Raw genomic sequence first — 227,021 nt, 5'->3', positions numbered from 1 at the left:
TGCCGCCCCACACGCCCGCGGAGCTGGCCGCCGCGACGGCCGAGAAGACCACGATCAGGATGGTGCCGCGGTCGACGCCGAGCGTGAGCCACCGGCGCGCGCGGATCCACCTCCCCGCCAGCGGCTGCAGCAGCTGGCCCACCACGAACGGCAGCAGCAGCTGCAGCAGCACGGTCTGCAGGCCGTCCAGCCCGTGGCCGGCCGTGTCGTCGCCGGCGGGTCCGGAGCCGCTCATGAGCCACAGCACGAGCAGGGGCGTCAGCACCATGCCCAGCACGTTGGACACGGTGGCCCCGCAGATGGCGCCGGCGACGTTCCCGCGGGCCACCGAGGTGAACGCCACCGACGACTGCACGGTGGACGGCAGCAGCGACAGGTAGAGCAGCCCGGCGGCGAGCGGCCCCCCGACGAGCGGCGTGACCGCCCATGCGACGAGCAGCCCGAGCAGCGGGAACACCACGTACGTCGAGGCGAGAATGCCGCCCTGCAGCCGCCAGTTGCGCAGGCCGGCCCAGACCTCGCGGGTGGACAGCCGCATGCCGTAGACGAGGAAGAGCACCGTGACGGCGACGTCCGCCGCGACGTCCACCACCCGCTGCACGCCGGGCGCGACGGGCACTACGAGGCCCAGCACCATCACGGCCACGAGGACGACGACGAACGGATCCACCCAACGGCTCAGCACACGACGCACCGAGCGAGTGTAGGGAGGCCCGCCGACCGGACCTCGGCGTGTCCAGGCTGCGAGCCTCGCGCGCTCAGGCCGCGGCGCGCACCTCGACGGCGTTGCGCCAGGGGTCCTCGAAGCGCAGGGCCGCGCCGTCGTCGCGCACGGCGACTCCGGCCGCCGCCAGACGCTCCCGCAGCGACCCGACGTCGGCGGCGCCGGGCACCGTGATGGCCACCGTGCCGAGCCCGAGGGTCGACGCGCGGGGGCCGGCGCCCCGGCTGTTCCACGTGTTCATCGCCATGTGGTGGTGGTAGCCCCCGGCGGAGACGAACAGCGCGCCCGGCACGCTCGCCGTCTCGACGAAACCGAGGGTGTCCACGTAGAAGCCGCGGGCGGCGCGCACGTCGCCCACCTGCAGGTGCACGTGCCCGACGACGGCCCCGGCGCCCGCCGCGCTCGTCGCGGCGGCCCGGGAGTCGGGGTCCGTCGTGGCGAGCGCGTCCCGCGCCGCGTCCGTGAGGTGGTCGCCGAGGAAGGCGTTCGGGTCGAGGTAGACCGTGTCCATGCGCACGTGCGCGCCGTCCCACGCCCACTGGTCGCGCGGGCGGTCGGCGTACAGCTCGACGCCGTTGCCCTCGGGGTCGGTGAAGTAGAACGCCTGGGACACGAGGTGGTCCGCGCTGCCGACGAACGTGCTCGGCGCCGTCGTCGCGACGGACGCGAGCGCGTGCGCCAGCCCGGGCTCGTCGTCGAACAGCACGGCCGTGTGGAACAGGCCCGCCTCGCCGCGGCCGGGCGCGGGCAGGTCGCGCGTGCGGTGCAGGACGACGAGGGGCCTCGTCCCGCGGCCCAGCACCCTGGTCTCCGCGCGCCGCGCCCCGGCGGGGAGCTCGAGCCCCTCGGGAACGGCGAGCTCGGTGAGCGTGAGGGCGTCGCGGTAGTAGCGCGTCATGAGGTCGAGGTCGCGCACGTGCAGCGTGACCGCGTCCATGCGCGTGTCGTCGGCGAGACGGTCCTGCACCACGCCCTGCATCACGCGTCCAGCGCGCGGCGCAGGCCCTCGGCCAGCGGCGTCGTGGGGCGGCCGACCAGGCGGGCGAGGTCGCCGGACGTCTCGGCGAGCAGGCCGTCGCGCGTGTTGCCGTCGAGGGCGACGACGAACCCGGCGGTGCCCTCGTCGAGGCCCGCGGCGAGCAGCTGCTCGCGGTGCTCCTCGGGGGTGAGGCTCCGGTACGTCACGGGCCGGCCGAGGACGTCGGACGCGGCGGCGGCGAGCTCGTCGAAGTCCCACGCGACGTCGCCGGACAGCTCGTAGACGGCGCCGTCGTGGCCCCCGTCGCGGTGCGCGTCGAGCGCGACGGCGGCGGCCGCCTCGGCGTAGTCGGCGCGGCTGGCGCTGGCCACACGGCCGTCGCCGGTGCTGTGCGCGATCTCGCCCGTCTCGCGCGCCTGCTGCACGTCGCCGACGTAGTTCTCCGTGTACCAGCCGTTGCGCAGCACCGTCGTGGACAGGCCGGACGCGACGAGCAGCTCCTCGGTGGCCTTGTGCTCGGGCGCGAGGACCAGCGGGGACGTGTCGGCGTGCGGGGCGCTCGTGTAGACCACGCGCCCGACGCCGCCGCCCTTCGCCGCGTCGATCACGGCACCGTGCTGGCGCACGCGCTGACCGACGGCGGAGCCGGAGACGAGCACCAGCACGTCGACGCCGTCGAGCGCGGGAGCGAGGGTCTCCGGGCGGTCGTAGTCGGCCTCGCGGACGACGACGCCGCGCTGGGCGAGGTCGGCGACCTTGTCGGTGCTGCGGGCGAGCGCCACGACGTCGGCGGGCGCCGCGCCGCGGGCGAGCAGGGACTCGACGACGAGCCGGCCGAGCTGGCCGCTGGTTCCGGTGACGGCGATGGTCATGGTGATGCTCCCCTGATGAGACGGGTGGTGGGTCGGGCTCAGGCTCCGGGCCCTCGAAGGGCCACCCGGACAGCATGCGCTTACTTTTCGAAAGTGCCAACGGTATCGCCGTGCGTTCTTCATCACAGTGCCATCGGGTGGATCGCGCCGTATCCTGGGCCGGTGACCCTCGACTCCCCCACCGGCGCCCTCGACCAGGCCGAGGCCGGCCCGACCGACGCGATGATCGCCGACGTCTTCTCGCGCGGCTGCACGTCGCGCCAGGCCCTCGAGGCAGTCACGGGGCGCTGGGGAGTCCTGACGGTGGCGGGGCTGCGCGACGGCGTCGTGCGCTTCAACGCGCTGCGCCGCCGGATCGACGGCGTGAGCGAGAAGATGCTCGCCCAGACGCTGCAGGCGCTCGAGCGGGACGGCATCGTCTCGCGCGAGGTCCGCACCACCATCCCGCCGCACGTCGAGTACTCCCTCACCGACCTGGGCCGCCGCGTCGCCGACCGGCTCGTGGGGCTGATCGACGTGCTCGAGGGCGCGGTCGACGAGGTCAGCGCGGCACAGCAGCGCTACGACGCGCGCCGCGACGAGGCGTCGTGACGGGACGGACCACCGCGGTCCTGCTCGCCGCCGGGGCGGGCACGCGGCTGGGGCGCGGCCCCAAGGCGCTGCTCCCCCACGGGTGGCAGGGTGGGCATGGTGGCCGCCCGCTCGTCGAGCACGTCGTGACGGTCCTGCTCGACGGCGGGTGCGACACGGTCGTCGTCGTCCTCGGCGCCCGGGCCGACCGGGTCCGCGCCCAGGCGTCGCTCGACGTCCCGGGGGTGCGGGTCGTCGTCAACGACTCCTGGGAGACCGGCATGGCGTCCTCGCTGCGGGCCGGCGTCGCGGCGGCGCTCGACGCCGGCGGCGGGCCCGGGGGCGGGGCTCCGGCGCGCGTCGTCGTCGCGCACGTCGACCAGCCCGGCGTGACGCCGGACGACGTCGCCCGGCTGCTCGCGGCGCACCGGCCCGGCCGGGTCACGGCCTCCCGCTGGGCCGACGCGGCGGACGACGGGCGACCCCGCTGGTCGCACCCGCTGGTGCTGGCGGCCGGGCTCGCCGGTCCCGCGGCCGCGAGCGCCGAGGGCGACGCCGGGGCGCGGGCGTTCCTGCGTGCCCACGCCGACCTGATCGACGTCGTCACGCACCCGGGCGACGGGCGCGACGTCGACACCGAGGCCGACCTCGACCTGCTCACCTGAGTCCCGGATCGCCGGTCGAGCCTGTCGAGACCTGGTCTCGACGAGCTCAACCGACGGGGGACGTCACGACGCCGCTGCCTTGATGCCCAGGTAGACCTTGTCCCGCGCGAGCGGGAGCTCGGTGAACCGCACCCCGGTCGCGGCGCGCAGGGCGTTGGCGAGCGCCGGGGCGACGGGGTTGAACGGGCTCTCGCTCATCGACTTCGCGCCCATCGGCCCGGTCGAGTCCGTGGTCCGCGCGAAGTAGACCTCGCTGCGCGGCACGTCGGCGAACGTGGGCAGGTGGTACTGCCGGAAGATGTCGGTCGTGACCCGACCGGCGTCGTCGACGACGACGTCCTCGTACAGCGCGGCGCCGAGCGCCTGGGCGATCCCGCCCTCCACCTGGCCGCGACACTGGCGCGGGTTGACGACCTCCCCCGCGTCCGCGGCCTGCACGCTCTGCAGGATGCGGATCTCGCCGGTGCCGCGGTGCACGGCCACGCGGAAGCCGTGCACGTTGAACGCCACCGACCGCGGGGTGCCGCCCCAGCGCCCCTCGGCCACCAGGCGCACGCCGGAGGCCGCGGCGTGCCGCGCCACCTCCGACAGCGGGAGGGTGCGGCCCGCGCACTCGACCGCACCGGGCACGAGCCGGCACTGGTCCACGCCGACCCCGGCCGCCGTCGCCGCCACGGCCAGCACCTGCGTCGCGAGCTCGGTCGCCGCCGCGAGCGACGCCTTGCCCGCCACCACGGTGCCCGTCGAGCCGAACGCGCCCGTGTCGTGCTCCACCAGGTCGGTGTCGGACTGCCGCACCACGACGTCCGCCGCCCGCTGCCCCAGGGCACTGGCCACGAGCTGGGCGTGCACGGTCGTGGTGCCGTTGCCGAACTCGGCGGTGCCCACCTCCGCCTCGACCACCCCGTCCGGGCGCAGCCGGGCGCGGGCGTGCGACAGGTGCCCGCGCGGCGGCACGGTGTCGATCATCGACAGGGCCGTCCCCTCGCCGACACCCCACTCGTCGCCGAGCCACGGCACGGCCGGGTCGCGCGGGTCGGCGCCGTACGCCGCGACGTCCCGGGCGCGGCCGCGCGCCAGCGCGTCGTCGGCCAGCTCGATGCACTGATCGAGGCCGTAACTGCCGTACAGCACGTCCTCCTCCGGCTCGGGGTTGAGCGACAGCATGTGGTCGCCCTCGCGCACCACGTTGCGCCGGCGCAGCTCGAGCGGGTCGAGGCCGAGCTGCCGGGCCAGCTCGTCCATCGCGGACTCGACCGCGAAGATCATCTGGCTCAGCCCGTACCCGCGGAACGCCCCCGACGGGAGCGTGTGCGTGTAGACGCAGTGCGCGTCCACCTTCTTGTTCGCGCAGGTGTAGACGGCGATCGACTCGCCGCAGCCGTGGAACATCACGCCGGGGCCGTGGTTGCCGTACGCGCCCGTGTTGCTCAGCACGTCGAGGTGCAGCGCCGTCAGGGTGCCGTCGCGCCGCGCCCCCGCGCGCACGCGGATGCGGAAGGGGTGGCGCGTCGTCGTGGCCACGAACGTGTCGGTGCGCGTGAGCTCGAGCTGCACCGGGCGGCCGAGCCGCAGCGCCGCGAGGCCCGCGACGTCCTCGACGAGCACCTCCTGCTTGCCGCCGAACCCGCCGCCGACGCGCTCGCACAGCACCCGCACGCGATCCATGGGCAGGTCCAGCACCCGCGCCAGGTGGCGGCGGGCGAGGAACGGCACCTGGGTCGACGAGCGCACCACGAGCCGCCCCTCGTCGTCGAACGACGCGATGGCGGCGTGCGTCTCGAGCGCCGCGTTCTGCACGCGCTGCGTGCGGTAGGTCGCCTCGTGCACGACGTCCGCCTCCGCGAGGCCCGCCTCGACGTCGCCCAGCTCGCTGTGCACCTCGGCGACGACGTTCGCCCCCGGGCGCGACACGCGCGCCTGGACCGCGTCCAGCTCGGGGTGGACCAGCGGCGCGCCGGGCGCCGTCGCCTGCTCGGGGTCGACGAGGGCGGGCAGCACCTCGTACTCGACGTGCAGCCGGCGCACGCCCTCCTCCGCGGCGGCCACCGAGTCGGCGACGACGGCGGCCACCCGTTGCCCGACGTGCCGGACCACGTCGTCGAGGATCCGCGTGTCGTCGGGGTCGTCGGTCCACAGCTCGTGCTGGGCCGTGCTGAACCGCGCGGCGGGGGCGTCCTCGTGCGTGAGCACGGCCCGCACGCCCGGCACCGCGAGCGCCGCGGTGGCGTCGATCGCGACGACCCGCGCGTGCGCGTGCGGCGAGCGGGCGAGCTTGAGGTGCAGCAGCCCGGGGTAGGCCGCCGGGTCGACGTCGAGGGTGTAGCGCACCTGCCCGGTGACGACGCCGAGGCTCGCGGGCGCGGGCTCGCTGCGCCCGAAGGCGGCCTCCCCCGGCGCCGTCGGGGCGTCGCCGCGGGCGTGCGCCGCGGTCCAGCCGTCGTGCGCCGCGTCGCACGGCGCCGCGCCGGCCGGGTGGGCGCGGCCGCAGGCGTCGCCGTCCGTGCCGTCGCCGCCGAGCACCGCGTCCGCGATCGCGCGGTAACCGGTGCAGCGGCACAGGTTGCCCTTGAGGCTGCGCGGCAGGTTCGCGCGCTGCGCGTCGTCGAAGGTCGCGGCGGTCATGATCATGCCCGCGGTGCAGAAGCCGCACTGGAAGCCCTGGGCGTCGACGAACTGCTGCTGCACGGGGTGCAGCCCGTCCGCGGTCGGTGCGTCGGCCGTCGCGGCGAGGCCCGCGACGGTCGTCACCTCGCGCCCGGCCGCCCGCCGCGCGGGGTACACGCAGCTGTGCACGGGGACGCCGTCGACGTGCACCGTGCACGCGCCGCAGTCGCCGCCGTCGCAGCCCTTCTTCACGCCCGGCGCCCCCTGCTCGCGCAGGAACGTGCGCAGGCACTGGCCGGCGCGCGGCAGGGCGTCCACGTCGCGGCCGTCCACGCGCAGCACCGGTGCGGCGGCGGCGGTGCGGGTCGTGCCCTCGGTGGGGCTGGTGGTCGCGTCGGTCATCGCCGGCCTCCGTCGGTCGTGCGGGTGCTGTCGAGCAGCTCGCGGCGGATCTCCTCCGCGAGCCGGTACGTCATGTCGCGACGCCACGCGGGCAGCCCGTGGATGTCGTCGTGGTACAGGTCGTCGGGGATCGCGGCGTCGATCGCCGACGCCAGGCCCGCGGCGTCGGGGTGCGCGCCGGCGGCGAACCGCAGCTGCACGGGCCGGCGGGTCGAGGCCGTCACCGTCACGACGAGCTCGCCGCCGTCCTCGGGCCCGTCGAGCCTTCCGACCAGCAGTGCCCCGGAGCGGCCGAGGTTCGACAGCGAGAGCCGCCGGAACGTGGTGCGGGCGCGCAGGGCGCGGGCCGGGAGCCGGATCGAGCGCAGCAGCTCGCCGGGGGCGAGGGTGTTGCGCCGGTCGCCGGTGACCAGCGCGGCCACGGGCTCGGTGCGCCGCGCGCCGCCCGGGCCCCACACCTCCGCGACGCCGTCGAGCGCCGCGGTGAGCGACGTCATCGGCCCCGCGGGCAGCGACGTGGCGACGTTGCCGCCGACGGTCGAGGTGTTCCAGATCTTGAACGACGCGACGAACGCGTCGCAGCACGGGCGCACCAGGTCCAGGGCGGGCCAGGCGTCCCGGACGGGCCCGGACGCCGGGGCGTCCGGGAACGCGTACAGCTCGGCGACGGTACAGGTCGCGGCGATCTCGAGGCCCTCGTCGGTGACGGTGAGCGCCGGCCAGCCGGCGCTCGTGACGTCGAGCAGGCGGCGCAGCGTCTGGCTGCCGTACGAGAACAGGACGGTGCCGCCGGCCAGCCACGCGTCGCCCTCGCGCCAGTCGGCGGGGTCGGCGGTGGGGACCAGGTCCGTGACGGTGTTCATGTCCACCGGGAACACTCCTCGGGTCGTGCGGGACGGGTCGGGGGCGGGGCGTGCAGCGGCCCGTCCGTGCGGCTGAGCGGCACGGCCGAGGTCCGGCCGTACCGCACGGCGACCAGCTCGGCCACCACGGAGACGGCGACCTCCTCCGGCGTCACGGCGCCGAGGTCGAGGCCGATCGGCGAGCGCAGCCGGGCGAGGGCCTCCGGGCCGACGCCCTCGTCGCGCAGCGCCTGGAGTCGCTGGGCGTGCGAGCGGCGCGAGCCCATCGCCCCCACGTACGCGAGCGGGAGGCCGAGGGCGAGCCGCAGCGTCGGGACGTCGAACTTCGCGTCGTGGGTGAGGACGGCGACGGCGGTGCGGCCGTCGAGCCGCCCGGCGGCGGCCTCGGCCGCCAGGTACCGGTCGGGCCAGTCGACCACCACCTCGTCGGCCTGCGGGAACCGGCGCGGGGCGGCGAAGACCTCGCGGGCGTCGACGAGCGTCACGCGGTACCCCAGCAGCCGCACCGTGCGGATCAGTGCGCCCGCGAAGTCGTTCGCGCCCACGACGACGCACCGCGGCGGTGCCAGCCGGGTCTCGACCAGCAGCGTGACCGGCTCCTCCGGGTCGCCCGGGTCGCACGCGCCGTCCGCCACCCCCGGCGCGGCGTGCACGGTCGCGGCCCCGCCGGCGCGCAGGACGGCGTCGACCTGGGCCGCGGCCGCCGGCAGCGCGGCGTCGTCCACCAGGTCGCGCAGCGCGTCCGCCGAGCCGTCCGGCGCTCCGGCGTCGAGGACGACCGCGGTGGGGCGGGCGGTGTCGAGGCGGCGGACGAGCGCGGCCGGGGCGCCCCCGGCGGCCAGGCCGGCGAGCGCGACCGCGGCGGGGTCGTCGGCGTCGCCCGGCCGCACCGGCTGCACGTGCACCTCGAGGCTGCCGCCGCAGGTCAGGCCGACGGCGAACGCGTCGTCGTCGGAGTAGCCGAAGGACTCGCGGTGGCACTCGCCGACGGCGATCGCGTCGAGGGCGGCCGCGTGCACGGCCCCCTCCACGCAGCCGCCGGACAGGCTGCCGACGACGGCGCCGTCGGCGCGCACGGCCATCGCCGTGCCCACGGGGCGCGGCACGGAGCCGGACGCGCCCACCACCGTCGCCACGGCGAACGGCGGCCCGCCGGGCACGAGCCACTCGGCCAGCTGGTCGACCAGGGTGAGCATCAGGGTCCTTCCCGTCCTGTCGGTCGAGCCTGTCGAGACCACGGGGCCTCGACAGGCCCGACCGCTGTCGTCCGTCAGGCGCCGAGCGCCGCCGAGAGCGGGCCGCGCACGAAGTACACGAGGAAGCCCGCCGCGACCACCCACAGCAGCGGGTGCACCTCGCGCGCCCGTCCGCAGGCGAACCGCAGCAGCACCCACGTGATGAAGCCGATCCCGATGCCGTTGGCGATGGAGTACGTCAGCGGCATGGTCACGACCGTGAGGAACACCGGCAGGGCGACCGAGAAGTCGCCCAGGTCGATCTCCTTGATCTCCCTCATCATCATCGCCCCGACCACGACGAGGGCGCCGCTGGCGACCTCGATGGGCACGACCGCGGTGAGCGGCGTGAGGAACATGGCGACCAGGAACAGGCCGCCCGTCACGACCGACGCCAGGCCGGTGCGCGCGCCCTCGCCGACCCCGGCGGCGGAGTCCACGAACACGGTGTTCGACGACGAGGAGGTCGCCCCGCCGACGACCGCGCCCACGCCCTCGACGACGAGCGCCGACTTGATCCGCGGGAAGTTCCCGTCGGCGTCGGCGAGCCCGCCCTGCTTGGCCAGGCCCGTCATCGTGCCCATCGCGTCGAAGAAGTTCGTGAAGAACAGCGTGAACACGAGCATCGTCGCCGCGAGCGCCCCGATCCGGTCGAAGGCGCCGAAGCTGAACTGGCCCAGCAGGGACAGGTCCGGCACGGAGACCAGCGAGTCCGGCAGCGCGGGCACGGACAGGTGCCAGCCGCCGGGGTTGTCGTCGCCCGCCGGCCCGAGCTGGAGCACGGCCTCCACGACGATCGCCACGACCGTCGTCGCCACCAGCCCGATGAGCAGGCCGCCCTTGACCTTGCGGGCCACGAGCACGCCCATCGTGATCAGGCCGACCACGAAGACGAGCGTCGGCACGGTGGTGATCGACCCGCCGTCGCCGAGCTGCACCGGCGGGCCGCCGTCGGTGGGGGTGACGAAGCCGGCGTCGACGAAGCCGATGAAGGCGATGAACAGGCCGATGCCCACGGTGATGGCGGCCTTGAGCTGGCGCGGGACGGCGTTGAAGATCGCCGACCGCGCGCCCGTGACGGCGAGCAGCACGATGAGCAGGCCGTTGATGAGCACGAGGCCCATGGCCTCGGGCCAGGTGACGTCGCCGACCACGGCGACGGCGAGGAACGAGTTGATCCCCAGCCCGGCGGCGAGCGCGAACGGGAGGTTCGCGACGAGGCCGAACAGGATGGTCAGCACGCCCGCGGCGAGTCCGGTGACGGCCCCGACCTGGGCCGTCGCGAGCCAGCCGCCCACGACGTCGGTGGGCGCGTTCTCGGCGCTGGTACCGCCGAGGATGAGCGGGTTGAGGATGACGATGTACGCCATCGCGAAGAAGGTCACCAGACCGCCGCGGACCTCGCGCCCGGTGGTCGAGCCGCGCTCGGTGATCTTGAACAGCCGGTCCAGCGCGCCGCGCCGGGTGCCGGTGGTGGGTGTCTCGTCGTTCTCGGCGGTGTCCCGCCGCGTTCCCAGGATGGTCACGTCCTTGTGTCCTTTCGGGCCCGGTGGTCGTCAGTAGTCGATGCGGGTCTCGAGGACACGCCACGCGTCGAACGGCGCGACGGCACTTCGGGTGCGCTCGTGGCGCACGGTCATCCCCCCACCGGTGGCCCCGGTCCCGGGCTGGTCCCCGAGCCGGCCGGCGAAGAAGTCGTAGAACTCGGCGTCGTCGAACCCGGCCGCCGCGGCGTCGTGGCGGTCGGCGGCGAAGTAGACGGCGTCGACGCGCGCCCACAGGGCGGAGGCGAGGCACATGGGGCACGGCTCGCAGCTCGAGTACAGGACGGCGCCCGACAGGTCGAACGTGCCGAGCTCGGCGCAGGCCCGCCGGATGGCGGTGACCTCCGCGTGCGCGGTGGGGTCGTTGTCCTGGGTGACGCGGTTGTTCCCCTCGACGACGCGGCCGTCGCGGGTGACGATCACGGCGCCGAAGGGGCCGCCGGCGTTCGCGACGCTGTCGACGGCGAGGGTGACGGCCTTCTCGAGGTGTGCTGCGGCCGGATGGACGGCCGGGGCGTCGGCCGCGCTGGTCGAACGGGTGCTGATCACGGCATTGCGGTCCATGGTGAGTCTCCACGGTTCGGGCAGCGACCCCCCGGGCGTGCCACGGGTCCGTCGGGGCCTCACCGGGGCCCGGTGCGGAGACCGGGTGCTCGGCGGGACGCTGCAGGCGAGTTGTCCTTCATGCCGCCTGGTAGATAGCTGCCGGTGTCGGATCGATCTCGTCGATCACCGCGCTGACGTCGACATCGACCTCAGCTCGGCCCGGGCCCGCCGTTGGCATTCGCGACGCTAGCAGCCGGTGACCGGCGCTTCAAGGATTTCGGAATCACATTTCCGTATCGCGGGCATTTCCGGGAGATGACAGCCGTCTCGCATCGTGGTCCCATATGGTGGACACGGACTGTCCCTGCAGGTCCGCCTGTTCCTAGAGTGTCCAAGGAACCGAGTGGCCACGACCCACTGCACCGGCCGGCGTCCGGACGCCGCACAGATGGAGGAACCATGCCTGCACCCACCGACCCGACGCCGCGCCTCGCCGAGTACGCGCACCCCGAGCGCCTCGTGACGACGTCGTGGCTCGCCGAGAACCTCGACACCCCGGGCCTGGTGGTCGTGGAGTCCGACGAGGACGTGCTGCTGTACGAGACGGGGCACATCCCCGGCTCGGTGAAGATCGACTGGCACACCGACCTGCTGCAGCCGGTCGAGCGCGACTACCTCGACGGCGCCGGCTTCGCCGACCTGCTCGCGAGCCGCGGCATCTCGCGCGACACGACCATCGTGCTGTACGGCGACAAGAACAACTGGTGGGCCGCGTACACCGCGTGGGTCTTCACCCTGTTCGGCCACGAGGACGTCCGCCTGCTCGACGGCGGCCGCAACCTGTGGGTCGCCGAGGGCCGCGAGCTCACCACCGACGTGCCCTCCCCCGCCCGTGGCGAGTACCCCGTCGTGGAGCGCGACGACGAGACGTTCCGCGCCTTCAAGGAGGACGTGCTGGCCCACCTGGGCAACGGCCCGCTCGTGGACATCCGCTCCCCGCAGGAGTTCTCGGGCGAGCGCCTGCACATCCCGGACTACCCGGAGGAGGGTGTGCTGCGCGGCGGTCACATCCCGTCGGCCCGCAACGTGCCCTGGGCCACCGCGGTCGCCGAGGACGGCACCTACAAGCCGCGTGCCGCGCTGGAGGCCATCTACCAGGAGGGCGGCCTCGGCCTCACCGCGGGCGACTCCGTGATCACCTACTGCCGCATCGGCGAGCGCTCCAGCCACACCTGGTTCGCGTTGCGCTACCTGCTCGGCATCGACGACGTCCGCAACTACGACGGCTCCTGGACCGAGTGGGGCAACGCCGTCCGCGTGCCGATCGTCGCGGGCGCCGAGCCCGGCGAGGTCCCGGCGGGCCTCAAGCAGAAGGCCGCCGCCTGACCTCGCCCCGCACCCCGTCGGTCGAGCCTGCCGAGACCCTGTCAGCCCTGACACGTGGTCGCGACAGGCTCGACCGACGTCTCCCCCTGTACGAGAGACTGGACCCATGACCGACGCCGCCACCCTGCCCGAGTCGCTGTCCGAGATCCGCGAGGAGTTCCTCGCCCTGCCCGAGCGCGATCGGCTGCAGCTCCTGCTCGAGTTCTCCCGCGAGCTGCCCGGGCTGCCGGAGCGGTACGAGACCGCGCCCGGCCTGCTGGAGCGCGTCGAGGAGTGCCAGTCGCCCGTGCGCGCCTTCGCGGAGGTCGACGGCGAGGTCGTGCACTTCTACGCGACCGCGCCCGAGGAGGCGCCCACCACGCGGGGCTTCGCGTCGATCCTCGCCCAGGGGCTGTCGGGCCTGTCGGCCCAGCAGGTGCTCGACGTGCCGGACGACTTCCCGCTCATGATCGGCCTCACCCGCGCCGTCAGCCCGCTGCGGCTCAACGGCATGGCGGGGATGCTCACGCGCGCCAAGCGACAGGTGCGCGAGCAGCTCGCGGCCTGAGGCGGGCACACCGCCCGAGGCCGCGAGGCGCGGGTTCGGGCTCAGAAGTCGAAGAGGTCGCCCAGGAAGGACTCCTTCTTCTTCTTGCGGCGGTACTCGTCGCGACGCGGGTCGTACCCGCGGTCGTCGCGGCGCCGGTCGTCGTAGCGCGGGTCGTACCCCCGGTCGTCACGGCGACGGTCGTCGTAGCGCGCCCGCTCCGGATACGCGGGGGCTCCCGCGGGGAAGGCGGCGGGCTCGGCGGGCCGCACGCTGCCGGCCTCCGCGGCGATCTCCGCCTCCATCGAACGGTCGATGATCTTGTCGAGCTCGCCCCGGTCGAGCCACACCCCGCGGCACTGCGGGCAGTAGTCGATCTCGACCCCCTTGCGCTCGGTCATCACGAGGACGGACTGGTCGTGCGGACACTGCATGGCGTGCTGCTCCTTCGTCGGCTGGTGGGGTCAACGGCCCGGACCGGCGTGGGGTTCCCGCGATGTGCGAGAGTGTGCCCATGACGGTGCTCGTGGCCTACAACCCGTCGCCCCACGGTGAGGCGGCCGTCCGGACCGCGATCGCGGAGGCGGCCCGGCGGGGACTCCCCCTGCAGGTGGTGCACCTCGCCCGGTCGGACGACCCGGTCGACGGCGACCCCCTCGACGGCCTGCTCGCGGAGACCCCTGCCGGCGTCGAGGTCCGGCCCGTCGTCCGGCGCGTCTCCGGCACGGAGCCGGCGGACGCGATCCTCGACACCGCGGAGTCCGCGGGCGCGACCCTCGTCGTGCTGGGGTCGCGCAAGCGGTCCAACGCCGGCACGTTCCTCATCGGGACGACGACGCAGCGCGTGCTGCTCGACGCCCCCGTGCCCGTGCTCGTCGTCAAGGACGCGTACGACGACTGAGGCTCGACGCCGTCCCGCGACACGCTCCGGGACCGGGCGGCGGGTGACGCCCCCGCCGGGTTACGGTGCGCGGCGTGAGTTCTTTCGCTGACTTCATCGCCGCAGCCAGCTCCTTCGTGTGGGGCCCCTTCCTCCTGATCCCGCTGCTGCTGGGCACCGGCCTGTACCTCACGGTGCGGCTCAAGGGCCTGCAGTTCCGCAAGCTCGGCCCCGCGCTCAGGCTCGGGCTGCTGCAGCGCAAGGAGGACTCCTCCGGGGGCGAGGGCGACATCTCCCACTATCAGGCGCTGACCACCGCGCTGGCCGCCACCGTCGGCGTGGGCAACATCGCCGGCGTCGCCACCGCGATCGGCATCGGCGGCCCCGGCGCCCTGTTCTGGATGTGGGTCACCGGCCTGCTGGGCATGGCGTCCAAGTACTCCGAGGCGTTCCTCGGGTCCAAGTTCCGGGTGGTGGACGAGAAGGGCGAGCAGCGCGGCGGTCCGCAGGAGTACCTCAAGCGGGGCATCCGCGGCCCGCTGGGCAAGATCCTCGCCGTCGCGTTCGCGATCTTCGCCGCGCTGGCCGCGTTCGGGATCGGCAACATGACGCAGACCAACACGATCGCGCAGTCCCTCGACGACACGTTCGGCGTCCCGCCGCTCGCGACCGGCATCGTCATCGTCCTGTTCGTGGGCGTCGTGCTGCTCGGCGGCATCAAGCGGATCGGCGCGGTCACGGCGTCCTTCGTGCCGACGATGATCGTCTTCTACCTCGTGGCCGGCCTCCTGGTGCTCGGCGCGAACGTCACGGCGATCCCCGAGGCCCTCGCCCTCGTCTTCACGGACGCGTTCACGGGCACGGCCGCCACGGGCGGCTTCGTCGGGTCCTCCGTCGCTCTGGCGCTGCAGTACGGCGTCGCCCGCGGCCTGTTCTCCAACGAGTCCGGGCTGGGCTCGGCCGCGATCGTCGCCGCCGCGGCGAAGACGCACCACCCGGTGCGGCAGGGCCTCGTGTCGATGACGCAGACCTTCATCGACACGATCATCGTGGTGTCGTTCACGGGCCTCGTCATCATCACGTCCGGCGCGTGGACCTCGGGCGAGGAGGGCGCGGCGATGACCTCGACCGCGATGTCGTCCGGCCCGCTCGGCCAGTTCGGCGCCGCGGTGGTCGCGATCGCCGTCGTCTTCTTCGCGCTCTCGACGGTGATCGGCTGGGCCTACTACGGCGAGCGGTGCGCCACCTCGCTCTTCGGGATCAAGGTCTCCCTGCCGTACCGGGCAGTCTTCACGCTCGTGTGCCTCGTCGGCGCCGTCTGGGAGCTGGACCTCGTGTGGGGCGTCGCCGACGTCCTCAACGGTCTGATGGCGCTGCCGAACCTCGTCGGGCTCCTCCTGCTGTCCGGGCTCATCGTGCGCGAGACGAAGGCCTACCTCGCGAAGGACCCCGACCTCACCGAGCCGCCGGCAGCGCTCGAGGACTTCGCACCGGCCCGATGACGTCGTCCCCGGGGACGACGAACGGCCGCAGGTCGCCGCGGGCGGCGTCCACCTGCTCGACGGGGACGCGCTCCACGCCCCCGGCCTCGGTGATCCACCAGCCGAGGTTGGGGGCGAGGGCGGCGTAGCCGTCGCGCAGCACGTGCCGCAGCACTGTGTCCGCGAGTCGCACGCCGTCGCGCCACGCCCCCACGACCTCCGCGGGGACGCCGTGCGGCGAGGCGCCGGTCGTCAGCTCCGCCGGGGACGGTGGCGCGGACGACGGCGCCGCCGGCAGCGCGAGCACCCGCAGGCCCCGGCGGAAGACGAGGCGGCCGTCGACCGTCGCGTAGCGCGGCCGCACGCGGGTGACCACGTTGAGGATCCGGAAGGGCCACGGCGGCGCCTGGTCCAGGACGAGGGCCGCGCGCGGGGTGAGCTGGCGCGCGAGCCGGTGCTCGTCGAACTGCACGCCCACAGCGCGCATCTCGGCGGCCATCCACTGCAGCGCGAGGTCCGACAGGCCGCAGCGCGCTCCCCCGCCGCCGACGTCGCCGTGCGTGCCGGGGAACCACACCTGCTGCACGCGGTCGGGCGGGTCGCCGTCGGGCACCGTCCACAGGCACGGCGCGAACGTGAGCCGGCGCTCGTCGATCGCGAGCGCCTGCCGGGCGGTCTGCACGGCGGGCGCGAGGGAGACGTCGTGGAAGCGGTTCTTGCGCCGCGACGGCCCGGGCACGCCCAGCGCGCCGACGGTGTCGAAGACCCCCAGGAAGCGGACCGGCACCTTGATCCCGTGCTCGGCCCGGAACCGCTCCTTCTCCGCCCGGACCTCGTCGCCCAGCCGCAGCACCGCTTCTGCCCGCCGGCGCCGCCACGACCCGGGCCGCGTGCGGGCCGCCGTGCGCTCCGCCCGCGCGACGCGGCGCGGCGTCGGCGGTTTGAGGCGGTAGACGCGCTCCGCCTCGCAGAGCAGCCCCGCGTCCTGCGCCTCCGTGGTCAGCAGGCCCACCTGCGAGAGCATCCCCACGACGCTGCGCGCGGTGTACGCGCCGCGCGAGTAACCGAGCACGTAGACCTCGTCGCCCGGCTCGTAGTTCATCGCCAGGAACCGGTAGCCGTCCACCACGTTGCGCGTGAACCCGTACCCGAACGCGCCGCCCAGCAGCGTGTCCACGAGGTAACCGCGGGCGCCGACGCCCGCCACGTAGCCGACGATCTGCTCGACGTCCGGGTCCGCGCTCCCCCCGGAGCGCAGCACGGACCGCGCGAGCTTCTCGATGTTGGACACCTGCGAGTTCACCGCGTGGTTCCACGTCCCGTCGCAGCACAGCACCAGTCGCTTCATGGTCGTCCCTCCACGTTTCTGGGAGGGCGCGCCCGGCGCGACTGATACCGCGGCCCGCAGGTCGAGCCTGCCGGGACCTCAGACGACGACGCGGATCACGGCGCTGTGGTCGAGCTCCGCGTCGCCGCGGTCGACCATCCGCTGGTACCGGTCGCGTGCCACCTCGGTCAGGGCGGTGTCGACGCCGAAGGCCTGCCCGGCGGCGATGCCGAACTCGAGGTCCTTGAGCTGGGTGCGGCACGCGCCGCCGTGGTCGTAGTCGCCCGTGAGGTAGCGGCGGGACTTGTCGGCGAGCAGCCGGGAGCCCGCCAGCCCGGCGCCGAGCACCTCGAGCACCGTGGCCAGGTCGAGGCCGCCGGCCTCCGCGACGGCGACCGCCTCCGCGAGGGCGTTGAGCGTGCCGCCCACGACGATCTGGTTGCACGTCTTGGTCAGCGAGCCCGCGCCCACCGGCCCCAGGTGACGCACCGTGGCGCCCATCGCGTCGAGCACCGGCCGGACCGTGGAGAGGTCGGCGTCCGCGCCGCCGGCCATGATGCTCAGGCTGCCCGCGACGGCCCCCTCGACCCCGCCGCTCACCGGCGCGTCGACGAGGCGCACACCGTCCGCCGCGAGCTCCTGCGCCCACGCCGTGACCGCCACCGGGCTCACCGTGCTCATCACCACGAGCACCGGGTCGGCCACTCCCGCCGCGCGCCACCCGGCGAGCAGGCCGTCCGGCCGCTCGACGACGTCGCGCACCTGCGGCAGGTCCGGGAGCATGACCACGACGACGGGCCGCGCGACGTCGGCGGGGGTCGCCGCGACCGTCGCGTGCGCCTCGTCCCGCGCGACGTCCTCCGCGCGCGACGTCGTGCGGTTCCACAGCGCGACGTCGAACCCCGCTGCGAGAAGATTGCGCGCCATCGGTGCCCCCATCGGCCCCGTCCCGACGAACCCGATCGTCGTGCCCTGCATCACTGACCTCCACCAGGTGACGCGCCACCGACGTCCGGAAGCACTGCACGGACGAGGCTAGTGCGCCGTGGGCCTCAGCCGCACGGCGCACTCTGCCCGGGGCAGGTCAGCGGTGACCCGTCACAGGCCTGCCGCGTCGACACCGTGCGTGGCCTGCTCCGTGGTGAAGCCCTCGAACTTCAGCTGGTCGATCAGACCGCTCCTGCTGAACGAGCTCGTGTCCAGGTACTCCTGGGCCTTCTTCGCCGCCTGCTCGGACCAGTCCACGTCGACGTGCTGGACAGCGAACTTGGCGTCGGCCGCGTCAAACCCCTCGAACTTCAGCTGGTCGATCAGCCCTTTCTTGGAGAAGGACGTGTAGGCCAGATAGCTCTCGGCACTCCCGACGGCGTTCTCCTGGCCTGCGGTCATCCCGTCAGAGTTCTCGGTGTCGTCGCCCGTTTCCTCAGCGGACTCAGCCGCCTCGCCCGCAGGCTCCTCGTCGACGGCCGGCGCGGCGTTCGCGGCGTCCGCCGCCGGGCTCTGCGTCGCCTCGTCGAGCGACTCGGCGAGGCTGTCCCGCTCCGCCGTGAGGTCATCGACCTGCCGCTGAAGCTCCTCGGCCTGGGCCGTCACCGTCACCGTCGGGCTCGGCTCCGCGTCGCCGCCCGAGCCGCCGATCGCACCTCCGACGGCAAGGCCCGCGACAGCCGCTGCAGTCGGGAGCATCCAGGCACGCTTGCGCGTCGGCTTGGTCGGGGCGTCGGGCGCGGACACCGGCTCTTGCGTGGAAAACGTCATCATCTGCTCCTTGTCGTGCGCCTGCTCGTCGCATGGTGCTGGTTCAGAGAGTGCGTGCTCGCGCCGGGCCGTCCTGAGATGACGTCGGCCGGGAGAGCGCGTGCGGCGTGGCGACGCTGGTGTTCACGCCGCCGCTCCCCGTCGAGTCCCGGTGGCTCAGTAGGCGCTCGCCTCGACGACCTCGAAGCTGGCGTTCTTCATGGCGTCCAGGTCGTTGTCCTCGACGTACTGGAACACGTCGACGGTCTCGGACTGACCCGCCCGGAGGTCGGAGGCGTAGGCCACGTCGTCGGCGATGCGGCTGCCGTCGTCGTCGACCGCCTCGATCGTCACGTCGTAGGACTGCGTCTCGTCCGAGGTGTTGGTCAGCGTCACCGGGAGCGAGGTCGTCGCCATGCCGTACTCGTCCTCCGTCGCCTCGTAGTCCCCGATCTCTACGGAGACGTCGTCGGCGAGGACCTGCTCGGTAGCGTCGCCGCTCATCTTGTCCAGATCAGCGGACGTCTCGTCGAAAGACTCCGAGACGGAGTCGGCCATCGCGCCGTACACCGCCTGAGAGGCCAGGACCCCACCACCGGAGACGATGGCGAGGATGATCGACGCGACCGCCAGACCCTTGCGCGGCGCTCCCTTGCGGGTCCGGACGAGGCCGATGATCCCGAAGACGAGGCCGACCAGGGCCAGGAAGAACGCGAAGTTGTTGATGATCGGGAGGAAGCACAGGACCAGCGCCACGGCCGCGATGACGAACCCGGTGATCGCCATGGCGTTGCCTCGGCGCGACGTCGGTGGGACAGGGGCGCCCGGGACGGGCTGGACGGGCGGGACGGGCTGGACGGGGACGTCCGGCGTGGGCGGGACAGGGGCGTTCTGGCTGGGCGGAAGGGTCTGGGCCACGGGTGCTCCTCGGTGCGGTGAACGGTGCGGTGAATGATGTGTCCGTCGCCGTGATCCGGTTCCGGACGCTCTGCCGTCCACCACGGTGCGCCTCGGCCGATGACCGGCACATCGCCCGACCGGGCAGACCCGGGTGCCCGTTCGGGTCGTTCCGTCGCCACCTGCGATGCCCGGTCGGCGGGCGCGCGGGCGCACGGGCCGCCGTAGTGTCGTCGCATGTTCGCTCGAGCGACGGTCCCGGCGGAGGGCCGGGAGACCGCGGACCCCGCCGGCGCCGGCGTCCCGCGCTGGGCGTCGGTCGCCGGCACGACGGTCGCCGTCGCCGCCTCGGCCGCGAGCTCGCTCGTGGCGGTCGCCTTCGCCTCGCGCGCCGCCCCGCCCACGAACGTCTGGATTCCCGCCCTGTACGCGGTGACCGCGATCGTCGGGCTCGCCCTGGCCGGCCTGCTCGTGCTCCGGCGGAGCCGCCCGCTCGCGCTCTGCCTGGGCGCGTCGGCGTGCTCGGTGCTGCTCCCCCTCGACTCGTCGGCGGCGCTCCTCGCGCTGCCGTGGGTCCTCGCCACCGGGGCCGTGCGGACGTGCCTGGCGGCCGTCGGCGCGACGACGGCCGCGACCGGGGCGGCACTCGTCCGCGACGCCCTGCGCGACCACGAGGCCCAGATCCTGGTGACGATCGACGAGCAGACGCGCGTGCTGTCCACCGACCCGACCGCCGCCGCGTACGTCGTCGTGGGCCTCGCCCTCCTGGCGTTGTCGACCGCCGCCGGCCTCGTGCGCCGCGCGCGGGTCTCCGCCGTCCGGGCGCAGGAGGAGCGGCGCGCGCAGTCCGCCGCGACGGCCGTGCTGCGCGACCAGGTGGCGCAGCAGGACGAGCGGCGGCTCATCGCGCGCGAGGTGCACGACACGGTGGCCCGCCACATGGCGGAGATCTCACTGCAGGCGTCGGCGCTCGAGGTCACGAGCGCAGCCGACCCGCAGGCCCGTCGCGTCGCGCGGGAGATGCGGGTCACGGCTCAGCGCGCGATCGCCGAGCTGCGCTCGTTGGTCACCACGCTGCGCTCCGGCGAGACCGTGACCGGGTTCCCCGGGGCGACGCTCGACGACCTGCACCCCCTGCTCGACCGGATGGCCGACGACGATCCGCGGCTGACGTCCACGGTGACCGTGACAGGCGGGCAGGACGCCGCGCCGACCCTGGTGCGCGCCACCTTCCGCGTGGTGCAGGAGGCCGTGACCAACGCCCACAAGCACGCGCGGGGCGCGCCCGTCGACGTCCGGGTCGACGGCTCGCCGTCGCGAGGCGTCGACGTCGAGGTCCGCAACCCCGTGCCGGGGCATGTTGCGGCCGGGGACAGCCCCCGGGAGCCGCTCCTGCCGGGCACCGGGACCGGGCTGCTCGGCATGCAGGAGCGGGCCGACGCGGTGGGAGGCACGCTGTTCGCCGGCCGCGAGGACGGCGCGTTCGTGGTCCGCGCCCACCTGCCGTGGGACTCGCGCGACAGCTGACCGAGGACGTCCCCCGGCGAACGCGCGAGCCCCGGGCTACCATCCGGGAGCGTGACGCGTGTCCTCGTCGTCGACGACGACCCGATGGTGCGGCGGCTCCTGACCACGGTGCTGACCGCGCAAGGCATCGACGTCGTCGGCGAGGCCTCCGACGGCGACGAGGTGGTGCCGGTCGTCGCGGAGCGGCGGCCCGACGTCGTGCTCATGGACCTGCACATGCGCCGGACCGGCGGGCTCGAAGCCATCCGCGAGCTGCGCCGCCGACCCGAGCCTCCCGCGGTCATCGCCCTGACGTCGTTCGGCACCGACGAGACCGTGGTCGCCGCGCTCGACGCGGGCGCGCAGGGCTTCCTCAGCAAGGACGACGACCCCGAGCACATCGCCCGCCACGTGCGCGACGTCGCCGCGGGGGCCGGCGCCCTCGACCAGGCGTCGGCCGGCGCCGTCATCCGTCATCTGAGCGGCAGCCGCCGCCTCGACACGCGCCGCGCGGACGCCCGGCGCGAGCTCGCCGCCCTCACCTCGCGGGAGCAGGAGATCGCGTCGTACCTGCCGCACGGCCTGTCGAACCGGGAGATCGGCGGGCAGCTCTTCCTCTCCGAGTCGACGGTCAAGGCGCACCTCGGGCGCGCGATGGCGAAGCTGGGCCTCGGCTCGCGCGAACAGCTCGCGGTGCTGGTCGACCGGGCGGGCGCGACGGCGACCCGTTCCGGTCCCTGACGTCTTAGCGCAGGCGCCGCAGGAACGCCCGCGTCCGCTCCTGCTGCGGGTCGCCGAGCACCTGGGCGGGCGTGCCGCGCTCGTGCACGCGGCCGGCGTGCAGGAAGACGACCTCGTCGGCGACCTCGCGGGCGAAGCCCATCTCGTGCGTCACGACGAGCATCGTCGTCGGTCGCCCGGCCACACCGTCGCTGCGCAGGGACAACAGCAGGTCGAGCACCTCGCCCACCAGCTCCGGGTCGAGCGCGGACGTCACCTCGTCGAGCAGCAGCAGCTCGGGCCCGTTCACCAGCGCACGCGCGATCGCCGCGCGCTGCTGCTGGCCGCCGGAGAGCTGGTCGGGGTAGGCCTGCGCCTTGTCGGCGAGCCCGACGCGCTCGAGCATCGCCAGCGCGGCCGCCTCGGCCTCCTGGCGCGGCACGCGGTGCACCACCCGCGGCGCGAGGGTCACGTTGTCGAGCACCCGCAGGTGCGGGAACAGGTTGTACTGCTGGAAGACCATCGCGAGCCGGGCGCGCACGGCGTCGGCGTCCACCCACGGGTCGGCGACGTCCTCGCCGTCGAGCAGCACCTGGCCGTCGTCGACCTCCTCGAGGAGGTCGACCACCCGCAGCAGCGTCGACTTGCCGGAGCCGGACGACCCGACCACCACGACGCACGACCCCTCGGCCACGTCGAGGTCGACGCCGTCGAGCACGACCTTGCGCGCGGCCCCGGTGCCGAACGCCTTGCGCACCCCGCGCAACGCCAGGAGCGGCGAGCTCATCGCACCACCCCCGCGCCGGCGACCCCGCGCAGCTCGCCCCGCCACCCCTGCCGCGCGGACCACGCGTCCACGAGGCGGGTCAGCGGGATCGAGATCGCGATGAAAAGCAGGCCCGCGACCACGTAGGGCGTGAAGTTGTAGTCGCCCGTCGTGGCGATCTGGGCGGCGCGGATCGCGTCGACGGCGCCCAGGATCGAGATGAGGCCGGAGTCCTTCTGCAGCGACACGAGCATGCTCGCCACGGGCGCGGCGACGTTCCGCACCGCCTGCGGCAGCACGACCCGCCGCACCGCCTGCCCGCGGGTCAGCCCGAGCGACCGCGCGGCCGCCACCTGCGACGGGTGCACCGACTCGATGCCGGCCCGGAAGATCTCCGCGAGGTAGGCGGTGTAGCAGACCACGATCGACAGCCCGCCGAGGAAGGCGGCGCTCACCGGCAGCCACGGCAGCCGCAGCGCCGGCAGGCCGAAGCCCACGAGCAGCAGCACGAGCAGCAGCGGCACGCCCCGGAACACGTCCACGTACCCGACGGCGAGGATCCGCAGAGGGAAGAGCGCCGGCACGCGCGACGTCCGCACGACGGCCAGCAGCAGCCCGACGACGAGGGCCGCGACGCTCGCCACGACCCACACCCGCAGGTTCAGCCAGAGCCCCGCCGCGACCTCGGGGAGCACCTCCCACGCCCGCTCGGGCGAGAAGAACGCCTCGCGCGCCCGCTCCCAGCCGGGCGCCGTCGTCACGACGTACACGACGGCGGCGACCACGAGGGCGGTCGCGACGCCCGCCACGAGCAGGGCCCGGCGGTGCTGGGTGCGCCGGTACGCCGTCCGGGCGCGCGCCCGCTCGGACGGCTGCCAGCGCTCCTCGGCGGTCGAGCCTGTCGAGTCCCCGTCAACCCTCATCGGCGAGCGCTCAGGACAGCTCGGGGACGTCGTCCGACTTGAGCCAGGTCGTGCGCAGCTCGTCGAGGGTGCCGTTCTCCTCGAGGGTGTCGACCGCGGCCGAGACGCACGCCGTCAGCGACGACCCCTTGTCGAGCACCAGACCGAGCTGCTCCGGCTCGCCGACGGGCGGCAGGGTGCCGATCACGTGGGTGTCCGGGAAGTAGACGGTCGAGGCGGCCACTCCCTGGTCGACGTCCATCACCATGGCGTCGATCGTGCCGGAGCTCAGCGCGGTCATCCCGTCGCCCGCGGCGTTGAACGGCGTGACCTCGACGTCGTCGCCCCACGCCGACTCGGCGACGGCGAGGGACGTCTGGGACGCGGTGACGCCGATCTTCGCGCCCTTGAGGTCGGCGAGGCTCTCGGCCTCGGAGAACTCGCCCTCGTCCGGCACGATGACGCCCTGCCGGCTGGTGAGGTACGGGCTGGAGAAGTCGACGGCGCCCTTGCGCTCGTCGGTGATCGTCGTCTGGTAGGCGGCGACGTCGAACGGCTTCACGGCCGGGCTGATGATCTGCTCGAAGGTGACCGACGTCCACTCGACGTCGTCCTTCGCGTAGCCCAGCTCGTCCGCGACGGCGTACACGAGCGCCGACTCGAAGCCCTCCCCGCTGCTCGGCTCGCCCACGTACCAGGGCTCGAACGGGTCGCTCGCGCCGACGGTCAGCGTGCCGTCGGTGAGGGTCTGCATCGCCTCGGGCGTGCAGTCCGCGGTGCCGGACGCGGCGGGCGTGGCGCCGCCGTCGTCGCCGTCGTCGGACGACGAGCACCCGGCGATCGCGAGCGAGGCGGCGGAGGCGAGGGCGACCGCGACGAAGGGGCGGGAGGTGCGCACGGGTGGGGCCTTCCGGAGGTGTGGACTGCGGCGGGACTCGACGTGGTGAGCCTATGCCGCCCACGGCCTCTCGCGGCATGGCGGTGGTCACAGCCGGACCGCGGCCCGGTCGTCGCCCTCCGCCGCCGGACGTCCCGTCAGGGGTGCACGTGCGCGCGGTGCCCGGTCTGGTTCGAGATGTCCTGCTCCGCCTGCTCGAGCAGGGCGTCCGCGAGCCTGCGCAGCGCTCGCGCGGCCGCGACCTCGTCGCCGATCACGGGGATCTCGGTGTCCCCCGGGTCCTTGCGCGCGTGCCCCACCGCGCGCAGCGACCCGACGTCCGGGCCCGGGGTGAGCATCGCCTCCGCGGTCGTGCTCCCGGCCGCCTCCACGAGCGACACCCGGACGTCCCACGAGAGCGCCCGCGCCGGCTGCGGCCGCGGCGCCCGCGCGCGCTCGAGGTCACCCCCGCCGTGCTGCACCAGCGTGTCGGCCCCCGGGAAGACCAGGGTCTCCTCGCCCGTGTCCGACCAGCGCACCTGGAACGGCGGGGAGCCGTCCTCGTGCGGGCACGAGATCACGACGCCGTCACGCACCGCCCCGCCGACCACCCCGGACGCCACCACGATCCTGTCGCCCACCGTCGCCCTCATCGCCGCCTCCGTCGCGTGCCCGTCGTCGAACCCTCGGGTCCTTCCATCATGCGCCCGTCGGACGGCGCAGGCACGGCCCGCGGGAGCCGAGCGGGAGTCAGCGGGAGCGCAGGGCGTGGATCAGCTCGCCCTTGCGCATCGACGACCGGCCCTCGACGCCGAGCTCCGCGGCGCGCTTGCGCAGCTGTGCCACCGTCCAGTCGTCGTACGACCCGGCCTCACCGCCCTTGGCCCCGACGGCGCCGCGCCCTCGCGCGGCCGCGGCGTTGGCGATGCGGGCCGCCTTCTCCTTGCTGCTGCCCTCGTCGCGCAGCTCCTCGTAGAGCTCCTTGTCCTTGACGCTCGGGCCTGCGTCTCGTCGCGGCATCGAGTCCTCCCCCGTCACGTGCTCCGCGAGTTCCGCGCGTCGGCTCCACGCGGTCATCTCCCACCGTGGACGCATCGGCGGTCGGTCGCATCCGGACCTGGGCCCAGAAGATCCCGCGGCACGGCCGCGTCCGGGCAAAGCAAAAGGTCCGGACCTACTTTCGTAGGTCCGGACCTTTGCGGATGTCGTCCGACATCCCGTGGTAGCGGGGGCAGGATTTGAACCTGCGACCTCTGGGTTATGAGCCCAGCGAGCTACCGAACTGCTCCACCCCGCGTCGACTCCCTGAACATTACGGCATGGTCGGGCGCGTGCCAAATCAGATCGGGCAGATGGGACCCAGGTCACATCGGGGCCTTGTCGACACCCTCCCCCCGGGCCGTCGCAGAACGACGCGGGGCCGCCGGTCCGACGGACCGACGACCCCGCGCCATTGCTCCTGCCCGTCAGCCGATCACCCGGCGGACTCGATCTCGTTCTCCGCCGCCACGGCATCCTCGATCGCCTGCTGCAGGCGGTCCTGCGCCTCGCCGTAGGCGGTGAAGTCGCCGTCCTGCAGCGCCTGGTCGCTGTCCGCGAGCGCGTCGTTCGCCTCCTGGAGGGCGGAGTTCAGACGCGACTGCGGGTCGCCCGACGGCGTGGTGCCGCCGCTCGGCTCCGTCGACGGCTCGGTCGACGGCTCCGTGGACGGCTCGGTGGACGGGTCCGTCGCGTCGCCGCCCTCCACGGGCGCGGTCGGCACGTCGGTCTCGGCCTCGCCCTCGGCGTCGCCGGCGTTCGCGCCGGAGTCGCCGCCGAACACCTGGTCGAGCGCCTCGTCGAGCGTCTCCGCGTACCCGGTCTGGTCACCGAAGGCGACCAGGACCCGCCGCAGCAGCGGGTACGCCGTGCTCCCGGCGGACTGGATGTACACCGGCTGCACGTACAGCAGGCCGCCGCCCACGGGCAGGGTCAGCTGGTTGCCGCGCACGACGTTCGACGAGCCGCGCTCCAGGATGTTGAGCTGCTCCGAGATCGTCGGGTTCGAGTCGAAGTTGTTCTGCACCTGCCCCGGGCCGGGCACCGTGGAGTCACGGGGCAGCTCCAGCAACCTGAGCTTGCCGTACCCGTCGGCCACCTGACCCTCCGTCGATCCCGCGTCGCCGTCGGCGGCCAGGTATCCCGTGAGGATCTCCCGGTCGGTGTTGCCGCCCGGGATGAAGGTGCTCGTCAACGAGAACGCCGAGGCATCCTGGCCGGGCATCTGCAGGGACAGGTAGTACGGCGGCTGCTTCGCCGAGGCGGCGTTGCCGCTCGCCACCGGGTCGGCCGGGTTCGCCCAGAAGTCCTGCCCGGAGAAGAACTGCCCGGCGTCGTCCACGTGGTACTGCGTCAGCAGGGTGCGCTGCACCTTGAACATGTCCTCGGGGTAGCGGATGTGGCTCATCAGGTCACCGGAGATCTCCGACATCGGCTCCACCGAGGTCGGGAAGACGTCCGACCAGGCCTTCAGCACCGGGTCCTGGGTGTCCCAGGCGTACAGGGTCACCGACCCGTCGTACGCGTCCACGGTCGCCTTCACCGAGTTGCGGATGTAGTTGACCTCCTGCGGCATCTCCACGGGCACGCCCTGGGCCGCGAGGGTCAGGGAGTCCGTCGTCGCCTCCTGCATCGGCTGGCTGGTCGAGTACGGGTAGGCGTCCGACGTCGTGTACCCGTCGACGATCCACTTGACGCGGCCATCGACGATGGCCGGGTACATGCCCTGGTCGAGGGTCAGCCAGGGCGCGACCTTCTGCACGCGGGTCATCGGGTCACGGTCGTAGAGGATCTGCGACTCGCCCGTCACGCGGTCGGAGAACAGGATCTCCTGCGCCCCGAACTTCAGCGCGTACAGCAGCTTGCTCCCGAACGAGCCGATGTCCGGGCCCGCCGACACGTCCTGGGTGGGGAACGTGGTGTTGACCTGCTGGCCGCCCTGCTCGTCGTCCGCCTGGTAGTCGAGCTCCCAGGGCTCCGTGTCCTCCGGCGCGCCGACGATGGAGTAGTCGGTGGTCGACGGGCTGAAGTAGATGCGGGGCTCGTACCCCTTGTCCGTGAGCGCGCCCTGGGTGGGGATGCCGCCCTCGAAGAACGCGGGCTGCCCGTCGGGACCGGGCTGGTTGCCGTACGCGGCCACCACGCCGTACCCGTGCGTGAACACGGTGTGGTCGTTGACCCAGTTGCGCTGGCCGTCGCCCAGGCCGCCGAGGTTCAGCTCGCGCACCGCGATCACCGTGTCGCGGGACTCGCCGTCGATGTCGTAACGGTCCACGGACAGGTTGTCCGCGAAGTTGTAGTACTGCTTGTTCTGCTGCAGCTGGCGGAACGACGGGCTGACGATCTGCGGGTCGAGCAGCCGCACGGACGCGGTGGTCTCCGCGTCCTCGCGCAGCGCGCCCTGCTCCGCCTCGGTCGTGGCGTCGTACGGCTGGGTCTCGATGCCGTCCAGCCCGTAGGCCGAGTGCGTCGCGTCGATGTTCCGCTGGATGTAGTCGGCCTCGAGCTCCTGGGCGTTCGGCTGCACCTGGAAGCGCTGCACGACGGCCGGGTAGATCCCGCCGATCGCGATCGCGGACACGACCATGAGGCCGACGCCGATCGCGGGCAGGCGCCACGTGCCGCGCACGGCGGCCACCACGAACAGGAGCGCCACGAGCACCGCGACGCCCGTGAGGATCTCCTTCGACGGGATGACGGCGTGCACGTCGGAGTAGGACGCGCCGTCGTACTTCGCGTTCGCCGACGTGAGCAGGGAGTACCGGTCCAGCCAGTAGTTGGCCGCGATCAGCACCATGAGCACGGCGCCGATCACCGCGAGGTGCACGCGGGAGGCGCGGGTGGTGCGCGGGGTGCCCGCGGGCACCGGGCCGAGACGCAGCCCGCCGTACAGGTAGTGCGTCACCAGGGCTGCGATGCCGGCGATGATCACGACCGCCATCAGGAAGCTCACGACGAACCGCACCGCGGGCAGCGTGAACACGTAGAACCCGAGGTCGATGCCGAACTGCGGGTCGTCCTCCCCGAACGAGGCCGGGTTCAGGGCGAGGAGCACGTTCCGCCACTGCGCGGACGCGGCCACCCCGGCGAAGAACCCGACGACCACCGGACCGGCGATCGTCACGACCTTGCGCAGGGGCTCGATCGCCTCGCGGTACTGGTCGAGCGTGGCCTGCTCAGGCGTCGACGGCGCGTAGACCGGGCGCACCCGGTAGGCGACCGCGAACGACGAGAAGACCGCGCCGCCCATCAGCAGGAAGCCCGCGACGAACAGGAGGCCGCGGGAGATCCACTCCGTCCAGATCACGTTGCCGAAGCCGACCGCGTCGAACCACATGACCTCGGTCCAGAACTGCGCGAGCAGCAGCAGCGCGACGACGATCACGGCGATGACCACCAGCGTGATCGCCAGGGGGCTTCGTCGGCGCTTGGCGGGCGGGCCGCCGGGACGTCGACGGGGTGGGGCAGCGAAGGACACGGTGCGGGCACCTCACTCGTGCTCGGGACGGACGGACGTCTGGTGCAACGTCCCTGTCATCCCTCAGGTTCCCACGCTTCGACCCCACGTGGGTGACGGAGCCTTCACGAACCCGTCACGAGCAGACGGGCAGGTCCTCGCCGTCCCCTGCGCCGATCGCCTCGACCGCGGTCCGCGCGTCGTCGAGCGTGGCCACGCGGACCACGCGCAGGCCGTCGGGGACGTGCCCCACGACCTCGTCGCAGTTGTCCGCGGGCGCCAGGAACCAGTCCGCGCCGTCGTCGCGCGCGCCGAAGAGCTTCTGCTGGATGCCGCCGATCGGGCCGACCTCGCCGTCGACGCTCATCGTGCCCGTCCCGGCGACGTGCGCGCCGTCGAGCTCGTCCTCCGGCGTCATCTTCGTGATGATCGCGAGCGCGAACATGGTCCCGGCGCTGGGCCCGCCGATGTCCCCCGGCCGGATCGTCACGTCGACCGGGTAGTCGTACGTCGGGTCGAGGTACACGCCCAGGGCCGCGCGCCCGTCACCCTCGGCCGTCGTCACCGTGAGGTCCTTCGGCTCCCCGTCGCGCTCGACGCCGAGGACGACGTCGTCGCCCGGCGTCACCTCGTCGAGGTCGGCCAGCAGGTCCTGGTGGGTCGTGACGTCGTCGCCGTCGAGGCTGCGCACGACGTCGCCGGCCTGCACCACGCCGTCGGCCCCCGAGCCGGGGGCGGCGCCCGCGATCGTCAGCGTCGCGGGCACCTCGTAGCCGAGCTCCGTCAGCGCCGCCACCGTCGCGGAGGACTCGGAGCCGGCCATCTGGGCCTCGCCCACCTGCTGCTGCTGCTCCTGGGTGGTCTGCTCCGGGAAGATCGCCTCGACGGGCTGCACCGAGCGCTCGCGCGAGCCCCAGCCCCACAGCACGTCGCCGAGCAGGACGTCGCCGCCGGGTCCCCCGTAGACGGAGACCGTCGTCAGCCGCAGCTCGCCGCTGACGTCGTAGGTCTTCGCGCCGTCGATCTCGACGACGGGCTGGGCCGTGGCGCTCTTGCCGCCGCTCGACCCCTCGCCGGAGGCGGCCACGTCGACGCCCTGCAGGCCGAGCGTGTCCTCGGTGGGTCCCGGCGCGCGGATCGCGTACGGCGTGGGGAGCACGAGGAGGACGGCGGCGAGCAGGGCCGTCACCAGCAGGGAGACGCCCAGCGTCACGCTACGGCGGGACGCGCGCGGCGCGGGCACGACGTCCCCCTCGGGCGCCGAGGGGTCGTCGGGCGCGAGGATGTCGCGGTCGAAGGTCACCGGCCCATCATCTCCGACGTTCCTGGACATCGCGTCAGGTCACGGGCCGCGCACCGCTCAGGTTGTTCCGGGAGATCTGCGCCCAGAGCGAACCCGCGGAACCTGATCACCCGGGCGGGCGTCGTGGATGGTTACGGTGATCCGGTCGACCGACGGCCGCCGCCGCCCCGACGTACCTCCACCGCAGCCGAGGAGACCCCGCATGAGCAACCTTCCCGACGACCCCGAGGGTGCCGAGGAGCGCGAGCGCATGCTGCGCTCGATGCTGGAGGGCTTCTTCGGCGACCGCACCGACGAGGTACTCGCCCAGATGCGCGCGCAGGGCATCGACCCCGCGGCGCTCGCCGGGATGCCCGGGGCGGGCACCCCCGACCCGGCGACGATGCAGCACGTCCTCGCCCAGGTGCAGCGGCTGCTGTCCGCCTCCGGCGACGGACCGGTGAACACGGACGTGGCGCACGACATCGCGCGCCAGGTGGCGGTCGCGGAGGGCGACCCCTCGCTGACCGGCGGCCAGGCGCGGTCCGCGACCGACGCCCTCGGGGTGGCCGAGCTGTGGCTCGACGCCGTGACCGACCTGCCGCCCGCGGGCGGGCGCACCCACGCCTGGAGCCGGTCGGAGTGGGTCGAGGCCACCCTCCCGGCGTGGCACCGCCTCGTCGCGCCGGTCGCGTCGTCCGTGGCGGACGCCCTCGCGACCGTGCTGCGCGACCAGCTCCCCGAGGAGCTCGGGGACGCCGACGCCCTCGGGATGCCCGGGCTGGCGGGCCTGCCCGCCGGCGCGCTGGGCGGCGGCCTCGATCCCGCCCAGATGATGCGTCGCCTCGGTTCCGCGGTGTTCGGCATGCAGGTGGGCCAGGCCGCGGGCACGCTCTCCCGCGAGGTCTTCGGCGCCACCGACGTCGGCGTCCCGCTCCTGGCGGAGCCCGCCACCGTGCTGCTGCCCACCAACGTGGCCGCGTTCGCCGACGGTCTGGACGCCCCGCTGGACGAGGTGCGGCTGTTCCTCGCGCTCCGCGAGGCCGCGCACGCCCGGCTGTTCACGCACGTGCCGTGGCTCGCGGGCCACCTGCACGGGCTCGTCGAGCAGTACGCGCGCGGCATCACGATCGACCTCGACGTGCTCGAGCAGCAGGTGCGCGACATCGACCCCAGCGACCCGGAGGCCCTCCGCGGGGCGCTCACCGGCGGCGTCTTCGGCCTGCAGCACACGCCCGAGCAGGAGGCGACCCTGCTCCGGCTGGAGAACGCCCTCGCTCTCGTCGAGGGCTGGGTGACCGAGGTCGCGGCCACCGCCGCGCTCCCCCACCTCCCGCACACCTACCCCCTGCGCGAGATGATCCGGCGCCGGCGCGCGGCCGGCGGGCCCGCCGAGCACACCTTCGCCACGCTGGTCGGCCTGGAGCTGCGGCCCCGCCGGTCCCGCGACGCCGCCGCGCTCTTCGCGCACGTCCTCGCCGAGGGCGGGCCGCAGGCCCGGGACGCCGTGTGGGACCACCCCGACCTGCTGCCCGGCACGGCGGACCTCGACGACCCCGCCGGCTACTTCGCCCGGCGGGCCGCGCAGGCGGACGAGCAGTCCGACGTCGACGCCGCGCTCGCGCAGATCTTCGACGCCGCGGAGGGCGACGACCCGAAGGAGTGACGCGCCTCAGGCTCCCGCGGCCGCCGGCTCGTCGTCGTCCGCGGGGGCCGGCGTCGCGCCGCCCTCGTCCTGGACGAACGAGACCCCCTCGAGGAATCCGCGCGCCCGCTCGGTGCGCGGGTAACCCTCGAGCAGCTGCCAGAAGGCGGGCCCGTGGCCGGCGTGCAGCAGGTGCGCCAGCTCGTGCAGCAGCACGTAGTCGAGCACCCATTCCGGCATGCCCTGCACCCGCGTGGAGATCCTGATCGAGCCGTCGACGAGGGTGCACGAGCCCCATCGCCGGCCCTGGTGGGGAGACCACGAGACGCTCGACGGCCGCGCCCGCCCCTCGAGGTAGCGCTCGGAGAGGTCGTGCGCACGCTGCACGAGCTGCGCGTCGGAGGGGCGGCGGCGGCGTTCCTTGTCCTCGAGCCGCGCGAGCATCTTCGCCACCCACTCGCGCTCCTGGGCGCGGGAGAAGCGCGCAGGAATAGCCACGACGGTCCGCTCTCCGTCGCGGTACGCGCTCACCGTGGCGGTCCGCCGACGGCTGCGCCGGACCTCCACCGACGTCATGGTGTCGTGGGCCACGGTACGACGGTACCGGGAATCGCCCACATTGTGCGGCAGAACACACGAACTCGCTGCCCACGGCACCTGTGGACGACGCCGCAGGGGTCACCCCGGCGCGTGCCAGGGTGACCGCATGGCAGACGCCGACAGCCCGGCCCCGGGGGCCGGCACCCTCCTCACGCTCCGCCCCGCGACGCCCGTGCTCGACCACGGCGACGGCGAGGTCCAGCTCGGGACGGACCCCCGGTGGAGCATGGTCCTGTCGGGGCTCGCCGAGCACGAGGCCGGCTGGTTGCGCGACGCCGGCGCCCGCCGGCACCGGTCCCTGGAGCGCGGCGCCCGGCACTGGGGCGTCAGCCCCGCGCGCCGGTCGCAGATCCTGCGCGCCCTGGCCGACGGCGGGTTCCTGGTGCGCCCGGCCCCGCCGGCCGGCGACGCCGACGCCGCGGACTGGTCGCCGGACGTCGCCGTGCTGGGCGCCCTGCGCCCGGACGGCGCCGGCGAGGCGACGATCTCGCGCCGCGCCGCGTGCACGGTCGGGCTGCACGGACTCGGCCGGCTGGGCGTGGCGCTGGCCGAGCACCTGGCGACCGCCGGCGTCGGCGCCCTCGTGCTCGACGACCGGGACCCGGTGCAGGTCGGCGACCTCGGGCTCGGCGGGTTCGAGCCGGCGGACCTCGGGCGCCCGCGGGAGCGGGCGGCCGCCGAGCTGCTGGGAGCGCGCCACCCACGGCTGCGCGTGAGCACCGAGCTGCGGGGCCCACGGCTGCCCGACGCCGTCGTGGTCGTGGAGTCGCACGCCGCCCGGCCGGAACGCTACGAGCGGCTGCTGGGCGCGGACGTCCCGCACCTGCCCGTCGTGGTGCGCGAGGCAGACGTCGTCCTCGGCCCGCTCGTGCTGCCCGGTCGGTCGGCGTGCGTCGGGTGCGCCGACCGCCACGCGGACGACGCCGACCGGCGCTGGCCGCACGTCGTCGCGGACCTCGCCCGCCTGCCCGCCGCCGACGTCGCGCACGAGACCACGCTCGCCGCGACGGCGGCCGCGCTGGGGGCCGGGCAGGTGCTCGCGCTGATCGACGGCGCGGTGCCCGCGGCCGTGGGCCGCCTGCTGGAGGTGGCGCTCCCCGAGGCCGTGCCCCGGGTGCGCGAGCTCGCGCCGCACCCGCGCTGCGGCTGCACCGGGCTGCCGTCCCCGGACCGGAGGCCGGTCCGGGCGTGACGACGGGCCCCCGGCGAGACAGAGGGGCACGCTCCGCACACGGTGCGGTCGTGCTCCCCCGGGTCTCGCCGGAGGCCCGTCGGTGCAGCGGCGCCGGGGATGTCCCGGGCGCGCTGCGCGATCATGCTGCGACGGTCTCCGACTTCCGGGGCCGGCCGCGACCGCGCTTGCGGGCGACGACCTTGCCGTCGACGAAGACCTCACCACCCCACACGCCCCACGGCTCCTGGCGCTCGAGAGCGCCGGAGAGGCAGCCGGCCTGCAGCGGGCAGGAGCGGCACAGCGCCTTGGCCTCTTCGACCTGGGCGGTGTGCTCGGCGAACCACAGCTCGGGGTCGCCCGTACGGCAGGGCAGGAGCGCCGCGAACTGTCGGTCGAGCTCGGCCACCTCGGCCGGGCTCTGGGTGAGGGGTTGATGCGGGGTCCAGGGGCCGGATCCGCCCTGGGGGGTCGTGTCGAGCAGCCGCTCGTCCAACAACTGTGCGAGACGCACGAGTTCCTCCGTCAGGTCCTGGGTGTGTATGAACGTCGGTGTTCAGGACCTGCGGGTGGCCCCCTGGAGTCAGGGGGCCGGTTCGTGCGACCTGGTGAGGTCTTCTTCCCTGGGCGGAAAGACGAAAGCCGCGGGTCCCGGTAGGACTCCGCGGCCTGGTCCGGTGCTTAGACCGGATGGCTCCAGGGGGCGGAGTCGGGTGCGATGTGGAGATCGGCGTTGCCTGCTCCGTGCTTCCGCGCACGGAACGGGACGACTGCGCTGAGCTCGCCACGGGCAGACGTGTACCCGGGCGCGCCAACAGACGCGTTCGCCATCACGACCTGAGTCATCGTGTCCATCGTTTGCACCCACCTCCTCACTGCTCTCGGACGCTCCGCCTCTCGGCAGACGCCACTCCGTCTTGGGACTCTCCGAGCATAGACGGACTCATCGGGACCGCCATATCTTTTTCCGGATTTTTTTTGACGAGTTTCCCGGGGCACCCCCAGGGGCCACGGCCGACCCCGTCAGCCGTACGATCGCACCCTGGGATCAGTCGACCGAGCCGGCCACGATCGCCAGGATCGTCTCCCCGTACCGGTCGATCTTCGCCGGCCCGACGCCGTTCACCCGCGCCAGCTGCGCGACCGAGGTCGGCTTGAGCTCCGCGATGGCGGCCAGGGTCGCGTCACCCAGGACGGTGAACGCCGGCTTGTCCGTCTCGCGCGCCACCGACAGCCGCCACTCGCGCAGGGCGTCGAACAGGGCGACGTCGTGGTCCCCCGTGAGCTGCTGGCGGGCCTGTCCGCGCGCCGCACCGCGGGAGCGACCCCGACGGTCGGCCGGGTCGTCCGGCCACAGCCCGTCGAGGAACCGCGTGCGCTTGCGCGAGGCCCGGCCGCCGGGGTTGCGGGAGCGGGCGAACGACAGCTCCAGGTGTTCCCGGGCCCGCGTGACCCCCACGTAGAGGAGCCGGCGCTCCTCCGCGACGCCCTCGTCCGTCTCCGCCAACGAGATCGGCATCAGCCCCTCGCTCACACCCGCGAGGAAGACGGCGTCCCACTCCAGGCCCTTGGCCGCGTGCAGCGACGCCAGCGTGACGCCCTCGACGGTCGGGGCGTGCTGCGCCGACGCGCGCTCCTCCAGCTCGGCGACGAGCGTGGCCGTCGTGGCCGGCGTGTCCGCCGGGGCCGCGGCGGCGACGTCGTCGGCCAGCCCGACGAGCGCCTGCATCGCCTCCCAGCGCTCCCGCGCGGCACCCCGCGCCGCGGGCGGCTGCTCGGACCAGCCGGCCGAGGTCAGCACGTCGCGCACCTGCTCGGGCATGGGCTGGTCCGGGTCGGCGGACCGGGCGGCGCCGCGCAGGAGCACGATCGCGTCGCGCACCTCCTTGCGCTGGAAGAACCGCTCGCCGCCGCGCACCAGGTAGCTGAGGCCGGCGTCCGCGAGCGCCGACTCGAACGCCGCCGACTGGGCGTTGGTGCGGTAGAGCACCGCGATCTCGCTGGGCCGCACCCCCGAGGCGACGAGGCGGCCCGCCCGGGCGGCGATGCCGGCGGCCTCCGCGTCGTCGTCGTCGTAGGTGGTGAAGCTCACGGGCGGGCCCGCCGGCCGCTGCGCCACGAGCTCGAGCGCGCCCGGCACGCGGCCGCGGCGCAGCACCTGGTTGGCGAGGTGCACGACCTGCGGCGTGGACCGGTAGTCGCGCACCAGGCGCACCACCTGCGCGTCCGCGTACGTGCGTGTGAAGTCGAGCAGGTAGTGCGGCGTCGCGCCCGTGAACGAGTAGATGGTCTGCGACGGGTCGCCGACCACGCACAGCTCCTTGCGACCGCCCAGCCACTGGTCGAGCAGGAACTGCTGCAGCGGCGAGACGTCCTGGTACTCGTCGACGACGAAGTGCCGGTACTGGGAGCGCACCTCGTCGGCCACCTGGCGGTGGGAGCCCAGCATGTCCGCGAGCATGAGCAGGACGTCCTCGAAGTCGATCACGCCGCGCTCGGTCTTGACGTCCTCATAGGCCGTGATCAGGCGCGCGACCGTCTGGTGGTCGTAGCCCGACGGCGCGGGGCGGTCGTCGGCGGCCGCGGCACGCACGTAGTCCTCGGCGGTGACGAGCGAGACCTTGGCCCACTCCACCTCGGAGGACAGGTCGCGCACCGCGACGCGGTCGACGCTCACCCCCACCCTGCGGGCGGCCTCCGCGACCGCGGGTGCCTTGTGCTCCAGGATCCGGGGCGGGGCGCCGCCCACGACCCGCGGCCAGAAGTATCCGAGCTGGCGCAGCGCGGCCGCGTGGAACGTGCGCGCCTGGACGCCGGCCACCCCGAGCTCGCGCAGCCGGGTGCGCATCTCCCCCGCCGCGCGGGCCGTGAAGGTCACCGCGAGCACCGACGTCGGCTTGTACGTGCCGGACCGCACCCCGTAGGCGATGCGGTGCGTGATCGCGCGCGTCTTGCCCGTGCCCGCGCCCGCGAGCACGCACACCGGCCCGGTCAGGGCGAGCGCCACCTCCCGCTGCTCGGGGTCGAGCGCGTCGAGGATCGCGTCGGGATGAAGCGGGGCGGTCGGGAAGTTGGTGGTGGTCGACATCGTCTGCGATTCTCGCAGCCGTCGCCGACACCTCGCTCCCGTCGTCCCCAGGAGGACCCATGACCGCCGTCACGCCGCAGCTCCCCGAGCAGGGCACGGTCACGATGTACTCGACCGCGTGGTGCGGCTACTGCCGCCGGCTGCGCACCCAGCTCGACTCCGAGGGCATCGCGTACACGGTGGTCGACATCGAGGACCAGCCGGAGACGGCGGAGTTCGTCGAGCAGGTCAACGGCGGCAACCGCACCGTCCCGACCGTCGTCTTCCCCGACGGGTCCGCCGCGACGAACCCGTCGCTGAACGACGTGTGGGCGCGCCTCTCCTCCTGAGGTTCAGCCGGGCAGCTCCGCCCCGAACCACTCCTCGACGAGGGCGCGCGCGATCGACGGCCGCCCGGGCAGGCCGATCTCCCCGGCCCGCACGCCCGCGGCCAGGTCGTCGCGGGTGAACCACCGCGCGGTGGTCACCTCGACGCCGTCCACCTCGATGTCGGTGGCGACCGCCCGCGCCCGGAAGCCGAGCATGAGCGACGCCGGGAACGGCCACGGCTGGCTCCCGCGGTACACGACGTCGCCCGGCCCGTCCCCGATCACGACCGACGACTCCTCGGCGACCTCGCGGCGCACGGCATGCTCGAGCCCCTCCCCCGGCTCCACGTAGCCGGCGAGCGTCGAGAACCGGCCCTCCGGCCAGTGCGCGGCGTGTCCCAGCAGCAGCCGGTCGTCGTCGTCGACGACGGCCATGATCACCGCCGGGTCCGTGCGCGGGTAGATCTCCACGTCCTGCGCCGGGCAGCGGCGCACCCAGCCCGCCTGCTCGACGACGGTCGGCTCGCCGCACCGCGGGCAGCGCTCGTGCGAGGCGTGCCACGCGGCGAGGGCGACCGCCTCCGCGGCGAGCGCGTCGCCGCGGCGGCCGCCGACCTCGCGCAGGCCCGCCCAGGCGTGCTCCCGCACGAGCCGCGCGCCCGTGGACGACGGGGACACGCCCTCGATGCCGACCGCGTCGGCGTCCGCCTCGTCGGGGAGCACGAGGCCGAGCAGCCCGGCGCCGCCCTCCTCGCCGAGGAACAGCCACCGGTGCCCGGCCGCGTGCCCGTCGGGACCGTCCGGCTCGGCCGGGAGCCCGGCGACCGCCGCGGGGTCGACCAGCAGCGGGTCGCCCGCGGCGTCGACCGCCACCCGGCCGCGCAGCACCAGGAGCACCCGGGTCGCGGGGTCGACCAGCAGCCGCGGCACCAGGCCCGGCTCGACGCGGCGCTCGGCGGCCCGGTCGTGGGTGGCGTGGGTGAACGTGAGGTCGGGGAGGGGGAAGGGTGCCGTCACGCCTCGACCGTACCCGCGGCGGGGCGCCGGGGGACGACGGCGGCGGACACGCGCGCCGCGGTGCTCCCGGGCGGGCCCCGGCACGTCTACGGTGGGCGGGTGCCACGCAGTCCGCTCGCTCTCGCCGCCCTCGCGACGGCCGCCGTCCCGGGCCTGGACGCCCGCTCGGTCCGCCCCGAGGAGCTGCCGGGCGACTACGACGTCGCGGTCGTCACGGCGGACGACGGCGTGGACTGGCTCGTGCGCGCGCCCCGCACCACGATGGCCGGCGCCGCCCTCGAGGCGGAGACCGAGCTGCTCGAGGCGCTGCACCTGTACGTCGACGCCGGGGTGCTGCCCTTCACCGTGCCCCAGGTGGCCGGTTTCGCGCTGCTGCCCGAGGGCGGGCGCGCCGTCGTGCACCGGCACGTGACCGGCACGGCCCTCGACCTCGAGGCGCTGCGCCCCGGCCCTGGCCTCGCCGCCGACCTCGGGCGCACCCTCGCCGCCGTGCACGAGCTCCCCGCCTCCGTCGTGGAGTCGTGCGGGCTGCCGTCGTACACGGCCGCCGAGTACCGCGAGCGCCGCCTCGTCGAGCTCGACGAGGCCGCCACGACCGGGCTCGTGCCGCCGACGCTGCTGCGGCGCTGGGAGGCCGCGCTCGAGGACGTGGCGCTGTGGCGGTTCCAGCCGGTCGTCGTGCACGGCGACCTCGCCACCGAGCAGATGCTCGTCACCGGCGGCCGGGTCACCGCGGTCAGCGGCTGGTCCGACGCCCGCGTGGCCGACCCGGCGGACGACCTCGCCTGGCTGCTCGTCGCCGCGCCGCCCGACGCCGTGGACTCGATCATGGAGGCCTACCAGCTGCGTCGCACCGAGCTGCACGACGCACGGCTCGTCGACCGTGCGCTGCTCGTCGGCGAGCTGGCGCTGGCGCGCTGGCTGCTGCACGGCGTCCGCCGCGGCCTGCCCGACGTCGTCGCCGACGCCGAGGCGATGCTGGCCGACCTCGACGAGGCGACCCGCGAGGACGCGCCCGCCTGACGGCGGGGCCGGCTCTCCCTCGTCTGCTCCGCACGGCTCTCTCGACGGCTGAGCGCCGCCTGCGAGGCGCCTGTAACCCAGGTCTTACCTGAATTGGTATCCCGAAACACGGCCTCAACCTGCGCTCAACGCGGAGCGAACCGGCGCCCGTGAGACTCGGCGGCAGCACGGACCGCCGTCACTCCCGCCGAAGGGTCGCCATGTCGTACGTGATGCCGCAGGACTTCGTCTCGCAGATGATCGCCACCGGCGAGAAGAAGCTGTTCATGTCCACCCGGGACACCCTCATCCGCTCGTTCATGGGTGGCGCCATCCTCGCGCTGGCCGCCGCGATGGCGGTGACCATCTCCACGAACACCGGGAACCCGCTGCTGGGCGCGGTGTTCTTCCCGATCGGCTTCATCATGCTGTACCTGATGGGCTTCGACCTGCTCACGGGCGTGTTCACGCTGGTGCCGTTCGCCGTCATCGCCCGCCGGCCCGGCGCCACCTGGGCCGGCATGTGGCGCAACTGGGGCCTGGTGTTCTGCGGCAACTTCGCCGGCGCGTTCACGGTGGCGGTGCTCATGGCGATCACGTTCACCTACGGCTTCTCCACGCCGCCCAACGAGATCGGGCAGGCCATCGGCGTGATCGGCGAGGGCCGCACGGTCGGTTACGCCGACCACGGCGCCGCCGGCATGCTCACGCTGTTCGTGCGCGGCGTGCTCTGCAACTGGATGGTCTCCACGGGCGTGGTCGCGTTCCTCATGTCGAAGGACACGATCAGCAAGGCCGTCGTGATGTGGATGCCGGTGTTCCTCTTCTTCTACATGGGCTTCGAGCACTCCGTGGTGAACATGTTCCTGTTCCCGTCCGGCCTGCTGCTCGGCGGCGACTTCACCGTCATGGACTACCTGATGTGGAACGAGCTCCCCACCGTGCTCGGCAACCTCGTCGGCGGCCTGACGTTCGTCGGCCTGCCGCTGTACCTCACGCACTACCGCACCCGCCCGGAGCGCCGTCGTCCCACGCCGGTCGAGCCCGCCGTCGAGGACCGCGTCGCCACGCCGGTCGGCTGACCGGCCGCGCCCCCCGCACCCCGTCCCACCCACCGAAGGACACCCGTGGACCCCATGATGACCAAGGCCGCCGCCGCCGAGCAGGTGGTCACGGCCCGCATCCGCTCCGGCCTCACCTGGCAGGAGATCGCCGACACGCTCGGCACCCCCGTCGTGTGGACGACAGCGGCGCTGCTCGGCCACCACCCGATGAGCGCCGACCAGGCGGCCGCGGCGTGCGAGGTGCTGGGGCTGGGCGAGGACGTCGCCGAGGCGCTGCGCCTGCAGCCGTACCGCGTGCGCGACGAGGCCGTGGCGACCGACCCCACGATCTACCGCTTCCACGAGGCGCTCAGCGTGTACGGGCCGGCGCTCAAAGAGCTCATCCACGAGGAGTTCGGCGACGGCATCATGTCCGCGATCAACTTCCAGGTCGACATCGCCCGGCGGCCGCACCCCGACGGCGACCGCGTGGTCGTGACCTTCGACGGGAAGTTCCTGGACTACCGGTGGTGACGGCGGGTCGTCACTCCCCGCGCACCAGGGCCTCCAGCTCGGCCTCGTCGAGCAGGCGGCGCGGGCGCACGGTCGTGCCGCTGACCACGTAGACGAAGGCCGCCGACACGCGCTCGAGGGGCAGCCCCGTGTACCGGGACCACGCCAGCCGGTACACGGCGAGCTGCACCTCGCGCGCGGCGCGGGCGGCGGCGTCGCGGGGCTCGTGGCCGGTCTTCCAGTCCACGACGACGACGGCCGGCGGCTCGCCGTCCGCGGCGGTCGGCGCCTCCGGGTCGGCGAAGACGGCGTCGATCCGGCTACGCAGCATCACCCCGGCGACGGGAGTCTCCACGTCCACCTCGACGGCCAGCGGCGCACGGGCCGCCCACGGCGAGTCGAGGAACCGCTGCCGCAGGGTCTCCAGGTCGACGTCGGGCGCGATCTCCCCGTCCTCCGCCCCCGGCAGGTCGTCGACGTCGACCAGCGACGACGACGTGAAGAACCGCTCCACCCACTCGTGGAAGCGGGTGCCGCGGCGGGCGTGCACGGTGGGCTGCTGCGGCACCGGGCGCCGCAGCTGGAGGGCGAACCCCGCCCGGTCGTCGGCCAGCCGCACCAGGCCGGACGCCGAGACGTGCGCGGGCATCTCGACCTCGCGCGACGCGCGCTCCCCCCGCTCCGTCAGCAACGTCCGGGCCAGCAGGACGAGGTCGCGGCCGGCGGCGTCGCGCAGCACGCCCGTCGTGGCGCCCTCCCCCGCGGCGCGCGCCGCGTCGACGCTCGCCGCCGTCGCGCGCAGCACGTCGCGCGGGGTCGGCCCGGCGCTCGCCGGGTCGGAGGGGTCCGCGTCGGTCGCCCCGTTCTCCGGGGGCGTCGCGTCGGGCGCGGGCCACGGGGCGGCGTGCTCCACCGCGTCGCGGGGGTTGCCCGTCGCGGGGTCGGGCTGGTCGGCCCAGCCACCCGCGTCCACCACCCCGGCGTCGACCAGCTCCGCGAGGAACGGCGAGACCCGCCGCGGCGTGCTGCCCGTGCCCCACCAGTGCGCGGTGAGGAACAGCTCGCGCCGGGCCCGGGTGAACGCGACGTACGCGAGCCGGCGCTCCTCGGCGAGGCGGTGCGCACCGCAGTCCGCGCGGAACTGGTCCCGGCGCGCGGCGAGGTCCTTGGTGTCCGCGGCGTCCGCCCAGGTGAAGACCGGCAGGTCCGCCGCGTCGCCGCGCAGGTGGTACGGCAGCGACGAGACGTCCGTGAGCCAGCCGCCGTCCAGCCGCCCCTGCGACGACTCCGCCTGGCTCGGGAAGATGCCGTCCACCAGCCCGGGCACCGCCACGACGTCCCACTCCAGACCCTTGGCGGCGTGCGCGGTGATGACCTGCACGGCGTCCGGGTCGGGCTCGCGCACCGGCATGTCGAGGCCGCGCTCCTGGTCCCCCGCGACGCCGAGCCACGCGAGGAACGCGCCCAGGGTCGCGACGTCCGCCGACTGCGCGAAGCTCGCGGCGACGTCGCGGAACGCGTCGAGGTGCTCCCGGCCGCGCAGGGACACCCCCGCCGCGGCGGCCCCGAGGGGGGCCCCATGCGCGCCCGGAGCAAGCGTGTCGGCGAGGACCTGCGCGGTCGCCACCTCGACGTCGAGCCCCAGCGCACGCTCGGCGGCGACCACCAGCTCGGGCAGCGACAGGTAGGTGAGTCCGCGCAGCTCGCGCAGCAGGCGGGCCAGCGCCGTCAGCCGGCCGTGCCCGGCCGCGGACAGCACACGGCCGTCGCGCGCCGGCCGGCCGGGCGCGGGCAGGTCGTCCAGGGCGTCGACGATCGAGCGGTGGTCCACGACGTCGCCCTCGATCACCACGGGTGCGTCGTCGTCCGGCCCGCCCGGCCCGCCGGCGGGGCTGCCGGGCCGGGCGCCGTCGGCGCGCGCGAGGTCCGACGCCCACGAGCCGAGTGCGTGCAGGTCGGCGGCCCCGAGGTTGGCCCGCGGCCCCGTGAGCAGGCGCAGCAGCGAGTCGCCGCGCGACGGGTCGTGCACGGCCTCCAGCAGCGCGACGACGTCCACCACCTCCGGCGTGGACAGCAGACCGCCCAGGCCGACGACCTCCACGGGCAGCCCGCGGCGCCGCAGCGCCACCTCGACCGCCGCGAACTGCGACCTCGCCCGGCACAGCACCGCCGCCGTCACCCGGTCGGAGCCGTCGCGCCGGGTCGCGCGGCGCCAGCGTGCCGCGACGAACTCCGCGGCCGCCTCGGCCTCCTCCTCGCTGGTGGCGGCCACGTGCGCGCGCACGGCGCCCGTACCCGCGCCGGGGCGCAGGTCCAGCGGCGGCACGTCGACGCCCGTGCCGACCAGGCGTGCCCGCTCGCGCAGCGGCCCGGCGGCGACGTTCGCGGCCGCCAGGACCACCGCGTCGTTGCGCCACGACGTGCTGAGGTACCGCACCGTCGCCGGCGCGCCGCCGCGGGTGCGGAACCGCTCGGGGAACCGCGCGAGCCCGGACGCCGACGCGCCGCGCCAGCCGTAGATCGACTGGTGCGGGTCGCCCACCGAGGTCACGGCGTGGCCGCCGCCGAAGAGCCCGGCGAGGAGCTCCACCTGCGCGAACGAGGTGTCCTGGTACTCGTCCAGCAGCACGACGGGGTACCGGGACCGCTCGGTGGCGCCGACCGCCGGCACCGAGCGGGCCAGCTCGGCGGCGAAGGCGATCTGGTCGCCGAAGTCCAGCGCGTCGACGACCCGCTTGCGCCGGCGGTACTCGGCGACGAGGTCCAGGAGCCGGGTCCGCTCGGCCACGGAGTCGACGAGGCCCTGGATCTCCTTGGTCCGCTTCTTCTGCCGCGGCCCCAGCGGGACGGCGTCGAGGCGGGCGACGACGTCGGCGAGCGCCTCGCGGGCGTCGTCCACGGGCAGCAGGTGCTCGCCCAGCGCGCCCGACAGCGCGAGCACCGCCCCGACGACGGTGCTCACCGCGCGGTCGGTGCCGAGGTCGTCGGCCCACGACTCCACGACCTGCGCCGCAAGCTGCCACTGGTTGGCCTCGCCCAGCAGCCGGGAGCCCGGCTCGATGCCGAGGCGCAGCCCGTGGTCGGCGACCAGCGACGCGGCGTACGCGTTGTAGGTCGCGACCGTGGGCCGCGCGAGCAGGTCGAGGCCCGACGTCGCGCGGCCCTGCGCGCGGGCGAGCTGCGCCAGGCGGGACTGGACCCGCTGCGTCAGCTCGGCCGCCGCCTTGCGGGTGAAGGTCAGCCCGAGCACCTCCTCGGGCGCGACCAGGTCGTTCGCGATGAGCCACACCACACGGGCCGCCATCGTCTCCGTCTTGCCCGACCCGGCGCCGGCGACGACGAGCACGGGCTCCAGCGGCGCCTCGATGACCGCCACCTGCTCGTCGGTGGGCGCCGGACGCCCGAGGAGGTCGGCGATCTCGCGGGCGGACACGGCCGGCGCCGCGGGGCGCTCGTCGGGGCGCGCGGGGGCGCCGGCCAGGAGCGCGTCGTCGAAGAGCACCCCGTCGGGCGACGCCGCGCCGACCCCGCCGAGGCCCGCGAGCTCCGGGAACCCGAGCTCCGCCTCGCGGCCGGGCTCGCCGAGGGCCGCCCACGCGTCGTCCGCGGGCCCCTCCGGTCGGCCGTGCTCGGGGTCGGGCGCCGCCCCGGGGGTGGGGTCGCCGGTCATCCGATCACGTTCCTTCCCTCGAGCTGCACGGGGCACGACCGACGCACGGGGCACATGGGGCACAGGTCGTTCTCGTGCGCGGTGAAGCGGGCGGCGGCCATCGTGTCGGCGGCGCTCTCCACCAGCGCGCGGGCCCAGCTCGACCCGTCCTGCTCGACCGCCAGGGCGGGCTGGCTGCGCAGGGTGGGCGCCACCGTGGGCGTGCCGACGTACACGAGCCGCGCGCCCGCGCTGGGCGTGCCGGGCGGCAGGTCGAGCGCGCCCTCGGCCACCGCGAGCTGGTACGCCCCGAGCTGCGGGTGCTCGGTCGCCTTCGCCCGGGCCGGCGCGCTGCGGCCGGTCTTGAGGTCGGCGACCGTCACGCCCTCGTCCCCCGCGTCCTCGACCCGGTCGATCTTGCCCCGCAGCCGGGCCCGTCCCACGGTGAGCTCGAACTCCGGCTCCACCAGCAGCGGCTCGCCCGCGTCGGCGTAGTAGGCGGCGAGCCGCTCCACCATCTGCTCCGCGCGCCGGCGCAGCTGCCGCGCGGGCCACCCCTCGGGCAGGGCGAGCTCGGGCCAGCGGCGGTCGAGCTCGGCGCGCAGGTCGGTCAACGACGCCTTCGGCAGCGTCTCGGCGATCTCGTGCACCAGCGTGCCGAGCGACTGGTGGGTGGCATCGGGCGCGGTGGCGCCGGCCGCCTCGAACGCCCACTTCAGCGCGCACGTGCTCACGGTCTCCACCTTCGACGGCGAGACCGTCACGACGTCCTGCGGGCCCCAGAGCGGCGCGTCCACGGACGTCGCGGCGACGCCGTACCAGGTGCGCGGGTCGGCCTCCGCGATCCCCGCGTCGGCCAGGTCGGCGAGCAGGGCGGCCGCGACCGCCGCGGGCCCGTCGGCAGCGCCGTCCGGCGCGTCCTCGAGTGCGCCGTCGGGGACGCCGTCGCGGGCGGCGCGGACCAGCGTCGCGCGCGCCTCGGCGACCACGCCGCGCAGGTCGAGCGGCGGGCCGACGGTCACGCGCCTCGGGTCGGGGCCCTCGCCGCCGGCGGGGGCGTCGGGGGCGTCCGGCGGCGACACCAGGTCGAGGAACACCGACGGCGCGTCCTCGGCGTCCTCGACCGCCGTCACGACCAACCGGCGCCGCGACCGCGACGTCGCGACCGCGAACGCGCGCAGCTCGTCGGCCAGCACCTGGCGGCGGGCCTCCGGGCCCATCCCGTGCGCGTTCTCGGAACGCCCCGCGAGCAGCTCGACCAGCGCCTGCGAGCCCAGCAACGAGTCGCGCAGCCGCAGGTCGGGCCACACCCCGTCCTGCACGCCGACCACGACGACGACGTCCCACTCGCGGCCCGCCGCGCCGGCCGGCGTCAGCGCCTCGACGGCGTGCGCACCGACCGCGGACGCCGCGAGCGAGTCCGCCGGAAGGTCCTGCGACGCCAGGTAGTCGACGAACGCCGCCACCGGGGCGCCGGGCATCCGGTCCACGTAGGTCTCCGCCGCCCGGAACAGCGCGAGGACGGCGTCCAGGTCGCGGTCGGCGCGCGCCCCCGCGGGCCCGCCCGCCAGCGCGGCGTCGCGCCACCGGGCGGCGAGCCCGGTCGCCGCCCACACGGCCCACAGCACGGTCTGCGCGGTGGCGCCCGGCTCGGCGGCCGCCGCCCGCCCGGCGGCGAGCACGCGCGCGACGGCCACCGGCCCGCGACGCACCGGGGCGGCAAGCGTCTCCGCGCGCGCCGGGTCGTCCAGCACCTCGACGAGCAGCGCGTCCGACGACCGGCCTCCGCCGCCCGCGAGCTCCTCCGCCCGCAGGGCCCGTCGCAGCCGGCGCAGCGCCACCGCGTCGAGCCCGCCGACGGGCGACGTGAGCAGCAGGGTCGCGGTCTCGGCGTCGAGGGTCGAGTCCACTCCCGGCCCGGGCTCCCCCAGCTCGTCCGCGAGCAGCCGCTCGACCCCGCCTCCCGCAGCGCACACGCGCAGCGCCGCGAGCAGGGGCGACGCCGCCGGCTCGTCGCGCAGGGGCAGGTCGGAGCCCAGCAGCGCCACGGGGACCGACGCCGCGACGAGGTCGCGGCGCAGCGACGCGAGCCGGTCGCCGCTGCGCGCCACCACCGCCATCCGCTCCCACGGCGTGCGGTGCAGCAGGTGCTCCGCCCGCAGCTCGCGCGCCACGTACGCGGCCTCCTGCGCCGGGCCGGCGAGCACGGCGACCTGGACGCCCCCCGGTGCCTCGACGTCCTCGACGTCCTCGACACCGTCGACGTCGGCGGTGTCGGCGGTGTCGGCGGTGTCGGCGGTGTCGGCGACGTCGGCGGTGTCGGCGACGTCGGCACGGTCGAGGTCCTCGGAGGTACCGCCCGCCTCGGCGTCCTCCTCCGGCCGCGCGCCGGCGCCGCGGTGCAGCGCACCCGAGACGGTCGCGACGCGCGACGTGACCGCGCGCGTCACGGCGCGCAGCTCCGCGGGCTGGCGCCACGCCGTGCCCAGCACGACCGTGCGCGCGTCGAACGCCCCCAGGACGCCGGCGCGCACCGGGGCGGCGGCGCGGCCCACGAGGCCCGGGGAGGCGCCGCGGAACCCCTGCACCGCGGAGTCGGGGTCGGCGAGCAGCACGAGGCGGGCGCCGGCGTCGTGCAGGACGTGCAGCAGGCGCGCGGTGGCGACCGTGGCCTCCTGGTAGTCGTCGACCACCACCAGGTCCCAGGTGGGGCGCGGGACGTCCGGCAGCTCGTCGTCCCACGCCGCGAGCGCGTGTGCCGCCTCATCGATCACCCCGGCCGGGTCGTACCGCGGGCCCGCGTCCGGGGTGGCGAGCCGCAGCGTCGTCACGTCCAGGTACTCCTCGTAAAGCTGCGCCGCGAGCACCCACTCCGGCCGGTCGTGCCGGCGCCCCAGCTCGTCGAGGTCCACCGGCCCGAGCCCGCGCTCCGCGGCACGCATCAGCAGGTCGCGCAGCTCCTGGCGCAGCCCGCGCAGCCCCAACGACTCGGCGGGCAGCCCGGCCGGCAGGTCGAGGTCGGTGCCCTCGCCCGACAGGTGCCCCTCCAGCAGCTCCGCGAGCACGAGGTCCTGCTCCGGTCCGGAGACGAGCGTGGGCGCCGCGTCGCCGTGCGCCGCCGTCCGCGTGCGCAGGATCGCGAACGCCGCCGAGGCCGCCGTGCGCACCATCGGCGCGCCGACCGTCCGGCCCGCCCGTGCCGTGACACGGTCGCGCAGACTCGCCGCCGAGCGGCGCGACGCCGCGAGCACCAGCACGCGCGACGGGTCGACGCCCGCTCCGCCGTGGTCGCCGCCGTCGCCCTCGGGCCTGCCGTCGGACCCGCCGTCCCGGAGCCCGAGCGCCCGGACCGCGACCGCCGTCGCGACCGTCGTGCGCCCGGTCCCGGGGGCGCCGACCACCAGCGTCGCCGGGCCCTCGAGGCCGGCCGCGACGGCCGCCTCCTGCGTGGCGTCGAGCGCGATCTCGGAGGCGGCGACGTCGGCGGGCGCCGGCGGCACGAGGCGCGGGGCGGTGGATGTCGCTGACGTCACGGGACCGATTCGACCATGCCCCACCGACAGCCCCACCGACAGCCCCACCGACAGCCCCACCGACAGCCCCGTCCACGCCGCCGGGACCGTCCACGGCGCGCGCAGTTTCACCCTCCGCTGACAAAGGCCTCCCGGGCCCGTGCACCGGCCTCTCCGTGACTAGGATCGACCGGGACGTCCGGGTGACCGGGAACGACAGATGGCCGACAGACGCGCGCCGGCACGGCCGGCGCGGCTCGCGAAGGAGACAACGTGGAGATCACGATCGGTGTGCAGAACCTGGCTCGCGAGCTGGTCGTCGAGACCGACGACACCGCGGAGGCCGTGACCACGGCCGTCCGCGAGGCGATCGCCGACGGCGGCGTCCTCGAGCTCACCGACGCGCGAGGGCGCACCCTCCTGGTGCCCACCGCAACCATCGGGTACGTCGAGCTCGGCGCCGAGGAGCAGCGGAAGGTCGGCTTCGGCGCCCTCTGACGCCCGCGCGCCGGTCAGGCCGCGAGGCCGATCCGGTCCATGCGGCGCGTGTGCTCGGCGGTGAGCCGCGAGACGAGCCACGCCTGCACGGACGCGCCCCCGTCGGGGGCCGCGTCCCGGGCAGCGGCCGCCAGACCGGCCAACGGCGGGTGGGCCGCCAGCAGCACCGGCACCAGGCCGAGCGCCTCGCCCACGACGCGTCGGCCCCACAGGGCCAGGCGGGCGGCGAGCACGCCGTCCGCGGCCGCGGCCCCGGCCAGCACGACCGTCGCGGGGTCGTCGGTCCGGGGCTCGCCCACCGCGCCCCGGTAGGCCTCGCCGCCCCCGGGCAGGCCCGCCGCCAGCTCGCGGCACAGGTCCTGCGCGACGCCCAGCCCGACGGCGCTCTTGAGCAGGCCCTCCGCCCAGCTCGACGGCGCCGTGCGGGCGTCGAAGTCGGCCAGGGCACCGTCGAAAGGCGCCATCGAGGCGGCCACCGCGGCGGCCGTCGTCTCTCGCGACACCAGGCCGAGCAGGCGCTCCTGGCGGCCGAGGGCCTCGCCCGCGGCCGCGGCGAGCGTCTGCCGGGTCGAGAGGTCCGGGGCGTCCACTGAGCGGCTCGCCAGCAGGCCGAAGGCCGCCAGCTCCGTGTAGGCGGCCAGCCCGACCAGCGTCGTCAGGGCGGCGTCAGGGACGTTCTGCTGCTGGCTCACGCGCCCAGGATAGGGGCGCCCCGACGTGTCACACCCGTCCCGGGTACCGGTCGCGTACCATGGGGGACGTACTTCGGTTGCCCGGTCGTCACGCACTGACTCGACCGCAGCGGCCTGCGGGGCTCCCCCGCGAGGCCTGAGCGACGTTCTTCCACGATCGGCTGCCGACCACCTCGGCGCTCCTTGCGACCCGACGAGTGTGACCTGAACGGTGCGGCCCGTCGACGGACCCGGCCCGTTCGGGAGCCCCTCGGTTCGCGCGCGCCGACGAGCAGACGAAGGTACCCGTGACCACGACCGAACCCGCCGCCACCGCGGCAACCCCCGCCGGCCCCGCCGGCGAGCCCGACTACTCCTCCCCCGCCGCCATCCAGGCGCAGGACGTGTCCTTCGCGGACTTCGGGGTGCGCCCCGAGATCGTCGAGGCCCTGCGCGAGGCCGGCATCACCCACCCCTTCCCCATCCAGGCGATGACGCTGCCGGTGGCGCTCCAGGGGCACGACATCATCGGCCAGGCCAAGACCGGCACGGGCAAGACCCTCGGCTTCGGCGTCCCGCTGCTGCACCGCGTCGTCGCGCCGGGCGAGCCCGGCTTCGACGAGCTGCCCGCCCCCGGCAAGCCGCAGGCGCTCGTCGTCGCGCCCACGCGCGAGCTCGCGGTCCAGGTCGCGAACGACCTGACCAAGGCCTCCAAGGGCCGCACCGTGCGCATCGCCCAGATCTACGGCGGGCGCGCCTACGAGCCGCAGATCGAGATGCTGAACAGCGGCGTCGAGGTCGTCGTGGGCACGCCGGGCCGCATGGTCGACCTGCTCAACCAGGGCCACCTCAACCTCACCCGCGCCGCGACCGTCGTGCTGGACGAGGCCGACGAGATGCTCGACCTCGGCTTCCTGCCCGACGTCGAGAAGATCCTGGCGCGCACCCCCGCCGTGCGGCACACCATGCTGTTCAGCGCGACCATGCCCGGCCCGGTCGTCTCGATGGCCCGCCGCTACATGTCGCAGCCGACGCACATCCGCGCCGCCGAGCCCGACGACGACGGCGCCACCGTGAAGAACACCCGCCAGGTGGTCTACCGCGCCCACGCGCTCGACAAGGTCGAGGTGCTCGCCCGCCTGCTGCAGGCCGAGGGCCGCGGCCGCACCATCGTGTTCGCCCGCACCAAGCGCACGGCCGCGAAGGTCTCCGACGAGCTCCGCGACCGCGGGTTCGCCGCCGGCGCCATCCACGGCGACCTCGGTCAGGGCGCCCGCGAGCAGGCGCTGCGCGCGTTCCGGCACGGCCACATCGACGTCCTCGTCGCCACCGACGTCGCCGCGCGCGGCATCGACGTCGACGACGTCACGCACGTCGTGAACTACCAGTGCCCCGAGGACGAGCGCACCTACCTGCACCGCATCGGCCGCACCGGCCGCGCCGGCAAGCAGGGCACCGCCGTGACGTTCGTCGACTGGGACGACATCCCCCGCTGGCAGCTCATCGACCGCACGCTGAACCTCGGGTTCCCCGAGCCCGTCGAGACGTACTCCAGCTCACCGCACCTGTACTCCGACCTCGCCATCCCCGAGGGCACCAAGGGCCGGCTGCCGAAGAGCAAGCAGCAGCTCGGCGGCCTGGAGGCCGAGGAGCTCGAGGACCTCGGCGAGACCGGCAAGCGGACCAGCTCCTCCGCCGGTCCGCGCGACGGCGGGCGTGACAGCGGTCGTCGGGACGGCGGTCGTCGTGACGGCGCCGCCCCCCGCGGCGGCCGCGGCGGCTCGCGCTCCGGCCAGGGCTCGCACGGCTCCGCGCAGGGCGAGCGGCCCGGCGCCGCGTCGTCGGGCGCCGGCGAGCAGCGCGACGGCGAGCAGGCGCGCCGCCGCAACCGCAACCGTCGCCGCACCCGCGGCGGTCGTCCCGTCGAGGGCGGCTCGACCGCCCCGCAGGCGCCGTCGGAGGGCTGACCCGCCGAGAAGCCGGCGGTCGAGCCTGTCGGGACCCGCCACCTGGGTCTCGACAGGCTCGACCGCCGTTCTGCTGTCCGAGGCACGACGTACCGTCCGGAGCATGCGTCTGACGTTCTCGGCCCCGCTGTGGCAGTGGCAGGTGCGCAGCGACTCGTGGTGGTTCGTGACCGTGCCGCCCGACGAGTCCGACACGCTCGCCGAGCTGCCGCTGCCCCCGCGGGGCTTCGGCTCGATCAAGGTGACCGTGACGATCGGTGCCACCACCTGGTCCACGTCCGTCTTCCCCAGCGATGAGCAGAAGGGCTACGTGCTGCCGCTGAAGAAGTCGGTGCGCCAGGCCGAGGGCATCGAGCCCGGCGCCACCGTGCGGGTCACGCTGGAGCCGGTCGGCCTCTGAGGGCCCTGGGGACTCCCGAACCCTCCGCTCAGCGCACGATCTCGTCCCGCCCGGCGAACCAGGCGGCCACGCCGTGCACGAGCGACGCCACGACGAGCAGCGTCAGCGGCAGGGTCCACGAACCGGTCGCGTCGTGCGCGACGCCCAGCCCGATCGGGCCGCACGCCGCCAGCACGTAGCCCGCGCTCTGGGCCATGCCGGACAGCTCCGACGTGCGGGCGGCGTTCTCGGTGCGCAGCGCCATGAGCGTGAGCGCCAGGCTGATGCCGCCGCCCTGCCCCAGGCCGAGCAGCACCACCCAGAGCACCGCGGCGTCCGGCGCGAGGATCAGGCCCACGAGGCCCGCCGTGATGAGCGCGACGATGACGACGCCGATCCCGCGCTGGCGCCGCATCCGGCCCGCGAGCACCGGCGTGACGAACGAGCCGACGATGCCCAGCAGGTTGGTCAGCGCCAGCAGCCAGCCGCCCACCGCGACGCTCCGGCCCGCGGCGACGAAGATCTCCGGCAGCCAGGCGTTCACCGCGTAGAACGACAGCGACTGGGTGCCCATGAGCACGGTGACCGCCCAGGCCAGCGGGCTGCGCCACACCGACCGGACGGCGTCGGCCGGCGTGGCCCCCGTCGGACGCAGCGGCGCGGTCCGGCCCCCGGCGCGCAGCGCGCGGGGTGCCCAGACGGCCGCGCCGAGCACGGCCAGCAGCCCCCAGGAGGCCAGCGTGGCGCGCCAGTCCATCCCCGTCGCCGTGGCGAGGGGCACCGTGAGCCCGGCGGCGAGCGCCGCGCCGCCCGACAGGGCCATCGAGTACAGCCCGGTCATGAGCCCGACCCGGTCGGCGAAGTCGCGCTTGATCAGCGCGGGCAGCAGCACGTTCCCCAGCCCGATCGCGCAGCCCACGGCGAGCGTGCCCAGCAGCAGGGGCGCGACGCCGGGCACCAGACGCACGGCGAAGCCGACGCACAGGAGCGCGAGGCTGCCGAACAGCGCCCGCTCCAGCCCGACGCGGCGGGCCAGCGCGGGCGCCACGGGGGCGAGGAGGCCGAAGCAGAGCACGGGGAGCGTCGTGAGGACGCCGCCCGCGGTGGAGCTGAGGCCCTCCTCGGCGAGGATCTCGCCCAGCAGCGGCGAGACGGCGACCACGCCGGGCCGCAGGTTGAGCGCGGCGAGGACGATGGCGAGGAAGGCGCCCGCCCCCAGCGGACGGCGGAGGCTCACGCGCCCACCCCCGTCGTCGGCGCCACGCGGGCCCCGGGGGCGGCCTCGGGCGCGGCGCCGCGGTCGACGAGGTGCGCGCGCACGGCGGCCATGGTGGCCTCGACGGCCCGCTCGGCCGCGTCGGCGTCCCCGGCGGCGACGGCCTCGACGACCTCGCGGTGGCCGGGCACGTCGCGGTGGTGGCGCCCGTGCGCGTCGGTGGCGAGGGTGCGGACGAGCACGTGGTCGATCCCCTCGTACAGCTCGGCGAGGAGCGTGTTCCCGGCCGCCCGGACCAGCTCGGCGTGGAAGGCGATGTCGGCGTCGCGGAAGGACTGCTCGTCGCCGTCGCGCGCGGCGGCCTCCTGGGCGTCCAGCGCGGTGCGCAGCGCGGCGACGGCGGCGTCGTCGTGCCGGTCGGCGGCGACGCGGGCGGCGCCACGCTCGAGGACGGAGCGCACGTCGAGCACCTGCAGCGCGTCGGAGGTGCGCGCCCGGCGCCCGATCGCGGCGTCGAGCCCGCTCGCGGCGCGCACGTAGGTGCCGTCGCCGCGGCGCGGCTCGAGGATGCCCGCGTGCTCGAGGGCGCGCACCGCCTCGCGGACGGTGTTGCGCCCGACGCCCAGCTGGGCGACGAGCTCCGGCTCGGCGGGGATGCGCGACCCGACGGGCCACTCCCCCCGCTCGACCAGGTCCGTCAGGTGCTCGACGACGAGCTCGGACACCTTGCGGGGCGGGGAGATCGGGGACGCGGAGGGCTCGGGCACCGAAAGACCCTAACATCCCATGTTTAACCGTGAACCTCGGACGCCGCCGTCGGGCCGGGGCGCCGCTACTGCGCCATCTTGACGAACTCGGTGACCGCCGTCGCGATCTGCTGCACCGCGATGGCGGCCAGCAGGAGGCCCGCGATCCGCGTCACCAGCGTGACGCCCGAGTCCTTGAGCACGCGATGGATGACGTTCGCGAACCGCATCGCCAGGTACAGGCTCACGTGCACCAGCACGATCGCCACCGCGATGGCGACGAACTGGGGCGCCGCGGCGTCGTCCGACACGCGGGTCTGCTGCACGAACACCATCGTCGCGACGATCGCGCCCGGCCCGGCGAGCAGCGGCGTGCCCAGGGGGACGAGCGCCACGTTCACGCCCTTGTTGCCCGACGGCGCCGGCTCCTCCATCTTGCCGGTCAGCAGCTCCATCGCGACCAGCAGCAGGAGCAGGCCGCCGGACGCCTGCAGGGCCGGCAGCGAGATCCCCATGTAGTGCAGCACCTGCTGCCCGAACAGCGCGAAGACGACGATCACGCCGAACGCGACGAGGATCGCCTGGCGCGCGGCCCGGTTGCGCTGCTTCGCCCCCATCGCCGACGTGAGGCCGAGGAAGACCGGCACGGTGCCGGGCGGGTCCATGATGACGAACAGGGTGACGAACACCTCGGTGAACAGCGCGGTGTCCAGCACCGCGCTCACGGGCGGACCACGTCCAGCCGACCTCGTTCCTCGATCCGTGCGAGCACCTCGGGAGCGGTGAGGTTCTCCCCGATACGGTTGAGCTTCCCGGTGCCGTGGTAGTCGCTGGACCCCGTGGCGAGCAGCCCGAGCTCGGCCGTCAGGCCGCGCAGCCGGTCACGGGTGGCGTCGTCGTGGTCCCGGTGGTCCACCTCGAGCCCGGCGAGCCCGACGACGGCGAGGTCCGCGATGGTCTGCGCGCTCACCGTGCGGCCGCGGGCCCCCGCGCCGGGGTGCGCCATCACCGGCACGCCGCCGGCGCCCAGCACCGCCCGCACGGCCACGTCCGTGTCCGGCGCGTAGTGCGGCACGTAGTAGCGGGCGCCGGGGTGCAGCACCGTCGCGAACGCCTCGTCCCGCGACGCGACGACGCCCGCCGCGACCAGTGCGTCCGCCAGGTGGGGCCGCCCCACCGTGGCGCCGTCGCCCGTCTGCGCGACGACGTCGTCCCAGGTCACGGGGAAGTCCTCGGCCAACCGTTCCGTCATCCGCCGGGCGCGGGTGAGCCGGTCGTCGCGCGTGCGGTCGCACTCGGCGCGCAGCACGGCGTCGTCCGGGTCGTGCAGGTAGGATAGCAGGTGCACGCTGATGCTGCCGCCCTCCGTGGTGACGCGCGTCGAGATCTCGGTGCCCCGCACCAGGGCCACCCCCGTCGCGGCGACGGCGTCGGCGGCCTCGGCCCAGCCCGCGGCGGTGTCGTGGTCCGTCAGCGCGACGACGCCCAGACCGGCGGCGGCCGCCGCCCGCAGCACGTCCCGTGGGGAGTCCGTGCCGTCGGAGGCCCGCGAGTGCGTGTGGAGGTCGATCCCGGGCCGATGCGTCACGGACACCGATTCTAGGGAGCGGGACGCGCCGGCACCCCCGGTCCGGCGCGTCCGGCGGTGCGACGTCGGCCACTCCCGGTCGTTCCCGGCCCGCCCGCGCGCGTGAAGGCGACGACACAACCTCTCCACCGCCCCCGCCGCTCGCGCCCCCGGCACGCCCCGACCGGCACGAGACGATCGACGCGATGGAACTTCGCAGCACCGACGTCGCCACTCCGCCCGCCCTCAGCACCCGTGCCGCCGAGCCCGGGCGCACCGGGGTCGTCTTCGTGCACGGCATGCGCACGTCGTCCGCGATCTGGGAGCGCCAGCTGGACCACGTGCGCGACGCCGGGCACGACGCGGTCGCGGTCGACCTCCCCGCCCACGGCGCCCGGCACCGCGAGCGGTTCTCCATGCCCCGCGCCTTCGAGGTGCTCGACGAGGCGGCCGCGTCGTTCGGCGCCGGGACCCCGGTCGTCGTCGTGGGGCTGTCCCTGGGCGGGTACACGTCGCTCGCCTGGGCGGCGCGGCACGCCACGCCCGCCTCCGCCGGCCTCTCGCGGCTCGCCGGCGTGATCGCCGCGGGCTGCACCTCCGACCCGAAGGGCAAGCCCGTCGCGCTGTTCCGCGACGTCGCGCACCTCGCCGTGACCGGCACGACGGCGGTGCGCCGGGGCCTGCGCGACGCCTCCCTCGCCTGGCGATCCGCGCTCAACGGCGGCCGGTCGCCCGCCGGCGGCATGGAGGTGGCGGCGCTGCTCGGCGACGTCGCGTCGCCCCGCCCCGGCTGGGACATCGTCACCGACGCGCTCACCCACCTCGCCGGCCGTTCCTCCGTGGCCAGCACCCGCGCGCTGCGCGTGCCCGTGTGGTTCGTCAACGGGGCCCGTGACCGGATGCGGCTCGAGGAGTCGCGGCACGTGGCCGCCGCGGACCGCGGCGCGCTGGTCGTCGTCCCGGACGCCGGTCACGACGTCAACTCCGACGCCCCCGACGCCTTCAACCGGGTCCTCTCGCGCGCCCTGCACGACTTCGCGCGAGCCTGACGAGCGCGTCCGCTCCGGCGACGGCCGCCCCGCCAGCGGGTGGGACACTGGGGAGCATGACCGACACCACCCCCGTCGACGAGTCCGCGCCCAGCACCGAGGACCGTGGCAGCAACCGTTCCCAGCGCCCCGTCTCGGAGGCGTTCAAGTCGTTCATCACCTCGCAGTGGGGCCCGCGGGCCGACCTCGGGGTCGAGCCGGGCGAGGCCGTGCCGCACACCGCCGAGCGGCGCGCGAAGCTGTCCGCCCGCTTCCCGGGTGCGCGGCTCGTGATCCCGGCCGGTCCGCTCAAGGTGCGCTCCAACGACACCGACTACCGGTTCCGCCCGCACTCCGCGTTCGCGCACCTCACCGGGCTGGGCACCGACCAGGAGCCGGACGCCGTGCTCGTGCTGCACCCCGTGGGTGACGGCGAGGGCGACCCCGACTCGAACGGCATCGGCACCCATCACCACGCCGTCCTGTACGTCCGCCCCCTCGCGGCGCGCGACACCGAGGAGTTCTACGCCGACTCCCGCTACGGCGAGTTCTGGGTGGGCGCCCGCCCGTCGCTCGACGACGTCACCACGCTCACCGGGGTCGAGGCCCGCCACGTCGACGAGCTGCGCGACGCGCTCGCCAAGGACGTCGGCGCGGACGGCGTCCGCGTGCTGGTCGTGAGCGGCGCCGACGAGGGCATCGAGGCGCTCGTCGAGGCGATCCGCGAGGAGGCCGGCGTCGAGGCGGAGGCCGAGGACGAGCAGCTCGTCGAGGCCACCTCCGAGCTGCGCCTGGTCAAGGACGCGCTCGAGCTCGAGCACCTGCGCGAGGCCGTGGCCCGCACGATCGAGGGCTTCGAGCAGGTCGTGCCGGCGCTGCCGAAGGCCGTCGCGCACCGCCGCGGGGAGCGCGTCATCGAGACGACGTTCGACGCGCACGCCCGCCTCGAGGGCAACACCGTGGGCTACGAGACGATCGCCGCCGCCGGCGAGCACGCCACCACGCTGCACTGGATCACCAACGACGGCGTGGTCCGCTCCGGCGAGCTCGTGCTGCTGGACGCCGGCGTCGAGGTCGACTCCCTGTACACCGCCGACGTCACGCGCACGCTGCCGGTGGACGGCGAGTTCACCGACGTGCAGCGCCGCGTCTACACCGCCGTGCTCGACGCCGCCGACGCCGCCTTCGCCGTCGCGAAGCCGGGCACGAAGTTCCGCGACATCCACGCGGCCGCGATGGAGGTCATCGCCGCCCGCCTGGAGGAGTGGGGCCTGCTGCCCGACGGCGTCACCGCGGAGGTCTCGCTGTCCCCCGAGGGCCAGCAGCACCGTCGCTGGATGGTGCACGGCACCAGCCACCACCTCGGCCTCGACGTGCACGACTGCGCGCAGGCGCGGCGCGAGCTCTACCTGGACGGCGTGCTCGAGCCCGGCATGGTGTTCACCATCGAGCCGGGGCTGTACTTCAAGGCCGACGACCTCGCCGTGCCCGAGGAGTACCGCGGCATGGGCGTGCGCATCGAGGACGACGTGCTCGTGACCGCCGACGGCAACGAGAACCTGTCCGCCGCCCTCCCCCGCCGCCCCGAGGACGTCGAGGCCTGGATGGCGCGCCTGCGCGGCTGACACAGTCTGAGCTCGGTCATCTGGTTCGCGATCGGTCAGCATCTCGACCGACCTCGAACCGGATGACCGAGCTCAGCCCCGCCTGTGGAGGCTGCCCCCAGGGATCGGCCGTCCACAGGTTCGGCTCGTGGAAGGCAACGGCGCCGGCCTGGGTGCCAGGCTCGCCGCCATGCCCGATCCCGGTGAGGTCCTGCTGTCCGGCGAGCTGTACCGCCCCGGGCTGAGCCGCGCGCTCGCGCGGGGGGAGGTGGAGCGCCTGCGGTACGGCGTCTACCGCGTCCCGCCGAGCGAAACGCGAGGCTATGCGGCCGCACGCGTGCGAGCACGCGATGTCGCCGCGGCCGTCCACCGCCTGCTGCACGCCCCGCACACGCTCAGCCACGAGACCGCCGCCCTGTGCTGGGGCCTCACGCTGTGGCGCACCCCCACGCGGACGCACGTCATCCAGGGCTACCGCGCCTCCGGGCACGCCTCGCGCGACGTGGCCCGGCACGTCGTGCCCCTCCCCGACGACCAGCGCACGACGCACGACGGGCTGCCCGTCACGACGATCGCCCGGACCGTCGTCGACTGCGCGCTCGCCATGCACCCGTTGGAGTCGCTCGTCGTCGCCGACTCCGCGCGACGTGCGGGCATGGACGTCGAGCGAGCGCGGGCCGTCCTCGCCTCCATGGCCACCCGCAAGGGCCGGGCTCGGGCGACCTGGGTGCTGGATCACGCCGAACCCGGCGCCGACTCGGCCTGGGAGACCTGGCTCCGCTACGTCTGCCTCCGCGCAGGACTGCCTCGGCCGGCCACCCAGGTCCCGGTCGACACCCCGCGAGGGCGCTTCCACTGCGACCTCGGCTGGCCGGAGTGGTCCGTGCTGGCCGAGTTCGACGGTCGGATGAAGTACCGCGACGGCGCGCTCGGGGACGCCCACGACGGGGCCACGGAGCTGCTGCGCGAGAAGGCGCGGTACGAGGCCATCCGGGAAGCCGGGCACGACCCCGTCCGCGTGCTCGCCACCGGCGGACAACGGGTGACGCGGATCGTCGAACGGATCGCCGCACGGTTCCCCGAGGACCTCCAGCGGACCTTCCGGGTCAACCCCCTGCTGCCACCTCCGCCGTGAGTTCGGTCATCCGGTTCAAGATCGGTCCGGATCTCGACCGAACTCGAACCGGATGACCGATCTCAGCAGGCTCAGGGCTGGGGCGGGCGGTAGGGGTCGTCGTGCCCCCGTCTGACGCTCGGGGTTCTCCGCCTCCGGTCCGGGGTTCTGGGGCTCGGGGGTCTGGGGATCGGAGCTCTGGGGCACGGAGCTCTGGGGCTCAGGGCTGCGGGGCTCGGCGGTCTGCGGCGCCTGCTCGTCGGCGGGGCGCATGGCGCCGTACCGCGGGGCGCCGGAGGGCGTCGTCCAGCGCGGGTCGGGGGTGCGGGGCGCGGCGGGCGCCGCCGGGGCGACGGGCGTCGTGACGACGGGAGCGCCGGCCACCGGGGTGACGGTCGTGGAGCCGCGCCGCGCCTTGCCCAGCCCGCCCGGGGACTCGAGCAGCATGGAGCGGGCGTCGCTCGCCTGCTCGGTACCGCAGAGGATGGCGTACGTGGACGCGACGATCTGCGACGACGACGTGAAGTCACGACGCCCGCCGGTCAGCGCGTACGACAGCACGGAGAACAGCAGCCCGAATCCGGCGCCCAGCCCGATGGCGACCAGCAGCACGCCGCCCGCCGTCGCGCCGCCGAACAGGCTCAGCAGCAGCCCCACGAAGAACCCGAACCAGGCGCCCGAGAGCGCGCCCGCGAGCGCCACCCGGCCGTACGTGAGCCGCCCGGTGACCCGCTCGACCATCCGCAGGTCCGTCCCGACGATGGTCACGTGCTCCACGGGGAACTTGTGGTCCGACAGGTAGTCGACGGCCTGCTGGGCCTCGAGGTAGGTGTCGTACGCGGCGACCTCGTCCCCGGCCGGCAGGGTCGGGACGCGGGGCACGGCGTTCGGGCGGCTGAAGGTCATTCGCCCAGTCTGGCCCAGTCGTGGCGCCGACACCACCACGCCGCGCGCGCCGCACGCCCGCTACCAGGACCGACGGGGCCGCCCCGCGTAGGCTGACCGCGTGAGCGCGGCAACCAGGGTCTTCATGGCACGCCTCGCCGGCACCCAGGTCTTCGACCCGATCGGTGACGAGGTGGGGCGCGTGCGCGACGCCGTCGTCCTGATCCGCGCCAAGGGCGCACCGCGTGCCGTCGGGCTGGTCGTCGAGGTCCCCGGCCGGCGCCGCGTCTTCCTCCCGCTGACGCGGGTCACCGCGATCGACGCCGGCCAGGTGATCTCCACGGGCCTGCTCAACATGCGCCGGTTCGAGCAGCGGGCCATGGAGTCCCTGGTGCTGGGCGAGCTGCTGGACCGCACGGTGCGGCTCACGGACGGCACGGGCGAGGCGACGGTCGAGGACCTGTCGATCACGCGCCAGCGCACGGGCGACTGGCTGGTGGACCAGCTCTTCGTGCGCCGCAGGCGGCCCAGCAAGGGGCTGTCGCTGCGCCGGCGCGGCGAGACGCTGGTGGTGCCGGTCGACGCCGTCACCGGGCTGGCGGGGTCCACGCAGGAGCAGGGCGCGGCCAAACTGCTCGAGGCGTACGAGGACCTGCGCCCCGCCGACCTCGCCGACGTGCTGCACGAGCTCGGGGACACCCGCCGCCTGGAGGTGGCGAGCGCCCTCGACGACGAGCGCCTGGCCGACGTGCTCGAGGAGCTGCCGGAGGACGACCAGGTCTCGATCGTGTCCCGGCTGGACTCGGGCCGCGCCGCCGACGTGCTCGAGGCCATGCAGCCGGACGACGCCGCCGACCTGCTGCACGAGCTGCCGGACGAGCAGGCCGCCCGCCTCCTGGAGCTGATGGAGCCGGAGGAGGCGAAGGACGTGCGCCGCCTGCTGACCTACGACGAGGACACGGCGGGCGGCCTCATGACCACCGAGCCGGTGATCCTCGGGCCCGAGACGTCCATCGCGACCGCCCTGGCGCAGATCCGCAAGCAGGACCTGCCGCCGGCGCTGGCGTCGATGGTGTTCGTCGTGCGCCCGCCGCTGGAGACGCCCACGGGCCGGTTCCTGGGGGTCGCGCACTTCCAGCGGCTGCTGCGCGAGCCCCCGCACGCGTCGGTGGGGTCGGTGCTGGACACGGACACGGAGTGGCTCACCCCCGACGCCCCGGTGGGCCGGGTGACGCGCCTCCTGGCGGCCTACGACCTGCTCGCCCTGCCCGTGCTCGACTCCGAGAAGCGGCTGCTGGGCGCGGTCTCCGTGGACGACGTGCTCGACCACATCCTCCCGGACGACTGGCGCGAGCACATCGACGAGAACCTGGAGGAGGTGCCGCGTGGCTGATCGTCTCGACCAGCCGAAGGAGTCCCGGCGCACCTTCATCCCCCGGCCGCAGATGGACCAGGACGCGGTGGGCAAGGCCACGGAGGCCATCGCCCGCTTCCTCGGCACCCCGCGGTTCCTCATCTACCTCACGGTGTTCTGCGCGCTGTGGCTCGTGTGGAACGCGTGGGGGCCGGAGTCACTGCGGTTCGACTCGGCGTCGAACGGCTTCACGGCGCTGACGCTGATGCTGTCGCTGCAGGCGAGCTACGCCGCGCCGCTCATCCTGCTCGCGCAGAACCGGCAGGACGACCGCGACCGCGTCACGGCCGAGCAGGACCGGCAGCGCGCGGAGCGCAACCTCGCGGACACGGAGTACCTGGCCCGGGAGATGGCGGCCCTGCGGATCGCGCTCGGCGAGGTCGCGACGCGCGACTTCGTCCGCTCGGAGATCCGCAACCTCCTCGAGGAGCTCGAGGACAAGGAGCCCGGGCGCGGACGGGACCAGCCGTCCTGACGGCCCTCGGCCGCTACGCTGCGGTCGACGGGACCGAGGACGTCCCGACGACGGCGCGAGAACGTCCGACGACGGCCCGGAGGAGGGCGTGTGGCACGGCAGGTGGTGCTCGTGAACGGGCTGCCCGGGTCGGGCAAGACGACGCTGGCCGCCGCGCTCGCGGAGCGCCTGGACGCGCCGTGCCTGAGCAAGGACGCCGTCAAGGAGGCCCTGGCCGACGCGGTCGACCCGCGCACGTCCGCCCGGGTCGGGGCCGCCGCGGCGGAGACGGTCTGGCGGCTGGCCGCGGCGCCGCTCCCGCGGGTCGTCGTCGAGTCCTGGTGGTTCCGGCCCCGCGACCTCGACCACGCCCTGCGCGGGCTGGCGACCGCCGGCGCGGACGCCGTCGTCGAGGTCTGGTGCGACGTGCCGCCGGACGTCGCGCGCCGGCGCTACGAGGCGCGGGCGGACCGGCACCCGGTGCACGCCGACGACCGCGACGTGTCCGCCGAGTGGGCCGCCTGGTCGGCGCACGGCGCCCCGCTCGCCCTGGGGCCGGTGGTGCGGCAGGACACGGACGGCCCGGTCGACGTCGGGCTGCTGGCCCGCCGCGTGAGCGCGGAGCTGGCCGGTCGTGACCGACGACGCACGAGCGCCACCGCGCGCCGGACCTAGGATCGAGTCATGACCTCCGGCTCCCCCGACGCCCGCCCACCCCTGAGCGACCGCGTGCGCACCGCCCTGGAGTCGGTGGTCGACCCCGAGATCCGGCGGCCCATCACGGACCTCGGCATGGTGCGCTCGGTCGACGTGCACGACGGCGGCCGCGTGACGGTCGGCGTGGACCTCACGGTGGCCGGCTGCCCGATGAAGTCGACGCTGGTGCGGGACGTCACGGCGGCGGTCGGGTCGCTCGACGACGTGACCGGCGTGGACGTGCAGCTGGGCGTCATGACGCCGGAGCAGCGGCAGGCGCTGCGCTCGCAGCTGCGCGGCGGCGCGGGCGACCCGGTCATCCCGTTCTCCCAGCCCGGCTCGCTCACCAAGGTGTACGCGATCGCGTCCGGCAAGGGCGGGGTCGGCAAGTCGAGCGTGACGGCGAACCTCGCCGCGGCGATGGCGGCGGACGGGCTGCGCGTGGGCGTGGTCGACGCCGACATCTACGGCTTCTCCATCCCCCGCATGCTCGGCGTGGACCGCCAGCCCACGCGCGTGGACTCCATGCTGCTGCCCCCGATCGAGCACGGCGTGAAGGTCGTGTCGATCGGGATGTTCGTGCCCGAGGGGCAGCCGGTCGTGTGGCGCGGACCCATGCTGCACCGCGCGCTCGAGCAGTTCCTCGCGGACGTGTTCTGGGGCGACCTCGACGTGCTGCTGCTCGACCTGCCGCCCGGCACCGGCGACATCGCCATCTCGGTGGCGCAGCTGCTGCCGGGCAGCGAGATCCTCGTCGTCACGACCCCGCAGGCCGCCGCGGCCGAGGTCGCGGAGCGCGCCGGGTCCATCGCCACGCAGACCTCGCAGGGCGTGGTGGGCGTGGTGGAGAACATGTCGTGGCTCGAGCAGCCGGACGGGTCGCGGCTCGAGGTGTTCGGCTCGGGCGGCGGGCAGCGCGTCGCGGACCGGCTGGGCGCCACGCTCGGCACGGCGGTCCCCCTGCTCGGCCAGGTCCCGCTCGACGTCGCGGTCCGCGCCGCGGGCGACGACGGCACCCCGGTCGTCCTCGCCGACCCCGACTCCGCCGGGGCCCGTGTGCTGCGCGACGTCGCCCGCGCGCTCGCCGGCCGCTCGCGCGGCCTGGCCGGGATGCGGCTGAACCTCAGCCCCGTCACGGGCTGAGCCGGCCGCCCGGGCGACGGACGCCGCCCCGCGACCTCCGACCTGCGCGATACCCTCGCCCGGGCGCCTCACCGGCGCCCGCACCCGCCTGTCCCGCCCGCGAAGGAGCTGTCCCGCCATGAGCACGCCCGAGTGGCTCGAGTCCTGGACCGACGACGAGGGCGCGCGGCGCGTGCGCGACCTGTTCGCCGCGACCTTCGCGGGCGACGGCGCCGGCCCGGACGGGGTCTGGTCCGCACCCGGTCGCGTCAACCTCATCGGCGAGCACACCGACTACAACGGCGGCCTGGCGCTGCCGACCGCGCTGCCCCACCGCACCTACGTGGCGCTGCGCCGGCGGGACGACGACGTGATCCGCCTCGGGTCCGCGCAGGCCCCGGGCGAGGTCTGGTCCGCCCGCCTGGCCGACGTCGCCCCCGGCGCCGTGACCGGGTGGGGCGCGTACGTCGCCGGCGTGGCGTGGGCGCTCGGCCAGGCCGGGCACCCGGTGCGCGGCTTCGACGCCGTCGTCGACTCCTGCGTGCCGTTCGGGGCCGGCCTGTCCTCGTCGGCCGCTCTGGAGAGCCCCTTCGCCGTCGCCCTGGACGAGGTCTTCGGCCTCGGGCTGGCCGGGGACGACGCGGGCCGGGCCGTGCTCGTCACCGCGTGCGTCCGGGCGGAGAACGAGATCGCCGGCGCCCCGACGGGCGGCATGGACCAGGCCGCCTCGCTGCGCTGCACCGCGGGCCACGCCCTGCTGGTCGACTCCCGCCCCGGCCTGTCGGCGCTCGAGTCCGGCACGCCCGTGCCGTTCGACCTGGCGTCCGCCGGCCTCACCCTGCTCGTCGTCGACACCCGCGCCGAGCACTCCCACGTGGACGGCCAGTACGCCGAGCGGCGCGCCACCTGCGAGCGCGCGGCGTCGCTGCTCGGGGTGGAGACCCTGCGCGACGTGGACCCGGACCGCCTGGACGAGACGCTCGCCGCGCTCGAGCCGCACGACCCGGAGGACGTGCTGCGCCGCCGCGTGCGGCACGTGGTCACGGAGATCGCCCGCACCGTGGAGTTCCGCGACCTCGTCGCCGTCGGCCGGCCGGCCGAGGTCGGGCCGCTGATGGTCGCGTCCCACGTCTCCCTGCGGGACGACTACGAGGTCTCGGCCCGCGAGCTGGACCTGGTCGTCGACGCCGCGCTCGGCGCCGGCGCGCTCGGCGCCCGCATGACGGGCGGCGGCTTCGGCGGCTCCGCGATCGCGCTGGTGCGCGGCGACGACGTCGACGCCGTCGCCGCGGCCGTGCAGGGCGCGTTCGACGCGGCGGGGCTGCGCTCCCCCGGCTTCCTGCTCGCGCCGCCGTCGGCCGCGGCGGGCCGCACCGCCTGACCCGGGGCGGCCTCCACCGCCCCTCCTCCTCGCGCGGCCCCAGATGCCGGCGGGCGGGCCCCTGCCTACGGTGCGAGGGCCGGCGGCGACGACGCCGCCGGCCCGATCGTTCGAGGAGGAGCGATGCCAGCACCCACCACGATCCGCCGCGCCGGCGCGGCGACGCTCACCGCCCTGGTGGCCGCGGGGACGGTGGTCGGCGCGACCGCCGGCCACGACCGCGCCGGGGCCCCGACCGGGAGCCAGGCGAGTCAGGCCGACCAGCGCGCAGACCAGCAGGGCGCGCACCACGGCGGGCGGCACGGGAAGGACCGCGCCCGGAACGTCATCCTGCTCCAGGGCGACGGCATGGGCCTCGCGGCGCGCGAGCTCGTCCGGCTCGCGACCGAGGGCAAGGACGGCCGGCTCGTCATGGACTCCCTGGACGAGGCCGGCTGGACGGCCACCGACTCCGCCGACCCGGAGGACGCCGTCACCGACTCCGCCGCCGGGGCCACGGCCTTCGCCAGCGGGGTGCGGACGTACAACGGCGCCGTCGGCGTCGACGCGGACGGCAACCCCGTGCCGACGCTCCTGGAGGACGCCGCGCGGGCGGGCAAGGCCACCGGCCTCGTGTCGACGGCGCAGATCACCGACGCGAGCCCGGCCGCCTTCGGGGCGCACGTCCCCGACCGCTACGACCAGAGCGAGATCGCCCGGCAGTACCTCGAGGAGTCCCGGCCCGACGTGCTGCTGGGCGGCGGCGAGGACTGGTGGTACCCCGAGGGCGACGCCGGGGCCTGGCCGGACAACCCCGCCGAGGACCCCGAGGAGGAGAGCAAGGGCACCGAGGGCAACCTCGTCGAGCGCGCGCAGGAGCTCGGGTACGAGTACGTGAGCGACGCGGAAGGGCTCGCCGACGCCGACGGACGCCGGCTGCTCGGCCTGTTCGCGAACGAGGAGATGTTCCAGCAGGCGAACGAGGGCGAGGGCGACGTCTACTCCCCCGAGGTGCCGTTGGTCGACATGGCCGCCAGCGCGCTCGACGTGCTCCGGCGCGACCGCGACGGGTTCTTCCTGTTCGTCGAGGAGGAGGCGATCGACGAGTTCGCCCACCGGAGCAACGCCACCCGCACCATCGAGGCCGGGCGGTCGCTGGACGAGACCGTCGCGCTCGCCCTGGACTTCCAGGAGAAGCACCGGGACACCCTCGTGCTCGTGGTCGGCGACCACGCCACGGGCGGGCTCGCGATCGAGAACGTCGACCCCGAGGACGAGTCCGGCGCGGGCGCGACCGCCGAGGACGGGCCCTTCCCGGTGCCCGGCACGGACCTCGAGTTCACGGTCGACTGGACCACCGGCGGGCACACGGGCGAGGCCACCCCGATCACGGCGCAGGGGCCGGGCGCGGAGCGGCTGTCCGGGCCGCAGCTCAACACCGACGTGCACGACGCCGTGCAGCGGGCGATGTTCCCCCGCGGCAGGGGCTGATCACCGCCACCGCGGTGGTTGAGCTTGTCGACACCACGCCTGGCTTCGACAAGCTCGACCAGCGGGTGGTTTCGACAGGCTCGACCGCCGAACGACCGACGGGTCTCAGAGGTCGTACGTGGCGACGACGGGCGCGTGGTCGCTCCACCGCTCGTCGTAGGTCGGCGCGCGGTCGACCTCGACCTTGACCGCCCGCGGCGCGAGCGCCGGGTTCGCGAGTTGGTAGTCGATGCGCCAGCCGCGGTCGTTGACGTACGACTGCCCGCGCCACGACCACCACGTGTACGGCCCGGGGCCGTCGCCGCCGTGCACGCGCCCGAGGTCGGCCCAGCCGAGCTCGCCGAGCCAGCGGTCGACGTAGGCCCGCTCGGCGGGCAGGAAGCCCGCGCTCTTGAGGTTGCCCTTCCAGTTCGCGATGTCCGCGTTCTGGTGGGCGATGTTGAGGTCGCCCGCCACGAGCGCGGGGTGACCGGCCGCGGCGAGCTCGGTGAGGCGCGCCGTGACCTTGTCCAGGTGGGCGTACTTGGCCACCATCGTGTGCTCCTGGCCCGCGCCGGCGGAGCCGGAGTGCAGGTACGCGGAGACGGCCGTGAGCAGGCCGCCGTCCGGGAGCTCGACGTCGGCCTCGATCCAGCGGCCCGTGTCGACCGGCGGCTCCGGCTCCCCCGCGGGGCCGTGGCCGGCCAGCCCGGCCCGGACCGCGCGCAGCGGCAGCCGCGACGCGACGGCCACGCCCGCGCGGCCCTTGATCTCGCTGGGCAGGTGCGCCACGTGCCAGCCGTCGAGGTACTCGCGCACCAGCTCGTCGGGGGCGCGCACCTCCTGCAGCAGCAGCACGTCCGGCGTGCGGGCGGCGATCCAGCCGTCCATGGAGCGGCGGAAGGCGGCACGGATGCCGTTGACGTTGGCGGTGGCGACGGTCAGCACGCCGCACATCCCATCACACGCCGGCGACACCGCCCGAACCCGGGCGACGAGCCGTCGTCACTCCCCGCGGGAGGCGGCCTCCAGCCCGGCGACGTCGATCTTGCCCATCTGCAGCATGGCGTTCATCGCGCGCAGGTTGGCGTCGGTCGTGTAGTCGCCGCACAGCTCCTCGAGCTGCGTCGGGATCACCTGCCACGAGATGCCGAACTTGTCCTTGCACCAGCCGCAGGGCCCGGGCTCGCCGCCGTCGGAGGTGAGCACCTCCCAGTACCGGTCCACCTCCTCCTGCGAGTCGACCCGCAGGTAGAAGCTGAAGGCCTCGTTCAGCTGGAACTCGGGGCCGGCGTTCAGGCCGGTCACAGGAAGCCCCGCTACCGTGAACTCGACGACGAAAGGTTCGCCGGCCTCGGCCCCCGGCACCCCCTCGGGTGACACGAGCACCGACTCCACCGACGATCCCGGGATGTGCTCGGCGTAGAAGCTCGCCGCCTCGTGCGCGCGGTTGTTGCCGAACCACAGGTGCGTGCGTGCGGTCACCATGGCCGCCCTCCCCTCCGACGGGCACCGTCCCTCGCGGCCGGTGCGCCCTCTGTCCGACCGGGCGACGAACCGGAAGTCATCGGTGCGGGTGCGCCGCACCCGCTGCTCGCTCGACGAAGGTAGACGCCATGGCACTTCCAGTGAACCCCGAGATCCTCATCGTCGTGGGCACCCGACCCGAGGCGATCAAGCTCGTCCCGGTCATCCAGAGGCTGCAGCACCACCCCCGCCTGCGCCCCGTCGTCGTCTCCACCGGCCAGCACTCGGAACTGGTCCGGGACGTGCTCGACGCCGCGGGCTGCCGCATCCACGCCGATCTCGGGGTCGGCCACCCCGGCATCACCCTGAACGAGCTCGTGAGCGGCGTCGTACAGGGCATCGAGGACTTCATGTCGGGCCGATACGGACCCGCGCCGGCCAGCATCCGCGGACAGCTGGACCACTACCCGGCGGCATGCCTCGTGCACGGGGACACGTCGAGCGCGTCGGCGGCCGCCGTGGCGGCGTTCCACCTGCGCATCCCCGTCATCCACGTGGAGGCCGGGCTGCGGACGGGCACGACGCTCTCTCCGTTCCCCGAGGAGCTCAACCGCCAGCTCATCAGCCGCATCGCCTCGTTCCACCTCGCCCCGACCCGCACCAACGTGCAGAACCTGGTGCGGGAGGGCGTCGACATCGGACGCACCTTCGTCACCGGGAACACCGGCATCGACGCGCTCCTTTGGGCCGCCGCCCAGGAGGCCCCGTACGGCGCGCCCGAGCTCGGCTGGCTCGAGGACGACACCACGTCGCGCGTGGTGACCGTCACGGCCCACCGCCGCGAGAACTGGGGGGAGGGCATCGCCCACGTCGCCCAGGCCGTGCACCGCCTTGCCGACGCCTACCCGGACGTGCGCTTCGTCATCCCGGTGCACCCGAACCCCGCCGTGGCGCGCACGATGCACGACGAGCTGGCCGACGTGCCGGGCGTGACGCTCACCGAGCCGATGGCGTACCTCCCCTTCGCCCGCCTGCTCGCCCGGTCGTACCTCGTCGTCACGGACTCCGGCGGCATCCAGGAGGAGGCCCCGACCCTGGACGTCCCGGTGCTCGTCGCGCGCACGACGACGGAGCGCGGCGAGGGCGTCGAGGCGGGCACTCTGGAGCTGGTCGGCACCGACCCCGACCGCATCGTCGCCTCGGCGTCGCGCCTGCTCGACGAGCCGGACGAGCACCACGAGTTCGCCCAGCAGGTCAACCCGTACGGCGACGGCCGGGCGTCTGCGCGCGTGATCGCGGCGCTCGAGCACCTGATCTTCGACACCCCCGTCCCGCATACGACCGGTCCCGGGTTCGTCCGATCCCAGGTGCTCGAGTGGGCCGGGTTCCACCGGACCGACGCCATCGCGGGCGGCGTCGTGGTCGAAGGCCCCGTGCACGAGCGTGGCCTCGCGACCGACGACCAGGTCCCGCCGGACATCGCGGGCGTCATGATCCGCCCCGAGCCCGATCTCCAGCAGGCCGGCAGATGAGTGCAGCGGCCGCGGCGGCCGCGAGCGCGCCCTGGTGGGACCCGTACCGCGGCATGCCGCCGGCGGTGCAGGTGCTCATGTGGTTCCTGCTCGTCCTGACGCTGATCACGGTGCTCGTGATCCTGCTGCTGGTGGTGCGCGCGTGGTTCGAGCGCCGCCGCCAGCGCCGGGACGTCGAGGCGGCGCACGAGGGCGACTACCTCTGGGTCTTCGTCGTCCCCGCGCTGAACGAGGAGGTGACGATCGCCGACAGCGTGAGCCGACTCGTCGCCGTCGAGGCGACGCACAAGGCGATCGTCGTCATCGACGACGGGTCGGACGACGGCACGCGAGAGGTGCTCGCCGGCCTGCGCGCCCAGGTGCCCAAGCTGCAGGTGCTGCGCCGCGAGCTGCCGAACGCCCGGGTGGGCAAGTCGGCGGGCCTCGACGACGCGTGGGAGTTCGTCCACGAGCAGGTGCTCTCCGGCCGGTACGCCGACTGGCCGACCACGCGGGTGATCGTGGGCGTCGTCGACGCGGACGGCCGCATCCCCCCGGACGCCCCGCACGCGCTGGCGGGCACGTTCACCGACGAGCGGGTGGGCGGCGTGCAGGCGCTGGTGCGCATCTACAACCGCCGGCACTACCTCACCTGGGGCCAGGACGTGGAGTTCGGCGTCATGGCATACGTGTACCAGCTCGGGCGGTCCGCGTGGGGCACGGCGAACATGGGCGGCAACGGCCAGTACGTGCGGCTCGCGGCACTGGACGACGTCGTCGTCACCGAGAAGCTGCCGCCGGGGGTCGGCCGCGGCCCGTGGCGCGACCGGCTCACCGAGGACCAGGACATCGGCGTGCGCCTCGTCCGCGCAGGCTGGCGCGGGCGGCAGACGGTGCTGACCACGGTCGACCAGCAGGGCGTGACGAGCCTGCGGCGCCTGTTCAAGCAGCGCGTGCGCTGGGCGCAGGGCAACTGGCAGGCGTTCAGCCTGCTGCCCGGGGCGCTGCGGACCCCGGTCTCCGTCGGGGCGCGGCTCGACCACGTCGCCTACCTGCTCATGCCCCTGCTGCAGCTCCTCATGGGGCTCGGGCTGGTGCTGTCGCTGGCCTTCTGGCTGTTCGGCGACGTGCCGTTCTACTCCGGGTGGTGGCCGTCGCTGGTGTTCTTCGCGACGATCGCCCTGGTGCCGAGCTTCCTGTCGCTGCTCATGACGAACGAGCCGGGCCGCCGCCCGCTGCTGCGCGCGGTGTTCGGCCTGTTGCCCTACATGCTCTACACGTGGGTGCTGTGGCCGGTCGTCACGGTCGCGCTGGTCCGTGAGCTGCTGGGGCGGCGCACCTGGACCAAGACCGACCGCGAGCCGATCGACGCCAACCTGCCCGACGACGCGCAGGAGAGCGCCGCGCCCGCGGGCTGAGTCACGACGCCGCCAGGCGCGCCTTCTCCCGCTCGACGTCGAAGGTGGCGGTGGGCCACTGCGGGTCGATCTCCTCCAGGGCGTCCAGCAGCAGCGCCTGCACCGCCAGGCGCGCGTACCACTTGGCGTTCGCGGGCACGACGTGCCAGGGCGCGTGCTCGGTGGAGGTGCGCTCGAAGACGGTCTGGAACGCCTCCATGTACCGGGGCCACAGCAGCCGCTCGTCGACGTCGCCCGGGTTGTACTTCCAGTGCTTGTCGGGGCGCTCGAGCCGCTCGCCGAGCCGCGTCTTCTGTTCCTCGGGCGAGATGTGCAGCATCACCTTGACGAGGCGCACGCCCCGCGCCGTCACCGCCTCCTCGAACGCGTTGATCGCGTCGTACCGGCGCTCGATCTCCTCCGGCGGGGCGAGCTCGCGCACCCGCCCGATGAGCACGTCCTCGTAGTGCGAGCGGTCGAAGACGCCGATGTAGCCGGCCGCGGGGACCTCCTTCTCGACGCGCCACAGGAAGTCGTGCTCCAGCTCCTCGGGCGTGGGCTTCTTGAACGCGACCAGGTGGACGCCCTGCGGGTCGGTGGCGCCGATGACGTGGCGCACGATGCCGCCCTTGCCCGCGGAGTCCATCGCCTGGAGCACGAGCAGCACGGCCGGCGCCGACGGGTCCTCGCGGCTCTGGGCGTAGAGGCGCTCCTGGAGCTCGTCGAGCTCCCGCTCGCCCGCGAGGAGGTCGGCCGCGCCGTCCTTCTTCTTCCCGCCGTACCCGGGCGTGGAGTCCGGGTCGACGTCCGCGAGGCGGAATCCCTCGCCCACCCGCAGCAGCTCGCCCGGCTCGCCCGACCACCCACGCTGGCTCTTCGCGATCATGGGCACATCATGCGCCGAGAGAGAGAAGTCGGCTCGCGAGATAGAGAGGGCACGGACCGCCCAGGTGCGGTCCGTGCCCTCTCTATCTCGCGAGCCGACTTCTCTATCTCGGCGTGGTGCGCTCGGCGGCCTCGACCGCGCTGCGGAACAGCATCGCGATGGTGGTCGGCCCGACGCCGCCGACCCGCGGCGTGATCGCGCCGGCAACCTCTTCGCAGGACTCGTCCACGTCCGGCAGGAGCTTGCGCCCCTCGTAGCGGACACCGCCGCCGATCACGGTGACGCCCGGCGTCAGGTGCTCCGGCTGCAGGATGCCCGGGACGCCGGCGGCCGCGATGACGATGTCGGCACGCTTCGTGTACTCCGGCCAGTCGGGCACCCCGGTGTGGACCACGGTGACGGCCGCGTTCGCCGTCGGGCGCTTCTGCGAGAGCAGCAGCGCCAGGGGGCGCCCGAGCGTCGTGCCGCGCCCGAGGATGCACACCTCGCGCCCGGCGACCGGGATCTCGTAGTGCGCCAGCAGCGTCTCGATCCCGGCCGGGGTGGCCGGCACCGGTCCCGGCATGCCGAGCGCGAGGCGCCCCATGTTCACCGGGTGCAGGCCGTCGACGTCCTTGTCCGGGTCGAGCGCCAGCAGCGCGGCGTCGAAGTCGATCTGGGGCGGGGTCGGGTGCTGGATGAGGACGGAGTCGACGTCCTTCGCGTCGTTCATCTCCTGCACCGCCGCCAGGACGTCCGCCTGGGTGGCGTCCTGTCCCAGGTGGATGTGCGGCGAGGTGAAGCCCAGCTCCGTCGCCTTGTCCATCTTCATCCGGATGTAGCCGGCGCTCGCGGAGTCGTCCCCGACGAGGATCGTGCCGAGCCCCGGCCGGTGCCCTGCGGCGACGAGCGCGTCGATCCGCGGGGCGATGTCCGCGAAGACCGCGTCCGCGACCGGCCTGCCCGGCAGCATCCGGGCCGTCACTGCTGCAGCCCCGGGTAGAGCGGGAAGTCGGCGGTGAGCGTCGCGACGCGGGCCGCGAGGGCGTCGACGTCGGCCGCCGCACCGTCGCGGAGGGCGACCGCGATGATGTCCGCGACCTCGGTGAACTCGGCGTCGCCGAACCCGCGGGTGGCGAGCGCCGGCGTGCCGATGCGCAGGCCCGAGGTGACGCGGGGCGGGCGCGGGTCGAACGGCACGGCGTTGCGGTTCACGGTGATGCCGGCGTCGTGCAGGAGGTCCTCCGCCTGCTGGCCGTCGAGCGAGGAGTGGCGCAGGTCCACGAGCACGAGGTGCACGTCGGTGCCGCCGGTGAGGACGGAGACACCCTGCTCGGCGACGTCGGCCTGGGAGAGCCGCTCCGCGATGATCTGCGCACCGCGCAGCGTGCGCTCCTGACGGTCCTTGAACTCGTCGGTGCCCGCGACCTTGAACGCCACGGCCTTGGCCGCGATCACGTGCATGAGCGGGCCGCCCTGCTGGCCCGGGAACACGGCCGAGTTGATCTTCTTGGCGTACTCCTCCTTGCTCAGGATGAAGCCGGAGCGCGGGCCGCCGATGGTCTTGTGCACGGTGGAGGACACGACGTCGGCGTGCGGCACCGGGGACGGGTGCAGGCCGGCGGCCACGAGGCCCGCGAAGTGCGCCATGTCCACCCACAGCTTGGCGCCGACCTCGTCCGCGACCTCGCGGAACGCGGCGAAGTCGAGGTGGCGGGGGTAGGCGGACCAGCCCGCGATGATGACGTCGGGGCGGTGCTCGAGGGCGCGCTTGCGCACCTCGTCCATCTCGATGCGGTACGACTGCGGGTCCACGCCGTACGCGCCCACGTCGTAGAGCTTGCCGGAGAAGTTGATCTTCATGCCGTGCGTGAGGTGGCCGCCGTGGGCCAGCTCGAGGCCGAGGATCTTGTCGCCCGCGTTGATGAGGGCGTGCAGCACGGAGGCGTTGGCCTGGGCGCCGGAGTGCGGCTGCACGTTGGCGGCCTCGGCACCGAACAGGTCCTTGGCGCGGGCGATCGCGAGGTTCTCCGCGATGTCGACCTGCTCGCAGCCGCCGTAGTAGCGGCGGCCCGGGTAGCCCTCGGCGTACTTGTTCGTCAGGACGGAGCCCTGCGCCTGCAGCACCGCGCGGGGGACGAAGTTCTCGCTCGCGATCATCTCGAGGGTGTCGCGCTGGCGGGCCAGTTCCCCGTCGAGGACGGCCGCGATCTCGGGGTCGAGCTCGGCCAGGGGCGCGTTGAACGTGGGGTCGGGAGTGCTCATCAGGCGTTCTCCAGCTGTGTCGGACGGCGGTCGGACCGGCCCGGCCGCCTCGTCGGGATGCCGGACCATCATGTCAATCGAGCGACCGGGCCCAGGCGAACGACCCGTCGTCTCCACAGCGCGTCGCTCCCCGGTGGTGATCCACCTGTACGCCAGTCGCGACCCTCGCGATCCTAGCCGATCCGCTCTCCCCGGCCCCGTGCCGGCCGCGAGCCGGACCTGCCCCGCCGAGGTGGTCCGAGTCCCCGCGTCGGACTACTTCGAGAGACCTTGCACCCACCCCACTTCCACAAGAATCCTTGTACAACTGTTCTTGTGGGTCTACGGTGGCGAACATGACCCAGCCACCCACCTCGCCGGACGGCCCGGCCCCGCGCCCCGCGCGCACCGTCACCGAGGCCAAGGCGCTCGCCGCCCTGGCCCACCCGAACCGCGCACGCCTCATGGACGCGCTCCGCGTCGACGGCCCCTCCACCGCGTCCGAGCTCGCCCGCCGCACCGGCCAGGCCGTCGGCAGCGCCAGCCACCACCTCAAGGTGCTGCACGAGGCCGGCCTGGTGGCCGAGGCCCCCGAGCTCGCCCGCGACCGCCGGGAGCGCTGGTGGCGGCTGGTCGCGCCGCGGCTGCGCTGGTCGCGCCAGGAGTTCGCGGACGACACCGCCGCGGTCGCGGCCGCGCAGGCGGCCGAGGCCCTGCAGCTCCAGCGCCAGTTCGACAAGGTCCGCGCGTGGCAGGCGGACGCCGAGTCGGTGCCCGAGTGGGACGCGGCCGCGTTCGCGACCGAGTCCTGGATGCACCTCTCCCCCGCCGAGCTCACCGAGCTCGGCGCGGAGATGACCGCCGTCCTCGTGCGCTGGGCGGAGCGGGAGCGCACGCGGCCGGACGACGACGTCGAGCGCGAGCCCGTGCTCGTCTTCGGCCGAGGCTTCCCCGCCCAGCCATGACCGCCACCACGAACCCGGCCGGCGGTCCCGGCACCGACGGGACCGAGGACGTCCCCCTACGCCGCAGCGCGGGCTTCCGCCGCCTCTGGTTCGGCGAGGGCGTCAGCGTGCTGGGCAACGCGACCACGTCGGTGCTGCTCCCGCTGGTCGCCGTGCTCGAGCTGGACGCCGGCGCGGCCGTGGTCGGCGTGCTCACCGCGGCGGCCTGGCTGCCGTGGCTCGTCGTCGGGCCGCCCGCGGGCGCGTGGATCGACCGGCTGCCGGCCCGGGCCGTCATGATCGTCGCGGACCTGGTCGCCGCGGCCGCGATCGGCAGCGTGCCCGTGACGGCCGCCCTCGACGCTCTGACGCTCCCGCACCTGGTCGCGGTGGCGCTGGCCACCGGCGTCACCTCGGTCTTCTTCCGCACCGCGTACGCGGTCTTCCTCCCCCAGGTCGTGCCCGCCCACCAGCTCGAGGCCGCCAACGCCCGGCTGCTCGGCACCGAGTCGGCCATGCAGGTCGCCGGCCCCGGCCTGGGCGGCGCGATGGCGCAGGTGCTCGGCGCCGCGGCCGGCCTCGCGCTCGACGCGGCGAGCTTCGTCGTCTCGGCCGCCTGCCTGTGGCGCGTCCGGCCCGCCCGCAGGCCGGAGCGCCCGCCGACCGCGCCCCTGCTCGTCCGCATCCGCGAGGGCGTCGCGTTCGTGGCGTCGGACCGCTACCTGCGCTGGTTCGTGGTCGTGGGCGGCATCTCCAACTTCGGTCTCACCGGGTACGGCGCGCTGCTGGTCCTCTTCCTCGTGGACACGGTCGGCCTCGGTCCCTCCGCCCTCGGGATCGTCATGATGATCGGCAGCTGCGGCGGGCTGCTCGGCGCCACGGTGGCGACCCGCCTCAGCCGGCGCCTCGGCAGCGCCCGCGCCACCGTGCTGCTCATGGTGGCGGCCGGCCCGCCCGCGCTCCTCGTGGGCCTCGGCGGCGGCGGCGCGCAGGTGGCCTGGACCGTCGCGGGCCTGTTCCTCGTGGGCGTCGCGGTCGTGGCGGGGAACGTGCTGCGGGGGGCGTGGCGGCAGCGGTACGTGCCGCAGCCGCTCATGGGGCGGGTCATCACGACGAGCCAGTTCGTCAACTTCGGCACCATGCCGCTCGCCGGCCTCGCCGCCGGCGCGCTGGGCGAGGTGCTGGGCGTCCGCGAGACGCTCCTGCTCATGGCGGCCGTGCACTGCGCGGCCAGCCTGAGCGCCGCCCGCGGGCCGCTGCGCGGCCTGCGGGACATGCCGGAACCGCGGGAGCTCAGCCCGCAGCGCTGAGGGCGGGGGCGACCACGATCTCCTCGTTGCCGCCGGGCTGGACGGCGACCACCTTCTCCTCGCCCTCCCGCGCGTCGCCGGTGGACTCGCGGCCCACGACGCGCGAGTCCGGCGTCACGCGACGGAACGGGCGGTCGGCGCCGCCCGCGATCCGCTCGACGAGCAGGTCCACCGCCGTGCGCGCGATCTGCTCGCGCCCCGGGTCGACGGAGCTGATGGTGGGCACCGAGTAGCGCACGTCGTCCACGTCGTCGAAGCCGACCAGGGCGACCTCGCCCGGCACGTCGACGCGGCGGGCATGCAGCGCGTGCAGCGCGCCCAGCGCCATGGCGTCGTTGAGCGCGAAGACGGCGTCGATCTCGACGCCGGAGTCGAGCAACCGGCCCATCGCCTCGGAGCCCGTCGACCGGTGCCACAGTCCCGCCTCGCCCACGAGCGCCGGGTCGTACGGGAGCCCCGCGGCCGCGAGGCCCTGGCGGTAGCCCTCGGTGCGCAGCGCCGCCGAGCCGACGCGCTCGCCCTCGTGCGCGCCGACCACGGCGATCCGGCGGCGGCCCAGGGACGCGAGGTGCAGGGTCGCGGCGCGCGCCGCGGCCACGTTGTTCATCGTGACGTGGTCGGCCGGGGCGTCGAAGACCCGCTCGCCGAGCACCACGAGCGGGAAGTCGACGGAGAACAGCGCGACGTCGTCCTGCCCGAGGGCCAGGGGCGAGAAGATCACGCCGTCGGTGAGGTGCCGGCGTCGGCCGTCGAGCAGCTCGGCCTCGCGCTCCCGCACGGACCCGGTCTGCTCGATGAGCACGGTGAGGCCCTGCTCCTCCGCCGAGCGGATCACGGAGTCCGCGAGCTCGGCGAAGTACGGCAGCCGCAGCTCCGGCACGGCCAGCGTGATCATGTCCGTGCGCTGCGTGCGCAGGTTGCGGGCCGTGGTGTTGAGGCGGTACCCGAGGTGCTCGATGGCCTCCTCGACGCGCTCGCGCGTCTCGGGCCGGATGTGCGGGTACCCGTTGACGACGTTCGACACCGTCTTGATCGACACGCCCGCACGCTGAGCCACGTCGTGCATGGTCACGCGCATGCCGCTCACCTCCCCGATCGCCCTCCACAGAGTAGGGCACCGGCCGCACGGGACGGCCCTCGGCGCCCGCCGCCGACGGTCACTTGATCGACCCGAGGGACAGGCCGCCCTGCCAATACTTCTGCAGGCCGAGGAACGCCGCGACGAGCGGCAGGATCGACACGAGCGCGCCCGTGGTGATGAGGTTCCAGACCTGCTCCCCGCCGGCGCCCGCGTTCGACAGCGCCTGCCACTGGTTGATCCCCACCGTGACGGGCAGCAGCTGCGGGTCGCGCAGCACGGCCAGCGGGAGGAAGAAGTTGTTCCAGGTCGCGACGGTGGTGAGCAGCAGGACCGTGACGAAGGCGGGACGCAGCAGCGGCAGCGCGACGCGGAAGAACAGGCGCAGCTCCCCCGCCCCGTCGACCCGGCCGGCGTCGAGCATCTCGTCCGGGATGGCGTCGACGGCGTACACGCGCACCAGGTAGACGCCGATCGGGCTGAGCAGGGACGGCAGGATGACCGCCCACATCGTGTTGATCATGCCGAGCTGGCTGAGCAGCACGAAGGTCGGGATGGTCAGCGCCGTGAGCGGCACCATCACGGAGCCCAGGAGCATCGAGAAGTACAGGTTGCGCCCGCGGAACCGGTACTTGGCCAGGGCGTACCCCGCCAGCACGGCCAGCACCGTGGACCCGACGCCCCCGACGATCGCGTACACGAACGAGTTGCGCATCCACGTCCAGTAGATCCCGCCCTGGTACGTGAAGAGCTGCGTGACGTTGTCCCACAGCGCGAACTCGTCGTTGAACCACAGGGCGCCGCCGGAGCCCACGAACAGCCCGCTGTTTGTCTTGGTCGAGCCGACCACGAGCCACCACAGCGGCACGATGAAGTACACGACCGCGAGGAGCAGGAACAGGTGCGAGCCGATCCGGCGCTGTCGCGGCCGGCGCGAGAGGTGCTGCGTCGTCATCACTTCAGTCCGCTCTGCTTGCGGGTGGCGTACAGGAAGATGTACGACCCGATGAACACGAGGATCCCCAGCGCGAACGCGATCGTGGAGGCGTAGTTGAACTGGCTGTAGGAGAACGCCATCGAGTACGCGTACATGTTCGGGGTGTAGGTGGTGGGGATCGCGCCCTGCGCGACCGAGCGCAGCACGGTCGGCTCGGTGAAGAACTGCAGCGTGCCGATGAGGGCGAAGACGACGATCATCACCATCGACGACGCGATCATGGGGATCTTGATCCGGAACGCGATCTGCCGGTCGCCGGCGCCGTCGAGCCGGGCCGCCTCGAACACCGACGGGTCGATCGCCCGCAGCGCCGCGTAGACGATGATCATGTAGTAGCCCACCCACTGCCAGGTCACGATGTTGACCAGCGAGCCGAAGATCAGGTCGCGGCTGAGGAAGTCGGGGGCGTCCAGCCCGACCAGGCCGAAGATGTCGGTGGCCGGGCCGAACCGCGGGCTGTACAGGAAGCCCCACATGAGCGCGCCGATGACGGCGGGGATGGCGTAGGGCACGAAGACCAGCAGCCGCGAGGCCTTGGACAGCCGGGTGGCGAGCGTGTCGAGCACCAGCGCGATCGCCACCGCGAGGCCGATCTGGATCGGCACCATGACGAGCACGAACTTGCCCACCCGCGCCATCCCGGACAGGAAGTCGGCGTCGGTGAACACGCGCACGTAGTTCGCGACCCCGGTGAAGACGCTCTCGCCGCCGGTCGCGATGCCCTTGGTGTGCAGGCTGAGCCAGAAGGCGTAGGCCAGCGGCACCAGGAGGAACAGCACGAACACGACCGTGAACGGGGCCAGGAAGAGCCACCCCCACCACTGTCGCTTCGTGTCCAGCAGGCTCTGCCCGCGGCGCCGCGCGGCGGTGCGGGTGCCCTGCGGCGGGGCGGCGGGCGCCGCGCTCGTCGTCGTGGTCATCGGGATGCTCCCCCCTGGGTCGCTCGGATGGTCGCTCGGGTGGTCGATCGGGTGCGCGTCATCGGACCGTGAACCCCTGCTGCTCGGCGTAGCGCACCAGGCTGTCCTGGATGGTCGACAGCGCGTCGGCGGCGGTGGCGGGCCCCTCGACCATGTCGTAGAGGGCCATGGTCTGGCGGTCGTACGCGTAGACCTGGAACGGGCTGAACGTGAAGCCCGGGTACTGGGCGGCGGCGTCGAGGAACACGTCCCGGTTCACCTGCTGCCCGCCGAAGAACGGGTACCGGCGGTCCACGAACCAGTCCGCGTCGAGCGCGAGGTTCCAGAGCGGGAACAGGCCGGCGTCCTCGACGCCGATCTTCCACGTCTCCTCGTCGTCGAACAGCTCCATCGCGACGGTGGCGGCGGCCTCGGGGTCGGTGGCCTGGGAGGTGACGGCGAGCGCCGAGCCGCCCTGGTTGACCTGCACCGGGTCCGCCGGGTCCCACTGCGGCAGCGGCGCGGCCTTCCACTCGGCGCCGGAGTCGGCGTCCGACAGGCCCTCGAGGTAGCCCGGGCCCCACGCCGCGGCGATGTAGACGGCGTACGTCCCGTCCACCAGCGACGTGTTGTAGTCGCTGGTGAACGCGTCGTCGCTGGACACCAGGCCGCGGTCGATGAGGTCCTCCCAGTAGGACAGGACGTGCCGGGCCTCCGGGGTGTCCACGTCGATGCCGATCTCGGCGGGCCGCGAGGAGTCGTAGTCGAACGGCGCCCAGCCGGCCTGCGCGAACAGGGCGTAGTTGAAGGCGCCGCCGTTGGTCGCGTAGTTGGTGATGTAGCCGTCGTAGCCGGCGTCGCGCAGGTCCTGCGCGGCCTGGGCGAACTCGTCCCAGGTGGTGGGCGGCTCGACGCCGTACTTCTCGAAGATGTCGGCCCGGTACAGCATGCCCACGGGGCCGCCGTCCACCGGGATCGCGTGCACCGCGTCGCCGTCGGAGACGTCCGACCAGGCGCCCGCCGGGAACTGGTCCTCCAGGTCGCCGGCGCCGTAGGGAGCGAGGTCCTCGAGCCCGTCGAGGATCGTGTAGGTGGGCAGGATCTCGGACTCGAGCTGGATGACGTCCGGCGCCCCGGTGCCCGCCTCCAGGGCGGTGGAGAACTTGCCGTACTCGTCCGCGCCCTGCCCGGCGTTCGTCCAGCAGATCTGGACGTCGTCGTGCTGGGCGTTGAACTCGTCGACCATCTGCTCCACGGCGGGGTACCAGGCCCACATCGTGACGCGGGTGGCGTCGGGCTTGGTGATCTCGTTGGTGCAGCTCGTGTTGGCCGCCCCTCCGCCGTCGCCGCCCGGCGCGCACGCCGCGAGCGACAGGCCGGCCAGGCCGGCGACCGTCGCGGCCACGGCGCGTCGCAAGCTCCTGCGCATGCCGATTCCTCCTCGAGTCGTAGGCCCAGACCCTCCTGGACCGATTGGTGCCGCGCGCGGCGACCGTGGTTGACTCTACATCGTTGTACACGGTGGCTTCGCCAACGCCCGCTTCGACGAGGAACGTGAGACCCATGACGGCTCCCCAGACCAGTCCCCGCCCCCCGGCCGCCTCCCACGCCCGGGTCACGCTGCACCCCGACTTCCGTCGCGGCGCCGTCGACCGGCGCCTGTTCGGCTCGTTCGTCGAGCACCTCGGCCGCGCGGTGTACACCGGCATCTACGAGCCGGGCCACGCCACCGCCGACGAGCACGGCTTCCGCCGGGACGTCGCGGACCTCGTCCACGAGCTGGGCGTGCCGATGGTGCGCTACCCCGGCGGCAACTTCGTCTCCAACTACGTGTGGGAGGACGCCGTCGGCCCCGTCGAGCAGCGCAAGCCGTTCCTCGACCTCGCGTGGCGCACCGTCGAGCCCAACCTGGTGGGCACCGACGAGTTCCTCCAGTGGGCCGAGCGCGAGGGCGTCGAGCCGATGATGGCCGTCAACCTCGGCACCCGCGGCGTCGCGGCCGCGGCCGCCCTGGTCGAGTACTGCAACGGCGAGGCCGGCACCCGCTGGGCCGACCTGCGCATCGCCAACGGCCGCGAGAAGCCCTACGGCGTGACGCTCTGGTGCCTCGGCAACGAGATGGACGGCCCGTGGCAGATCGGGCACAAGGACGCCCACGAGTACGGCAAGCTCGCCGCCGAGGCCGGCAAGGCGATGAAGCTCGTCGACCCGTCGATCTCGCTGATCGTCTGCGGCTCGTCGTCCATGCAGATGCCCACGTTCGGCGAGTGGGAGCGCACGGTCCTGTCGTACACGTACGACCTGGTCGACCACATCTCCATGCACGCCTACTACGAGGAGGTCGGCGGCGACCGCGCGTCCTTCCTCGCCTCCGGCACCGCGATGGACCGCTTCATCGACCGCGTCGTCGCCTCGGCCGACGCCGTCGGCGCCGAGCGGCGCAGCGACAAGAAGATCACCATCAGCTTCGACGAGTGGAACGTCTGGTACCTCGAGACCCGCTTCCCCGGCGAGGAGAACCTCCCGATCCAGCGCGACGCACCGCGCATCATCGAGGACGTCTACTCCGGCCTCGACGCCGTGGTGGTCGGCGACCTCATGGTCACGCTGCTCAACCACGCCGACCGCGTGCCCGTGGCCTGCCTCGCGCAGCTCGTCAACGTCATCGCGCCGATCATGACCACCCCCGGCGGCGAGGCGTGGCGCCAGCCCACCTTCCACCCGTTCGCGACGACGTCGCGCCTGGCCCGCGGCACCGCGCTCGACGTCCGCGTCGACGCGCCGACGTACGACACCGCGCGGCACGGCGCCGCGCCGCAGGTCACCGCGGCCGCGACGGTGGACGACGACGGCTCGCTCGGGCTGTTCCTCACCAACCGGTCCGACACGGTCGTCGAGGTGGAGCTCGCGCACGTCGGCGCCACGCTCGGGCTCGCCGAGGGCTGGCAGATGGTGGCGGACCACGAGCCCGCCGTCGAGGGACCGGAGCACGCCGCGAAGGTCGCCCGGGCCTGCTGGTCCGCCGTCGACGTGACATCGGCCGTGACCCCGGCCGAGAGCGGCACGACCCGCGTGCGCCTCGCCCCCGAGTCGTGGACCGCGTTCGCCGGGTCGTTCGCCCGCGCCTGACGCACCCGCCTCCGGCGCCGAACAGGCGTGGTGCTCGGAATCCGCCGCGATCCCGAGCACCACCGCCTGTTCGGCGCTGCGGTGTTCCTGTGGCTGCGCTGAGGCTCAGGCCGTGGCGTACCGGCGCATCACGCGGCTCACCGTCGCCCGCGACACGTCGACGCGCTGCGCGATCTCGCGCTGGTTCAGCCCGTCACCGGCCAGCTCGACGATCCACCGGTCGCGGTCCGACGTCGGCTGGTCGTCGGGGGCTGCGACATCGGGGGGCGCGACGTCGAGGGCGACGTCGGCGGCCGGCTCCGGGGCCGCCTCCGGCTCCGGTGCGGACACGGTCGCGACCTCGGCAGACGCCTCGGGAGAATCGCCGTGCGAGGTGAGGAACGCCGACCGCTGGGCGAGCGCCCCGCCGAGGGCCGGGTCCGCCTGCCGGAGCAGGTCGAACACCTCGACGCGGCGCGTGTGCCCCGTCTCCGGGAGCGGCTCGCGCGTGCCGGGCAGCCCGGCCTCGGCCGCGGCCACCACCGCCGCCTCGGCCGTCGAGGCCTCGTCCGCCCGGTCCTCGGACGCGTCGTCCACCAGGCCCACGGGCGCGGGCGCGCGCTCCGGCTCGTGCTCGGCCGACCGCACGACCGGCGTGCCGCCGGTCAGCGCCGCCTGGAACTCGTCCTCGAACGAGGCGGTCACGGCGGGCTGCTCGTCCGTCGCCGGGGTCACGTCCGGCTCCGCAGGCACGGCAGGCTCGGCAAGCTCGGTCGTCGTCGTCGCCGGCGTCGCCACGACGGCGGGCTCGGCCGCGAGCGCCGGGACCGCCCGCCCGGGCCCGACGGCCCGGCCGCGGCTCACGCCGCGCTCGACGGAGCTGGCGCCGATGAGGTCGAGGCGGTTGCCGTGCCGCTCGGCGGCCTCGAGCCGCTCGACCCAGACCTGCATGCGCCGCTCGAAGTCCTCGACGGTCAACAGCTTCAGGGCGCCGTCCCGTGCGGCGCGCTGGCGCTGGTGGGCCGCCCGCACCTTGCGCGCGCCCTGCCGCGTCCCCGCGGAGTCGAGCCGCGCGTCGCGCCACAGCTCGAGGGCGGTGACGTACTGGTGCACCCGGTGCTCGCGCCGGCGCTCGTCGAGGGTGTGCCCCGTGACGAGGTGCCGCTCGCCCACCAGCGCGAGGTGCCACATGAGCGCGGCGACCAGCGGGGGCACGAACCGGAACGCGACCATGTAGGGCGTGCTCGCGTCGGGGACGGCGATCTCGTGCAGCGCCGCGAACATGCCGGACGTGCCGGAGAGGATCCACGTCAGGGTCAGCAGCACGCCGTAGGGGCGGCCCTCGAGCGCGGCGTTGCGCGCCATGAGTGCGACCGCGACGAGGCTGACCTCGAGGAAGCCGGCGAGGGCGTAGGCCTCGGCCGGGGACATGTGCGCGACCTCGAGCCCGAACAGGACCATGCCGCTGTACGCCAGGGCGGTCGCGATGAACGCGGCGACGACGACCGCGACCATCGGCAGGTGCCGCCCGCGGTAGCGCACGGTGGGCCGGCCGCCGACGGGAGAGTCGGCGGTCGTGTCGGGCTGTGTCACTTTTCCTCCGGAGTGTCGCTGATCAGGCCATATATCAGCATTCGGACGGACCCTGCGTCAACGACACCCCGGGTGAACCGGTCACCCCTTCACCGCTCCCCCGAGCCCGGCGCCCCGGAGGAACGTGCGCTGGAAGATCAGGAAGATGACGATCGGGATCGCCGTGGAGATCGCGAGCGCGGCGAGGAACACGTCGAGCCACGTACGACTCGAGCGCGGGCAGCCGCACCGACAACGCCCTCAGGTGCGGCGCAGGGTGAGAAGCCGCTGGAGCACCACGAACACGAGCAGCAGCGCCCCGATGACGATCTTGGTCCACCAGGAGCTGAGGGTGCCCTCGAACGTGATGATCGTCTGGATCAGGCCGAGCACCAGCACGCCCAGCACGGAGCCGAGCACGAAGCCGGTGCCGCCCGTGAGGAGCGTGCCGCCGATGACGACCGCCGCGATGGCGTCCAGCTCCATCGCCACGCCGGACAGCGAGTAGCCCGACCGCGAGAACATCGCGAAGAGCAGGCCACCGAGGCCGGCGCAGGTGCCGCTGATGACGTACACGAGCACCTTGGTGCGGGCCACGGGCAGGCCCATGAGTCGGGCCGACTGCTCTCCCCCGCCGATGGCGTACACGGTGCGCCCGAACTGCGTGTAGTGCAGCAGGTAGAACGCCGCCGCCACGACGACCAGCGCGATCACGACGCTCGACGTGATCCGCCACTGCCCGCCCGCCCAGGTGTCCCAGGACGCCAGCGCCACGAACGTCTCGTCCTTGATCGGGATCGACTCGGGCGCGACGACGAAGCACAGCCCGCGGGCGAAGAACATCGCCGCGAGCGTCGCGATGAACGGCTGGATCTCGAAGACGTGCACCATGACGCCGACCAGCAGCCCGATCACCGAGCCGACGACCACGACCAGCGGGATCACGACGCCCGCCGGGACGCCGGCCTGCATCAGGTAGGCGGCGGTCACGCTGGACAGCGCCAGCACCGCGCCGACCGACAGGTCGATGCCGCCGGTGAGGATCACGAACGTCATGCCGACGGCGAGCACGATGAGGAACGCGTTGTTGATGAACAGGTTCGCCATCACGCCGACCGACAGGAAGTTGTCGTACCGCACGCCACCCAGCACGACGAGGAGCGCGAGCACCACGAAGGTGCCGACCACGGGCAGGTAGCGCCGGTCGAGCCGCGCGCTCCGGGCGACGTCCGCCATCAGGCCACCGCCTTCGAGGTCGAGGAGCCGGAGGAGGGGCCCGTCGGAGCGCCGGGCGCGGGCCGGCGGCGTGGCCGCGCCGCCAGCCTGCGGCGGACGACGGGCGACTGCACGAGCGTCACCGCGACCACGACGAGCGCCTTGAACAGCGGCGTCACCAGCGGGGAGATGCCGAGGTTGACCACCGTGAGGCTGAGGGTGGCGATGATGAGGACGCCGACGAAGGTCCCCGACAGCGAGAACTTGCCGCCGGCGAGCGACGTCCCGCCGATCACCACCGCGAGGATCGCGTCGAGCTCGATGAACAGCCCGGCGTTGTTGGCGTCGGCCGCCATGACGTTCGACGCCAGGATGAGGCCAGCCAGCCCGGAGAACAGGCCGGACAGCGCGAACACCGTCCAGACGATCGTGCGGGCCCGCACGCCCGCCAGCCGGCTCGCGGACGGGTTGATCCCCACGGCCTCGACGAGCATCCCGAGCGCGGTGCGCCGGGTCAGGAGCGCGACGAGCCCGAACACCCCGAAGGCGATCAGGGTCGCCACCGGCAGCCCCAGCCAGAAGCCCGCGCCCAGGGTCTTGAACGGCGCGCTGGTCACCGTGGTGATCTGCCCCTGGGTGATGAGCATGGCGATGCCCCGGCCGGCGGTCATGAGGATGAGCGTCGCGATGATGGGCTGCACCCCGACGACGGCCACGAGGAACCCGTTCCACACGCCGAGCACGAGCGACAGGCCGAGCGCGAGCCCGACGGCGACGAGCACCGTCGAGAGCGCGCCCGGGTCGGGCGACGTCGCGACGAAGCTCAGCGCCACCGCCCCGGCGATCGCCACGACCGCGCCCACCGACAGGTCGATGCCCCGCGTGGCGATCACCAGCGTCATGCCGAGCGCCACGAGCATCAGCGGCGCGCAGTTGCGCAGGATGTCGACCGGCGACCCGTACAGGTGACCGTCGAGCACGGACACGGACAGGAAGCTCGGTCGCGAGACCGTGTTGACGACGAGCAGGGCGACGAGGGCGGTCACCGGCCAGAACAGGCGGTGCCGCACGACGGCGCCGAACCAGCCGGAGGCGGGGCGCGCGGGGGCGGGGGCCGTGGCGGACATCAGCGGTCCCCGCCGCTCGCGATGAGCTCGACGATGTCGTCCACGCCCACGTCGTCGGAGTTGGTCAGCTCGGCGACCTTCTGCCGGTCCCGCATGACGGCGATGCGGTGGCTGAGCCGGAGCACCTCCTCCAGCTCGGCGGAGATGAAGACGACCGACATGCCGCGGGAGGCCAGGTCCGCCACGAGCCGCTGGATCTCGGCCTTGGCGCCGACGTCGATGCCGCGCGTCGGCTCGTCGAGGATCAGCAGCTCCGGGGCGGTGGCGAGCCATCGCGCGAGGAGCACCTTCTGCTGGTTGCCCCCGGAGAGGTTGCGCAGCAGGGCGTCCGGGTCGGCGGGACGCACGTTCAGCGCCGCGACGTAGCGGTCCACGATCTCGTCGACCTGCCGGCCGGGGAGCCGCCGCAGCCAGCCGCGCTCGGCCTGCAGGCCCAGCACGATGTTCTCGCGGACGGTGAGGTCCCCGACGACGCCCTCCAGCTTCCGGTCCTCCGAGGAGAACGCGATGTCCAGGTCGATGGCGGCCCGGGGCGTGCGCAGCCGGACGGGCGCGCCCTTGACCCGCACGCCGCCCGCGTCGGAGCGGTCGGCCCCGGCGAGCAGGCGGGCGACCTCGGTGCGGCCGGAGCCGAGCAGCCCGGCGAGGCCGACCACCTCGCCCGGGTAGACGTCGAGGTCGAACGGCTGGACGGAGCCGCGCCGCCCCAGCCCGACCGCCTGCAGGAAGGGCGTGCCCTCGGTGGGGTCGGCGGCGCGGTCGGTGCGCACCTGGAGGTCCTCGAGGACCTCCATCGTGCGGCCGATCATCCGCGAGACGAGCTCTCCCCGGGTGATCTCGGCGGTCGGGTACTCGCCGACGCGGGCGCCGTTGCGCAGCACCGTCATCCGGTCCGAGATCTCGTAGACCTGCTCGATGAAGTGCGAGACGAACAGGATCGCCACGCCCTGGTCGCGCAGCCGGCGCACGACGGCGAAGAGGCGCTCCACCTCGTCGGCGTCGAGGCTGGAGGTGGGCTCGTCGAGGATCAGCACCTTGGCGTCGACGACCATCGCCCGGCTGATCGCCACCAGCTGCTGCACGGCGATGGAGTGCGCGCCGAGCGAGGACGCGGGGTCGATGTCCAGCCCCATCGTGGCCAGGTGCCCGGCGGCCAGACGGCGGGTGGCGCGCCAGTCGATCGCGCCCAGCCGCCGCGGCTCGTTGCCGAGCATGATGTTCTCCGCGACCGTGAGGTTCGCGCAGAGGTTGACCTCCTGGTAGACCGTGGCGATGCCCGCGGCCTGCGCCGCGCCGGGCCAGGAGAACTCCAGCGGCGTGCCGCCCACGCGGATCTCGCCGTCGTCGATCCCGTACACGCCGGTCAGCGCCTTGATCAGGGTGGACTTGCCCGCCCCGTTCTCGCCCATGAGGGCGTGCACCTCCCCGGGGTAGAGGCGCAGGTCGACGCCGTCCAGCGCCTTCACGCCGGGGAACTCGACCGAGATCCCGGTCATCTCGACGACCGGGGCGCGGTCGGTACGCCCCGGGCCCTGCGCGGGTTCCGGCTCGGTGCCGACCGAGCCGGCGGGAGTGCTCGTCATCGTTGACCTCCGTGGGAGCGGCAGGATCGCCGGCGGCCCGCCCCCGGTCGGGGCGGACCGCCGGCGGGTCCGGACGGGTCGGGACGCGTCAGTACTCGCGGTCCGGCAGCGCCTCCTTGGCGGCTTCCTGGTCGAACGACTCGTCCTTGACGACGATCCGCTTCTGGACCTCCTCGCCCGCGACGACCTTCTTGGCGATGTCCGCCAGGTCCGGGCCGAGCAGGGGGTTGCACTCGACGATGAAGTTGATCTTGCCGTCGGCCAGGGCCTGCATGCCGTCCTTGACCGCGTCGATCGTGATGATCTTGATGTCCTCGCCGGGCACCTTGCCCGCGGCCTCGATGGCCTCGATGGCGCCCAGGCCCATGTCGTCGTTGTGCGCGAAGACGAGGTCGATGTCGTCGTACTTCTGCAGGAAGCCCTCCATGACCTGCTTGCCCTCGGTGCGCGTGAAGTTGCCCGTCTGGGAGTCGATGATCTCCATGTCGGACCCGGCGATCGCGTCGGCGAAGCCCTGCTGGCGGTCGATCATCGGGGCGGAGCCGGTGGTGCCCTGCAGCTCGACGACCTTGTAGCCCTCGCCGTCGTACTGGTCCACGGCCCACTCGCCGGCCGTCTTCCCCTCGAGCACGAAGTCCGAACCGATGAACGACTCGTACAGGGTGTCGTCCTCGCTGTCGACGGCGCGGTCGGTGAGGATCACCGGGATCTCGGCAGCCTTGGCCTCCTCGAGGACGGCGTCCCAGCCGGTCTCGACCACGGGGCTGAAGGCGATGACGTCCACGCCCTGCTGGATGTAGGAGCGGATCGCCTGGATCTGGTTTTCCTGCTTCTGCTGGGCGTCGGAGAACTTGAGGTCGAAGCCGTTGTCGGCCGTGAGCGTGTCCTGGATGGACTTGGTGTTGGCGGCTCGCCAGCCGGACTCGGCGCCGACCTGGGAGAAGCCGAGGCTGATCGTCTCGGCGGCCGCGTCTCCACCGGTCGCGGCGTCCGAGCCGCCGTCGCTCGGCGTCTGCTCGGAGCTGCACGCCACGAGGGCCGTGGCCGTCAGGGTCGCGAGCAGCGCCGCGCCCGCGCGTCGGAAGTTCTTGCCCATGTTCTCCTCCTCGAGACTCCGGACGGCCGGCGTGGCGCCGGCCTCGGGTCGCCGTCGACCCTCCCGCCAAGCAAGCTTGTGAGCGTTAACATAGCCGAGGTGTGACCGACGACACATCACCCGCCGGGGACCTCACCCATCACGATTCCGTAACGCGTCGCGGCCCGAGGGCGGCCGGGGACGCGGCAGGGGCCGCCGTCCTCTCGGACGACGGCCCCGCACGCTCCCGACCGGAGCGAACTACCTGGAGCGGCTCAGCAGGTCACAGACCCTGGGCAAGGCGGTAGTACACCTGGTTCCAGCGCACCTGGTCGGCGAAGCCCCGGCGCGTGGTCGACTCGTCGATGACGAGCAGCTCGGTGCGCGCGATGTTCGCGAACACCTCGAACGCATCGACGCCGGCCGCGGTGGACATCACCGTGTGGTGCGCCCCGCCGGCGGTGAGCCAGGCCTCGGCCGAGGTGGTGAAGTCCGGGCGCGGGGCCCAGACGGCACGGGCCACGGGCAGGTTCGGGAGGTCCTGCGTCGGCGGGACGACGTCCACCACGTTCGCGGTGAGGCGGAAGCGGTCGCGCATGTCGGCCAGCGACACGACGACGGCGCCCTCGGTCGCGTCGGCGTCGAACACCATGCGGACCGGGTCCTCCTTGCCGCCGATGCCCAGGGGGTGGATCTCCACCCGCGGCTTCGACGTCGTGAGGGACGGGCAGACCTCGAGCATGTGCGCGCCGAGGATGAGCTCGGAGCCCGGGGTGAGGTCGTAGGTGTAGTCCTCCATGAGGGAGGCGCCGCCCGGCAGCCCCTCACCCATGACCTTCGCCGCGCGCACGAGGACGGCGGTCTTCCAGTCGCCCTCGGCGCCGAACCCGTAGCCCTTGCCCATGAGTCGCTGCACGGCGATGCCCGGGAGCTGGCGCAGGGCGCCGAGGTCCTCGAAGTTCGTGGTGAACGCCTTCGCGCCGCGCTCGGTGAGGAACGCCTCCATGGCGATCTCCTGACGGGCCGCGTAGCGCAGCGACTCGTGCCGCTCGCCGCCCTTGCGGAGCTCGCCGACGACGTCGTAGAGCTCCTCGTACTCCGCGACGAGCGCGTCGACCGCGGCCTCGTCCACGGCGTCGACGGCCTCCACGAGGTCGTTGACGCCCCACGTGTTCACGGAGACGCCGAAGCGCAGCTCGGCCTCGGTCTTGTCGCCCTCGGTGACCGCGACGTTGCGCATGTTGTCGCCGAAGCGGACCAGCTTCAGCTCGTGCGTGGCCGCCCAGCCGGCGGCGCCGCGCACCCAGGTGCCCACGCGGCGGGTCACGGCCGGGTTCGACGCGTGCCCGACGACGGTCGTGCGGGCGACGCCCAGCCGCGTGGCCAGGTACGCGTACTCGCGGTCGCCGTGCGCGGCCTGGTTGAGGTTCATGAAGTCCATGTCGATCTCCGACCAGGGGAGCTCGACGTTCGCCTGCGTGTGCAGGTGCAGCAGCGGCTTGCGTAGCTGGTCCAGCCCGGAGATCCACATCTTCGCGGGGCTGAAGGTGTGCATCCAGGTGATGACGCCGAGCACCTTGTCGTCCGCGTTGGCGTCGAGCATCGCGCGGCGGATCGAGTCCGCGTCCTTGAGCACGGGCTTCCAGACGACGGTCGCGGGCACGTCCGACGACGCGTCCAGTGCGCGGGCGACCTCCTGCGACTGCTCGGCGACCTGCTCCAGCGTCTCGGGCCCGTACAGGTCCTGGCTGCCGGTGAAGAACCAGACCTCGCGGTCGGCGTACGGCTTGCTCATGGGGTGTCTCCTTCGGTGGTTGAGCCTGTCGAAACCTGGACCGGGCTCAGTGCTGGCCGTACACGTTCTGGTAGCGCGCGTAGAGCGAGTCCACGTGCTCCTGCGCGATCGGGAGCGGCTCGCCGAGCTGGCGCGACACGTGCACCGTGCGGGCCACCTCCTCGCACATCACGGCGGCCTTGACCGCGGCACGCGCGTCCTTGCCGATGGTGAACGGGCCGTGGTTGCGCATGAGCACGGCGGGGCTGCGCGACCCGCTGAGGGTCTCGACGATGCCGCGGCCGATCGAGTCGTCGCCGATGATCGCGAACGGCCCGACAGGGATCGGCCCGCCGAACTCGTCGGCCATCATCGTGAGCACGCAGGGGATCTCCTCGGCCCGCGCGGCCCAGGCCGTGGCGTAGGTGGAGTGCGTGTGCACGACCCCGCCGACCTCGGGCATGTGGGAGTACACGTAGGCGTGCGCGGCGGTGTCGGACGACGGCGAGCGGTCGCCCTCGACGAGGTTCCCGTCCAGGTCGCACACGACCATGGACGCGGGCGTGATGTCGTCGTACGAGACGCCGGACGGCTTGATGACGAGCAGGTCGTCGCCGTCGGGGTTCACGACCCGCTCGGACACGTTGCCGGCGGTCCACACGACGAGCTCCCAGCGGGGCAGCTCGGCGTGCAGGGCCGCGACCTTCTCCTTGGCGATGTCGACGGCCTCGCGCAGGTGCGCGGGGACCTCGGTGAGGGTGCTCATGTGCTTCTCCAGTGCGGGGTGGGGCGTCAGAGGGCGGCGGTGGCGGCTCGCTCGACGGCGAGGCCGGCGGCGTACCGCTCCAGGTAGGCGGCGAAGCCGGCGACGTCGGCGGCGTCGGGCTCGGCGACGTCCAGGACGACGTCGGCGAAGACCTGCTCGGTCAGGTAGGCGTCGAGGGCGGGCGCGCCGGAGCCCGCCTCGGCCCGGGCGCGGGCGTACGCCGCGAGGACGGCGATGCCCCAGGCCCCGCCCTCCCCCGCGGTCTGCCCGACGGCGACCGGGGCGTCGATCGCGCCGGCCAGCAGGCGCTGGGCCACGCCGGCGGTCCGGAACAGGCCGCCGTGCGCGAACATCGTGTCGATCGCGACGCCCTCGCCGTGCAGCACGCGCATGCCGAGCGCGAGCGTGCCGAACACGCCGTAGAGCTGCGTGCGCGCGAAGTTCGCCAGCGTCAGGCGGCTGTCGGGGGTGCGGACCACGAGCGGGCGCCCCTCGTCGAGGCCCGTGATGGGCTCCCCGGCGAGGTAGTTGTAGGCGAGGAGGCCGCCGCCGTCCGGCGCCCCGTCGAGGGCGGCGCGGAAGAGCGCGCCGAAGACGGCGTCCGGCTCGACCGGCTGCCCGAGCGCGGCCGCGAACTGGCCGAAGACCCCGGCCCACGCGTCGAGCTCGCTGGCGCCGTTGTTGCAGTGCACCATCGCCACGAGGTCGCCGGCGGGGGTGGTGACCAGGTCCAGCTCGTGGTGCACGCTGGCGAGCGGCTGCTCGAGCACGACCATCGCGAAGATCGACGTGCCCGCGCTGATGTTCCCGGTGCGGGGCGCCACCGAGCCGGTCGCGACCATGCCGGTGCCCGCGTCGCCCTCGGGCGCGCAGAGCAGCACGCCCGCCTGCAGGGCGCCCGACGGGTCGAGCAGCGCCGCGCCCTCCGGGGTGAGCCGCCCGGCGTCCTCGCCCGCGGTGAGCACCTGCGGCAGCAGGCCCTCGACGTGCAGGCCGGGGCGCTTCGCCGCCACGAGGTGCCGGAACTGCTCGAGCATCCGCGCGTCGTAGTCGCGCGTGGCCGGGTCGACCGGGAACATGCCCGACGCGTCGCCGACGCCGAGCACGTGCCGGCCGGTCAGGGCGTGGTGCACGTAGCCCGCGAGGGTGGTGAACGACGCGATCTGCGGCACGTGCGGCTCGTCGTCGAGGATCGCCTGGTACAGGTGGGCGATCGACCACCGCAGCGGGACGTTGTACCCGAAGAGCTCGGACAGCTCGGCGGCCGCAGGCCCCGTGCTGGTGTTGCGCCACGTGCGGAACGGCACGAGCAGCCCGCCGTCGGCGTCGAACGGCAGGTAGCCGTGCATCATCGCCGAGACGCCCAGCGCCGCGTACGTGGTGGGGCGCACGCCGTAGCGCCGCTCGACGTCGGCGACCAGCGCGGCGTAGGCGCCCTGGAGCCCGGCGTGCACGGCGTCCAGCGAGTAGGTCCAGACACCGTCCGCGAGCTCGTTCTCCCACGCGTGCGAGCCGCTCGCGATCGGGGCGTGGTCCGGCCCGACGAGGCACGCCTTGATGTTGGTGGAGCCGAGCTCGATCCCGAGCGTCGCCTCCCCCGCGGTGATCGCGGCCCGGACGTGGTCCACGTCGTCAGGCTGCGCGCCCTGCTGCGCCATCGTTGCTCCGTCCTCGCCCGCCCGGGCGTCGTCGAGTTCCGTCGTCGCGTGCGGCGTCGGCGGCCTCCACCCGGCGCACGACCCCGGATGTCGGCCTTGATGTTAGCGCTCACATGCATGCCGGCCCAACCTGCGCGTCAGCGCGCGGGCGGCCCGGTGCTCGAGCGCAGCACCAGCTCCGGCGCGATGCGTTCCGTCGGCACGCGGCCGCCGGCGAGCGCCGCGACCACCATCGCCACGCTGCGCTCCCCCAGCACCCCGAACGGCTGCCGCACGGTGGTCAGCGGCGGCACGAAGTAGGCGGCGCCGGCGACGTCGTCGAAGCCCACGACGGACACGTCGTCCGGCACCGAGAGCCCGCGCTCCCAGAACGCCCGCAGCATGCCGAGCGCCAGCTGGTCGTTCCCGGCGAACACGGCGGTCGGGCCCTCCTGCGCCGCGACGGCCTCCGCCAGGTCGCGGCCGGCGGCGTACCCGTCCCCGGCCGACCACGTGCAGTACCGCGGCCGGCTCGGCGCGATCCCTCGCGCCTCGAGGGCCTCCCGCCAGCCGGCGGCGCGCTCGCGGGCGTCGAACCAGTCCTGCGGGCCGGCGACGTGCAGCACGTCGCGGTGGCCGAGGTCGAGCAGGTGCTCGGTCGCCGCGCGCGCCCCGGCCCGCTGGTCGACGGCGAGGGACAGCGTCGTCGAGCCGGCCGCGGCCGTGGTGCCCACGTCGCGCGGGAGCCGCTCGAGCGCCGCGACCACCAGCACCGGGACGGGCGCCCGGAAGGACTCCACCGCGGCGGCGACGTCGTCCTGCGGCGCGATGACGACGATCGCCTCGACGCCCTGGTCCATGAAGTGCTCCAGGGCCTCGTGCATCGCCTCGGCGTCGTACCGCTGCAGCGTCGCGACCGAGACGTAGTAGCCGTGGTCGCGCGCCGCGCCCTCGATCGCGATGAGCGTGCTGGTGGGCCCGAAGAGCGCCGACCCCGTGGTGACCACACCGAGGGTCGTCGACCGCGCCGTGGCCAGCGCCCGGGCGGCGCTGTTGCGCCGGTAGCCCAGCTCCGCGATGGCGTCGAGCACGCGCTCCCGCGTCTCGCCGCGCACGCTGGGGTGCTCGTTGAGCACCCGGGAGACCGTCTGGTGGGACACGCCCGCGACGGCTGCCACGTCGGCCATGGAGGGGCGCCGCGACCGGGGGCGCGCGGCCGCCCGCCCGCCGGCGTCGGTCATGGCTCCTCGGCTGCGTTCCTCGCGTCGACCTCGTTGAGCACCCGTCGCAGGTAGGTGAGCGTGAGCTTGCCCGCGGCCCGGTCGTACTGCTCCTCGTAGCCGTGCTTGGTGTACATGGCGAGGTTGCGCTTGGAGTCCTTGCCCGTGAACGCCCAGACCTCCGTCACCTCGGACGGCAGGAACTGGAGGATGGCGAACATCAGCGACGTCCCGATACCCCGGGCCTGCTGGTCGGGGGCCACGGCCAGGCGGCCGATCGTCGCGCGTGCGCCCTCGATCTCCAGCCGCAGCGACCCGACGAGGCGGTGCCCCTCCCACGCGCCGACGGTCACGACGTCGTCCCGCGCCATGTCGTCGCGCAGCTCGTGCAGCGTCTGCGTCAGCGGCGGGATGTGCGGGTCGTCGTAGAGCTGCGCCTCGCTGACGAACGCCGCCCGTCGCAGGGTCAGCAGCTCGCCCGCGTGCGCGTCGTCGACGAGCTCGATCCGCAACGTGTCGTCGCCGTTCTCCTGCTCGACTTCCTGGGCGTCGGTGCCGGGTGCCTTGCTCATGGGGCCATCGTGGCAGACGGACGGCGGACGTGTCGTCGCACGCCGGGAGCCGTCGGCCACAATGGGCGGGTGACGACCGAATGGGTTCTGACGCTCTCCTGCCCCGACCGGCCCGGGATCGTGCACGCCGTCGCGGGCGTGCTCGCCGACCTCGGCGGCAACATCACCGAGTCGCAGCAGTTCGGGGACCCGGCGTCGGGGCTGTTCTTCATGCGCGTCCAGGTCGAGGCCGAGGCCGGCCGCGACGAGCTGGCGGCCGCGCTCGCATCCGTCACGGAGCGGTTCGGGATGACCTGGGAGCTGGACGCCGTCGGGAGGCGGCTGCGCACGCTGGTGCTGGTCAGCAAGGCACCGCACTGCCTGGTCGACCTGCTCTACCGCGAGCGCTACCAGGACATGCCGGTCGAGGTCGTCGGCGTCGTCGGCAACCACCCGGACCTGGCCGACATGGCCGCGTTCTACGGCAAGCCGTTCCACCACGTGCCCGTCACCCGGGACACGAAGGGCCAGGCCGAGGCCCGGCTGCGGGAACTGGTCGCGGAGCTCGACGTCGAGCTCGTGGTGCTCGCCCGGTACATGCAGATCCTGTCGGACGAGCTCTGCCGCGACCTGCAGGGCAAGGTGATCAACATCCACCACTCGTTCCTGCCCAGCTTCAAGGGCGCGCGCCCCTACGCCCAGGCCCACGACCGCGGCGTCAAGCTCATCGGCGCGACGTCGCACTACGTCACGGGCGACCTCGACGAGGGCCCGATCATCGAGCAGGACGTCGAGCGCGTGGACCACTCGCGCGCCGTCGCCGACCTCGTCGCGCTCGGCGAGGACGTCGAGCGGCGCACCCTGGCGCGCGCCGTGCGGTGGCACGCCGAGCACCGGGTGCTGCTCGACGGCCACCGCACGGTCGTCTTCCGCTGACTCGGGTCGGGCCACCGACTCCTCGACCAGGGTCTTCCACGGTCGTCGAAACAGAGCGTCAGCCCGTCGTCCCGCCGCGACGCCCGCGTGGCGCAGGCACAGAGCCCGCGACACCGACGGCGGCTGGGCCGTGGTGTCGCGGGCTCTGACGGTGCTGCAGGTGGTGGCGGCTCAGGCCGTCACATGGTCAGGTCCTCCAGGTTCGGGTCGCCCTTGTAGACCTCAGCCGCGTTCTCCTCGGTCACGATGACCGGCTCGAGCAGGTTGGCCGGGACCACCTTGACCCCGTTGTCGTACGACTCGGTGTCGTTGACCTCAGGGTCCTCGCCGGCCTTGTACGAGCCGACGGCGTCGATCGTGGCCTGGACGAGCTTGCGGGTGTCCTTGTAGATCGTGGAGTACTGCACCCCCTGCATGATCGACTTCACGGACTCGACCTCGGAGTCCTGGCCGGTGAGGACCGGGACGTCCTTGCCCGCCTGCTTGGCGGAGGTGAGCGCCGCGCGCGCGAGCGTGTCGTTGGGCGACAGGACGCCGTCGAGCTCCGCGTCCTTGTAGCTGCCGGACAGGATGGTGTCCATGCGGTTCTGGGCGTTCTCCGCCTCCCAGCCCTGGGTCGCGGTCTGCTGCTGGCTGGTCTGCCCCGACTTCACCACGAGCGTCTTGTCGTCGATCTTCGGCTGGAGCACGCTCATGGCGCCCTCGAAGAACGGCTTGGAGTTCGCGTCGTCGGGCGACCCCGAGATGAGCTCGATGTTGTACGGGCCCTCGCCCTTGCGGTCCGCGAGGCCCTCGAGCAGGGACTGGCCCTGGAGCTCGCCGACGTGGAAGTTGTCGAACGCCTCGTAGACGTCGACGGCGTCCGTGTTCTGCAGCAGCCGGTCGTACGCGATGACGGGGATGCCCGCGTCCTTGGCCGCCTTGAGCTGGCTGCCGAGCTGCGAGCCGTCGATGGCGCCCACGACGAGCACCTTGACGCCCTGCTCGATCATGGCCTGGATCTGGTTCTGCTGCTCCGAGACGCCGCCGTTGGCGAACTGCACGATCGGGTCGTAGCCGGCCTCGGTGAGCCCGTCGTTGAACAGGTTCTCGGCGAGCACCCAGTTCTCCGACGTCTTCTGCGGCAGCGCGACGCCGATCTTGGCGCCGTCCTCGAAGCCCGCGGCCGCGGACGCGCCGCCGCTCTCCTCGGAGGAGGGGCCACCGCGGTCCGAGGACGAGCACCCGGTCAGCGCCAGGGCGCCGGCCGCGGCCAGGGCCACGAGCCCTGTCGCGAACTTGGTCTTCATGGGGTCCCACTTTCTCTTCACGACACCCGCCGTCGGGTGCCAGTTCGTGGACGGATCTGTGTGGTGCGGCCGGAGGTCAGCCGCGGGAGGTCGCGCCGTCCGAGACGGGGACCTCCGGCTGGACGTCGTCGGCGCCGGGCGTGCCGCCGGTGCCCTTCTTCCCCTTCCCCAGCCACGGGAAGACGAGCCCGATGATCGAGGGCCGGCCGGTGACCTTGCTGTGCACGTCGAACGCCACGGCGACCAGCAGCACGAGACCCTTGATGATCTGCGTCGTGTCGGAGCCGACGCCCATGAGCTGGAGCCCGTTGTTCAGCACGGCCATGACGAGGCCACCGATGACGGACCCGACCACGGTGCCGACGCCGCCGGAGACCGCGGCCCCGCCGATGAAGACGGCGGCGATGGCGTCGAGCTCCCACATGTTGCCGTCGGAGGGCCCGGACGCGGTGGCGCGGCCGACGAAGACCATCCCCGCGACGGCCGCGAGGACCGACATGTTCATCATCACGAAGAAGTTGACGTGCCGGATGTTGATCCCCGACAGCGCGGCGGCGGCCCGGTTGCCGCCCACGGCGTACACGTGCCGGCCACCGATGGTCCGCGACGCGACGAAGTTGTACAGGATGACGAGCGCGACGAGCACGAGGCCGGCGATCGGGAACGAGGTGCCGTAGCGCCCGCTGCCGAACAGGTAGGTGAGGTAGGCGATCACGCCGCCCACGACCACGACGCGCACCAGGGCGACCCAGAGCGGCGGTTGCTCGACCTCGAGGCGCGCGGCGCGGGCCCGGCGGCGGAGCTCGGACCAGACCACCGCGACGAGCGCGAGCACGCCGAGCAGCAGCGTGGAGTTGTTGAGGCCGGTGTTCGGCCCCCACTCCCAGAGGTAGCCCGCGCCGATCCGCTGGAGCTCCTCGGGCACCGGCACCGTGGACGAGTGGCCGATGCGCTGGTTGAGACCGCGGAACAGCATCATGCCCGCGAGCGTGGTGATGAAGCCGGGGATGCCGACGTAGGCCACCCAGAACCCCTGCCAGGCACCGATCACCACCCCGACCGCCAGGCCGAGCAGGATGCCGGCCCACCAGGGGATGCCCCAGTCGCGGAGCGCGATGGCCACGATGATGCCCGTCACGGCGGCCACCGAGCCGACCGACAGGTCGATGTGGCCGGCGATGATCACCAGGACCATCCCGATCGCGAGGATCAGGATGTAGGAGTTCCCGATGATGATGTTCTGCGCGTTGGACGCGGTGAGGACCAGCCCGCCCGTGGCGATCTGGAAGTAGGCGAGGAGCGCGAGCAGGGCGAGCACCATGCCGTACTGCCGGATCCCCCCGCCGAACAGCTGCTTGAGTGACGACATCGTCGTGTTCCTTCGTGTGGGGTCGGTCGGGTCAGCGCGCCGGCGTCGGCGCGCCGGTCATCAGGCGCATGAGCTCTTCCTGGGTGGCGTCCGCCTGGTCGACGACGCCGGTCACCCGCCCTTCGAAGACGGTGTAGATCCGGTCGCACAGCCCGAGGAGCTCCGGGAGCTCGGAGGAGATGACGACGACCCCCTTGCCCTGGTCGGCGAGGCGCTGCACGAGGCCGTAGATCTCGTACTTCGCGCCGACGTCGATGCCGCGGGTCGGCTCGTCGAGGATGAGCAGCTCCGGCTCGGTGAACATCCACTTCGCCAGGAGCGCCTTCTGCTGGTTGCCGCCGGACAGCGTGGCGACGCCGTCGCGCACGCTGGGCGACTTGATCCCCAGCGACTTCCGGTACTCCTCGGCCGCGAGGTAGGCCCGGTCGTGGTCGATGACGGGGCCGCTCGACACCTTCGGCAGGTTCGCCGAGACCACCGTCTGCTGGATCGTGTCGAGCAGGTTGAGCCCGAGGGTCTTGCGGTCCTCGGAGACGTAGGCGATGCGGTGGCGGATCGCGGAGAGCACGTCGGGGACGACGATCTCCTTGCCGTCCATCCGGAGCGTGCCCCCCAGGTAGCGGCCGTAGCTGCGTCCGAAGATCGACCGCGCGAGCTCGGTGCGCCCGGCGCCCATGATCCCCGCGAAGCCGACGATCTCCCCGCGGCGCACGTGGAAGGCGGACTGCTTGCACACGAGCCGGCCGGGCACCTCCGGGTGCTCCACGGTCCAGCCGTCCACCTCGAAGAACGTCTCCCCGACCCGGGGCGTGTGGTCCGGGAACCGCGACGCGAGGGAGCGGCCCACCATGCCGCGGATGATGCGGTCCTCGTCGATGCCGCCGGCACGGACGTCGAGCGTCTCGACCGTCCTGCCGTCGCGGATGATGGTGATCGAGTCGGCGATCTCCTCGATCTCGTTGAGCTTGTGGGAGATCATGATGCAGGTCAGACCCCTGGAGCGCAGCCCGCGCAGCAGGTCCAGCAGGTGCTCCGAGTCGTCCTCGTTGAGGGCGGCGGTCGGCTCGTCGAGGATGAGCAGCCGCACGTCCTTCGCCAGCGCCCGGGCGATCTCGACCAGCTGCTGCTGCCCGACGCCGATGTTCTTGACGAGCGTGTCCGGCGAGGCGCGCAGGCCCACGCGGGCGAGCAGCTCGGTGGACCGCTGGCGCGCGGTCTCCCAGTCGATGCCCACCCGGCCGCGCACCTCGTTGCCGAGGAAGATGTTCTCCGTGATCGACAGCTCGGGGATGAGCGCGAGCTCCTGGTGGATGATCACGATCCCGGCCTGCTCGCTCGACCGGATGTCCTTGAACTCGACGACCTCGCCCTGATAGTGGATGTCGCCGGAGTAGGAGCCGTACGGGTACACGCCCGAGAGCACCTTCATGAGCGTCGACTTGCCGGCGCCGTTCTCCCCGCAGATCGCGTGGATCTCGCCGGAGCGCACCTCGAGCGAGACGTCGTCCAGGGCCCGGACGCCCGGGAACTCCTTGGTGATCGACCGCATCTCGAGCACGGCATGGTTCTCTGACATCGACTCTCCCTCGAGCGTCGGGTCGTCAGCAGTGACAACCCGGTAAGCAACGCACCGGCGACGCTAGACCTGCGGATTTCTTGTCGTCAACTTCCGAACGCAACCTGTGTCACGCTCGTGACCTTTCACCCGACGGGCGCGCCGTCGTGCGATCACGAGGCGCCTGTGATCGCCGCGAGGATCTCCTCGTGCGCGGCGGACGCCGCGAAAGTTCCGTTGTTGCGCCCGTGCCGCAGCACCTCGATGCGGTCGGAGACGGCACGCACGTCGTTGAGGTTGTGACTGATGAGGATCACACCCAGGCCGAGGTCCCGGAGCCGCTGGATGTGCGTCAGCACCTCTGCGGTCTGCGCCACCGAGAGCGCCGCGGTCGGCTCGTCGAGCACCACGATGCGCGGTTGCCCGATGAGGGTCCGTGCGATCGCCACGGCCTGACGTTGTCCGGCGGACAAGCTGCGCAACGGCGTGCGTACCGACGGGATGCGCACCGTGAGGTGCTCCAGCAGCTCCCGCGTCTCGGTCTCCATGCGGCCGTCCTGCAGCAGGCCGGTCCGGCCGCGCAGCTCCTGCCCCAGGAAGACGTTCGCGGTGACATCGAGGTTCTCGCACACGGCCAGGTCCTGGAACACGCTCGCCACGCCCAGCTGGTTCGCCGCCGACGGAGACGCGATCGTCACCGGCTCACCGTCGATCTCCACCGCTCCCGAGCTCGGGGTCAGCACGCCGGCCACGACCTTGGCGACCGTCGACTTTCCGGCGCCGTTGTCACCGACGAGGGCGACGACCTCGTGCGCATGCACCTCGAGGTCGACGTCCACCAGCGCCTCGACCGCCCCGAAGTACCTGCTCACCTGCCGCAGTGCGAGCAGCGGCGTCCGTCCCCTCACCGGTTCTCCTTCCGTTCCTGCGCCGGCACGGGCTCTGCTCGCGCCATGACCGTCGGCCGGGCGAGCGAGCCGTCGTCAGACTGGTCGAGCAGGTCGGTGTGCTGCAAGGCCAGGGCAAGGGCTCCCTCGAGCTCGGCGCGCGCGCCGAGCGCCGCCGGGACCACCTCGAGAGGTGTGACCTGGTGCAGCAGCGTGCGCCGGCGCAGCGCCTCACGCAACGGACCGAGGAACACCTCCCCCGTCGTCGCCAAGGCGCCACCGACCACCACCAGCTCCGGGTTCATCGACGTCGCCACGCCGGCCACCACGCCGCCGACCACCGCCCCCGCGTCCGCCACGATCTCACGGCAGCCGGGGTCGTCGTCGAGGGCCAGCCGGACCACGTCGTTCAGGGTGAGACTCCCGTGACTGGTGCGCAGCGGCTCGAGCAGGGCCCGGTCCCCGACCACGGTGTCGAGGCAGCCTCGGCTGCCGCACGAGCAGATGTTGCCCGACGGGTCCACCTGGATGTGGCCGATCTCGCCTGCCGTGCCCGCGACCCCGCGATGCACACGGCCCGCCAGGACGAGGCCCGCCCCCACGCCGTGCCCTGCGCGCACGTACAGCGCGTCGTGCACGTCCCGCGCCGCGCCCACCGTGCTCTCGGCGAGCGCGCCCAGGTTGGCGTCGTTGTCGACGAACACGGGCCGGGCCAGGCGCTTGGACAGCACCTGCGCCACCGGCACGCCGTCCCAGCCCCGCAGGATCCCCCGCACGGTGACCTGGCCTGACGAGGAATCGACGGGAGCGGGCAGCCCGAGGCCGATGCCGAGCACCTCGGGCAGCTCGGCGCCCACCCGCTCCAGCAGGTCGACGACGAGCAGCGCGGCGCGGTCGAGGCTCGTGTCCGCGCGGTGCTCCGCCGGCAGCGGCAGCACCTGCTCGGCGAGGATCTCGTGCGACACGTCCGCGACGGCCACCGTGAGCTGGCGGGTGCCGACCAGCACCCCGGCGACCAGCCCCACCCGGTGCGCCAGAGTGACGAGCTGCGCGCGCCGGCCCGAGCGCACGGTGTTGCGCACCTCGACGAGCTCGGCGGCGACGAGCTCCTTGACGATGGTCGACACCGTGGCCGGGGAGAGCCCCGTCGCACCCGACAGCTCGACCTGCGTGAGGCCACCGTGCCGTTTCACGGCGTCGACGACGCGGGCCCGGTTGGCCTCACGCAACGAGGACTGGGAACCCACCATCGGCAGCCGTCCTCTCACGCCGGGGATTCTATGGTGCGACGACGCGCGGGACGGCGGTGGTCCGCCGTCCCGCGCGTCGTGGTCGTGACCGCGGACGTGCCGGTCAGCGCAGCGCGGCCGCGCGGCGCCGGTTGTAGATGTCGAAGGCCACGGCCAGCAGCAGCACGAGACCCTTGACGATGGGCTGCACGGACGTCGAGACGCCCATGAGCTGCATGCCGTTCGAGATGACCGCCATGATGAGGCCACCGATGATCGCGCCACCCACGCGGCCGACGCCGCCCGAGGTCGAGGCGCCGCCGATGAAGCAGGCCGCGATGGCGTCGAGCTCGAACATGTTGCCCGCCGCGGGCTGAGCCGCGTTCATGCGGGACGAGTACACGACGCCCGCGATCGCGGCGAGGAAGCCCATGTTCACGAAGATCCAGAAGTTGACCTTCCGGACCTTGACGCCCGACAGCTCGGCGGCGTGCCGGTTGCCGCCGACGGCGTAGACGTGCCGGCCGAACACCGACTTCTGCGTGACGAGCGTGTACGCGATGGTCAGGACCGCCAGGATGATGAGCACCACCGGCAGGCCCCGGTAGGTACCGAGCTGGTAGGCGAACCACATCACCACGGCCGCGATCACCACGAGCTTCGTGACGAACAGAGGCATCGACTCGACCGACTGCTGGTAGGCGATCTTGCTCTGCCGGCCGCGCCACTGCGCGACCCCGTAGCCGACGACCCCGATCGCGAAGATCACGAGCGTGAAGACGTCCACGCCGTAGCCGCCGAGCAGGCCGTTGAGGAAGCCGTTGGCGATGTCGGAGTACGGCGTGCCGAACGGCGACAGGGAGATGTTGTCGAGCACCACGTACGTGAGGCCGCGGAACAGCAGCATGCCGGCGAGGGTGACGATGAAGCCGGGGATACCGACGTAGGCGACCCAGAAGCCCTGCCACGCCCCGACCAGGAGGCCGACGACGAGGGCGGCGAGCACGCCCATCCACCAGGGCAGCCCCTGCTTGATGACGACGACGGCAGAGACCGCCCCCGTGAGGGCGACCACCGATCCCACCGACAGGTCGATCTGCCCGGCGACGATGATCATCACCATGCCGATCGCCAGGATCAGGATGTAGGTGTACTGCAGGACGATGTTCGTGAGGTTCGTCGGCGACAGGAACATCGGGTTCAGCAGCGCGAAGATCGCGACGATCACGACGAACGCGACCAGGATCCCGCTCTGCCGCAGGTTCCGGGTCAGCATGTCCCGGGCCGAGGCGATGGCGTTCATGAGGCGTTTTCCTTCGTGGGCAGGGGCTGGTCGCGCTCGAGGGTCATGAGCTCCATGAGCCGCTCCTGCGTCGCGTCGGCGACGGGGAGCTCACCCGTGATGCGGCCGAAGGCCAGCGTGTAGATGCGGTCGCAGGTGCCGAGCAGCTCGGGCAGCTCGGAGGAGATCACGACGACCGCCTTCCCGGCGGCGACCATCTTGTTGATGATCGTGTAGATCTCGAACTTGGCCCCGACGTCGATGCCGCGGGTGGGCTCGTCGAGGATGAGGACGTCCGGGTCGGTGTACAGCCACTTGGACAGCACAACCTTCTGCTGGTTGCCGCCCGAGAGCTGGCCGACGACGGACATGACGTCGGGCGCCTTGATGTTCAGGCTGCCGCGGTACTCCTCGGCGACCCGGATCTCCTCGTTGTCGTTGACCCAGCCGCGCGGCGCGAGCTTGCCGAGCCCGGCGGACGAGATGTTCTGCCGGATGTCGTCGATGAGGTTGAGCCCGTAGACCTTGCGGTCCTCGGTGGCGTAGGCGATGTGGTGCTCGATCGCCTCGGCGACCGTCCGCGCCTGGATCTCCTTGCCGTCCTTGTACAGGCGGCCGGAGATGCTGCGCCCGTAGGAGCGGCCGAAGATGCTCATGGCCAGCTCGGTGCGCCCGGCGCCCATGAGGCCGGCGATGCCGACGACCTCGCCGGCACGGACGTTGAACGAGGCGCCGTCCACGATCTTCCGCCCGATCTGGGTGGGGTGGTAGACGGTCCAGTCCTCGACGCGCAGCACCTCGTCGCCGACCACGGTCGAGCGCTCCGGGAAGCGGTGCTCGAGGTCGCGCCCCACCATGCCGCGGATGATCCGGTCCTGGGTGGAGCCGGCCTCGCTCATGTCGAGGGTCTCGATCGTGCGGCCGTCCCGGATGATCGTGGTGCGGTCGGCGATCTCCTCGATCTCGTTGAGCTTGTGGGAGATGATGATCGAGGTGATCCCCTGGCCCTTGAGGTGGCGCAGGAGGTCGAGCAGGTGCTCCGAGTCGTCGTCGTTCAGGGCGGCGGTCGGCTCGTCCAGGATCAGCAGGCGCACCTCCTTCGAGAGCGCCTTGGCGATCTCGATGAGCTGCTGCTTGCCGACGCCGAGCTGGTTCACCGGCGTGACGGGGTTCTCGTCGAGGCCGACGCGCGCCATGAGCTTCGCGGCCTCGGTGTTGACCTTGTTCCAGTCGATGAGCCCGGAGCGACCCCGCTGCTCGTTGCCGAGGAAGATGTTCTCGGCCGCCGACAGGTACGGCACCAGCGCGAGCTCCTGGTGGATGATGACGATGCCGCGCTTCTCGGAGTCGTTGATCGACCCGAACGTGGCGGTCTCGCCGTCGTAGACGATCTCGCCGTCGTAGCTGCCGTGCGGATAGACGCCCGACAGCACCTTCATCAGCGTCGACTTGCCGGCGCCGTTCTCGCCGCAGATGGCGTGGATCTCGCCCCGGCGGACGTCGAGGTCGACGCCGTCGAGCGCCTTGACCCCGGGGAACTCCTTGATGATGGAACGCATCTCGAGGATGGTGCTCATCGCGCGGCCCCCTCCGATGCCTGAACCATGACGTGGGGAGCGTTCATGCGCCCTCGTCCCTTCTGAGTGGGTGCGGGCCGCGCGAGCTGCACGCGCGGCCCGGGACGGGGCCGCCCCTCGTGGGCGGCCCCGTCCCGGAGGATCAGGTCAGTCGGTCTGACCCTTCTTGATCTCGTCCGCGGTGTAGTAGTCCGTGTCGACGAGCTTCGACTGGATGTCGTCCTTGAAGATGGTGTCGAAGTCGAGCAGGTACGACGGCACGACCTTCACGCCGTTGTCGTACGTCTCGGTGTCGTTCGCCTCCGGCTCGTTGCCCTCGGCGAAGGCCTGAGCGGCCTTGACCGCCTCGTCGGCGAGCTTGCGGGTGTCCTTGAAGATCGTCGAGGACTGGACGTCGTCCTCGATGAGCTTGACCGACGCGATCTCGGCGTCCTGCCCGGTGACGACCGGCAGGCCGTCCGACAGGGTCGGGCCCATGCCGGCGCCCTTGAGCGCGGTGATGATGCCGCGCGACAGCGGGTCGGCCGGGGCAAGGACGCCGTCCAGCTTCTCGCCGCCGTTGTACGTCGAGGTGAGCAGGTTCTCCATGCGCTTCTGCGCGGTCTCCTGCTCCCAGCGCTGCGTGGCGGCCTGGTCGAACTTCGTCTGCCCCGACGGGACCTTCAGCGTGCCGTCGTCGAGGAACGGCTTGAGCGTGTCCATCGCGCCGTCCCAGAAGAACGTGGCGTTGTTGTCGTCGGGCGACCCGGCGAACAGCTCGATGTTGAACGGGCCCTTCTCGCCCGTCTTCTCGCCCTTCTCGTCGACCAGCCCGAGGCCGCGCAGCAGTGCGGTGCCCTGCTGGACGCCGACCTCGTAGTTGTCGAACGTGACGTAGAAGTCGACGTTCTCACTGTCGCGGATGAGCCGGTCATAGGCGATCACCGGAATGTTCGCGGCGGCCGCGGCCTCGAGCTGGCTCGACAGGGCGGTGCCGTCGATCGAGGCGATGACGAGGACGTCGACGCCCTCGGTGATCATCGAGTCGATCTGCTGCGTCTGGGTCGGGATGTCGTCGTTGGCGAACTGCAGGTCCGCCTCGTAGCCGAGCTTCTCCAGGCCCTTCTTGATGTTGTTGCCGTCCTGGATCCAGCGCTCGTACGTCTGCGTCGGCATCGCGACGCCGACCTTGATGTCGTCGTCGCCGTTCCCGGCGGCGCCGCCACCGCCGCCGCCGCCGCTACCGCCGGCACCGGAGCCGCCGCACGCGGCGAGTCCCAGCGTCAGCGCCGCACCGGCGGCCACCGCGCCCATCGTCTTGGCGAGTCGCATCCTCGCGCTCCTTCTCGTCCTCGAGGGTCCTCCGGCGCCGACCGTCGCCGCCGGTGCTCGGTCCGCCGGGAGCCCCCGGCGACCGAACAGGTCCGCCGTACACCTTGCTGCGTTCGACTCCCGAAGTCAAAGCCTGGACGGACGAGAGTGGTAACGATCGGATCACGGGACCCGGACCGCCGCGGCACTCACTGCGGCTTCGAGCAATCATGAGGAATCGCGCCACTCTCATGGCGCCGTGGCAGGTGGACCGACCGTGTGGGCATGCGCGGCGAGCGCGTCCACGACGCACCGACCTTTAGTTCGAGGCGCGAACAGAAGCGGGTCATGCCGCGACGGCGACGAACCGGCCCAGCACGATCCCCCACCCGGCGTCGTACGCGGTGCGCGCCCGGGCGCCGTCGTGCCGTCGTGCCCAGCCTGCATGGACGAGCTCGACCTCCGTGCCGCCCTCGACCGGGCGGAAGGTCACCTCGACCCGGGTCGCCTCCGCCTCCGGCGTGCCCGGGTGCCACGTGAACGCGACGCGCCGCGGCGGTTCCCAGGCAGTGACGACGCCCCAGACTGCGGGGGACCCGTCGGCGAGCGTCTCCACGAGCCGGCCGCCCACGCCGGGCTCGAGGACCACGCCGCCGGACCGGTCGCCGCCCACGGAGTGCGTGGCCAGCGGCCACCACTCCCCCAGGCGGTCGGTGAAGACCTCGAAGGCGACCCCGGGGTCGTGCCGCACGACGACGGACTTGCGCAGGACTTCCGCGTTCTCGGACATCACGACTCTCCTTGGTCAGTGCTCTCGCTGCCGCCCGTGCGGTCCGCGTGCCCGGCGAACGCTCCGAGCACGTCGGTCCAGAAGCCGTCGAGCCAGCCGCGCAGCGCCTCGAACCCGCCCGCCTCGAGGCGGTACAGGTTGCGGGTGCCGACGGTCTCGAACGCGACGAGCCCGGCCGCGTGCAGCACCTTGAGGTGCTGCGACACGGCCGGGCGGCTCACGGGCAGGTCCGCGGCCACCTCGGCGACGGAGGCCGGGCCGCGGGACAGTCGCTCGACGACGGCACGCCGGGTGGGGTCACCGAGGGCGTCGAGCGCATCTTGGTAAGTCACCACGAACGGTAAGTTACTCCTTACCGTCTGTCCTCGCGAGGTGGGCTCAGCCGGCCAGGTGCCCCCAGCGCGGCGCGAGCTCGCGCCACGGGCCGACCTCCGCGACCTCGCCGTCGGCGAGGACGACGACGCGGTCGGCGCGGGACAGGGCCGCGCGCTTCGACGTCGCCCCGACGACGGTGGTGCCGCGCTCGCGCAGCGAAGCCCACAGCTCGATCTCCGTGGTGGCGTCCAGGGCGCTCGAGACGTCGTCGGCGAGCAGCAGCTCGGCGTCCGTCGCCAGCGCCCGCGCGAGCGCGAGCCGCTGCACCTGGCCGCCGGACAGCCGCACCCCGCGGTGCCCGACGAGCGCGTCGGGGCCGCCGGCCTCCGCGACGTCCTGGCCGAGGCGCGCCGCCGCGACCGGGCCGTCGACGTCCCGCACGTGGTCCAGGCGCACGTTCTCGGTGAACGTGCCGGACAGCACGCGCGGCACCTGCGCGACGTGCGCCACCTGCCCGGGGCGCAGGAAGACCTGGGCGTCGGCGACGTCCTGGTCGTTCCACCGGATGCGCCCCGTGTGCTCCATGAGGCCGCTCAGCGCGGACAGCAGGCTCGACTTGCCGGAGCCGACCTGCCCGAGCAGCAAGACGAGCTCGCCCCGCCGCACCTCCAGGTCGACGCCGGAGACGCCGATGGTGCCGTCGTCGTGCACGGCAGTGACGCCCTCGAGGTGCAGCCGCTCCAGGGACCGCCGCGGTCCCGGCGCCGGCCGGGGCGCCTCGCCGGTCACGAGGTCCACGCCGGACGGGAGGTCCATGAGGTCCGCGCCGGCCGCGAACCGGCCGGTGGCACGCTGCCACGACCGCGTGCCCGGCGCCTCCGTCACGACCGCCCCCGCGACGACGCCGAACCAGCCGAAGCCGTTCACGGCGTTGGCCACGAGCAGCGCGGTGGCCAGGCCCCAGGTGCCCGTGAGGAGCCCCGCCCAGGCGGCGACCACGCCGAGCTGCACCATGATCATCGGCACGCCGTCCAGGGCCGCCTGGATGCGGTGCTCGAAGATCGCGGCCCGCACGCGGCCCCCGTCCACGTGCCGCAGGTGCGCGTGCACCTGCGGCGTGCGGGCGGCGAGCTTGACGGTGCGGGCGGAGTCGAGGGCCGAGACGAGCGCGCGGCCGAACCGGGCGCGCGCCGCGGACGACTTGGTGGCCGAGCGCCCGGCGATCGGCCGGCCGATCGCCGACGCGGCCGCCGAGACGACCATGACGGCAAGGAGCACCCCGCCGGCCAGCCACGACCTGCTGAGCAGCGCCGTCACGCCCGCGATCACGAGGCCGTTGACGAAGTCGACCCAGCGGTCCGAGTAGCGGACGAACCGGTCGGAGTCCATCGCCCGCGCCACGACCTCGCCCGGCGGGGTGGCCCGGAGCCGCTGCTGGCGCGTCTGGCCGGTCATGACCGCCATCCGCACGCGCAGCAGCACCTCCACCCACCAGCGCGGGTAGACGTACAGCGCCCACGCGAGGGCCAGCGGCGCGACGACGAGCAGCACGACGAACGTCACCAAGAGGGCCGTCGGGAAGCCGTCGGCAAGGCCCTCGACCGCCTGGCCCCACAGGAACCCGGTGAGCGCGCCCTGCGCGGAGACGAGGCTCGCCACGAGGAACAGCCCCGCGCCGAGCACGCCCCACGCGGGCCGCACGAACAGCGCGTGCAGCACGCCCCGCGCGAGGCTCGGGCCCTCGCCCGGATCCTCCAGCTCCGGCGGCGCTCCGAGGCGGCGCCGGCCGCCGACGGCCGGGCCGTCGGTGGTCGAGCTTGTCGAGACCTGGGTCTCGACAGGCTCGACCAGCGGGGCGACAGGCTCGACGCCCGACGTCTCCGCGCTCGCCAGGAGCAGGTCGCGGTAGGGACCGTCCTCGCGCGCGAGCTGCGCGCGGGGCCCCTGCTGCACGACCCGGCCGTGGTCGAGGGCCGCCAGCAGGTCGGCGCGCTCGATCGTCGTGAGGCGGTGCGCGACGAGCACGCCCGTGCGGCCGGCGAGCAGCCGCTCGGACGCGGCCACGACCCGCGCCTCGGTGAGGGGGTCCATCCGCGCCGTCGCCTCGTCGAGCACGACGACCTGGACGTCGCGCACCAGCAGGCGTGCGAAGGCGACGAGCTGCTCCTCCCCTGCCGACAGCGAGGTGCCGCCCGGGCCGAGCAGCGTGTCCAGCCCGTCCGGCAGGCCCGACACCCACGCGTCCAGGCGCAGCTCGCGCACCGCGGCCTCCACGTCCTCGCGGGACACGTCGGCGAACAGTGCGACATTCTCCGCCAGGGTGCCCGCGAGGATCTCGGTGCGCTGCGTCACGACGCCCACCGCGGCGCGCAGCTTCTGCAGGTCGAGGTCGCGCACGTCGACGCCGCCCAGCAAGACCGTGCCCGGCTCCGGCTCGACCGCGCGCGACAGCAGCGACGCGAGCGTCGACTTGCCCGACCCGGTGCGCCCGACGAGCGCGACGGTCTGCCCCGCGGGCACGCGCAGGTTCACGCCCTGCAGCGCGAAGGTGCCCTCGGCGTAGGAGAAGTGCAGGTCGCGCAGCTCGATGCCGACGGGCCCCTCGGGCAGGTCCCGCCCGCCCTCGGGCTCCGGCACGACGTACAGCATCTGCCGGATCCGGGTGATCGCGCCCAGGCCCTCCTGGATGTCGGGCAGGTGGTGGATGAGGTTGTCCACCTGGCCCACGAACATCGCGGTGACGAGGAACAGCGTGACGAGGTCCTGGACGGGCAGCGAGCCGTTCGAGGCCAGCGCGGCCCCGGTCACCGCGACGCCGGCGAGCAGCGCGGCGAGCACCAGCCCGGCCCGGCGCAGCATCGTCGACTCGACCGTCACGACGGCGGCGAACTTGCGGTGCACGTCGGCCGAGCGCTGCGCCAGGCGGCGGATCGCGAACGGCTGGCCGAGGCTGGTACGCAGGTCGTCGCGGGCGGCGACCGACTCCTCGAACGCCGCCGCGTGGTCGGTCCAGGCGGCCTCCTCGATCACCTTGCGGCGCGCGATCTCGCCGAGCATCGGCCGCACCAGGAAGCCGGCCAGCACCCCGAGCGCGGGGAACAGGAGCCATGCCGGCCACCAGGTGAGGCCGGCCACGACCCACATCGGCACGACGCTCACGACGGTGCGGCCGGCGCCCCAGAGCTGGCGCCGCACGAGCGTGCCGACGGCGTGCGTGTCGTCGTCGACGCGGTCGAGCACCTCGCCCACGGCCTGCTCGGTGAGCGTGGCGAGCGGCTGGTGCAACGCCGCCGTGAGCAGGTCGCCGCGCAGGCGGCCCTCGGCCCGGTCGACGACGCCCGCCCACACGACCTGCCCGGCCGCGTCGAACAGGGCGGCGCCGACCACGCAGACCGCGAGGAGCATGAGCAGCCCGGTCGTCGGGTCCTCCGCGAGGCGGCCCGCCACGACGGTGCCGAGGGCCGCACCGACCGCGCCGAGGGTGAGCGCGACCATCGCGACCGCCGCGACCGGGCCGCGGAGGCGTCGCCAGTCGAGGCGACGGGCCGGGTCGGTCGTCGAGGTGGTCGCGGTGGTCTGGTCGTGGTCCGCGCGGGCGGCAGGGGCGTCGATCATGGCCCGAGAAGCCTATGTGGGCCCACCGACGCGACGCCCCTGATTATTCGTCGGGGCATCGTCGTCCGGGCTCGGTCAGTTCACGGTCACCGCACGGTCAGATCAGGCCCAGCGCGCGCACCGCGTCGCGCTCCTCCGAGAGCTCCGCCACGCTGGCCGAGATGCGGGCCTGGGAGAACTCGTCGAGCTCCAGCCCCTCGACGACCTCCCACGCACCGCCCGACGACGTCACCGGGAACGACGACACGAGGCCCTCGGGCACGCCGTACTGGCCGGTCGACCACAGCCCTGCGCTGGTCCAGTCGCCCTCGGGCGTGCCGAGCACCCAGTCGCGGGTGTGGTCGATCGCCGCGTTCGCCGCGGACGCCGCGGACGACGCCCCGCGCGCCTCGATGATCGCCGCGCCCCGCTTGGCCACGGTCGGGATGAAGTCGTCCTCGAGCCAGAGCTTGTCGTCGTGCGCGTACGTGGCGCCCGGCGTGCCGGCCACGTCCGCCTGGAAGACGTCCGGGTACTGGCTCGCCGAGTGGTTGCCCCAGATCGTGACGCGGCGCACCTGCGAGACGGGGACGTCGGCCCGGCGCGCCAGCTGCGACAGCGCACGGTTGTGGTCGAGGCGCGTCATGGCCGTGAACCGGTCCTTCGGCACGTCGGGCGCGTTCGACGCGGCGATGAGCGCGTTCGTGTTGGCCGGGTTGCCCACCACCAGCACGCGCACGTCGTCGGCCGCGCCGGCGTTGATCGCCCGGCCCTGCGGCCCGAAGATGCCGCCGTTGGCCTCCAGCAGGTCGGCGCGCTCCATGCCGGGGCCGCGCGGGCGCGCCCCCACCAGCAGGGCGACGTTGGTGCCGGCGAAGCCCTGCACCGGGTCGTCGTGGATGTCGATCCCGTCGAGCAGCGGGAACGCGCAGTCGTCGAGCTCCATCGCGGTGCCCTCGGCGGCCTTCACCGCCTGCGGGATCTCCAGCAGCCGCAGCCGCACGGGGGTGTCGGGGCCGAGCATCGCGCCCGACGCGATCCGGAAGAGCAGCGCGTACCCGATCTGGCCCGCCGCCCCGGTGACGGTGACGTTCACTGGTGTGGTCATGCCCCTACTCTGGCGCAGCCGGGCGCCGCGGTCGACCGCCACCCCACGGGGTGTCGGCACGGGCTCCCGACCGGCGCGCCGCCGTCGTGGCAGAGCGCGACCTGCGGCGACGCGCGGTACGGTGCGAAAAGCGCCACCGTCGGCCCGCGCTCAGCAACCGTTCAGACCGCGGTGGAAGCATGCCCGCGCAGCCGGCCGCGAGGCCGGTCACGCACGACCAGCCCTTCCTCCCGGAGGGGCACACCGAGACGCCCGTCTCCCGAGCAGAGAAGGACCCTCATGTCCCAGGACATCACCGCAAGGAGCGGTACGGCTGCGGTCGACGTCGATGCGGCGCCCGACATCCCCGCGCACGGCCTGTTCGCCCGCCTCGCCGCCGAGGCGTTCGGCACGTTCGTGCTCGTGCTCGGGATCGTGGGCACCGCGACGTTCAACGCGGCCAACAACGGCCAGATCCTGCCCGTCGCCCTCGCGGGCGGCATCCTCGTGATGGCGGCGATCGCCGCTGTCGGCGGGGTGTCGGGCGGGCACTTCAACCCCGCGGTCACCCTCGGGCTCACGCTCGCGGGCCGCGCGACCTGGCGCGACCTCGTCCCGTACTGGCTCGCCCAGCTGGTCGGCGGCACCGCCGCGGCCGCCGTGATGTTCTCCATCATCCCGAGCGGCTACCCGTCGCTCGTGGGTGCGGAGGACAAGGCCGGCGTCTTCGCCGGCACCGCCAACGGCTTCGGCAGTCACTCCCCGCTGGCGGCGCTCACCGCGCAGTCCGGAGCCCCGGCCGAGTTCTCGCTGTGGTCCGCGCTGCTCGTCGAGGTGGTCGTCACGGCCGTCTTCGTCGGCGTCATCCTCGCGGTGACGAGCAAGCGCTCCACGATCACGTTCGCCCCGGCCGTCATCGGCCTGGCGCTCGGCGCGCTGATCATCGTCGCCTGGCCGGTCACGAACGCGTCCCTCAACCCGGCGCGGTCGTTCGCCTCGGCGGTGCTCGCCGGTGGCTGGACCTGGGGCCAGCTGTGGCTGTTCGTCGTCGGGCCGCTGCTGGGCGCGGCGCTCGCCGCCCTGTTCTACCGGGCGTTCGCACCGGTGCCCGCGTTCGTCCAGGCCGAGGTCGGCTCGGCGGCCGGCGACACCCTCGGCGCCGGCGACACCTTCGGTGCCGGCGCGGCCGGTGACACCCGGGTTGCCCGCGCGGAGCACGACGTCGTCGACGACGGTGCCCTCTCGGAGGCCCCTGCCGCCGAGGCCGGGGACGAGACGCCGGCGACGGCGACCGAGCCCCACGACGCGGGCGAGCCCGGCGAGCCGAAGGGCGACGCACCGCGCGCCTGACGTCACCGTCGCTCACGCACGAGGGCCGGCACCCGCGGGGTGCCGGCCCTCGTCGCGTCCGCCCGGTCTGCCGCGGCCTCTCCGCCGCTCCGCCGCGGAGCCTCAGCTCAGGCCGGGCGCGGTGAGCGCCAGCACCCCGATGACGACCGCCGCGGACCAGCACAGGACCACGTCGAAGCCGCGGCTTCGCACGACGAGCCCGACCGGGCCGGTGGCCGACGTGGCGCGCCAGGTGCCGGCGACGGCCAGCGTGAGCGCGATCGTCCCGGTCCCGATGCGGGCGTCGACCAGCACGCCCAGCACGACGGCGAGGACGATCCCCGCCAGCATGGTGACGATGGCCCGTTCCGGACCGGGGGCGGAGCGCGGCGGCCCGTCGGGCTCGGCCTCGACGGAGTGCCACGAGGGCGCGGGCTCACGCCCTCCGGGAGGGTCGGGCAGGGCACGGGGTTCCACGGCAGCCGAGCCTACCGCCGCAGGGTTAGCGTGAGCACCGTGCCCGATGCCGCCTCCGCCGCCACGCCCCGCCCGACCTCCGTCACCTCGCCGCTCCCCCGGTCCGTCGTCGTCGTGGGCGCGGGCCTCGCGGGGGCGCAGACGGTCGCCGCGCTGCGCGCGCACGGTTTCGACGGGCGGGTCACGCTGCTCGGCGCGGAGGGCGTGCCCCCGTACGACCGGCCGCCGCTGTCCAAGGAGCTGCTGACCCGCCCGGAGCCCGTGTGGCTGAGCGACGATCTCGGCGTCGATGTCCTGGCCCTGGCCGACGACGTGCGCCTGGCGGAGCCCGCCGAGCACCTGGACCTGCGCCCGGACGGCGTGGCCGTCACGACGGGCCGCGGTCGGGTCGAGGCGGACGCCGTCGTGCTCGCGGTGGGATCGGTGCCCGTGGTGCCGACGGGCTTCGCCGCGTCGTCCCTGCTGCACACCGCCGCCGACGCCCACCGCCTGCGGTCCGCGCTGCGCCCCGGGCTGCGCCTGGTGATCGTGGGCGCGGGCTGGATCGGCGCCGAGCTGGCGGGCGTGGCGGCGGGCGCAGGGGTCGACGTCACCGTGCTGGAGGCCGCCGACGCCCCGCTGTCGCGGCAGCTCGGCCGGGAGGTCGGCGCGCACCTCTCGGGCTGGTACGCCGACGCGGGGGTGCGCCTGCGCACCGGCGCGGCCGTGGCCGCCGTCGAGGAGGCCGGCGTGCGCCTGGCCGACGGCGAGCACCTGCCCGCGGACCTCGTGCTCACGGCGGTGGGCGCCCGCCCGGCGTCGGCCTGGCTCGCCGGCACCCTGCCGCTGGACCCGCGGGGTGCGCTCGTGGTGGACGCCGACGGGCGCGTGCCGGGCCACCCGGGCGTCTGGGCGGTGGGCGACGTCGCGTCGCGCGCCCACCCCGTCTTCGGCACCGTGCCCGGCGGGCACTGGTCGGCCGCGCTGCACGACCCGGACGCCACCGTGCGCGCGATGCTCGGCGTCGAGGGCGGCGCGGCGCACGCGCCCTACGTGTTCTCCCAGCAGCTCGGCCACGACCTCGCGCTGCTGGGCCTGCCCGCCATCGCAGGGCCCGGCGCCTCCCCCGTGGTGCTGCGCGGCACCCCCGGGAAGGGCCCCTGGGCGGCGCTCTACCTCGACCCGGGAACCGCCACGCACGACGGCGTCGCCACCGTGCGCGCCGTGCTCCTGGTCGACTCCCCGCGCGACGTCGGGGGCGTGCGGCGCCTCATGAGCCGCGCCGAGCCGCTGCGCCTCGACCTCGCCCGCGCCACCGACCCCGCCGTCCGGCTGAAGACCGCCGTCGCCCCCTGACACGACGCCGGGTCGAGCCTGTCGCCGGTCGAGCCTGTCGAGACCACCTCGGGTCTCGACAGGCTCGACCAGCGGTGCGGACCCGCTCAGTGCGCGAAGTGGCGCGTCCCGGTGAGGTACATCGTGACGCCCGCGGCCTGGGCGGCCTCGATGACCTCGGCGTCGCGGATGGACCCGCCGGGCTGGACGACGGCGCGCACGCCGGCGTCGAGCAGCACCTGCAGGCCGTCGGCGAACGGGAAGAACGCGTCGGACGCCGCGACGGCGCCGCGCGCCCGCTCGACCGGGCCGGACTCGCCGTCCGCGAGCGTGTTGGCACGCTCGACGGAGAGGCGGCAGGAGTCGACGCGGTTGACCTGGCCCATGCCGATGCCGACGGCGGCGCCGTCCGCGGCGAGCAGGATCGCGTTGGACTTCGCGGCCCGCACGGCCTTCCACGCGAAGGCGAGGTCGGCGAGCGTGGCCTCGTCCGCGGCGTCGCCGGCGGCGAGCGTCCAGGACGTGGGGTCGTCTCCCTCGGCCTGGAAGCGGTCGACCTCCTGCACGAGCATGCCGCCGGAGATCGGCCGGTTCTCGGCCACGGCCCGCGGCGGGGTGTCCACCACGAGCAGGCGCACGTTCTTCTTCTTCTGCAGGATCTCCAGCGCCTCGGGCTCGAAGCCCGGGGCGACGACGACCTCGGTGAAGATCGGCGCGATGCTCTCGGCCGCGGCCTTCGTGATCACGCGGTTCGCGGCGATGACGCCGCCGTACGCGGAGACCGGGTCGGTGGCGTGCGCACGGGCGTGCGCCTGCGCGACGTCCTCCCCGACGGCGATGCCGCACGGGTTGGCGTGCTTGATCACCGCGACGGCCGGCTCGGTGTGGTCGTGTGCGGCGCGCCAGGCGGCGTCGGCGTCGACGTAGTTGTTGTAGCTCATCGCCTTGCCGTGCAGCTGGGCGGCCTGGGCGAGGCCGGAGGAGCCGTCGGACCGCGCGAAGAGCGCCGCGCGCTGGTGCGGGTTCTCGCCGTAGCGCAGCACGGCCGCGCGCTCGAACGTGGCGCCCGCGACGTCGGGCATGTGGGACTCGAGCGCGACCTCGTCGGGCGCGTACGCGCTCGCGAACCAGGAGGAGACCGCGACGTCGTACTGCGCGGTGTGCGCGAACGCGGCGGCCGCGAGGCGCTTACGCTGCGCGAACGTGAAGCCGCCGCCCTGCACGGCCGCGGTGACGTCGTCGTACCGCGCCGGGTCGACGACGACGGCGACGCTCGGGTGGTTCTTCGCCGCGGCGCGGACCATCGACGGCCCGCCGATGTCGATCTGCTCGACGACCTCGTCGGGCCCGGCCCCGGACGCCACGGTGGCGGCGAACGGGTACAGGTTCACGACCACGAGCTCGAACGTCTCGATGCCGAGGTCGGCGAGCTGGGCGAGGTGGTCGGCCTTGCGGGTGTCCGCCAGGATCCCGGCGTGCACGCGCGGGTGCAGCGTCTTGACGCGCCCCTCGAGGCACTCGGGGAAGCCGGTGAGCTCCTCGACGCGGGTCACGGGGACGCCGGCGTCGGCGATCCTCGCGGCGGTGGAGCCGGTCGAGACGAGCTCGACGCCGGCGGCGTGCAGGGCCGTGGCGAGCTCGGTCAGGCCGGTCTTGTCGTAGACGCTGAGCAGCGCGCGCTTGACGGCGCGCTGGGCGTCGTCGGCGAGCTGGACGTCGGGGGCGGACGGTGCTGAGGACATGTGTCGTCTCCTCGGTGCGGGGTTCTCGCGGAAAGACCCTCGCACCCAGGCGGGCGGCGCGCATGGCGGCCGGTCGTGCGGACCGGGCGGCCGCTCCCCGGTGGTGACCCACCCTCGCCAGTCACGGCCGCGGCCGAGTCTATCGAATGCCGCCCGGCGGAGTCACGGCAGCGCGACCCGCATCCCGAGCAGCCGCCAGGCGTGCACGGCGGCGGGCACGCGCTCGGGCGCGGGTCTGCGGGTGAGTGCGCCGGCCACCAGCTCGACGCCCAGCATGACGTCGGCGACCGTCGTCCCGGGCGGCACGTCGCCCGCGTCCAGGGCGTCGCCGAGGTGCGCGGCGAGCGCCGCCTCCACCCGCTCGCGCAGCTCCAGCATCCGGCCGGGCCTGTCGACGACGAGCAGGTCCACGACGGCCACGGACTCGACCGCGTGCCGCGTGGTGGCACCGAGCAGTTCGGCCAGGGTCGTGCCGTCGTCCGCCGCCGCGGCCTCGAGGGCGTCGACGTTCTCCTCCACGACGGCGGCGACGAGGGAGAGCCGGTCCGGGAAGTGTCGGTAGAGGCTGCCCTGCCCGACGCCGGCGCGCCGTGCGACGGAGCTCAGCGGGGCGGCGGTGCCGGACTCAGCGAAGACGGCGTGCGCCGCCTCCAGGAGGGCCGCACGGTTGCGGGCGGCGGCCGCGGGGCCGGGGTTGTTCCGGGTGGTGGGCACCGCGCTAGGGTACCAACCGGACATCATTGTCCGGTTGTTTGTGAGCCCCTCACCAAGGAGATCAGCATGGCCCTGTCCGCATCCTCGTCCGTCGGCGCATGGCTCGACCACCCCGTCGGAGGTCGCATCCTCGCCGGCATCCTCGAGCAGGCCGGCGCGTCGGCCGAGGCGCTCGCGCCCGCGCGCAACCTCCCGCTCGAGCAGCTCGTCAGCCTGTCGAACGGCCAGTTCCCGGCGGAGATGGTCGACGGCCTGGTCACGGCGTACCGGGAGCAGGCGCCCGACGACGAGCCCGACGGCGCGGACGACGACGCACCCGTCGCGCAGCCGTGGGCCGAGCGGATCACCCCGGGCCGGTTCGCGGGCCAGACCGTGATCGTCACCGGCGCCGCCTCCGGCATCGGCCGGGCCGTGGCCTCCCGCGTGGCCCGCGAGGGCGGCCGCGTGGTCGCCGTCGACCTCGCGAAGGAGAAGCTGGACGAGCTCGCAGCGTCCCTGCCGGGCGCCGAGGTCGTCGCCGTCGCGGGCGACATCACGTCGGCCGCGTCGGTCGAGGCGATCGTCCGCGCGGCGGGCGGCCGGGTCGACGCGCTGGCGAACGTCGCCGGGATCATGGACGACATGAGCGCGGTGCACGAGATGACCGACGCCGTCTGGGAGCGCGTGCTGCGCGTCAACCTGGACGGGACCATGCGCCTCATGCGCGCCGTCGTGCCCGGGATGCTCGCGGCGAAGGACGGCCGGATCGTCAACATCGCCTCCGAGGCCGCCCTGCGCGGCTCCGCGGCCGGCGCCGCCTACACGGCGTCCAAGCACGCGGTGATCGGGCTGACCAAGTCCTCCGCGGTGATGTACGCGGGCACCGGTGTCACCGTGAACGCCGTCGCCCCGGGCGGCGTCGCGACCGGCCTGCGCCCCGGCCAGGCCGAGTTCGGAGCCCCGCGGATCGGGAAGTACATGAGCAACCTCCCCGGCGTCGCGACGGCCGAGCACCTCGCCGCGTCGATCACGTTCCTGCTGTCGCGCGACGCGGTGAACCTCAACGGCGCCGTCCTCGCCTCCGACGGCGGCTGGTCCGCCGTCTGACCCGCCCACGCCCGCGAGCTGTCAGGGCCAGGGCGAGGTATCGCGCGTCCTGGCCCTGACAACTCGTGAGAGCGAGCTACTCGGCGGGCATCGGGAGGGCGTCGTCGGCCCAGGTGTCCGGCGTTCCCACCCGCCACAGCGGCCGTACCAGGGCGAGCCCGACGACGGTCGCCGCGAGCAGCGCCACGAGGGTCCACAGCACGACCCCGATGCCGCCGACGTCGAGCAGCGTGCCACCGACCAGCGGAGCCAGCGGAGCCGCCGCCACCCCGCTGAGCCCGCCCACCGAGGCGAGCCGGCCCTGCATCTCCCCCGGCGTGATCGCCGCCATGTAGCCGGCCATCGCCGAGTTCACCGTCGGGACCAGGAGAACGCCCACGGCGATGAGGATGACGTAGCCGAGGTACGTCTGCACCAGGGCCATCACCACGAACGCGGCGACGAGCAGCCCGAGCGCGAGCACGGTGACGACGCCGAGCCGCAACCGCTTGACGAGCGCCGGCGCGAGCACCGCGCCGAGGAGCAGAGAGCCCGTCGCGGCCGTGCTGAAGACGCCGATGAGCACGGGCCGGGTCCCCGTGCGCGCGAGCTCCAGGTTGATGCCGATCATCATGCCGCTCAGCGCGACGTTGACCACGACGAACAGCCCCAAGCACGCGCGGAACAGCGGGATCGACCAGACGAACCGGAGCCCCTGCCTCAGCGCGACCAGCGGCCGGGTCGCGCGCTGTGTGGAGACGTCGCCGTTGAGGGGCTGCCGCACCAGGAAGGCGCACACCGCGGTGACGGCCTCCCCCACGACCGCCCCGACCATCGGGAGCACGTGCGCGATGCCGTAGAGCGCGCCGCCCAGCGGGCCGCCGAGCATGCCCGCGACGGCGTCCCGCCCCTGCGCGGCGGCGTAGGCGGTCGGGAGCTGCGGCTGCGGGACGACGGCGCGGAACGCGCCGCTGATGGCCGGGTCGAGGAACGCGGTGGCGACCGCCGCCCCGAACAGCACCGCGGCGAGGTGCCACGCGGTCAGCCCGCCGAGGACCCCCGCGACGACGACCGTCGCCCACAGCAGGGCCGCGACGCTCGCGGCGACGACCACGAGGCGGCGCCGGTCCGTGCGGTCGGCGACGACGCCGGCAGGCAGCGCGGCGAGCAGTGCGCCGGTCTGCCCCACCGCGGCCACCACGCCCGCAGCGGTCGGCGAGCCCGTGAGCTGCAGCGCCAGCAGGGGGACGGCGAACTTCGTGACGCTGCCGCCCAGCGACTGGGTGGTGAGCCCGGACATGAGCAGCATGTACGGCCGGTTGCGGCGCAGGGGCACCGGCACGGTCGTGGTGTCGACAGGGAGGGTCTCGCTCACGGGGAGCGGCTCGGCGGCCGCCGTGGTCCGGGTCATGGGGACGACGCTAGTCCCGCAACTTCGGTTGCGCAATAGTCATTGCGCATGTGGTGTTGCGGGACCTTGCTAGGCTCGCAGGCGTGCTGGAGACGATGGACATCACCGAACCGGAAGCGCTCCGCGCCATCGCGAACCCCGTCCGGCAGCGGATCCTCATGCAGCTCGCGGTCGTCGGGCACGCGCGCGCGGCAGACCTGGCCGAGGCGATCGGGCAGCCCGCCAACTCGGTGAGCTTCCACCTCAGGGTGCTCGCCAAGGCCGGGATGATCACCGAGGCGCCCGAGCACGCGCGCGACAAGCGCGACCGCGTGTGGACCAACGTCGCGACGAGCTACAACGTGAAGCCCAGCGCCGGGGGCGCCGCCGAGCTCATCCTGCGCCCGACGATCGAGTGGCTCTCGGAGGTGTTCGCGCACGGCGACCACGAGTCGACGCGGGACGCCGGCCGGACCTTCATGCTCACCACGATGCTGCTCACCCGCGACGAGGGGAAAGAGCTCGTGCACGAGCTCTCGGATCTCCTCAACCGCTGGTCGGACCGCAGCGTGGCCGCGGCGCGCGACGCCGGCGACGACACGGGTCGTGACGCCCGAGAGGTGTATCAGGTGCTGACGGCCGTCGCGCCGCGCGACGACCCCCGCGGCGACGCGGACCGGTCGGCGCAGGAGTCAGCGAAGGGCTGAGCCTCGCGTCAGCCGATGACGGCCGTGCGGCCGTCGACGCGCAGCCCCTCGCGCGCGACGCGGCCGACGGTCTCGACGACCAGAGCGCGCTCGGCGACCTTGATCCGCTCGTGCAGCGCGGTCTCGTCGTCGCCGTCGAGCACGGGCACGGTGGCCTGCGCGAGGATCGGCCCGGTGTCGACGCCGGCGTCCACGACGTGCACGGTGCAGCCGGTGACCTTCACGCCGTACGCGAGGGCGTCGCGCACGCCGTGCGCGCCCGGGAACGACGGCAGCAGCGCGGGGTGGGTGTTGACGACGCGGCCCGCGAACCGCTCGACGAACGTCTCCGCCAGGATGCGCATGAACCCGGCGAGCACCACGTAGTCCGGCCGGAAGACGGCGACGGCCTCGGCGATCCCGACGTTCCACGCCGGGCGGTCGTCGAAGTCCCGGGGGGCGACCACGACGGACGCGACGCCGGCGTCGCGGGCCAGGTCGAGCGCCCCCGCGTCGGGCTTGTCCGAGACGACGCCGACGACGCGGGCGCCGTACGCGGGGTCGTCGTGCGCCGCGAGCAGCGCCGCGAGGTTGGAGCCCCCGCCGGAGGCCAGCACGACGAGCCGGGCCTGGGCCGTCCCCTGGGAGGACGTGGACGCGACGGGGTGGCCGGACGGGGTCTGCACGACGGACACCCTACTCGGGCGCTAGCCGCGCCGGAGTCGCTCACCGACCTCCAGGTACGCCCACGCGAGCGCGGCCGCCGCGCCCACGCCGACCTCGACGGCCACGACGACGCCGGTCAGCAGGGGGTCCGCGCCGACCTGCGCCAGGCGGCCGGCGCCGACCGCTCCCCCGGCCCACCACTGCAGCAGTCCCGTGACGACGCCCGCCAGGAGCACCACGCCCCCGAGCACCTGGGCGAGGTCGGGCCACCGCACGCGGTCGGGGTCCAGCCGGCGCCACGCGAACCAGCCGGCGAGCAGCCCGCAGGCCACGACCGCCAGCGGCCCGGCCACCGTCGCCGTGGTGCCCGACCAGTCCGGGCCCGGCAGCGCGCCCAGCAGGGGCACCGCCGGCAGCGGGCCGGTGGTGGTCCCGCCGGGCGCGAACTCGGTGCCCTGCCCGACGGCGAACCCCGTGCCGGCCATCCAGGAGGTCGCCCAGAGCACGAGGTTGGGCAGCAGCGCGAGCTGCGCGACCGCGAAGACGACGCCGCCGATCCACCCGGGGTCGAGGCCCGTGACCACGTCCTCCGACGTCGCCCGCCCGGCCACCACCCACACCAGGGTGAGCGCGCCACCGAGGCCCGCGAGCGCGACGAGGGCGACGGTGCCCGCCTGCATCCCGAGCCGCACGACGTCGGGGACGGCCCGGTCGAGCAGCCCGCCCGGTGTCACGACGGCCGGCCGGTCCGGCGGCACCAGGATGCCGAGGGCCGCGCCCGCGCCGCCCACGACGAGCCCGCCGAGCGCCGCCAGCGCGAGCCGCGGGCCCGCGGCGGCGAGCCCGTCGCCGCCCGCCACCCCGGCCGTGGCCGCCGCCAGCGCGCAGGTCACGACGGCGTAGGTCGCGGCCGCGCCCACCCAGGCGGCGAGCGTGGGCAGCGTCGAGCGCTTGACGGACACGTAGGTGGTGAAGACGGCGAGCACGGCGATCCCGAGCGGCACGAGCGTGATCACCCCCGCGCCGGCGGCCATCGGCACACCGTGGCCCAGCAGCCAGAGCGCCGTGGCGGTGCCGACGGCACCGGTCCACGCGGAGTCCGGCGACCCGCCGAGCGCGCCGACCACGGCCAGCAGCACCACCACCGCGCCGGACAGGACGACGCCCTGCACGGCCGCGAACGCGCCCGAGGTCGCGGCGGCGAACCGCTCGCTGCCGCGCCCGAGGCCACGCCCGGGCGCGTCACCCTCGACGGTCCGGGCGGTACGGGTGGGGCGGGTTCCGGGCGGTGCACTCACGCGCCCATCGTCACCCGGCGCGGCAGCGGTGCCCCGCAGACACGACGACGCCGGTCGAGCCTGTCGAAACCGCGGCGGGTTTCGACAGGCTCGACCGGCGAACCGACGGATGTGTCAGAGCGCCTGCAGGATCTCCCGCATGAGCTCGGCCGTCTCGGACGGCGTCTTGCCGACCTTGACGCCCACGGCCTCGAGGGCCTCCTTCTTGGCCTGCGCGGTGCCGGCGGAGCCGGAGACGATGGCGCCGGCGTGGCCCATCGTCTTGCCCTCGGGGGCGGTGAAGCCCGCGACGTAGCCCACGACCGGCTTGGTCACGTGCTCGGCGATGTAGGCCGCGGCACGCTCCTCGGCGTCGCCGCCGATCTCGCCGATCATGACGATCGCCTTGGTCTCCGGGTCGTTCTCGAAGGCCTCGAGCGCGTCGATGTGCGTGGTGCCGATGACCGGGTCGCCGCCGATGCCGATGGCGGTGGAGAACCCGAGGTCCTTCAGCTCGTACATCATCTGGTAGGTCAGGGTGCCCGACTTCGACACGAGGCCGATCGGGCCCTTCCCGGTGATGGTGTGCGGCGTGATGCCGGCGAGCGACTCGCCCGGCGTGATGACGCCCGGGCAGTTCGGCCCGATCATGCGGGTCTTCTTGCCCTGCAGGTAGGCGAAGACCTCCGCCGAGTCCTGCACCGGGACGCCCTCGGTGATGACGACGATGAGCGGCATCTCGGCGTCGACGGCCTCGATGGCGGCGTCCTTGGTGAACGCCGGGGGCACGAACAGGACCGACACGTTCGCGCCGGTCTCCGCCATGGCCTCCTTGACGGTGCCGAAGACGGGGAGGGTGACGTCGTTGCCCTCGTGGTCCTTGTGGGTCACCGTGGTGCCGGCCTTGCGGGCGTTGACGCCGCCCACGATCTGCGCGCCGGAGTCGAGCATCAGGGCGGTGTGCTTGGCACCCATCCCGCCGGTGATGCCCTGGACGATGATCTTCGAGTCGGAGTTCAGGTAGATCGACATGGTGTTCTCGTCAGCTTTCGAAGTCGTCGCGCGCGGTCAGAGGTGGGCCAGCTCGGCTGCCTTGGCGGCGCCGCCGTCCATGGTCTCGGCCAGGGTGACGAGCGGGTGGTTCGCCTCGCGCAGGATCGCGCGGCCGAGCTCCACGTTGTTGCCGTCGAGGCGCACGACCAGCGGCTTGGTGGCCTCGTCGCCGAGGATCTCCAGCGCGCCGACGATGCCCTTCGCGACCTCGTCGCAGGCGGTGATGCCGCCGAAGACGTTGACGAACACGCTCTTGACCTGCGGGTCGTTGAGGATGACGTCGAGGCCGTTCGCCATCACCGTGGCGTTCGCGCCACCGCCGATGTCGAGGAAGTTGGCGGGCTTGACGCCGCCGTGCTCCGCGCCGGCGTAGGCGACGACGTCGAGCGTGCTCATCACGAGGCCCGCGCCGTTGCCGATGATGCCGACCTCGCCGTCGAGCTTGACGTAGTTGAGGCCGTTCTCCTTGGCCTTGGCCTCCAGCGGGTCGGCCGCGGCCTTGTCCTCGAGCGCCTCGTGGTCCGGGTGGCGGACCTCGGAGGCGTTCTCGTCCAGGGTGACCTTGCCGTCGAGGGCGACGATCGCGCCGTCCTCGGTGCGGACCAGCGGGTTCACCTCGACCAGGGTGGCGTCCTCGGCCGTGAAGACGGTCCAGAGCTTCCGGATGACGTCCGCGACGGGGGCCTTGAGCTCCTCGGCGAAGTTCGCCGCGTCGACGATCTCGCGGGCCTTGGCCTCGTCGATGCCGACGATCGGGTCGACGGCGACGCGGGCGAGCGCCTCCGGGCGCTCGACGGCGAGCTGCTCGATCTCCATGCCGCCCTCGACGGAGCACATGGCGAGGTAGTTGCGGTTCGCGCGGTCCAGCAGGACGGAGAAGTAGAACTCCTCGGCGATCTTGGCGCCCTGCGCGATCATCACGCGGTGGACCGTGTGGCCCTTGATGTCCATCCCGAGGATCTCGGTGGCCTTCTCCTCGGCCTCGGCCGGCGAGTGGGCCAGCTTGACGCCGCCGGCCTTGCCGCGGCCACCGGTCTTCACCTGGGCCTTGACGACGACGGTCCCGCCGCCGAGCTTCTCTGCACCTGCGCGAGCCTCTTCGGGCGTCGTCGCGACGACGCCGCCGAGCACGGGCACGCCGTGCTTCTCGAAGATGTCGCGAGCCTGGTATTCGAACAGGTCCACCCTGCTGCGTCCTTCCATCGGTGGTGCCCCTGGGTCGGCAGAGGCCGGCACGAACGGATGTCTCGACATCAAGACATCCCCGGACAGGGTAGTCCGACCCGCACCGCGGCGGCGACGTCCCCCCGGAGAACGCCCGCTCACCGTGACCGATCCCACACCGTGGCGGCCAGAGTCCTCGCGTCAACCCGGGTTGACAATCGAGGAGTCGTCAACCATGGTTGACGGCATGACGGAACAGACGCTCGTCGGCGCGGCCGCCGGCGACGACCCCGGCGAGGGCCTGCGGGCCGTGCGCGCCCTGCGCGACCTGGCGGACCGCCTCGAGACGCTCCAGGTGGAGCGGGCCCGCGACCTCGGCTGGTCGTGGCAGGAGGTCGCGGACTCCCTCGGCGTGAGCAGGCAGGCGGTCCACAAGAAGCACGGCAGGAGGATCTGATGTTCGAGAAGTTCACCAAGGAAGCACGGGCGGCGGTCGTCGAGGCCCAGCAGGTCGCGCGCGAGACCCGCTCGGCCACGATCGACACGCGGCACCTGCTGGCCGCGCTCGTCGGCGCCCCCGGCCCGGCCGCGGACGCCCTGCGCGCCGCCGGCCTCGACCCCGACGACGTCGTCGCCCGCGCCCGGCGCACCATCGCGGCCGGCGAGCCGCTCGACGCCGGCGCCCTGGCCGCCGTCGGCGTCGACCTCGACGAGATCCGCCGGCGCACGGACGAGGTGTTCGGCGCGGGGGCGCTCGACCGCGCCGGCGCCCGCGGGCCACGGCGGGGCAAGCACGTCCCGTTCACCGACGACGCCAAGAAGTCCCTCGAGCTCGCCCTGCGCGAGGCCGTGCGCCTCAAGGACAGGGGGATCGACGGCGGGCACCTGCTGCTCGGCGTGCTGCGCGCGGACTGCCCCGGCTGCCGCGTGCTGGCCGACGCCGCGAGCGCCGCAAACACCGACGTCGCGGCCGTGCGGGTCGCGGCCGAGCGGGCGGCGCGGGCCGCCTGACCTCCCGCGGCACCCGCGCCCGGCCCGCTGACGACGACCGTCGTCAGCGGGCCGTCAACGTTCCCGGCGGGCCCGTCAAGAAGGCGTCAAGGCCCCCGTCAGCCCTGGTCACCGGGGACTAGACCGGGACGCATGAGCGATCTCGTCTACGTCGTGCTCACCGTGGCGTTCTTCGCCGCGGTGGCCCTCGCCACCCGTCGGAGGTCCGCGTGACCCTCCTCGACCTCGTCTTCCTCGGGCTGATGGTGGCGACCCTCGGCTACCTCCTCGTCGCGATGCTGCGCGACGGCCGGGAGGGTTGACCCGCGATGCCCGTCACCACCACCACCGTCCTGGCCGCCGTCGGCCAGCTCCTCCTGCTGCTGGCGATGCTGGCCGCGGCGCACGCCCCGCTGGGCGCGTACCTGGCGCGCGTCTACTCCTCGCCGCGGCACACCCGGTTCGAGCGCGGCTGGTACCGCACCGTGCGTGTGGACCCCGACGCGCAGCAGCACTGGCGCACCTACCTGGTGTCCGTGCTCGGCTTCTCCCTCGCCTCCGTGCTATTCCTCTACGCGCTCGGGCGGCTGCAGGCGCACCTGCCCTGGAACCTCGGCTTCACGGGCCTCGACCCGGCCGGCGCCTGGAACACCGCCGTGAGCTTCACGACCAACACCAACTGGCAGTGGTACTCCGGCGAGGCGGCCGCGGGGCATCTGCTGCAGATGGCCGGCTTCGCCGTGCAGAACTTCGTCTCCGCGGCCGTCGGCATGTCCGCCGCGATCGCCCTGGTGCGCGGCTTCGCCCGCTCCGGCACGGACGCCCGGATCGGGAACTTCTGGACGGACCTGACCCGGTCCGTCGTGCGGGTGCTGCTGCCGATCTCCGTGGTGGCCGCCCTCGTGCTGATCGCGAACGGCGTGATCCAGAACCTCGACCCGCACACCGCCGTCACCACCCTCGACGGCGGCACGCAGCACCTGCTGGGCGGGCCGGTCGCGTCCCAGGAGGCCATCAAGGAGCTCGGCACCAACGGCGGCGGGTTCTTCAACGCGAACTCGGCGCACCCGCTGGAGAACCCGAACCCCTGGACGAACCTGCTCGAGATCTTCCTCCTCCTGCTGATCCCGACCGCGCTCCCCCGCGCCTTCGGCATCATGGTCGGCGACCGCCGGCAGGGCTGGGCGATCCTCGGCGCCATGGTCGGGCTGCTGCTCGTCGCGATCGCCCTGACCACGTGGGCCGAGCTCGCCGGCACCGGCACCGCCCCGCAGCTCGCCGGCGCGGCCACCGAGGGCAAGGAGACGCGGTTCGGCCTGGCCGGGAGCGCCCTGTTCGGGGCCGCGACCACGGGCACGTCCACCGGCGCCGTCAACGCCATGCACGACTCGTTCACCGCGCCCGGCGGCGGCGTCGTCCTGTTCACCATGCTCCTGGGCGAGATCGCGCCCGGCGGGGTGGGCTCCGGCCTGTACGGGATGCTCGTCCTCGCGATCGTCGCGGTGTTCGTCGCCGGCCTCATGGTGGGCCGCACGCCCGAGTACCTCGGCAAGAAGATCGGCCGCGGCGAGATGACCCTGGTCGCGCTGTACGTGCTCACGACCCCGGCGATCGTGCTGGTCGGCACGGCCCTGGCCGTGTCCGTGCAACCCGGCCTCGCGGGCGTCCAGGAGCCCGGCCCCCACGGGCTGTCCGAGGTGCTGTACGCGTTCGCGTCGGCCGGCAACAACAACGGGTCGGCGTTCGCCGGCCTCACGTCCGGCACGCCGTTCTACGACACGGCGCTCGGCCTGGCGATGCTCGCCGGGCGGTTCGTGCCCATCGCCCTGGTCCTCGCGCTCGCGGGGCGGCTCGCGTCCCAGCGCACGGTCCCGGCGTCGGCCGGCACGCTGCCCACCCACCAGCCCCTCTTCGTGGGCCTGGTCGCGACCGTCGCGCTCGTCGTCGTCGGCCTCACCTTCGTCCCTGTCCTGTCCCTCGGTCCCGTCGCGGAGTCCCTGTCATGACCAGCACCACCGTCCAGCCCGTCGACGCCCCCATGGCCGACGACCCGCAGCCGCCCCGCCGCGTCCGCCCCGGCCGCGCCCTCACCGGGGCGCAGGTGCGGGCCGCGCTGCCCGGCGCCGTGCGCGGCATGGACCCGCGCGCCCTGTGGCGCACGCCCGTGCTGCTCGTCGTCGAGGTGGGGGCCGCCCTCACGACCGTCCTCGCCGTCGCGCACCCCAGCGTCTTCGCATGGGTCGTCACCGCCTGGCTGTGGGCGACCGTGCTGTTCGCGACCCTCGCCGAGGCGATCGCGGAGGCGCGCGGTCGGGCGCAGGCGTCGAGCCTGCGGGCCACCCAGCAGCAGACGACCGCCCGCAAGGTGCTCGCGCCGCAGGACACGCTCGCCACGAACACCGGCCTCGCGGCCCTGCCGACCGTCGAGGTCCCGTCGGCCGACCTGTCCGTGGGCGACGTCGTCGTCGTGGCCGCCGGCGGGACGATCCCCGGCGACGGGGACGTGATCGCGGGCGTGGCGTCCGTGGACGAGTCCGCGATCACCGGCGAGTCCGCGCCGGTGATCCGCGAGTCCGGCGGCGACCGCTGCGCCGTCACCGGCGGCACGGTGGTGCTGTCCGACCAGGTGGTCGTGCGCATCACCACCCCGCCGGGGCACACGTTCGTCGACCGCATGATCGCGCTCGTCGAGGGCAGCGAGCGCCGGCGCACCCCGAACGAGGTGGCGCTCAACCTGCTGCTCACGTCGCTGACCGCGGTGTTCGTGCTGGCGGTGGCCACGCTGCAGCCGTTCGCGGTCTACTCCGGCTCCCGCCAGGACGTGCTCGTGCTCGTGGCGCTGCTCGTGTGCCTCATCCCCACGACGATCGGCGCCCTGCTGTCCGCCATCGGGATCGCGGGCATGGACCGGCTGGTGCAGCGCAACGTGCTCGCCATGTCCGGGCGGGCGGTCGAGGCCGCCGGGGACGTGGACGTGCTGCTGCTCGACAAGACCGGCACCATCACCTACGGCAACCGGCGGGCGACGGCGGTGCTGCCGGTCGACGGCGTCGCCGGGCCGGAGCTGGCGGCCGCGGCGCGGCTCGCCTCGCTCGCGGACGAGACCCCCGAGGGGCGCAGCATCGTCGAGCTGGTCGACGAGCGGTACGGGACGGGCGGCGACGGCCACGCGCTGCCGGACGGCGCGGAGCTGGTGCCGTTCACCGCGCAGACCCGCATGTCGGGCGTCGACCTGCCGGCGGGTCTCGACCCGCTCGACCAGCGGAGGATCCGCAAGGGCGCCGCGTCCGCCGTGCAGCGCTGGGCGCACAGCACCGGGGCCCGCCTCACCGACGCGCAGGCCGCGCGGCTCGCGGACCACGTGGACGTCGTGTCCCGCTCGGGCGGCACGCCGCTGGTGGTCGCGGAGCAGGTGGGCGACGGCCCGGCCCGGGTGCTGGGCGTCGTGCAGCTGAAGGACGTCGTCAAGCAGGGCATCCGCGAGCGGTTCGACGAGCTGCGCGCCATGGGCATCCGCACCGTGATGGTGACCGGCGACAACGCTGTCACCGCCCGCGCCATCGGCGACGAGGCGGGGGTCGACGAGGTCCTCGCGGAGGCCACGCCCGAGGACAAGCTGGCGCTCATCCGGCGCGAGCAGGAGGGCGGGCGGCTCGTCGCGATGGCGGGCGACGGCACGAACGACGCCCCGGCCCTCGCGCAGTCGGACGTGGGCGTCGCGATGGCGTCCGGCACCTCCGCGGCCAAGGAGGCGGGGAACATGGTGGACCTCGACTCCGACCCCACCAAGCTCATCGAGATCGTGCAGATCGGCAAGCAGCTGCTCATCACCCGCGGGGCGCTCACCACGTTCTCGGTGGCCAACGACGTCGCGAAGTACTTCGCGATCCTGCCGGCGATGTTCTCGGGCCTGTTCCCCGGCCTGGCCGTGCTCGACGTCATGCGCCTCGGCTCGCCGCAGTCCGCGATCGTCTCGGCCGTCGTCTTCAACGCCCTGATCATCCTGCTGCTCGTGCCGCTCGCGCTCCGCGGGGTGCGCTACCGGCCCTCGTCCGCGTCCGCGCTGCTGCGCCGGAACCTGTGGGTATACGGCGCCGGCGGGCTCGTCGCCCCGTTCGTCGGCATCAAGCTCATCGACCTCGTCGTCTCCCTGATCCCCGGCCTCTGACGCCGGAACGCTGGAGGAACACCGTGAATCTCGTCCGTTCGTCGCTCGCCGGGCTGCGCTTGCTGCTCGCGTTCACCCTGCTGCTCGGGGTCGCCTATCCGCTCGCCGTCACCGGCGCCGGCCAGGCCCTGTTCGGCTGGCAGGCCGACGGCTCGCTGGTGCGCGCCGACGGCAGCCACACCCGCGACCGCTCCGAGGCCGTCGGCTCCGCGCTCGTGGGGCAGCAGTTCACCGGCGACGAGTGGTTCCACCCCCGCCCGTCGGCGGCCGGAGACGGCTACGACACGCTCGCGTCGGGCGGCTCCAACCTCGGCCCGGAGAGCCCCGACCTCGTGGCCGCGATCGACGACCGCCGCGCGCAGGTCGCCGCGACCGAGGGCGTCGACCCGGCCGACGTGCCCGCGGACGCCGTCACGGCCTCCGGCTCGGGGCTCGACCCCGACGTCTCCCCCGCGTACGCGGCGATCCAGGTCGAGCGCGTCGCGGCGGCCCGCGGCCTGGACCCCGCCCGCGTGCGCGAGCTCGTGGCCGAGCACACCCGCGGCCGCACCCTCGGCGTCCTCGGCGACCCCGGCGTCGACGTCCTCGCCCTCAACCAGGCCCTCGTCCGGCTGTCGTGACGCACAATGCCGCTATGACGACGCCGGACCCGACGCGCGCGGAGGGTCCCGCGCATGCCCCGCGCCGGGGCAGGCTCACGGTCTACCTCGGCGCCGCGCCCGGCGTCGGCAAGACGTTCGCGATGCTCGACGAGGCGGAGCGCCGTCGCCTGCGCGGCACCGACGTCGTCGTCGGGCTCGTCGAGACCCACGGCCGCGCCGGGACCGCCGCCAAGGTCGGCGACCTCGAGGTCGTCCCCCGCAAGGACGTCACCTACCGGGGCACCACCCTCACCGAGCTCGACGTCGACGCCGTGCTGCGGCGCGCCCCCGAGGTGGCGCTCGTCGACGAGCTGGCGCACACCAACGCCCCCGGCTCGCGGCACGCCCAGCGCTGGCAGGACGTGCACGACCTGCTCGACGCCGGGATCGACGTTGTCACGACGGTCAACGTGCAGCACCTCGCGTCCCTCACGGACGACGTCGAGGCCGTCACGGGGGTGCGTCAGCGGGAGACCGTGCCGGACCAGGTGGTGCGCGACGCCGACCAGATCCAGCTCGTCGACCTGTCGCCGCAGCAGCTGCGGCGCCGGCTGGCGCACGGGAACGTGTACCGGCCCGAGCAGGTCGACGCGTCGCTGCGGCAGTACTTCCGCGAGGGCAACCTCACCGCGCTGCGCGAGCTGGCGCTCCTGTGGCTCGCGGACCGCGTCGACGACGCGCTCACGCGCTACCGCGCCGACCACGGCATCGGCAGCCGGTGGCCCGCGCGGGAACGGATCGTCGTCGCCGTCACCGGCGGGGCGGAGAGCGAGACCCTGCTGCGCCGCGGCGCCCGCATCGCCCAGCGGGCCGCGGGCGCCGAGCTGCTGGCCGTGCACGTGCTGGCCACCGACGGGCTGCCGTCCGCGCCGCCGGCCGCGATCGCCGGGCAGCGCGCCCTGGTCGAGGCGCTCGACGGCACGTTCCACACGGTGGTCGGCGAGGACGTCCCGTCCGCCGTGGTCGACTTCGCGCACGGCGTGAACGCGACCATGATCGTGGTCGGGGTGTCGCGCCACTCGCGCTGGCGCCAGGCCCTGCTCGGGTCGTCCAGCAGCGAGATCGCGCGCCTGTCGGGCAGCACGGACGTGCACCTGGTCGCGCACGCGGAGGCCCGGTCCGGGGTGCGGCTCCGGTCCCGGTCGCCGCTGTCCCGCGCCCGGCGGGTCGCGGGCTGGCTGGCCGTGCCCGTGGTGCCGGCACTGCTCACCGGCCTGTTCCTGCTGCTCGGCCGGCACGCGGTCGCCCTGACCACGGAGATGATGCTGTTCCTCGCCGGCGTCGTGGCCGTGGCCCTCGTCGGCGGCCTGTGGCCGGCGGTCGCCGCGGCCGTCGTGTCGTTCGTGTGCCTCAACTGGTTCTTCACGCCGCCCACGGGGATGCTCACGGTCGCCGACCCGGAGAACGTGCTCGCCCTGGCCGTGTTCGTGCTGGTGGCGGCGGCGGTCGCGTCCGTCGTGGACCTCGCCGCCCGCCGCACCGTGCAGGCGTACCGCGCCCGCGCGGAGGCGTCCACGCTCGCCGCGCTGTCGCGGTCGGTGCTCTCGGGCGAGGACACTGCGCAGGCGATCGTGCAGCGCCTCGCCCTCACGTTCGGGCTCGACGACGTGCAGCTCGAGGCGCGCGCGGACGAGCGCTCCGCCTGGTCGTCCGTCGCCCACGCCGGACGGTCGGCCGCCGCCGGCGCCCACCCCGCCGAGACCACCGAGGTGCGGGTGGACGACACGCACCGCCTCGTCCTCGTCGGGCGTGCCCTGCCCGCGAGCGACCGGCAGGCCGTCGAGGCGTTCGGCAGCCAGGCCGCGATCGTCCTGGAGCACCACCGGCTGCGCGAGCAGGCGGCCGCGGCCCGGGAGCTCGAGCACGCCGAGGCCACCCGCACCGCCCTCCTGGCCGCCGTCTCGCACGACCTGCGCACCCCGCTCACCGCCATCCGCACCGCCGTGGACGGCCTCGCCTCCCCCGACGTCGAGCTGGACCGCGACGACACCGACGCGCTCACGGCGACCATCCAGGAGTCCACGCGGCGGCTCGAGCGGCTCATCGACAACCTCCTCGACCTGTCCCGCCTGCAGACCGGCTCGGTGCGCCCCGTGCTGCGCCCCACGTCGTTGGAGGAGGTCGTGCTCGTCGCGGTCGAGCCGTGGCTGGGGCACCTCGAGCTGGACGTGCCCGAGGACCTCCCCCTCGTGCGCACCGACGGCGGACTGCTGGAGCGGGTCGTGGCGAACCTGGTCTCGAACGCCGTGCGACACTCGCCGGGCGGCGCGCGGGTGCGCGTCGCGGCGTCCAGCACGCCCGACGACGTGGAGGTCCGGGTGGTCGACGCCGGGCCGGGGGTCCCGGACGACCGGAAGGGGACCATGTTCCAGCCGTTCCAGCGCCTCGACGACGCCGGCACCGGCCTGGGCCTCGGGCTCGCCGTGGCCGACGGCCTCGCCCGCGCCGTCGGCGCGACCGTCACCGCCGAGGACACCCCCGGCGGCGGCCTGACGATGATCGTGACCGCGCCGGTCGTCACCGCGCCCACCGCCCCGACGCCGGGGGCCGCCCGATGAGCGCCGGCGCCGGGAACCGCGTGCTGGTCGTCGACGACGACGCCGGCCTGGCCCGCGCCCTCGCGATCAACCTGCGCGCGCACGGCTGGGACGTGACCGTGGCCGGCACCGGGACGGCCGCCCTCGACGCCGCGTCGGCCGCGCACCCCGACGTCGTCGTGCTCGACCTCGGGCTGCCCGACGTCTCCGGCCTCGAGGTCATCGCGGGCATCCGCGGCTGGTCGGCGGTGCCGATCGTGGTGCTGTCCGCGCGCCAGCTCGGGGAGGACAAGGTGGACGCCCTCGACGCGGGCGCCGACGACTACGTGACCAAGCCGTTCGCGATGAACGAGCTGCTGGCCCGGCTGCGCGCCGCCGTCCGCCGGGCGCAGCCCGTCGACGCGTCGTCCGACCCGGTCGTCACGGCCGGACGGCTGCGCATCGACCTCGCCCGCCGCGTCGTCGAGCGCGACGGCGCCGAGGTGCGCCTCACCCCCACGGAGTGGTCGCTGCTCGAGGTGCTGGTGCGCCACCGCGGCCGGATGGTGGGGCGCAAGCAGCTGCTGCAGGACGTCTGGGGCCCCGGGTACGACACGGAGACGAACTACCTGCGCGTGTACACGGCGCAGCTGCGGCGCAAGCTCGAGGACGACCCCGGCGCACCGCGCCACCTGATCACGCACCCGGGCGCGGGCTACCGGTTCGAGGTCTGATCCGTCGCCGCCAGGTACGCGCGACCGCGCGGCGACAGGCGGTAGCCGACGTCGAGGCTCTCCGTGAGCCCCAGCTCCTTCAGGCGCCGCACCCGGACCTTGAACGCGTCGCGCTCCGTCCCCAGCCCCTCGGCGAGGGTCCGCGCGACGACGGCGGGCCGTGCCGCGACGAGCTCCAGGTACGCGCGGGTCCACGGCTCGGGCGCCGCGCGGTCCATCCGCGCCAGCCGCGCGCCGATCGCGTCGACGGCCGCCGCGTCCAGGTCGTCCTCCGCGCGCAGCGCGACGCGCGGGTCCGGGCCCGCGAGCCGCAGGCCCACGCGGTACAGGTCGCCCTCGCCCCGCTTCTCGATCCACGCCCGCGCGGCCTCCCCGGAGCGGAACCCGGCGAGGCGGGCGTCGGCGTCGTCGACGGCCGCCAGGGGGACCGCGTCCACGGCCGTCACCTCGACGACGCCCACGCGCGTGCGCATCGTCGACCCCGGGCGCACCCGCACCACGGACCACCGGCGGTACGTGTGGTCGACCGTCCCGTCGGCGAGCCCGCGCAGCGTCCTCGCGTCGAGCAGCACACCGTCACGATGCCAGCGCGGGCCGGCGTCCGCCCGGCGACCCTCAGAGCTTCGTGACGGGCGAGTACCGCAGCAGCAGGCGCTTGGTGCCGTCCGCGCCGAAGTCGATCCGCGCGACGGAGTTGGGGCCGCTGCCCTCGAGCGACACGACGGTGCCCAGCCCGTACGCGTCGTGCGTCACCTTGTCGCCCACGTCGAGCGAGGGGACGTCCGTGTCCTTGCGCGGCGTGGCCGAGCCGAACTTCGCCCCCGTCGCGCCCGCGGTCGTCGCGCCGTCCTTGGGCGTGCCGAGCCGGCCGCCGACGCCCGCCGACGGCGAGCGCCGCTCCGGCGTCGACCCCGTGCCGCCCGACGACCGGCGCTCGGGCGACCAGGTGCCGCCGCCGCGGCGGTCCCTCCCGGACCCGCCCCAGGCCGACCCGCCGCGGCGCAGGTACTGGGTGGACGACTCGCGCCGCCGCCAGTCCCACAGCTCGTCGGGGACCTCCTCGAGGAATCGGCTGGGCGGGAACTCGTTCGCCATCCCCCACGCGGACCGCACCGCCGACCTGCTGATGTACAGCCGCTGGCGGGCGCGCGTGATCCCGACGTACGCGAGCCGCCGCTCCTCCGCCAGCTCGGAGTCGTCGTGCAGCGACCGCATGTGCGGGAACGTGCCGTCCTCCAGGCCCGTGAGGAACACGACCGGGAACTCCAGGCCCTTGGCCGTGTGCAGGGTCATCAGCGTGACGACGCCCTGGTCCTCCTTCGGCTCCTGCTCGGCCTCACCGTCGGCCACGTCCTCGTCGGGGATCTGGTCGGCGTCCGCCACGAGCGACACCCGCTCCAGGAAGTCCGCCAGGTCGCCCTCGGGGTCGAGCTCGGTGAACTCCGCCGCGACGGCGTGCAGCTCGGCGAGGTTCTCCACCCGCGACGCGTCCTGCGGGTCGTCGGAGGCGCGCAGCTCCGCCAGGTACCCGGTGCGGTCGAGGACGGCGCCGAGGATCGTGGCGGGCGGCTCGCCGTCCTCCACGAGGGCGCGCAGGTCGCGCATCATGTCGCGGAACGCGAGCAGCGGCTTGGACGTGCGGGTGGTGAGGCCGGGGATCTCGTCGGCCCGCTCGAGCGCCCCGCCGAACGAGATGCGCTCCCGGTCCGCGAACCCGGCCACCATCGACTCGGCCTTGTCCCCCAGCCCGCGCTTGGGCACGTTGAGCACGCGGCGCAGGTTGACGTCGTCGTCCGGGTTGGCCAGGGCGCGCAGGTAGGCGACGGCGTCCTTGACCTCGCGGCGCTCGTAGAAGCGGGTGCCGCCCACCACCTTGTACGGCAGGCCGACGCGGATGAGCACCTCCTCCAGCGCGCGGGACTGCGCGTTGGTGCGGTAGAACACCGCGACGTCGCCGGGGCGCACGCCGTCGGCGTCGCCGAGCCGGTCGATCTCCTCCGCGACGAACCGCGCCTCGCCGTGCTCGTCGTCCGCCACGTAGCCGACGATCTTCTCCCCCGCGCCGGCGTCGGTCCACAGTCGCTTGGGCTTGCGGTCCGGGTTGCGGGAGATCACCGCGTTGGCGGCCGTGAGGATGGTCTGCGTGGAGCGGTAGTTCTGCTCCAGCAGGATGGTCGTCGCGTCCGGGTAGTCCTCCTCGAACTCCACGATGTTGCGGATCGTGGCGCCGCGGAACGCGTAGATCGACTGGTCGGCGTCGCCCACGACCGTCAGCTCGGCCGGGACGAGACCGTCGACGCCGGGGCCGTCGGCCGTCGCGCCGGCCAGCTCGCGCACCAGCATGTACTGCGCGTGGTTGGTGTCCTGGTACTCGTCGACCAGGATGTGCCGGAACCGGCGGCGGTAGTGCTCCGCGACGTTCGGGAACGCCTGCAGCAGGTTCACCGTGGTCATGATGATGTCGTCGAAGTCGAGCGCGTTCGCCTGCGCGAGCCGCTGCTGGTATCGCCGGTAGACGTCGGCCAGCACCGTGTCGAACTCGGGCGCCTGCGCCGGCAGGGAGCCCGACGTCGCGGCCCGGGCGGCGCGCTCGCGCCAGCCCTCCTCGGTCGTGTCGGCGCCGGAGCTCTGCGCGTACGCCTCCGGGTCGATCAGCTCGTTCTTGAGGTCGCTGATCTTGTGCGCCAGCGAGCGCGCCGGGAACTTCTTGGCGTCCAGGTCGAGCTCGCGGGTCACCAGCGTGATGAGGCGCTGCGAGTCCGCCGCGTCGTAGATCGAGAAGCTGGAGCGCAGGCCGAGGGTCTTGGCCTCCTTGCGCAGGATCCGCACGCACGCCGAGTGGAACGTCGAGACCCACATCCGGCCGCCCGCCGGGCCCACCAGGTGCTCGACCCGCTCCCGCATCTCCGCGGCAGCCTTGTTGGTGAACGTGATCGCGAGGATCTCGCCCGCCCGCGCCCGGCCCGTGGCCAGGAGGTGCGCGATGCGGTGCGTGAGCACGCGCGTCTTGCCCGACCCGGCGCCCGCGACGATCAGCAGCGGCGAGCCGTGGTGCTCGACGGCGGCCCGCTGCTGCGGGTTCAGGCCCTCGAGCAGCGCGTCCGGGTCCAGGTGCGAGAACGCCCCGCCCGCCCGCGGCCGACCCCCGTCGCCGTCGCGCGGCGCGTCGTGCGCGTCCGACGCGGCGTCGCGCACCCACGCGGGCGCGCCGGACGCGGGGTCGGCGGCGTCGTCGTCCCAGCGCGGGGCGGTGGACGGCAGGCGGGCCGCGTCGTCCTTCGCGGCGTGGTCGAACCCGGGCAGGGACAGGCTGTCGAACAGGGAGGTCATCGTGGACCAAGCCTAGGCTCCGTGGCCGACACCGGCGTCACTCGGGGCCGGGGCCCGGCGCAGTCTCCCTGTCGTCACCGGCGAACCGGGTCCAGATCATCCCGACCAGGAGCCCGAGCGCCCCCGCCAGGGCCGCGATCACGACCCCGTCGGTCAGCGCACCCTGCGGCAGCACCCCCGCCAGGACGAACATCGCGATGAAGAAGGCGACGACGCTCAGGCCCGCGATGACCCGTTCCTGAAACCTCTGCCACGTACGGCCACGGTGCGTCGTGGCCGCGGCGTCGAGCGGGCGGCGGTTGTCGAGGAAGAGGGCGATCAGCAGCAGGGGGACCACCTGCATGGCGGCCTCGTAGAGCCGGTAGGTATCCACGAGGCATCCTGACCCGACCCGGACGGGCAGGTCCAGGGGACGCGCCAGGGTCGCGGTCAGCGACGCAGCCGCATCGGGGTGTGCGGGATGTCGTCCTCGAGGTACTCCGGCCCGTCGGGCGCGAACCCGAACCGCCCGTACCAGCCCGTCAGCGGGGACTGCGCGCCGAGGACGACGTCGGCCGTCGGCGCCGCGGCGGTCGCGGCCTCCAGGGCGGCCCGCATGAGCACGCCGGACGCGCCCGTGCCCCGCACGTCGGGATGGCACACGACGCGGCCGATGCGCTGCACGTCGCCGTCGTCGAGCACACGGGCCGTCGCGACCACGCGGTCGTCGTCGGCGCCGTCGAGCAGCACGACGTGGCGCGTCGCGGTCTCGGCGTCCCGGCCGTCCAGGTCGGGGTAGGCGCACGCCTGCTCGACGACGAACACGTCCTGCCGCAGACGCCACGCCGCGTACGCGGTCCGGGGGTCCAGCTCGTCGATCGTCGCGACCCGCACCGCCCACCGGTCGCCGCGCCGCCCGTCCACGCCCTGGCCGTCCTGCACCGTCATCGCTCCTCCACCCTCGTGCGTCCGACGTCGCCACACCCTAAGCCGCGGCGCCGCCGATGAGTTCCCGCGCTCCTCGAGGTCGACCCCTCGACCTGCCCGACGCCGGGAGCCGTCCCGGGGCGGGCGCCGCCGGACCGAGGAGCGACCATGCCGACACCGACCACCGCCCGATTCACCGGCGTGCACACCGTCGCGATCCCCGTGCGGGACCAGGACGCGGCGCTCGACTTCTACGGCACGACGCTCGGGCTCCAGGCCCGGTTCGACGCCGAGCTGCAGCCCGGGTTCCGCTGGATCGAGCTCGCGCCGCCGGACGCCGCCACCTCGCTCGCCCTGGTCCCCGCCGGGGACGCGCTGCCGGCCGGCGTCGACACCGGGATCCGGCTCGTGACGCCCGACGCGTCCGCCACCCACGCGGCGCTCACGGACGCCGGCGCCGACGTCGGCGACCTCCTGCTCTGGGACACGGCGCCGCCGATGTTCTCGTTCCGCGACCCCGACGGCAACACCCTGTACGTCTCGGAGGCGCCCTCCGCCTGACGCGCGGCTCACCGGACGCCCCGCACGCCGGGAGACTCGGCGCATGACCGTGCTGCGCTCGATCCTGCTGTTCCTCGCCGCCGCCGTCTTTGAGATCGGCGGCGCATGGCTGGTGTGGCAGGGGGTGCGCGAGCACCGCGGCTGGGTCTGGATCGGCGCCGGCATCATCGCCCTCGGCGTCTACGGGTTCTTCGCGAGCCTGCAGCCCGACGCGCACTTCGGCCGCATCCTCGCCGCGTACGGCGGCGTCTTCGTGGCCGGGTCGCTGGTCTGGGGCATGGTCGTCGACGGCTTCCGGCCGGACCGCTGGGACGTCGTCGGCGCGCTGATCTGCCTCGCCGGCGTCGCCGTGATCATGTACGCGCCGCGATCCGTCGCGGCCTGACGACCCGTCGCCGACTTGTCCACAGATCGACCCGAAGGCCTAGAACAGATGTTCGAACGTCGCTAGGCTCGGGGCATGACGACGACGCTCCCCGACCCGGTCACCGGCACCGACGCCGGCACGACCGCGGGCAGGTCGAGGGACGCCGGACCGGCGCCTGCCGAGGCGGCCAGGCTGGCCGGGCTGCCACGTACGTGGGCGCCGTCGATCCGCGAGCTGTTGGATGCCGAGGCCCGGCAGCAGGCGCGGACAGACGACGGCCCGGACACGGCCGGCACGCGCCCAGCCGTCACGGCACCGAGCCTGGCGGACCTGGACGCCACCCTGGACGAGATCGCCGAGGTCGAGGCCCGCGTCGCCGCACTGCACGCCCGCCGCGCGGAGCTGGTCGCGCACGCCGTGCGGCTGGCCGAGGCGCTCGAGACCGACCTGGTCGACGACACCGACCCCGTCGCCCGGTCCGCACCCGGTGCCCGCCGCCTGGACCTCGCCCGCCGGGCCGTGACCGCCGAGCTCGCGACCGTCCTGCACCTCGGCGAGCACGCCACCGAGACTCTGGCCGAGCACGCCACCACCCTCACCACCAGGGCACCCGCCACCCTGACCGCCCTGCACCAGGGACGACTGTCCTGGGCGCACGCCACCGCCCTGTCCCGGCACCTGGCCGACCTCACCCCGCACGAGGCCGCCCGCGTCGAGACGGCCGTCCTGACCACCGTCATGCCGTCCCCCGACGGCACGACCATCACCTGCACCCCGGCCCAGGTCGGCGCCCGGGCACGCCGCGCCCGCGAGGACGCCCACCCCACCCCCGCCGCCGTCCGCCACACCGAGGCCGCCACGCACCGGGCCGCCTGGCCCGACGAGGGCCGCGACGGCATGGCCGGGCTCACCGCCCACCCGCCCGCACCCCTCGCGCACGCCGCCTACGACCGCCTCACCCGCACCGCCCGACACCTCACCTCCCCGCAAGACCGACGCACCCTGCCCCAGGCCCGCGCCGACACCCTTGCCGCGCTGCTCCTGGACGACGGCACCCTCGACCACACCACCCCGAACGACACCACCACACCGGACCCGACGACGAGCGTTGCCCCGGATGCCGCGCCGGATCCAGCGCAGCGCCTGCTGCACGAACAGTCCGCCCTGGCGACCCTGGCCCGCTCGATCCGCCCCCAGGTCACCGTGACCGTCCCGGTCCTGACCCTGCTCGGCATCACGGACGCCCCGGCCACCATGGACGGGCACGTGCCCGTCGACCCGACCACGGCCCGCACGCTGACCGCCCTCGCCCCGTCCCTGCGACGCATCCTCACCCACCCCGAGACCGGCACCGTCCTGTCCGTGGGACGCACCACCTACACCGTGCCCGCCGACCTCAAAGCCCTCGTCACCACCCGCGACACCACCTGCCGCTTCCCCGGCTGCACCCACCCCGCCCGGACCGCCGACCTCGACCACACCACCCCCTGGGCATCCGGCGGCACCACCAGCACCGACAACCTCGCCGCCCTGTGCCGACACCACCACCTGCTCAAACACCAGACCCGCTGGCAGGTCACACAGATCGGACACGTCAGACAGGCCGACCGGGACACCGCCACCGGCTGGGGCGGCACCCTCGAATGGACCTCCCCCACCGGCCGCACCCACACCACCGCACCCGAACCCGTCGAGACCACCCGCCACCGCACCCTGCCCCACGGCCACGAACCACCCGACGAACCACCCGACGATCGAGACGACGACTCCGACGGCCCGGCTGCCCCCGGCCGCCGTTCTGACTCCGACCCGCGCGATTCACCCGCCGCCGGCCGCGGGTGAATCGCGTCAGTTCCGCAGCCCGCGGGACCGGCGCGGTGGGACCATCGGCTGATGGCCACCCACCCCGTCGTGGGGCGGTCCGAGGCGTTCGCCGCCGTCGACGACCTGCTCGGCGCTGCGGAGGAGGGGCCCGCGGCCCTGGCGCTGACCGGGCCGCCCGGCATCGGCAAGACGACCGTGTGGCTCGCGGCCCTGGACCGGGCACGCGAGCGTGGCCTGCTCGTGCTCTCCGGCCGGCCCACGCCCGGCGAGGTGCAGCTCGAGTACTCCGGCCTCGGCGAGCTCCTGGCGCCCCTGGCGGACGAGGTGCCGCACCTCCCGCGACCGCAGCAGCACGCCCTCGGGGCGGCGCTCGGCACGGAGTCCTCCGGGCCCGACGGCGGGCCACAGCTCGTCGCCGCGGCCGCGAGCAGGCTGCTCGACGACGCGGCGGCACGGGGTCCGGTGCTCGTCGCGGTCGACGACCTGCAGTGGCTCGACCCGTCGAGCCGGCGCACGCTCGCGTTCGCCTGCCGCCGCGTGTCCGGCAGGCTGGCCGTCCTGACGAGCGCTCGCACGTCGGACGACCCCGCCGGCGCGGCCGACCACCGGCCCGTCCCTGCCGTCGAGCCGGCGGACCCGCGGCGCCTCACACACCTCCTGCTCGCGCCGCTGCCGCCGGCCGACGTGATCGACGTCGCGCAGACGGTCGCAGGCTCGTCCCTCGGCCCCGCCACGATGGGACGGCTCGTCACGGCGTCCGGCGGGAACCCTCTCTTCGCGGTGCAGCTGGCGGCGCACTGGCAGGAGCACGGGCCCGGCAGCCTGCCCGCGAGCCTGCGCGCGCTGGTCGCCGAGCGGCTGTCGGAGCTGCCTCGGCCGAGCCGCGACGTCCTGCTGACCGCCGCGTGCCTGGCCGACACGCGGGTCGACCTGCTCGCCACGATCCACGGCGGGCTCGAGCACCTGACGCCGGCCGAGGACGCCGGCGTCGTGCGCATCGTCGACGGGCGGGTGCGGTTCGTGCATCCCCTGTTCGCGCTGGGGATCATCGACGAGGCCCGTCCGGGACTGCGCCGGGAGCGCCATCGCCGGCTCGCCGCGGTCGTCGTCGACGGCGAGGCCAGGGCCCGCCACCTCGCACACGCCGCGGCGGGCCCCGAGCCCGCCGTCCTCGACGCCCTGGACGCCGCGGCGAGCGCCGCGCGGGGGCGCGGCGCCACGTCGGTGGCGGCCGAGCTGGGCGAGCTCGCCCTCGGTCTGGGTGCGAGCTCGCCGCGACGCCGGCTGCTCACGGCGGAGGACCAGCTCTGCGTCGACGCGTACGGCCGCGCGGCCGATCTCGCCTCCGAGGCGCTGCCCGACCTCTCCGACCCGGTCGACCGCGCCCGCGCGCTCGGCACCGTCGGGCAGGCCCGGTTCCGACTGGGAGACCTCGCGGGCTCGGTGTCCGCGCTCCGCTCCGCCGTGGACCTCACCGTGGACGACAGCACCCTGCACGCGTCCCTGGTCGGCGACCTCGGCACCAGCCTGCTCAACTCCGGGCAGATCGAGCTCGCCCGCGCGCAGCTCCGCCTCGCGCGCCCTGCACCCACGACGCCGGACGACGGCGTGCCGGACGACGGCGTGCTGGCCGAGCTGGTCGCGGCGCAGGTCGTGCTGGACCAGCTCACGGGGCGCGGTCTCGACGAGCGCGGGGCGCGCCGTGCCCTGCGCCTCGAGCAGCCGGGACGGGCCGTCCCGGCGATCCGCTGGCCCACGGTGAACGTCGCGGCCGCCATGCTCTTCACCGGGCGCCCGGGGGACGCACTGCCCCTCCTGCTCACGGCCGGTCGACGCTGCCGCGAGCGCGGCCAGGAGACCGACCTCTGGTTCGTCCAGTACTACACCGCGCGAGCCGCGATCCGCGTCGGCCGGCTCGGGACGGCTCGCGAAGCCGCGGAGAGTCTCGCCGAGCGGGCGCGCCAGGTCGACGGGCCCGTCCTCACCCTCATGGCCCAGAGCGCGGCGGCCCATCTCCTCGCGTGGACCGGGCAAGGCAGCGGGACGGGCGACGGGACGGCCAAGGCGGCGCGGCAGGCGGTCGAGGGGTTCACCACCCTCGGGGCCCCGCACGTGAGCGCGCTGCCCGCGGCCGCGCTCGCGTCGCGCCTGCTCGCGGAGGGCGACACGGCGGCCGTGACCGAGCTGCTGCAGCCGCTCGAACGGCTGCTGGTCTCCGCCGGGCACCGCCACCCGGGGTTCGCCGGCTTCCTGCCCGACCTCGTGGAGGCGCTCGTCTCGACGGACCGCGCCGCGGAGGCGTCCGCCGTCCTCGACGGCTACGAGCCCGTCGCCGCCCGGCCTGGCGAGACCTGGTTGCGCGGCGTGCTCGCCCTGGGGCGTGCCGAGGTCGAGGCGTCCCTGGGCGACGTCGCGGGAGCGCGCGGGCTCTTCGACGACGCGCTCACCTGCTTCGACCGGCCCGGCCACGGGCACGAGCGCGGCCGCGCGCTGATCGCGCGTGCCCGCCTGGAGCGTCGCGCCCGGCACCGCGCCCTCGCGGCGGAGGCGGCCCGTCGTGCGGCGGCCGAGCTGGACGCCGTGGGGTGCACCGTGTGGCGGGAGGTGGCGCAGGCAGAGGTCGACCGGTCGTCGGGACCCCGGGACGGCGAGGCGCTCACGGCGATGGAGCGGCGCGTCTGCCTCCTCACGGCCCGCGGTCACACGAACCGCGACGTGGCGGGCGCGCTCGCGATCAGCCCCAAGACGGTCGAGGCGCACCTCTCGCGGGCCTACGCCAAGCTCGGCATCCGGTCGCGGGCCGAGCTCGGCGCCCGGATGACGCCCGGCGCCGACGACGCCGACGCCCCCGACTCCGCAGGCAAGGAGATCACCTGATGCGCCGAAGGTGACGGCGGGGGCACGGTCGTCGGGGGGAGGGAACACAGGAGACGACTGTGAGCGCTCCGCTCGTGTTCGACGTCTGGGCCGACGACCGTCCCCCGGACCTGCACCCCGCGCCTGTCACGACCCCACCCGGGGTGCGGGGGGTGCAGGTCGCCCGGATCGCCCTCGCGCTGGTGCTCGGCGCGGCGGCCGGCGTCGGCACGCTCACCGTCGTCGACGCCGCCACCTCGGCCCCGACCCGCGCGGTCGACCCGGACGAGCGGTGGCCGCAACGCACGGGCTGGGGTGACGTCTGCCGTCCCGGCGCCCCGCGCTGCTGACGCCCGCCCGGATCAAGTGACTGCCAGCCCGACGACCCACGCCACGGTCGCGACGAGACCGCCGGCGAGCTGGACGCCGATCGTGATGAGCGTGGCCTTGAGAGCCGCGCGCGTGGCCGCCCAGGCGAGGGCCGCGTCGCGCCGGCGCGCCAGCTCGACGAGGAACACCGCGGCGGCGAAGAAGAGGAAGAGCCCGACAACGGGCACCACGAAGAACCCGACGATCCCCGCGACGCCGGCGATCGCGAGCGTGCCCCACGGCACCTCGGCGCGGCGCATGTGCCGGCCCGCGAGGAGCCACTGGCCGGTCTCCGCGAGCGCGATCGCCAGCGCCGCCACGGCGAAGCACACCCAGGCGGCGGTCCCGCCGGTGACCCACGCCCACACGAGGATGCTCCCCAGCACGAGCACGTTGCCGGGGAGCACCTGCACCACGATGCCCACGAGGCCGACGGCGATCGCCAGCCCGACGAGCACCTCCGCGAGGAGGCTCAACGGATCACCAGAAGACGGCGACGAGGATGTTGACCAGCGTCAGCGCGCCGATCGAGTGCTTGAGGCCCGGCGACACCGCCCCGGTGCCGTTGTCCCCCTTGGCGCCCTGGCGCTTGGCGACGAACGCGAGGATCGCGATGATCAGCGCGACGAGCAGCTTCACGGTGAGCTTCGTCCGGTCCACCTCGTAGCCGAGGTCGACGGCGCCGGACTCCAGCAGTCCCATCATGACGATGCCCGAGACGAGCGCCGTCGCCGCGCCGTGGAAGACCCCGCGGTAGAGGCCGGGGCTCTTGATCGACGCGATGTACCCGCCGAGGACGATCGCCCAGCCGACGAAGTGGAGCGCGACGAAGACGTTGTAGAGGAACTCCATGCGGCCAGCCTATCCGCGCGCGGTCAGGGATCTGACACCCGTGTCCGCAACCCGTCGCACGTCACACCGGGCGCGCGTCCCAGAATGTGGTCCCAGCATGTGGACCCGCTCTCGCACGATGACGCCCCCACCCGTTACGGTCGTCCCCATGACCACGGCCACGCACCGCCTCCTCGTGACGCACCGTCACGAGATGCCGGCGTGCGTGCGTCGCAGCATGCGCAGCTGTCTGTGCTGCTGTCGCTGATCGCGCCCTACCTCAGCCCCGCCGCGGACTCGCGGCTCTGAGCACCGGCGCGCGCCGTCGGTCCTCGGCCCACCCCCGCTGAGTCGCTCGTCGTCGCGCGTCCCGCCCCCGAGGACCCGAGGGACTCCCCCCAGATGACGACGCAGACCTCCGCTCACGCCACGTCCCCCACCAGCGAGAACGCATCCCCCGCCCGCGTCCGCCCGCCGCGCGCCACGCGGCCGAACGGTCAGTGGAAGGTGGACGGCACCGCTCCTCTCAACCACAACGAGGAGTTCAAGCAGGAGGCGGCACCGCTCGGCGTCCGCGAGCGCATCGAGTCGGTCTACGCCCGCGAGGGCTTCGACTCCATCGCCGACGACGACCTGCACGGCCGGTTCCGCTGGTGGGGCCTGTACACGCAGCGCAAGCCCGGGATCGACGGCGGGCGCACCGCGACCCTCGAGCCGCACGAGCTCGAGGACCGCTACTTCATGCTGCGGGTCCGCACCGACGGCCAGGCGCTCTCCCCCGAGGCGCTGCGGGTGCTCGGCGGCATCTCGGCCGACTTCGGACGGGGCTCCGCCGACATCACCGACCGGCAGAACATCCAGTACCACTGGATCGAGATCGAGAGCGTGCCCGAGATCTGGCGCCGCCTCGACACCGTCGGCCTGGAGACGACCACCGCCTGCGGCGACTCCCCGCGCGCCTTCCTCGGCAGCCCGGTGGCGGGCATCGCGGCGGACGAGATCATCGACCCGACGCCCGTGATCCTCGAGATCAAGCGGCGGTACATCGGCGACCCGGAGCTCGCGAACCTGCCCCGCAAGTTCAAGACCGCGATCACGGGCCACCCCAGCCTCGACGTGGTGCACGAGATCAACGACATCTCGCTGGTCGGCGTGGTCCACCCCGAGCTGGGGCCGGGCTACGACCTGTGGGTCGGCGGCGGCCTGTCCACCGCGCCCCGCCTCGGCGAGCGACTCGGCGTCTTCGTCACCGAGGACCAGGCGCCCGACGTCTGGCACGGCGTCATCCGGATCTTCCGCGACTACGGCTACCGGCGGCTGCGCAACAAGGCCCGCCTGAAGTTCCTGCTGGCCGACTGGGGCACCGAGAAGTTCCGCGAGGTGCTGGAGTCGGAGTACCTCGGCCACCCGCTGCCCGACGGCCCGCCGCCCGCCCCGGCCACGCGCCCCGGCGACCACGTGGGCGTGCACGAGCAGAAGGACGGCCGGTTCTACGTCGGCGCGGCGCCCGTCGTCGGGCGGGTCGGCGGCAACACGCTCACCGGGCTGGCCGACCTCATCGAGCGCGTCGGCGCGGAGTCGGCCCGGCTCACCGCGCACCAGAAGGTCGTGATCCTCGGCGTCCCCGCCGGCCGCGTCGACGAGCTGCTCGACGGTCTGGAGCCGCTCGGCCTCACCGCCCGCCCGAGCCTGTTCCGCCGCTCGACGATCGCCTGCACGGGCATCGAGTACTGCAAGCTCGCGATCGTCGACACCAAGGACACGGCTGCCCGCGTGATCGGTGAGCTCGAGGAGCGGCTCGGGGACGTCACCTCGCGCATCGGGCGCCCCATCGAGCTCAACGTCAACGGCTGCCCCAACTCGTGCGCCCGGATCCAGACGGCGGACATCGGGCTCAAGGGCCAGATCATCACCGTCGACGGCGAGCAGGTGCCGGGCTTCCAGGTGCACCTCGGCGGCGGCCTCGTCGGCCGGGGGCGCGACGCCGGCGAGCTCGGCCGCACGGTCCGCGGCCTCAAGGTCCCGGCCGCGGAGGTCGGCGACTACGTGGAGCGCGTCGTGCGCCGCTACGACGCCGACCACGAGGGCGAGGAGACGTTCGCGCAGTGGGCGCACCGGGCCGACGAGGAGGCCTTGCGATGACGGCGGTCGAGCTCTCCGCCCCGGTGACCCCGCTCGCCTCCCGGTCGGGCCACGACCGGCTCGCCCAGGTGCGGGCGCGGGCGGCGGCGCGCGAGGAGTCGCGCACGGCCCGGCACCGCGCCCGCGCGGCCCGGCACCGCCGCTCCCCCGAGGAGCTGCGGCACGTCGTCGAGCGCGGCCAGGCCCAGCTGCACGCCGACGGCGACCGCCCCGAGGCCACGGCCGAGGAGGTCGTGGCGTGGGCGGTCCGCGAGTTCGGCCCGTTCCTCGCCGTCGCGTCGTCGATGCAGGACCTCGTCCTGGCGCACCTGGTGTCCCGGCAGCTGCCGTTCGTCGACGTCCTGTTCGGCGACACCGGCTACCACTTCGCGGAGACCCTCGGCACGCGCGGCGCGGTCGAGATCGAGATGGACGTGGACGTCGTCGACGTCCGCCCGGAGCTGACGGTCGCGGAGCAGGACGCCGCGCACGGCCCGCGCCTGCACGACCGGGACCCCGAGGCCTGCTGCGCGATGCGTAAGGTGGCACCCATGCGGCAGGCCCTGCAGGGCTACGAGGCATGGGCGACCGGCGTCCGCCGCGGCGAGACGGCGGCGCGGGCGAACGCACCCCTGGTCGCCTGGGACGAGCGCAACGGCGTCGTGAAGATCAACCCCCTCGCGGCCTGGACCGACGCGGACGTCGAGGAGTACGCCGAGCGGCACGGCGTCGTGGTGAACCCGCTGCTCAGCGACGGGTACCCGTCGGTGGGCTGCGAGCCCTGCACGCAGCGCGTCGAGGCCGGTCAGGACGCCCGCGCCGGGCGCTGGGCGGGCCTGGACAAGTCCGAGTGCGGCCTGCACGCATGAGGGGAAAGGTGGCTCCCGTGCACGAGACATACCCCTTGGGCCTGCGGGTCGCCGGCCGCCTCGTCATCGTGGTGGGCGGCGGCCCCGTGGCGCTGCGGCGCGTGCGCGGCCTGCTCACGGCAGGCGCCCGCGTGCGGGTGATCGCGCCCGACGTCGTGCCCGAGCTCGCGACGCTCGTGACCGAGGGGACGATCGAGCGCGTCACCCGCGGGTACTGCGACGGCGACCTGGACGGCGCCTGGCTCGTGCACACCGCGACCGGCGATCCCGACGTCGACGCCCGCGTGGCCGGCGACGCCGAGCTGCTGCGCACCTTCTGCGTCACGGCCGGTGACGCCGGCCTCGGCAGCGCGTGGGTGCCGGCCGTGGCGCGCACGCCCGTCGCCGATGCCGCCGGCCGCCCCGCGGGCGACCTCACCGTCGCCGTCACCGCCGGCCGCGACCCGCGCCGCGCCGTGCGCGTGCGGGACGCCGTCGCGGCCGGGCTCGACGACGGCAGCCTGCCCCTGCGGGCGGTGCGCCCTGCCGAGCCGTCGAGCGACGAGGCGCCGCGGCAGGGCCGGGTCGCGCTCGTCGGCGGCGGGCCCGGGGCCGCCGGGCTCATCACGGTGCGCGGGCGGCGGCTGCTCGCCGAGGCGCACGTCGTCGTCGTCGACCGCCTCGCCCCGCGGGCGCTGCTCGCCGGGCTGGGCGAGGACGTCGAGGTGGTCGACGTCGGGAAGACGTCCGGCCACCACCCCGTGCCGCAGGACGAGATCTCCGCGCTGCTCGTGCGGCACGCGCTCGCCGGGCGCGACGTGGTGCGCCTCAAGGGCGGCGACCCGTACGTGTTCGGGCGCGGCGGCGAGGAGCTGGACGCCTGCCGCGCCGCCGGCCTCGAGGTCGAGGTGGTGCCCGGCGTCACCTCCGCCGTCTCCGTCCCTGCCGCGGCCGGCATCCCCGTCACCCATCGCGGGCTGGCCCGCGGGTTCAGCGTGCTCACCGGGCACGACGACGTGGGCCGCGTGCCCGGCGGCACCGAGCACACGCTCGTGCTGCTCATGGGCGTGACCCGGCTCGCCGACACCGCCCGCGCCCTGGTCGAGGCGGGCCGCCCGGCGGCCACGCCCGTGGCCGTCGTCGAGGACGGGTACGGCGCGCGGCAGCGCACCACGGTCGGCACGCTCGCGGACATCGCCGCGAAGGCGCGCGCCGTGGGGGTGCGGGCGCCCGCGGTGACCGTCGTGGGCGACGTGGTGCGGCGCAGCCCCGCATGGGTCGACGGGCTGCCGGCGCACGTGTCAGACCAGGTACCGGGGCTCGGCGCCGACCACGACAGGGCTCACCCGGCGGCGCCGCCCGCGGTGAGGTCGTCGTGACACGGGTTCACGCCGCGGCAACCCCGGCGGACGACGCGGCGCGTAGCGTCGCGGGCATGACCGAGTCACCCGAGTCACCCGAGTCACCCGTGACACCCGCCCTGCTCGCGATCTCGCACGGCACCGCGTCGGCGACGGGCGCAGGGGCCGTCGCGACGCTCGTCGACGCGGTGGCCGCCCGCCTCGACCACGCCCCCGTGCACGCGGGCTTCGTCGACGTGCAGCAGCCGGACGTGCCGACGTGCCTGGCCGGGCTGCGCGACGACCCCGCCGTCCGCTCGACCGTCGTCGTGCCGCTGCTGCTGTCGGCGGGCTACCACGTGCACGTCGACCTGCGCGAGGACGTGGACGCCGCCGCGGCGGCCGGCGACCACGTGACGCTGGGCGGGGCGCTCGGGCCCGACGACCGGCTGGTGGACCTGCTGGTGCGGCGCCTCGACGAGGCCGGCCTGACCGGCGACGACACCGTGGTCCTGGCCGCCGCCGGGTCGAGCGACGCACGCGCCGTCGCAGACTGCGAGACCACCGCGGGCCACCTGGCCGACCGGCTCGGGCGCCCCGTGCGCGTCGGGTACATCGCCAACGCGACCCCGCGCGTGCACGAGGTCGTCGACGCCGTCCGCGCGGGGTCGCCGGGGCGTCGCGTCGTCGTCGCGTCCTACCTGCTGGCCCCCGGCTTCTTCGCCGACCTGGCCGCCCGCGCGGGCGGCGACGTCACGACCGCGCCGCTGCTCGTCGCCGACGAGGAGGCGCCCGCCGAGCTCGTGGACGTCGTCGTCGACCGCTGGGCCGCCGCGGCGCCCGTCAGAGCAGGCGGCGCGCCGCGGCCCACCGCGTGAGCTCGTAGCGGCTGGAGAGCTGCAGCTTGCGCAGCACGGCCGACACGTGGGTCTCGACCGTCTTGATGGAGATGAACAGCTCGCTCGCCACCTCGCGGTAGGAGTACCCCCGCGCGATCAGCCGCATCACCTCCTGCTCGCGCTTGGACAGGCGGTCCAGCTCGTCGTCCGCGACGGCGACGTCGCCCGCCGCGGTGCCGAACGCGTCGAGCACGAAGCCCGCCAGGCGGGGCGAGAACACGGCGTCGCCGCCTGCCACCCGCACGACGGCCCCGGACAGGTCGGACGCCGAGATGTTCTTGGTGACGTACCCCCGCGCCCCGGCGCGGATGACGGCCACGACGTCCTCCGCCGCGTCGGACACGGACAGGGCCAGGAACCGCGTCTCCCCCAGCAGGTCCGCGCACCTGCGCACGACCTCGGCCCCGCCCCCGCCGTTGCCGCCGGGCAGGTGCACGTCGAGCAGCACCACCGGCGGGCGGTGCTCGTGCACGACGGCCACGGCCTGGTCGACGTCCGCGGCCTCCCCCACCACGTCGACCCGCCCGTCCAGGCTGGCCCGCACGCCGGTGCGGAACATGTGGTGGTCGTCGACGAGGACCACCGGGACGGGTCCGGTGGGCTGCGCGGGGGCGTCGGGCGTCGAGGTCACGTGCGTGCTCCTTCGTCGATGTCGACCGCCGGCTCTCCCGACGGGGTCTGGCCGTCGCGCGGCATCCGCAGGCGCACCTCGGTGCCCCAGCCGGCGCGGCTCGTCACGTCGGCGGTGCCGCCGCGGCGGTGCACGCGCCCGAGGATGGACTCCCGCACGCCGAACCGGTCGGCTGCGATGTCGTCCATGTCGAAGCCGTCGCCGCGGTCGCGGACGAACATCTCGACCGCAGAGTCCGTCACCTCCAGGTACACGGTCACGGGCGGTCGGCCGTGCACGACGGCGTTCACCAGCGCCTCGCGCGACGCCTGCAGCAGCGCCGACGTCTCCTCGGTGGGGACGCAGTCGCCCACCATGACGGTCTCCACCTCGACCGCGCGGCCGTCCTCGACCTCGGCCACGAGCGCCCGCAGCTCGGCCGCGAGGGACGTGCCCGGGGCGGTGCGGTCGGTGTACAGCCACTCGCGCAGCTCGCGCTCCTGGGCGCGGGCCATGCGCGCCACGGCCTCCGGGTCGTCGGCGCGGGAGCGGATGAGGGCGAGGGTCTGCAGCACGGAGTCGTGCAGGTGGGCGGCGATGTCGGCGCGCTCGGCCTCCCGGGCGCGGGCGGCACGCTCGTCGCCCAGCTCGCGCACGAGGCGCAGCCACCAGGGCGCCAGCATGAGCGCGGCCCCCGCCAGCACCGCGAGGGACGCCGCGCCGGCCTGCAGCAGCACGGGCACCGGGGCGTCCTGGCCGATGAGCAGGAGCACGCCGACCATGACGAGGACGACGCCGCCCACGAGGCGCAGCACGAGGGTCGAGCGGCGCGTGCCGGGGCCGCCGTCGGCGAGGCGGCCGCGCTGCGCGGCGTCGAGCTGGCTCCACGCGAGCGCGAGGCCGCCGACGGCGACCAGCGCGGGCAGCACCCACGACGCCCCGACGTCCCAGCCCGCCCGGACCGCGACGAGGACGAACGCGCCCGCGATGAGGGCCGCCCCGATGAGGACGTCCCGCACGGGCAGGGCCGCGACCGGCCCCTGCAGCCGCAGCCGCGGCGCGAGCCGCTGCAGCCCCGTCGGCCTGGCGTCCGCCGCCAGCCGCGGGTCGCCCGCGGGCACGGTCACCCACCAGAAGACGTACGCCACCGCGCCCGCGCCGCCCGCGAAGGTCAACAGCAGGAAGGCGAGGCGCACCACCAGGACCGGCAGGCCCAGGTGGGCGGCGAGGCCCGCGGCGACGCCGCCGAGCATCCGGCCCTGCGGGGGCCGGCGCAGCGGGAGGCGCGGGGGACGGTCGGTGCTCACGCTCCCGATCCTGGCACGTCAGGGGCGCCCCCGGGCGCGGGATCCCGAGGTTTCAGGGTGGCCGGGCCCGGTGATTCAGGGTCGCGTCAGGGCAGCACCCGATGCCGCGGGGCTGCCGCCGTCGTCAGGATGGAGCCATGAGCACCGATGACCTCCCCAGCCGCCCGGGTCGCAGCCCGGCACCGGCGGCGCCCCCGCCGCGGGCGGCCCCGTCCCGCCCCGCCGCACCGGCGACGGCTTCTTCGACTCCATCCGCCGCATGGGCGTCGCGCGGTCCGACAACCGGTGGGTCGGCGGCGTCGCGGGCGGGATCGCCGAGCGGTTCGGCCTCGACCCGCTGCTCGTCCGGGGTCTGCTCATCCTCAGCTTCTTCCTCACGGGCGCCGGCATCGTCGTCTACGCGATCGCGTGGGCGCTGCTCCCCGAGCGGGACGGCCGCATCCACCTGCAGCAGGCGTTCCGCGGGGACTTCGACGTCGCCCTGCTCGGCGCCGTCGTCGCGCTGATCGTCGGCTTCGCGTTGGACGACGGACTCGGCTGGTGGGGCTTCGGGGTCGAGTGGGTCCGCGCCGTCCTGTGGGTGGCCGTCTGGGTCGGGATCGTCTGGCTGATCGTCAAGCTGATCCGCGACCGCAAGCCGCGGTCCGGCGGCCCGACCGTGCCGCCCGCGCCGCCGTACCCGGCGACGCCGTACCCCGCCACCCCCGCCACCCCCGCCACGCCCGCCCCGGGCGCGACGCACGGCCCCACGCCGACGGACTCCTTCACCCCCGCGCCCCCGGCCCCGTACCTGGCCACGCCCGCCGCGCCCGACGCGACGTCGGCCTCCTGGGCCGCCGCCCCCGCGCCGCTCCCTGCTCCCCGGCGGCCCCGGTGCGCGCGTCGCGCCACCAGGGCGCCCAGCGTCCCCGCGGCCCGTGCGCCGCGGGCCGGGTGCGGTCACCGTGGGCATCGTCGTCGGTCTGGTGCTGCTCGGCGGCGCGTTCCTCCTCGTCGCCGACCGCGTGGGCGACCTCGGCGTCCCGCTCGGCCCCACCTGGCTCGGCGCGTCGATCGTCGTCCTCGGGCTCGGGCTCGTCGTGACCGGCCTGCGCGGCCGTCGCGGCGGCGGGCTGACGGCCCTCGCCGTCCTCGCGCTGATCGCCGGGGTCATCACCTGGCCGTTCGCCGGCGGGCGCGACGCCTGGGACTTCTGGGACGACGACCCGCAGGACATGAGCGCCGCAGCCGTCGTCAGCGACGGCACCCTCACCCCGACGTCGGTCCCGGAGGCGGAGGACGGAGTGCGCGTGCGCTTCGGCAGCGCCGTCGTCGACCTCACGGAGCTGGACCTGTCCGGCGTGACGCCCGGCGACCCCGTCGTCGTGCCGATCTCCATGACCGCGGGCAGCACGCAGGTGCGGATCCCCGCCGACGAGGCCGTCCAGGCCGACGTCGAGGTCATCGCCGGGAACGTCACCTGGCGCGCCGACGGCAGCGACCGCTCCGTCAACACCTACACCAACGGCCCGGCGCGGTTCAGCACCGACGAGGTGCGCGACTCGGACGGCGCCCGCCTGCTGCTCGACGTCGACGTCCGCGCCGGCGACCTGACCATCGAGGAGTCCCGATGAGCGACGACAAGCCCACCACGCCCGTCCCGGGCGAGCCCGACGCCCGGGCCGAAACCCCGGACGTCGACGCCACACAGGCCCTGCCCGCGGCGGACGAGACCCAGGCGCTCCCGGCTCCGGAGGAGACCCAGGCCCTGCCCACCCCGGACGACACCCGGGCGTTCCCCGTGGCCCGGCCCGACGACCCGCTGTCCGTCTTCGACCAGCCCGACGCCCCGGCGCAGGACCTGCCCGCGTACGACCTGCCGGCACAAGACCTGCCCGCGCCCGACCTGCCCGCCCCCGACCTGTCGGCTCCTGCCCCGGTGGCTGACGTGCCCCCGGCCGCGCCGTTGCCGGAGGACGTGCGCCAGGACAGGAGCACCGGCCCGCGAGCCAGCACGATCGTGTGGGGCTTCCTCGTCGCCGCGTTCGGCGTCGGGCTCGTGGCCAACGGCGCGGGCGCGCAGATCGACGTCGAGCTGGCCGCCATCGTGCTGCTGGCCGCGGCGGGCGCGCTGCTCGTCGTCGGCTCGGTGGTCAGCGCGATCCGCCGCCGGCGCCGCACCCCGAGCGCTCGCTGACCCGCTCCCGCACGACGACGCGGCGGTGACCCCCTCCCAGGGAGTCACCGCCGCGTCGTCGTGACTTGGCGCTCAGGCGGGCGGAGAGCTCGTGCCGCCGGCGGGCGGGGTCTCGGGCGGGGTCGCCGGACGCTGGGTGGCGGTGCCACCCGTCGGGCCGCCCGCCACGGGCGGAGCCTCCGGAGGCGTGCGGGTGCTCGGCCGCTCGGGCGGCGGGGCGGGAGTCGTCGGGGCCGGGCGCGCCGGCTCGACGGGCTCGGCGAGGTGCTCCCCGTGCGACAGGTCGCCGCCCGAGCTGAGCCCCGGCGTGTCGACCACGACCTGCGGCCCGCCGGCCAGCTTGCGCAGGGCGCTCCCGAGCAGGATGAACATGATGCCGAGGCCGATGACCAGGGCGCACACGCCGAACGCCACGACCGAGGTGAACAGCGACGCGCGCAGGAACGACGCGTCCATGACGCTGTCGCGGACGGGGTCGTCCTGGTCGAGCTGGGCGTAGGTCTTCCCGTCGGCCATCTCGGTGGCGTGCATGTCGATCACCTCCGCCTGGGCGTAGGCGGTGAACGGGCCCGCGACGTGCTGCCCGGCGAACATCGAGGCGTCGTCGGACACGGTGATCTCCTCGGCGGAGAGCGTCTGGGACACCACGACCCACACCCCCAGCCCGGCAAGGATCATGACGATCCCCGCGATGACGCTGACCAGGCCGATACCGCGGACGCCCTTGGCCGGATGGACGGTGACCGTGCTCGACATGTCGCACCTCTTCGCTGGGGAGGCCGTGCCTCGGGAGTCGATCGTGACGCGTGCGTTCGGATACCGCTCCTCGCACCGTAGCGCCGAGTCCCTGCTCCGGCGCGGCGAACCCGCAGGTCGTCGCGATGGCAGGATGACCCGGTGCGCATCGTCCACGTCTCCGACTCCTACCTCCCGCTGCTCGGTGGCATCGAGACCCAGGTGGCCCGGCTCGCGCGGCGGCAGGCGGACGCGGGGCACGAGGTCGAGGTCGTCACGACGACTCCCGCCGCGCCGGGCGCGCACGGGATCACGACCGCGACGGACGACGACGGCGTCGTGGTGCACCGGATCGCCGCGCGCGTGCCGGGCGGCTACCCCGTCCACCCGCGCTCCACGCGGCACGTCGTCGCACGGCTCCGGGAGCTCACCGACGCAGGCCTCCGGCCCGACGTCGTGCACCTGCACATGGGCGTCCTCGCCCCCACCGTCGAGCTCGCGCTCCGCCCGGTCGCCCGCGAGGGCCTGCCCGCCCTCCTCACGGTGCACTCGGTGTGGGGCGGCGGGGAGCGCGCGTTCGCCGGGCTCGACCGCGTGACCCGCTGGGCCGCATGGCCCGTGCAGTGGTCCGCGGTGAGCGAGCTGACGGCGGCCCCGCTGCGCCGCGTGGTCGGGCGGCGGCTCGGCCCGGACGCGGCCGCGGAGCGGGTGTCCGTGCTGGGCAACGGCATCGACGTCGAGGCGTGGCGGCTGCCGCGCGTGGAGCGCGGGGAGCGGGCGGAGGGTCGCGAGGTGCACGTGGTGTCCGCGACCCGGTTCGCCCCGCGCAAGCGCGTGCTGCCCATGCTCGAGGCGATCGCGGCGGCGGTCGAGCGGGCGCCGGGCCGGGTCGTCGCGACGATCGGCGGCGACGGACCGCAGCTCGTCGAGGCCCGCCGCTGGGTGCGCGAGCACGGCCTCGCCGACACGGTCCGCCTGGTCGGGCGGCTGACCCCGACGGAGCTCAAGCGCCTGTACGTGCGGGCCGACGTGTTCGTCGCCCCCGCCGTGCAGGACGCCTTCGGCATCGCCGCCCTCGAGGCGCAGGCCGCGGGCCTCGCCGTGGTCAGCCGGTCGCAGTCGGGCGTGGCCGAGCGGCTCGTCGACGGCCGCGACGCCCTGCTCGTGGACGACGACGCCGCGATGGCGGACGCCCTCGTCCGCCTCGCCGACGACCCCGCAGTGCTCGACGCGATGATCGCGCACAACCGCTCGGCCGAGCTCGCGACGTCGTGGCCGCGCGTGCTCGCCGACGTCGACGCCGCGTACGGACGGGCCGCCGAGCTCGCCCGATGAGCCCGCCGCCGCGCGTCTCCCGCGCCCCTGGTCACGCGCAGATCGATGCCTCGACGTATCACCCGGGGAGCCGCGCGCCTCGTCTCACGTGACCGGCGACAAGGGGATCGCCGGCAGACGTGAGGAGCGACGATGACCATCACGACACGCACCCGCACCACTCGCGCACGGCTCGCCGCCGTGGTCGGAGGGCTCGCGGCGATCGCGGCGCTGGGCCTGACCGCACCCGCCGCCACGGCAGCACCCGACGACGGCGGCGCGCCCGTCCAGGTCCAGCAGGTGACGAGCGACCGGCCGGTCACCGTGCAGGACGTCCGAGCGACGGCGGCCTCGAGCACGCTGTACTGCGCCGTCATCGACGGCACCTTCGGCTGCAAGGACTACGCGGTCGGCAAGGGGCTCGTCGTGGCCCGTCTCTACGACGGCGCGAACTACTCGGGGCGGCAGGTCGTGATCTTCAACCCGAAGTACAGCGTCGGGTGCACCGCGACGACGTCCGACAACGAGGGCGGCTCGGTCCTCGGCGCGATGTCCAACAAGGTGACCTCGGTCCGGACGTACAACCACTGCGACGTGAAGCTGTTCGACGGCTCGTCGAAGAACGGGGCGAGCACGGGGTGGATCGACCGCACCGGCCGGCTCGGCTCGCTCGACAACCGGGCGAGCTCGTTCGCGATCTCCTGACCCGGAACGGCCGCGGCCCCGCTCCCCTTCCGGGGGCGGGGCCGCAGGACGTCACTCCCACTCGATGGTGCCCGGCGGCTTGCTCGTCACGTCGAGCACCACGCGGTTGACCTCGCTCACCTCGTTGGTGATGCGGGTCGAGATGACGGACAGCACGTCGTAGGGCAGGCGCGTCCAGTCCGCCGTCATGGCGTCCTCGGAGGACACGGGACGCAGCACGATCGGGTGGCCGTAGGTGCGGCCGTCGCCCTGCACGCCGACGCTGCGCACGTCGGCCAGCAGCACCACCGGGCACTGCCAGATCTCGCCGTCCAGACCCGCCTTTGTGAGCTCCTCGCGCGCGATGGCGTCCGCCTTGCGCAGCGTCTCCAGGCGCTCGGCCGTCACCTCGCCGACGATCCGGATGCCCAGGCCCGGCCCGGGGAACGGCTGGCGCGCGACGATCTCCTCCGGCACGCCGAGCTCGCGGCCCACCGCGCGGACCTCGTCCTTGAACAGCGTGCGCAGGGGCTCGACCAGCTCGAACTGCAGGTCGTCGGGGAGCCCGCCCACGTTGTGGTGGCTCTTGATGTTGGCGGCGCCCTCGCCGCCCCCCGACTCCACGACGTCCGGGTACAGCGTGCCCTGCACGAGGAACCGGACCTCCTCGCCGTGCGCGCCCGCCTCGGCCACGATGTCGCGCTGCGTGTCCTCGAAGACGCGGATGAACTCGCGGCCGATGATCTTGCGCTTCGTCTCCGGGTCGCTCACCCCGGCGAGCGCGGAGAGGAACCGCTCCTTCTCGTCGCGGACGATGAGGCGCACGCCGGTCGAGGCCACGAAGTCGTCCTCGATCTGCTCGACCTCGCCCTCGCGCATGAGGCCGTGGTCCACGTGCACGCAGGTGAGCTGGTCGCCCACGGCCTCCTGGACGAGCGCCGCGGCCACGGCCGAGTCGACGCCGCCGGAGAGCGCGCAGATGACGCGGGCGTCGCCGACCTGCGCGCGGATCGCGGCGACCTGGTCGGCGATGACGTTGCCGGGCGTCCAGTCGGGCTTCAGCCCGGCGCCCTCGTACAGGAAGCGCTCGAGCACGGCCTGGCCGTGGGCGGAGTGCTTGACCTCGGGGTGCCACTGCACGCCGTACAGGCGGCGGCCGGTGTCCTCGAACGCGGCGACGGGCGAGCCGGACGACGTGGCGAGCACCTCGAAGCCCTCGGGCGCGGCGTGCACGGAGTCGCCGTGGCTCATCCAGGTGGTCTGGTGGTCCGGGGTGCCCGAGAGCAGCACGCCGGCCTCGCCGACCTCGACCTCGGTGCCGCCGTACTCGCGCTGGCCCGTCTGGGCGACCGTGCCGCCCAGCGCCTGCGCCATCGCCTGGAAGCCGTAGCAGATGCCGAGCACCGGCACCCCGGCCTCGAACAGGGCCGGGTCGACGAACGGCGCGCCCGCGGCGTACACCGACGACGGCCCGCCCGACAGGATGATCGCCGCCGGGTCCTTGGCCAGCATCTGCTCCACGGTGGCCGTGTGCGGCACGATCTCGGAGTAGACGCTCGCCTCGCGCACGCGGCGCGCGATGAGCTGGGCGTACTGGGCGCCGAAGTCGACGACCAGGACAGGGCGGAGGGAGTCGGTGGCGGGAGACGTCACCGGGTCATCCTAGCCGCGCGCCACCGGCCATTCTGCCCCGTCACCGCGTCGGGTAGGTCACCTCGACGCGCCGGTTCAGCGCCCGCCCGGCGGGGTTGTCCTCGCCGGACACCTCGTTCTCGGCGACCGGGTCGGCCTCGCCGTGACCCTCGACCTTCAGCGTCAGGTCCGGTCGCTCCCCGCCGAGCACGTCCGCGACCGCGGCCGCCCGCTGCCTCGACAGCCGGCGGTTGAACGCGTCCGAGCCGACGGAGTCGGTGTACCCGTCGACGTGCACGGTCGCGTCCTGCGGCACGTCGGCCGCGAGCGCCGCGACGGCCTCCTCCGCCGCGGGCGTCAGCGCGGCCTCGCCGAACTCGAACAGCAGGTCGGAGGTGAGCGTGACCACCGTGTCGTCCTTCTCCTCGCGCTGCCGCTCGAGCACGACCGTGGAGTCCTCCGGGCGCAGCGGGAACGTCCCGTCGGCGGCGCGGAGGTCGAACGTCGCGTCGGCCGCCATCGCGGCGGTCACGTCCGCCCCCTCGACCCTGGCCTGTTCCTCGCCGAGGGCCTCCTGGGCCTCCCGCACCCGCTCCGGGTCGGCGGTCACCCCGGGCGCCGTGCCGCCGAGCCCCACCACGAGGCCCGCCGCCAGCGCGACGGCGGCCGCGGCGCGGGCGGTCACTCGGCGCCGCCGTCGGCGTAGGTCACCGTCGCGCCGGTGAACAGCGGCAGCCCCTCCCCGGGGAGGACGTCGACCGACGCGGGCTCGCCCTCCGGGGCGGGCAGCACGGCGGAGACCTCGATCGTGCCGTGGTTGGGGAACGTGAAGGTGATGTTCTCGAGCGGGGACACGAGCATCGACGCCCGGCACCGCTGCTGCGCGAGGCTCGCCTTCACCGGCTCGTCGGTGTCCTCCTGCCACGCGCCCTCGGTGCAGAACGGTTTGTACGCCTTGAGCCCCTCGCGATCGGTGACCGTGGTGCTGGGCTCGACGCCCAGGTCGTAGTAGCTCGCGCCGGCGTCGGCGGGCGCCTCGTCGTCGTCCCAGCGCAGCGCCCAGCGGACCGTCGTCGTCCCGCCGGCGACCTCCACCGACCGCAGGGTCACCGTGACCTCGCCGCCCCAGGCGTCCCCGCCGCCGTGCGGGGTGGCGATCGTCTGCTCGGCCATCACCTGGTCGGCCACCGTCGCCGTCCCCGGGCCTGCGGCGTCCTGCACCCCATCGGACGACCCGGTCGCCGCCCCGCCCGGGGCGTCGGCGTCGCCTCCCGTGCAGCCGGACAGGACGAGGAGCGCTCCGGCCAGCAGCAGCGCGGCGGTGCGGGGGCGTGCGGACATGGGCGTCTCCTGGGCTCGGGGCGTGGGCGCCCCGGGCGTCCGGAGCAGGGCCGGCCCACTGTGGCACACGACACCCCCGGGCGGTACCGCCCGGGATGGGGAGAACACCCCGTCCGGCTCGGCGCGGTCAGCCGAGCCGCTCCCGCAGCTCGCGCGCGGCGCGCTCCGGGTCCGGCGCCTGCGTGATCGCCCGCACGACGACGACGCGCGAGGCACCGGCGTCGAGCACCGCGCCCAGCCGCTCGGCGTCGACGCCGCCGATGGCGAACCACGGGGTGGCGGGGCGGGTCGCGGCGACCTCGCGGAGCAGGTCGAGCCCGACGGCCGACCGCCCCGGCTTGGTGGGGGTGGCCCACAGCGGGCCCACGCAGAAGTAGTCGACGTCGGGGTCGGCCTCGGCGTCGGCGGCCTGCGCGGCGGAGTGCGTCGAGCGGCCCAGCACCGGGCCGGGGCCGAGCAGCGAGCGCACGGCGGGCACGGGCAGGTCCCGCTGCCCCATGTGCACGGCGGGCGCCCCCGTCAGCCCGGCGACGTCCGCCCGGTCGTTCACGGCCCACAGCGCGCCGTGCTCGGCGGCCACGCGGGCCACGACCTCCTGCAGCTCGAGCTCGCGCGCGACGTCCAGGGTCTTGTCGCGCAGCTGGACGACGTCCACCCCGCCCGTGAGCGCCGCGTGCAGGAAGTCCTCCAGGTCGCCGCGCTCCTCGCGGGCGCCGGTGCACAGGTACAGGCGGGCGGCGGCGAGGCGGGCGCGCGCCGCCTCGGGGGCGACGGCGGCGTCGGTCGTGGTCACGCCGGCCAGCGTAACCACCGCCCGCGTTACAGTGGCCGGGCACGGGAGCCCCGCTCGGGGCTGAGAGGGCGCGAGCCGCCGACCGTCGAACCTGATCTGGGTCATGCCAGCGAAGGGAGCGCAGATGCCCACGTCCGACCGTACGGTCCGCGACACCCGCCCCGCCGACGTCGTCGTGGTCGGCGGCGGGATCGTCGGCCTCGCCGTCGCGTGGCGCGCCGCGAGCGCCGGCCTGTCGGTGACCGTGCTCGACCCGGCCCCCGGCGACGGCGCCACCCGCGCGGCCGCGGGGATGCTCGCGGCCGTCGCGGAGGCCGACTTCGGCGAGCGGGAGCTCACCCGGCTCAACCTCGCGTCCGCCGCCCGCTGGCCGGCCTTCGCCGCCGACCTCGCCGCGGCGGCGGGCCACGACGTGCCGCTGCTGCGCGCCGGCTCCCTCGCCGTCGCGTACGACGCCGACGACCTCGCCCTGCTGCGCCGCGTGCTCGCGCTGCACCGCGGGTGGGGCCTCGCCTCCGCCGAGCTCCCGGTGGCCGACGCGCGCCGCCGCGAGCCGTACCTGGGCCCGCGCCTCGCGGGGGCGGCGCTGCTGGAGGACGACCTCGCCGTCGACCCGCGCGGGGCGCACGCCGCGCTGCGCGCCGCGCTCGGCGGCTCCCTGGTCCCCCGCGCCGCCGTGCGCCTGGAGCGCGACGTCACGGGCCGGGTCGTCGCGGTGCACGACGACGCGGGGACGCGGCACCCCGCGGGCGCGGTGGTGCTCGCGACGGGCACGGGCGACCCGTCCGCGCTGCTCGCCGGCGTGCCCGGGGTGCGCGTCCCGGTGCGGCCCGTCAAGGGGATCACCCTGCGGCTGGACGCCGGCCCGGCACTCGCCCTCGCGCACGTGGTGCGGGGCACGGTGCAGGGCCGCCCGGTGTACGTCGTTCCGCGGGACCCGGGCACCGGGGCCGGCCCCGGCAGCGGGCCCGGGCACCGCGAGGTCGTCGTCGGCGCCACCAGCGAGGAGCGCCCGGACGACCGACGGGCCGAGGCCGGCGGCGTGTTCGCCCTCCTGCGCGACGCGCGCGCCCTCGTGCCCGGCCTCGACGAGGCCGCCCTCCTCGAGGTCACCCCGCGGGCCCGGCCCGCCACCCCCGACAACCTGCCGCTGGTCGGCGCCACCGCCGCCCCCGGGCTGCTGGCCGCCGTCGGGCACGGGCGCAACGGCGTGCTGCTCGCGCCGCTCACCGCGGACGCGGTCGTCGCCGCGTTGACCGGAGCGCCCGCCCCCGACCCCGCGGTGACCGCTGCCGACCCGCGGCGCTTCGCGCCCGCCCCCGCCGCCCGCCTCCCCGAAGGAGCCGCCCGATGACCGCTGCCCCCACCGCCCCCACCGCCCTCGTGAACGGCGAGGCCTACCCGCTCGACGGGCCGCACGGCGACGGCGTCGAGGGCGTCGTCGCCGCCCTCGTCCCCGCGTTCGTGGCCGACGGGTCGGTGCAGGGCATCGCCGTCGCCGTCAACGACGCCGTCGTCCCCCGCGGCCTGTGGGCCGGCACCCGGATCGCGCCCGGCGACCGGGTCGAGATCGTCACCGCCGTCCAGGGCGGCTGAGGAGGAAGCATGACCGGCACCACCACCGTCACGCACGACGACCCCCTCGTCGTCGCCGGCACCGAGGTCGGCTCACGGCTCGTCATGGGCACGGGCGGCGCGTCGAACCTCATGACGCTCGAGGACGCGCTGGTCGCGTCCGGCACCCGGCTCACCACGGTGGCGATGCGCCGCGTCGCGGTGCGGCCCGGCGGGACGGGCGTCGAGGACGGCGGCATCTGGGGCCTGCTGGAGCGGCTCGGCATCCGCGCCCTGCCCAACACGGCCGGCTGCTTCTCGGTCGAGGAGGCCGTGCTCACCGCGCAGCTCGCGCGCGAGGCGTGCGGCACCGACTGGGTCAAGCTCGAGGTGATCGCCGACGACGTGACCCTGCTGCCCGACCCGCTCGGCCTCGTCGAGGCGGCGGACCGGCTGGTGCGCGACGGGTTCGTGGTGCTGCCGTACACCAACGACGACCCGATCCTGGCCCGCCGCCTCGAGGACGTCGGGTGCGCCGCCGTCATGCCGCTCGGCGCGCCCATCGGCACCGGGCTGGGCGTGCTCAACCCGCGCAACATCGAGGCGATCGCGGCCGCCGCGCGGGTGCCGGTGATCCTCGACGCGGGCGTGGGGACGGCGTCGGACGCCGCGCTCGCGATGGAGCTCGGCTGCGACGGCGTGCTGCTCGCGACCGCCGTGACGCGCGCCGCCGACCCGGTGCGGATGGCGCACGCGATGCGGCTCGCCGTGCAGTCCGGGCGCCTCGCCGCCGGGGCCGGACGCATCCCCCGCCGCGAGGGCGCGCTGGCCAGCTCCTCCCCCGACGGCCGCCTCGACCTCGCCCTCTGACCTCGCACCCTGACCTCGCACCCTGACGAGGGCCCGGCCCCGCGAGGTAGTTCGGATCCCGCCGAGGTAGTTCGGATCCCCGCGAGGTAGTGGTCTGGACCACTACCTCGGCGAGATCTGGACTACCTCGCGGCGAGGAGCAGGGCGGGTGCGCCGCCCTCGACGGAGCGGGCGTCGACGCCGGCGGCGCGCGCGACGTCGGCCACGCGGGCCGAGCGTGCGCCGGCCGCGCAGACCAGCAGCACGGGGCGGTCGGCGGGCAGCTCGGCCCGGACCGCGGCGGCGCCGTCGGGCCCGAGGAACGCGCCGCTGGGCACGAGGCGCGACCCGGCGACGGGCAGCGCCTGCGCCTCCCAGTCCTCGCGGACGTCGACGAGCGCGACGGGTGCGTCGCCCGCGAGCAGCGCGGCCGCCTCGCGCGCGGTCACGCTGGCCGGGCCCATGCCCGCGTCGGCGGCGCCGCTCGTCGGCGCGGGCAGGCCGCAGAACGCGGCGTAGGCGGCGTCGTCCGCCAGCAGGGCGGCGACGGGCTCGCGCGTGGGGTCCGGGCGGACGGCGAGCTGACGCCACGAGAGCTCGAGGGCGTCGTACACGGCGATGCGGCCGAGCAGCGTCGTGCCGGCCCCGGTGATCAGCTTGACCGCCTCGGTGGCCATGACCGAGCCGACGGTGCCGCACAGGGCGCCGAGCACGCCGCCGGTGGCGCAGTCGGGCACGGTGCCGGGCGGCGGGGGCACGGGGAACACGTCGCGGTACGTGGCACCGCGCTCCCGGTCGCCGTCGTCGGACGGCGTGGCGAGCCGCGGCGCGCCCCAGAAGACGCTGACCTGGCCGTCGAACTGGTGGATCGCACCCCACACGACGGGCACCCCGAGCACCTCGGCCGCGTCGGAGACGAGGTAGCGCGTCGGGAAGTTGTCCGCGCCGTCGAGCACCAGGTCGTACCCGCGCAGGATCTGGAGGACGTTCTCGGGCGTCAGCCGCACGGCGTGGGTCTCGACGCGCACCTCGGGCGCGAGGTCCGCGAGCCGGTCCCGGGCGGACTCGACCTTGGGGCGACCGAGGTCGGCGGTGCCGTGCACCACCTGGCGCTGGAGGTTGGACAGGTCCACGACGTCGTCGTCCACGACGCCGAGCGTGCCGACGCCGGCGGCGGCGAGGTACTGCAGGGCCGGGCTGCCGAGCCCGCCCGCGCCCACGACCAGCACGCGCGCGGCCGCCAGCCGGCGCTGCCCCTCGGGGCCGACCCCCGGCAGCGGCAGGTGCCGGGCGTACCGGGCGAGCCGCGCGGCGTCGAGCTCGGGCCCGGGGGCGACGAGGGGGGCGAGGGCCGTCACGCCGCGTACCGCTCCGCGAGCGCGCCGAGCTTGGCGTCGGCGTCGGCGTGCACGCGCTTCTCGAGGACGAACGACATCACGGGCACGACACCCGCGAAGACCATCGTGGCCAGGCGGCCGAAGCCCCAGCGCATCTTGGACCACAGGTCGAGCACCGTGACGAGGTAGACCACGTAGATCCAGCCGTGCGCGAAGGGCACCCAGCCCAGGTAGTCGACGACGACCTCGACCGGGACCACGTACTTGAAGATCAGCTCGACGCACAGGACCAGCAGCATGCAGCCGGTGAGGATCGCCATGAACCGGTAGCGCTTCAGGGCGCCGCGGGCCTTGCGGATGGCGGTCTCGGCCTGGGCCGGGCTGGCGGCGGGGGTCTGCTGGGGCGTGCTCACCCCAGCATGGTAGGCGCGAAACGGTGCTGTTATTCCGTGGCCTCGTGTCGGCGGGCGTTCGTAGGCTTGACGACCGTGCGTCCCCTCCCTCTGCCCGACGTGGGCAACCCTCCCCTGACGTCACCCGCCCGGATCCTGACCTGGCAGGCGTGGCGGCAGCGCGACGTGCTGGCGAAGTCCCTGGTGGCGGGCGTGGTGGCGATGCTCGCGTCGGCCGCGGCGCCGCTGCTCATCGGCCGCGCCATCGACGAGGGGCTGTCGCAGGGCTTCGGCGGCCCGCTGTTCGCCTGGTGCGCGGCGATGCTCGCCGCCGCCGCCGTGATCGTCGTCGCGGGCATCTTCAACCACATCTGGGACGTCGAGAACTGGGTGCGCGCGTCCCTGTCGTTCTCGCAGCTCGTCGGGTACAAGGCCTCGCGGGCGGGGCACGCGATCACCCGCAAGCTGCCCACCGGCGAGGTCGTCTCCGCCGTCGCGAACGACGCGCTGCGCGTGGGCGACATGTTCTCCATGGCCGGCCGCTTCACCGGCGGCGTGCTCGCGTACGTCGTCGTCGTGGTGATCATGCTGACCCAGCACGTGCAGCTCGGCCTGGTCCTGGCGCTCGGCATCCCGGCCGTCGCGCTCGTGCTCGGCCTCCTGGTCAAACCGCTGCAGTCCCGGCAGACGACGCAGCGCGAGTCCACCGGCCGGCTCACGTCGCTCGGCGCGGACACCGTCTCCGGCCTGCGCATCCTGCGCGGCATCGGCGGCGAGGACGAGTTCGCCGCCCGCTACGCGCGCCAGTCGCAGGAGGTGCGCCACCAGGGCGTGCGCGTCGCCGTGCTGCAGTCGGTGCTCGACGGGCTGCAGGTGCTGCTGCCCGGGCTGCTCGCCGCGCTCGTGCTGTGGCTGGGCGCCCGCGCGGCCGTGCGGGGCGAGATCACCAGCGGCCAGCTCGTGACGTTCTACGGCTACGCCGCGTTCCTCGCCTGGCCGGTGCAGATGGCCACGCAGATGCTGCAGATGGTCATCCGCGCGGTGATCTCGTCGCGCAAGATCCTCGACGTGCTGCGGGTCACGGAGGCCACGCCGTCCGCGGGCGCGCCGGCCGACGCCCCGCCCGCCGGCGCCGAGCTCGCGGACGAGGCCAGCGGCCTCGTGCTGCGGCCCGGGCGCGTGGTCGGCCTGGTCAGTGCGGACCCCGACGCCTCGGCGCGGGTCGCGACCCGGCTGGGCCGGCTCGACGACGAGGCCGAGGCCGGCACCCCGGTCCGGCTCGGGGGCGTGCTGCTCGCCGACCTCGACAAGGCGGCCCTGCGCCACCGCGTCGTGGTCTCCGAGGCGACCCCGCACCTGTTCTCCGGCGTGCTCGGCGAGGCGCTCGACGCCCGCGGCCGCGCCACCGAGGCCGACCTGCTGGCCGCGATGGTCACGGCCGACGCGCACGACGTGCTCGACAGCGTGCCCGGCGGCCTCGCCGGCGAGCTGCCCGAGAAGGGCCGCTCGCTGTCGGGCGGCCAGCGGCAGCGCGTCGCGCTGGCTCGCGCCCTGCTCACGGAGCCGGAGATCCTCGTGCTCGTGGAGCCCACCAGCGCGGTGGACGCCCACACGGAGGCGCGGATCGCGGAGCGCGTGAGCGAGGTCCGCCGCGGCCGCACCACGCTGGTCGTCACGGCCAGCCCGCTCGTCCTCGACCACGTGGACGAGGTGGTGCTGCTCGACGGCGACGCCACCGTCACCGCGAGCGGCACGCACGCCGAGCTGCTCGCCCGCCGCGACGCCCACGGCGCCGCGTACCGCGCCGTCGTCGGCCGCAGCATGGCCGAGGACGAGGCGGACGAGGCCGTCGACGACACCGACCTGGAAGGAGCCGCGCGATGAGCGCCCCCGCCGCCGCGACCCCGTCGTCCGGCACCGTGAACCCCCACCTGCTCCCGATCGCCGACCGCGTCGAGGTCAACCGCACGGTGGGACGCCTGTTCCGGCGCCACCGCGGCCAGCTCGGCGGCGTCGCCGTGCTGCACACCCTTGCCGCGCTGGCCGGCCTGACCGGGCCGTTCGTGCTGGGCCGCATCATCGACGAGGTCGCCGCGGGCACCACCCTCGCCGCCGTGGACACGCTCGCGATGGTCCTCGTCGGCGCCGTCGTCGCGCAGGCCGTCGTCACGCGGTACGCGCAGCGGCTGTCCATGGTGTTCGGCGAGCGGGTCTTCGCGGACCTGCGCGAGGAGTTCATGGACGCCGTCACGCGGCTGCCGCTGTCGACCGTGGAGAAGGCCGGCACCGGCGACCTCGTCGCGCGCACCACGAACGACGTCAACAAGCTGCAGCACGCCGTCCGCTTCGGCGTGCCGCGCGTGCTCGTGTGCGTCGTGACGATCGTGCTGACCCTGGTCGCGTCGTTCCTGGCGAGCCCGCTGGTGGCGCTCGGCCTGCTCACCGGCGCCCCGCTGATCGCCGTGGCCACCCGCTGGTACCTCAAGCGGGCCACGCCGGGCTACCTGCGCGAGTCCGCCGCGTACGCCACGATCAACGGCTCCATCACCGAGGCCGTGGAGGGCGCCCGGACCACGGACGCCCTGCACCTCGGGGGGCGTGTCCGCCGGCGGATCGACCGCGACCTGCGCGAAGCGTTCGACGCCGAGTCGTACACCCTCGGCCTGCGGCTGCGGCTCATCCCGGCGCTCGACGCCGCGGTCGCCATCGCGCCGATCGTCGTCATCCTGTGGGGCGGCTGGCTCGTCTCGCAGGACGTCACCACGGTGGGCACGGTCGCGACGATCGCGATGTACGGGCACCAGATGGGCGGCCCGGTCTTCGACCTCGTGTTCTGGCTGGACGAGCTGCAGGTCGCGGCCGTCGCGCTGGCGCGCGTCGTCGGCGTGGGCCTCGTCGGCCCGGACCGCACCGCGGGCACGGCGGTGCCGACGTCGGAGGACGTGCGGGCCCGGTCCGTGCGGTACGCGTACCGCGAGGGTCACGACGTGCTGCACGGCATCGACCTCGACCTCGCCCCGGGCGAACGGCTGGCCGTCGTCGGGCCGTCCGGCGCGGGCAAGTCGACCCTGGGCCGCATGCTCGCCGGCATCCACCCGCCCACCGGCGGGTCGGTCACCGTGGGCGACGTACCGCTCGTCGAGCTGCCGCTGGAGGACCTGCGTCACCACGTCGCGCTGGTCACCCAGGAGCACCACGTGTTCGTCGGGTCGCTGGCGGAGAACCTGCGGCTGGCTGACACGTCGGCCACCGACGAGGCGCTGTGGGGCGCGCTGGGCGCGGTCGACGCCGCCGGGTGGGCCGCCACGCTGCCCGACGGCCTCGAGACGGCTGTCGGCTCGGGCGGGCACACGCTCACGCCCGCCCAGGCGCAGCAGATCGCGCTCGCCCGGCTGGTGCTGCTCGACCCGCACACGCTCGTCCTCGACGAGGCGACCTCGCTGCTCGACCCGCGGGCCGCGCGCCACCTCGAGCGGTCGCTCAACGCCGTGCTCACCGGCCGCACCGTGGTCGCCATCGCGCACCGCCTGCACACCGCGCACGACGCCGACCGCGTGGCCGTCGTCGACGGCGGGCGCATCACCGAGATCGGCCCGCACGACGAGCTCGTCGCCGCCGGCGGCGACTACGCCCGCCTCTGGCACAGCTGGCAGCACGAGTGACCGCGAGGTAGTCCGATCCCCCGCGAGGTAGTTCGCACGACGACGAGGTAGTTCGGAGATCGGCGAGGTAGTTCGATCTCCCGCGAGGTAGTCCACCATCTCGTCGCAGGTCGAACTACCTCGCCGAAATCTCGACTACCTCGCCGACTTCTGGACTACCTCGCCGACTTCTGGACTACCTCGACGGCCGTCGAACTACCTCACGGGGATGCGGACTACGTCGCGGCGACGGGCTGGCGGACGATCGTGCGCCACGTCGAAGGGTCGGCCCGGCGAGCGTCGGAGAGGTAGATCTCGTGGTGCGTGCCCGCCAGCCCTCGACCCTGCTCGCGGATGAACGCGTGCAGCGCGGCGACGGTCGGGCCCTCCGTGGCGAACGGGCCGACGTGCAGCACCTGTGCGGCGTCGCCGTCCCCGAAGCGCTCCAGCCGCACGAGCCCGCCGGCCGGTGGCCGCTTCTGCGCGACCGCGCGCGCCAGCACGTCCGGGGCGTCCACCTGCTCGACGGCGTCCGGCAGGCTGATCATCATCGTCCAGCGCCACTCGTCCCGGGCGTCCACGCTGAACCGGCTCATGTCCGCCGCCCACCACAGCCCCTCGAGCGGCATCACCGTGTAGGCGTCGCCGGTGGCCCGCTTGATCGCCGCCCGCAACGCGTACGCGAGCGGGTAGAGCGTCTCGACCGCCTCGCGGTAGGCGGGCGCGGTGTTCGGGTCGCCCTCGCCGTCGACCATGAGGAACGGGCGGGGCGGCACCGTCACGAGAGCGGGCGACGTCGTCGCACCGTACTGGTCGCGCAGCTCGCGCTTGAGGTCGATGCCCGCCATGAGGACAGCCTCGCAGCCGGCGCCGACAGGGTCCGCGGAGGGGGGGTCAGTCAGCCCGGCAGTCCGGCGATGCCGGTGCCCACCGGGTCGTCGGTCCCGTCCCGGTGCGTGCGGCCGCGGCGCGTGCCGGCGGCCTCGTCGCGCACCAGGCGCACCCACAGCAGCACGGCGAACAGCCCGAAGACCCACCACTGCAGCGCGTAGAACAGGTTCTGCAGGTTGACGCCGTCGCTTCCCTCGAGCACGGGCCGCGGCAGCAGGGCGGGACCGCCCTCGGCGGTGGTGGCCTGCGCCGGGTCGGCGGTCGTGAGCACCACGTAGCCGGAGTAGATGGGCCCGCCCCAGGAGTTGACCAGCGCCCCGGTGGAGATGGAGTCGGTCAGCGGCGGCCCGTCCGGGTTGTCGGGCAGGGGCGCGCCGCCCTCCTGCATCGACTCCGAGGCCTGCAGCCACCCGGTGACGCGCACCTCGCCGGCGGGCACGTCGAGCGCGGTCGCATCGGGGGTGGCCGAATCCACCCAGCCGCGGACCACGGGGACGACGGGCGGCCCGGACAGCGACGCCCACGACGCGCCGCCCGTGCCGTCGTCGGTGACCCGCAGCGGCGTCAGCACGAGGTAGCCGGTGCGCCCGCCGAGGGAGCGGCCCGCGACGAGCATCTGCCCCTCGGGCTCGTACGTGCCGGTCACCCACGCCTCGGTGCCCACGAGCTCCCCGGGGAACGACGACTGCGGGGGCAGCAGGTCGCCCAGCGCCTCGGGACCCTGCGCCGCCTGCTCCGCCGCCTCCTGCTGGGCGGCGAGCTCCGCCCGCTGGTAGGCGCGGTCGAGCTGCCACACCCCGAGCCGTCCGCACACGGCGGCGGCGAGCAGGAAGAGGAGCAGGATCCCGATCATGCGGGGCTGGAGGGCCACCGCCCAGAACGACCTGCGGGCGGGCTGGGGGCTGGGCACGGCTCCACCGTAATCCGCGCGGCGCCCGCCGACGGAATCGGTGCGGCGGCGGCACCTGACGGTCCGCCAGATCGACGTCACGCTCCTGACCTCGCGGGTCGTGCTGCGTTCGGGTCCGGGGTGCGGTGGAATGAAGGCGCCGGACTTCCCCGAGCCCCTGGAGCGTGTGATGAGCACCACGACCACCCCGTCCGCCACCCCCACGCCTTGGCGCGCCGGCGGCGGTACCGAGCTCTCGGCCGAGTCGATCGACCGGATCGACCGGTGGTGGCGGGCGGCGAACTACCTGTCCGTGGGGCAGATCTACCTGCTCGACAACCCGCTGATGCGCGAGCCGCTGACCCGCGACCACGTCAAGCCCCGCCTGCTGGGCCACTGGGGCACGACGCCCGGCCTGAACTTCCTGTACGCGCACCTCAACCGGGCGATCAAGGAGCGCGAGCAGTCCACGGTGTACGTCGCCGGCCCCGGTCACGGCGGCCCGGGCCTCGTCGCGAGCACCTACCTGGACGGCACGTACTCCGAGCTCTACTCGGACATCACCGAGGACGCCGACGGCGTCCGCCGGCTCTTCCGCCAGTTCTCCTTCCCGGGCGGCATCCCGAGCCACGTCGCCCCCGAGACCCCCGGGTCCATCCACGAGGGCGGCGAGCTGGGGTACGCCCTGTCGCACGCGTACGGCGCGGTGTTCGACAACCCGGACCTGCTGGTGGCGGCGGTCGTGGGCGACGGCGAGGCGGAGACCGGCCCGCTCGCCACCAGCTGGCACTCGAACAAGCTGCTCAACCCTGCGCAGGACGGCGTCGTGCTGCCGATCCTGCACCTCAACGGGTACAAGATCGCCAACCCGACGATCCTCGACCGCATCGGTCGCGACGAGCTCGAGTCGCTCATGGTCGGGTACGGGCACACGCCGCACTGGTTCGAGGTCGCCGACGGCTCCGACGAGTCGCACGAGTCGATCCACCGCCGCTTCGCCGCGGTGCTGGACGAGGTGCTCGACGAGATCGCCGCGATCAAGGCGCGCGCCGCCGTCGAGGGCGAGGACATGCCCCGGCCGGCGTGGCCGATGATCGTGTTCCGCACGCCGAAGGGCTGGACCGGGCCCGAGTACATCGACGGCAAGAAGACGGTGGGTTCGTGGCGGGCGCACCAGGTCCCGCTCGCCAGCGCGCGGGACACGCCCGAGCACCTCCAGGTGCTGGAGGAGTGGCTGAGGTCGTACGCGGCCGACGAGCTGTTCGACGACGACGGCCGCATCCTCGACGACATCCGCGAGCTGGCCCCCGCGGGCGAGCTGCGTATGAGCGCGAACCCGCACGCGAACGGCGGCGTGCTGCTGCGCGACCTGCGGCTGCCCGACTTCCGCGACTTCGCGGTCGACGTCCCCGCCCCCGGGGCCGGCGCGGTGGAGGCGCCGCGCGTGCTGGGCCAGTTCCTCACCGAGGTGATCCGCCGCAACCCGGACAACTTCCGGATCTTCGGTCCGGACGAGACGGCGTCCAACCGCCTGCAGGCCACGTTCGACGTGACGGGCAAGCAGTGGAACGCCGAGTACTTCTCGCCGGAGGTCGACGAGCACCTGGTCCGCGCCGGCCGGGTGATGGAGCAGCTGTCGGAGCACCAGTGCCAGGGCTGGCTCGAGGGCTACCTGCTCACCGGGCGGCACGGCCTGTTCACCAGCTACGAGGCCTTCATCCACATCGTCGACTCGATGTTCAACCAGCACGCGAAGTGGCTCAAGGTCACCAACCACATCCCGTGGCGGCGGCCGGTCGCGAGCCTCAACTACCTGCTGTCGAGCCACGTGTGGCGCCAGGACCACAACGGCTTCAGCCACCAGGACCCGGGCTTCATCGACCACGTCGTGAACAAGAAGGCCGAGATCGTCCGGGTGTACCTGCCGCCGGACGCGAACACGCTGCTGTCCACCTACGACCACTGCCTGCGCAGCCGGCAGTACGTGAACGTCGTGGTGGCGGGCAAGCAGCCGGCGCCGCAGTTCCTCACGATGGAGCAGGCGATCGCGCACTGCACCCGCGGCCTGGGCATCTGGGAGTGGGCGGGCACCGAGGTCGAGGGCCAGTCCCCCGACGTCGTGCTCGGCGCGGCGGGCGACGTGCCGACGCTCGAGGTGCTCGCGGCGGCGGACATCCTGCGCCACCGCATCCCCGGCCTCAAGGTCCGGGTGGTGAACGTCGTCGACCTCATGCGCCTGCAGGACGAGAAGGAGCACCCGCACGGCCTGTCGGACAAGGACTTCGACACGCTGTTCACGGCCGACAAGCCGGTGATCTTCAACTACCACGGGTACCCCTGGCTCATCCACCGCCTCACGTACCGGCGCACCAACCACGCCAACATCCACGTGCGGGGGTACAAGGAGGAGGGCACCACGACGACGCCCTTCGACATGGCGATGCTCAACGACATCGACCGCTTCCACCTGGTGATCGACGTCATCGACCGGGTGCCGTCCCTGCGCTCCACCTACGCGGGCCTGCGCCAGGAGATGGTCGACGCCCGCCTCACCGCCCGGCAGTACACCCGCGAGCACGGGGAGGACCTCCCCGAGGTGCGCGAGTGGGTGTGGCCGGACGCCGGCGACACGGGCACCGCCACCGGCGGCCCGGAGTACGACGCGGCGGCGGCGACGGGTGGCGACAACGAGTGACCGGTACGTCCCGCTCCATCTACATCGCCTCCCCCGAGGGCGAGACCGGCAAGTCGACGGTCGCGCTGGGCGTGCTGGACCTGCTGGTCCGGCAGGTGTCCCGCGTCGGGGTGTTCCGGGCCGTCTCCCGCGTGCCGTCGCCGCCGGCGTCGGACGCGGGGGGCGACGCCCCGCGCGACCACGTCCTGGAGATGCTGCTGCAGCACGACGGCGTGGACCTCGCCTACGAGGACGCGGTCGGCGTCACCTACGACGACGTGCACGCCGACCCGGAGGCCGCGCTGTCCAGCATCCTGGACCGCTACCACGCGGTGGCGGAGCGGTGCGACGCCGTCGTGGTGGTCGGCACGGACTACACGGACGTCACGGGCGCCACGGAGCTGGCGTTCAACGCCCGGGTCGCGGCAAACCTCGGCGCGCCGGTGCTGCTCGTCACCTCGGGCCGCGAGCGGTCGACCGAGGAGGTGCGCGCCCTGACGCGCCTCAGCGTCTCGGAGCTGCGCGCCAACCACGCGCAGCCGGTGGGCGTCGTGGTGAACCGGTGCGGCCCGTCGGTGCTCGCCGCGGGCGCGACGGCGCTGCTCGGCGACCTCGACCTGCCGGTGTGGACCGTGCCCGAGGAACCGTTCCTGCACGCCCCCACGGTGGGCCGGCTCGCCGAGGCGGTCGAGGGCACGCTCATGCTCGGCGACCCGGACCTGCTGGGCCGCGAGGCGCTGGACGTCATCGTCGGCGCCATGTCGTTCGAGCACGTGCTCGACCACCTGTCCGACGGCGCGGTCGTCATCCTGCCGGGCGACCGGTCGGACGTGCTGCTGGGGCTGCTGTCCGCGCACGCCGCCGTCACGTTCCCGTCGCTGGCGGGCATCGTGCTCACCGGCGGGTACGTGCCGCGGGGCACGATCGCGCAGCTGCTGTCGGCGCTCGGCCCGCGCGTGCCGGTGGTCGCCACCGCGCTCGGCACCTACCAGGCGGCCCGGCGCGCGGCCGAGACGCACGGGTACGTCACCGTCACCTCGACCCGCAAGATCGACGTCGCGCGGGCGCTGTTCGAGCAGCACGTGGACGGCGCGGCGCTGCTGGCCCGCCTGGACCTGCCGCGCACGCCCGTCGTCACGCCGCTGATGTTCGAGTACGAGCTCATCGAGCGGGCCCGCGCCGACCGGCGGCGCGTCGTGCTGCCCGAGGGCGAGGACGACCGCATCCTGCGCGCGGCCTCCACCGTGCTGGCGCGCGGCATCGCGGACCTCGTGATCCTGGGCGACGAGACGACGATCCGGGCGCGGGCCGCGGAGCTCGGCCTCGACATCGCCGCGGCCACGGTGCTCTCCCCCACCGACCCGGAGCACGTCGAGCTCTTCGCGACGGAGTACGCCAGGCTCCGCGCCCACAAGGGCATGACGGTGGAGCGAGGGCGGGAGATCGTCACCGACGTGTCGTACTTCGGCACGATGATGGTGCACCTCGGCCTCGCCGACGGGATGGTCTCCGGCGCCGCGCACACGACGGCGCACACCATCCGGCCGTCGTTCGAGATCGTCAAGACCCAGCCCGGCGTCTCCGTGGTCTCGTCCGTCTTCCTCATGTGCCTGCAGGACCGGGTGCTGGTGTACGGCGACTGCGCGGTCATCCCGGACCCGACCGCGGAGGAGCTCGCGGACATCGCCGTCTCGTCGTCGGCCACGGCCGCGCAGTTCGGCGTCGACCCGCGGGTCGCGATGCTGTCGTACTCCACGGGCACCTCCGGCTCGGGCGCGGACGTCGACAAGGTGCGCACCGCCACCCAGCTCGTCCACGAGCGCCGCCCCGACCTGTCCGTGGAGGGCCCGATCCAGTACGACGCCGCCGTCGACGCGTCCGTCGCGGCGTCCAAGCTGCCGGAGTCGTCGGTGGCGGGCCGGGCGACCGTCTTCGTCTTCCCCGACCTCAACACGGGCAACAACACCTACAAGGCGGTGCAGCGCTCCGCCGGCGCGGTGGCCGTCGGCCCCGTGCTGCAGGGGCTGAACAAGCCGGTGAACGACCTGTCGCGCGGCGCGCTCGTGGCCGACATCGTCAACACCGTGGCCATCACGGCGATCCAGGCCCAGGCGCTGGCGCCGGCGCCGACCGACGCGAAGGAGGGCTCCGCATGAGCATCGTCCCCGAGGCCGAGCGGCCCACCCCGTACAGCGCGTACGGGGCGCACGGGTCCGTGCTGGTGCTCAACTCGGGCTCGTCGTCGCTGAAGTACCAGCTGGTCAACCCGGTGGGCGGCGAGGCGATCGCGGCGGGCACGGTCGAGCGGATCGGCGAGGCCGGCGGCACGGGCATCGTCACGCACACGTTCGCGGGCAACAAGACCCGCCGCGAGCTCGAGGTGCCGGACCACGGCGAGGCGCTGCGGCTCGCGCTGGGCATGTTCGCCGAGATCGGCCCGCACCTCGAGGACGCCGGGATCTACGCCGTCGGGCACCGGGTGGTGCACGGCGGGGCGGAGTTCTCGGGCCCGGTCGTGGTGGACGACGACGTCGTGGCGCGGATCGACGCGCTGGTGCCGCTCGCGCCGCTGCACAACCCGGCCAACGTGCAGGGCATCCGGGTGGCGCGCGAGCTGCTGCCCCACGTGCCGCACGTCGCCGTCTTCGACACCGCGTTCTTCCAGGGGCTGCCCGCCGAGGCGTACACGTACGCCATCGACCGCGAGGTGGCCGCGACCTACGACGTGCGCCGGTACGGCTTCCACGGCACCAGCCACCAGTACGTGGCGGGCAAGGTGGCGCGCGTGCTCGGCCGGCGCGTGCAGGACCTGCACACCATCGTGCTGCACCTGGGCAACGGGGCGTCCGCGTCGGCGGTGCGCGGCGGCGTGCCGATCGACACCTCCATGGGGCTGACGCCGCTGGAGGGCCTCGTCATGGGCACGCGGTCGGGCGACGTCGACCCGGCGGTCGTCTTCCACCTCGCCCGCAACGCGGGGATGAGCATCGACGAGCTCGACACGCTGCTCAACAAGCGCTCGGGGATGCTGGGGCTGTCCGGCGTGAACGACTTCCGCGAGCTGCGCCGCCTCATCGACGGCGGCGACGAGGCCGCGGCCCTCGCCTTCGACGTGTACGTGCACCGGCTGAAGAAGTACGTGGGCGCGTACGCGGCGCTGCTCGGGCGCGTGGACGTGGTCGCGTTCACCGCGGGCGTCGGCGAGAACGACGCCGCCGTGCGGGCCGCCGTCTGCGAGGGCCTGGAGGGCATGGGCATCGCCGTCGACCCGGACCGCAACACCGCGTCGCGGCACGACGAGCGCATCATCTCCCCCGACTGGACGTCCACGCTGGTCATGGTGATCCCCACCATGGAGGAGCTGGCGATCGCGCGGCAGTGCGTGGAGGCCGTCGACGGCCGGCACCCGTCCTCGGCCGTCACCGCGGGCTGAGGACGGGCGTCGGGGCCGCCGGGGCCGTCGCCGTCAGGCGAGCGCGAACACCAGGCACGCGATCGCGAAGCCCATGACGCCGATGCCGGTCTCCATGACGGTCCACGTGCGCAGCGTGGTCTTCACGTCCATGCCGAAGAACCGGCCCACCAGCCAGAAGCCCGAGTCGTTGACGTGGCTGAGCACCACGGACCCGGCGGCGACGGCGAGGACGATCGTCGCGGTCGCCGTCGGGGTGAAGTCCCCGGCCGCGACGGCCGGGGAGATGAGCCCGGCCGCGGTGGTCAGGGCCACCGTCGCGGAGCCCTGCGCCACCCGGAGCACGGCGGCGATGACGAAGCCCGCCACGATGACCGGCAGCCCGAGGTCGCTCAGCACGTCCGCGAGCGCGTCGCCGATGCCGGACGCGCGCAGCACGCCGCCGAACATGCCGCCGGCGCCCGTGATGAGGATGACGGAGCAGACGGGCCCCAGCGCGGAGTCGAGCGTCTGCTCCAGCACGGTGCCCTCGACGCCGCGGCGACGGCCGAGCGCCCACGCCGCCACGAGCACGGTGATCAGCAGCGCGACCGGCGTCGAGCCGATCGTGCCCGCCCAGCCCACGACCGGGCTGTCGCCGTCCACCCAGCCGGCGGACACCGCGGTCTCCAGCCCCGTGTTGGCGAAGATCAGCACGAGCGGGAGCAGCAGGATGCCGACGACGGTGCCGAAGCGCGGCGGGTTCGCGGTCTGGACGGCGTCCGCGCGGCCCAGGATCGCGGGCACGGGGAGCTCGAACCGGCGGCCGGCGAACCTGCCGAAGAGGTAGGCGGTCACGTACCAGGTGGGGATCGCGACGACCAGGCCGAGGAGCAGGACCAGGCCCACGTTGGCGCCGAGGAACTCGGACGCCGCGACGGGGCCGGGGTGCGGCGGCACGTAGATGTGCATCACCGAGAACGCGCCCGCCACAGGCAGGCCGTACAGCAGCAGCGACCCGCCGAGGCGGTGCGCCACGGCGAACACGATCGGCAGCATGACGACGAGGCCGGCGTCGAAGAAGATCGGGAAGCCGAAGATCAGGGACGCGACGCCGAGCGCCAGCGGGGCCCGCTTCTCCCCGAACCGGGCGATGAGCACGTCGGTCATCACCTTGGCGCCGCCGCTGGTCTCGATCAGCCGGCCGAGCATCGCGCCCAGCCCGACGAGCAGGGCGACGGACGCGAGGGTCGACCCGAAGCCGTCGAGCAGCACGTCCAGGATGCCGCTGCGGGGCAGCCCCGCGGCGACCGCGGTGAGCAGGCTGACCAGCACGAGCGCGAGGAACGCGTGCAGGCGCACCTTGATGATGAGGAAGAGCAGCAGGGCGACCGCGCCGGCGGCGATGGCGAGCAGCGGCCCGGCCGTGAGGGTCTGGGTCCAGTCGTCTGTGGGCATGGCGAAGTCCTCGTCGACGGTCGTGCGGGATGGGCGAACGGTGCCGCGGGGTGCGGCGGGGGTCTCAGGCGCGCGCGGCGAGCCAGGCGGTGACGGTGTCGATGACGTCCTGCGGGGGCGCGGCGACGTCCACCGTGATCCCGTCCTCGTCCGGTTCGAGCGGCTCGAGCGTGGCGAGCTGGGAGGGCAGCAGGGTGGTCGGCATGAAGTGCCCGCTGCGGTGCGCCATCCGGTCGGCGAGCAGCTCCGGGCTGCCGTCGAGGTGGACGAAGCGGACGCGGCCGCGCGCGCCGCGCAGGACGTCCCGGTAGGCCCGCTTCAGCGCCGAGCAGGTCACGACGGCGGGCCTCCCGGCGTCGGTCTCCGTGCTCAGCCAGTCGCGGATCGCGGCGAGCCAGGGAGCCCGGTCGGCGTCGGTGAGGGGGGTGCCGGCCGACATCTTCTCGATGTTGGCGGCGGGGTGGAACTCGTCGGCCTCGGCGACGTCGACGCCGAGACGGTCGGCGAGGAGCCCGGCGACGGTGGTCTTGCCCGAGCCGGCGACGCCCATGACGACCACGTGCTCGTTCGTGACGACAGTGTCCATGTCGACTTCCCTGTTCGATCGGCGACCCGCACCGTGGCGGGTCCCGCGACGACTGCTGCGTCGCCGCGCCGTCCGAGCATGCATCATTGGTAGCACCTTTGACAAGACTGGTCACACCAATCGCTGGTGGGCCTCCCCCCGCGCCGATAGGCTCGGCCCATGCCGTCACCGTCCCTGCACGCCGCCGTGCTCGACTCGCTCGGGCGGGCGATCACCAGCGGGGACGTCGCCCCGGGCACCCCCCTGACCCTCGACGGGATCGGCAGCCGGCACGGGGTCTCCCGGACCGTCGCGCGCGAGGTGATGCGCATGCTCGAGGGCCTCGGGATGGTGCGTTCGCGCCGCCGGGTCGGCCTCGTGGTCCTCGGCATGGACGAGTGGAACGTGCTCGACCCGCGCGTCATCCGGTGGCGGCTGCAGGGCCCGGGCCGCGACGCGCAGCTCCGCAGCCTCACCGAGCTGCGGCACGCCGTCGAGCCCCTGGCCGCCGCGGGCGCCGCCCGGAACGCCACCCCGCAGGTGCGGGGCGAGCTCGTGGACCTCGCCCGGCGCATGCGCACGCTGGGCGAGGCCGGCGACCTCACGGAGTTCCTCGCCCTCGACGTCCGGATGCACGAGCTGCTGCTGCGCTCCAGCGGCAACGAGATGTTCGGCCCGCTGGCCGACGTCGTCGCCGAGGTGCTGTCCGGGCGCACGCACCTCGGGCTGATGCCCGCCTCCCCCGTGCCCGAGGCGCTCGACCAGCACGAGGCCGTCGCGCGGGCCGTGGCCGACGGCGACCCCGACGCCGCCGAGGCGGCCATGTCGGCGATCGTCGGCGAGGTGCGCCGCGCGCTCGTCGGCCGGCCGACGGCCCCGCAGGGCGAACCGGCCTCCCGGGGCTAGCCTCGACGTCGATGCTCACCTTCACGCCACCCTGCGGGCCGGTCCGAGGCTGGGCGGACGGCGACGTCCGCCGCGCGACCGGCATCCCGTACGCGCGCGCCGACCGCTTCGCGCGACCCGCCCCGGTCGAGGACCGGACCGAGCTCCTCGACGCGACCTCCTGGTCCCCCGCCTGCCCGCAGGCGCCCGTGCCGTTCCTCGACGAGGTGCTGGGTTCCGCCGCCGGCGACGTCCCCGTGGACGAGCACTGCCAGAACCTGTCGGTGACGATGCCCGCCGATGCGCGCCCCGACGACCGGCTGCCGGTCATGGTGTGGATCCACGGCGGCTCGTACATCACCGGCGCCGGCGACGTGCCGATCATGGACCCGCGGCCGCTGGTCGCGGAGCAGCGGGTGGTGGTCGTCACGGTCACGTACCGGCTGGGGCTGTTCGGCTACCTCGGCGACGGCCCGGAGCGGCCCGCGAACCTCGGGCTGCTCGACCAGCTCGAGGCGCTGCGCTGGGTGCGGCGCAACATCGCGGCGTTCGGCGGGGACCCGGCGCGGGTGACGGTGTTCGGCCAGTCGGCCGGGGGTGACGCCGTGGCGCACCTCATGGCCGTGCCGGAGGCGCCCGACCTGTTCTCCCGCGCGATCGTGCAGAGCGCGCCGCTCGGCATCTCCCGCGGGCGGGCCCGCATGAACGACGCCATGGCGCGCGCCGCCGCGGGGGTCTCCGCCCGGACGCCGGTCGACGACGTGGTGGCCGCCGAGGAGCGGGTCGCCCAGATGGCGCGGGCGTACGGCCTGCGCGCCGCGATGCCGTTCGGCACGCAGTACGGCCACGACCCGCTGCCGCCCGAGGACGAGATCGAGGCCGCGTGGGACGCCGTCGCGCCGCGCGTCGCGCTGCTCGTCGGGAGCACCGCCGAGGAGGCGCGGCTCTTCGTCCGCCGCCTGCCGGCCGTGCGCCGGCTCGTCGGGCTGCCCGTCGTCGGCCCGTGGGCGCGGCGGGCGCTGGTCTCCCTCGTCACCGCGAAGGTCTACGGCCGGCCCGCACGCCGCCTCGCCGCCCGCCACGCGGCCGCCGGGGGCTCGGCGCACCGGTACGTCGTGACGTGGGCGGCGCCGGGCAACCCCTGGGGCGCCGCGCACACGGTGGACCTCCCCCTGCTGTTCGGCGACGCGAAGGCCTGGGCGACCGCCGCCCTCACGGACGGCGCCCCCTGGGACGACCTGCAGCGCAGCGCCCGCCGGGTGCGCGCCGTCTGGGGCGCCTTCGCGCGGGGCGAGGACCTCGGCGACCGCGGTGACGTACCGGGGGCGCTCACCTACCGCCGGGCGGGCCGATGACGCTCCTCCTCGACCCGCCGGCCTGGGCGGCGCACGGCCGGCTCTGGTCCCACCTGGTCTCCGACTCCTCGCTGCACGAGCTGCGCTCGTTCGCCCGCGCCCAGGGGGTGGGCGATCGCGCCTTCGACCTCGACCACTACGACGTGCCCGCCGAGAGCCACGACGCGCTGGTCGCCGCCGGGGCCGTGCCGGTCACGGGCGGCGAGCTCTCGCGCCGCCTCGCCGGCTCGGGCCTGCGCGTGCCCGGCCGGGAGCGGCGGCGCGCGTCGCGCGACGCGCTGCGCGTGCGGTGGGAGGCGCTGTGGGTCCCCGACGACCGCGGCGGCTCGGAGGCCGCCGTCGGCGCGGCCGGGCGCGACCTCGTGGACCGCTGGCGCGAGCCGCACCGCGTCTACCACTCCCGGCTGCACCTGGCCGACGCCCTCGACGCCCTGGACCTGCTCGTCGCGGACGGCGCCGACGGCTCGCCGTGGCACGCCGCCGTCGCGCTGTGGTTCCACGACGCCGTGCACGACGGCGAGGCGGGGCGGGACGAGGAGCGCTCCGCGGCGCTCGTGGCGGGGCTGCTCGGGCCGGCCGTCGGGCTGGCCCGGCCCGCAGGCCGGGACGGCCTGCTGACGGCCGACGACGTGGCCGAGGTCGCCCGGCTCGTGCTCGTCACGACGGCGCACGACCCCGATCCGGGCGACGGCTCCGGGGCGCTGGTCAGCGACGCCGACCTCGCGGTCCTCGGCGCCGAGCCGGGCCGGTACGCCCGGTACGCCGCCCAGGTGCGGGCCGAGTACGGGCACGTGCCCGACGCCGCGTTCCGCACCGGCCGCGCCGCCGTCCTGGACCAGCTGGCCGGGCTGCCGCACCTGTTCCGCTCGTCCGCCGCGGCGGGCCGCTGGGCCGGGCCGGCCGCCGCCAACCTGCGCGCCGAGCGCGCCGCGCTGACCGCCGGCCGCTAGGTTGCGGGCGTGACCCCGACGACTCCGGCCGACGGCCCGGCCGGCAACCCCTCGGCGCGCGGGCCGCGCCGCACCCGCCGGCACGCCCTGGCCGTGACCGCGACGGCCCTCGGGGCGCTCGCCCTGGCCGTCGCCGTCCCGGTCGCATGGGTGCAGCTCACCGGCCAGGCGCGCGTGCGCCCGTCCGTCGAGGCCGTCGAGCCGGTGGACGCGATCCTCGTGCTCGGCGCCGGGCTGCGTCCCGACGGCACCCCGTCGCCGTACCTGCAGCGCCGGCTGGACGCCGCGGCCGAGCTGTACCGCGCCGGGGCGGCCGGCCGCGTGGTGCTCAGCGGCGACGGACAGCCGCGCCCGGACGGCACGCCCTACGACGAGCCCGCGTCCATGCGGGACTGGATCCTCGGGCGCGGCGTGCCCGAGGAGGCGCTGACGCTGGACCGCGAGGGCCTCGACACGACGGCGTCCTGCCGCCGCACGGCCGAGCTCACCGGGGCGCGCACCGCCGTCGTCGTCACGCAGGACTACCACCTGCGCCGCGCCCTGTTCAGCTGCGCCCGCGCCGGCCTGGACGCGCAGGGCGTGGGCGTCTCGGCCGCCAGCGCCACGCCGCGGCGCTGGGTGTGGTGGCACGTGCGCGAGGTGCCCGCGTCGTGGCGCGCGGCGGCGCGCGAGCTCTGACGCGCTCTCGCGTCCGCCCGCTATCGTCCGGTCATGACCGACGCAGCAGTCCGCACGGACGTCACCGGCGGTGTCGCCACGGTGACCCTGGACCGACCCGCCAAGAAGAACGCGCTCACCGCCGCGATGTACGCCGCCCTGGCGGACGCGCTCGACGCCGCGGAGGCCGACGCGGACGTGCGGGCCGTGGTGATCCAGGGCCACGGCACGGTGTTCTGCGCGGGCAACGACATCGGCGACTTCCTCGACCATCCGCAGACGGGACCCGACGCCCCGGTGTACCGCTTCCTCCGGACGCTCGTGCGGTTCCCCAAGCCGCTCGTCGCGGCGGTGCGCGGGCCGGCCGTCGGCATCGGCGCGACGATGCTGCTGCACTGCGACCTCGTGTACGCCGGCGAGGGTGCGACGCTCCTGTTCCCGTTCGTGGACCTCGGCCTGGTCCCCGAGGCGGGGTCCAGCCTGCTGCTGCCGCAGGTCGTCGGGCACCAGCGCGCCGCGGCTGCCCTGCTGCTCGGGGACCCGTTCAGCGCCGCCGCGGCGGCGGACGCCGGCCTGGTCAACCAGGTGCTGCCGGACACGGAGGTCCTCGGCTACGCGCAGGCGCAGGCGGCGCGCCTGGCCGCGAAGCCCGCCGCGTCGGTCGTGACGACGAAGCGGCTGCTGCGGGCCGGCGGCCAGGACGCCGTCCTGGCCCGCATCGAGGACGAGGGAGCCCTCTTCGCACGCCTCCTCGACGAGCCCGCCGCGCGGGCCGCGCTGAGTTCCTTCCTGCGCCGCCCCCAGCCCTCGGACGGGCCTACGGCAGGCGCAGCCGACGCATCGCGCCCAGCGCGACCGTGAGCACGCGGCTCGGCGTCTCGCCGCCGAGCGCGTACAGGGTGTCGAGGGAGGCGCCGAGCCGCGCGCCGCGCTGGACGGCGACGGTCTGGACCTCGGTGACCGCCTCGACGCCCTCGCGCCCGTGCCGGCGGCCCTGCCCGGAGGCCTTGAACCCGCCCATCGGCGCGGCGGCGGAGCCCCACGCGGAGGCGTACCCGTCGTTGATCACCACGGTGCCGGACTCCACGCGCGCCGCCAGGCGCCGGGCCCGGGCGACGTCGGTGGACCAGATGCTCGCGTTGAGGCCGAACTCGGTGTCGTTCATGACCCGCACCGCGTCGTCGTCGGACGCCACGCGCGTCACCGCGACCACGGGCCCGAACGTCTCCTCGCGGGAGCACAGCGCGTCCTCGGGGACGTTGTCGAGCACGGTCGGGGCGTAGAAGAACGGCCCGACGTCGGAGCGGTGCACGCCGCCGACGAGCGCCCGGGCGCCCTTGGCGAGCGCGTCGTCGACGTGCCGGGTGACGCGCTCGAGCTGCCCCGCGGAGACCAGGGAGCCGACGTCCGCCGTGTAGTCGAGACCAGTGCCGAGCGTCAGTTCGCGGACGGCCTGGGCGAACCGGTCCAGGAAGGCGTCGGCGATCCGCTCGTGCAGCACCAGCCGCTCGATCGACATGCACAGCTGGCCGGAGTTGGAGAAGCAGGCCCGCACCACCCCGGGCACCGCGGAGTCCAGGTCGGCGTCGGCCGCGACGTACAGGGGGTTCTTGCCGCCCAGCTCGAGCGTCGTGCCGATGAGCCGCTCGCCGGCGCGTGCCGCGACCTTGCGGCCGGTCGCCGTCGAGCCCGTGAACGCGATGTGGTCCACCTGGTCCACGAGCGCGGCGCCGACGTCGCCGCCGCCGGCGACGACGAGGAACAGGTCCTCCGGCAGCCCGGCGTCCAGGAGCACCTCCGCGACCCAGAGCGCCGACAGGGTGGTCTGCGGGTCCGGCTTGAGCACCACGGCGTTCCCCGCCAGCAGCGCCGGCACGGCCTCGGAGAGCACCAGCGACAGCGGGTAGTTCCACGGCGTGACCGCGCCCACGACGCCCACCGGCCGGCGGTGCACGCGCACCCCGGTGAGGACGGGCAGCATGCCGGGCACCCGGCGCGCACCCAGGTATCCCGGCCCGCGGACGGCGTAGTGCCGGCACGCGATCGCGACGTCGGCGACCTCCTCGAACGCGCTGCGGCGCGCCTTGCCCGACTCCATCTGGATCAGGTCGAGGATCTCCGACTGCCGCTCCAGCACCAGCGCGCCGAGGCGGTCGAGCACAGCCGTGCGCTCCCGCACCGTGGTGCGGGCCCAGTCCCCCTGCGCGGCACGCGCGCGGCCGACGGCGGCCGCCACGTCGTCCGGCGAGGACAGCGGGAAGGCGGCCAGCGGGGCGCCGGTGAACGGAAGGGTCGAGCGGTGCGTCCCGACGGCGTGTGACGTGACGATCCGCCGCGTGAGCGGCTCCACGACGTCGGGCTCCAGGACATAGGTGGCGGCGGGCAGCTCGGGGTCGAGGAGTTCCTCGAGAGCGCCATCGCCCTCGTGCGCGGTGGACATGGCCGCCACCCTAGTCGGACCGGGCGACACCGCGGCAACCGTCGTCCCCGGTTCGCCCGGCCTTTCGCTCTCAGCGCGAGGCGCCGAACCACTTCCCGAGGACCACGGTCTCCTGGTCGGCGTACCCGAGCCGGTCGTAGAAGCTCACGACCTGCGGGTTCGTGCTCCGGACCATGAGCTGCACCTTGCGGGCACCTGCCGCGCGGAGCCACTCCTCGCCGGCGTCGACGGCTGCACGCCCGAGGCCCGTGCCCTGCTGGGCCGGGTCCACCGCGACGTAGTAGAGCCAGCCGCGGTGACCGTCGTAGGCGGCCATCGCGGAGGCGACCACGGTCTCGCCCTCGCAGGCGACCAGGACCGTCGACGTCGGGGTGCGACGCGCGTCGGCGATGTCGAGGCGCGGGTCGTTCCACGGCCGGGTCAGGCCGCAGGCCTCCCACAGCGCGACGACCTGCTCGACGTCGTCGTCGCCGATCTCCCGGAAGGCGAGGCCGAGCGCGCCCCCGGTCGCGACGTCGGCGCTCACCGCGGCTGGTACGGGGAGACGACGACCTCGACCCGCTGGAACTCCTTGAGGTCGGAGTACCCGGTGGTGGCCATGGCGCGGCGCAGCGCGCCCACGAGGTTCAGGGTGCCGTCGGCCGTGCCGCTCGGCCCGAAGAGGACCTGCTCGAGCGTGCCCGCGGTGCCGACCTCGACCCGCTCGCCGCGCGGGAGGGCGTGGTGGTGGGCCTCCGGGCCCCAGTGCCAGCCCTCGCCGGGGGCCTCGGACGCCCGGGCGAGCGCGGCGCCCAGCATGACGGCGTCGGCACCGCACGCGACCGCCTTGACGATGTCGCCGGAGCGGCCGACGCCGCCGTCGGCGATGACGTGCACGTACCGGCCGCCCGACTCGTCGAGGTAGTCCCGACGGGCCGCGGCGACGTCGGACACGGCCGTGGCCATCGGCGCGTGGATGCCGAGGCCCACGCGCGTCGTGTGGGCCGCGCCGCCGCCGAAGCCGACGAGGACGCCGGCCGCGCCGGTGCGCATCAGGTGCAGCGCGGCCGTGTAGGTGGACGCGCCGCCGACCACGACGGGTACGTCGAGCTCGTAGATGAACCGCTTGAGGTTGAGGGGCTCGGCGTTGCCGGAGACGTGCTCGGCGGACACGGTGGTGCCGCGGATGACGAACAGGTCGACGCCGGCGTCGACCACCGTCTGGTAGTGCTCCTGCGTGCGCTGCGGGGAGAGCGCGCCCGCGACGGTCACGCCGGCGGCGCGGACCTCCTTGAGTCGCTGCGTGATCAGCTCGGGCTTGATCGGCTCGGCGTAGATCTCCTGCATGCGCTGCGTCGCGCGCTCGGCGGGCAGGTCGCGGATCTCGGCCAGCAGGGCCTCCGGCGACTCGTACCGCGTCCACAGCCCCTCGAGGTCGAGGACGCCGAGTCCGCCGTGGTTCCCGAGCGCCACCGCGGTGGCGGGGCTCATCACGGAGTCCATCGGCGCCGACATGATCGGCAGGTCGAAGTGGTAGGCGTCGATCTGCCACTCCACGGAGACGTCCTTCGGGTCGCGCGTGCGCCGCGAGGGCACGATCGCGATGTCGTCGAAGGAGTATGCGCGGCGGCCACGCTTTCCGCGTCCGATCTCGATCTCGTTGCTCACCCGGACAGCCTACCGGCGCGTGCTGTCGGTGGCCGGTGGCACAGTCCGGTGCCAGGACGGGGCCCGGCCCCGGCAGGCACCAGGAGGACGGCGGCATGACGACGGACGCGGAGCACGACGCCCGAGGGGCGGCACCGGCCGCCATCTCGCCCGACGTGGGCTGGTCCCGCGGGCCCCTGCTCGGCTTCGACACGGAGACGACCGGCCTGGACGTCGAGGCCGACCGCATCGTCACCGCGGCGCTCGTGCTGCGCGGCCCGGACGGCTCGCGCACCGTGCACACCTGGCTCCTCGACCCGGGCGTCGAGATCCCCGCCGAGGCCACCGCCATCCACGGCATCACGACCGCCGACGCCCGCGCGCGCGGCCTCGAGGCCGCGCCCGCCCTCGAGGAGATCGCCGCGACGCTCGTCGCGCACGTGCGCCACGGCGCGCCCGTCGTCGCCTACAACGCGTCGTTCGACCTCACGCTCCTGGACGTCGAGCTCGCCCGGCACGGCCTGCCGACGGTCCCGGACCGGCTCGGCCGGCCCGTCGCGCCGGTGCTCGACCCCCTCGTCCTCGACCGCTGGCTCGACGGCGCCCGCGAGGGCAAGCGACGCCTCGGCGACCTGTGCGCCCTGTACGGGATCGAGGGCGACGGGGACCTGCACAGCGCGGACGTCGACGTGCTCGCGACGCTCGACGTGCTCGACGCCCAGCTCGTGCGGCACCCGCACCTGCGCGGCACCGCGCTCGACGCGCTGCACACGGCCCAGGCCGGCGCCCACCGCACCTGGGCCGAGCGCGTCAACGCCGAGCGCGCCGCGAGCGCCGACGGCCGCCCCCCGACGTCGACCGCCTGGCCGGCGGCGGGTCAGGCGTACGGGGCGACGTACCCGTGGGGGTCGGCCTTCACCGGGTAGCCGCGCGGCACCACGGGCAGCGGGTCCTCGGCCCGCATCTGCCAGACCGCGAGCGCCCGCAGCAGCGACTCCCGGACCGCGGCGAGCGCGGGGTCGGCCCACCGGTCCTGCAGCTCGAGCGGGTCCGTGCCGACGTCGTACAAGCGGAAGCCGCCGGTGACGTCCGCGTACAGGGTCCAGTCCCCCGACCGGACCTTGCGCCGCCGGCCGCTCTGCGTGACGGCGTTCAGCTCGTCGAACCGCGCCTCGCCGCCGGGGCGGTCGTGGAAGAGGCCCGGCCGCCGGTCGTCCGTCACGTCCTCCGGCCCGTAGGGCAGGCCGCCCATGCCCTGCTCGACGTAGGCGCTCGCGAACTCCTCGTGCGGGAAGTCGGCGCCGGTGAGGAGCTGCCACAGGCTGCGGCCCTGCACCCCGGGCGGGGTGGCGGCGCCCATCGCCTCGCACAGCGTCGGCAGCAGGTCCGCGATCGAGACGTGCGCGGTGTGCGCGCCCCGCGCCCCCTGGTCCTCCGGCGCGCGGGGAGGGCGGACGTCGTCGCCGGCCACGACGAGGGGCACCCGGGCGAGGATGTCGGAGATCTCGGCCCCCTTGCGGAGCAGCCCGTACTCGCCCACGAAGTCCCCGTGGTCCGCGGTCAGCGCCATGACCTGCGGCCGCCGGCCGGCGGCCCCGCGGGTGCGCCCGAGGTGCTCGTGCAGGCGGCGCACCTGGTCGTCGACGAGCCGCAGCATGCCGAGGTAGTTCGAGCGCGCACGGTCCACCACGTCGTCGTAGTCGGCGAACGCGGCCTCGCCGATCCCGTGCAGGTAGCGCCACGCGAAGGGCAGGTCGTCGAGGCTCTCCTTGCCGGCGACCAGCGGCGGGAGGTCCTCGGGCGGGAACATCGAGTAGTACGGCTCGGGCGCCTGGTACGGGTTGTGCGGCTCCGGGAACGACACCACGGCGAGGAGCGGCTGGTCGTCGGGCACGGAGTCCGCCCACGCGATCGTGTCGGAGACGATGCGGTAGGGGTTCTGCAGCTCGACGGGGAAGGGCGCCGGCTCGTCGGCGTTGTGGAAGTTCAGGCCGTCGAGCCACTCCTCGAACGCGGCCTCGTCCGGGTCCGTGCTCCCCCCGACGCGGCCCTGGTGCATGTAGTCGACGAAGTGGTCGACGTCCTGCTCCCCCAGGTAGGTGTGGTTCTTCCCGACGTGCGCGGTGGCGTACCCGGCCGCCCGCGCCGTCCCGAACAGGTCCGTGTGGAACACGGCCTGGTCCTGCGCGGGGTTCTGCACCACGCGGTGCGCCGACGGCCACCGTCCGGTGAGCAGGCTGGTCCGCGCGGGGCAGCACAGCGGCGAGGTGGTGTACGCCCGGTCGAACCACACCCCGCGTCGGGCGAGCTCGTCGGTGAACGGCGTCGTGTCGAGCGGGAAGCCCTCCCGGCGGGAGACGTCGGCGCGGTGCTGGTCCGTGAGGACGATGACGAGGTCGGGGCGTCGGTCGGGGGTCATGGGGCTGCCTTTCGTGGTGGCGCGGGGATGCGGGAGCGTGCGCGTCGGCTTCACTTGCCGCCGGTCGTGGCGATGCCGCGCACCAGGAACCGCTGCCCGAGGAGGAACGCGAGGAAGACGGGGACGAGGGTCACGACGGACATGGCGAACAGCGGGCCCCACGACGTCCCCGACGTCGCGTCCATGAACGACCGCAGCGCCACGGGCACCGAGTAGGTGACGGGCTCGGTGAGGTAGATCAGCTGGCTGAAGAAGTCGTTCCAGGTCCAGATGAACGTGAAGATCGCGGTGGTCGCCAGCGCCGGGACCGTGAGCGGCAGGATGATCTGCCCGAAGGTCCGCAGGTACCCGCAGCCGTCGAGCCGCGCCGCCTCGTCCAGCTCGCGCGGGATGCCGCGCATGAACTGCACCATGAGGAAGACGAAGAACGCGTCGGTCGCGAGGAACTTCGGGAGCACGAGCGGGACGAAGGTGTTCAGCCACCCGAGGTTCGAGAACAGGATGTACTGCGGCACGATCACGACGTGGATGGGCAGCATGATCGTCAGGAGCATGACGGCGAACATGGTGCGCTTGAACCGGAACCGGAGCCGCGCGAACGCGTAGGCGGCCATCGTCGCGGCGACGAGGTTCCCGAGGATGCACAGCACGGCGATGATCGCGGAGTTGACGAGGTAGTTGCCGAACGGGGACTCCAGGCCGTTCCAACCCTCGGCGTAGTTGCCCCAGTCAGGGTGCGGCACCCAGAGCCCGATGCTCGTGAAGATGTCGTCGTCCGTGCGCAGGGAGCTCGCGATCATCCACAGCAGCGGGTAGATCATGACGATCCCCAGCGCCGCGAGCGCGAGATGGCGTCCGAACCGTCGCAGGCGGGACGACCCGTCGGCCGTGCGGACCGAGGCCTGCGGCCTCTCGCTCCCCCGCCCCGCGTCTGCCTGGGCGGGGCGCAGCTGCGTGTCAGTCATCGTAGAAGACCCAATACTTGGAGAGGTAGAAGTTGATGCCGGTGAAGACGGCGACGACGAGCACCAGGAGCCACGCGAGCGCGGAGGCGTAGCCCATCTGGAAGTTGCCGAAGCCGACCTGGTACAGGTACAGCGTGAAGAACATCGTCGAGTCGGACGGACCGCCGCTGCCGCCGGAGACGATGAACGCCTGGGTGAACGCCTGGAAGGCGTGGATGATCTGCAGCACCAGGTTGAAGAAGATGATCGGCGACAGCAGCGGCACCGTGATGGAGCGGAACTGGCGCCATCGCGTCGCGCCGTCGACGGCGCTGGCCTCGTAGTACATGCGTGGGACCTGGCGCAGCCCGGCCAGGAAGATCACCATGGGCGCCCCGAAGGTCCACACGTTCAGGACGATGAGGCTGCCCAGGGCCGTCGACGGGTCGGAGACCCAGGCCGGCGGGTTCGCCCAGCCGACCGCCTGCAGGACCTGGTTCACCAGGCCGTCCGCCCCGAACATCTGCCGCCACAGGATCGCCACGGCGGCGGACCCGCCGAGCAGCGACGGCAGGTAGTAGACGGAGCGGTAGAACGCGAGCCCGCGCAGCCCCTTGTCCAGCGCCACGGCGAGGCCGAGCGCGACGGCGAGCTGCAGCGGCACGGAGACGGCGACGTACACGAACGTGACCCACAGCGAGTGGTGCAGCCGCGCGTCGTGGAACATCCGCGTGATGTTCTCCAGGCCCACCCAGCTGGGCGCCTGCAGCAGGTTGTAGTCGGTGAACGACAGGGCGAGCGAGGCGAGCATCGGGATCGCGGTGATGACCAGGAAACCGAGGATCCAGGGCAGCAGGAAGAGATAGGCGGCGCGTTCCTCCTTCCGCGCCGACCGGGTGCGCTCGTGCCGGCCTCCGGGCCGGCGGAGCGTGCGCAGCTCCGCGAGTGCAGACATGGTGGGTGACCTCTCTGTGGCCGGTGACTAGGACAGGCTCATCGCGCGCGCCGCCTGCTCGAGGAACGCCTCCGTGCCCTGGGCGGGGGACGCCGAGCCGAACGCGATGTCCTGCGCCGTCTTCGTGAACAGCTGGCTCAGCTCCGTGAAGGCCCGCGGCCACGGCGGCGGCGGGTCCCCGACGTGCGGGCCGACCTCGTCCACGAACGCGACCGCCCTGGCCGCGGGCGAGCCGGCCTCCAGGTCGAGCTGCGCGACGGCGCGGTCGGACGTCGGCACGCCGAGCGTGACCCCCAGGGCCCGGACCGCCCGCTCGTCGTTGACGAGGAAGTCGATGAGCTCGGTGGCCGCCTCGGGCGCGGAGGTGGTCGACGCGACGGACCACATGTCGGCGCTGTTGACGTAGTAGCCCGGGTCCCCGCCGTGGGTCGCGGGCGGCAGGACGAGCTCGAGCTCGGAGTCCATGAGCGGCTGCAGGAAGGTGATCTGCTGCACCCAGCCGAAGTCGAGGACCGACTGGCCGGCCACCACGGCGTAGTTCTCGAACCCGGTCACCCCGGCCGTCTGCGCCGCGGTGGGCGTGCCCCCGGCCGCGCGGAGGTCGGCCCAGTAGGTCCACCAGGACTCCAGCGCGTCGGCGGTGACGAGCAGGTCGCTGCCGTCGTCGCTGAACGGGTTGGTGCCGAGCTGGCGCACGTACGGGATGAAGAGCTCGAAGTGGCCCCCCTGGTCGCTGGTGCCGTGGACGCGGCCCCCGCTGTCGGAGGCCACCCCGGCGGCCCAGTCCGCCAGGTCGTCCCAGGTCCAGCCGTCGGGCGGCGCGGACGCGCCGGCCGCTTCCGCGGCCTCGCGGTCGAGGAACCCGGCGTTGACGATCGAGCTCTGCCCCACGCCGTAGCGGGTGCCGTCGAGGATGCCGCTCTGCCGGGGGCCGTCGCGCATCTCGCTGACGTCCACGACGCCGTCGGCGACGGCGGGCCCCAGGTCGAGCAGGGCGCCGCGGTCGGCGTAGGCGCTGAAGTAGTCGACCGACATCCGCATGACGTCGGGAGCGTTGCGCGCCGCGGTCTGGGTGGCGATCTTGTCCCAGTAGTCGGCGAAGGGCGCGTGCTGCGTGCTGGTCCGCACCGCGGACGCCGTCGAGCCGTACTGCTCGAGCGCCTGACGCATGGCCTGGTGGACCGGGTCGCCGCCGTACCACGCGACGCGGAGCGCCCCCGGGTCCGCGCTGGCTCCCGTGCCGAACGGGCTGCACCCCGCCAGGGTGGCGACGCCCGCGCCGGCCGCGGTCAGCGCTCCCAGGCGGAGGAACCCGCGGCGGGTCATGTCGTTCTGCGTCACCCTCGACTCCCCACGACGATCTAACGTTGCATCACCCTGCTCGATCCGCCGGCCGTCGTCAAGGACCGTCCACCACGGAAGACGCGCGGGGCCCTGCGGCCCGGCACGGGCCGTCGGCCGAACGACCCCGTCGTGCCGGAAACACGTCCGTGACCTGGGGCGACGGACCGGTAACGCCGTCGACCCCGGCCCGTGACGCGGCGCCCCTACCGTCAGCCGCGGTGCTGACGGCGGCGCCCGGCATCCAGGGCCGCGTCGCGTCCGTCCGTCAGACCTTTCGACACGAGAGGTAGTGCCAGATGGTGAATGACACGGTCACCGACGGGCCCCGGTCCGGTTTCTCCCGCCGCGGCTTCCTCCAGGCCGTCGGCGTCGGCTCGAGCGCGGGCGTCATGTTCGCGACGATGGGCGCGATGGGCCTCGCCCCGACCGCGGCGGCCCAGCCGACCGCGGCCGCCTGGACGCCCCCGCGGGGCAGCGACTTCACGCTCACGGGCCGCTCGGCCAAGAAGGTGGTCGTCGTGGGCGCCGGGCCCGCGGGGCTCGCCTCCGCGTACGAGCTGCAGAAGGCGGGGTACCACGTCACGGTGCTCGAGGCGCGGCACCGGCCCGGCGGCCGCACCCTGACGATCCGCGGCGGCGACTCCGAGACCGACATCGACGGCGTCACCCAGACCGCGCGCTTCGACGACGGCATCTACATGAACGCCGGAGCCGGGCGCATCGCGCAGTGGATGGTCACGATGGACTACCTGCGCGAGCTGGGCGTGCCGTACGAGGTCTTCACGAACGCGAACGCCGACGCGTACCTGTACAACGAGAGGTCGGGCGCCACGCCCGGCAACCCCGTGCGGTACCGCACCGCCAAGGCGGACGTCTTCGGCTACACCTCCGAGCTGCTGAGCTACGCCACCGACCAAGGCGCCCTGGACCAGAAGCTCACGGCGGAGGACAAGGAGAACCTGCGCTCCTTCCTGCGCAGCTGGGGCTCGCTCCAGGCCGACGGCACCTACGCCGGCGCGGACAACCGCGGGTTCGCGACCTACCCCTCCGCCTGGAACGAGCACGGCACGCCGCTGCCCGGCCCCGGCACGGTCTCGGAGGTGCTGGCCTCGAAGGTGGGGCAGTACTTCCCCTTCGAGATCAACTGGGAGCAGTCGATGCTCATGTTCCAGCCCAAGGGCGGCATGGACACGACCTACCAGTACTTCGTGCGCGCCATCGGCCGGCAGAACGTGCACTTCGGCTCGCCGGTCACGGCGGTGGAGAACACGAGCCGCGGGGTCCGGGTGACCTACACGCCGGGGCACGGCCGGCCGCGCCAGATCGAGGCGGACTTCGCGATCGTCGCCGCGCCGGCCGGGCTGATGCGCCGGTGGGAGACGAACTGGGGCTCCGCGGTCGACGCGGCGCTCGGCGAGTTCTCGGTGGGCTCCCCCGCGGGCAAGATCGGCCTGCAGTACAAGTCCCGGTGGTGGGAGGACGACCACCGCATCTTCGGCGGCATCACCGAGACCGACATGGACCTGGCGCACATCTGGTACCCGTCGTACGGGTACGGGGAGCGCAAGGGCCTCATGGTCGGCTACTACAACACCGGCACGAACGCGCGCACCTACGCCGACATGACGCCCCGCCAGCGCGAGCGGCGCGCCGTCGAGCAGGGCGTGAAGATCCACGGCGAGAAGTACCGCACCGAGCTGGAGTCGTCGTTCTCGATCGCCTGGCACAAGGTGCCGTACATCGAGGGCGCGTGGGCGTACCCGAACACCGAGTCGTCGGGCTTCAAGCTGCTGCAGCAGGGCGCGGGCCGGGTGTACTTCGCGGGCGACTGGATGTCCGAGGTCTCCGCCTGGCAGCACGGCGCGTTCTGGTCGGCCCGCTACGCCGTGCAGGCGCTGCACGCGCGGGTCATGGCGAGCTGACCCGCCTCTCGAGCCTCGTCGGTCGAGCCTGTCGAGACCCGGGTCTCGACAGGCTCGACCGACGACCCGTCAGAAGCCGGAGTAGTTCGGCGCCTCGGCCGTCACCTGCACGTCGTGCGGGTGGCTCTCCTTGAGCGACGCGGACGTGATGCGCACGAAGCGGCCCTTGGCCTGGAGCTCCGGGATGGTGCGCGCGCCGACGTAGAACATCGACTGGTGCAGGCCGCCCACGAGCTGGTGGGCCACGGCGTTGAGCGTGCCCTTGTACGGCACCTGCCCCTCCACGCCCTCCGGCACGATCATGTCGTCGCTGGTCACCTCGGCCTGGAAGTAGCGGTCCTTGGAGTAGGACTTCTTGCCGCGCGACGACATGGCGCCCATGGAGCCCATGCCGCGGTACGCCTTGTACTGCTTGCCGTGCACGAGGATCGTGTCGCCGGGCGCCTCCTCGGTGCCCGCCAGCATCGAGCCGAGCATGACGGCCTCCGCGCCCGCGACGATCGCCTTGCCGATCTCGCCCGAGTGGCGCATGCCGCCGTCGGCGATGACCGGGATCCCGGCCTCGCGCGCGGCCAGCGACGCCTCGTACACGGCGGTGATCTGCGGCACGCCGACGCCGGTCACGATACGGGTCGTGCAGATCGAGCCCGGGCCGACGCCGACCTTGATGCCGTCCGCGCCCGCGTCGACGAAGGACTGCGCGCCCTCCTTCGTCGCGACGTTGCCGCCGATCACCTGCACGTGGCGGGTCGCGGGGTCCGTCTTGAGCTTGCGGACCATCTCGACGAGCATCCGGACGTTGCCGTGCGCGGTGTCCGCGACGAGCACGTCGACGCCGGCGTCGACCAGCGTGGTCGCGCGCTCCCAGGCGTCGCCGAAGTAGCCGATGGCCGCGCCGACGAGCAGGCGGCCCTGGCCGTCCTTCGAGGCGTTCGGGAACTGCTCGGACTTGACGAAGTCCTTGACGGTGATGAGGCCCGCCAGGCGGCCCTCGTCGTCGACCAGCGGGAGGCGCTCGAGCTTGTGCTTGCGCAGCAGCATCGTGGCGTCCTCGCGCGAGATGCCGGCCGGGCCGGTGATGAGCGGGGCCGGCGTCATGACCTCGGAGACCTTGGTCGTGGCCCACTCGGCCACGGGCGTGAAGCGCAGGTCGCGGTTGGTGACGATGCCGGTCAGCCGGCCGCCCGCGTCGACCACCGGGAACCCGGAGATGCGGTACTCCCCCGCTCGCTTGTCGAGCTCCTCGAGGGTGACGTCCGCGCCGATCGTCACCGGGTTGGAGATGATGCCGGTCTGCGTCCGCTTGACCAGGTCCACCTGGTACGCCTGGTCCTCGATCGAGAGGTTGCGGTGCAGCACGCCGATGCCGCCCTGGCGCGCCATCGCGATCGCCATCCGCGACTCGGTGACCGTGTCCATCGCGGCCGAGACCAGCGGCACGCGCAGCGAGATCTCGCGGGTGAGGCGCGAGGTGGTGTCGATGTCCGAGGGGGCCAGGTCCGAGTAGCCCGGCAGCAGCAGGACGTCGTCGTAGGTGAGGCCGAGGAATCCGAACGGGTCGTGCGCGGGCGAGGTCGAGTCCGTCATGACAGGAGTCTACGTTCTGGGCCGCGGCCTTATTCCGGCCGCGAGGCCCTCCGGCGGCCCCTCGTGGCGGACCTCACGTCCCTGCTCACGCCGCCTGTTCACGTCACCGGCTCACGTCACCACGGCGAGGGCCTCGTGCAGCATCGCGGTGAACGACCGCACCCGCTGCACGGTCGGGGCCAGCGGTAGCTCGCTCGCGGCGTCGTCGCGGCGCAGGCTGACGATGACCGGTAGCTCCGCGAAGCCGTCGTGCACCGCGTGGATGAGGTCGAGGTCGGGGCGGCGCTGCGCCGTGGCGAGCACGAGGGCGGCCGGCCGCACCATCGTCACCAGCTCGAGCGAGCGGTGCGTGCTCGCGGGGCCCGTGACGATCCGCGCCGTCGCGCCCTTGGCGGTCAGCGCGGCGGCCAGGGCGTGCGCCGACAGCGGCACGACCTCGTCGGGCGCCGCGAAGATGAGCACGATCTTGCGCATCCGGCTCGGGTGGTTGGCCGGCGGAGCGCCCCCGGCCACCATCGCGCGCTCGAACGCCTCGGTGAAGTCGCGCAGGGCGCGCAGCGCGGCGGTCGCGAGCACGACCTCCGGCGCCGCCCCGGGCCCCGCGAGCACGGTCCGCTGGGCGACGCGCTGCCAGGCGGGCTCGGCGATCTCGGTCCACCAGGCGGCGGGGTCGCCCTGCGCGGGGAGGGCCAGCAGCTCGTCGCAGGCGTTCTGGTCGTACGCCAGCGCGGCGTCGACGACGTCGGAGACCCGGCCGGAGGCGTTCCCGCCGGACCGGGCGCTGGAGCCCGCGGGCGCGCCCTCGCCGCCGCCGGGCAGCGCGCGCAGGTGGGCCCTCCCCGGCCGCGGGGCGTCGCCGTCGGGCGCGGACCCCGTCCGCCGTCCTTCCTCGGGGTTCGGGTCCTCGTCGGAGTCCTCGGGCGTCGGGGCGACCCCCCGCTCCGCGGCCTCCTCGAGCTCCTCGACGCCGGCGGCGAGCGCGGCCTTGGCGGCGTCGACCGGCGCCACGCCCTCCAGCGTGAGCCGGCGCATGACGAGCAGGCGCGCCACGTCCTCGGGCGTGTAGCGACGGTGCGATCCCGCGGTGCGGGCGGACGGGCCGAGGTCATAGCGGCGGTCCCAGGTGCGCAGGGTCGCCGGGGCCACACCCAGGCGCCTGGCGACCGCGGCGACGGCGAGGCCCGGGCTCGACGCGCGAGACCCGCCCCCGTGAGGGGCGGGCCGGGATGAGGTCATGGCGTTGATTCTGCCGAGAGGACCCCCGGGTCGCCACTGCGCCGCCGGGCGCGCCGCGATCGATGCCCCAGACGCAGGTCAAAGCCGGTCAACCCGCGACTGAACCCGTTCATCCAGACTCGTAAAGTTGAACACTGAACCATCGAACCCGGTCACAAACTCGCACCTTGAACAACTTCTGCACAACTTGTAGGTTGTTCGCCATGACGGAGATCTCGAGGCTCCCCGGCCCGGTGATGGAGCTGTGGGAATGGCAGTACCAGGGTTCGTGCCGCGACGCGGACGACACGCTGTTCTTCCACCCCGAGGGTGAGCGCGGGTCGACCCGTCGACGACGGGCGGAGGCGGCCAAGGCGATCTGCCGTGCCTGCCCCGTGATGATGCAGTGCCGGGAGCAGTCGCTCCGGGTGCGCGAGCCCTACGGGGTGTGGGGCGGCCTCAGCGAGGACGAGCGGTCCGCGATCCTCGCCGGCGGCGCCCGCAAGACCGGCTGACACGCACGAAGGCCTCGCACCGACGACGGTGCGAGGCCTTCTGCTGTTCGGACGTCGTCAGGCGACGACGACCGCGAGGATGTCGCGGGCGGACAGGACCAGGTAGTCCTCGCCGGCGTACTTGACCTCGGTGCCGCCGTACTTGCTGTAGATGACCTTGTCACCGACCTTCACGTCGACGGGGACACGGTTGCCCTTGTCGTCGAAGCGACCCTCGCCCACGGCCAGGACCTCGCCCTCCTGGGGCTTCTCCTTGGCGGTGTCCGGGATGACCAGGCCGGAAGCGGTCGTGGTCTCGGCCTCGATGGCCTTGACGACGATCCGGTCCTCGAGCGGCTTGATGGGGACCGACACGTCGGACCTCCTTGATTCGCGATGCGTGGATGGACTTGCTGATTGACCAGGTCGCGTCCGAGGGCTGGCCGTCGTCGCGGGAGCCGGTAACAGCCTGCGGTCGCTGACGACAAATCTAGGCAGGCGTTAGCACTCTGACAAGTCGAGTGCCAGCAGTCCCTCCTCTGTTCGCCCACGGCGTCGCGCTCCGGGCCTCCCGACGCCTGAGACGATGGCCCGATGGACGCCGCCTCCGTGAGCAAGCTGCTGAGCCCGGACGGGTGGGCGCTGCTCAACTCGCTCCCGCCGTACGACGAGAAGCAGGCCATGGCGCTCGCCAGCCGGCTGCGCGCCGAGGGCGTCGACCCCGACCTCGCCGCGGCGGCGCTCACGCAGTCGCGGCTGCGGGCCAAGGCGCACGCCAAGCTCGGCGACTTCGCGGACGGGATGCTGTTCACGCCCGACGGCGTGGAGCAGGCCACGCGGCTCGTGGTCGCCGCGCTGCACGCCCGGCGCTACCTCGCCGCCGGCGTCACGAAGGTCGCCGACCTGACCAGCGGGATCGGCGCGGACGCCCTCGCGTTCGCGGGCGTGGGGCTGCGCGTGCTCGCCACCGACGTCGACGAGATCACCGCCGCCCTGGCCACGGTGAACCTGCGCCACTTCCCCGAGGCCGAGGTGCGGCACGCCGACGGGCTCGCGCTCGACCTCGCGGCCGAGGGCGTGGACGGCGTCTACGCCGACCCGGCACGGCGCACGCGCGGCGGACGCCGCGTCTTCGACCCCGCCGCCTACGCTCCCCCGCTGGACGCCGTCTGGGCGCTGCGCGACCAGGTCCCGGCGCTGGGCATCAAGGTGGGGCCCGGCATCCCGCACCAGGGGCTGCCCGAGGACGCGGAGACCCAGTGGGTCTCGGTGGACGGCGACGTCGTGGAGGCCGGCCTGTGGTTCGGGCCGCTGGCGGCCGACGGACCCGGGCGGTCCGCCCTCGTGCTCACCACGCGCGGCGGCGTCACGTCGTCGCGCACGCTGCGCACGGACGGCGACGCCGACCTCGTCCCCGACGTGGGGCCGGTCGGCTCCTACCTGTACGAGCCGGACGGCGCGGTCATCCGGGCGGGGCTCGTGGCGCACGCCGCGGCGGAGCTCGGCGGGCGGCTGCTCGACCGCACCATCGCGTACGTCACGACCGACCAGCAGGCGCCGGCCCCGGCGCCGGGCATCGCGCCGGTCGCCACCGGGTACCGCGTGCTCGACGTCATGCCGTTCAACCTCAAGCGGTTGAAGGCGTACCTGCGCGAGCGCGGCGTCGGGCGGCTGACGATCAAGAAGCGCGGCACCGCCGTCACGCCGGAGCAGCTGCGCTCGCAGCTCGCGCCGAAGGGCGACGCGGAGGCCACCCTCGTGCTCACGCGCGTCGGCGGGGGGCAGCACGTGATCGTCGTCGAGCGCCTCGCCGGCTGAGCCCGTCGACCCAGCCCGCTGGTCGAGCCTGTCGAAACCCGGTCTCGACAGGCTCGACCGACGAACGACGTGGAAGCATGGCCCGCATGGTGCTGGAATTCGCCGCCTCCGACCGGTCGAGCGTCGGCCTCGAGTGGGAGCTCGCGCTGGTCGACGCCGACTCCGGCAACCTGCGGCAGGTGGCGCCCGCGGTCATCGAGGCGGTCGCGGACGACGTGCGGCACCGCTTCGTCAAACCGGAGTTCCTGCGCAACACCGTCGAGGTGATCAGCGACGTGCGCCGCACCGTGCCCGAGGCCATCTCCGACCTCGAGCGCGGGATCGCCGCGATCCACGACGCGACGGGCCCGATGCGGGTGGACCTCATGGGCGCCGGCACGCACCCGTTCGCGCACTGGTCCCAGCAGAAGGTGACCGACAAGAAGCGGTACGCCACCGTCGTCGACCGGGCGCAGGTCGTCGGGCGCCAGCAGATCGTCTACGGCGTGCACGCCCACGTGGGCATCGAGGACCGCGCCAAGGTGCTGCCCATCGTCAACTCACTGCTGGTGTACCTGCCGTGCCTGCAGGTGCTCTCGGCGTCGTCGCCGTTCTTCGGCGGGGACGACACCGGCTACGCGTCGATGCGGACCATGATCTTCCAGCAGCTGCCGACGGCGGGCCTGCCGTACCAGTTCGGGGCCTGGTCGGAGCTGGAGCGGTACGTCGCCGACATGCTGCACACCGGCGTCATCGACGACTTCACCGAGGTGCGCTGGGACGTGCGGCCCGCCCCGCACTTCGGCACCGTCGAGGTGCGCATCTGCGACGGCACGTCGAACACCTTCGAGCTCGCCGCGCTCGGCGCCCTCGTGCACTGCCTGGTGGAGCACCTGTCCGGCCTGCTCGACGAGGGCCTGGCGCTACCGACGATGCCGGCCTGGTTCGTGCACGAGAACAAGTGGCGCGCGGCCAGGTACGGCACCGACGCGATCATCATCCTCGACCGGGACGGCGAGGAGGAGCTCGTCACCGACGCCCTTCCCCGCCTGCTCACGACGCTCGAGCCCGTCGCGGAGCGCCTGGGCTGCGCCGCCGAGCTCGACGGCGTGCGCGAGATCGTGCGCCGCGGCGCGTCGTACCAGCGGCAGCGCGAGGTGGCCCGGGCGCACGGCGGCGGGCAGGACGCCCTGGAGGCCGTGGTCGCGTCGCTCGTCGCCGAGCTGCACGCGGGCCGGCCGCTGCCCGCGGCGCGCTGACTACTCCTTCTCGAAGTCCCACACGATCAGCACGGGCGCACCGGCGTAGGCCGCGCCGGCGGCCGCCTCGACCCACGGCATCATCTCCCAGATGTTCGGGGGCCGGGTGGGGTCCTCGACCTCCCGGTCCGCGGCGGGGTCGAAGCCCGGGAGGCCGTCGCCGGCGGGGTCGGGCGCGCGACCGGCGGTGTGCTCGCGGCAGTGCCGCGGCACCAGGCCGACGGGCAGGGCCGCCTCCAGGTACTCGCTCGTCGCGTGCCACCAGTTGGGGATGTACCCGAACTCGCCGTCCGCCCCCTCGACGAGCGGGTAGAGCGGCGAGCCGACGTAGTACCCCCGCGTGTCGGAGACGACGAGGCGACCGCCCGGGCGCAGGACGCGGGCGACCTCGGCGAACACGGGCCCGAGGTCCCGCACGTGGCTGAGCGCGAGCGTGACGACCACCAGGTCGGCGGAGTCGTCGGGCACCGGCAGGTCGTGCAGGTCGGCCTCGGCGAACCGGGCGCCGGGCACCTTGGCGCGGGCGACCGCGAGCATGTCCGGCGAGGTGTCGAACGCGAGCACCTCGTGCCCCTGCTCGACGAGCCACTCCGTGTGCCGGCCGGTGCCGCACGCCGCGTCGATGACGACCACCGGCTCGGCGCGCTCCATCAGCGGCCGGACGAGCGGCTCCTCCATGCCCCAGAAGCCGTTCGGCCCGCCGTCGTAGCGGGGCGCCCAGTGCCGGTACCCGTCCTGCGTGGTGATCGGCGGCACGTCGCGGCCCTCGCCGAGCCGGTCGGCGGCGTCGAGCAGCGCCCGGACGTCGGCCAGCCGCGCCTCGACGAAGGCCCGGTCGTGCTCGCCGGCGAAGGCGCGCATCAGGGCGACGCCCTCCAGGCCCACGAGGTAGGCGAGCGGGTGCTGGTAGATCGTCGACGGCGCGGGGTTCACGGTCGCGACGCTACCGACGCGTGCCGGCGGCGCCGAGGCCTTTTTCCGCAGGCCTCAGACGGTGATGGTCGTCATCGGCATCGACGAGTCGACCGGGAAGTCGAAGCTCGACGGCGCCGCCCCGGCGCGCACGACGGCGGAGCCCAGCGCGGCGATCATCGCGCCGTTGTCGGTGCAGTAGCGGATGGGCGGGATGCGCAGGTCGATGCCCGCCTCCGCGCAGCGCTTCGCCGCCAGGTCGCGCAGCTGGCTGTTGGCGGAGAACCCCCCGCCCACGACGAGCGTGTCGACGTCGTGCCGGCGGCACGCGGCGATGGTCTTGGCGGTGAGCACGTCGGCGACCGCCGCGGCGAACGACGCCGCGACGTCGGCCGCCGGCACCTCGCGCCCGGCGTCGACGCAGGCCTCGATCCAGCGGGCGACGGCCGTCTTGAGCCCCGAGAACGAGAAGTCGTACGCGTGCTTCGCCTGGTCCTTGGCCGCGGTGAGCCCGCGGGGGAAGCGGATGGCCTCCGGGTCGCCCTCGCGCGCGAGCCGGTCCACGTGCGGGCCGCCCGGGTACGGCAGGCCGAGCAGGCGGCCGACCTTGTCGAACGCCTCCCCCGCCGCGTCGTCGAGGGTGGAGCCGAGCTCCGTGACGTCGGTCGCGACGTCGTCGACCAGCATGAGCGTGCTGTGCCCGCCCGAGACCACGAGCGCCATCGTGCGGCCGTCGAACGGCCCGTCGACGAGCTGGTTGACCGCGGCGTGCCCGATGATGTGGTTGACGCCGTACAGCGGCTTGTTCAGCCCGATCGCGAGCGCCTTCGCGGCGGAGGCGCCGATCGTCAGCGGCCCGACGAGCCCCGGGCCCGCGGTGACGGCGATCGCGTCCACCTCCGACAGGTCGACGTCGGCCTCGCCGAGCGCGCGGGAGATCGTGGGGACCATCGCCTCGAGGTGGGCGCGGCTCGCGACCTCCGGGATGATCCCGCCGTAGCGGGCGTGCTCGTCCATCGAGCTGGCGACGGCGTCCACCAGGAGCTCGTCGCCGCGGACGAGCGCGACCCCCGTCTCGTCGCAGGAGGTCTCGATCCCGAGGACGAGGGGATCGCCATCCCCGTGCGCGCGTGCCATGGCTCCATGATCGCACCGAGCGACGGCCGGGCCCGCCAGGCGTCCACGGGGACGGCCTCCGCACCGCCCCGACCAGCCGTAACACGATGGTGACACCGAACTCACCGCGACGACACGTCGCCGTACTTGGGTTCATCTGAACCTAGTCGGCTCCTCTCGGGCCCCGGTTTCGTCCGCACCTCATCGGGCCCTCGGGCCACGGCCACGAACGGAGCACCATGCGTCCTCGAAGCAGCACGGGCACCACGCGCACCGGCACCGCCCGACCTGTCGTCGCCTCGCTCGCCGTCCTCGCCGTCGCGGCCCTCTCCGCGTGCGGGGCCCGCGTCGACGCGGCGGGCGGCGACGCCTCCGCCTCCGCGGCCTTGGGCTGCGTCGACACGTCGGGCGACAGCGTGAAGATCGGCTTCCTCAACTCCCTGTCGGGCACGATGGCGATCTCCGAGCAGACCGTGCACGACTCGCTGCAGCTCGCGGCCGACGAGATCAACTCGGGCGGCGGCGTGCTGGGCAAGAAGCTCGACATCGTCTCCGAGGACGGCCAGTCCGAGCCCACCGTCTTCGCGGAGAAGGCCACCAAGCTCATCACCAGCGACTGCGTCGCCGCCGTGTTCGGCGGCTGGACGTCGGCGTCCCGCAAGGCGATGCTGCCCGTCTTCGAGGGGAACGACTCGCTGCTGTTCTACCCCGTGCAGTACGAGGGCCTCGAGGCGTCGCCCAACATCTTCTACACCGGCGCGACGACCAACCAGCAGATCGTGCCGGCCCTCGACTACCTCAAGGAGCAGGGCGCGAAGTCGCTCTTCCTGGTCGGCTCGGACTACGTCTTCCCCCGCACCGCGAACAAGATCATCAACGCCTACGCGAAGGCGAACGGCATGGAGGTCGTCGGCGAGGAGTACGCGCCGCTCGGCCACACCGACTTCTCCACCATCGTCAACAAGGTGAAGGCCGCCGACGCCGACGCCGTGTTCAACACGCTCAACGGCGACTCCAACGTGGCGTTCTTCAAGGAGTACAAGAACGCGGGCCTCGGGCCGGACGACATGCCCGTCCTGTCCGTGTCGATCGCCGAGGAGGAGGTGGGCGGCATCGGCGTGGACAACGTCGAGGGCCAGCTCACCGCCTGGAACTACTACGAGACCGTCGACAGCCCCGAGAACGACGCCTTCGTCAAGGCGTTCAAGGCCGAGTACGGCGACGACCGCGTGACCTCCGACCCGATGGAGGCGGCGTACACGTCCCTGTACCTGTGGAAGGCGATGGTCGAGAAGGCCGACTCCTTCGACGTCGCGGACGTCCAGGAGGCCGCGGACGGCGTCACGTTCGACGCCCCGGAGGGCACGGTCGTCGTCGACGGCGAGAACCACCACGTCTCCAAGACCGCCCTCGTGGGCAAGATCGGCGACGACGGCCTGATCCACACCGAGTGGAGCTCCGAGGAGCCGATCGAGCCCGACCCGTTCCTCGACGGCTACGACTGGGCCGAGGGCCTGTCCTGACGGGCGACTGACATGGACACCCTCCTCTCCCAGCTCTTCGCGGGCCTGAGCCTCGGCTCCGTGCTGCTGCTCGCGGCCCTGGGCCTCGCCCTGACCTTCGGTCAGATGGGCGTGATCAACATGGCCCACGGCGAGTTCATGATGGCGGGCGCCTACACGGCGTTCGTGATCCAGGGGCTCGTCGACGACCCCGGCGCGAGCCTGCTCGTGTCGCTGCCGCTCGGCTTCGTCGTCGGCGGCGCGCTCGGGCTCCTGCTCGAGGCGACGCTCATCCACCGCATGTACCGGCGGCCGCTCGACACGCTGCTCGTCACCTGGGGCGTCGCGCTGCTGCTGCAGCAGGTGGCGCGCGACGTGTTCGGCGCCCCCAACGTGGACGTGGCCGCGCCCGGCTGGCTGTCGGGCGCGGTCACGGTCGGCGGCCTCGCGCTGCCGAAGACCCGGCTGTTCATCCTCGCGCTGGCCGTCGTGTGCGTGGTCGCGCTGGCCCTCGTCATGCGGGCCACCCCGTTCGGACGCCGCATCCGGGCCGTCGTGCAGCACCGCGACCTCGCCGAGGCGTCGGGGATCTCGTCGCGGGCCACGGACCGCCTGACGTTCTTCATCGGCTCCGGCCTCGCCGGGATCGCGGGCGTCGCGCTCACCCTGCTGGGCTCGATCGGCCCGACCCTCGGCACCAGCTACATCGTCGACGCGTTCCTCGTGGTCGTCGCCGGCGGCATCGGGCAGATCAAGGGGACCGTCATCGCGGCCACCGCGCTCGGCATGCTGCAGGCCTTCTTCGAGTACTCCACCACGGCGTCCGTCGCGAAGGTGCTCGTCTTCGTCGTCATCGTCGCGTTCCTGCAGGTACGACCCCAGGGCCTGGTCTCGGTCCGGACGAGGAGCCTGGCATGACGAACAGCACGAGCACCCTCACCACCTCCGTCGCCGGGCGGCTGTCCGCGCTGACCCGGCCGGGGCGCGCCCGCGCCCTGGCCGGGTTCGGCCTGGCCGCCGTCGTGCTGCTCGCCGTCGCCCCCGTCCTGCTGAGCCCGTTCCGCCTCGGCCTGCTGGGCAAGTTCCTCTGCCTGGCCATGGTCGCCGTCGGGATCGGCCTGGCCTGGGGGCGCGGCGGCCTGCTCACCCTCGGCCAGGGCGTGTACTTCGGCCTGGGCGCCTACCTCATGGCGATGCACCTCAAGCTGGCCGACGCCGGCCCCGGCGGCGTGCCCGACTTCATGATGCTGTACGGCACCGGCGAGCTGCCGGGCTGGTGGGAGCCGCTGCGCTCGCCCGTGGCGGCGGTGGCGCTGATCGTGCTGCTGCCGGCGGCGCTCGCCGGGGTGCTGGGCTTCGCCGTCTTCACGCGGCGGGTGCGCGGGGCGTACTTCGCGATCCTGTCGCAGGCGCTCGCGGCCGCGTTCGCCATCCTGCTCGTCGGCCAGCAGCAGACGACGGGCGGCACCAACGGGCTGAACGGGTTCCGGTCGTTCTTCGGCTACGACCTCGCCGACCCCGTCAACCAGCGGATGCTGTACCTGATCGCCGCCGGGGTGCTGCTCGTCATGGTCGCCGTCGCCCGGCAGCTCATGACCTCCCGGTTCGGCGAGGTCCTGGTCGCGGTGCGCGACCAGGAGGACCGCGTGCGGTTCCTCGGCTACGACCCGGCCGTCGTCAAGACCGTCGTCTACGTGGTGGCGGCCGTGATGGCCGCCGTCGGCGGCGCGCTCTTCGTGCCGATCGTCGGCATCGTCTCCCCCGCCGACGTCGGGGTGGTGCCGTCCATCGGCTTCCTCGTCGGGGTCGCGATCGGCGGTCGCGCCACCCTGCTCGGCCCCGTCCTCGGGTCGGTCGCCGTGAGCTGGGCGCAGACCACGATGTCCGAGCAGTTCCCGTCCGGCTGGATCTACCTGCAGGCCGCCCTGTTCGTCCTCGTCGTGGCGTTCCTGCCCGGCGGCCTGGCGTCGGTCGTGACCACGCTGCGCCGCCGCCGCCGCCCGGCGCGAAAGGACAGCCCCGGGGAGGACGCCCCCGACGACGCCGTCCCCGCCGCCGACCTCGTCCCGGAAGGGAGCCGAGCATGACCACCCCCGAGATCGACCTGGCCGCGGCCGACGCGCTGCTGGGCGACGACACCGCCCGGTTCCGGCACGACTACCTCGAGGTGCGCGGGCTGCGGGTCGAGTTCGGCGGCTTCGTCGCCGTGCGCGACGTCGACCTCACCGTCACGCAGGGCGACCTGCGGTTCCTCATCGGCCCCAACGGCGCCGGCAAGACGACGCTCATCGACGCGGTGACCGGCCTGGTGCGCGCGGCGGCCGGATCGGCCCGGTTCGGCGGCACCGAGCTGCTGGGCCGCGCCACCCACAAGGTCGCGCGCGCCCGGGTGGGCCGCACGTTCCAGACGGCGAGCGTGTTCGAGGAGCTCACCGTGCTGCAGAACCTCGACATCGCCGCGGGCGCCCGCCGGGGTCCCGCCACGCTGCTGCGCCGGCGCCGGGCCACGCCCGAGGCCGTCGAGCAGGCGATGGAGACCGTCGGCCTGGCGGCCCTGCGCGACGTCCCGGCGGGAGTCCTGGCACACGGCCAGAAGCAGTGGCTCGAGATCGGGATGCTGCTGGTGCAGGACGCGCACCTGCTGCTGCTCGACGAGCCCGTCGCGGGCATGACCCAGGCGGAGCGCGAGGAGACCGGCGAGCTCCTGCGCCGGGTCGGCTCGCAGCGCGTCGTCGTGGTCGTCGAGCACGACATGGAGTTCCTGCGCTCCTACGCCGACTCGGTGACCGTCATGCACCAGGGCCGCGTCCTGGCCGAGGGGACGGTCGCCGAGGTGCAGCAGGACCCGGCCGTCGTCGAGGTCTACCTCGGCACCCCGGCCGGCACGGCCACCAGCGAGACGACGGAGGCGGGCGCATGATGCTCGGGACGACGGAGGCGGGCGCATGATGCTCGGGACGACGGGAGCGGACGCATGATGCTCGAGCTGAGCGGCGTGAGCACGGGGTACGGCCGCACGGTCGTGGTGCACGACGTCGACCTCGCCGTGGCCGACGGCGCGCTGACCGCCGTCCTCGGCCACAACGGCGCGGGCAAGACGACGCTCCTCAAGGCCGTGCTGGGCCTGCTGCCGGCGCGCGGCGGCACGGTGCGGCTCGCGGGCGAGGACGTCACCCGGTGGCCGACGCACCGCCGGGTCCGCGCCGGGATCGCGTACGTGCCGCAGGGCCAGCAGTCCTTCGGCCAGCTCACCGCGCGGGAGAACCTGCAGGTGGTCGCGGACGCCCACGGAGCCGCCGGGCGCCGGCGGACGGACGAGGCGCTCGACCTCTTCCCCGCGCTGCGCGAGCTGCTCGGCCGCCAGGCGGGCCTGCTGTCCGGGGGGCAGCGCCAGCAGCTGGCCATCGCCCGCGCTCTCGTCACCGGCCCGCGCCTGCTCGTGCTCGACGAGCCGGCCGAGGGCATCCAGCCGAACGTCGTGAGCGAGATCTACGCGGCGATCACGACGCTGACGTCCATCGGCGGGCTCTCCGCGCTGCTGGTCGAGCAGCACATCGGCTACGCCGTCGAGCACGCGGCCGAGTACGCCGTGCTCGCCTCGGGCCGCGTGACGCACCGGGGTACGGGCGGCGGCGTTTCCGCCGTCGCCGGCGCGCGCGAGGCGATGGCGCTGTGACCGACGGCGCCGTGATCCACCGACCCGAGGAGAACCCGTGCACCTGACCCCGGCCGACACCGAGAAGCTGTTGCTCGCCGTCGCGGGCATGGTGGCGCGCGACCGCCTCGAGCGCGGCGTGCGGCTCAACCACCCGGAGTCCGTCGCGCTGCTCGCCTGCTGGGTGATCGAGCGCGCGCGGGAGGGCGCCGACGTCGCGACGCTCATGCAGACCGGCCGCGAGGTGCTGACCCGCGAGCAGGTGATGGACGGCGTGCCGGAGCTGCTCACCGACGTCCAGGTCGAGGCCACGTTCCCGGACGGGCGCAAGCTCGTCACCCTGCACCACCCGATCCCCTGATCCGACCACGACCCCGACCTGACAGGAGGGCACCGTGTCCGCACACGCGTCCACCGGCCCCGGCGCCGTCCGCGTCGCCCCCGGCCGCATCGAGCTCAACGCGCGGCCCCCGCACGAGCGGCTGCGGCTCGTCGTCGAGAACACCGGGGACCGCCCGATCCAGGTGGGCTCGCACGTGCACCTGCCCGACGCGAACGCCGCGCTGCGGTTCGACCGCGCCGCCGCCCACGGGTTCCGGCTCGACGTGCCTTCCGGCACGTCGCAGCGGTTCGAGCCCGGGGTGAGCCGGGAGGTCGACCTCGTGACCGTCCGCGGGGCGCGCCGCGTGCCGGGCATCCAGCGCGGCAAGGACGACGGCGGCGCGCTCGGCGCCGTCCGGACCCAGCAGGACACGGAGCAGGAGGACTGATGGTCTGGATCGACCGCGAGCGCTACGCGGCCCTGTACGGGCCCACCGTCGGCGACCAGGTGCGCCTCGGGGACACCGACCTGTGGATCGAGGTCACCGAGGACCGGTGCGTCGGCGGCGAGGAGGCCGTCTTCGGCGGCGGCAAGTCGATCCGGGAGTCGATGGCGCAGTCCACGCGGACCCGCGCCGAGGGCGCGCCCGACACCGTGATCACGGGCGCCGTCGTCCTCGACTGGTGGGGCGTGGTGCGGGCCGACGTCGGGCTGCGCGACGGGCGCATCGTCGCCGTCGGGCGCGCGGGCAACCCCGACGTCGCCGACGGCGTGCACCCCGACCTCGTCATCGGACCGTCCACGGACGTGATCTCGGGCGAGGGCCGGATCCTCACGGCCGGCGGCTTCGACCCGCACGTGCACCTGCTGTCGCCGTCCGCGCTGCACGAGGCGCTCGCCACCGGCATCACGACGGTCGCCGGGGGCGGCACCGGCCCGTCCGAGGGGTCGAAGGCCACCACGGTGACGCCGGGCGCCTGGCACCTGCGGTCCGTGCTGCGCGCCCTCGACCACCTGCCCCTCAACGTGCTGCTGCTGGGCAAGGGGAACACCGTGAGCGCCGCGTCCCTCGAGGAGCAGGCGCTCGCCGGGGCGGCGGGCTACAAGGTGCACGAGGACTGGGGCTCCACGCCCGCGGCCCTCGACGCCGCGCTGCGGGCGGCCGACGACTGGGGCCTGCAGGTCGCGCTGCACTCCGACTCCCTCAACGAGGCCGGCTTCGTGCAGTCCACGATCGACGCGATCGACGGGCGCGGCATCCACGCCTACCACGTGGAGGGCGCGGGGGGCGGGCACGCCCCCGACATCCTCACCATCGCGAGCCTGCCGCACGTGCTGCCCGGCTCGACCAACCCGACGCTCCCCCACACGGTGAACACCGTGGCCGAGCACCTCGACATGCTCATGGTCTGCCACCACCTCAACCCGGCCGTCCCGGAGGACCTCGCGTTCGCGGAGTCGCGCATCCGAGCCACGACGATCGCCGCGGAGGACGTGCTGCACGACATGGGCGCCATCTCCATCACGTCGTCCGACGCGCAGGCGATGGGCCGCATCGGCGAGGTGATCATCCGCACCTGGCAGGTGGCGCACGTGATGAAGCACCGCCGCGGCCCCCTGTCGTCCGCCGAGCCGGCCGACAACGAGCGCGCCCGCCGGTACGTCGCGAAGTACACGATCAACCCCGCGGTCGCGCACGGCGTGGACGCGCACATCGGCTCGGTGGAGCCGGGCAAGATGGCCGACCTCGTGCTGTGGGACCCGCGGTTCTTCGGGTTCCGACCGGAGGTCGTGATCAAGGGCGGCGTCATCGCGTGGGCGGCGCTCGGCGACCCGAACGCGTCCATCCCCACCCCGCAGCCCGTGCTCCAGCGGCCGGCCTTCGGCGACGCGATCGGCGCCGACACCTCGGTGGCGTTCGTCGCGCCGGCGGCGATCGAGGACGGCCTGGCGGGCCGCCTCGGCCTGCGCCGGGACCTCGCCCCCGTGGCGTCCACGCGCGGGCTGACCAAGGCCGACATGCGGAACAACGACGCGCTGCCGGACATCGACATCCGTCCCGACACGTTCGAGATCCGGGTGGACGGCGACCTCGTGGAGCCCGCGCCCGCGGTCCGGCTGCCGCTCGCCCAGCTCTACTCGATGTTCTGAGCGCCCGTGCCCCACGACCCGACGACGACTCCCCCGCCGACGCGAGCGGCGCCCCACCCCCTGTCGGTGGCGCTGCTGCTCGCCGACGCGCGCCTGCCCGGCGGCGGGCACGCCCACTCCGCGAGCCTCGAGCCCGCCCTGCGGGGCGGCATGCCGCCGGCCGACGTGCCGGCGTGGATGGTCGGGCGGGCGACGACGGTCGGCCTCGTCGAGGCCGGCACCGCCGTCGTCGCCGCGCGGCTGCTCGCCGACGCCGCGCCGGGGGACCCGGACACCGCCGGCCGGCTCGACGGCGTCGTGCGCGCCTGGGCCGCCCGCACGCCGTCGCCCGCGCTGCGCGAGGCGTCGCGCCTGCTCGGCCGCGGCTACCTGCGCGTCGCCCGCGCGCTGTGGCCGCAGAGCGTCGCGGTGCGCGCCCTCGTGACCTACGAGGCAGCGCAGCCGGCCCGGCACGGCCCTGCGCAGCGGTCCGGCACCCTGCCGCGGGCCGTCGTCCTCGGCGCCGTCGCGGCCGCGGCCGGCCTGACGCCCGAGGACGTGGTGCGCCTCACCGTCTACGACGACGCCCAGACGGCGGCGTCGGCCCTGCTGAAGCTCGAGCCGCTGGACCCCCTCGCCCCGGCGCGGTGGGTCCTCGACGCGTGCGCCGCCGCGGAGGAGCACGTGCTCCGCGTGGCGGCGTGCGCCACCCCGGAGGACGTCCCGGCCTCCGGAGCCCCGTTGACCGAGGGCTGGGCCGAGGCCCACGCCCTCACGACCCAGAGGTTGTTCCGTGCCTGAGACCACTTACCCCGTGCACCCCGCCCGCGCCCTGCGCCTCGGCGTCGCCGGCCCCGTCGGCGTCGGCAAGTCGTCGCTCATCGCCACCGTGTGCCGCGCGCTGGCCGACGAGCTCGCGATCGGCGTCATCACCAACGACATCTACACCGACGAGGACGCGCGCTTCCTGCGCTCCGCCGGCGTGCTGGACCCCGAGCGCATCCGCGCCGTCGAGACGGGCGCCTGCCCGCACACGGCCATCCGCGACGACGTCACCGCGAACCTGCTCGCCGCCGAGGACCTCGAGCGCGACTTCTCCCCGCTCGACCTGGTGATCATCGAGTCCGGCGGGGACAACCTCACCGCGACGTTCTCCCCCGCCCTCGTCGACGCGCAGATCTTCGTGCTCGACGTCGCCGGCGGCGGCGACGTCGCCCGCAAGGGCGGGCCCGGCATCGGCCGCGCCGACCTCCTCGTCGTGAACAAGACGGACCTCGCGCCGTACGTCGGCGTGGACGTCGAGCGGATGGTCGCCGACGCGTCGGCCGCCCGGGAGGGCCGCGACGTGGTCGCGCTGTCGCGCACCGACCCGGCGTCGGTCGCGGCGCTGCGGGCCTGGCTGCTCGGCGTCCTGGACCGGTTCCGCGACGGCGTGCACGTGGCCCAGGACCCGGGCCCGATGGCGCCGCACTTCCACGCCGACGAGGGCGGGGAGGGCGTCCTGCACAGCCACGGCGACGGCGACGCGCCTCACGAGCACGCGCATGAGCACGCCCACACGCACTGACGTGCGGCTCACGCTCGTCGAGGTCGACCGCGGCGCCGTGCCCGGCGCGCCGGTGCGCGTGCGCTCGCGGGACGACCTGCTCGCCGTGCGGACCGTCGCGCGCGGCGGCACGCACGCCGAGGTGGCGCTGGTCGCGACCGGCGCCGTGCTGCTCGGCGGCGACCACGTGGCCGTCCGCGTGCACGTCGGCGACGGCTGCGCGCTCACCCTCACGGACGTCGGCGGCACGGTCGCCTACGACGGCGACGGCGTCCCGTGCCGCTGGGACGTCGAGGTCCGCCTCGGCGCCGGGAGCCGGCTCACCTGGCACGGGCTGCCGTTCGTCGTGTCCACGGGGGCCGACGTCACCCGCTCGACCGTCGCCGCGCTCGGCGCCGGCGCGCGGCTGACGCTGCGCGAGACGGTGGTCCTGGGCCGTGACGGTGAGCGCGGCGGCCGCGTGGTGCTCCGCAGCGCCGCGCACGACGACGACGGGCCGCTGCTCGTCGAGGAGGTCACCGCGGCCGGCGACCGGCCCGTGCCCGGCGTGCTCGGCGGGCGGCGCGTGATCGACACGCTCACCGAGCTGCGCGGGGGCGACGACCCCGGCGACGACCCGCTCGACCCGGCGGACGAGGCCCGCCCGCTCCCGGCCGGCGCCGACGGCGCCGTCACGCTGCGCCTGGAGCGCGGCGGCACCCTGACCCGCTGGCTCGGGTCCTCCGCTCATCTCAGCCCGCTGCACCGGTCTGACCCGGTACCGGCCGTTCCCCGTCAGGAGATCGCATGACCCGCACCGTCCTCGTCGTCGCCGCCCTGCACGTCGTGGGGATCGGCGGCCTCGCCGCCACCCTCGTGCTCGACGGGGGCGCCGGCGCCGTCACCCTCGTCATGGCGCTCACCGCGTACGGCCTCGGCCTGCGGCACGCGTTCGACGCCGACCACATCGCCACGATCGACAACACGACGCGGCGGCTCGTGCGGGAGGGGCGCGACGCCCGCGGCGTGGGCCTGTGGTTCTCGCTCGGGCACTCGACGGTGGTCGTGGGGGCCGCGCTGCTGCTCGCCGTCGGCGTGCAGGCCCTCGCGCCCGCGCTGGAGGACGAGTCCTCGCCGTGGCGCCGGTTCACCGGCGTGTGGGGGCCGGTCGTGTCCGGCACGTTCCTCCTGACCATCGCCGTGGTGAACGTGCTGATGCTGCGCCGCGCCCTGCGGGCCGCGGGCGGCGACGCCGGTCACGACCCGCACGACCACCACCAGGCCGGCGGCCCGGTCTCGTGGGCGCTGCGCCGCTTCTCGTGGGCGACCGACCGGCCGGGCCGGATGTACGGCGTGGGGCTCGTCTTCGGGCTGGGCTTCGACACGGCCACGGAGATCGGGCTGCTCGCGATGACCGCGTCGGCCGCGCTCGGGCAGGTGCCCTGGTACGCGCCCCTGCCGCTGGCCGTCCTGTTCGCCGCCGGGATGTCGCTGCTCGACTCCGTGCAGGGCTCCGCCGCGCGCCGCGCGTACGCGCAGGCGGGAACCGGCGCCGCGGGCCGGGGCCGCCTGCGCTACGACGTGCTGGTGACCGGGGTGTCGGCGGCGGCCGCGGTCGGCATCGGCGGGGTCACGCTGGTGCAGGTGGCGGCCGAGCACGTGCCGGCGCTCTCCCACGTGCCCGGCGCGTCCGTCAGCCTCGAGCCGTACGGGCTGGTGCTCGCCGGGGTGCTACTGGTGGCGTGGGTCGTCGGCCTGCTCTGGCTGCGCCAGCCGCGCGTCCAGGCCTGAGAGCACGTCCCGCCCGCGGGACGACAGGTGGACCCGGATCACGCGCCGGTCGAAGGCGTCCACCTCGCGGTAGACGAGCGCCCGCGTGACGAGGGCGTCGACGCGGCGCCCGAGCGTGGCCTTGTCGGTGACGGTGGCCGCGCGGAGCTCGGACATCGTTGCCCCCGGCCGGCGGCCGAGCGCGTCCAGGACCAGCCACTCGTCGACGGTGCAGCCGGCGTGCGCCACGACCTCGGCGGCGCGGCGCGCGGAGCGGCGGCCCGCAAGCACGGACTCGCGCAGGTCGGCAGCGGGGGTGGCCGGGAGGTCGGCGCGGAGGTCGGTGGGCACGGCCGCGCCCGGGTCCGTCGTGGTGCTCCCCGCGCGTGCTGCCGTCCGCATGCTGACCCGCCTTCCGTGGTGCTCGTACACTACCGGCCATCACAGGCCGGGGCCCGCGAACGGGTCCCTCGCGCGGACGGGACGTCATGTCGGACTTCGTCGTCGGCGTCCTGCTGCACTTCCAGGGGCCGGGAGGGATCTACGGCCCCTCGTGCCAGGCCGTCACGGAGCTCGCGGTCGCGGAGCTCAACGCCACGGGCGGCATCCTCGGGCGCCCCGTGCGCGCCGAGCTGCTCGACGCCGGGCAGCCGCTGCCGCAGCTGCGCCGCAGGCTCGGCGCCGCGCTGGACACCGGGCGGCTGCACGGGCTCACCGGGTGGCACACGTCGGCGGTGCGGCACGCCGTCGTGCCGCTGGTGCAGCGCCGCGTCCCGTACGTGTACCCGGCGGCGTACGAGGGCGCCGAGACCCGGCCGGGCCTGTACGTCACGGGCGAGGTGCCGTCGGCCCAGCTCTTCCCCGCGATCGGGCGCCTGCGGTCGGACGTGGGGGCGCGCCGGTGGTTCGTCGTCGGGGACGACTACGCCTGGCCCCGCGGCACCTACGCGGCGCTGGCGCCGCAGCTCGCCGAGCTCGGCGCCGGGTTCGCGGGCGTGCGGTTCCTCCCGGAGCAGGGGGCGAGCGCCGCGCAGCTCGCGGCCACGCTCGACGAGATCGAGCGCTCGGGGGCCGAGGGCGTGCTGCTGCTGATGGTCGGGCAGAACGGGGTGCGGTTCAACCGGATGTTCGCCCGCCGCGGGCTGCACGAGCGGGTGGTGCGCCTCAGCACGCTCATGGAGGAGAACATGCTCATGGGCAGCGGGGCGGCCGCCACCGCGAACCTGTACTCCGCGGGCGGCTGGTTCCGCAGCCTCGCGACGGGCGAGGCCCTCGACCTCGTGGGCCGGTACACCGCGCACCACGGGCTGCACGCGCCGGCGGTGGGCGCGGCGGCCGAGGCCTGCTACGAGGGGATCCTCGCGCTGCGGTCGATCGTGGAGCACGCGGGCAGCGCCGCCGTCGCCGCGACCGACCGCTCCGTCGACGGGCTCGCGTACGAGGGGCCGCGCGGGCTCGTCCGCTTCCACGGCAACCACGCCGAGCAGCGGCTGTACCTCGCGCGCGCCGACGGCTACGACTTCGAGCCGCTCACGGCCCTCTGAGCCCGCTCCGACCCGCAGTAAGGGGGCGTCGTCCCTGGTGGCGGCACTGTGGGGCACATCACGGCTCCACACGGAATCATGCGTCTGCATCAATCGGTTGAGGCAACCATGACCGAGACCCTGACGCACCCGACCACGCCCCTCGCCGTCGGCGACGACGTGGCGGACCTCCTGTTCCGCGCCGCCCGCACCACCTCCCTGTGGACCGACGAGCCCGTCACCGACGAGCAGCTCACGTCCGCCTGGGACCTCGCCAAGTTCGGGCCGACCGCGATGAACACGCTGCCGCTGCGCGTCCTCGTCGTGCGCTCCCCCGAGGCGAAGCAGCGCCTCGTGACCCACATGGGTGACGGCAACAAGCCCAAGGTCGAGGCCGCCCCGGTCTCCCTGGTGCTCGCCGCCGACCCCGCGTTCCACCAGCACCTGGACACGCTGTTCCCCGCCTACCCCGGCATCAAGGACCAGCTGGACCCGGCCGCGGACGTCCGCGAGCAGATGGCCCGCAACAACGCGCTCATCCAGGCCGGCTACCTCATCGTCGGCCTGCGCGCCGCCGGCCTCGCCGCCGGCCCGATGAACGGCATGGACTTCGCCGGCGTCGACGCCGAGTTCTTCGGCGAGTCCGGCTGGAAGTCGTTCCTCGTCATCAACGTCGGCCACGCCGAGGGTGAGGGCTCGCCCTACCCGCGCGGCCCGCGTCTGTCCTTCGACGAGGTCGCCCAGGTCCTCTGACCGACCTTCCGGCAGGGTCGTCGACCCGAGCCGGCATCGGCGGGCGTCCGGCCCCTTCCGACCGGGAGGCGGACCGGGCGCCCGTTCGTCGTCTGCGCGTGCGCGTGCCGACCGTGGGCCGCCGGGTCATCATGGGCGGGTGCCCGCACGCCCGGACGACGACGAGCTGGAGCTCATCCGCCGCTCCGGAGCCACGCTCAGGGTCGGGCGGCTCAGCCTGTCCGCAGGCACCGGGTCGTACCGCGTCAAGGCGTCGATGGCGCGCGTGGCGCACGCGCTGGGCATCGAGCGTCACCACGCGCACGTCACGTTGACCGAGATCACCACCACGTCCCACCGGGGCGCCTCCTTCCGCACCGAGGTGACCGAGGTGCGCACCGTCGGCGTGAACACCGACCGTCTCGCACGGCTCGAGCTCCTCACGCAGCGGCTCGAGGCGCAGGCCCCGGTCACGGTCGAGCAGGTCGACGCCGAGGTCGACGGCATCGCCGCGCGCGGCGCGCTCTACCCGCCCGCCCTGAACGCCCTGTGGGCGGCGCTCGCGTGTGCGGCGTTCGCGTTCCTCAACCACGGCGGCCCCGTCGAGATGCTCGGTGCCTTCGTCGGAGCCGCGCTGGGCCAGGGCCTGCGACGCGGGATGCTGCACCGGGGTGTCAACCAGTTCGGGGTGACGATGCTCGCCGGGGCCCTCGCGAGCGTGTCCTACCTCGGGATCGTGGGGGTCCTGGACGTCCTCGGGCTGACCGCGACGACGCACCAGGCCGGGTACGTCGCGGCGGCGCTGTTCCTGGTCCCCGGGTTCCCCCTGGTGACCGCGGCCCTGGACCTGGCACGCCTGGATTTCTCGGCCGGCCTCGCCCGGCTCACCTGGGGCCTGATGATCTTCGTGTCCGCGGCGTTCGCGGTCTGGACGGTGTCGGTCGTGGCGGGCCTCGGCCCGGGCGGCTCCCCTGCCCCCGCCGCGGAGTCGGGACCGCTCGCCCTGGCCCAGCTCGTCGCGTCCTTCCTCGGCGTCCTCGGGTTCGCGCTGATGTTCAACTCCCCGTGGCGCATGGCCCTGGTGGCGGCCGGCATCGCCGCGGTCCCCAACGTGGGGCGCATCTTCGCCGCCGGCAACTTGGGCTGGCCGCCCCAGATCGCCGCCGCCGTCGCCGCCTTCGCCATCGGGTTGCTGGCCGCGTTCGCGGCGCCTCGGATCAACATCCCGCGCATCACGGTGTACGTGCCCGCGGTGACGATCATGGTGCCGGGAGTCCCGGCCTACCAGGCGATCTCGTACCTCAGCGACGGGGACGTCGCCCAGGCGCTGCCCTACGGGGTCTCGGCCGCTCTCGGCGTCGTCGCGCTGGCCGTCGGCCTCGCCGTCGCGCGCATGGTCACCGACCGGGAGTGGGGCTTCGAGACGACGTGACCGCGACCACCCGCGGAGCCTGCTAAGGCTTCGCGCCGGTAGCGACCGATCGGGTCGGGTCGTTCGACCACTGCGACCACGAGCCCGGGTACAGCGCGGCCGGGATGCCCACGCAGGCGAGCGCCGCGACCTCGTGCGAGGCCGTCACGCCGGACCCGCAGTACACGCCCACGGTCAGCGTGTCGGCGTCCGCCTCGTCCGGCCCCGACGCGCTCAGCCCCAGGTCCGCGAACCGCCCGGCGAGCTCCTCGTCGTCGAGGAACGTGCCGTCGTCGCGGAGGTTCTCCGCGGTCGGCGCGCTGACGGCGCCGGGCACGTGCCCGGCCCGCGGGTCCACGGGCTCCGACTCGCCCAGGTAGCGCTCCGCGGCGCGCGCGTCCAGCAGCGTGCCCGTCTCCGCCAGCTCGGCCGCGTCGTCCGCGTCGACCACCGGCAGGTGCCCCGGGCGGACGACGAGGTCGCCCGGCCGGTGCACGACGTCGCCCACCTCGACCGCGTAGCCCGCACGCACCCAGGCGGGCAGGCCGCCGTCGAGGATGCGCACGTCGCGCACCCCGAAGTAGCGCAGCAGCCACCAGGCCCGCGCCGCGGACGTGCCGCCCACCGTGTCGTAGACGACGACGCGCGACCCCTGGCGCACGCCCCAGGCGCGCGCGCTGCGCTGGAACGACGACGCCGACGGCAGCGGGTGGCGCCCCTCGGCCGGCGACGGCTCCGCCGCCAGCTCGCTCTCCAGGTCCACGTACACGGCGTCGGGCAGGTGGCCGGTGAGGTAGCGCTCACGGCCGTCGGTCATCCCGAGCGCCCACCGCACGTCGAGCAGCAGGGGCGCGCCCTCCGCCGGGTCCGGCCCGGCGCTCAGCCGCAGGTCCGCCGCGAGCTCGGCGACGGACACCAGCACCCGCGAACGCGGCGCGACGTCGCCGCTCACGCGACGTCCCCCACCGGGGCTGCCGCGAGGTCGAGCCGCATCGTGAACGCGTCCTTGTCCTCCGGCTGGTAGTAGCGCCTGCGCAGCCCGATCCGCTCGAACCCGAACCGCTCGTACAGGGCGAGCGCGGGCTCGTTGTCCACCCGCACCTCGAGCAGCAGGGCGCTCGCCCGCAGCCGGCGCGACCGGTCGACCAGCGCCTCCAGCAGCGCCCGGCCCACGCCGTGCCGCTGGTAGTGCGGGTCCACGCCGATCGTCATGACCTGCGCGACGTCGCCGTCGAACCACAGGCCCGCGTACCCGACGACGGGCTTGGCGCCCGCGCCGTACACCGCCACGGCGTCCGGCCCGGTGGGCTCGGCGACCACGTACCACCGGCCGAGCGCGGCGAGCTCGTCGGTGAGCATGCCGTACGTCCACGCCCCGGCGCCGAAGAGCACGCGCTCGAGCTCCAGGACCCGGTCGAAGTCCGCGCTGCTCAGCGGCCGCAGGCGGCACGCCGGCGCGTACACCTGCTGCACGGTGCGCGGCAGTCCCGACGCCCCCGTCGCGGGCCGCTCCTCGGCGGGCCGGTCGGTGGTCATGCCGGGTTCCCGGTGGCCGGCACGAGCCGCGCGGGCGCGGGCTCCTGCACGTCGGGGCGGCGCAGGTACAGCGGCTCGGTGGGCAGCTCGTCGCCCGCCGCGCGCCGGGCGAGGGCGAGGCGGGCCAGGACGGCGGCGTCGGGCACGAGCGGCGCGTCCTCGTCGGCGGGCAGGTGCTCGGGGTAGAGCGCGGCGCCCTCCCCCACGACGACCAGCCGGGCGTCGGCGGGCGGGTCCGCGAGCCGGGCCGCGAGGTCGGCGGCCCGGTCCACGCCCGGGCCGGCCAGCGTCTCGACGACGGGCACCGCGTGCGGGCCCTCGTGCGCGACGACGCGGTAGTGCGCCCAGTAGACCTCCTTGCGGCGCGCGTCGGTCGCGACGAGCACCTCGTCGCCCGGCGTCAGCCCGAGGTCGGCGACCGCCTGCACGGCGACCGCGTCGATGCTCGGCACGCCGAGCACGTCGATCCCGAGGCTCAGGGCGAGCGTGCGCGCCGTGACGAGCCCGACGCGCAGGCCGGTGAACGGCGCGGGGCCGGTGCCCGCCACCACGGCGGTGAGGTCCGAGCGGTCGAGGCCGGCGTCGTCGAGCACCGCGGCCACGAGGGGGGCGAGCGACTCGGCGTGCCGGCGACGCTCGTCGGCCGAGCGGGAGGCGAGCCGGGCGCCGGTCTCGTCGACCAGGGCGACGGCGACGGCTGCGGAGGTGTCCAATGCGAGAACTGCCACGGCCCCAGCCTACGTTTCCCGCGCCGCCGCCGGGGGCCGCATCGTGCGTGCTGACTCGATCCTCATGTGGGCCGTATGAGGATCACGTCAGCACGCACGATTCCGCGCCCGGGTCACGTCGAGGTGAGGGCGGCCAGGTCGACGCCGGCCCAGCGGGCGCCGACGCCGCGCAGCGTGGCGTGCCGGGTGCCCGCGCCGGGGTCCGCGTCCTCGTCGCCCTCGACACCGGTGGCGTCGGCGGCCTGGCCGCGCGGTCGCTCGAGGTCGATCTCCAGACGGTCGTCGGTGAGCGCCTCGGCGAGCCCGCGCCCCCACTCGACGACGGTCACCGACTCGTCGAGCGACGAGTCCAGGTCGAGGGCGTCGAGCTCGCCCAGGTTGCCGAGGCGGTAGGCGTCCACGTGCACCAGGGCGGGCCCGCGGGCCCCGTGCTCCCGCGGCAGGGGCGGGTGCTCGCGCGCGACGATGAACGTGGGCGACGCCACCTGGCCGCGCACCCCCAGTGCCGCGCCGAGGCCCTGCGTCAGCGTCGTCTTCCCCGCGCCCAGGTCCCCCGTGAGGATCACCAGGTCGCCCGCGCGGAGCACCCCGGCGAGGGCCGCCCCCAGCGCTCGGGTGGCCTCCGCGTCCGGCAGGTCCGTCTCCGTCCGCACGACGACGTCGCTCACCGCTGCACTTCCTTCCGTGTGTCGATCTGCGTGTCGGGCCCTGCATCGAGGCCTGCATCGAGGCCTGCATCGAGGCCTGCATCGAGGCCTGCATCGAGGCCTGCATCGAGGCCCGCGTCGAGGCCCGCGTAGACGCGCGGCGCGCGCGCCCCGATGCCCGTGACGATCTCGTAGCTGATGGTGCCGGCCGCGCGCGCCCAGTCCTCCGCGTTCGGCACGACGGCTCCGCGCTCCACGCCGTCGGACGCGCCGAACAGCGTCACGACGTCCCCCGCCCGCTCGGTCGCGCCCGGGCCGAGGTCGAGCACGAACTGGTCCATGCACACCCGGCCGGCGACGCGCAGGACGCGGCCCGAGCCGACGCCCACCGGGCCGCCCACGCCGAGCTCGCCGCCCGACGCGTGCCGCTGGATGCCGTCGGCGTAGCCCAGCGGCACCACGCCGAGCCGCGTGTCCTGCGTCGTCGTGTAGTGGTGCCCGTAGGAGACGCCGTGGCCGGCCGGCACGTCCTTGACCGTGGCGAGGCGCGCCTGGAGCGTCATCGCGCCCCGCAGCCCGTAGTCGCCGGGGGCGCCGAGCTGGGGCACCGGCGAGTGCCCGTAGACGGCGATGCCGGGGCGCACCAGGTCGTAGTGCAGGCGCGGGTCCGTGAGCACGGCCGCCGAGTTCGCGAGGTGCCGCACCTCGATCCGCAGGCCCGCGTCCTCCGCGGTGCGGACCGCGGCGTCGAACGCCTCCGCCTGCCGCGCGATCGACGGGTGCCCGGGCTCGTCCGCGCACGCCAGGTGCGACATCACGCCGACCACCCGCAGCACGCCCTCGGCCTCGAGCGCGGCCGCGCGGCGCACGACGTCCGGCAGGTCGGCGGGCACGATGCCGCTGCGCCCGAGGCCCGTGTCCACCTTGAGGTGCACCCGGGCGGTCTCGCCGGCGGCCCGCGCCCCCGCGGCCACCTCGTCGAGCGCCCAGGGGGCGGCGACGCCGACGTCCACGCCCGCGGCGACCAGCCGGTCGAACGGCGCGCCGGGCGTGGCGAGCCAGGTGAGCACCCGCGCGTCGCCGGGGGTGACGCCGCCGGCGCGCAGCGCGAGCGCCTCGGCGGGCACCGCCGTGCCGAGCCACGTCGCGCCGCCCGCGAGCGCCGCCCGCGCCACCGGCAGCATGCCGTGCCCGTAGCCGTCGGCCTTGACCACCGCCATGACGGCCGCGCCCGGCGCGTGCCCGGCGAGGGCGCGCACGTTGTCGCGCACGGCGGACAGGTCGACGACGGCGCGCGCGAGGAGCTCGCCGGGGAACGGGGGGACCGCGGCGCTCGGGTCGGTGCTCACGGTCACCGATTCTCTCACCGCGCGCCCGCCTCCCCGCCGTCGCCGCCGGGCCATGCGGCGAGGCGGCGCCGGGAGCGGAACTCGCGGTGCTCCCCGCTGAGCGGGTCGACGAACGCGAGCGAGCGGGCGAGCAGCTGCAGCGGTCGGTCCGGGTCGTCGGGCGCGTCCTCGCGCAGCTCGGGCCAGAACGTGTCGTGCAGCAGGGGCAGGCCGAGGGACGCCATGTGCAGGCGCAGCTGGTGCGTCTTGCCGGTGCGCGGCTCGAGCCGGTAGAGCCCGAGGCCTCGGGCGTCGTCGCGCGCGACGAGCGTGACGCGCGACTCGGCGTTCGGCTCCCCCGGCTCCTCCTGCGCGCGCACCACGCCCCGGTGCTTGACGATGCGCGAGCGGACGGTCGTCGTGCCGCACCCGGCCGGCTGCGGCTCCAGCTCCGACCCCGCGGCGGGCAGCGGCGCCACCGCCTCGTAGACCTTCCGCACCGCGCGGTCCTGGAACGCCGTCTGGTAGGCGCCGCGCACCTCCGGCCGGACGGTGAGGACGAGCACGCCCGCGGTGGGCCGGTCCAGCCGGTGCGCGGGCACCAGCTCGGGCAGGTCGAGGGTGGCGCGCAGGTGCACGAGCACGGTGCGGGTCACCCACCGCCCGCGCGGCATCGTGGCGACGAGGTGCGGCTTGTCGACCACGAGGAGGTCGTCGTCGCGGTGCAGCACCTCCAGCTCGTCGAGCGCGGGCACCTCCGGCTCGTCGGCTGGCGGGTCGCGGTACAGGTAGAGGAAGCCGCGCGGCTCGTACGGGGTGGCCTCGTCCACGACGACGCCCGCGCCCGTCACCACCTCGCCCGCGGCGAGCTTCTCGCGCAGGCGGTCGGCGTCGTGCGGGAAACGCTCCAGCAGGTACCGGACGGCCGTCGCGTACCGGGCCGTGCTCGCCGCGTCGTGCGGCAGCACCAGCCGGGTGGGGTTGAGCCCGCCGCGCACCGGCAGGGGCGGGCGGTGCTTGCGCGGGCCTTCGGACACGAGCCCATTGTCGCGCGCGGCATGATGGGCGCATGAGCCTCTACGACATCCCGTTCGAGCGCATGGACGGCACGACGACGACGCTCGCGGAGCACCGCGACGACGTCGTGCTGGTGGTCAACGTCGCCTCGCGGTGCGGACTCACCCCGCAGTACGAGGCGCTGGAGCAGCTGCAGAAGGACTACGCCGACCGCGGGTTCACGGTGATCGGCTTCCCCTCCAACCAGTTCCTGCAGGAGCTGTCCAGCGACGAGAAGATCGCCGAGTTCTGCTCCACCACCTACGGGGTGACGTTCCCCGTGGTGTCCAAGATCCGGGTCAACGGGCGGCACACCCACCCGCTGTACGCGGAGCTGAAGAAGACGGCCGACGACAGCGGCCACGACGGCCGCGTGCGGTGGAACTTCGAGAAGTTCCTCGTGCTCCCCGATGGCGAGGTGCACCGGTTCTCCCCGCAGACCGTGCCCGACGCCCCCGAGCTCGTCGAGGTCCTCGAGAAGGCGCTGCCGAGGTAGTCCAGGTCCCCGCCGAGGTAGTTCGAGTCCCGCCGAGGTAGTTCACGTCACGGCGCGACGAGGTGCAGCCAGCGCTCCGTGACCACGTACCCCAGCGCCTCGTTCGCGCGCCGCGACCCGACGTTGTCACCGGCGCCGCCGGTGCCGAAGCGCATGTGCCCGGCCTCGGCAAGGGCGAGCACCGCCGCCCCCTTGACCGCGGTCGCCAGGCCGCGGCGGCGCGCCGGGGCGCGAGTGACGGTGAGGTCGATGTCGACCCGGTCCGCCTCCGGGTACAGCACGGTCGCGGCGTCCAGCCGACCGTCGACGGCGAACGCCCCGAACGCCCAGCGCTCGCCGGCCCCCAGGGCGGCCTCGAGACGTGCGGCGTCGGGCACGTCGTGCGACGTCGCCGCGGTGCGCGGGTAGTCGGCCGCTGCGCCGGCGTCGAGCTCGACGAGCGTTGCCGCCTCCTGCGGGGCGAGCGGGCGGACCTCCCAGCCCGCCGTCCGCGCGGCGTCGACGGCGGCACGGCAGGTCGCGAGCACGGCCGGCGTGACCGTCAGCCGCGCGCCCCACGACTCGCCCTGGACAATCGCCCCGGCGTCGAGCAGGCGCGTGGCCTCCGGGTCGTCGGAGCGCAGGATCCGCACGGGCGGGGTCGTCGTCACGGGCCGACCGTACCGGCGCGGACCGTCGGCGGTCAGCCGTTTTCGGGCGGCCTGCCCACGACCAGCACCAGCGAGCCGTCGAACGCCTCCTGCGTGCGCAGGTGCCCGTGCCGGCGGTCCCACTCCCCGGAGGCGAGGTCCGCGCCGAGCCGGTCCACGAACCGGTCCTGCACCTCGGGGGCGACGAAGCTCCACGCCGAGTTCGCGCGGCGCGCCCCGGGGTCGAGCAGCCCCTCGGGGCGGCCGTAGTACGCCTCGCCGAACCGGTCGACGCACCCGAGCGGGATCGGCAGCGACACCACCTCGACGTCGCCCCCGAGCCCCGCGGCGACCCGGTCGATGCCCGGGTAACGACCCGCCTCCGTCGCGATCACCTCGGGCGCGTAGTCCTGCAGCCAGAACCGGTCCAGGAGCGCGGGGTCGCACGTCATGACGACCACCGGCCCCGCCGCGACCCGCCGCAGCTCGCGCAGCCCGCCCTCGAGGTCGGACCACTGGTGCACGGAGAACGTCGTCATGGCGGCGTCGAACGCGCCGTCGGGGAACGGCAGCGCCTCGGCGGTCGCGTCCACCGCGGGCGGGAGGGTCGTGGGCCGCTGCGCGCGCATCGTGGCCGACGGCTCGACGGCGGTGACGTCGCGGTCCCGCGGCTCGTACGACCCGGCTCCCGCGCCGACGTTCAGCACGGTGCGCGCGTCGCCGAGCGCCGCGGCGACCGCCGCCTCGAACGCGGGCTCCGGCCGCCGGTACCGGGCGTATCCGTCGCCGATCGTGGCGTAGTCGGCGTCGCCCGCCGAGCCGTCGGCGCCGCGGGCGGTGGTCATGGGGCGTCCTCTCGTCGGGGTCTCACCGGTCGCGCAGCAGCGCGGCGACCTCACGGGGCACCGCCTCGGCGACGTCGAGGGCGGCCACAGGGCCGCCCGGGTTGGCGCGGTGCGCCGCGCGGCCGTGCACGAGGGCGGCGGCGGCGGCCACCTCGGCCGCGAGCGCCGGGTGCTCGACGACGTCGCGCGACCGGGCGGCGAGCATCGCGCCCAGCACGCCGGCCAGCACGTCGCCGGCGCCGGCCGTGGCCAGCCACCCCGGCCCGTCGGCCTGCGCGTAGGCCACGCCCGGCCCGACGACGACCGTCACGCCGCCCTTGAGCAGCACGGTCGCGCCGGTGAGCTCGTGCGCGCGGCGCGCCCATCGCAGCGGCTCCGCCTCCACGTCCGGGCGGCGCACGTCCTCGCCGCGCGAGCGCAGCAGGGCGGTCAGCTCGCCGGCGTGCGGGGTGAGCACGAACCACGGGGGCACGACGTCGTCCAGCAGGCCGAGGCCGCCCGCGTCGACGACGGCGGGCACCGGCCCGCCGGCCGTCCCCGCGAGGCGGCCCGCGGCGGCGGCGAGCCCTGCGCGGCCGCGCTCGTGCTGCCCGTCGTCCAGGCCCGTGTCCTCCCCCGCACGGGCCGCCTCCGGCCCGCCGGGGATCCCGGGTCCGACCACCCACGACTGCACCCGCCCAGGCGGCGTGACGACCTCCGGCCGGGCGGCGAGCACGCGCCCGCCGACCTCGCCCGAGCCGCGGTAGCGCACCATCCCGGCGCCCGCGCGCGCCGCGGCGGTGGTCGTGAGGACCGCCGCGCCGGGGTACGTCGCGGTGCCGGCGACGACGCCGACCACGCCCCGCGTGTACTTGTGGTCGGCGGGCCCGGGCACGGGCCACGACCGGGCGACGTCGGCGGGTTCCAGGCGCCGCACGGCGGCCGGCCCGTCGAGGTCCAGGCCGATGTCGACGACGCTCACCTCCCCGGCCAGCGCGGCGGCCGGTGGCAGCAGGAGCCCCGGCTTGGCGGCGCCGAACGTCACCGTGCGGTCCGCCGCCGGCACCGGCCCGGGCACCGCGCCGTCGTCCACCCCGACGCCGGACGGCACGTCGACCGCCACCACCCACGGCCCCCGCTGCGTTGTGGGCGCGAGGGCTGTGACGAGGTCGGCGGCGAGGCCCCGCAGCGGACCGCGGGCGCCGATGCCGACGAGGCCGTCCAGGACGACGTCGGCGCGCGCGGCGGCGTCGACCGACGCGGCCGGCTCCCCGGGCGCCGCGAACAGCTCGACGACGCGCCCGCCGGCGCGCTCCAGCGCGGCGCGCCCCTCCGGGTGGAACCGCTCGGCGGCCAGCATCGCCGTGACGGACAGCCCGCGCCGCGCCAGCACAGCCCCCGCGTACAGGGCGTCGCCGCCGTTGTTCCCCGCGCCCACCAGCAGCACGACGCGGGCACCGCGCACCGCGCCCCGGCGCGCCGCGACGTCCCGCACCACGTGGTTCGCGAGCGCGAACGACGCCCGCTCCATCAGCGGCACGCCCGCGGCGAGCAACGGCTCCTCGGCGGCGCGGACGGCGGACGCGTTCCAGGCGGAGACCATGTCGGCATCCTGCCGCGCCGCGCCGCGTCCCGCAGCATCGCCCCAGGTGGAGGCATAGGCTCGGGCCCATGCGATTCGGACTCTTCATCCCGCAGGGCTGGCGCCACTCGCTCACCGACGTCCCGCCGGAGCAGCACTGGGAGACGATGCTGTCCCTGCTGCACTACGCCGACAACGCCGCGGCCGGGGAGCCGATCCCGGGCGGCCCGTGGGCCTGGGACAGCGTCTGGGTGTACGACCACTTCCACACGGTCCCGGTGCCGAGCACCGAGGCGACGCACGAGGCGTGGACGCTGATGGCGGCGTTCGCGGCCGCGTCCCAGCGCGTGAAGCTGGGCCAGATGTGCACGTGCATGTCGTACCGCAACCCGGCCTACTTGGCGAAGGTCGCCTCGACGGTCGACGCGATCTCCGGCGGCCGCGCGCAGCTGGGCATCGGTGCCGGCTGGTACGAGCACGAGTGGCGCGCGTACGGCTACGGCTTCCCCCGCGCGGGCGAGCGGCTGCGTGCGCTGGACGAGGGCCTGCAGATCATCACGCAGATGTGGCGCACCGGCTCGTCCGGCACGTTCGACGGCGAGACGTACCAGGTGGACGGCGCCCTGTGCTACCCCCAGCCGCTGCAGCGGCTCGCCGTGGGCGACGGCGGCGCCGAGGTGCCGAGCATCCCGCTGTGGGTCGCCGGCGGCGGCGAGAAGAAGACGCTGCGCATCGCCGCGCGCTTCGCGCAGTACACGAACTTCGCGGGCGACCCGGAGACGTTCACGCACAAGTCGCAGGTCCTCGAGCAGCACTGCCGCGACCTCGGCCGCGACTTCGGCGCGATCACGCGGTCGTCCGACTACAACGTGGTCATCGGCGAGAACCAGGCCGAGGTGGACGACCGGTTCGCGTGGATCGAGTCGCACTTCCGCAAGCACGCGCCCGGTGAGAAGGGCGAGCAGGAGATCGCGAACTGGCGCAACAGCCCGCTCGTCGGCACGCCCGAGCAGGTCGTCGAGGCGCTCTCCGACCTGCAGGCCCGCGGCATGACCTACGCCATCACGTACTTCCCGAACGCCGCCGCGGACCGCGACCAGATCGAGCTCTTCCAGCGGCAGGTCATCCCCGCCCTGCAGGACTGAGCGGTGGGCTCGCGGCACGAGATCGACCTGCCCGACGGTCGGCGGCTGGTCGTGCACGACGCCGGCCCGCCGTCCGCCGACGCCGTCATCTGGCACCACGGCTCGCCGCAGTCGGGCGAACTGCTGGCGCCGGTCGTCGAGTCCGTCCGGGCGCGCGGCCTGCGGGTGGTCTCCCCGGCCCGCGCCGGGTACGGCGGGTCCACCCGCCGTCCCGGGCGCACCGTGGCGGAGGCCGCGTCGGACGTGGCCCACGCCCTCGACGCCCTCGGTGTGGCCCGGTGCCTCGCCGTCGGCGCCTCGGGCGGTGGTCCGCACGCCCTGGCACTGGCCGCGCTCCGGCCCGACGTCGTGTCCGCCGCGGTCACCCTCGCGGGCGTCGCGCCGTACCCCGGCCGCGACCGCGACGACCTCTGGTTCGCCGGCATGGCCGACGACGGCGGCCTGCGCTCGGCCCTCGACGGCTCCGCCGCCCGGGAGCGGCACGCCGAGACCGCGGAGTTCGACGAGTCGAGCTTCACCGCCGAGGACTACGCGACCCTCGCGGGGACGTGGGCGTCGCTCGGCGCCGACGCCTCCCGGTCCGGTCAGGACTGGCCGGGTGGGCAGGTCGACGACGACCTCGCGTTCGTGCGGCCGTGGGGCGTGGCGCTCGGCGACGTCACACCGCCGACCCTGGTCGTGCAGGGCGGTGCCGACCGAGTGGTGCCCCGGCACCACGCCGACCTGCTGGTCGAGGGGCTGCCCGCCGCGGAGCTGTGGCTGCGCCCGCGTGACGGCCACGTGAGCGTGCTCACTGCGCTCCCGGTCGCGGTCGACTGGTGGCGGTCCGGAGCCTGAGAGCCGTTCAGCCCTCGGCCACCACCATGGCGGACGCGATGCCCGCGTCGTGGGAGATGGACAGGTGCCAGGCCTTCACGCCGAGCTCGTCGGCGCGCGCCTGCACGGTGCCGCGCAGCTCGACCTCCGGCGGCCCGCCGACGACGCGGTGCACGGTCGCGTCGTGCCAGTGCAGGTCGCCGGGGGCGCCGAGCGCCTTGGCGATGGCCTCCTTCGCGGCGAACCGGGCCGCGAGGGACGACGCCGGCAGGTCGCGCTCGGCCTCGGTGAAAAGCTTCTCCCGCAGG

205 protein-coding genes, 1 tRNA gene, 2 pseudogenes and 2 riboswitches (2 of these 210 cut by a window edge) are annotated in these 227,021 nt (G+C 74.4%); of the genes and pseudogenes, 93 read left to right on the top strand and 115 right to left on the bottom strand.

The genetic code is table 11. The features are described from left to right. The 3 genes from ACQFYA_RS06760 to ACQFYA_RS06750 form a co-directional block, all read right to left on the bottom strand. A protein-coding gene (locus tag ACQFYA_RS06760) for a bile acid:sodium symporter family protein (RefSeq protein ID WP_499122395.1) crosses the window boundary here: on the bottom strand, positions 1-694 show its 5' portion. The gene continues 287 nt to the left of window position 1, outside the view; only the first 694 of its 981 coding nucleotides appear in the window; its start codon is at positions 692-694; its stop codon lies beyond the left edge, outside the window. A gap of 64 nt (positions 695-758) precedes the next feature. After that, positions 759-1,703 carry a VOC family protein gene (locus ACQFYA_RS06755; protein WP_499127460.1) on the bottom strand — a complete coding sequence of 315 codons (945 nt, stop codon included), beginning with the start codon at positions 1,701-1,703 and terminating at the stop codon, positions 759-761. Next, complete coding sequence (locus tag ACQFYA_RS06750; protein WP_499122393.1) at positions 1,703-2,575, bottom strand: SDR family oxidoreductase; 873 nt, start codon at positions 2,573-2,575, stop codon at positions 1,703-1,705. The genes ACQFYA_RS06755 and ACQFYA_RS06750 overlap by 1 nt, the downstream gene beginning before the upstream one ends. A 162-nt stretch (positions 2,576-2,737) precedes the next feature. Between ACQFYA_RS06750 and ACQFYA_RS06745 the strand changes: the two genes are divergently transcribed. Together ACQFYA_RS06745 and ACQFYA_RS06740 are read left to right on the top strand one after the other, a co-directional pair. Next, positions 2,738-3,166 carry a winged helix-turn-helix transcriptional regulator gene (locus ACQFYA_RS06745; RefSeq protein WP_499122391.1) on the top strand — a complete coding sequence of 143 codons (429 nt, stop codon included), beginning with the start codon at positions 2,738-2,740 and terminating at the stop codon, positions 3,164-3,166. Continuing rightward, a complete protein-coding gene (locus ACQFYA_RS06740) occupies positions 3,163-3,810 on the top strand; it encodes a nucleotidyltransferase family protein (RefSeq protein ID WP_499122388.1) in 648 nt (215 codons plus the stop codon). The genes ACQFYA_RS06745 and ACQFYA_RS06740 overlap by 4 nt, the downstream gene beginning before the upstream one ends. A 63-nt stretch (positions 3,811-3,873) precedes the next feature. Here the strand turns inward: ACQFYA_RS06740 and ACQFYA_RS06735 are convergent, their stop codons facing one another. From ACQFYA_RS06735 to ACQFYA_RS06715, 5 genes are all read right to left on the bottom strand, one after another. Continuing rightward, positions 3,874-6,819 (bottom strand): molybdopterin-dependent oxidoreductase, encoded by a 2,946-nt coding sequence (locus ACQFYA_RS06735; RefSeq protein WP_499122386.1) that lies wholly within the window; start codon positions 6,817-6,819, stop codon positions 3,874-3,876. Next, complete coding sequence (locus tag ACQFYA_RS06730; protein ID WP_499122385.1) at positions 6,816-7,688, bottom strand: FAD binding domain-containing protein; 873 nt, start codon at positions 7,686-7,688, stop codon at positions 6,816-6,818. The genes ACQFYA_RS06735 and ACQFYA_RS06730 overlap by 4 nt, the downstream gene beginning before the upstream one ends. Further along, positions 7,679-8,878: an XdhC family protein gene (locus ACQFYA_RS06725; RefSeq protein WP_499122383.1), complete on the bottom strand. Its 1,200-nt coding sequence runs from the start codon at positions 8,876-8,878 to the stop codon at positions 7,679-7,681. Before ACQFYA_RS06725 ends, ACQFYA_RS06730 begins: the two co-directional genes overlap by 10 nt. A gap of 74 nt (positions 8,879-8,952) precedes the next feature. Next, positions 8,953-10,443 (bottom strand): NCS2 family permease, encoded by a 1,491-nt coding sequence (locus tag ACQFYA_RS06720; RefSeq protein ID WP_499122380.1) that lies wholly within the window; start codon positions 10,441-10,443, stop codon positions 8,953-8,955. A gap of 30 nt (positions 10,444-10,473) precedes the next feature. Next, the gene (locus ACQFYA_RS06715) at positions 10,474-11,025 is read right to left on the bottom strand and encodes a nucleoside deaminase (protein ID WP_499122379.1); all 552 of its coding nucleotides are present in this window, start codon (positions 11,023-11,025) and stop codon (positions 10,474-10,476) included. 441 nt (positions 11,026-11,466) lie between these two features. Between ACQFYA_RS06715 and ACQFYA_RS06710 the strand changes: the two genes are divergently transcribed. Both ACQFYA_RS06710 and ACQFYA_RS06705 read left to right on the top strand, forming a co-directional pair. Continuing rightward, positions 11,467-12,393, top strand: a complete 927-nt coding sequence (locus tag ACQFYA_RS06710; RefSeq protein WP_499122377.1) for a sulfurtransferase — start codon at positions 11,467-11,469, stop codon at positions 12,391-12,393. A 106-nt stretch (positions 12,394-12,499) separates the two neighbouring features. Continuing rightward, entirely contained in the window at positions 12,500-12,940 is a 441-nt protein-coding gene (locus ACQFYA_RS06705) for a SufE family protein (protein ID WP_499122375.1), read from the top strand. Between the two features lie 41 nt (positions 12,941-12,981). On the opposite strand, the gene ACQFYA_RS06700 is transcribed toward ACQFYA_RS06705, so the two are convergent. Then, the gene (locus ACQFYA_RS06700; protein WP_499122374.1) at positions 12,982-13,353 is read right to left on the bottom strand and encodes a TFIIB-type zinc ribbon-containing protein; all 372 of its coding nucleotides are present in this window, start codon (positions 13,351-13,353) and stop codon (positions 12,982-12,984) included. A gap of 80 nt (positions 13,354-13,433) precedes the next feature. Between ACQFYA_RS06700 and ACQFYA_RS06695 the strand changes: the two genes are divergently transcribed. Together ACQFYA_RS06695 and ACQFYA_RS06690 are read left to right on the top strand one after the other, a co-directional pair. After that, positions 13,434-13,820 (top strand): universal stress protein, encoded by a 387-nt coding sequence (locus ACQFYA_RS06695; RefSeq protein ID WP_499122373.1) that lies wholly within the window; start codon positions 13,434-13,436, stop codon positions 13,818-13,820. Positions 13,821-13,894: 74 nt separating this feature from the next. Continuing rightward, the gene (locus tag ACQFYA_RS06690; RefSeq protein ID WP_499122372.1) at positions 13,895-15,301 is read left to right on the top strand and encodes an alanine/glycine:cation symporter family protein; all 1,407 of its coding nucleotides are present in this window, start codon (positions 13,895-13,897) and stop codon (positions 15,299-15,301) included. Here the strand turns inward: ACQFYA_RS06690 and ACQFYA_RS06685 are convergent. The 4 genes from ACQFYA_RS06685 to ACQFYA_RS06670 form a co-directional block, all read right to left on the bottom strand. After that, on the bottom strand, positions 15,255-16,628 hold the full coding sequence (locus ACQFYA_RS06685; protein WP_499122370.1) for a T6SS phospholipase effector Tle1-like catalytic domain-containing protein: 1,374 nt from the start codon (positions 16,626-16,628) through the stop codon (positions 15,255-15,257). The two genes, ACQFYA_RS06690 and ACQFYA_RS06685, sit on opposite strands and share 47 nt — an antisense overlap. Positions 16,629-16,706: 78 nt before the next feature. Beyond that, positions 16,707-17,585, bottom strand: a complete 879-nt coding sequence (locus tag ACQFYA_RS06680) for an NAD(P)-dependent oxidoreductase (protein WP_499122369.1) — start codon at positions 17,583-17,585, stop codon at positions 16,707-16,709. 120 nt (positions 17,586-17,705) lie between these two features. Then, the gene (locus tag ACQFYA_RS06675; RefSeq protein ID WP_499122368.1) at positions 17,706-18,341 is read right to left on the bottom strand and encodes an Ltp family lipoprotein; all 636 of its coding nucleotides are present in this window, start codon (positions 18,339-18,341) and stop codon (positions 17,706-17,708) included. 180 nt (positions 18,342-18,521) lie between these two features. Next, on the bottom strand, positions 18,522-19,262 hold the full coding sequence (locus tag ACQFYA_RS06670) for an FxLYD domain-containing protein (protein WP_499122367.1): 741 nt from the start codon (positions 19,260-19,262) through the stop codon (positions 18,522-18,524). Positions 19,263-19,478: 216 nt separating this feature from the next. Between ACQFYA_RS06670 and ACQFYA_RS06665 the strand changes: the two genes are divergently transcribed. Beyond that, on the top strand, positions 19,479-20,768 hold the full coding sequence (locus tag ACQFYA_RS06665) for a sensor histidine kinase (protein WP_499122366.1): 1,290 nt from the start codon (positions 19,479-19,481) through the stop codon (positions 20,766-20,768). Positions 20,769-20,819: 51 nt separating this feature from the next. Next, positions 20,820-21,488 carry a response regulator gene (locus ACQFYA_RS06660; RefSeq protein WP_499122365.1) on the top strand — a complete coding sequence of 223 codons (669 nt, stop codon included), beginning with the start codon at positions 20,820-20,822 and terminating at the stop codon, positions 21,486-21,488. A gap of 4 nt (positions 21,489-21,492) precedes the next feature. Here ACQFYA_RS06660 and ACQFYA_RS06655 read toward each other — a convergent pair whose 3' ends face one another. The 8 genes from ACQFYA_RS06655 to ACQFYA_RS06620 form a co-directional block, all read right to left on the bottom strand. Next, positions 21,493-22,254 (bottom strand): amino acid ABC transporter ATP-binding protein, encoded by a 762-nt coding sequence (locus ACQFYA_RS06655; protein WP_499122364.1) that lies wholly within the window; start codon positions 22,252-22,254, stop codon positions 21,493-21,495. Further along, positions 22,251-23,156, bottom strand: coding sequence for an ABC transporter permease subunit (locus ACQFYA_RS06650; RefSeq protein ID WP_499122363.1), 906 nt, complete (start codon positions 23,154-23,156; stop codon positions 22,251-22,253). Before ACQFYA_RS06650 ends, ACQFYA_RS06655 begins: the two co-directional genes overlap by 4 nt. A 10-nt stretch (positions 23,157-23,166) precedes the next feature. Further along, complete coding sequence (locus tag ACQFYA_RS06645) at positions 23,167-24,033, bottom strand: ABC transporter substrate-binding protein (protein WP_499122361.1); 867 nt, start codon at positions 24,031-24,033, stop codon at positions 23,167-23,169. A gap of 137 nt (positions 24,034-24,170) precedes the next feature. Continuing rightward, on the bottom strand, positions 24,171-24,665 hold the full coding sequence (locus tag ACQFYA_RS06640; RefSeq protein WP_499122360.1) for a dsRBD fold-containing protein: 495 nt from the start codon (positions 24,663-24,665) through the stop codon (positions 24,171-24,173). 97 nt (positions 24,666-24,762) lie between these two features. Beyond that, positions 24,763-25,032: a DUF7218 family protein gene (locus ACQFYA_RS06635; RefSeq protein ID WP_499122359.1), complete on the bottom strand. Its 270-nt coding sequence runs from the start codon at positions 25,030-25,032 to the stop codon at positions 24,763-24,765. Positions 25,033-25,232: 200 nt separating this feature from the next. Continuing rightward, positions 25,233-25,309, bottom strand: a tRNA-Met gene (locus tag ACQFYA_RS06630). A 177-nt stretch (positions 25,310-25,486) separates the two neighbouring features. Beyond that, on the bottom strand, positions 25,487-28,528 hold the full coding sequence (locus tag ACQFYA_RS06625; protein WP_499122358.1) for a UPF0182 family membrane protein: 3,042 nt from the start codon (positions 28,526-28,528) through the stop codon (positions 25,487-25,489). 115 nt (positions 28,529-28,643) lie between these two features. Beyond that, positions 28,644-29,810, bottom strand: a complete 1,167-nt coding sequence (locus tag ACQFYA_RS06620) for a YlbL family protein (protein ID WP_499122357.1) — start codon at positions 29,808-29,810, stop codon at positions 28,644-28,646. Positions 29,811-30,012: 202 nt separating this feature from the next. Here ACQFYA_RS06620 and ACQFYA_RS06615 point away from each other — a divergent pair, with 202 nt between their 5' ends. Next, complete coding sequence (locus tag ACQFYA_RS06615; protein ID WP_499122356.1) at positions 30,013-31,455, top strand: zinc-dependent metalloprotease; 1,443 nt, start codon at positions 30,013-30,015, stop codon at positions 31,453-31,455. A gap of 6 nt (positions 31,456-31,461) precedes the next feature. Here ACQFYA_RS06615 and ACQFYA_RS06610 read toward each other — a convergent pair whose 3' ends face one another. Beyond that, on the bottom strand, positions 31,462-32,010 hold the full coding sequence (locus ACQFYA_RS06610) for a SprT-like domain-containing protein (RefSeq protein ID WP_499127458.1): 549 nt from the start codon (positions 32,008-32,010) through the stop codon (positions 31,462-31,464). 130 nt (positions 32,011-32,140) lie between these two features. Here ACQFYA_RS06610 and ACQFYA_RS06605 point away from each other — a divergent pair, with 130 nt between their 5' ends. Beyond that, positions 32,141-33,226: a ThiF family adenylyltransferase gene (locus ACQFYA_RS06605; protein WP_499122355.1), complete on the top strand. Its 1,086-nt coding sequence runs from the start codon at positions 32,141-32,143 to the stop codon at positions 33,224-33,226. A 121-nt stretch (positions 33,227-33,347) separates the two neighbouring features. On the opposite strand, the gene ACQFYA_RS06600 is transcribed toward ACQFYA_RS06605, so the two are convergent. Together ACQFYA_RS06600 and ACQFYA_RS06595 are read right to left on the bottom strand one after the other, a co-directional pair. Continuing rightward, a complete protein-coding gene (locus tag ACQFYA_RS06600) occupies positions 33,348-33,719 on the bottom strand; it encodes a WhiB family transcriptional regulator (RefSeq protein WP_499122353.1) in 372 nt (123 codons plus the stop codon). A 534-nt stretch (positions 33,720-34,253) separates the two neighbouring features. Continuing rightward, positions 34,254-36,293 carry an ATP-dependent helicase gene (locus tag ACQFYA_RS06595; RefSeq protein ID WP_499122351.1) on the bottom strand — a complete coding sequence of 680 codons (2,040 nt, stop codon included), beginning with the start codon at positions 36,291-36,293 and terminating at the stop codon, positions 34,254-34,256. Positions 36,294-36,352: 59 nt separating this feature from the next. Here ACQFYA_RS06595 and ACQFYA_RS06590 point away from each other — a divergent pair, with 59 nt between their 5' ends. Further along, on the top strand, positions 36,353-36,622 hold the full coding sequence (locus ACQFYA_RS06590) for a mycoredoxin (protein WP_499122350.1): 270 nt from the start codon (positions 36,353-36,355) through the stop codon (positions 36,620-36,622). A 3-nt stretch (positions 36,623-36,625) separates the two neighbouring features. On the opposite strand, the gene nudC is transcribed toward ACQFYA_RS06590, so the two are convergent. Continuing rightward, a complete protein-coding gene (gene nudC / locus ACQFYA_RS06585; RefSeq protein ID WP_499122349.1) occupies positions 36,626-37,618 on the bottom strand; it encodes an NAD(+) diphosphatase in 993 nt (330 codons plus the stop codon). Between the two features lie 99 nt (positions 37,619-37,717). On the opposite strand from nudC, the gene ACQFYA_RS06580 reads away from it, so the two are divergent. From ACQFYA_RS06580 to cynS, 3 genes are all read left to right on the top strand, one after another. After that, the gene (locus ACQFYA_RS06580; RefSeq protein WP_499122348.1) at positions 37,718-38,641 is read left to right on the top strand and encodes a macrolide 2'-phosphotransferase; all 924 of its coding nucleotides are present in this window, start codon (positions 37,718-37,720) and stop codon (positions 38,639-38,641) included. Between the two features lie 200 nt (positions 38,642-38,841). Beyond that, complete coding sequence (locus ACQFYA_RS06575) at positions 38,842-39,702, top strand: formate/nitrite transporter family protein (RefSeq protein WP_499122347.1); 861 nt, start codon at positions 38,842-38,844, stop codon at positions 39,700-39,702. A 45-nt stretch (positions 39,703-39,747) separates the two neighbouring features. Then, positions 39,748-40,197: a cyanase gene (gene cynS, locus ACQFYA_RS06570; protein WP_499122346.1), complete on the top strand. Its 450-nt coding sequence runs from the start codon at positions 39,748-39,750 to the stop codon at positions 40,195-40,197. 10 nt (positions 40,198-40,207) lie between these two features. Here the strand turns inward: cynS and ACQFYA_RS06565 are convergent, their stop codons facing one another. Both ACQFYA_RS06565 and ACQFYA_RS06560 read right to left on the bottom strand, forming a co-directional pair. Then, a complete protein-coding gene (locus ACQFYA_RS06565; RefSeq protein WP_499122344.1) occupies positions 40,208-43,846 on the bottom strand; it encodes an ATP-dependent DNA helicase in 3,639 nt (1,212 codons plus the stop codon). Then, complete coding sequence (locus ACQFYA_RS06560) at positions 43,843-47,289, bottom strand: PD-(D/E)XK nuclease family protein (RefSeq protein ID WP_499127457.1); 3,447 nt, start codon at positions 47,287-47,289, stop codon at positions 43,843-43,845. Before ACQFYA_RS06560 ends, ACQFYA_RS06565 begins: the two co-directional genes overlap by 4 nt. 321 nt (positions 47,290-47,610) lie before the next feature. Here ACQFYA_RS06560 and ACQFYA_RS06555 point away from each other — a divergent pair, with 321 nt between their 5' ends. Further along, a complete protein-coding gene (locus ACQFYA_RS06555) occupies positions 47,611-47,835 on the top strand; it encodes a DUF3107 domain-containing protein (RefSeq protein WP_499122343.1) in 225 nt (74 codons plus the stop codon). A 14-nt stretch (positions 47,836-47,849) separates the two neighbouring features. Here the strand turns inward: ACQFYA_RS06555 and ACQFYA_RS06550 are convergent, their stop codons facing one another. Further along, positions 47,850-48,527, bottom strand: a complete 678-nt coding sequence (locus tag ACQFYA_RS06550) for a ferritin-like fold-containing protein (RefSeq protein WP_499122342.1) — start codon at positions 48,525-48,527, stop codon at positions 47,850-47,852. A gap of 287 nt (positions 48,528-48,814) precedes the next feature. On the opposite strand from ACQFYA_RS06550, the gene ACQFYA_RS06545 reads away from it, so the two are divergent. Together ACQFYA_RS06545 and ACQFYA_RS06540 are read left to right on the top strand one after the other, a co-directional pair. Beyond that, a complete protein-coding gene (locus ACQFYA_RS06545) occupies positions 48,815-50,473 on the top strand; it encodes a DEAD/DEAH box helicase (protein ID WP_499122340.1) in 1,659 nt (552 codons plus the stop codon). A gap of 103 nt (positions 50,474-50,576) precedes the next feature. Continuing rightward, a complete protein-coding gene (locus tag ACQFYA_RS06540; protein ID WP_499122338.1) occupies positions 50,577-50,873 on the top strand; it encodes a DUF1905 domain-containing protein in 297 nt (98 codons plus the stop codon). A gap of 28 nt (positions 50,874-50,901) precedes the next feature. Here ACQFYA_RS06540 and ACQFYA_RS06535 read toward each other — a convergent pair whose 3' ends face one another. The 4 genes from ACQFYA_RS06535 to ACQFYA_RS06520 form a co-directional block, all read right to left on the bottom strand. Further along, a complete protein-coding gene (locus tag ACQFYA_RS06535) occupies positions 50,902-52,089 on the bottom strand; it encodes a CynX/NimT family MFS transporter (protein ID WP_499122337.1) in 1,188 nt (395 codons plus the stop codon). Next, on the bottom strand, positions 52,086-52,835 hold the full coding sequence (locus ACQFYA_RS06530; RefSeq protein WP_499122335.1) for a FadR/GntR family transcriptional regulator: 750 nt from the start codon (positions 52,833-52,835) through the stop codon (positions 52,086-52,088). The genes ACQFYA_RS06535 and ACQFYA_RS06530 overlap by 4 nt, the downstream gene beginning before the upstream one ends. 65 nt (positions 52,836-52,900) lie before the next feature. Next, positions 52,901-53,539 (bottom strand): MarC family protein, encoded by a 639-nt coding sequence (locus ACQFYA_RS06525; RefSeq protein WP_499122333.1) that lies wholly within the window; start codon positions 53,537-53,539, stop codon positions 52,901-52,903. After that, complete coding sequence (locus ACQFYA_RS06520) at positions 53,536-54,402, bottom strand: PHP domain-containing protein (RefSeq protein WP_499122332.1); 867 nt, start codon at positions 54,400-54,402, stop codon at positions 53,536-53,538. Before ACQFYA_RS06520 ends, ACQFYA_RS06525 begins: the two co-directional genes overlap by 4 nt. A 185-nt stretch (positions 54,403-54,587) precedes the next feature. Between ACQFYA_RS06520 and ACQFYA_RS06515 the strand changes: the two genes are divergently transcribed. From ACQFYA_RS06515 to ACQFYA_RS06505, 3 genes are all read left to right on the top strand, one after another. Next, the gene (locus tag ACQFYA_RS06515; RefSeq protein ID WP_499122331.1) at positions 54,588-55,430 is read left to right on the top strand and encodes an alpha/beta fold hydrolase; all 843 of its coding nucleotides are present in this window, start codon (positions 54,588-54,590) and stop codon (positions 55,428-55,430) included. Positions 55,431-55,486: 56 nt separating this feature from the next. Beyond that, entirely contained in the window at positions 55,487-57,034 is a 1,548-nt protein-coding gene (locus ACQFYA_RS06510) for an aminopeptidase P family protein (protein WP_499122330.1), read from the top strand. A 169-nt stretch (positions 57,035-57,203) separates the two neighbouring features. Continuing rightward, positions 57,204-58,148: a type IV toxin-antitoxin system AbiEi family antitoxin domain-containing protein gene (locus ACQFYA_RS06505; protein ID WP_499122328.1), complete on the top strand. Its 945-nt coding sequence runs from the start codon at positions 57,204-57,206 to the stop codon at positions 58,146-58,148. Between the two features lie 15 nt (positions 58,149-58,163). On the opposite strand, the gene ACQFYA_RS06500 is transcribed toward ACQFYA_RS06505, so the two are convergent. Further along, positions 58,164-59,033: a YflT domain-containing protein gene (locus ACQFYA_RS06500; protein WP_499122326.1), complete on the bottom strand. Its 870-nt coding sequence runs from the start codon at positions 59,031-59,033 to the stop codon at positions 58,164-58,166. 100 nt (positions 59,034-59,133) lie between these two features. Here ACQFYA_RS06500 and ACQFYA_RS06495 point away from each other — a divergent pair, with 100 nt between their 5' ends. From ACQFYA_RS06495 to ACQFYA_RS06470, 6 genes are all read left to right on the top strand, one after another. Then, on the top strand, positions 59,134-60,405 hold the full coding sequence (locus ACQFYA_RS06495; protein WP_499122325.1) for a magnesium transporter MgtE N-terminal domain-containing protein: 1,272 nt from the start codon (positions 59,134-59,136) through the stop codon (positions 60,403-60,405). Further along, positions 60,398-60,901, top strand: a complete 504-nt coding sequence (locus ACQFYA_RS06490) for a DUF1003 domain-containing protein (protein WP_499122324.1) — start codon at positions 60,398-60,400, stop codon at positions 60,899-60,901. The genes ACQFYA_RS06495 and ACQFYA_RS06490 overlap by 8 nt, the downstream gene beginning before the upstream one ends. Positions 60,902-60,991: 90 nt before the next feature. Further along, entirely contained in the window at positions 60,992-61,555 is a 564-nt protein-coding gene (locus tag ACQFYA_RS06485) for a P-loop nucleotide/nucleoside kinase family protein (RefSeq protein ID WP_499122322.1), read from the top strand. 9 nt (positions 61,556-61,564) lie between these two features. After that, entirely contained in the window at positions 61,565-62,719 is a 1,155-nt protein-coding gene (locus ACQFYA_RS06480) for a P-loop NTPase (RefSeq protein WP_499122320.1), read from the top strand. A 118-nt stretch (positions 62,720-62,837) separates the two neighbouring features. Continuing rightward, entirely contained in the window at positions 62,838-64,079 is a 1,242-nt protein-coding gene (galK, locus tag ACQFYA_RS06475; RefSeq protein WP_499122319.1) for a galactokinase, read from the top strand. Between the two features lie 123 nt (positions 64,080-64,202). After that, entirely contained in the window at positions 64,203-65,549 is a 1,347-nt protein-coding gene (locus tag ACQFYA_RS06470; protein ID WP_499122317.1) for an alkaline phosphatase, read from the top strand. Positions 65,550-65,654: 105 nt separating this feature from the next. On the opposite strand, the gene ACQFYA_RS06465 is transcribed toward ACQFYA_RS06470, so the two are convergent. Together ACQFYA_RS06465 and ACQFYA_RS06460 are read right to left on the bottom strand one after the other, a co-directional pair. Then, a complete protein-coding gene (locus tag ACQFYA_RS06465; protein WP_499122316.1) occupies positions 65,655-66,476 on the bottom strand; it encodes an exodeoxyribonuclease III in 822 nt (273 codons plus the stop codon). Positions 66,477-66,533: 57 nt separating this feature from the next. Further along, entirely contained in the window at positions 66,534-67,016 is a 483-nt protein-coding gene (locus ACQFYA_RS06460; protein ID WP_499122314.1) for a VOC family protein, read from the bottom strand. 128 nt (positions 67,017-67,144) lie between these two features. Between ACQFYA_RS06460 and wecB the strand changes: the two genes are divergently transcribed. Next, a complete protein-coding gene (wecB, locus tag ACQFYA_RS06455) occupies positions 67,145-68,527 on the top strand; it encodes a non-hydrolyzing UDP-N-acetylglucosamine 2-epimerase (protein WP_499122313.1) in 1,383 nt (460 codons plus the stop codon). Continuing rightward, positions 68,524-69,924 carry a glycosyltransferase family 2 protein gene (locus ACQFYA_RS06450; RefSeq protein WP_499122312.1) on the top strand — a complete coding sequence of 467 codons (1,401 nt, stop codon included), beginning with the start codon at positions 68,524-68,526 and terminating at the stop codon, positions 69,922-69,924. Before wecB ends, ACQFYA_RS06450 begins: the two co-directional genes overlap by 4 nt. 1 nt (position 69,925) lies before the next feature. Here the strand turns inward: ACQFYA_RS06450 and ACQFYA_RS06445 are convergent, their stop codons facing one another. From ACQFYA_RS06445 to glyA, 3 genes are all read right to left on the bottom strand, one after another. Then, positions 69,926-70,789 (bottom strand): polyphosphate kinase 2 family protein, encoded by an 864-nt coding sequence (locus tag ACQFYA_RS06445; RefSeq protein ID WP_499122311.1) that lies wholly within the window; start codon positions 70,787-70,789, stop codon positions 69,926-69,928. Positions 70,790-70,892: 103 nt separating this feature from the next. Next, positions 70,893-71,753 (bottom strand): bifunctional 5,10-methylenetetrahydrofolate dehydrogenase/5,10-methenyltetrahydrofolate cyclohydrolase, encoded by an 861-nt coding sequence (locus ACQFYA_RS06440; RefSeq protein ID WP_499122310.1) that lies wholly within the window; start codon positions 71,751-71,753, stop codon positions 70,893-70,895. Next, a complete protein-coding gene (gene glyA, locus ACQFYA_RS06435) occupies positions 71,750-73,033 on the bottom strand; it encodes a serine hydroxymethyltransferase (protein ID WP_499122309.1) in 1,284 nt (427 codons plus the stop codon). Before glyA ends, ACQFYA_RS06440 begins: the two co-directional genes overlap by 4 nt. An 82-nt stretch (positions 73,034-73,115) precedes the next feature. Then, a riboswitch (ZMP/ZTP riboswitch) is annotated at positions 73,116-73,203 on the bottom strand. Positions 73,204-73,368: 165 nt separating this feature from the next. On the opposite strand from glyA, the gene ACQFYA_RS06430 reads away from it, so the two are divergent. Together ACQFYA_RS06430 and ACQFYA_RS06425 are read left to right on the top strand one after the other, a co-directional pair. Continuing rightward, on the top strand, positions 73,369-73,977 hold the full coding sequence (locus tag ACQFYA_RS06430; protein WP_499122308.1) for an ArsR/SmtB family transcription factor: 609 nt from the start codon (positions 73,369-73,371) through the stop codon (positions 73,975-73,977). Beyond that, on the top strand, positions 73,974-75,266 hold the full coding sequence (locus tag ACQFYA_RS06425) for an MFS transporter (protein WP_499122307.1): 1,293 nt from the start codon (positions 73,974-73,976) through the stop codon (positions 75,264-75,266). The genes ACQFYA_RS06430 and ACQFYA_RS06425 overlap by 4 nt, the downstream gene beginning before the upstream one ends. On the opposite strand, the gene ACQFYA_RS06420 is transcribed toward ACQFYA_RS06425, so the two are convergent. The 4 genes from ACQFYA_RS06420 to ACQFYA_RS06405 all read right to left on the bottom strand — a co-directional run bounded on the left by ACQFYA_RS06420 (position 75,250) and on the right by ACQFYA_RS06405 (position 79,669). After that, positions 75,250-76,344, bottom strand: a complete 1,095-nt coding sequence (locus ACQFYA_RS06420) for a LacI family DNA-binding transcriptional regulator (RefSeq protein ID WP_499122306.1) — start codon at positions 76,342-76,344, stop codon at positions 75,250-75,252. The two genes, ACQFYA_RS06425 and ACQFYA_RS06420, sit on opposite strands and share 17 nt — an antisense overlap. A gap of 79 nt (positions 76,345-76,423) precedes the next feature. Beyond that, positions 76,424-77,299 (bottom strand): carbohydrate ABC transporter permease, encoded by an 876-nt coding sequence (locus ACQFYA_RS06415; protein WP_499122304.1) that lies wholly within the window; start codon positions 77,297-77,299, stop codon positions 76,424-76,426. Then, a complete protein-coding gene (locus tag ACQFYA_RS06410) occupies positions 77,299-78,261 on the bottom strand; it encodes a carbohydrate ABC transporter permease (protein WP_499122303.1) in 963 nt (320 codons plus the stop codon). Before ACQFYA_RS06410 ends, ACQFYA_RS06415 begins: the two co-directional genes overlap by 1 nt. Positions 78,262-78,319: 58 nt before the next feature. Next, positions 78,320-79,669 carry an ABC transporter substrate-binding protein gene (locus ACQFYA_RS06405; protein WP_499122302.1) on the bottom strand — a complete coding sequence of 450 codons (1,350 nt, stop codon included), beginning with the start codon at positions 79,667-79,669 and terminating at the stop codon, positions 78,320-78,322. Positions 79,670-79,803: 134 nt separating this feature from the next. Here ACQFYA_RS06405 and arfA point away from each other — a divergent pair, with 134 nt between their 5' ends. Then, positions 79,804-81,369: an arabinosylfuranosidase ArfA gene (arfA, locus tag ACQFYA_RS06400; protein WP_499122301.1), complete on the top strand. Its 1,566-nt coding sequence runs from the start codon at positions 79,804-79,806 to the stop codon at positions 81,367-81,369. A gap of 105 nt (positions 81,370-81,474) precedes the next feature. Here arfA and ACQFYA_RS06395 read toward each other — a convergent pair whose 3' ends face one another. The 11 genes and pseudogenes from ACQFYA_RS06395 to ACQFYA_RS06345 form a co-directional block, all read right to left on the bottom strand. Further along, complete coding sequence (locus ACQFYA_RS06395) at positions 81,475-82,941, bottom strand: helix-turn-helix domain-containing protein (RefSeq protein WP_499122299.1); 1,467 nt, start codon at positions 82,939-82,941, stop codon at positions 81,475-81,477. Positions 82,942-83,022: 81 nt separating this feature from the next. Next, a pseudogene (locus ACQFYA_RS06390) lies at positions 83,023-83,182 on the bottom strand (carbohydrate ABC transporter permease); the annotation flags it as partial. Then, positions 83,182-84,156 carry a galactofuranose ABC transporter, permease protein YjfF gene (gene yjfF, locus ACQFYA_RS06385; RefSeq protein WP_499122297.1) on the bottom strand — a complete coding sequence of 325 codons (975 nt, stop codon included), beginning with the start codon at positions 84,154-84,156 and terminating at the stop codon, positions 83,182-83,184. The pseudogene ACQFYA_RS06390 and the gene yjfF, both read right to left, overlap by 1 nt. Beyond that, the gene (locus ACQFYA_RS06380) at positions 84,156-85,262 is read right to left on the bottom strand and encodes an ABC transporter permease (protein ID WP_499122296.1); all 1,107 of its coding nucleotides are present in this window, start codon (positions 85,260-85,262) and stop codon (positions 84,156-84,158) included. The genes yjfF and ACQFYA_RS06380 overlap by 1 nt, the downstream gene beginning before the upstream one ends. After that, the gene (locus ACQFYA_RS06375) at positions 85,262-86,758 is read right to left on the bottom strand and encodes a sugar ABC transporter ATP-binding protein (RefSeq protein WP_499127455.1); all 1,497 of its coding nucleotides are present in this window, start codon (positions 86,756-86,758) and stop codon (positions 85,262-85,264) included. The genes ACQFYA_RS06380 and ACQFYA_RS06375 overlap by 1 nt, the downstream gene beginning before the upstream one ends. A gap of 175 nt (positions 86,759-86,933) precedes the next feature. Beyond that, complete coding sequence (locus tag ACQFYA_RS06370; RefSeq protein ID WP_499122295.1) at positions 86,934-87,941, bottom strand: ABC transporter substrate-binding protein; 1,008 nt, start codon at positions 87,939-87,941, stop codon at positions 86,934-86,936. 262 nt (positions 87,942-88,203) lie between these two features. Beyond that, the gene (gene araA / locus ACQFYA_RS06365) at positions 88,204-89,715 is read right to left on the bottom strand and encodes an L-arabinose isomerase (RefSeq protein WP_499122294.1); all 1,512 of its coding nucleotides are present in this window, start codon (positions 89,713-89,715) and stop codon (positions 88,204-88,206) included. A 46-nt stretch (positions 89,716-89,761) separates the two neighbouring features. Then, positions 89,762-90,460: an L-ribulose-5-phosphate 4-epimerase gene (locus ACQFYA_RS06360; RefSeq protein ID WP_499122293.1), complete on the bottom strand. Its 699-nt coding sequence runs from the start codon at positions 90,458-90,460 to the stop codon at positions 89,762-89,764. A 26-nt stretch (positions 90,461-90,486) separates the two neighbouring features. Beyond that, positions 90,487-92,118: a xylulokinase gene (locus ACQFYA_RS06355; RefSeq protein WP_499122292.1), complete on the bottom strand. Its 1,632-nt coding sequence runs from the start codon at positions 92,116-92,118 to the stop codon at positions 90,487-90,489. A 137-nt stretch (positions 92,119-92,255) separates the two neighbouring features. Beyond that, on the bottom strand, positions 92,256-93,338 hold the full coding sequence (locus tag ACQFYA_RS06350; RefSeq protein ID WP_499122291.1) for a LacI family DNA-binding transcriptional regulator: 1,083 nt from the start codon (positions 93,336-93,338) through the stop codon (positions 92,256-92,258). Beyond that, positions 93,335-93,889, bottom strand: a complete 555-nt coding sequence (locus ACQFYA_RS06345) for a GNAT family N-acetyltransferase (RefSeq protein ID WP_499122289.1) — start codon at positions 93,887-93,889, stop codon at positions 93,335-93,337. The genes ACQFYA_RS06350 and ACQFYA_RS06345 overlap by 4 nt, the downstream gene beginning before the upstream one ends. 69 nt (positions 93,890-93,958) lie before the next feature. On the opposite strand from ACQFYA_RS06345, the gene purU reads away from it, so the two are divergent. Continuing rightward, positions 93,959-94,804, top strand: coding sequence for a formyltetrahydrofolate deformylase (gene purU, locus ACQFYA_RS06340; protein ID WP_499122287.1), 846 nt, complete (start codon positions 93,959-93,961; stop codon positions 94,802-94,804). A gap of 179 nt (positions 94,805-94,983) precedes the next feature. On the opposite strand, the gene ACQFYA_RS06335 is transcribed toward purU, so the two are convergent. The 12 genes from ACQFYA_RS06335 to ACQFYA_RS06280 all read right to left on the bottom strand — a co-directional run bounded on the left by ACQFYA_RS06335 (position 94,984) and on the right by ACQFYA_RS06280 (position 111,089). After that, positions 94,984-96,093 (bottom strand): substrate-binding domain-containing protein, encoded by a 1,110-nt coding sequence (locus ACQFYA_RS06335; protein ID WP_499122285.1) that lies wholly within the window; start codon positions 96,091-96,093, stop codon positions 94,984-94,986. Positions 96,094-96,169: 76 nt separating this feature from the next. Continuing rightward, positions 96,170-97,462 (bottom strand): multiple monosaccharide ABC transporter permease, encoded by a 1,293-nt coding sequence (gene mmsB, locus ACQFYA_RS06330; protein WP_499122284.1) that lies wholly within the window; start codon positions 97,460-97,462, stop codon positions 96,170-96,172. Positions 97,463-97,493: 31 nt separating this feature from the next. Then, positions 97,494-99,038 carry a multiple monosaccharide ABC transporter ATP-binding protein gene (mmsA, locus tag ACQFYA_RS06325; protein WP_499122283.1) on the bottom strand — a complete coding sequence of 515 codons (1,545 nt, stop codon included), beginning with the start codon at positions 99,036-99,038 and terminating at the stop codon, positions 97,494-97,496. 152 nt (positions 99,039-99,190) lie between these two features. Next, the gene (locus tag ACQFYA_RS06320; RefSeq protein ID WP_499122282.1) at positions 99,191-99,925 is read right to left on the bottom strand and encodes an ATP-binding cassette domain-containing protein; all 735 of its coding nucleotides are present in this window, start codon (positions 99,923-99,925) and stop codon (positions 99,191-99,193) included. Continuing rightward, positions 99,922-101,154, bottom strand: a complete 1,233-nt coding sequence (locus tag ACQFYA_RS06315; RefSeq protein WP_499127453.1) for an ROK family transcriptional regulator — start codon at positions 101,152-101,154, stop codon at positions 99,922-99,924. Before ACQFYA_RS06315 ends, ACQFYA_RS06320 begins: the two co-directional genes overlap by 4 nt. Before the next feature lie 103 nt (positions 101,155-101,257). Further along, positions 101,258-102,436 carry a multiple monosaccharide ABC transporter permease gene (gene mmsB, locus ACQFYA_RS06310; RefSeq protein WP_499122281.1) on the bottom strand — a complete coding sequence of 393 codons (1,179 nt, stop codon included), beginning with the start codon at positions 102,434-102,436 and terminating at the stop codon, positions 101,258-101,260. Then, positions 102,433-103,992 (bottom strand): multiple monosaccharide ABC transporter ATP-binding protein, encoded by a 1,560-nt coding sequence (gene mmsA / locus ACQFYA_RS06305; protein ID WP_499122280.1) that lies wholly within the window; start codon positions 103,990-103,992, stop codon positions 102,433-102,435. Before mmsA (ACQFYA_RS06305) ends, mmsB (ACQFYA_RS06310) begins: the two co-directional genes overlap by 4 nt. A 147-nt stretch (positions 103,993-104,139) precedes the next feature. After that, the gene (gene chvE, locus ACQFYA_RS06300) at positions 104,140-105,303 is read right to left on the bottom strand and encodes a multiple monosaccharide ABC transporter substrate-binding protein (protein ID WP_499122278.1); all 1,164 of its coding nucleotides are present in this window, start codon (positions 105,301-105,303) and stop codon (positions 104,140-104,142) included. Between the two features lie 325 nt (positions 105,304-105,628). Then, a complete protein-coding gene (locus ACQFYA_RS06295) occupies positions 105,629-106,072 on the bottom strand; it encodes an SRPBCC domain-containing protein (RefSeq protein WP_499122277.1) in 444 nt (147 codons plus the stop codon). Next, a complete protein-coding gene (locus ACQFYA_RS06290) occupies positions 106,072-106,404 on the bottom strand; it encodes an ArsR/SmtB family transcription factor (protein WP_499122276.1) in 333 nt (110 codons plus the stop codon). The genes ACQFYA_RS06295 and ACQFYA_RS06290 overlap by 1 nt, the downstream gene beginning before the upstream one ends. A gap of 46 nt (positions 106,405-106,450) precedes the next feature. After that, a complete protein-coding gene (locus tag ACQFYA_RS06285; protein ID WP_499122274.1) occupies positions 106,451-110,002 on the bottom strand; it encodes an ATP-binding cassette domain-containing protein in 3,552 nt (1,183 codons plus the stop codon). Positions 110,003-110,099: 97 nt separating this feature from the next. Beyond that, positions 110,100-111,089: a malate dehydrogenase gene (locus tag ACQFYA_RS06280; protein ID WP_499122273.1), complete on the bottom strand. Its 990-nt coding sequence runs from the start codon at positions 111,087-111,089 to the stop codon at positions 110,100-110,102. A gap of 279 nt (positions 111,090-111,368) precedes the next feature. Here ACQFYA_RS06280 and ACQFYA_RS06275 point away from each other — a divergent pair, with 279 nt between their 5' ends. After that, a complete protein-coding gene (locus ACQFYA_RS06275) occupies positions 111,369-112,418 on the top strand; it encodes an aquaporin (RefSeq protein ID WP_499122272.1) in 1,050 nt (349 codons plus the stop codon). 102 nt (positions 112,419-112,520) lie between these two features. Here the strand turns inward: ACQFYA_RS06275 and ACQFYA_RS06270 are convergent, their stop codons facing one another. Continuing rightward, on the bottom strand, positions 112,521-112,874 hold the full coding sequence (locus tag ACQFYA_RS06270; RefSeq protein ID WP_499122270.1) for a DUF3017 domain-containing protein: 354 nt from the start codon (positions 112,872-112,874) through the stop codon (positions 112,521-112,523). Positions 112,875-112,913: 39 nt separating this feature from the next. Between ACQFYA_RS06270 and ACQFYA_RS06265 the strand changes: the two genes are divergently transcribed. Further along, complete coding sequence (locus ACQFYA_RS06265) at positions 112,914-114,209, top strand: NAD(P)/FAD-dependent oxidoreductase (RefSeq protein WP_499122269.1); 1,296 nt, start codon at positions 112,914-112,916, stop codon at positions 114,207-114,209. Between the two features lie 86 nt (positions 114,210-114,295). Here the strand turns inward: ACQFYA_RS06265 and purH are convergent, their stop codons facing one another. Further along, on the bottom strand, positions 114,296-115,930 hold the full coding sequence (purH, locus tag ACQFYA_RS06260; protein ID WP_499122267.1) for a bifunctional phosphoribosylaminoimidazolecarboxamide formyltransferase/IMP cyclohydrolase: 1,635 nt from the start codon (positions 115,928-115,930) through the stop codon (positions 114,296-114,298). Between the two features lie 162 nt (positions 115,931-116,092). Continuing rightward, positions 116,093-116,644 carry a TetR family transcriptional regulator gene (locus ACQFYA_RS06255; RefSeq protein WP_499122266.1) on the bottom strand — a complete coding sequence of 184 codons (552 nt, stop codon included), beginning with the start codon at positions 116,642-116,644 and terminating at the stop codon, positions 116,093-116,095. 66 nt (positions 116,645-116,710) lie between these two features. On the opposite strand from ACQFYA_RS06255, the gene ACQFYA_RS06250 reads away from it, so the two are divergent. Then, a complete protein-coding gene (locus ACQFYA_RS06250) occupies positions 116,711-117,730 on the top strand; it encodes an SDR family NAD(P)-dependent oxidoreductase (protein ID WP_499122264.1) in 1,020 nt (339 codons plus the stop codon). 76 nt (positions 117,731-117,806) lie between these two features. On the opposite strand, the gene ACQFYA_RS06245 is transcribed toward ACQFYA_RS06250, so the two are convergent. Further along, a complete protein-coding gene (locus ACQFYA_RS06245) occupies positions 117,807-119,120 on the bottom strand; it encodes an MFS transporter (RefSeq protein WP_499122263.1) in 1,314 nt (437 codons plus the stop codon). 83 nt (positions 119,121-119,203) lie between these two features. Here ACQFYA_RS06245 and ACQFYA_RS06240 point away from each other — a divergent pair, with 83 nt between their 5' ends. Beyond that, positions 119,204-119,806 (top strand): ArsR/SmtB family transcription factor, encoded by a 603-nt coding sequence (locus tag ACQFYA_RS06240; protein ID WP_499122262.1) that lies wholly within the window; start codon positions 119,204-119,206, stop codon positions 119,804-119,806. A gap of 8 nt (positions 119,807-119,814) precedes the next feature. Here the strand turns inward: ACQFYA_RS06240 and purN are convergent, their stop codons facing one another. The 4 genes from purN to sucC all read right to left on the bottom strand — a co-directional run bounded on the left by purN (position 119,815) and on the right by sucC (position 123,966). Continuing rightward, complete coding sequence (purN, locus tag ACQFYA_RS06235; RefSeq protein ID WP_499122260.1) at positions 119,815-120,471, bottom strand: phosphoribosylglycinamide formyltransferase; 657 nt, start codon at positions 120,469-120,471, stop codon at positions 119,815-119,817. Positions 120,472-120,492: 21 nt separating this feature from the next. Then, positions 120,493-121,749 (bottom strand): cell division protein PerM, encoded by a 1,257-nt coding sequence (locus tag ACQFYA_RS06230; RefSeq protein WP_499122259.1) that lies wholly within the window; start codon positions 121,747-121,749, stop codon positions 120,493-120,495. A gap of 114 nt (positions 121,750-121,863) precedes the next feature. Then, on the bottom strand, positions 121,864-122,760 hold the full coding sequence (sucD, locus tag ACQFYA_RS06225; RefSeq protein WP_499122258.1) for a succinate--CoA ligase subunit alpha: 897 nt from the start codon (positions 122,758-122,760) through the stop codon (positions 121,864-121,866). Between the two features lie 36 nt (positions 122,761-122,796). Then, a complete protein-coding gene (gene sucC, locus ACQFYA_RS06220) occupies positions 122,797-123,966 on the bottom strand; it encodes an ADP-forming succinate--CoA ligase subunit beta (protein ID WP_499122257.1) in 1,170 nt (389 codons plus the stop codon). A 226-nt stretch (positions 123,967-124,192) separates the two neighbouring features. Between sucC and ACQFYA_RS06215 the strand changes: the two genes are divergently transcribed. The 7 genes from ACQFYA_RS06215 (at position 124,193) to ACQFYA_RS06185 (ending at position 132,994) form a co-directional block, all read left to right on the top strand. Continuing rightward, a complete protein-coding gene (locus tag ACQFYA_RS06215) occupies positions 124,193-124,402 on the top strand; it encodes an RNA polymerase subunit sigma-70 (protein WP_499122256.1) in 210 nt (69 codons plus the stop codon). After that, the gene (locus ACQFYA_RS06210) at positions 124,402-124,956 is read left to right on the top strand and encodes a Clp protease N-terminal domain-containing protein (protein ID WP_499122255.1); all 555 of its coding nucleotides are present in this window, start codon (positions 124,402-124,404) and stop codon (positions 124,954-124,956) included. Before ACQFYA_RS06215 ends, ACQFYA_RS06210 begins: the two co-directional genes overlap by 1 nt. A 308-nt stretch (positions 124,957-125,264) precedes the next feature. Then, a complete protein-coding gene (gene kdpA / locus ACQFYA_RS06205) occupies positions 125,265-126,941 on the top strand; it encodes a potassium-transporting ATPase subunit KdpA (protein ID WP_499122254.1) in 1,677 nt (558 codons plus the stop codon). Further along, positions 126,938-129,103: a potassium-transporting ATPase subunit KdpB gene (gene kdpB, locus ACQFYA_RS06200; protein ID WP_499122253.1), complete on the top strand. Its 2,166-nt coding sequence runs from the start codon at positions 126,938-126,940 to the stop codon at positions 129,101-129,103. Before kdpA ends, kdpB begins: the two co-directional genes overlap by 4 nt. A gap of 23 nt (positions 129,104-129,126) precedes the next feature. Then, entirely contained in the window at positions 129,127-129,723 is a 597-nt protein-coding gene (gene kdpC / locus ACQFYA_RS06195; protein WP_499122252.1) for a potassium-transporting ATPase subunit KdpC, read from the top strand. 14 nt (positions 129,724-129,737) lie between these two features. Next, positions 129,738-132,302 (top strand): DUF4118 domain-containing protein, encoded by a 2,565-nt coding sequence (locus ACQFYA_RS06190; protein ID WP_499122250.1) that lies wholly within the window; start codon positions 129,738-129,740, stop codon positions 132,300-132,302. Beyond that, positions 132,299-132,994, top strand: coding sequence for a response regulator (locus tag ACQFYA_RS06185; RefSeq protein WP_499122249.1), 696 nt, complete (start codon positions 132,299-132,301; stop codon positions 132,992-132,994). Before ACQFYA_RS06190 ends, ACQFYA_RS06185 begins: the two co-directional genes overlap by 4 nt. Here ACQFYA_RS06185 and ACQFYA_RS06180 read toward each other — a convergent pair. From ACQFYA_RS06180 to ACQFYA_RS06165, 4 genes are read right to left on the bottom strand one after another with little or no spacing between them, the layout of a single operon-like run. Beyond that, the gene (locus ACQFYA_RS06180) at positions 132,976-133,566 is read right to left on the bottom strand and encodes an ASCH domain-containing protein (RefSeq protein WP_499122247.1); all 591 of its coding nucleotides are present in this window, start codon (positions 133,564-133,566) and stop codon (positions 132,976-132,978) included. The two genes, ACQFYA_RS06185 and ACQFYA_RS06180, sit on opposite strands and share 19 nt — an antisense overlap. Before the next feature lie 43 nt (positions 133,567-133,609). Continuing rightward, on the bottom strand, positions 133,610-136,324 hold the full coding sequence (locus ACQFYA_RS06175; protein WP_499122245.1) for a UvrD-helicase domain-containing protein: 2,715 nt from the start codon (positions 136,322-136,324) through the stop codon (positions 133,610-133,612). Positions 136,325-136,361: 37 nt separating this feature from the next. After that, the gene (locus tag ACQFYA_RS06170) at positions 136,362-136,697 is read right to left on the bottom strand and encodes a hypothetical protein (protein WP_499122243.1); all 336 of its coding nucleotides are present in this window, start codon (positions 136,695-136,697) and stop codon (positions 136,362-136,364) included. Between the two features lie 56 nt (positions 136,698-136,753). Further along, entirely contained in the window at positions 136,754-137,251 is a 498-nt protein-coding gene (locus ACQFYA_RS06165) for a GNAT family N-acetyltransferase (RefSeq protein ID WP_499122241.1), read from the bottom strand. A gap of 147 nt (positions 137,252-137,398) precedes the next feature. Here ACQFYA_RS06165 and ACQFYA_RS06160 point away from each other — a divergent pair, with 147 nt between their 5' ends. The 5 genes from ACQFYA_RS06160 (at position 137,399) to ACQFYA_RS06140 (ending at position 143,188) form a co-directional block, all read left to right on the top strand. Then, on the top strand, positions 137,399-137,791 hold the full coding sequence (locus tag ACQFYA_RS06160; protein ID WP_499122240.1) for a VOC family protein: 393 nt from the start codon (positions 137,399-137,401) through the stop codon (positions 137,789-137,791). A 43-nt stretch (positions 137,792-137,834) separates the two neighbouring features. Beyond that, positions 137,835-138,176, top strand: coding sequence for a YnfA family protein (locus ACQFYA_RS06155; RefSeq protein WP_499122239.1), 342 nt, complete (start codon positions 137,835-137,837; stop codon positions 138,174-138,176). 75 nt (positions 138,177-138,251) lie between these two features. Further along, positions 138,252-140,000 (top strand): HNH endonuclease signature motif containing protein, encoded by a 1,749-nt coding sequence (locus tag ACQFYA_RS06150; protein ID WP_499122237.1) that lies wholly within the window; start codon positions 138,252-138,254, stop codon positions 139,998-140,000. 51 nt (positions 140,001-140,051) lie between these two features. Next, the gene (locus ACQFYA_RS06145; protein WP_499122236.1) at positions 140,052-142,859 is read left to right on the top strand and encodes a helix-turn-helix transcriptional regulator; all 2,808 of its coding nucleotides are present in this window, start codon (positions 140,052-140,054) and stop codon (positions 142,857-142,859) included. 59 nt (positions 142,860-142,918) lie between these two features. Further along, positions 142,919-143,188 (top strand): hypothetical protein, encoded by a 270-nt coding sequence (locus tag ACQFYA_RS06140; protein ID WP_499122235.1) that lies wholly within the window; start codon positions 142,919-142,921, stop codon positions 143,186-143,188. A 12-nt stretch (positions 143,189-143,200) separates the two neighbouring features. Here the strand turns inward: ACQFYA_RS06140 and ACQFYA_RS06135 are convergent, their stop codons facing one another. Continuing rightward, a complete protein-coding gene (locus tag ACQFYA_RS06135; protein ID WP_499122233.1) occupies positions 143,201-143,683 on the bottom strand; it encodes a DUF456 domain-containing protein in 483 nt (160 codons plus the stop codon). 4 nt (positions 143,684-143,687) lie between these two features. Then, a complete protein-coding gene (locus ACQFYA_RS06130; protein ID WP_499122232.1) occupies positions 143,688-144,059 on the bottom strand; it encodes a hypothetical protein in 372 nt (123 codons plus the stop codon). A 381-nt stretch (positions 144,060-144,440) separates the two neighbouring features. On the opposite strand from ACQFYA_RS06130, the gene ACQFYA_RS06125 reads away from it, so the two are divergent. The 4 genes from ACQFYA_RS06125 to ACQFYA_RS06110 are packed head-to-tail and all read left to right on the top strand — an operon-like array spanning position 144,441 to position 149,225. Further along, positions 144,441-146,180 carry a nitrite/sulfite reductase gene (locus tag ACQFYA_RS06125; protein ID WP_499122231.1) on the top strand — a complete coding sequence of 580 codons (1,740 nt, stop codon included), beginning with the start codon at positions 144,441-144,443 and terminating at the stop codon, positions 146,178-146,180. Continuing rightward, a complete protein-coding gene (locus tag ACQFYA_RS06120) occupies positions 146,177-147,028 on the top strand; it encodes a phosphoadenylyl-sulfate reductase (protein WP_499122229.1) in 852 nt (283 codons plus the stop codon). The genes ACQFYA_RS06125 and ACQFYA_RS06120 overlap by 4 nt, the downstream gene beginning before the upstream one ends. Further along, complete coding sequence (gene cobA / locus ACQFYA_RS06115) at positions 147,025-148,386, top strand: uroporphyrinogen-III C-methyltransferase (RefSeq protein WP_499122228.1); 1,362 nt, start codon at positions 147,025-147,027, stop codon at positions 148,384-148,386. The genes ACQFYA_RS06120 and cobA overlap by 4 nt, the downstream gene beginning before the upstream one ends. Before the next feature lie 56 nt (positions 148,387-148,442). Then, a complete protein-coding gene (locus ACQFYA_RS06110) occupies positions 148,443-149,225 on the top strand; it encodes a sirohydrochlorin chelatase (RefSeq protein WP_499122227.1) in 783 nt (260 codons plus the stop codon). Here ACQFYA_RS06110 and ACQFYA_RS06105 read toward each other — a convergent pair. Next, entirely contained in the window at positions 149,191-149,877 is a 687-nt protein-coding gene (locus tag ACQFYA_RS06105) for a LuxR C-terminal-related transcriptional regulator (protein ID WP_499122226.1), read from the bottom strand. The two genes, ACQFYA_RS06110 and ACQFYA_RS06105, sit on opposite strands and share 35 nt — an antisense overlap. After that, complete coding sequence (locus ACQFYA_RS06100; RefSeq protein ID WP_499122225.1) at positions 149,874-151,163, bottom strand: ATP-binding protein; 1,290 nt, start codon at positions 151,161-151,163, stop codon at positions 149,874-149,876. The genes ACQFYA_RS06105 and ACQFYA_RS06100 overlap by 4 nt, the downstream gene beginning before the upstream one ends. A 259-nt stretch (positions 151,164-151,422) precedes the next feature. Here ACQFYA_RS06100 and ACQFYA_RS06095 point away from each other — a divergent pair. The 3 genes and pseudogenes from ACQFYA_RS06095 to ACQFYA_RS06085 form a co-directional block, all read left to right on the top strand. Next, positions 151,423-151,530, top strand: a pseudogene (locus ACQFYA_RS06095) (PspC domain-containing protein); the annotation flags it as partial. A gap of 577 nt (positions 151,531-152,107) precedes the next feature. Beyond that, complete coding sequence (locus tag ACQFYA_RS06090) at positions 152,108-152,776, top strand: hypothetical protein (RefSeq protein ID WP_499122224.1); 669 nt, start codon at positions 152,108-152,110, stop codon at positions 152,774-152,776. Next, a complete protein-coding gene (locus ACQFYA_RS06085) occupies positions 152,773-153,339 on the top strand; it encodes a hypothetical protein (RefSeq protein ID WP_499127640.1) in 567 nt (188 codons plus the stop codon). Before ACQFYA_RS06090 ends, ACQFYA_RS06085 begins: the two co-directional genes overlap by 4 nt. Before the next feature lie 72 nt (positions 153,340-153,411). Here the strand turns inward: ACQFYA_RS06085 and ACQFYA_RS06080 are convergent, their stop codons facing one another. After that, a complete protein-coding gene (locus tag ACQFYA_RS06080) occupies positions 153,412-154,095 on the bottom strand; it encodes a hypothetical protein (RefSeq protein ID WP_499122223.1) in 684 nt (227 codons plus the stop codon). A 141-nt stretch (positions 154,096-154,236) separates the two neighbouring features. On the opposite strand from ACQFYA_RS06080, the gene ACQFYA_RS06075 reads away from it, so the two are divergent. Together ACQFYA_RS06075 and ACQFYA_RS06070 are read left to right on the top strand one after the other, a co-directional pair. Continuing rightward, positions 154,237-155,409: a glycosyltransferase family 4 protein gene (locus tag ACQFYA_RS06075; protein ID WP_499122222.1), complete on the top strand. Its 1,173-nt coding sequence runs from the start codon at positions 154,237-154,239 to the stop codon at positions 155,407-155,409. Between the two features lie 132 nt (positions 155,410-155,541). After that, positions 155,542-156,093 carry a hypothetical protein gene (locus tag ACQFYA_RS06070; protein WP_499122221.1) on the top strand — a complete coding sequence of 184 codons (552 nt, stop codon included), beginning with the start codon at positions 155,542-155,544 and terminating at the stop codon, positions 156,091-156,093. A gap of 51 nt (positions 156,094-156,144) precedes the next feature. On the opposite strand, the gene guaA is transcribed toward ACQFYA_RS06070, so the two are convergent. The 4 genes from guaA to thiE all read right to left on the bottom strand — a co-directional run bounded on the left by guaA (position 156,145) and on the right by thiE (position 159,847). Further along, positions 156,145-157,725: a glutamine-hydrolyzing GMP synthase gene (guaA, locus tag ACQFYA_RS06065; RefSeq protein WP_499122220.1), complete on the bottom strand. Its 1,581-nt coding sequence runs from the start codon at positions 157,723-157,725 to the stop codon at positions 156,145-156,147. Positions 157,726-157,765: 40 nt separating this feature from the next. After that, complete coding sequence (locus ACQFYA_RS06060) at positions 157,766-158,389, bottom strand: OmpA family protein (RefSeq protein ID WP_499122219.1); 624 nt, start codon at positions 158,387-158,389, stop codon at positions 157,766-157,768. After that, positions 158,386-159,045 carry a hypothetical protein gene (locus tag ACQFYA_RS06055; protein WP_499122218.1) on the bottom strand — a complete coding sequence of 220 codons (660 nt, stop codon included), beginning with the start codon at positions 159,043-159,045 and terminating at the stop codon, positions 158,386-158,388. The genes ACQFYA_RS06060 and ACQFYA_RS06055 overlap by 4 nt, the downstream gene beginning before the upstream one ends. 127 nt (positions 159,046-159,172) lie before the next feature. Continuing rightward, entirely contained in the window at positions 159,173-159,847 is a 675-nt protein-coding gene (gene thiE / locus ACQFYA_RS06050) for a thiamine phosphate synthase (protein ID WP_499127451.1), read from the bottom strand. 22 nt (positions 159,848-159,869) lie between these two features. After that, positions 159,870-159,973: riboswitch (TPP riboswitch) on the top strand. On the opposite strand from thiE, the gene thiO reads away from it, so the two are divergent. The 3 genes from thiO to ACQFYA_RS06035 all read left to right on the top strand — a co-directional run bounded on the left by thiO (position 159,963) and on the right by ACQFYA_RS06035 (position 162,262). Further along, a complete protein-coding gene (thiO, locus tag ACQFYA_RS06045) occupies positions 159,963-161,192 on the top strand; it encodes a glycine oxidase ThiO (protein WP_499122217.1) in 1,230 nt (409 codons plus the stop codon). It overlaps the preceding riboswitch by 11 nt. Continuing rightward, entirely contained in the window at positions 161,189-161,434 is a 246-nt protein-coding gene (thiS, locus tag ACQFYA_RS06040) for a sulfur carrier protein ThiS (protein ID WP_499122216.1), read from the top strand. Before thiO ends, thiS begins: the two co-directional genes overlap by 4 nt. A gap of 9 nt (positions 161,435-161,443) precedes the next feature. Then, positions 161,444-162,262: a thiazole synthase gene (locus ACQFYA_RS06035; RefSeq protein WP_499122215.1), complete on the top strand. Its 819-nt coding sequence runs from the start codon at positions 161,444-161,446 to the stop codon at positions 162,260-162,262. A gap of 122 nt (positions 162,263-162,384) precedes the next feature. Here the strand turns inward: ACQFYA_RS06035 and ACQFYA_RS06030 are convergent, their stop codons facing one another. After that, on the bottom strand, positions 162,385-163,599 hold the full coding sequence (locus ACQFYA_RS06030) for a ThiF family adenylyltransferase (protein ID WP_499122214.1): 1,215 nt from the start codon (positions 163,597-163,599) through the stop codon (positions 162,385-162,387). Further along, entirely contained in the window at positions 163,596-163,991 is a 396-nt protein-coding gene (locus tag ACQFYA_RS06025) for a DUF3817 domain-containing protein (RefSeq protein ID WP_499122213.1), read from the bottom strand. The genes ACQFYA_RS06030 and ACQFYA_RS06025 overlap by 4 nt, the downstream gene beginning before the upstream one ends. 75 nt (positions 163,992-164,066) lie before the next feature. Between ACQFYA_RS06025 and ACQFYA_RS06020 the strand changes: the two genes are divergently transcribed. Together ACQFYA_RS06020 and ACQFYA_RS06015 are read left to right on the top strand one after the other, a co-directional pair. After that, positions 164,067-165,854, top strand: a complete 1,788-nt coding sequence (locus ACQFYA_RS06020; protein WP_499122212.1) for an ABC transporter ATP-binding protein — start codon at positions 164,067-164,069, stop codon at positions 165,852-165,854. Beyond that, complete coding sequence (locus tag ACQFYA_RS06015) at positions 165,851-167,632, top strand: ABC transporter ATP-binding protein (RefSeq protein ID WP_499122211.1); 1,782 nt, start codon at positions 165,851-165,853, stop codon at positions 167,630-167,632. The genes ACQFYA_RS06020 and ACQFYA_RS06015 overlap by 4 nt, the downstream gene beginning before the upstream one ends. Positions 167,633-167,847: 215 nt before the next feature. Here ACQFYA_RS06015 and ACQFYA_RS06010 read toward each other — a convergent pair whose 3' ends face one another. Together ACQFYA_RS06010 and ACQFYA_RS06005 are read right to left on the bottom strand one after the other, a co-directional pair. Next, the gene (locus tag ACQFYA_RS06010; protein WP_499122209.1) at positions 167,848-168,459 is read right to left on the bottom strand and encodes a GyrI-like domain-containing protein; all 612 of its coding nucleotides are present in this window, start codon (positions 168,457-168,459) and stop codon (positions 167,848-167,850) included. A 50-nt stretch (positions 168,460-168,509) separates the two neighbouring features. Further along, positions 168,510-169,412, bottom strand: a complete 903-nt coding sequence (locus ACQFYA_RS06005) for an SURF1 family protein (RefSeq protein WP_499122208.1) — start codon at positions 169,410-169,412, stop codon at positions 168,510-168,512. 169 nt (positions 169,413-169,581) lie between these two features. Between ACQFYA_RS06005 and ACQFYA_RS06000 the strand changes: the two genes are divergently transcribed. From ACQFYA_RS06000 to ACQFYA_RS05990, 3 genes are read left to right on the top strand one after another with little or no spacing between them, the layout of a single operon-like run. Continuing rightward, entirely contained in the window at positions 169,582-172,086 is a 2,505-nt protein-coding gene (locus ACQFYA_RS06000; RefSeq protein ID WP_499122207.1) for a phosphoketolase family protein, read from the top strand. After that, positions 172,083-174,221: a phosphate acetyltransferase gene (gene pta / locus ACQFYA_RS05995; protein ID WP_499122205.1), complete on the top strand. Its 2,139-nt coding sequence runs from the start codon at positions 172,083-172,085 to the stop codon at positions 174,219-174,221. The genes ACQFYA_RS06000 and pta overlap by 4 nt, the downstream gene beginning before the upstream one ends. Continuing rightward, positions 174,218-175,498, top strand: coding sequence for an acetate/propionate family kinase (locus tag ACQFYA_RS05990; protein WP_499122204.1), 1,281 nt, complete (start codon positions 174,218-174,220; stop codon positions 175,496-175,498). The genes pta and ACQFYA_RS05990 overlap by 4 nt, the downstream gene beginning before the upstream one ends. A 33-nt stretch (positions 175,499-175,531) precedes the next feature. Here ACQFYA_RS05990 and ACQFYA_RS05985 read toward each other — a convergent pair whose 3' ends face one another. Both ACQFYA_RS05985 and ACQFYA_RS05980 read right to left on the bottom strand, forming a co-directional pair. Continuing rightward, positions 175,532-176,914 carry a GntP family permease gene (locus ACQFYA_RS05985; RefSeq protein WP_499122203.1) on the bottom strand — a complete coding sequence of 461 codons (1,383 nt, stop codon included), beginning with the start codon at positions 176,912-176,914 and terminating at the stop codon, positions 175,532-175,534. A gap of 64 nt (positions 176,915-176,978) precedes the next feature. After that, the gene (locus ACQFYA_RS05980; RefSeq protein WP_499122202.1) at positions 176,979-177,500 is read right to left on the bottom strand and encodes a gluconokinase; all 522 of its coding nucleotides are present in this window, start codon (positions 177,498-177,500) and stop codon (positions 176,979-176,981) included. Between the two features lie 159 nt (positions 177,501-177,659). Between ACQFYA_RS05980 and ACQFYA_RS05975 the strand changes: the two genes are divergently transcribed. From ACQFYA_RS05975 to ACQFYA_RS05955, 5 genes are read left to right on the top strand one after another with little or no spacing between them, the layout of a single operon-like run. Further along, complete coding sequence (locus tag ACQFYA_RS05975) at positions 177,660-178,385, top strand: FadR/GntR family transcriptional regulator (RefSeq protein ID WP_499122200.1); 726 nt, start codon at positions 177,660-177,662, stop codon at positions 178,383-178,385. Between the two features lie 11 nt (positions 178,386-178,396). Beyond that, entirely contained in the window at positions 178,397-179,719 is a 1,323-nt protein-coding gene (locus ACQFYA_RS05970) for a carboxylesterase family protein (protein WP_499122199.1), read from the top strand. Continuing rightward, complete coding sequence (locus ACQFYA_RS05965) at positions 179,716-180,669, top strand: DUF4031 domain-containing protein (protein ID WP_499122197.1); 954 nt, start codon at positions 179,716-179,718, stop codon at positions 180,667-180,669. Before ACQFYA_RS05970 ends, ACQFYA_RS05965 begins: the two co-directional genes overlap by 4 nt. Before the next feature lie 9 nt (positions 180,670-180,678). After that, positions 180,679-181,347: a SanA/YdcF family protein gene (locus ACQFYA_RS05960; RefSeq protein WP_499122196.1), complete on the top strand. Its 669-nt coding sequence runs from the start codon at positions 180,679-180,681 to the stop codon at positions 181,345-181,347. Between the two features lie 33 nt (positions 181,348-181,380). Beyond that, the gene (locus ACQFYA_RS05955) at positions 181,381-182,187 is read left to right on the top strand and encodes an enoyl-CoA hydratase-related protein (protein WP_499122194.1); all 807 of its coding nucleotides are present in this window, start codon (positions 181,381-181,383) and stop codon (positions 182,185-182,187) included. On the opposite strand, the gene ACQFYA_RS05950 is transcribed toward ACQFYA_RS05955, so the two are convergent. The 3 genes from ACQFYA_RS05950 to ACQFYA_RS05940 form a co-directional block, all read right to left on the bottom strand. Beyond that, the gene (locus ACQFYA_RS05950) at positions 182,144-183,766 is read right to left on the bottom strand and encodes a succinic semialdehyde dehydrogenase (RefSeq protein WP_499122192.1); all 1,623 of its coding nucleotides are present in this window, start codon (positions 183,764-183,766) and stop codon (positions 182,144-182,146) included. The two genes, ACQFYA_RS05955 and ACQFYA_RS05950, sit on opposite strands and share 44 nt — an antisense overlap. Positions 183,767-183,836: 70 nt before the next feature. Continuing rightward, entirely contained in the window at positions 183,837-184,292 is a 456-nt protein-coding gene (locus ACQFYA_RS05945) for a GNAT family acetyltransferase (protein WP_499122190.1), read from the bottom strand. Next, positions 184,289-185,413 (bottom strand): GuaB3 family IMP dehydrogenase-related protein, encoded by a 1,125-nt coding sequence (locus ACQFYA_RS05940; protein ID WP_499122188.1) that lies wholly within the window; start codon positions 185,411-185,413, stop codon positions 184,289-184,291. The genes ACQFYA_RS05945 and ACQFYA_RS05940 overlap by 4 nt, the downstream gene beginning before the upstream one ends. A 95-nt stretch (positions 185,414-185,508) precedes the next feature. On the opposite strand from ACQFYA_RS05940, the gene ACQFYA_RS05935 reads away from it, so the two are divergent. Beyond that, positions 185,509-186,318 carry an exonuclease domain-containing protein gene (locus ACQFYA_RS05935; RefSeq protein WP_499122186.1) on the top strand — a complete coding sequence of 270 codons (810 nt, stop codon included), beginning with the start codon at positions 185,509-185,511 and terminating at the stop codon, positions 186,316-186,318. Here the strand turns inward: ACQFYA_RS05935 and ACQFYA_RS05930 are convergent. The 4 genes from ACQFYA_RS05930 to ACQFYA_RS05915 are packed head-to-tail and all read right to left on the bottom strand — an operon-like array spanning position 186,270 to position 191,051. Then, a complete protein-coding gene (locus ACQFYA_RS05930) occupies positions 186,270-187,811 on the bottom strand; it encodes a sulfatase family protein (protein ID WP_499122184.1) in 1,542 nt (513 codons plus the stop codon). The two genes, ACQFYA_RS05935 and ACQFYA_RS05930, sit on opposite strands and share 49 nt — an antisense overlap. Positions 187,812-187,861: 50 nt before the next feature. After that, positions 187,862-188,776 carry a carbohydrate ABC transporter permease gene (locus ACQFYA_RS05925; protein ID WP_499122182.1) on the bottom strand — a complete coding sequence of 305 codons (915 nt, stop codon included), beginning with the start codon at positions 188,774-188,776 and terminating at the stop codon, positions 187,862-187,864. Next, positions 188,769-189,710 carry a carbohydrate ABC transporter permease gene (locus ACQFYA_RS05920; protein ID WP_499122180.1) on the bottom strand — a complete coding sequence of 314 codons (942 nt, stop codon included), beginning with the start codon at positions 189,708-189,710 and terminating at the stop codon, positions 188,769-188,771. The genes ACQFYA_RS05925 and ACQFYA_RS05920 overlap by 8 nt, the downstream gene beginning before the upstream one ends. Positions 189,711-189,737: 27 nt before the next feature. Beyond that, the gene (locus ACQFYA_RS05915) at positions 189,738-191,051 is read right to left on the bottom strand and encodes an ABC transporter substrate-binding protein (RefSeq protein ID WP_499122178.1); all 1,314 of its coding nucleotides are present in this window, start codon (positions 191,049-191,051) and stop codon (positions 189,738-189,740) included. Between the two features lie 299 nt (positions 191,052-191,350). Here ACQFYA_RS05915 and ACQFYA_RS05910 point away from each other — a divergent pair, with 299 nt between their 5' ends. Beyond that, the gene (locus tag ACQFYA_RS05910) at positions 191,351-192,976 is read left to right on the top strand and encodes a flavin monoamine oxidase family protein (RefSeq protein ID WP_499122176.1); all 1,626 of its coding nucleotides are present in this window, start codon (positions 191,351-191,353) and stop codon (positions 192,974-192,976) included. Between the two features lie 69 nt (positions 192,977-193,045). On the opposite strand, the gene guaB is transcribed toward ACQFYA_RS05910, so the two are convergent. Continuing rightward, positions 193,046-194,563, bottom strand: coding sequence for an IMP dehydrogenase (gene guaB / locus ACQFYA_RS05905; RefSeq protein WP_499122175.1), 1,518 nt, complete (start codon positions 194,561-194,563; stop codon positions 193,046-193,048). A gap of 111 nt (positions 194,564-194,674) precedes the next feature. Continuing rightward, positions 194,675-195,799, bottom strand: coding sequence for a MerR family transcriptional regulator (locus tag ACQFYA_RS05900; protein WP_499122174.1), 1,125 nt, complete (start codon positions 195,797-195,799; stop codon positions 194,675-194,677). 203 nt (positions 195,800-196,002) lie between these two features. On the opposite strand from ACQFYA_RS05900, the gene ACQFYA_RS05895 reads away from it, so the two are divergent. Next, positions 196,003-196,293 (top strand): WhiB family transcriptional regulator, encoded by a 291-nt coding sequence (locus ACQFYA_RS05895; protein ID WP_429764681.1) that lies wholly within the window; start codon positions 196,003-196,005, stop codon positions 196,291-196,293. A 57-nt stretch (positions 196,294-196,350) separates the two neighbouring features. Here ACQFYA_RS05895 and groES read toward each other — a convergent pair whose 3' ends face one another. Then, on the bottom strand, positions 196,351-196,647 hold the full coding sequence (gene groES, locus ACQFYA_RS05890) for a co-chaperone GroES (RefSeq protein ID WP_079572552.1): 297 nt from the start codon (positions 196,645-196,647) through the stop codon (positions 196,351-196,353). A 219-nt stretch (positions 196,648-196,866) separates the two neighbouring features. Here groES and ACQFYA_RS05885 point away from each other — a divergent pair, with 219 nt between their 5' ends. Together ACQFYA_RS05885 and ACQFYA_RS05880 are read left to right on the top strand one after the other, a co-directional pair. Beyond that, positions 196,867-198,090: a class I SAM-dependent methyltransferase gene (locus ACQFYA_RS05885; RefSeq protein WP_499122172.1), complete on the top strand. Its 1,224-nt coding sequence runs from the start codon at positions 196,867-196,869 to the stop codon at positions 198,088-198,090. Positions 198,091-198,176: 86 nt separating this feature from the next. After that, positions 198,177-199,328 (top strand): glutamate--cysteine ligase, encoded by a 1,152-nt coding sequence (locus ACQFYA_RS05880; protein ID WP_499122170.1) that lies wholly within the window; start codon positions 198,177-198,179, stop codon positions 199,326-199,328. On the opposite strand, the gene ACQFYA_RS05875 is transcribed toward ACQFYA_RS05880, so the two are convergent. Together ACQFYA_RS05875 and tsaD are read right to left on the bottom strand one after the other, a co-directional pair. Next, positions 199,329-200,261, bottom strand: coding sequence for a class I SAM-dependent methyltransferase (locus tag ACQFYA_RS05875; protein WP_499122169.1), 933 nt, complete (start codon positions 200,259-200,261; stop codon positions 199,329-199,331). 54 nt (positions 200,262-200,315) lie between these two features. Continuing rightward, positions 200,316-201,377, bottom strand: coding sequence for a tRNA (adenosine(37)-N6)-threonylcarbamoyltransferase complex transferase subunit TsaD (tsaD, locus tag ACQFYA_RS05870; protein WP_499122168.1), 1,062 nt, complete (start codon positions 201,375-201,377; stop codon positions 200,316-200,318). Positions 201,378-201,595: 218 nt separating this feature from the next. On the opposite strand from tsaD, the gene urtA reads away from it, so the two are divergent. From urtA to ACQFYA_RS05810, 12 genes are read left to right on the top strand one after another with little or no spacing between them, the layout of a single operon-like run. Then, positions 201,596-202,879, top strand: a complete 1,284-nt coding sequence (gene urtA / locus ACQFYA_RS05865) for an urea ABC transporter substrate-binding protein (RefSeq protein ID WP_499122166.1) — start codon at positions 201,596-201,598, stop codon at positions 202,877-202,879. Positions 202,880-202,891: 12 nt separating this feature from the next. After that, positions 202,892-203,776, top strand: coding sequence for an urea ABC transporter permease subunit UrtB (gene urtB, locus ACQFYA_RS05860; RefSeq protein ID WP_499122164.1), 885 nt, complete (start codon positions 202,892-202,894; stop codon positions 203,774-203,776). After that, a complete protein-coding gene (urtC, locus tag ACQFYA_RS05855; protein ID WP_499122163.1) occupies positions 203,773-204,945 on the top strand; it encodes an urea ABC transporter permease subunit UrtC in 1,173 nt (390 codons plus the stop codon). The genes urtB and urtC overlap by 4 nt, the downstream gene beginning before the upstream one ends. Beyond that, complete coding sequence (urtD, locus tag ACQFYA_RS05850) at positions 204,942-205,778, top strand: urea ABC transporter ATP-binding protein UrtD (RefSeq protein WP_499122162.1); 837 nt, start codon at positions 204,942-204,944, stop codon at positions 205,776-205,778. Before urtC ends, urtD begins: the two co-directional genes overlap by 4 nt. Before the next feature lie 54 nt (positions 205,779-205,832). Then, on the top strand, positions 205,833-206,534 hold the full coding sequence (locus ACQFYA_RS05845) for an ATP-binding cassette domain-containing protein (RefSeq protein ID WP_499122161.1): 702 nt from the start codon (positions 205,833-205,835) through the stop codon (positions 206,532-206,534). 37 nt (positions 206,535-206,571) lie between these two features. Next, a complete protein-coding gene (locus ACQFYA_RS05840) occupies positions 206,572-206,874 on the top strand; it encodes an urease subunit gamma (protein ID WP_499122160.1) in 303 nt (100 codons plus the stop codon). A 34-nt stretch (positions 206,875-206,908) separates the two neighbouring features. Then, positions 206,909-207,283, top strand: coding sequence for an urease subunit beta (ureB, locus tag ACQFYA_RS05835; protein ID WP_499122158.1), 375 nt, complete (start codon positions 206,909-206,911; stop codon positions 207,281-207,283). Then, a complete protein-coding gene (locus ACQFYA_RS05830) occupies positions 207,283-208,986 on the top strand; it encodes an urease subunit alpha (protein WP_499122156.1) in 1,704 nt (567 codons plus the stop codon). Before ureB ends, ACQFYA_RS05830 begins: the two co-directional genes overlap by 1 nt. A gap of 6 nt (positions 208,987-208,992) precedes the next feature. Continuing rightward, positions 208,993-209,766 (top strand): urease accessory protein UreF, encoded by a 774-nt coding sequence (locus ACQFYA_RS05825; RefSeq protein ID WP_499122155.1) that lies wholly within the window; start codon positions 208,993-208,995, stop codon positions 209,764-209,766. Next, complete coding sequence (gene ureG, locus ACQFYA_RS05820; protein WP_499122154.1) at positions 209,759-210,532, top strand: urease accessory protein UreG; 774 nt, start codon at positions 209,759-209,761, stop codon at positions 210,530-210,532. Before ACQFYA_RS05825 ends, ureG begins: the two co-directional genes overlap by 8 nt. After that, a complete protein-coding gene (locus ACQFYA_RS05815) occupies positions 210,510-211,301 on the top strand; it encodes an urease accessory protein UreD (protein WP_499122153.1) in 792 nt (263 codons plus the stop codon). Before ureG ends, ACQFYA_RS05815 begins: the two co-directional genes overlap by 23 nt. Next, the gene (locus tag ACQFYA_RS05810; protein WP_499122151.1) at positions 211,298-212,281 is read left to right on the top strand and encodes a HoxN/HupN/NixA family nickel/cobalt transporter; all 984 of its coding nucleotides are present in this window, start codon (positions 211,298-211,300) and stop codon (positions 212,279-212,281) included. The genes ACQFYA_RS05815 and ACQFYA_RS05810 overlap by 4 nt, the downstream gene beginning before the upstream one ends. Here the strand turns inward: ACQFYA_RS05810 and ACQFYA_RS05805 are convergent. Next, on the bottom strand, positions 212,222-212,662 hold the full coding sequence (locus tag ACQFYA_RS05805; protein WP_499122149.1) for a MarR family transcriptional regulator: 441 nt from the start codon (positions 212,660-212,662) through the stop codon (positions 212,222-212,224). The genes ACQFYA_RS05810 and ACQFYA_RS05805 overlap by 60 nt on opposite strands. 86 nt (positions 212,663-212,748) lie before the next feature. Between ACQFYA_RS05805 and ACQFYA_RS05800 the strand changes: the two genes are divergently transcribed. From ACQFYA_RS05800 to ACQFYA_RS05790, 3 genes are all read left to right on the top strand, one after another. Further along, on the top strand, positions 212,749-213,804 hold the full coding sequence (locus tag ACQFYA_RS05800; protein ID WP_499122148.1) for a substrate-binding domain-containing protein: 1,056 nt from the start codon (positions 212,749-212,751) through the stop codon (positions 213,802-213,804). Positions 213,805-213,912: 108 nt separating this feature from the next. Further along, the gene (locus ACQFYA_RS05795; protein WP_499122146.1) at positions 213,913-214,536 is read left to right on the top strand and encodes a malonic semialdehyde reductase; all 624 of its coding nucleotides are present in this window, start codon (positions 213,913-213,915) and stop codon (positions 214,534-214,536) included. Between the two features lie 139 nt (positions 214,537-214,675). Continuing rightward, positions 214,676-215,947 carry a threonine/serine exporter family protein gene (locus tag ACQFYA_RS05790; RefSeq protein WP_499122145.1) on the top strand — a complete coding sequence of 424 codons (1,272 nt, stop codon included), beginning with the start codon at positions 214,676-214,678 and terminating at the stop codon, positions 215,945-215,947. 22 nt (positions 215,948-215,969) lie between these two features. Here ACQFYA_RS05790 and ACQFYA_RS05785 read toward each other — a convergent pair whose 3' ends face one another. The 6 genes from ACQFYA_RS05785 to ACQFYA_RS05760 all read right to left on the bottom strand — a co-directional run bounded on the left by ACQFYA_RS05785 (position 215,970) and on the right by ACQFYA_RS05760 (position 221,202). Next, complete coding sequence (locus ACQFYA_RS05785) at positions 215,970-216,878, bottom strand: sulfurtransferase (protein ID WP_499122143.1); 909 nt, start codon at positions 216,876-216,878, stop codon at positions 215,970-215,972. Then, positions 216,875-217,462, bottom strand: a complete 588-nt coding sequence (gene rimI / locus ACQFYA_RS05780; protein ID WP_499122142.1) for a ribosomal protein S18-alanine N-acetyltransferase — start codon at positions 217,460-217,462, stop codon at positions 216,875-216,877. The genes ACQFYA_RS05785 and rimI overlap by 4 nt, the downstream gene beginning before the upstream one ends. After that, positions 217,459-218,190 (bottom strand): tRNA (adenosine(37)-N6)-threonylcarbamoyltransferase complex dimerization subunit type 1 TsaB, encoded by a 732-nt coding sequence (tsaB, locus tag ACQFYA_RS05775; RefSeq protein ID WP_499122141.1) that lies wholly within the window; start codon positions 218,188-218,190, stop codon positions 217,459-217,461. Before tsaB ends, rimI begins: the two co-directional genes overlap by 4 nt. A gap of 113 nt (positions 218,191-218,303) precedes the next feature. Further along, on the bottom strand, positions 218,304-218,858 hold the full coding sequence (gene tsaE / locus ACQFYA_RS05770; protein WP_499122140.1) for a tRNA (adenosine(37)-N6)-threonylcarbamoyltransferase complex ATPase subunit type 1 TsaE: 555 nt from the start codon (positions 218,856-218,858) through the stop codon (positions 218,304-218,306). Then, on the bottom strand, positions 218,855-220,186 hold the full coding sequence (alr, locus tag ACQFYA_RS05765) for an alanine racemase (protein ID WP_499122139.1): 1,332 nt from the start codon (positions 220,184-220,186) through the stop codon (positions 218,855-218,857). The genes tsaE and alr overlap by 4 nt, the downstream gene beginning before the upstream one ends. A 14-nt stretch (positions 220,187-220,200) precedes the next feature. Further along, positions 220,201-221,202: a pseudouridine synthase gene (locus ACQFYA_RS05760; RefSeq protein ID WP_499122138.1), complete on the bottom strand. Its 1,002-nt coding sequence runs from the start codon at positions 221,200-221,202 to the stop codon at positions 220,201-220,203. Positions 221,203-221,234: 32 nt separating this feature from the next. On the opposite strand from ACQFYA_RS05760, the gene ACQFYA_RS05755 reads away from it, so the two are divergent. After that, positions 221,235-221,717, top strand: a complete 483-nt coding sequence (locus ACQFYA_RS05755; RefSeq protein ID WP_499122137.1) for a glutathione peroxidase — start codon at positions 221,235-221,237, stop codon at positions 221,715-221,717. Positions 221,718-221,764: 47 nt separating this feature from the next. Here ACQFYA_RS05755 and ACQFYA_RS05750 read toward each other — a convergent pair whose 3' ends face one another. From ACQFYA_RS05750 to ACQFYA_RS05740, 3 genes are read right to left on the bottom strand one after another with little or no spacing between them, the layout of a single operon-like run. After that, on the bottom strand, positions 221,765-222,367 hold the full coding sequence (locus tag ACQFYA_RS05750) for a GNAT family N-acetyltransferase (RefSeq protein ID WP_499122135.1): 603 nt from the start codon (positions 222,365-222,367) through the stop codon (positions 221,765-221,767). A 32-nt stretch (positions 222,368-222,399) separates the two neighbouring features. After that, positions 222,400-223,191 carry a class I SAM-dependent methyltransferase gene (locus ACQFYA_RS05745; protein ID WP_499122134.1) on the bottom strand — a complete coding sequence of 264 codons (792 nt, stop codon included), beginning with the start codon at positions 223,189-223,191 and terminating at the stop codon, positions 222,400-222,402. A 22-nt stretch (positions 223,192-223,213) separates the two neighbouring features. Next, positions 223,214-224,773, bottom strand: a complete 1,560-nt coding sequence (locus ACQFYA_RS05740) for an NAD(P)H-hydrate epimerase (RefSeq protein ID WP_499122132.1) — start codon at positions 224,771-224,773, stop codon at positions 223,214-223,216. A 68-nt stretch (positions 224,774-224,841) separates the two neighbouring features. Here ACQFYA_RS05740 and ACQFYA_RS05735 point away from each other — a divergent pair, with 68 nt between their 5' ends. Together ACQFYA_RS05735 and ACQFYA_RS05730 are read left to right on the top strand one after the other, a co-directional pair. After that, positions 224,842-225,897: an LLM class F420-dependent oxidoreductase gene (locus tag ACQFYA_RS05735; RefSeq protein WP_499122130.1), complete on the top strand. Its 1,056-nt coding sequence runs from the start codon at positions 224,842-224,844 to the stop codon at positions 225,895-225,897. A gap of 3 nt (positions 225,898-225,900) precedes the next feature. Continuing rightward, positions 225,901-226,734 carry an alpha/beta fold hydrolase gene (locus tag ACQFYA_RS05730; RefSeq protein ID WP_499122128.1) on the top strand — a complete coding sequence of 278 codons (834 nt, stop codon included), beginning with the start codon at positions 225,901-225,903 and terminating at the stop codon, positions 226,732-226,734. A 7-nt stretch (positions 226,735-226,741) separates the two neighbouring features. Here the strand turns inward: ACQFYA_RS05730 and ACQFYA_RS05725 are convergent, their stop codons facing one another. Continuing rightward, a protein-coding gene (locus ACQFYA_RS05725; protein WP_499122127.1) for a holo-ACP synthase crosses the window boundary here: on the bottom strand, positions 226,742-227,021 show its 3' portion. 71 nt of this gene lie beyond the right edge of the window; the window shows 280 of its 351 coding nt (coding positions 72-351); the start codon falls outside the window, past its right edge — the gene reads right to left on this strand; its stop codon occupies positions 226,742-226,744.

It is taken from the genome of Promicromonospora sp. Marseille-Q5078 (genome assembly GCF_050315395.1).
Classification (GTDB): Bacteria; Actinomycetota; Actinomycetes; order Actinomycetales; family Cellulomonadaceae; genus Isoptericola.
The sequence above is the reverse complement of the archived record's forward strand: the minus strand, read 5'-3'. Positions and strand labels throughout refer to the sequence as shown.

Bases quoted from the DNA above. Each gene is read 5' to 3' on its own strand.
- ACQFYA_RS06755 (WP_499127460.1), bottom strand. From the start codon at position 1,703: ATGCAGGGCGTGGTGCAGGACCGTCTCGCCGACGACACGCGCATGGAC.
- ACQFYA_RS06750 (WP_499122393.1), bottom strand. From the start codon at position 2,575: ATGACCATCGCCGTCACCGGAACCAGCGGCCAGCTCGGCCGGCTCGTC.
- ACQFYA_RS06735 (WP_499122386.1), bottom strand. From the start codon at position 6,819: ATGACCGACGCGACCACCAGCCCCACCGAGGGCACGACCCGCACCGCC.
- ACQFYA_RS06725 (WP_499122383.1), bottom strand. From the start codon at position 8,878: ATGCTCACCCTGGTCGACCAGCTGGCCGAGTGGCTCGTGCCCGGCGGG.
- ACQFYA_RS06715 (WP_499122379.1), bottom strand. From the start codon at position 11,025: ATGGACCGCAATGCCGTGATCAGCACCCGTTCGACCAGCGCGGCCGAC.
- ACQFYA_RS06710 (WP_499122377.1), top strand. From the start codon at position 11,467: ATGCCTGCACCCACCGACCCGACGCCGCGCCTCGCCGAGTACGCGCAC.
- ACQFYA_RS06705 (WP_499122375.1), top strand. From the start codon at position 12,500: ATGACCGACGCCGCCACCCTGCCCGAGTCGCTGTCCGAGATCCGCGAG.
- ACQFYA_RS06700 (WP_499122374.1), bottom strand. From the start codon at position 13,353: ATGCAGTGTCCGCACGACCAGTCCGTCCTCGTGATGACCGAGCGCAAG.
- ACQFYA_RS06695 (WP_499122373.1), top strand. From the start codon at position 13,434: ATGACGGTGCTCGTGGCCTACAACCCGTCGCCCCACGGTGAGGCGGCC.
- ACQFYA_RS06685 (WP_499122370.1), bottom strand. From the start codon at position 16,628: ATGAAGCGACTGGTGCTGTGCTGCGACGGGACGTGGAACCACGCGGTG.
- ACQFYA_RS06680 (WP_499122369.1), bottom strand. From the start codon at position 17,585: ATGCAGGGCACGACGATCGGGTTCGTCGGGACGGGGCCGATGGGGGCA.
- ACQFYA_RS06665 (WP_499122366.1), top strand. From the start codon at position 19,479: ATGTTCGCTCGAGCGACGGTCCCGGCGGAGGGCCGGGAGACCGCGGAC.
- ACQFYA_RS06655 (WP_499122364.1), bottom strand. From the start codon at position 22,254: ATGAGCTCGCCGCTCCTGGCGTTGCGCGGGGTGCGCAAGGCGTTCGGC.
- ACQFYA_RS06650 (WP_499122363.1), bottom strand. From the start codon at position 23,156: ATGAGGGTTGACGGGGACTCGACAGGCTCGACCGCCGAGGAGCGCTGG.
- ACQFYA_RS06640 (WP_499122360.1), bottom strand. From the start codon at position 24,665: ATGAGGGCGACGGTGGGCGACAGGATCGTGGTGGCGTCCGGGGTGGTC.
- ACQFYA_RS06635 (WP_499122359.1), bottom strand. From the start codon at position 25,032: ATGCCGCGACGAGACGCAGGCCCGAGCGTCAAGGACAAGGAGCTCTAC.
- ACQFYA_RS06615 (WP_499122356.1), top strand. From the start codon at position 30,013: ATGAGCAACCTTCCCGACGACCCCGAGGGTGCCGAGGAGCGCGAGCGC.
- ACQFYA_RS06610 (WP_499127458.1), bottom strand. From the start codon at position 32,010: ATGACGTCGGTGGAGGTCCGGCGCAGCCGTCGGCGGACCGCCACGGTG.
- ACQFYA_RS06605 (WP_499122355.1), top strand. From the start codon at position 32,141: ATGGCAGACGCCGACAGCCCGGCCCCGGGGGCCGGCACCCTCCTCACG.
- ACQFYA_RS06595 (WP_499122351.1), bottom strand. From the start codon at position 36,293: ATGTCGACCACCACCAACTTCCCGACCGCCCCGCTTCATCCCGACGCG.
- ACQFYA_RS06590 (WP_499122350.1), top strand. From the start codon at position 36,353: ATGACCGCCGTCACGCCGCAGCTCCCCGAGCAGGGCACGGTCACGATG.
- ACQFYA_RS06575 (WP_499122347.1), top strand. From the start codon at position 38,842: ATGTCGTACGTGATGCCGCAGGACTTCGTCTCGCAGATGATCGCCACC.
- ACQFYA_RS06565 (WP_499122344.1), bottom strand. From the start codon at position 43,846: ATGACCGGCGACCCCACCCCCGGGGCGGCGCCCGACCCCGAGCACGGC.
- ACQFYA_RS06540 (WP_499122338.1), top strand. From the start codon at position 50,577: ATGCGTCTGACGTTCTCGGCCCCGCTGTGGCAGTGGCAGGTGCGCAGC.
- ACQFYA_RS06515 (WP_499122331.1), top strand. From the start codon at position 54,588: ATGGAACTTCGCAGCACCGACGTCGCCACTCCGCCCGCCCTCAGCACC.
- ACQFYA_RS06510 (WP_499122330.1), top strand. From the start codon at position 55,487: ATGACCGACACCACCCCCGTCGACGAGTCCGCGCCCAGCACCGAGGAC.
- ACQFYA_RS06505 (WP_499122328.1), top strand. From the start codon at position 57,204: ATGCCCGATCCCGGTGAGGTCCTGCTGTCCGGCGAGCTGTACCGCCCC.
- ACQFYA_RS06500 (WP_499122326.1), bottom strand. From the start codon at position 59,033: ATGACCTTCAGCCGCCCGAACGCCGTGCCCCGCGTCCCGACCCTGCCG.
- ACQFYA_RS06480 (WP_499122320.1), top strand. From the start codon at position 61,565: ATGACCTCCGGCTCCCCCGACGCCCGCCCACCCCTGAGCGACCGCGTG.
- galK (WP_499122319.1), top strand. From the start codon at position 62,838: ATGAGCACGCCCGAGTGGCTCGAGTCCTGGACCGACGACGAGGGCGCG.
- ACQFYA_RS06470 (WP_499122317.1), top strand. From the start codon at position 64,203: ATGCCAGCACCCACCACGATCCGCCGCGCCGGCGCGGCGACGCTCACC.
- ACQFYA_RS06460 (WP_499122314.1), bottom strand. From the start codon at position 67,016: ATGGTGACCGCACGCACGCACCTGTGGTTCGGCAACAACCGCGCGCAC.
- wecB (WP_499122313.1), top strand. From the start codon at position 67,145: ATGGCACTTCCAGTGAACCCCGAGATCCTCATCGTCGTGGGCACCCGA.
- ACQFYA_RS06450 (WP_499122312.1), top strand. From the start codon at position 68,524: ATGAGTGCAGCGGCCGCGGCGGCCGCGAGCGCGCCCTGGTGGGACCCG.
- ACQFYA_RS06445 (WP_499122311.1), bottom strand. From the start codon at position 70,789: ATGATCGCGAAGAGCCAGCGTGGGTGGTCGGGCGAGCCGGGCGAGCTG.
- glyA (WP_499122309.1), bottom strand. From the start codon at position 73,033: ATGAGCACTCCCGACCCCACGTTCAACGCGCCCCTGGCCGAGCTCGAC.
- ACQFYA_RS06430 (WP_499122308.1), top strand. From the start codon at position 73,369: ATGACCCAGCCACCCACCTCGCCGGACGGCCCGGCCCCGCGCCCCGCG.
- ACQFYA_RS06425 (WP_499122307.1), top strand. From the start codon at position 73,974: ATGACCGCCACCACGAACCCGGCCGGCGGTCCCGGCACCGACGGGACC.
- ACQFYA_RS06420 (WP_499122306.1), bottom strand. From the start codon at position 76,344: ATGCGCGTGACCATGCACGACGTGGCTCAGCGTGCGGGCGTGTCGATC.
- ACQFYA_RS06415 (WP_499122304.1), bottom strand. From the start codon at position 77,299: ATGACGACGCAGCACCTCTCGCGCCGGCCGCGACAGCGCCGGATCGGC.
- ACQFYA_RS06410 (WP_499122303.1), bottom strand. From the start codon at position 78,261: ATGACCACGACGACGAGCGCGGCGCCCGCCGCCCCGCCGCAGGGCACC.
- ACQFYA_RS06405 (WP_499122302.1), bottom strand. From the start codon at position 79,669: ATGCGCAGGAGCTTGCGACGCGCCGTGGCCGCGACGGTCGCCGGCCTG.
- arfA (WP_499122301.1), top strand. From the start codon at position 79,804: ATGACGGCTCCCCAGACCAGTCCCCGCCCCCCGGCCGCCTCCCACGCC.
- yjfF (WP_499122297.1), bottom strand. From the start codon at position 84,156: ATGGCGGACGTCGCCCGGAGCGCGCGGCTCGACCGGCGCTACCTGCCC.
- ACQFYA_RS06380 (WP_499122296.1), bottom strand. From the start codon at position 85,262: ATGTCCGCCACGGCCCCCGCCCCCGCGCGCCCCGCCTCCGGCTGGTTC.
- ACQFYA_RS06375 (WP_499127455.1), bottom strand. From the start codon at position 86,758: ATGACCGGGATCTCGGTCGAGTTCCCCGGCGTGAAGGCGCTGGACGGC.
- ACQFYA_RS06370 (WP_499122295.1), bottom strand. From the start codon at position 87,941: ATGGGCAAGAACTTCCGACGCGCGGGCGCGGCGCTGCTCGCGACCCTG.
- araA (WP_499122294.1), bottom strand. From the start codon at position 89,715: ATGAGCAAGCCGTACGCCGACCGCGAGGTCTGGTTCTTCACCGGCAGC.
- ACQFYA_RS06360 (WP_499122293.1), bottom strand. From the start codon at position 90,460: ATGAGCACCCTCACCGAGGTCCCCGCGCACCTGCGCGAGGCCGTCGAC.
- ACQFYA_RS06355 (WP_499122292.1), bottom strand. From the start codon at position 92,118: ATGGCGCAGCAGGGCGCGCAGCCTGACGACGTGGACCACGTCCGGGCC.
- ACQFYA_RS06350 (WP_499122291.1), bottom strand. From the start codon at position 93,338: ATGACCGACGCCGGCGGGCGGGCGGCCGCGCGCCCCCGGTCGCGGCGC.
- ACQFYA_RS06345 (WP_499122289.1), bottom strand. From the start codon at position 93,889: ATGAGCAAGGCACCCGGCACCGACGCCCAGGAAGTCGAGCAGGAGAAC.
- ACQFYA_RS06335 (WP_499122285.1), bottom strand. From the start codon at position 96,093: ATGAAGACCAAGTTCGCGACAGGGCTCGTGGCCCTGGCCGCGGCCGGC.
- mmsB (WP_499122284.1), bottom strand. From the start codon at position 97,462: ATGTCGTCACTCAAGCAGCTGTTCGGCGGGGGGATCCGGCAGTACGGC.
- mmsA (WP_499122283.1), bottom strand. From the start codon at position 99,038: ATGTCAGAGAACCATGCCGTGCTCGAGATGCGGTCGATCACCAAGGAG.
- ACQFYA_RS06315 (WP_499127453.1), bottom strand. From the start codon at position 101,154: ATGGTGGGTTCCCAGTCCTCGTTGCGTGAGGCCAACCGGGCCCGCGTC.
- mmsB (WP_499122281.1), bottom strand. From the start codon at position 102,436: ATGAACGCCATCGCCTCGGCCCGGGACATGCTGACCCGGAACCTGCGG.
- mmsA (WP_499122280.1), bottom strand. From the start codon at position 103,992: ATGAGCACCATCCTCGAGATGCGTTCCATCATCAAGGAGTTCCCCGGG.
- chvE (WP_499122278.1), bottom strand. From the start codon at position 105,303: ATGCGACTCGCCAAGACGATGGGCGCGGTGGCCGCCGGTGCGGCGCTG.
- ACQFYA_RS06295 (WP_499122277.1), bottom strand. From the start codon at position 106,072: ATGTCCGAGAACGCGGAAGTCCTGCGCAAGTCCGTCGTCGTGCGGCAC.
- ACQFYA_RS06285 (WP_499122274.1), bottom strand. From the start codon at position 110,002: ATGATCGACGCCCCTGCCGCCCGCGCGGACCACGACCAGACCACCGCG.
- ACQFYA_RS06280 (WP_499122273.1), bottom strand. From the start codon at position 111,089: ATGACCACACCAGTGAACGTCACCGTCACCGGGGCGGCGGGCCAGATC.
- ACQFYA_RS06275 (WP_499122272.1), top strand. From the start codon at position 111,369: ATGTCCCAGGACATCACCGCAAGGAGCGGTACGGCTGCGGTCGACGTC.
- purH (WP_499122267.1), bottom strand. From the start codon at position 115,930: ATGTCCTCAGCACCGTCCGCCCCCGACGTCCAGCTCGCCGACGACGCC.
- ACQFYA_RS06250 (WP_499122264.1), top strand. From the start codon at position 116,711: ATGGCCCTGTCCGCATCCTCGTCCGTCGGCGCATGGCTCGACCACCCC.
- ACQFYA_RS06245 (WP_499122263.1), bottom strand. From the start codon at position 119,120: ATGACCCGGACCACGGCGGCCGCCGAGCCGCTCCCCGTGAGCGAGACC.
- sucD (WP_499122258.1), bottom strand. From the start codon at position 122,760: ATGTCGATCTACCTGAACTCCGACTCGAAGATCATCGTCCAGGGCATC.
- ACQFYA_RS06215 (WP_499122256.1), top strand. From the start codon at position 124,193: ATGACGGAACAGACGCTCGTCGGCGCGGCCGCCGGCGACGACCCCGGC.
- ACQFYA_RS06210 (WP_499122255.1), top strand. From the start codon at position 124,402: ATGTTCGAGAAGTTCACCAAGGAAGCACGGGCGGCGGTCGTCGAGGCC.
- kdpA (WP_499122254.1), top strand. From the start codon at position 125,265: ATGCCCGTCACCACCACCACCGTCCTGGCCGCCGTCGGCCAGCTCCTC.
- kdpB (WP_499122253.1), top strand. From the start codon at position 126,938: ATGACCAGCACCACCGTCCAGCCCGTCGACGCCCCCATGGCCGACGAC.
- ACQFYA_RS06190 (WP_499122250.1), top strand. From the start codon at position 129,738: ATGACGACGCCGGACCCGACGCGCGCGGAGGGTCCCGCGCATGCCCCG.
- ACQFYA_RS06185 (WP_499122249.1), top strand. From the start codon at position 132,299: ATGAGCGCCGGCGCCGGGAACCGCGTGCTGGTCGTCGACGACGACGCC.
- ACQFYA_RS06175 (WP_499122245.1), bottom strand. From the start codon at position 136,324: ATGACCTCCCTGTTCGACAGCCTGTCCCTGCCCGGGTTCGACCACGCC.
- ACQFYA_RS06165 (WP_499122241.1), bottom strand. From the start codon at position 137,251: ATGACGGTGCAGGACGGCCAGGGCGTGGACGGGCGGCGCGGCGACCGG.
- ACQFYA_RS06160 (WP_499122240.1), top strand. From the start codon at position 137,399: ATGCCGACACCGACCACCGCCCGATTCACCGGCGTGCACACCGTCGCG.
- ACQFYA_RS06155 (WP_499122239.1), top strand. From the start codon at position 137,835: ATGACCGTGCTGCGCTCGATCCTGCTGTTCCTCGCCGCCGCCGTCTTT.
- ACQFYA_RS06150 (WP_499122237.1), top strand. From the start codon at position 138,252: ATGACGACGACGCTCCCCGACCCGGTCACCGGCACCGACGCCGGCACG.
- ACQFYA_RS06145 (WP_499122236.1), top strand. From the start codon at position 140,052: ATGGCCACCCACCCCGTCGTGGGGCGGTCCGAGGCGTTCGCCGCCGTC.
- ACQFYA_RS06130 (WP_499122232.1), bottom strand. From the start codon at position 144,059: ATGGAGTTCCTCTACAACGTCTTCGTCGCGCTCCACTTCGTCGGCTGG.
- ACQFYA_RS06125 (WP_499122231.1), top strand. From the start codon at position 144,441: ATGACGACGCAGACCTCCGCTCACGCCACGTCCCCCACCAGCGAGAAC.
- ACQFYA_RS06120 (WP_499122229.1), top strand. From the start codon at position 146,177: ATGACGGCGGTCGAGCTCTCCGCCCCGGTGACCCCGCTCGCCTCCCGG.
- cobA (WP_499122228.1), top strand. From the start codon at position 147,025: ATGAGGGGAAAGGTGGCTCCCGTGCACGAGACATACCCCTTGGGCCTG.
- ACQFYA_RS06110 (WP_499122227.1), top strand. From the start codon at position 148,443: ATGACCGAGTCACCCGAGTCACCCGAGTCACCCGTGACACCCGCCCTG.
- ACQFYA_RS06085 (WP_499127640.1), top strand. From the start codon at position 152,773: ATGAGCGACGACAAGCCCACCACGCCCGTCCCGGGCGAGCCCGACGCC.
- ACQFYA_RS06080 (WP_499122223.1), bottom strand. From the start codon at position 154,095: ATGTCGAGCACGGTCACCGTCCATCCGGCCAAGGGCGTCCGCGGTATC.
- ACQFYA_RS06070 (WP_499122221.1), top strand. From the start codon at position 155,542: ATGACCATCACGACACGCACCCGCACCACTCGCGCACGGCTCGCCGCC.
- ACQFYA_RS06055 (WP_499122218.1), bottom strand. From the start codon at position 159,045: ATGTCCGCACGCCCCCGCACCGCCGCGCTGCTGCTGGCCGGAGCGCTC.
- thiO (WP_499122217.1), top strand. From the start codon at position 159,963: ATGCCCACGTCCGACCGTACGGTCCGCGACACCCGCCCCGCCGACGTC.
- thiS (WP_499122216.1), top strand. From the start codon at position 161,189: ATGACCGCTGCCCCCACCGCCCCCACCGCCCTCGTGAACGGCGAGGCC.
- ACQFYA_RS06035 (WP_499122215.1), top strand. From the start codon at position 161,444: ATGACCGGCACCACCACCGTCACGCACGACGACCCCCTCGTCGTCGCC.
- ACQFYA_RS06015 (WP_499122211.1), top strand. From the start codon at position 165,851: ATGAGCGCCCCCGCCGCCGCGACCCCGTCGTCCGGCACCGTGAACCCC.
- ACQFYA_RS06010 (WP_499122209.1), bottom strand. From the start codon at position 168,459: ATGGCGGGCATCGACCTCAAGCGCGAGCTGCGCGACCAGTACGGTGCG.
- ACQFYA_RS06000 (WP_499122207.1), top strand. From the start codon at position 169,582: ATGAGCACCACGACCACCCCGTCCGCCACCCCCACGCCTTGGCGCGCC.
- ACQFYA_RS05990 (WP_499122204.1), top strand. From the start codon at position 174,218: ATGAGCATCGTCCCCGAGGCCGAGCGGCCCACCCCGTACAGCGCGTAC.
- ACQFYA_RS05985 (WP_499122203.1), bottom strand. From the start codon at position 176,914: ATGCCCACAGACGACTGGACCCAGACCCTCACGGCCGGGCCGCTGCTC.
- ACQFYA_RS05980 (WP_499122202.1), bottom strand. From the start codon at position 177,500: ATGGACACTGTCGTCACGAACGAGCACGTGGTCGTCATGGGCGTCGCC.
- ACQFYA_RS05975 (WP_499122200.1), top strand. From the start codon at position 177,660: ATGCCGTCACCGTCCCTGCACGCCGCCGTGCTCGACTCGCTCGGGCGG.
- ACQFYA_RS05970 (WP_499122199.1), top strand. From the start codon at position 178,397: ATGCTCACCTTCACGCCACCCTGCGGGCCGGTCCGAGGCTGGGCGGAC.
- ACQFYA_RS05965 (WP_499122197.1), top strand. From the start codon at position 179,716: ATGACGCTCCTCCTCGACCCGCCGGCCTGGGCGGCGCACGGCCGGCTC.
- ACQFYA_RS05955 (WP_499122194.1), top strand. From the start codon at position 181,381: ATGACCGACGCAGCAGTCCGCACGGACGTCACCGGCGGTGTCGCCACG.
- ACQFYA_RS05950 (WP_499122192.1), bottom strand. From the start codon at position 183,766: ATGTCCACCGCGCACGAGGGCGATGGCGCTCTCGAGGAACTCCTCGAC.
- ACQFYA_RS05935 (WP_499122186.1), top strand. From the start codon at position 185,509: ATGACGACGGACGCGGAGCACGACGCCCGAGGGGCGGCACCGGCCGCC.
- ACQFYA_RS05930 (WP_499122184.1), bottom strand. From the start codon at position 187,811: ATGACCCCCGACCGACGCCCCGACCTCGTCATCGTCCTCACGGACCAG.
- ACQFYA_RS05925 (WP_499122182.1), bottom strand. From the start codon at position 188,776: ATGACTGACACGCAGCTGCGCCCCGCCCAGGCAGACGCGGGGCGGGGG.
- ACQFYA_RS05920 (WP_499122180.1), bottom strand. From the start codon at position 189,710: ATGTCTGCACTCGCGGAGCTGCGCACGCTCCGCCGGCCCGGAGGCCGG.
- ACQFYA_RS05910 (WP_499122176.1), top strand. From the start codon at position 191,351: ATGGTGAATGACACGGTCACCGACGGGCCCCGGTCCGGTTTCTCCCGC.
- guaB (WP_499122175.1), bottom strand. From the start codon at position 194,563: ATGACGGACTCGACCTCGCCCGCGCACGACCCGTTCGGATTCCTCGGC.
- ACQFYA_RS05900 (WP_499122174.1), bottom strand. From the start codon at position 195,799: ATGACCTCATCCCGGCCCGCCCCTCACGGGGGCGGGTCTCGCGCGTCG.
- ACQFYA_RS05895 (WP_429764681.1), top strand. From the start codon at position 196,003: ATGACGGAGATCTCGAGGCTCCCCGGCCCGGTGATGGAGCTGTGGGAA.
- ACQFYA_RS05885 (WP_499122172.1), top strand. From the start codon at position 196,867: ATGGACGCCGCCTCCGTGAGCAAGCTGCTGAGCCCGGACGGGTGGGCG.
- ACQFYA_RS05880 (WP_499122170.1), top strand. From the start codon at position 198,177: ATGGTGCTGGAATTCGCCGCCTCCGACCGGTCGAGCGTCGGCCTCGAG.
- tsaD (WP_499122168.1), bottom strand. From the start codon at position 201,377: ATGGCACGCGCGCACGGGGATGGCGATCCCCTCGTCCTCGGGATCGAG.
- urtA (WP_499122166.1), top strand. From the start codon at position 201,596: ATGCGTCCTCGAAGCAGCACGGGCACCACGCGCACCGGCACCGCCCGA.
- urtB (WP_499122164.1), top strand. From the start codon at position 202,892: ATGGACACCCTCCTCTCCCAGCTCTTCGCGGGCCTGAGCCTCGGCTCC.
- urtC (WP_499122163.1), top strand. From the start codon at position 203,773: ATGACGAACAGCACGAGCACCCTCACCACCTCCGTCGCCGGGCGGCTG.
- urtD (WP_499122162.1), top strand. From the start codon at position 204,942: ATGACCACCCCCGAGATCGACCTGGCCGCGGCCGACGCGCTGCTGGGC.
- ACQFYA_RS05845 (WP_499122161.1), top strand. From the start codon at position 205,833: ATGATGCTCGAGCTGAGCGGCGTGAGCACGGGGTACGGCCGCACGGTC.
- ACQFYA_RS05830 (WP_499122156.1), top strand. From the start codon at position 207,283: ATGGTCTGGATCGACCGCGAGCGCTACGCGGCCCTGTACGGGCCCACC.
- ACQFYA_RS05815 (WP_499122153.1), top strand. From the start codon at position 210,510: ATGAGCACGCCCACACGCACTGACGTGCGGCTCACGCTCGTCGAGGTC.
- ACQFYA_RS05810 (WP_499122151.1), top strand. From the start codon at position 211,298: ATGACCCGCACCGTCCTCGTCGTCGCCGCCCTGCACGTCGTGGGGATC.
- ACQFYA_RS05805 (WP_499122149.1), bottom strand. From the start codon at position 212,662: ATGCGGACGGCAGCACGCGCGGGGAGCACCACGACGGACCCGGGCGCG.
- ACQFYA_RS05800 (WP_499122148.1), top strand. From the start codon at position 212,749: ATGTCGGACTTCGTCGTCGGCGTCCTGCTGCACTTCCAGGGGCCGGGA.
- ACQFYA_RS05795 (WP_499122146.1), top strand. From the start codon at position 213,913: ATGACCGAGACCCTGACGCACCCGACCACGCCCCTCGCCGTCGGCGAC.
- rimI (WP_499122142.1), bottom strand. From the start codon at position 217,462: ATGACCACCGACCGGCCCGCCGAGGAGCGGCCCGCGACGGGGGCGTCG.
- ACQFYA_RS05755 (WP_499122137.1), top strand. From the start codon at position 221,235: ATGAGCCTCTACGACATCCCGTTCGAGCGCATGGACGGCACGACGACG.
- ACQFYA_RS05745 (WP_499122134.1), bottom strand. From the start codon at position 223,191: ATGACCACCGCCCGCGGCGCCGACGGCTCGGCGGGCGACGCCGACTAC.
- ACQFYA_RS05740 (WP_499122132.1), bottom strand. From the start codon at position 224,773: ATGGTCTCCGCCTGGAACGCGTCCGCCGTCCGCGCCGCCGAGGAGCCG.
- ACQFYA_RS05735 (WP_499122130.1), top strand. From the start codon at position 224,842: ATGCGATTCGGACTCTTCATCCCGCAGGGCTGGCGCCACTCGCTCACC.